The 230,686-nt window shown below is 37.9% G+C and carries 181 protein-coding genes, 1 tRNA gene and 29 pseudogenes (2 of these 211 running past the window's edge); 117 read left to right on the plus strand and 94 right to left on the minus strand.

Annotation, left to right across the window (positions count from 1 at the left end; translation table 11 throughout):
• Nucleotides 1-151, minus strand: the beginning of a protein-coding gene (locus tag H3Z85_16435) for a superoxide dismutase (protein QPQ50945.1). 476 nt of this gene lie to the left of the window's left edge; only the first 151 of its 627 coding nucleotides appear in the window; the start codon lies at nt 149-151; the stop codon falls past the left edge of the window.
• 194 nt (nt 152-345) lie between these two features.
• Here H3Z85_16435 and H3Z85_16440 point away from each other — a divergent pair, with 194 nt between their 5' ends.
• From H3Z85_16440 to H3Z85_16555, 24 genes and pseudogenes are all read left to right on the plus strand, one after another.
• On the plus strand, nt 346-966 hold the full coding sequence (locus tag H3Z85_16440; GenBank protein QPQ50946.1) for a transcriptional regulator: 621 nt from the start codon (nt 346-348) through the stop codon (nt 964-966).
• 352 nt (nt 967-1,318) lie between these two features.
• Nucleotides 1,319-2,943 (plus strand): annotated as a pseudogene (locus tag H3Z85_16445) (T9SS type A sorting domain-containing protein).
• A gap of 9 nt (nt 2,944-2,952) precedes the next feature.
• Nucleotides 2,953-6,375, plus strand: a complete 3,423-nt coding sequence (locus H3Z85_16450; GenBank protein ID QPQ50947.1) for a hypothetical protein — start codon at nt 2,953-2,955, stop codon at nt 6,373-6,375.
• A gap of 857 nt (nt 6,376-7,232) precedes the next feature.
• A pseudogene (locus H3Z85_16455) lies at nt 7,233-7,556 on the plus strand (hypothetical protein).
• 83 nt (nt 7,557-7,639) lie between these two features.
• Nucleotides 7,640-10,420, plus strand: a complete 2,781-nt coding sequence (locus H3Z85_16460) for an RHS repeat-associated core domain-containing protein (protein ID QPQ50948.1) — start codon at nt 7,640-7,642, stop codon at nt 10,418-10,420.
• Nucleotides 10,392-11,228, plus strand: coding sequence for a hypothetical protein (locus tag H3Z85_16465; GenBank protein ID QPQ50949.1), 837 nt, complete (start codon nt 10,392-10,394; stop codon nt 11,226-11,228). The genes H3Z85_16460 and H3Z85_16465 overlap by 29 nt, the downstream gene beginning before the upstream one ends.
• Nucleotides 11,221-11,637 (plus strand): hypothetical protein, encoded by a 417-nt coding sequence (locus H3Z85_16470; GenBank protein QPQ50950.1) that lies wholly within the window; start codon nt 11,221-11,223, stop codon nt 11,635-11,637. Before H3Z85_16465 ends, H3Z85_16470 begins: the two co-directional genes overlap by 8 nt.
• A 190-nt stretch (nt 11,638-11,827) precedes the next feature.
• A complete protein-coding gene (locus H3Z85_16475) occupies nt 11,828-11,971 on the plus strand; it encodes a hypothetical protein (protein QPQ50951.1) in 144 nt (47 codons plus the stop codon).
• A 766-nt stretch (nt 11,972-12,737) separates the two neighbouring features.
• Nucleotides 12,738-13,987 (plus strand): annotated as a pseudogene (locus H3Z85_16480) (site-specific integrase).
• A gap of 645 nt (nt 13,988-14,632) precedes the next feature.
• Nucleotides 14,633-15,025 (plus strand): single-stranded DNA-binding protein, encoded by a 393-nt coding sequence (locus tag H3Z85_16485; protein ID QPQ50952.1) that lies wholly within the window; start codon nt 14,633-14,635, stop codon nt 15,023-15,025.
• A gap of 44 nt (nt 15,026-15,069) precedes the next feature.
• Nucleotides 15,070-16,142: pseudogene (locus H3Z85_16490) on the plus strand (DUF945 domain-containing protein).
• A gap of 52 nt (nt 16,143-16,194) precedes the next feature.
• Nucleotides 16,195-16,677, plus strand: a complete 483-nt coding sequence (locus H3Z85_16495) for a hypothetical protein (protein ID QPQ50953.1) — start codon at nt 16,195-16,197, stop codon at nt 16,675-16,677.
• 11 nt (nt 16,678-16,688) lie between these two features.
• Entirely contained in the window at nt 16,689-17,030 is a 342-nt protein-coding gene (locus H3Z85_16500) for a molybdenum ABC transporter ATP-binding protein (GenBank protein QPQ50954.1), read from the plus strand.
• A gap of 18 nt (nt 17,031-17,048) precedes the next feature.
• Entirely contained in the window at nt 17,049-17,231 is a 183-nt protein-coding gene (locus tag H3Z85_16505; protein QPQ50955.1) for a 3-isopropylmalate dehydratase, read from the plus strand.
• Nucleotides 17,232-17,243: 12 nt separating this feature from the next.
• A complete protein-coding gene (locus H3Z85_16510; protein QPQ50956.1) occupies nt 17,244-17,861 on the plus strand; it encodes a PRTRC system protein E in 618 nt (205 codons plus the stop codon).
• Nucleotides 17,862-17,872: 11 nt separating this feature from the next.
• Entirely contained in the window at nt 17,873-18,091 is a 219-nt protein-coding gene (locus H3Z85_16515; protein QPQ50957.1) for a PRTRC system protein C, read from the plus strand.
• 17 nt (nt 18,092-18,108) lie between these two features.
• The gene (locus H3Z85_16520; GenBank protein ID QPQ50958.1) at nt 18,109-19,272 is read left to right on the plus strand and encodes a hypothetical protein; all 1,164 of its coding nucleotides are present in this window, start codon (nt 18,109-18,111) and stop codon (nt 19,270-19,272) included.
• Nucleotides 19,269-19,992, plus strand: a pseudogene (locus H3Z85_16525) (PRTRC system protein B). The gene H3Z85_16520 and the pseudogene H3Z85_16525 overlap by 4 nt, the downstream one beginning before the upstream one ends.
• Nucleotides 19,992-20,798, plus strand: a complete 807-nt coding sequence (locus H3Z85_16530) for a PRTRC system ThiF family protein (protein ID QPQ50959.1) — start codon at nt 19,992-19,994, stop codon at nt 20,796-20,798. Before H3Z85_16525 ends, H3Z85_16530 begins: the two are co-directional and overlap by 1 nt.
• Before the next feature lie 427 nt (nt 20,799-21,225).
• Nucleotides 21,226-22,208: pseudogene (locus tag H3Z85_16535) on the plus strand (nucleotidyltransferase).
• A 5-nt stretch (nt 22,209-22,213) separates the two neighbouring features.
• Entirely contained in the window at nt 22,214-22,723 is a 510-nt protein-coding gene (locus H3Z85_16540) for a hypothetical protein (protein QPQ50960.1), read from the plus strand.
• Nucleotides 22,724-22,725: 2 nt separating this feature from the next.
• The gene (locus H3Z85_16545; protein QPQ50961.1) at nt 22,726-23,610 is read left to right on the plus strand and encodes an AAA family ATPase; all 885 of its coding nucleotides are present in this window, start codon (nt 22,726-22,728) and stop codon (nt 23,608-23,610) included.
• A pseudogene (locus H3Z85_16550) lies at nt 23,607-24,418 on the plus strand (hypothetical protein). The gene H3Z85_16545 and the pseudogene H3Z85_16550 overlap by 4 nt, the downstream one beginning before the upstream one ends.
• A gap of 3 nt (nt 24,419-24,421) precedes the next feature.
• Nucleotides 24,422-24,997, plus strand: a complete 576-nt coding sequence (locus tag H3Z85_16555) for a hypothetical protein (GenBank protein QPQ50962.1) — start codon at nt 24,422-24,424, stop codon at nt 24,995-24,997.
• A gap of 25 nt (nt 24,998-25,022) precedes the next feature.
• Here the strand turns inward: H3Z85_16555 and H3Z85_16560 are convergent, their stop codons facing one another.
• The 3 genes from H3Z85_16560 to H3Z85_16570 all read right to left on the minus strand — a co-directional run bounded on the left by H3Z85_16560 (nt 25,023) and on the right by H3Z85_16570 (nt 26,284).
• A complete protein-coding gene (locus tag H3Z85_16560; GenBank protein QPQ50963.1) occupies nt 25,023-25,421 on the minus strand; it encodes a response regulator transcription factor in 399 nt (132 codons plus the stop codon).
• Between the two features lie 271 nt (nt 25,422-25,692).
• Nucleotides 25,693-25,992 (minus strand): helix-turn-helix domain-containing protein, encoded by a 300-nt coding sequence (locus tag H3Z85_16565; GenBank protein QPQ50964.1) that lies wholly within the window; start codon nt 25,990-25,992, stop codon nt 25,693-25,695.
• A complete protein-coding gene (locus tag H3Z85_16570; GenBank protein QPQ50965.1) occupies nt 25,973-26,284 on the minus strand; it encodes a helix-turn-helix domain-containing protein in 312 nt (103 codons plus the stop codon). Before H3Z85_16570 ends, H3Z85_16565 begins: the two co-directional genes overlap by 20 nt.
• Before the next feature lie 169 nt (nt 26,285-26,453).
• Here H3Z85_16570 and H3Z85_16575 point away from each other — a divergent pair, with 169 nt between their 5' ends.
• From H3Z85_16575 to H3Z85_16585, 3 genes and pseudogenes are all read left to right on the plus strand, one after another.
• Nucleotides 26,454-28,055 carry a hypothetical protein gene (locus H3Z85_16575; GenBank protein ID QPQ50966.1) on the plus strand — a complete coding sequence of 534 codons (1,602 nt, stop codon included), beginning with the start codon at nt 26,454-26,456 and terminating at the stop codon, nt 28,053-28,055.
• Nucleotides 28,055-30,706 (plus strand): annotated as a pseudogene (locus tag H3Z85_16580) (hypothetical protein). The gene H3Z85_16575 and the pseudogene H3Z85_16580 overlap by 1 nt, the downstream one beginning before the upstream one ends.
• Nucleotides 30,707-30,849: 143 nt before the next feature.
• A pseudogene (locus tag H3Z85_16585) lies at nt 30,850-32,050 on the plus strand (IS256 family transposase).
• 67 nt (nt 32,051-32,117) lie between these two features.
• Here H3Z85_16585 and H3Z85_16590 read toward each other — a convergent pair.
• From H3Z85_16590 to H3Z85_16655, 14 genes and pseudogenes are all read right to left on the minus strand, one after another.
• Nucleotides 32,118-32,918 carry a TIGR02391 family protein gene (locus tag H3Z85_16590; protein ID QPQ50967.1) on the minus strand — a complete coding sequence of 267 codons (801 nt, stop codon included), beginning with the start codon at nt 32,916-32,918 and terminating at the stop codon, nt 32,118-32,120.
• Nucleotides 32,919-32,928: 10 nt separating this feature from the next.
• Nucleotides 32,929-33,201: a molybdenum ABC transporter permease gene (locus H3Z85_16595; protein QPQ50968.1), complete on the minus strand. Its 273-nt coding sequence runs from the start codon at nt 33,199-33,201 to the stop codon at nt 32,929-32,931.
• Between the two features lie 101 nt (nt 33,202-33,302).
• Nucleotides 33,303-33,752: a DUF3872 domain-containing protein gene (locus H3Z85_16600; protein ID QPQ50969.1), complete on the minus strand. Its 450-nt coding sequence runs from the start codon at nt 33,750-33,752 to the stop codon at nt 33,303-33,305.
• Nucleotides 33,753-33,764: 12 nt separating this feature from the next.
• The gene (locus H3Z85_16605; GenBank protein QPQ50970.1) at nt 33,765-34,325 is read right to left on the minus strand and encodes a conjugal transfer protein TraO; all 561 of its coding nucleotides are present in this window, start codon (nt 34,323-34,325) and stop codon (nt 33,765-33,767) included.
• Nucleotides 34,326-34,345: 20 nt separating this feature from the next.
• Nucleotides 34,346-35,240 (minus strand): annotated as a pseudogene (gene traN / locus H3Z85_16610) (conjugative transposon protein TraN).
• Nucleotides 35,241-35,264: 24 nt separating this feature from the next.
• Nucleotides 35,265-36,614, minus strand: coding sequence for a conjugative transposon protein TraM (traM, locus tag H3Z85_16615; GenBank protein QPQ50971.1), 1,350 nt, complete (start codon nt 36,612-36,614; stop codon nt 35,265-35,267).
• Nucleotides 36,601-36,887 (minus strand): annotated as a pseudogene (locus tag H3Z85_16620) (nitrogen regulatory IIA protein). The gene traM and the pseudogene H3Z85_16620 overlap by 14 nt, the downstream one beginning before the upstream one ends.
• A gap of 23 nt (nt 36,888-36,910) precedes the next feature.
• Nucleotides 36,911-37,339: a hypothetical protein gene (locus H3Z85_16625; GenBank protein ID QPQ50972.1), complete on the minus strand. Its 429-nt coding sequence runs from the start codon at nt 37,337-37,339 to the stop codon at nt 36,911-36,913.
• An 11-nt stretch (nt 37,340-37,350) separates the two neighbouring features.
• Entirely contained in the window at nt 37,351-37,974 is a 624-nt protein-coding gene (gene traK, locus H3Z85_16630; protein ID QPQ50973.1) for a conjugative transposon protein TraK, read from the minus strand.
• Nucleotides 37,975-37,993: 19 nt separating this feature from the next.
• On the minus strand, nt 37,994-38,989 hold the full coding sequence (traJ, locus tag H3Z85_16635) for a conjugative transposon protein TraJ (protein QPQ50974.1): 996 nt from the start codon (nt 38,987-38,989) through the stop codon (nt 37,994-37,996).
• A gap of 2 nt (nt 38,990-38,991) precedes the next feature.
• Nucleotides 38,992-39,624, minus strand: a complete 633-nt coding sequence (locus tag H3Z85_16640) for a DUF4141 domain-containing protein (GenBank protein ID QPQ50975.1) — start codon at nt 39,622-39,624, stop codon at nt 38,992-38,994.
• A 29-nt stretch (nt 39,625-39,653) separates the two neighbouring features.
• Nucleotides 39,654-42,158: a TraG family conjugative transposon ATPase gene (gene traG / locus H3Z85_16645; protein ID QPQ50976.1), complete on the minus strand. Its 2,505-nt coding sequence runs from the start codon at nt 42,156-42,158 to the stop codon at nt 39,654-39,656.
• Nucleotides 42,155-42,487 carry a DUF4133 domain-containing protein gene (locus tag H3Z85_16650; protein QPQ50977.1) on the minus strand — a complete coding sequence of 111 codons (333 nt, stop codon included), beginning with the start codon at nt 42,485-42,487 and terminating at the stop codon, nt 42,155-42,157. The genes traG and H3Z85_16650 overlap by 4 nt, the downstream gene beginning before the upstream one ends.
• An 11-nt stretch (nt 42,488-42,498) precedes the next feature.
• Nucleotides 42,499-42,816, minus strand: coding sequence for a DUF4134 domain-containing protein (locus tag H3Z85_16655; GenBank protein QPQ50978.1), 318 nt, complete (start codon nt 42,814-42,816; stop codon nt 42,499-42,501).
• A gap of 379 nt (nt 42,817-43,195) precedes the next feature.
• On the opposite strand from H3Z85_16655, the gene H3Z85_16660 reads away from it, so the two are divergent.
• From H3Z85_16660 to merA, 4 genes and pseudogenes are all read left to right on the plus strand, one after another.
• Nucleotides 43,196-43,573 (plus strand): helix-turn-helix transcriptional regulator, encoded by a 378-nt coding sequence (locus H3Z85_16660; protein ID QPQ50979.1) that lies wholly within the window; start codon nt 43,196-43,198, stop codon nt 43,571-43,573.
• Nucleotides 43,570-44,175 (plus strand): mercuric transport protein MerTP, encoded by a 606-nt coding sequence (gene merTP, locus H3Z85_16665; GenBank protein QPQ50980.1) that lies wholly within the window; start codon nt 43,570-43,572, stop codon nt 44,173-44,175. Before H3Z85_16660 ends, merTP begins: the two co-directional genes overlap by 4 nt.
• 47 nt (nt 44,176-44,222) lie before the next feature.
• On the plus strand, nt 44,223-44,582 hold the full coding sequence (locus tag H3Z85_16670) for a heavy-metal-associated domain-containing protein (GenBank protein ID QPQ50981.1): 360 nt from the start codon (nt 44,223-44,225) through the stop codon (nt 44,580-44,582).
• Nucleotides 44,579-46,232, plus strand: a pseudogene (merA, locus tag H3Z85_16675) (mercury(II) reductase). Before H3Z85_16670 ends, merA begins: the two are co-directional and overlap by 4 nt.
• Before the next feature lie 251 nt (nt 46,233-46,483).
• Here the strand turns inward: merA and H3Z85_16680 are convergent.
• From H3Z85_16680 to H3Z85_16695, 4 genes are read right to left on the minus strand one after another with little or no spacing between them, the layout of a single operon-like run.
• Nucleotides 46,484-47,335 carry a hypothetical protein gene (locus H3Z85_16680; GenBank protein ID QPQ50982.1) on the minus strand — a complete coding sequence of 284 codons (852 nt, stop codon included), beginning with the start codon at nt 47,333-47,335 and terminating at the stop codon, nt 46,484-46,486.
• A gap of 30 nt (nt 47,336-47,365) precedes the next feature.
• Nucleotides 47,366-48,001 (minus strand): conjugal transfer protein TraD, encoded by a 636-nt coding sequence (locus H3Z85_16685; GenBank protein QPQ50983.1) that lies wholly within the window; start codon nt 47,999-48,001, stop codon nt 47,366-47,368.
• A 2-nt stretch (nt 48,002-48,003) separates the two neighbouring features.
• Nucleotides 48,004-48,408, minus strand: a complete 405-nt coding sequence (locus tag H3Z85_16690) for a DUF3408 domain-containing protein (protein QPQ50984.1) — start codon at nt 48,406-48,408, stop codon at nt 48,004-48,006.
• An 11-nt stretch (nt 48,409-48,419) separates the two neighbouring features.
• Nucleotides 48,420-49,187 carry a ParA family protein gene (locus H3Z85_16695; protein ID QPQ50985.1) on the minus strand — a complete coding sequence of 256 codons (768 nt, stop codon included), beginning with the start codon at nt 49,185-49,187 and terminating at the stop codon, nt 48,420-48,422.
• 699 nt (nt 49,188-49,886) lie between these two features.
• On the opposite strand from H3Z85_16695, the gene H3Z85_16700 reads away from it, so the two are divergent.
• The 6 genes and pseudogenes from H3Z85_16700 (at nt 49,887) to H3Z85_16725 (ending at nt 57,021) form a co-directional block, all read left to right on the plus strand.
• On the plus strand, nt 49,887-50,324 hold the full coding sequence (locus H3Z85_16700; GenBank protein ID QPQ50986.1) for a hypothetical protein: 438 nt from the start codon (nt 49,887-49,889) through the stop codon (nt 50,322-50,324).
• A gap of 87 nt (nt 50,325-50,411) precedes the next feature.
• Entirely contained in the window at nt 50,412-51,698 is a 1,287-nt protein-coding gene (locus tag H3Z85_16705; protein ID QPQ50987.1) for a relaxase/mobilization nuclease domain-containing protein, read from the plus strand.
• A gap of 105 nt (nt 51,699-51,803) precedes the next feature.
• Nucleotides 51,804-53,804 (plus strand): YWFCY domain-containing protein, encoded by a 2,001-nt coding sequence (locus H3Z85_16710; GenBank protein QPQ50988.1) that lies wholly within the window; start codon nt 51,804-51,806, stop codon nt 53,802-53,804.
• A 328-nt stretch (nt 53,805-54,132) separates the two neighbouring features.
• Nucleotides 54,133-55,658, plus strand: a pseudogene (locus H3Z85_16715) (SulP family inorganic anion transporter).
• Nucleotides 55,659-55,664: 6 nt separating this feature from the next.
• Entirely contained in the window at nt 55,665-55,994 is a 330-nt protein-coding gene (locus H3Z85_16720; protein ID QPQ50989.1) for a TraR/DksA C4-type zinc finger protein, read from the plus strand.
• Nucleotides 55,995-56,202: 208 nt separating this feature from the next.
• Nucleotides 56,203-57,021, plus strand: a complete 819-nt coding sequence (locus H3Z85_16725) for an RteC domain-containing protein (GenBank protein QPQ50990.1) — start codon at nt 56,203-56,205, stop codon at nt 57,019-57,021.
• A 9-nt stretch (nt 57,022-57,030) separates the two neighbouring features.
• Here H3Z85_16725 and H3Z85_16730 read toward each other — a convergent pair.
• The 9 genes and pseudogenes from H3Z85_16730 to H3Z85_16770 form a co-directional block, all read right to left on the minus strand.
• Nucleotides 57,031-62,455 (minus strand): annotated as a pseudogene (locus H3Z85_16730) (N-6 DNA methylase).
• Entirely contained in the window at nt 62,442-62,879 is a 438-nt protein-coding gene (locus tag H3Z85_16735) for a DUF1896 domain-containing protein (protein QPQ50991.1), read from the minus strand. The pseudogene H3Z85_16730 and the gene H3Z85_16735 overlap by 14 nt, the downstream one beginning before the upstream one ends.
• A gap of 145 nt (nt 62,880-63,024) precedes the next feature.
• The gene (locus H3Z85_16740; protein ID QPQ50992.1) at nt 63,025-63,903 is read right to left on the minus strand and encodes an ORF6N domain-containing protein; all 879 of its coding nucleotides are present in this window, start codon (nt 63,901-63,903) and stop codon (nt 63,025-63,027) included.
• On the minus strand, nt 63,900-65,984 hold the full coding sequence (locus tag H3Z85_16745; GenBank protein ID QPQ50993.1) for a DNA topoisomerase 3: 2,085 nt from the start codon (nt 65,982-65,984) through the stop codon (nt 63,900-63,902). The genes H3Z85_16740 and H3Z85_16745 overlap by 4 nt, the downstream gene beginning before the upstream one ends.
• Nucleotides 65,985-65,990: 6 nt before the next feature.
• A complete protein-coding gene (locus tag H3Z85_16750) occupies nt 65,991-67,466 on the minus strand; it encodes a DUF4099 domain-containing protein (GenBank protein QPQ50994.1) in 1,476 nt (491 codons plus the stop codon).
• Nucleotides 67,467-67,565: 99 nt separating this feature from the next.
• Entirely contained in the window at nt 67,566-67,856 is a 291-nt protein-coding gene (locus H3Z85_16755; GenBank protein QPQ50995.1) for a helix-turn-helix domain-containing protein, read from the minus strand.
• 25 nt (nt 67,857-67,881) lie between these two features.
• Nucleotides 67,882-68,235: a helix-turn-helix domain-containing protein gene (locus H3Z85_16760; GenBank protein ID QPQ50996.1), complete on the minus strand. Its 354-nt coding sequence runs from the start codon at nt 68,233-68,235 to the stop codon at nt 67,882-67,884.
• A gap of 248 nt (nt 68,236-68,483) precedes the next feature.
• Nucleotides 68,484-69,329 carry an RteC domain-containing protein gene (locus tag H3Z85_16765; GenBank protein QPQ50997.1) on the minus strand — a complete coding sequence of 282 codons (846 nt, stop codon included), beginning with the start codon at nt 69,327-69,329 and terminating at the stop codon, nt 68,484-68,486.
• Nucleotides 69,330-69,994: 665 nt separating this feature from the next.
• A complete protein-coding gene (locus tag H3Z85_16770) occupies nt 69,995-70,618 on the minus strand; it encodes a sigma-70 family RNA polymerase sigma factor (GenBank protein QPQ50998.1) in 624 nt (207 codons plus the stop codon).
• A gap of 230 nt (nt 70,619-70,848) precedes the next feature.
• Here H3Z85_16770 and H3Z85_16775 point away from each other — a divergent pair, with 230 nt between their 5' ends.
• The 9 genes and pseudogenes from H3Z85_16775 (at nt 70,849) to H3Z85_16815 (ending at nt 81,148) form a co-directional block, all read left to right on the plus strand.
• Complete coding sequence (locus H3Z85_16775; protein ID QPQ50999.1) at nt 70,849-71,805, plus strand: FecR family protein; 957 nt, start codon at nt 70,849-70,851, stop codon at nt 71,803-71,805.
• A gap of 59 nt (nt 71,806-71,864) precedes the next feature.
• Nucleotides 71,865-75,149 carry a TonB-dependent receptor gene (locus H3Z85_16780; protein ID QPQ51000.1) on the plus strand — a complete coding sequence of 1,095 codons (3,285 nt, stop codon included), beginning with the start codon at nt 71,865-71,867 and terminating at the stop codon, nt 75,147-75,149.
• Nucleotides 75,150-75,230: 81 nt separating this feature from the next.
• Nucleotides 75,231-75,389: a hypothetical protein gene (locus H3Z85_16785; protein QPQ51001.1), complete on the plus strand. Its 159-nt coding sequence runs from the start codon at nt 75,231-75,233 to the stop codon at nt 75,387-75,389.
• Between the two features lie 57 nt (nt 75,390-75,446).
• Nucleotides 75,447-76,746, plus strand: a pseudogene (locus H3Z85_16790) (hypothetical protein).
• A gap of 68 nt (nt 76,747-76,814) precedes the next feature.
• Nucleotides 76,815-77,738, plus strand: coding sequence for a T9SS type A sorting domain-containing protein (locus tag H3Z85_16795; GenBank protein ID QPQ51002.1), 924 nt, complete (start codon nt 76,815-76,817; stop codon nt 77,736-77,738).
• A gap of 245 nt (nt 77,739-77,983) precedes the next feature.
• Nucleotides 77,984-78,661 (plus strand): hypothetical protein, encoded by a 678-nt coding sequence (locus H3Z85_16800; GenBank protein ID QPQ53928.1) that lies wholly within the window; start codon nt 77,984-77,986, stop codon nt 78,659-78,661.
• Between the two features lie 4 nt (nt 78,662-78,665).
• Nucleotides 78,666-80,012: a peptidase S41 gene (locus tag H3Z85_16805; protein QPQ51003.1), complete on the plus strand. Its 1,347-nt coding sequence runs from the start codon at nt 78,666-78,668 to the stop codon at nt 80,010-80,012.
• Between the two features lie 76 nt (nt 80,013-80,088).
• Nucleotides 80,089-80,358 carry a hypothetical protein gene (locus H3Z85_16810; protein ID QPQ51004.1) on the plus strand — a complete coding sequence of 90 codons (270 nt, stop codon included), beginning with the start codon at nt 80,089-80,091 and terminating at the stop codon, nt 80,356-80,358.
• A 68-nt stretch (nt 80,359-80,426) separates the two neighbouring features.
• A pseudogene (locus H3Z85_16815) lies at nt 80,427-81,148 on the plus strand (sterol desaturase family protein).
• Between the two features lie 203 nt (nt 81,149-81,351).
• Here H3Z85_16815 and H3Z85_16820 read toward each other — a convergent pair.
• Nucleotides 81,352-81,774: a MarR family transcriptional regulator gene (locus tag H3Z85_16820; protein ID QPQ51005.1), complete on the minus strand. Its 423-nt coding sequence runs from the start codon at nt 81,772-81,774 to the stop codon at nt 81,352-81,354.
• Between the two features lie 51 nt (nt 81,775-81,825).
• Between H3Z85_16820 and H3Z85_16825 the strand changes: the two genes are divergently transcribed.
• Complete coding sequence (locus tag H3Z85_16825; protein ID QPQ51006.1) at nt 81,826-84,075, plus strand: excinuclease ABC subunit UvrA; 2,250 nt, start codon at nt 81,826-81,828, stop codon at nt 84,073-84,075.
• A 57-nt stretch (nt 84,076-84,132) separates the two neighbouring features.
• On the opposite strand, the gene H3Z85_16830 is transcribed toward H3Z85_16825, so the two are convergent.
• From H3Z85_16830 to H3Z85_16870, 9 genes are all read right to left on the minus strand, one after another.
• Nucleotides 84,133-84,516, minus strand: coding sequence for a nuclear transport factor 2 family protein (locus H3Z85_16830; GenBank protein ID QPQ51007.1), 384 nt, complete (start codon nt 84,514-84,516; stop codon nt 84,133-84,135).
• A gap of 192 nt (nt 84,517-84,708) precedes the next feature.
• Complete coding sequence (locus H3Z85_16835; protein QPQ51008.1) at nt 84,709-85,065, minus strand: nuclear transport factor 2 family protein; 357 nt, start codon at nt 85,063-85,065, stop codon at nt 84,709-84,711.
• Between the two features lie 2 nt (nt 85,066-85,067).
• Nucleotides 85,068-85,649 carry an NAD(P)H-dependent oxidoreductase gene (locus H3Z85_16840; protein ID QPQ51009.1) on the minus strand — a complete coding sequence of 194 codons (582 nt, stop codon included), beginning with the start codon at nt 85,647-85,649 and terminating at the stop codon, nt 85,068-85,070.
• Between the two features lie 44 nt (nt 85,650-85,693).
• On the minus strand, nt 85,694-86,527 hold the full coding sequence (locus H3Z85_16845) for a sigma-70 family RNA polymerase sigma factor (GenBank protein QPQ51010.1): 834 nt from the start codon (nt 86,525-86,527) through the stop codon (nt 85,694-85,696).
• A 312-nt stretch (nt 86,528-86,839) separates the two neighbouring features.
• Nucleotides 86,840-92,488, minus strand: coding sequence for a hypothetical protein (locus tag H3Z85_16850; protein QPQ51011.1), 5,649 nt, complete (start codon nt 92,486-92,488; stop codon nt 86,840-86,842).
• Nucleotides 92,489-92,578: 90 nt separating this feature from the next.
• Entirely contained in the window at nt 92,579-93,439 is an 861-nt protein-coding gene (locus tag H3Z85_16855; GenBank protein ID QPQ51012.1) for a tail fiber domain-containing protein, read from the minus strand.
• A 42-nt stretch (nt 93,440-93,481) separates the two neighbouring features.
• The gene (locus H3Z85_16860) at nt 93,482-94,024 is read right to left on the minus strand and encodes a TetR/AcrR family transcriptional regulator (protein QPQ51013.1); all 543 of its coding nucleotides are present in this window, start codon (nt 94,022-94,024) and stop codon (nt 93,482-93,484) included.
• A gap of 172 nt (nt 94,025-94,196) precedes the next feature.
• A complete protein-coding gene (locus tag H3Z85_16865; GenBank protein ID QPQ51014.1) occupies nt 94,197-94,910 on the minus strand; it encodes a hypothetical protein in 714 nt (237 codons plus the stop codon).
• Nucleotides 94,911-95,077: 167 nt separating this feature from the next.
• Nucleotides 95,078-95,959, minus strand: a complete 882-nt coding sequence (locus tag H3Z85_16870; protein ID QPQ51015.1) for a cupin-like domain-containing protein — start codon at nt 95,957-95,959, stop codon at nt 95,078-95,080.
• 304 nt (nt 95,960-96,263) lie between these two features.
• On the opposite strand from H3Z85_16870, the gene H3Z85_16875 reads away from it, so the two are divergent.
• Together H3Z85_16875 and putP are read left to right on the plus strand one after the other, a co-directional pair.
• The gene (locus H3Z85_16875) at nt 96,264-98,831 is read left to right on the plus strand and encodes an aminopeptidase (protein ID QPQ51016.1); all 2,568 of its coding nucleotides are present in this window, start codon (nt 96,264-96,266) and stop codon (nt 98,829-98,831) included.
• Between the two features lie 501 nt (nt 98,832-99,332).
• The gene (putP, locus tag H3Z85_16880) at nt 99,333-100,835 is read left to right on the plus strand and encodes a sodium/proline symporter PutP (protein ID QPQ51017.1); all 1,503 of its coding nucleotides are present in this window, start codon (nt 99,333-99,335) and stop codon (nt 100,833-100,835) included.
• A 68-nt stretch (nt 100,836-100,903) separates the two neighbouring features.
• Here the strand turns inward: putP and H3Z85_16885 are convergent, their stop codons facing one another.
• Nucleotides 100,904-101,113, minus strand: coding sequence for an MFS transporter (locus H3Z85_16885; GenBank protein QPQ51018.1), 210 nt, complete (start codon nt 101,111-101,113; stop codon nt 100,904-100,906).
• A 91-nt stretch (nt 101,114-101,204) separates the two neighbouring features.
• Here H3Z85_16885 and H3Z85_16890 point away from each other — a divergent pair, with 91 nt between their 5' ends.
• From H3Z85_16890 to H3Z85_16905, 4 genes are all read left to right on the plus strand, one after another.
• Nucleotides 101,205-101,561: a helix-turn-helix transcriptional regulator gene (locus H3Z85_16890; GenBank protein QPQ51019.1), complete on the plus strand. Its 357-nt coding sequence runs from the start codon at nt 101,205-101,207 to the stop codon at nt 101,559-101,561.
• 78 nt (nt 101,562-101,639) lie between these two features.
• A complete protein-coding gene (locus H3Z85_16895) occupies nt 101,640-102,479 on the plus strand; it encodes an MsnO8 family LLM class oxidoreductase (protein QPQ51020.1) in 840 nt (279 codons plus the stop codon).
• 226 nt (nt 102,480-102,705) lie between these two features.
• Nucleotides 102,706-103,245 carry an AAA family ATPase gene (locus H3Z85_16900; GenBank protein ID QPQ51021.1) on the plus strand — a complete coding sequence of 180 codons (540 nt, stop codon included), beginning with the start codon at nt 102,706-102,708 and terminating at the stop codon, nt 103,243-103,245.
• A 45-nt stretch (nt 103,246-103,290) separates the two neighbouring features.
• Nucleotides 103,291-103,953: a hypothetical protein gene (locus H3Z85_16905; GenBank protein ID QPQ51022.1), complete on the plus strand. Its 663-nt coding sequence runs from the start codon at nt 103,291-103,293 to the stop codon at nt 103,951-103,953.
• On the opposite strand, the gene H3Z85_16910 is transcribed toward H3Z85_16905, so the two are convergent.
• The 4 genes from H3Z85_16910 to H3Z85_16925 all read right to left on the minus strand — a co-directional run bounded on the left by H3Z85_16910 (nt 103,950) and on the right by H3Z85_16925 (nt 107,179).
• On the minus strand, nt 103,950-104,285 hold the full coding sequence (locus H3Z85_16910) for a nuclear transport factor 2 family protein (GenBank protein QPQ51023.1): 336 nt from the start codon (nt 104,283-104,285) through the stop codon (nt 103,950-103,952). The genes H3Z85_16905 and H3Z85_16910 overlap by 4 nt on opposite strands.
• 89 nt (nt 104,286-104,374) lie before the next feature.
• A complete protein-coding gene (locus H3Z85_16915; protein ID QPQ51024.1) occupies nt 104,375-105,097 on the minus strand; it encodes a class I SAM-dependent methyltransferase in 723 nt (240 codons plus the stop codon).
• Nucleotides 105,098-105,405: 308 nt separating this feature from the next.
• A complete protein-coding gene (locus H3Z85_16920; protein QPQ51025.1) occupies nt 105,406-105,816 on the minus strand; it encodes a hypothetical protein in 411 nt (136 codons plus the stop codon).
• A gap of 220 nt (nt 105,817-106,036) precedes the next feature.
• Nucleotides 106,037-107,179, minus strand: a complete 1,143-nt coding sequence (locus tag H3Z85_16925; protein ID QPQ51026.1) for a tetratricopeptide repeat protein — start codon at nt 107,177-107,179, stop codon at nt 106,037-106,039.
• A 162-nt stretch (nt 107,180-107,341) separates the two neighbouring features.
• Between H3Z85_16925 and H3Z85_16930 the strand changes: the two genes are divergently transcribed.
• The 9 genes and pseudogenes from H3Z85_16930 to H3Z85_16970 all read left to right on the plus strand — a co-directional run bounded on the left by H3Z85_16930 (nt 107,342) and on the right by H3Z85_16970 (nt 119,213).
• Nucleotides 107,342-107,845: a DinB family protein gene (locus tag H3Z85_16930; protein ID QPQ51027.1), complete on the plus strand. Its 504-nt coding sequence runs from the start codon at nt 107,342-107,344 to the stop codon at nt 107,843-107,845.
• Between the two features lie 293 nt (nt 107,846-108,138).
• Entirely contained in the window at nt 108,139-108,552 is a 414-nt protein-coding gene (locus tag H3Z85_16935) for a hypothetical protein (GenBank protein ID QPQ51028.1), read from the plus strand.
• Between the two features lie 216 nt (nt 108,553-108,768).
• On the plus strand, nt 108,769-110,928 hold the full coding sequence (locus tag H3Z85_16940; GenBank protein QPQ51029.1) for a Vgr family protein: 2,160 nt from the start codon (nt 108,769-108,771) through the stop codon (nt 110,926-110,928).
• Between the two features lie 5 nt (nt 110,929-110,933).
• A pseudogene (locus H3Z85_16945) lies at nt 110,934-112,192 on the plus strand (hypothetical protein).
• Between the two features lie 17 nt (nt 112,193-112,209).
• Nucleotides 112,210-116,982 (plus strand): type IV secretion protein Rhs, encoded by a 4,773-nt coding sequence (locus H3Z85_16950; GenBank protein ID QPQ51030.1) that lies wholly within the window; start codon nt 112,210-112,212, stop codon nt 116,980-116,982.
• A gap of 3 nt (nt 116,983-116,985) precedes the next feature.
• On the plus strand, nt 116,986-117,705 hold the full coding sequence (locus tag H3Z85_16955; GenBank protein ID QPQ51031.1) for a hypothetical protein: 720 nt from the start codon (nt 116,986-116,988) through the stop codon (nt 117,703-117,705).
• A gap of 159 nt (nt 117,706-117,864) precedes the next feature.
• The gene (locus H3Z85_16960; protein ID QPQ51032.1) at nt 117,865-118,368 is read left to right on the plus strand and encodes an SRPBCC domain-containing protein; all 504 of its coding nucleotides are present in this window, start codon (nt 117,865-117,867) and stop codon (nt 118,366-118,368) included.
• Nucleotides 118,369-118,409: 41 nt separating this feature from the next.
• On the plus strand, nt 118,410-118,904 hold the full coding sequence (locus H3Z85_16965) for a hypothetical protein (protein QPQ51033.1): 495 nt from the start codon (nt 118,410-118,412) through the stop codon (nt 118,902-118,904).
• Between the two features lie 224 nt (nt 118,905-119,128).
• Nucleotides 119,129-119,213 (plus strand) — tRNA-Ser (locus H3Z85_16970).
• Nucleotides 119,214-119,553: 340 nt separating this feature from the next.
• On the opposite strand, the gene H3Z85_16975 is transcribed toward H3Z85_16970, so the two are convergent.
• Both H3Z85_16975 and H3Z85_16980 read right to left on the minus strand, forming a co-directional pair.
• Nucleotides 119,554-120,771, minus strand: coding sequence for a tetracycline resistance MFS efflux pump (locus H3Z85_16975; GenBank protein QPQ51034.1), 1,218 nt, complete (start codon nt 120,769-120,771; stop codon nt 119,554-119,556).
• 207 nt (nt 120,772-120,978) lie between these two features.
• Nucleotides 120,979-121,854, minus strand: a complete 876-nt coding sequence (locus H3Z85_16980; protein QPQ51035.1) for a helix-turn-helix transcriptional regulator — start codon at nt 121,852-121,854, stop codon at nt 120,979-120,981.
• A gap of 374 nt (nt 121,855-122,228) precedes the next feature.
• Here H3Z85_16980 and H3Z85_16985 point away from each other — a divergent pair, with 374 nt between their 5' ends.
• The 7 genes from H3Z85_16985 to H3Z85_17015 all read left to right on the plus strand — a co-directional run bounded on the left by H3Z85_16985 (nt 122,229) and on the right by H3Z85_17015 (nt 128,761).
• The gene (locus H3Z85_16985) at nt 122,229-123,653 is read left to right on the plus strand and encodes a tail fiber domain-containing protein (protein QPQ51036.1); all 1,425 of its coding nucleotides are present in this window, start codon (nt 122,229-122,231) and stop codon (nt 123,651-123,653) included.
• Nucleotides 123,654-124,451: 798 nt separating this feature from the next.
• Nucleotides 124,452-125,021 (plus strand): hypothetical protein, encoded by a 570-nt coding sequence (locus H3Z85_16990; protein QPQ51037.1) that lies wholly within the window; start codon nt 124,452-124,454, stop codon nt 125,019-125,021.
• Nucleotides 125,018-125,839, plus strand: coding sequence for a helix-turn-helix transcriptional regulator (locus H3Z85_16995; GenBank protein ID QPQ51038.1), 822 nt, complete (start codon nt 125,018-125,020; stop codon nt 125,837-125,839). The genes H3Z85_16990 and H3Z85_16995 overlap by 4 nt, the downstream gene beginning before the upstream one ends.
• The gene (locus H3Z85_17000) at nt 125,811-125,969 is read left to right on the plus strand and encodes an AraC family transcriptional regulator (GenBank protein ID QPQ51039.1); all 159 of its coding nucleotides are present in this window, start codon (nt 125,811-125,813) and stop codon (nt 125,967-125,969) included. The genes H3Z85_16995 and H3Z85_17000 overlap by 29 nt, the downstream gene beginning before the upstream one ends.
• Nucleotides 125,970-126,027: 58 nt before the next feature.
• Nucleotides 126,028-126,771, plus strand: coding sequence for an NAD(+)--rifampin ADP-ribosyltransferase (gene arr / locus H3Z85_17005; GenBank protein ID QPQ51040.1), 744 nt, complete (start codon nt 126,028-126,030; stop codon nt 126,769-126,771).
• A gap of 431 nt (nt 126,772-127,202) precedes the next feature.
• Nucleotides 127,203-128,321 carry a hypothetical protein gene (locus tag H3Z85_17010; protein QPQ51041.1) on the plus strand — a complete coding sequence of 373 codons (1,119 nt, stop codon included), beginning with the start codon at nt 127,203-127,205 and terminating at the stop codon, nt 128,319-128,321.
• A 164-nt stretch (nt 128,322-128,485) separates the two neighbouring features.
• Nucleotides 128,486-128,761 carry a DUF4377 domain-containing protein gene (locus H3Z85_17015; GenBank protein ID QPQ51042.1) on the plus strand — a complete coding sequence of 92 codons (276 nt, stop codon included), beginning with the start codon at nt 128,486-128,488 and terminating at the stop codon, nt 128,759-128,761.
• Between the two features lie 34 nt (nt 128,762-128,795).
• Here the strand turns inward: H3Z85_17015 and H3Z85_17020 are convergent, their stop codons facing one another.
• Nucleotides 128,796-129,740, minus strand: coding sequence for a 3',5'-cyclic-nucleotide phosphodiesterase (locus H3Z85_17020; protein ID QPQ51043.1), 945 nt, complete (start codon nt 129,738-129,740; stop codon nt 128,796-128,798).
• 186 nt (nt 129,741-129,926) lie between these two features.
• Here H3Z85_17020 and H3Z85_17025 point away from each other — a divergent pair, with 186 nt between their 5' ends.
• Complete coding sequence (locus tag H3Z85_17025; GenBank protein ID QPQ51044.1) at nt 129,927-130,469, plus strand: hypothetical protein; 543 nt, start codon at nt 129,927-129,929, stop codon at nt 130,467-130,469.
• A 311-nt stretch (nt 130,470-130,780) separates the two neighbouring features.
• On the opposite strand, the gene H3Z85_17030 is transcribed toward H3Z85_17025, so the two are convergent.
• On the minus strand, nt 130,781-131,707 hold the full coding sequence (locus H3Z85_17030; protein ID QPQ53929.1) for a Dyp-type peroxidase: 927 nt from the start codon (nt 131,705-131,707) through the stop codon (nt 130,781-130,783).
• Between the two features lie 210 nt (nt 131,708-131,917).
• On the opposite strand from H3Z85_17030, the gene H3Z85_17035 reads away from it, so the two are divergent.
• From H3Z85_17035 to H3Z85_17070, 8 genes and pseudogenes are all read left to right on the plus strand, one after another.
• A complete protein-coding gene (locus H3Z85_17035) occupies nt 131,918-132,667 on the plus strand; it encodes a sulfite exporter TauE/SafE family protein (GenBank protein ID QPQ51045.1) in 750 nt (249 codons plus the stop codon).
• A gap of 21 nt (nt 132,668-132,688) precedes the next feature.
• Nucleotides 132,689-132,931: a MoaD/ThiS family protein gene (locus H3Z85_17040; GenBank protein QPQ51046.1), complete on the plus strand. Its 243-nt coding sequence runs from the start codon at nt 132,689-132,691 to the stop codon at nt 132,929-132,931.
• 49 nt (nt 132,932-132,980) lie between these two features.
• Nucleotides 132,981-133,397, plus strand: coding sequence for a molybdenum cofactor biosynthesis protein MoaE (locus H3Z85_17045; protein ID QPQ51047.1), 417 nt, complete (start codon nt 132,981-132,983; stop codon nt 133,395-133,397).
• A gap of 49 nt (nt 133,398-133,446) precedes the next feature.
• Nucleotides 133,447-134,319 carry a formate dehydrogenase accessory sulfurtransferase FdhD gene (fdhD, locus tag H3Z85_17050; GenBank protein ID QPQ51048.1) on the plus strand — a complete coding sequence of 291 codons (873 nt, stop codon included), beginning with the start codon at nt 133,447-133,449 and terminating at the stop codon, nt 134,317-134,319.
• Between the two features lie 152 nt (nt 134,320-134,471).
• The gene (locus H3Z85_17055; GenBank protein ID QPQ51049.1) at nt 134,472-134,822 is read left to right on the plus strand and encodes a hypothetical protein; all 351 of its coding nucleotides are present in this window, start codon (nt 134,472-134,474) and stop codon (nt 134,820-134,822) included.
• A 22-nt stretch (nt 134,823-134,844) separates the two neighbouring features.
• Nucleotides 134,845-137,238, plus strand: a complete 2,394-nt coding sequence (locus tag H3Z85_17060; GenBank protein ID QPQ51050.1) for an FdhF/YdeP family oxidoreductase — start codon at nt 134,845-134,847, stop codon at nt 137,236-137,238.
• Nucleotides 137,239-137,259: 21 nt separating this feature from the next.
• On the plus strand, nt 137,260-137,745 hold the full coding sequence (locus tag H3Z85_17065; GenBank protein QPQ51051.1) for a molybdopterin-dependent oxidoreductase: 486 nt from the start codon (nt 137,260-137,262) through the stop codon (nt 137,743-137,745).
• A 27-nt stretch (nt 137,746-137,772) separates the two neighbouring features.
• Nucleotides 137,773-138,689 (plus strand): annotated as a pseudogene (locus tag H3Z85_17070) (hypothetical protein).
• A gap of 190 nt (nt 138,690-138,879) precedes the next feature.
• Here H3Z85_17070 and H3Z85_17075 read toward each other — a convergent pair.
• The 5 genes and pseudogenes from H3Z85_17075 to moaA form a co-directional block, all read right to left on the minus strand.
• Entirely contained in the window at nt 138,880-139,923 is a 1,044-nt protein-coding gene (locus H3Z85_17075) for a HesA/MoeB/ThiF family protein (GenBank protein QPQ51052.1), read from the minus strand.
• Nucleotides 139,924-139,987: 64 nt separating this feature from the next.
• On the minus strand, nt 139,988-140,593 hold the full coding sequence (locus H3Z85_17080; protein QPQ51053.1) for an NTP transferase domain-containing protein: 606 nt from the start codon (nt 140,591-140,593) through the stop codon (nt 139,988-139,990).
• A complete protein-coding gene (gene moaC, locus H3Z85_17085) occupies nt 140,574-141,050 on the minus strand; it encodes a cyclic pyranopterin monophosphate synthase MoaC (protein ID QPQ51054.1) in 477 nt (158 codons plus the stop codon). The genes H3Z85_17080 and moaC overlap by 20 nt, the downstream gene beginning before the upstream one ends.
• Before the next feature lie 244 nt (nt 141,051-141,294).
• Nucleotides 141,295-142,496 (minus strand): annotated as a pseudogene (locus H3Z85_17090) (molybdopterin molybdotransferase MoeA).
• A 2-nt stretch (nt 142,497-142,498) separates the two neighbouring features.
• Nucleotides 142,499-143,485, minus strand: coding sequence for a GTP 3',8-cyclase MoaA (gene moaA / locus H3Z85_17095; protein QPQ51055.1), 987 nt, complete (start codon nt 143,483-143,485; stop codon nt 142,499-142,501).
• Nucleotides 143,486-143,797: 312 nt separating this feature from the next.
• Here moaA and H3Z85_17100 point away from each other — a divergent pair, with 312 nt between their 5' ends.
• On the plus strand, nt 143,798-144,667 hold the full coding sequence (locus tag H3Z85_17100) for an AraC family transcriptional regulator (protein ID QPQ51056.1): 870 nt from the start codon (nt 143,798-143,800) through the stop codon (nt 144,665-144,667).
• Here the strand turns inward: H3Z85_17100 and H3Z85_17105 are convergent.
• Nucleotides 144,664-145,575 carry a PhzF family isomerase gene (locus H3Z85_17105; GenBank protein ID QPQ51057.1) on the minus strand — a complete coding sequence of 304 codons (912 nt, stop codon included), beginning with the start codon at nt 145,573-145,575 and terminating at the stop codon, nt 144,664-144,666. The genes H3Z85_17100 and H3Z85_17105 overlap by 4 nt on opposite strands.
• Before the next feature lie 73 nt (nt 145,576-145,648).
• Nucleotides 145,649-146,767, minus strand: a complete 1,119-nt coding sequence (locus H3Z85_17110; GenBank protein QPQ51058.1) for an FAD-dependent monooxygenase — start codon at nt 146,765-146,767, stop codon at nt 145,649-145,651.
• Between the two features lie 92 nt (nt 146,768-146,859).
• Here H3Z85_17110 and H3Z85_17115 point away from each other — a divergent pair, with 92 nt between their 5' ends.
• Nucleotides 146,860-147,822 carry a helix-turn-helix transcriptional regulator gene (locus tag H3Z85_17115; protein ID QPQ53930.1) on the plus strand — a complete coding sequence of 321 codons (963 nt, stop codon included), beginning with the start codon at nt 146,860-146,862 and terminating at the stop codon, nt 147,820-147,822.
• 128 nt (nt 147,823-147,950) lie between these two features.
• Here H3Z85_17115 and H3Z85_17120 read toward each other — a convergent pair whose 3' ends face one another.
• The 3 genes from H3Z85_17120 to H3Z85_17130 all read right to left on the minus strand — a co-directional run bounded on the left by H3Z85_17120 (nt 147,951) and on the right by H3Z85_17130 (nt 149,647).
• Entirely contained in the window at nt 147,951-148,352 is a 402-nt protein-coding gene (locus H3Z85_17120) for a DoxX family protein (protein ID QPQ51059.1), read from the minus strand.
• 10 nt (nt 148,353-148,362) lie between these two features.
• Nucleotides 148,363-148,983 carry a hypothetical protein gene (locus H3Z85_17125; GenBank protein ID QPQ51060.1) on the minus strand — a complete coding sequence of 207 codons (621 nt, stop codon included), beginning with the start codon at nt 148,981-148,983 and terminating at the stop codon, nt 148,363-148,365.
• A 64-nt stretch (nt 148,984-149,047) separates the two neighbouring features.
• On the minus strand, nt 149,048-149,647 hold the full coding sequence (locus tag H3Z85_17130) for a Crp/Fnr family transcriptional regulator (GenBank protein ID QPQ51061.1): 600 nt from the start codon (nt 149,645-149,647) through the stop codon (nt 149,048-149,050).
• Nucleotides 149,648-149,831: 184 nt separating this feature from the next.
• Between H3Z85_17130 and H3Z85_17135 the strand changes: the two genes are divergently transcribed.
• The 4 genes from H3Z85_17135 to H3Z85_17150 all read left to right on the plus strand — a co-directional run bounded on the left by H3Z85_17135 (nt 149,832) and on the right by H3Z85_17150 (nt 155,096).
• Nucleotides 149,832-150,869 carry an AraC family transcriptional regulator gene (locus H3Z85_17135; GenBank protein QPQ51062.1) on the plus strand — a complete coding sequence of 346 codons (1,038 nt, stop codon included), beginning with the start codon at nt 149,832-149,834 and terminating at the stop codon, nt 150,867-150,869.
• A 258-nt stretch (nt 150,870-151,127) separates the two neighbouring features.
• Nucleotides 151,128-152,630 (plus strand): beta-lactamase family protein, encoded by a 1,503-nt coding sequence (locus tag H3Z85_17140; protein QPQ51063.1) that lies wholly within the window; start codon nt 151,128-151,130, stop codon nt 152,628-152,630.
• A gap of 285 nt (nt 152,631-152,915) precedes the next feature.
• Complete coding sequence (locus tag H3Z85_17145; protein QPQ51064.1) at nt 152,916-154,373, plus strand: hypothetical protein; 1,458 nt, start codon at nt 152,916-152,918, stop codon at nt 154,371-154,373.
• A gap of 345 nt (nt 154,374-154,718) precedes the next feature.
• Nucleotides 154,719-155,096, plus strand: a complete 378-nt coding sequence (locus H3Z85_17150) for a hypothetical protein (protein ID QPQ53931.1) — start codon at nt 154,719-154,721, stop codon at nt 155,094-155,096.
• A 261-nt stretch (nt 155,097-155,357) separates the two neighbouring features.
• Here H3Z85_17150 and H3Z85_17155 read toward each other — a convergent pair whose 3' ends face one another.
• The 5 genes and pseudogenes from H3Z85_17155 to H3Z85_17175 form a co-directional block, all read right to left on the minus strand.
• The gene (locus H3Z85_17155) at nt 155,358-155,771 is read right to left on the minus strand and encodes a hypothetical protein (protein QPQ51065.1); all 414 of its coding nucleotides are present in this window, start codon (nt 155,769-155,771) and stop codon (nt 155,358-155,360) included.
• 195 nt (nt 155,772-155,966) lie between these two features.
• Nucleotides 155,967-157,169, minus strand: coding sequence for an MFS transporter (locus tag H3Z85_17160; GenBank protein ID QPQ51066.1), 1,203 nt, complete (start codon nt 157,167-157,169; stop codon nt 155,967-155,969).
• A 128-nt stretch (nt 157,170-157,297) separates the two neighbouring features.
• Nucleotides 157,298-157,908, minus strand: a pseudogene (locus H3Z85_17165) (response regulator transcription factor).
• 5 nt (nt 157,909-157,913) lie between these two features.
• Entirely contained in the window at nt 157,914-159,620 is a 1,707-nt protein-coding gene (locus tag H3Z85_17170) for a HAMP domain-containing histidine kinase (protein QPQ51067.1), read from the minus strand.
• A complete protein-coding gene (locus H3Z85_17175) occupies nt 159,617-160,906 on the minus strand; it encodes a hypothetical protein (protein QPQ51068.1) in 1,290 nt (429 codons plus the stop codon). Before H3Z85_17175 ends, H3Z85_17170 begins: the two co-directional genes overlap by 4 nt.
• A 620-nt stretch (nt 160,907-161,526) precedes the next feature.
• On the opposite strand from H3Z85_17175, the gene H3Z85_17180 reads away from it, so the two are divergent.
• Nucleotides 161,527-161,736: a hypothetical protein gene (locus tag H3Z85_17180; GenBank protein ID QPQ51069.1), complete on the plus strand. Its 210-nt coding sequence runs from the start codon at nt 161,527-161,529 to the stop codon at nt 161,734-161,736.
• Nucleotides 161,737-161,873: 137 nt separating this feature from the next.
• Here the strand turns inward: H3Z85_17180 and H3Z85_17185 are convergent, their stop codons facing one another.
• Nucleotides 161,874-162,521 (minus strand): DUF1349 domain-containing protein, encoded by a 648-nt coding sequence (locus tag H3Z85_17185; protein ID QPQ51070.1) that lies wholly within the window; start codon nt 162,519-162,521, stop codon nt 161,874-161,876.
• 87 nt (nt 162,522-162,608) lie between these two features.
• Between H3Z85_17185 and H3Z85_17190 the strand changes: the two genes are divergently transcribed.
• The 9 genes and pseudogenes from H3Z85_17190 to H3Z85_17230 all read left to right on the plus strand — a co-directional run bounded on the left by H3Z85_17190 (nt 162,609) and on the right by H3Z85_17230 (nt 171,475).
• A complete protein-coding gene (locus tag H3Z85_17190; protein QPQ51071.1) occupies nt 162,609-163,346 on the plus strand; it encodes a helix-turn-helix transcriptional regulator in 738 nt (245 codons plus the stop codon).
• A gap of 92 nt (nt 163,347-163,438) precedes the next feature.
• Nucleotides 163,439-163,792, plus strand: coding sequence for an AraC family transcriptional regulator (locus tag H3Z85_17195; GenBank protein QPQ51072.1), 354 nt, complete (start codon nt 163,439-163,441; stop codon nt 163,790-163,792).
• 432 nt (nt 163,793-164,224) lie between these two features.
• On the plus strand, nt 164,225-165,499 hold the full coding sequence (locus tag H3Z85_17200) for an aminotransferase class I/II-fold pyridoxal phosphate-dependent enzyme (protein QPQ51073.1): 1,275 nt from the start codon (nt 164,225-164,227) through the stop codon (nt 165,497-165,499).
• Nucleotides 165,492-166,127, plus strand: a complete 636-nt coding sequence (locus tag H3Z85_17205; protein QPQ51074.1) for a TetR/AcrR family transcriptional regulator — start codon at nt 165,492-165,494, stop codon at nt 166,125-166,127. Before H3Z85_17200 ends, H3Z85_17205 begins: the two co-directional genes overlap by 8 nt.
• Nucleotides 166,128-166,225: 98 nt before the next feature.
• A pseudogene (gene dnaX, locus H3Z85_17210) lies at nt 166,226-167,331 on the plus strand (DNA polymerase III subunit gamma/tau).
• A gap of 252 nt (nt 167,332-167,583) precedes the next feature.
• A complete protein-coding gene (locus H3Z85_17215; protein QPQ53932.1) occupies nt 167,584-167,919 on the plus strand; it encodes a hypothetical protein in 336 nt (111 codons plus the stop codon).
• 397 nt (nt 167,920-168,316) lie between these two features.
• A complete protein-coding gene (locus H3Z85_17220; GenBank protein QPQ51075.1) occupies nt 168,317-169,399 on the plus strand; it encodes a bifunctional 3-deoxy-7-phosphoheptulonate synthase/chorismate mutase type II in 1,083 nt (360 codons plus the stop codon).
• Nucleotides 169,400-169,588: 189 nt separating this feature from the next.
• Nucleotides 169,589-170,514: pseudogene (gene rsgA, locus H3Z85_17225) on the plus strand (ribosome small subunit-dependent GTPase A).
• Between the two features lie 544 nt (nt 170,515-171,058).
• Nucleotides 171,059-171,475, plus strand: a complete 417-nt coding sequence (locus tag H3Z85_17230; GenBank protein ID QPQ51076.1) for a nucleoside-diphosphate kinase — start codon at nt 171,059-171,061, stop codon at nt 171,473-171,475.
• A gap of 75 nt (nt 171,476-171,550) precedes the next feature.
• Here H3Z85_17230 and H3Z85_17235 read toward each other — a convergent pair whose 3' ends face one another.
• Entirely contained in the window at nt 171,551-173,398 is a 1,848-nt protein-coding gene (locus tag H3Z85_17235; protein ID QPQ51077.1) for an alpha-L-fucosidase, read from the minus strand.
• Between the two features lie 703 nt (nt 173,399-174,101).
• Between H3Z85_17235 and H3Z85_17240 the strand changes: the two genes are divergently transcribed.
• Genes H3Z85_17240 through H3Z85_17250 form a run of 3 tightly spaced genes read left to right on the plus strand, consistent with a single transcriptional unit; the run spans nt 174,102 to nt 175,943 of the window.
• Complete coding sequence (locus H3Z85_17240) at nt 174,102-174,323, plus strand: hypothetical protein (protein QPQ51078.1); 222 nt, start codon at nt 174,102-174,104, stop codon at nt 174,321-174,323.
• A complete protein-coding gene (locus H3Z85_17245; protein QPQ51079.1) occupies nt 174,323-175,423 on the plus strand; it encodes a DUF692 family protein in 1,101 nt (366 codons plus the stop codon). Before H3Z85_17240 ends, H3Z85_17245 begins: the two co-directional genes overlap by 1 nt.
• A 28-nt stretch (nt 175,424-175,451) precedes the next feature.
• Complete coding sequence (locus H3Z85_17250; protein ID QPQ51080.1) at nt 175,452-175,943, plus strand: DUF1772 domain-containing protein; 492 nt, start codon at nt 175,452-175,454, stop codon at nt 175,941-175,943.
• A 205-nt stretch (nt 175,944-176,148) separates the two neighbouring features.
• Here H3Z85_17250 and H3Z85_17255 read toward each other — a convergent pair whose 3' ends face one another.
• Together H3Z85_17255 and H3Z85_17260 are read right to left on the minus strand one after the other, a co-directional pair.
• A complete protein-coding gene (locus H3Z85_17255) occupies nt 176,149-176,799 on the minus strand; it encodes a ribulose-phosphate 3-epimerase (protein QPQ51081.1) in 651 nt (216 codons plus the stop codon).
• Nucleotides 176,800-176,933: 134 nt separating this feature from the next.
• On the minus strand, nt 176,934-178,007 hold the full coding sequence (locus H3Z85_17260; GenBank protein ID QPQ51082.1) for a M42 family peptidase: 1,074 nt from the start codon (nt 178,005-178,007) through the stop codon (nt 176,934-176,936).
• Nucleotides 178,008-178,058: 51 nt separating this feature from the next.
• Between H3Z85_17260 and H3Z85_17265 the strand changes: the two genes are divergently transcribed.
• A complete protein-coding gene (locus H3Z85_17265) occupies nt 178,059-178,763 on the plus strand; it encodes a DUF4294 domain-containing protein (protein ID QPQ51083.1) in 705 nt (234 codons plus the stop codon).
• 24 nt (nt 178,764-178,787) lie between these two features.
• Here the strand turns inward: H3Z85_17265 and H3Z85_17270 are convergent, their stop codons facing one another.
• The 3 genes from H3Z85_17270 to mnmD form a co-directional block, all read right to left on the minus strand.
• Nucleotides 178,788-179,204 (minus strand): NUDIX hydrolase, encoded by a 417-nt coding sequence (locus H3Z85_17270; protein ID QPQ51084.1) that lies wholly within the window; start codon nt 179,202-179,204, stop codon nt 178,788-178,790.
• A 114-nt stretch (nt 179,205-179,318) separates the two neighbouring features.
• Nucleotides 179,319-179,735 carry an NUDIX hydrolase gene (locus tag H3Z85_17275; protein ID QPQ51085.1) on the minus strand — a complete coding sequence of 139 codons (417 nt, stop codon included), beginning with the start codon at nt 179,733-179,735 and terminating at the stop codon, nt 179,319-179,321.
• Nucleotides 179,736-179,809: 74 nt separating this feature from the next.
• A complete protein-coding gene (mnmD, locus tag H3Z85_17280) occupies nt 179,810-180,484 on the minus strand; it encodes a tRNA (5-methylaminomethyl-2-thiouridine)(34)-methyltransferase MnmD (GenBank protein ID QPQ51086.1) in 675 nt (224 codons plus the stop codon).
• Between the two features lie 85 nt (nt 180,485-180,569).
• Between mnmD and H3Z85_17285 the strand changes: the two are divergent.
• The 5 genes and pseudogenes from H3Z85_17285 to H3Z85_17305 all read left to right on the plus strand — a co-directional run bounded on the left by H3Z85_17285 (nt 180,570) and on the right by H3Z85_17305 (nt 184,520).
• Nucleotides 180,570-181,641 (plus strand): annotated as a pseudogene (locus H3Z85_17285) (branched-chain amino acid aminotransferase).
• A gap of 197 nt (nt 181,642-181,838) precedes the next feature.
• Nucleotides 181,839-182,351 (plus strand): hypothetical protein, encoded by a 513-nt coding sequence (locus H3Z85_17290; protein QPQ51087.1) that lies wholly within the window; start codon nt 181,839-181,841, stop codon nt 182,349-182,351.
• Between the two features lie 81 nt (nt 182,352-182,432).
• Nucleotides 182,433-183,469: pseudogene (locus H3Z85_17295) on the plus strand (peptidylprolyl isomerase).
• A 71-nt stretch (nt 183,470-183,540) separates the two neighbouring features.
• Entirely contained in the window at nt 183,541-184,059 is a 519-nt protein-coding gene (locus tag H3Z85_17300) for a hypothetical protein (GenBank protein QPQ51088.1), read from the plus strand.
• A 239-nt stretch (nt 184,060-184,298) separates the two neighbouring features.
• Nucleotides 184,299-184,520 (plus strand): hypothetical protein, encoded by a 222-nt coding sequence (locus tag H3Z85_17305; GenBank protein QPQ51089.1) that lies wholly within the window; start codon nt 184,299-184,301, stop codon nt 184,518-184,520.
• An 83-nt stretch (nt 184,521-184,603) separates the two neighbouring features.
• Here the strand turns inward: H3Z85_17305 and H3Z85_17310 are convergent, their stop codons facing one another.
• The 8 genes from H3Z85_17310 to H3Z85_17345 all read right to left on the minus strand — a co-directional run bounded on the left by H3Z85_17310 (nt 184,604) and on the right by H3Z85_17345 (nt 193,668).
• Nucleotides 184,604-184,849, minus strand: coding sequence for a hypothetical protein (locus tag H3Z85_17310; protein ID QPQ51090.1), 246 nt, complete (start codon nt 184,847-184,849; stop codon nt 184,604-184,606).
• Between the two features lie 773 nt (nt 184,850-185,622).
• On the minus strand, nt 185,623-186,981 hold the full coding sequence (locus H3Z85_17315; GenBank protein QPQ51091.1) for a M20/M25/M40 family metallo-hydrolase: 1,359 nt from the start codon (nt 186,979-186,981) through the stop codon (nt 185,623-185,625).
• 2 nt (nt 186,982-186,983) lie between these two features.
• On the minus strand, nt 186,984-188,345 hold the full coding sequence (locus H3Z85_17320) for a M20/M25/M40 family metallo-hydrolase (protein QPQ51092.1): 1,362 nt from the start codon (nt 188,343-188,345) through the stop codon (nt 186,984-186,986).
• Between the two features lies 1 nt (nt 188,346).
• On the minus strand, nt 188,347-189,753 hold the full coding sequence (locus tag H3Z85_17325) for a M28 family peptidase (GenBank protein ID QPQ51093.1): 1,407 nt from the start codon (nt 189,751-189,753) through the stop codon (nt 188,347-188,349).
• Between the two features lie 55 nt (nt 189,754-189,808).
• Nucleotides 189,809-191,053, minus strand: coding sequence for a DUF1015 domain-containing protein (locus H3Z85_17330; GenBank protein ID QPQ51094.1), 1,245 nt, complete (start codon nt 191,051-191,053; stop codon nt 189,809-189,811).
• Nucleotides 191,054-191,055: 2 nt separating this feature from the next.
• Nucleotides 191,056-192,021, minus strand: a complete 966-nt coding sequence (locus H3Z85_17335) for a D-2-hydroxyacid dehydrogenase (GenBank protein ID QPQ51095.1) — start codon at nt 192,019-192,021, stop codon at nt 191,056-191,058.
• A 112-nt stretch (nt 192,022-192,133) separates the two neighbouring features.
• A complete protein-coding gene (gene serC / locus H3Z85_17340; GenBank protein ID QPQ51096.1) occupies nt 192,134-193,198 on the minus strand; it encodes a 3-phosphoserine/phosphohydroxythreonine transaminase in 1,065 nt (354 codons plus the stop codon).
• Between the two features lie 119 nt (nt 193,199-193,317).
• Complete coding sequence (locus tag H3Z85_17345) at nt 193,318-193,668, minus strand: 4Fe-4S dicluster domain-containing protein (protein QPQ51097.1); 351 nt, start codon at nt 193,666-193,668, stop codon at nt 193,318-193,320.
• Between the two features lie 59 nt (nt 193,669-193,727).
• On the opposite strand from H3Z85_17345, the gene H3Z85_17350 reads away from it, so the two are divergent.
• The 3 genes from H3Z85_17350 to H3Z85_17360 are packed head-to-tail and all read left to right on the plus strand — an operon-like array spanning nt 193,728 to nt 195,977.
• On the plus strand, nt 193,728-194,762 hold the full coding sequence (locus tag H3Z85_17350) for an acyl-CoA reductase (protein QPQ51098.1): 1,035 nt from the start codon (nt 193,728-193,730) through the stop codon (nt 194,760-194,762).
• A 38-nt stretch (nt 194,763-194,800) separates the two neighbouring features.
• Nucleotides 194,801-195,256 carry a peptidylprolyl isomerase gene (locus H3Z85_17355; GenBank protein QPQ51099.1) on the plus strand — a complete coding sequence of 152 codons (456 nt, stop codon included), beginning with the start codon at nt 194,801-194,803 and terminating at the stop codon, nt 195,254-195,256.
• 31 nt (nt 195,257-195,287) lie between these two features.
• Nucleotides 195,288-195,977, plus strand: a complete 690-nt coding sequence (locus H3Z85_17360; GenBank protein QPQ51100.1) for a Bax inhibitor-1/YccA family protein — start codon at nt 195,288-195,290, stop codon at nt 195,975-195,977.
• Nucleotides 195,978-196,529: 552 nt separating this feature from the next.
• On the opposite strand, the gene H3Z85_17365 is transcribed toward H3Z85_17360, so the two are convergent.
• The 5 genes and pseudogenes from H3Z85_17365 to H3Z85_17385 all read right to left on the minus strand — a co-directional run bounded on the left by H3Z85_17365 (nt 196,530) and on the right by H3Z85_17385 (nt 202,151).
• Nucleotides 196,530-196,778 carry a hypothetical protein gene (locus H3Z85_17365; protein QPQ51101.1) on the minus strand — a complete coding sequence of 83 codons (249 nt, stop codon included), beginning with the start codon at nt 196,776-196,778 and terminating at the stop codon, nt 196,530-196,532.
• A complete protein-coding gene (locus H3Z85_17370) occupies nt 196,778-197,086 on the minus strand; it encodes a thioredoxin family protein (GenBank protein QPQ51102.1) in 309 nt (102 codons plus the stop codon). The genes H3Z85_17365 and H3Z85_17370 overlap by 1 nt, the downstream gene beginning before the upstream one ends.
• A gap of 126 nt (nt 197,087-197,212) precedes the next feature.
• Nucleotides 197,213-197,845, minus strand: coding sequence for a peroxiredoxin (locus H3Z85_17375; protein QPQ51103.1), 633 nt, complete (start codon nt 197,843-197,845; stop codon nt 197,213-197,215).
• 146 nt (nt 197,846-197,991) lie between these two features.
• Nucleotides 197,992-200,930 (minus strand): annotated as a pseudogene (locus H3Z85_17380) (insulinase family protein).
• Nucleotides 200,931-200,954: 24 nt separating this feature from the next.
• Nucleotides 200,955-202,151 carry a pyridoxal phosphate-dependent aminotransferase gene (locus H3Z85_17385; GenBank protein ID QPQ51104.1) on the minus strand — a complete coding sequence of 399 codons (1,197 nt, stop codon included), beginning with the start codon at nt 202,149-202,151 and terminating at the stop codon, nt 200,955-200,957.
• A gap of 285 nt (nt 202,152-202,436) precedes the next feature.
• Here H3Z85_17385 and H3Z85_17390 point away from each other — a divergent pair.
• From H3Z85_17390 to H3Z85_17415, 6 genes and pseudogenes are all read left to right on the plus strand, one after another.
• Nucleotides 202,437-203,773: pseudogene (locus H3Z85_17390) on the plus strand (M20/M25/M40 family metallo-hydrolase).
• 82 nt (nt 203,774-203,855) lie between these two features.
• Nucleotides 203,856-204,491, plus strand: a complete 636-nt coding sequence (rsmG, locus tag H3Z85_17395) for a 16S rRNA (guanine(527)-N(7))-methyltransferase RsmG (protein QPQ51105.1) — start codon at nt 203,856-203,858, stop codon at nt 204,489-204,491.
• Between the two features lie 62 nt (nt 204,492-204,553).
• Nucleotides 204,554-204,958, plus strand: coding sequence for a hypothetical protein (locus tag H3Z85_17400; protein QPQ51106.1), 405 nt, complete (start codon nt 204,554-204,556; stop codon nt 204,956-204,958).
• Nucleotides 204,958-205,494 carry a DUF922 domain-containing protein gene (locus H3Z85_17405; protein ID QPQ51107.1) on the plus strand — a complete coding sequence of 179 codons (537 nt, stop codon included), beginning with the start codon at nt 204,958-204,960 and terminating at the stop codon, nt 205,492-205,494. The genes H3Z85_17400 and H3Z85_17405 overlap by 1 nt, the downstream gene beginning before the upstream one ends.
• Nucleotides 205,491-208,182, plus strand: a pseudogene (locus H3Z85_17410) (PD-(D/E)XK nuclease family protein). Before H3Z85_17405 ends, H3Z85_17410 begins: the two are co-directional and overlap by 4 nt.
• Before the next feature lie 176 nt (nt 208,183-208,358).
• Nucleotides 208,359-210,721 (plus strand): annotated as a pseudogene (locus H3Z85_17415) (patatin-like phospholipase family protein).
• 222 nt (nt 210,722-210,943) lie between these two features.
• Here H3Z85_17415 and H3Z85_17420 read toward each other — a convergent pair.
• The 9 genes and pseudogenes from H3Z85_17420 to H3Z85_17460 all read right to left on the minus strand — a co-directional run bounded on the left by H3Z85_17420 (nt 210,944) and on the right by H3Z85_17460 (nt 223,381).
• Nucleotides 210,944-212,080, minus strand: coding sequence for a c-type cytochrome (locus H3Z85_17420; GenBank protein QPQ51108.1), 1,137 nt, complete (start codon nt 212,078-212,080; stop codon nt 210,944-210,946).
• A 10-nt stretch (nt 212,081-212,090) separates the two neighbouring features.
• Nucleotides 212,091-213,602 (minus strand): annotated as a pseudogene (locus H3Z85_17425) (hypothetical protein).
• On the minus strand, nt 213,603-214,823 hold the full coding sequence (locus H3Z85_17430) for a DUF4876 domain-containing protein (protein QPQ51109.1): 1,221 nt from the start codon (nt 214,821-214,823) through the stop codon (nt 213,603-213,605).
• Nucleotides 214,824-214,843: 20 nt separating this feature from the next.
• Nucleotides 214,844-217,222 (minus strand): TonB-dependent receptor plug domain-containing protein, encoded by a 2,379-nt coding sequence (locus H3Z85_17435; GenBank protein ID QPQ53933.1) that lies wholly within the window; start codon nt 217,220-217,222, stop codon nt 214,844-214,846.
• Nucleotides 217,223-217,299: 77 nt separating this feature from the next.
• Complete coding sequence (locus tag H3Z85_17440) at nt 217,300-217,638, minus strand: hypothetical protein (GenBank protein QPQ51110.1); 339 nt, start codon at nt 217,636-217,638, stop codon at nt 217,300-217,302.
• A 321-nt stretch (nt 217,639-217,959) separates the two neighbouring features.
• A complete protein-coding gene (locus H3Z85_17445; protein ID QPQ51111.1) occupies nt 217,960-219,915 on the minus strand; it encodes a T9SS type A sorting domain-containing protein in 1,956 nt (651 codons plus the stop codon).
• 160 nt (nt 219,916-220,075) lie between these two features.
• The gene (locus H3Z85_17450; protein ID QPQ51112.1) at nt 220,076-221,254 is read right to left on the minus strand and encodes an acyl-CoA dehydrogenase family protein; all 1,179 of its coding nucleotides are present in this window, start codon (nt 221,252-221,254) and stop codon (nt 220,076-220,078) included.
• Nucleotides 221,255-221,382: 128 nt separating this feature from the next.
• Nucleotides 221,383-222,171 (minus strand): NUDIX hydrolase, encoded by a 789-nt coding sequence (locus H3Z85_17455; GenBank protein ID QPQ51113.1) that lies wholly within the window; start codon nt 222,169-222,171, stop codon nt 221,383-221,385.
• A gap of 16 nt (nt 222,172-222,187) precedes the next feature.
• Nucleotides 222,188-223,381: an MFS transporter gene (locus H3Z85_17460; protein QPQ51114.1), complete on the minus strand. Its 1,194-nt coding sequence runs from the start codon at nt 223,379-223,381 to the stop codon at nt 222,188-222,190.
• Nucleotides 223,382-223,556: 175 nt separating this feature from the next.
• Here H3Z85_17460 and H3Z85_17465 point away from each other — a divergent pair, with 175 nt between their 5' ends.
• The 5 genes in view from H3Z85_17465 to H3Z85_17485 are tightly spaced (at most 38 nt apart) and all read left to right on the plus strand, a layout consistent with a single transcriptional unit that may run on beyond the window.
• Complete coding sequence (locus tag H3Z85_17465) at nt 223,557-226,475, plus strand: TonB-dependent receptor (GenBank protein QPQ51115.1); 2,919 nt, start codon at nt 223,557-223,559, stop codon at nt 226,473-226,475.
• Nucleotides 226,476-226,486: 11 nt separating this feature from the next.
• Nucleotides 226,487-228,037: a RagB/SusD family nutrient uptake outer membrane protein gene (locus tag H3Z85_17470; GenBank protein ID QPQ51116.1), complete on the plus strand. Its 1,551-nt coding sequence runs from the start codon at nt 226,487-226,489 to the stop codon at nt 228,035-228,037.
• Between the two features lie 2 nt (nt 228,038-228,039).
• The gene (locus tag H3Z85_17475) at nt 228,040-229,464 is read left to right on the plus strand and encodes a glucosylceramidase (GenBank protein QPQ51117.1); all 1,425 of its coding nucleotides are present in this window, start codon (nt 228,040-228,042) and stop codon (nt 229,462-229,464) included.
• A 21-nt stretch (nt 229,465-229,485) separates the two neighbouring features.
• Nucleotides 229,486-230,295, plus strand: coding sequence for a glycoside hydrolase family 16 protein (locus H3Z85_17480; protein ID QPQ51118.1), 810 nt, complete (start codon nt 229,486-229,488; stop codon nt 230,293-230,295).
• Nucleotides 230,296-230,333: 38 nt separating this feature from the next.
• Nucleotides 230,334-230,686, plus strand: partial view of a glycoside hydrolase family 30 protein gene (locus H3Z85_17485; protein ID QPQ51119.1) — the 5' end (the start) only. It continues 1,087 nt past the right edge of the window; the window shows 353 of its 1,440 coding nt (coding positions 1-353); the start codon lies at nt 230,334-230,336; its stop codon lies beyond the right edge, outside the window.

Consider the following 230,686-nt stretch of genomic DNA (forward strand, 5'->3'; position numbering starts at 1 on the left):
TAGTCTCATTGGTTTGTTCCAATGCTGCATTCAGGTTATCAACGTAAGCCTGATGATGTCGCTGATGATGAATGGTCATTGTATTTTGATCAATAAACGGTTCCAGTGCATCATAAGCGTAAGGTAATTGTGGTAGTGTAAACGGTTTCATTCTGTTTATTTTTTTGATTAATATGTGACAAAGGTAATAATATATTCGAATAAAACAACTTTTTAGTTGTTTTATTTAATTTGATTTTCATTGCTTTAATGTGTTGTATATTAATGTTTTATCAGTTTATTATTGAGATTATAGAAAATGACTATATTTGTTGTTGGAAAATAAAACAACTAAATAATTGTCAAATGAAGAGACCTGCAGCAGACCGTATTCTGATGTTTATCAAGATGAGAGGAGAAGTGACGTCACTTGCCATCTCTGAAGAGCTGTCTATTACCAAGGAGGGCGCAAGAAAGCATTTACTGAATCTGGCTCAGGAAGGGTTGATTGAATCTTCTGTGAAAAGCGAAGGAGTAGGGCGGCCTTCCACGTATTACAGTCTTACTGAAAAGGGAATATCTCAGTTTCCGGATAGTCATGCAGAAGTTACCGTTCAGTTGTTAAAATCGGTAAAAAATCTTTTGGGAGAAAATGCATTGGACTTATTAATCACTGATCGGGAAAAGAATACTTATGAGCGGTATGAACAAGCACTTTCCAAAGCAAAATCTATAGAAGAGCGTCTTGAAGGCTTGGCCCAGGCCCGCAGTAAAGAAGGGTACATGGCGGAATGGAAAAAAGAAGGTGAAGAATATTTTCTTATCGAAAATCATTGTCCGATATGTGCTGCAGCAACCGAATGCCAGGGATTTTGTCGTGCTGAACTATCAAATTTTCAGTCTTTGATAGGAAAAGATTATAAAGTGGAAAGGGTAGACCATATTATCTCGGGAGGGCAAAGGTGTGTTTATAAAATCACACAATAATCCATTATTTGCAGCTTTTATCATTCATAATATACCTGTAATTTAAATATATATAGAAAAATTTCCAACAATCAGGTAAACAAATTGTTTTCTCTTAAACAACTATATTGACGAAGTATAACTTCGGATATAAAATCAACTTTATTTTAATCATATTTTAAGACAAACTAATAAATAAAATACGACAAGTTCTGTCGTTCCCTAGTAATACTTTTGCCAAAAAGTAATTTGCTTTGAAAACCTCATTATTGCGTGATAAAATTCATGTTAATTCACCGTAATATGAGCTTTTTAATGTGTTAAAAAATGTTAAATTAGCAGACGGAAATAACAATTAAAATTTCACACGGGAATGAAGAAACTTTATCTCGGCGCATCTGTAGTATGCGCATTCTTACGGGTGTCTGCCCAGGAAGTTCTCTGGCAGAAAGACATCAGGTCTTCCACTCAGGATTTTCTCAGCCAGGTCACTACGACAATTGACCAGCAGTATCTTATCACAGGCAGTTCTATCCGGTCAGCAAGCACGAAGCTAGAGGCTGGAAAACAACAGAATAACGGTTACGATTTCCATGCAGTCAAACTCAACCAACAGGGCGAGCAGGCTTGGGAAAAATATTTCTCAGGATCAAATCACGATTATCTATCCTCTACAGTAACCACTCAGGATGGTGGTTTTCTCTTGGCCGGAACTTCTTATTCCGGGAAAGGATTGGACAAAAAGATGATTCCAAAGGCGGTTCAGATATCTGGCTGATCCGAATCAATGAATTCGGAGATGAATTATGGCAGAAAACGCTTGGAACCTCGGCGGATGAAGAAGCCAGGGCAGTTATTCAGACTACCGATTTAGGATTTTTTGTAGCCGGAAATGTACAAAATTCATCAAAAGGATATGGCTCCAAAGATGTCCTGATCACCCGATTGGACAAAGACGGAAAAGAATTGTCACAATTGATTGTAGGGGGCAAAGGTCTGGATGAAGTTGAGAAGATGATTCCGACCAGGGATGGAGGAGCGTTACTGGGAATATATTCTAGGAGTTCTGAGATTCGTGATACAAGGTCTACCACTTCAGGTCTGAATAATAAAACCCCAAATTCCGAATCCCGTTACTCAAAATCCAGCAGCAATTTCGGTGAAGGTGACTATTGGATTGTAAAGCTCGATAAAAACGGAAAAGTAGAATGGGAAAAGAACTTCGGTGGAAAAGGAGATGATCATATCAGAACGCTGGCTCTTACTGCTACAGGTTTTGTTATCGGTGGAGAATCAAGATCCGAAAGATCCGGAAACAAATCTGTAGGGATTGAAGAAGGCACAGATCTATGGTTGATTGCTGTAAACGAAAGAGGTGATGAAGAGTGGCAAAGATCCTACAACTTCAAAAACCGGGATATCCTGATGGGAATGAATGTGATGTTGAAGAGCCAAGAATCAAGATCCAAGAATCAAGATGTTACCACAGGAATTTTACTTGGTGGTTATACCCAGGCGGAAGGAAGAGTTCAAAAGGACGATGAAACCTTCTGGATGCTCTATCTGGACGGAAACGGCAATGAACAGTGGAGAAAACACGTAAGCGGAGAATCGAGACAAAAAGAAGAGCGACTTTCAGACTTGAAACTGAACAGAGACGGCTCTATCATCCTTGCCGGAACCAGTGCCAAAGAACTAGGTAAGGAAAACTGGAAAATTGTAAAGCTGGGAGATAAACAGATAGACCAGCTGATTCCAAAATATGATATTAAAATCTATCCGAATCCTGTTTCAGACTATGCTTATGTAGAAATTGGTTTTGATTTCAAAGAAACGGAGATAGTGTTGTACGATATGAGCGGAAGACAGCTTCAGAGTTTGAAAACAAAGAATAAAGTAACCAAAATCAACACGCAGGCTTTGGTGCAGGGAGCTTATCTGGTGACCATAAAAACGGATACGAATAAAACGGCGAATGCTAAACTAATAAAAAAATAACTAATAATAATGAAAAAAATATATATACTAATTTTATTTTTATTTTGGATAAAAAATTTTTCCCAAAATAAGCCAATTCCATATACGCCAAATGTACAATCACCTGAAGCTTCGAGTATAGGGAAATTTGTAGACTATCCAGTGAATGTTTCTACAGGAATTCCAAAAATTGAAGTTCCTCTTTATGAAGTTACAAGTGGGGATTTAAGATTACCAATAAATCTTTCATATCATGCTAGTGGCATAAAGGTAAATCAAGAAGAATCCAATGTTGGCCTGGGCTGGACTTTAAATGCAGGAGGAGCCATTATCAGAAATGTTAAAGATGTTCCTGACGATTACAGTAATTTAGGTTTTTTATTTACAGGAAATAGCATCCCTCTTTTTAATGATATTGATAACTCTTCGGGGCCAGTTGGCATTACTGGAAATAATGATCTTTTGAAAAGTTATTATGGATATCTTAACTACATGTCAAATCATAAAGATACTTCTTCTGACATGTATACAATTAGTACAAATGTAGGAATTTCAGGTGAGTTCTACATTGATAATAACTTAAAATTTGTTAGTGCTGAATTTGATCCAATAAATATTGATGCTAATTTACAACTTAATAAAATAGCTATCAAAAATAATAAAGGTGTGCTTTATCGATTTGGACAAAGCTTCACAAATGAGGATGCATTTGATAAAATTAATAGTTATAGCGTTTCAATAGATGAAAGTGGTATGGATAATACACTATACTACTTGCCCTATACTTCTGCATGGTATTTAACAGAAATAATTTCTGCTGATCGTTCAGATACAATTCAAATTAAATATAAAAAAAATGGTAATTTTTCAACAATGTCTTTAGTTGAAAAACGTGCATATACAGGTACGGTGATAGGTGTCCCTGAAGAGCATAAAAATACATTTAATAAAATGGTCTCAAGTTATAGAATTGATAAAATTATTACTAAAGATGGACTAGTGCAATTTGATTACGCATTTGATAGACAAGATTGGGCAGGTACAGCCAATGATCCGAGTAATCCTCCCAGATTAATTGGCTTAACCATAAAAACAAAAAATGAAAAGATTATAAAGAAAATAGTTCTGGATAATAATGATTATTTTAATCGTTTTGGATCTAGTTTATTGTATACGCAGCACTTAGATCAACCAATTCCTGCTCATCATTTAAAGAGTTTGAAATTAAATGGAGTTCAATTTATGGATAAAAACAATACTTTAATTGATAAATATGGATTTGAATATAATCAAACTCAACTTCCGAGTAAAAATTCAGGCTCAATTGATTTTTGGGGATATTATAATGGGAAAAATAATAATACACTTTTACCAACTACAAATCTAACAGTAGGATTCACTCCAGACTCTTTTTCATATCAAAAGAGAGACACTGATATTAACTTCATGAAGGCTGGCACACTTACTAAAGTTATCTATCCAACAGGGGGCTTTACTAATTATGAATATGAGCCTAATTATTTCTTGTCTTCGAAGCAAGAGCAAGGGCAACAACTTTTGAATAAATCTTACAGTGTCTACGCTCTTAAAAGTAATGCAAAGTGTTCAGAGGATGTCAATTCACTAGTGACACAACCTCAGATTACTAAGGAATTTACCATAACAGATACTACAACAGGACCCATTAGTTTTAACGTTTATTTTTCCGATTATTATGGAGGTCCAACACCTCCTAAAGTTATTGTTAAGGTCGATGGATGGCAGAAGATTTTAACTCATGGTCCTACAGGATCAAATACATCACATTCGGAGTCTTTCTCATTTCCAGTTAACTACGGATCAGTAGTAAGAATAGAAGCATATATAAATTCAGCTACTGAACCATCAATGGGATCACCTTGTAAAAGTCCTTTCATTAATGTAGAAGCTAAGTACCAATATTATGGACAGGTACTTCCCGAAACAATTGTTCCCAAGCAAGCAGGTGGCTTACGAGTTAAAGCTATTTCTAGTTATGATAACAATAGTTCATTAGTTTTGAGGAAAAGCTATGAATATGGATCAAAAAAAATAGGAGCAAATAACATTGGAATTGGAAAAATTTTAGCTAACCCATATGAACTTGAAAACTATTATTCGAATTATCAATTAAAACCTGTTCCTGGTTCGAATGGATGTGTTACAGACCATGTCGAAACAACCTGGTTATTTGCTAATCCGTTAGTTGAAATGGGTACCAATAATGGAAACCCTGTTTATTATGATCAAGTAAATGAGTATATTGAATCAATAAATGGTAACATAAAAAATTTAGGAAAAACAGAATACTTTTATTCTTCTCAAGGAATTGATGTTTTAACATCTGCCGATTACTTTAGAAGATATAATACTTTGATTTTTCCATTTTGGAAGAAAAGTAATTTAACGAAAAAAGTTGAATATAAATTAGAAAACAACCAATATAATCCAGTTTATTCTGAGGAATATATTTACAATGATCTTATAGTAAGCAAAATTCGTACATTAAATATTTTTGAGAAAGATTCTGAGTATTCGACTGCAATATGCGATGCCGGGCATATAATAGGTTATCATGGAAACAATCCAAACAGGTTTGTTTATTTCAATGATTATATCTCTGTTGGAAGAAGAGTATTAGATACTAAAATAATAAAACAATATTTATATAATAGTAACTCTCCACAGCCTATAACAACGATAGCCAAATATGAATATAGCAATCCACAACATTATCAACTGACAAAGGAAATACAAACTTATTCAGATAACAAAATAAATGAAACCAATATTTCTTATAGTTATGAAAAAAACAACCAAAAGCTGATCAATGCTAATATGGTGGCTATTCCTTTGGAAAAAACAATAGTAAAAAAACAAAATGCGGGCGATCCGGGAAAAATTATTTCAAAAACAGAAACAAGATATGATAATTCTTCAATGCTGCTTCCTACTTCTGTATTGTCATATGATCTTTTGAATCCAGATAGCTCTACAGCAGAAGTTACTTACGATCAATACGACTCCAAAGGCAACCTCCAGCAATACACCACCAAAGATGGCATTTCCACTGTAATCATCTGGGGATACAATCAAACCCAGCCTATTGCTAAAATAGAAAATGCAAAATTAGCAGATATCGGGCAATCTTTTATCACGGCTATTGTCAATGCGTCCAATACGGATGCAGTAGCAGGAGCTAACAACAATGAAACAGACTTATTAAATGCCTTTAATACATTCAGAGGACAGCTATCGGGTTATAAGATTACTACATACAGTTATGACCCCCTGATTGGAGTTAGAAGTATCACTCCTCCGTCAGGCATCAGGGAGGTCTATGTTTATGATGCTGCCAACAGGCTCAAAGAAATCAGAGAAAACAACCAGACCGGCAATTTATTAAAAGAATTTAAATACAACTACAAACAATAAAAACAGAAATTATGAAAAAAACATGTTTAACAATCGCATTACTATTAGCTTCTATCACTTACGCACAGGAAATAGCCTTTGATAAATTATTCAGCAATTCAGATGCTGCCAACTATTCTATAGGACACTATCCTGTATCCGGCACTGATGGGCTGAAAATTAGATGGTATGGGGGGATAAGGCTGGAAACGGAATCCGGGACAGGAATTCAGATCATGAAAGATGGAAATGTAGGAATTGGAACGAATGATCCACAGTCCCATTTGGAAGTGGCTAATGTTAATGGGGGTAAAATCACCATATCTACCAAAGGATCGAGTGCTTCTTCAGCTAACCCCAAATATCCAACCCTGGAGTTTGCAGGATATCAGAATTCTCTTAAAGCGAGAATTACCGCGACTGAAGAAACCGGAAATAAATACGGATCAAAATTTTCCATTTTAGTCAATGATAACACTGGTGCGACCAATCTGGTGGAAAGACTTTCCATCATACAGGATGGAAAAGTGGGAATCGGAACCTCTGCACCCGTCGAGAGGCTTGACGTTTCCGGAAATATTATCACCGGGGCCAGCAGTTCTACAGAAGGGATTAATGCTTTTGCGATACGATATGAAGATGGTTCATTAAGCAACTGGGGAGCCTTGCGAAGCTCGGCCTCTACCTATATGAGTTTTGGAGTTAAAGCCAATCCATCCAATTTAGGTTGGTTATCCAGTAATGGAACCTTAAACTTTGTAAAAGCCGCTGTTACTTTAGACAATGAAGGATTTAAATTCATAGCCTCTCCTGCTCAGCAAATCCCATTGAATTCCCCTGTAAACATGACTGAACTTTTGAAAATTTCTACGAACGGTAATGCTTCATTAATAGGAAAACTGGAAGCCAAAGAAATTAAAATCACCCATACCCCAACTGCTGATTTTGTCTTTGAAAGCACCTATGATCTTCCTAAATTAGAAGAGGTAGAGAAACACATCAAAGAGAAAAAACATTTACCGGAAATTGCCTCTGCCAAAACCATGGAAAAAGAAGGGGTAAATATCGGAAGCTTCCAGATTCAGCTATTACAAAAAGTAGAAGAACTGACATTGTACAGTATTGATCAGAACAAACAACTGAAACAACTAAAAAGTCAGAACGAAAACCAACAACAAAGAATTGAGCAGCTGGAAGCAGAAAATACGGAACTTAAACAATTACACCAGGAAGTAGAACAACTGAAAAAGCAATTTCTTACCCTTAAATCCACCCACTAATCACCATGAATAAAAAAATAGGCATAATCCTCTTATTGGCGGGAACGGTGATGCACTATGGGCAGATTGTTCTCAATGTCCCACCGGCTCCCAATACGGAGGTATCGAATCCCCAGAGCATACGCCTGCTTCCGGGATTCACGTTTAGCTCCAGCAATGGGACGTTCAGGGGATATCTGGGAGCTCCGGATAACTCAGGAAACAATCCCTATGTTCCTGTGGTGGTAGACCCGTCTACCAATATCGCGAACACTGAAAATTATATTTATACCCGGCAATACCTTGCTCCTACCACAACTTTAAATCCTTCACTCCCACAGATACAGGGGATACAGTTTTTTGACGGGTTGGGAAGACCCAAACAGACTATAAGTATCAAATCTACCCCTGCCGGGAAAGATCTGGTAACCACCATTCCTTATGACAGTTTCGGTCGTCAGGTAGATTCGTGGCTTCCGGTACCGATGGCTTCTCAAAACGGGAATATCCAGACAGGAGTGGAAGGCAGTGCCACTGCTTATTATCAGGCCAATGGGATTAATGATGCTTTCCCTTTTACCCATAAAAATCTGGAAAATTCTCCTCTTGACAGGGTTTTAAACGTTAAAAATCCGGGTTCCGACTGGCAAAATAAGCCGGTAAATTTTGGCTACGATGCCAATACCGTGGCAGATGGGGTAAGAAAATTTACCACCACAACGACCTGGGTGGAAGGAGCCACAAAATCTGATTTGGGAGAAAACTGGCTGTATACCGACGGGCAGCTTTATAAAAATACGGTCACTGATGAAGACGGCAACAAAACTATAGAGTTTAAAAATGGTCAGGGACAAACCATTATGGTGAAAAAAGAAGATGGCAGCAGCACTTATTATGTGTATAATGAATACGACCAGCTTGCCTTTGTGTTGCCTCCATTAGCCGGTATAAGGGGAGATATTGTGACCAATACGACCAAACATGATGAACTCTGCTATCAATACCGTTACGACGGAAGAGGAAGGCTGGTAGAAAAGAAACTTCCGGGAAAAGGCTGGGAGTATATGGTCTATGATAAACAGGACAGACTGGTAGGTACTCAGGATGCGAATTTAAAAGTAAAAGGTCAATGGATCTATACCAAATACGACCAGTTCGGAAGGGTGGCCATTATCGGCATCAGTACGGGAAGTGGCAGAGTAACGGAGCAGTCATTGGCAGATCTTCAGGGATCTAATTTTGTTACACGGCTTTCTACTCCTCTTTTCAACAGACAGGGAATGGATGTGTACTACGGTAATCCCGAAGGAACGTATCCAAAATCTCCAACCTGGGTCACTCTGTTATCTTTGAATTATTATGATTCTTATCCGGGATATAGTTTCAATCCTCCTTTTCCATCCACGATCCAGGGAGTGCCAACGTTAACTGCAACACCTTCTTCAGACGGACGAAGCACCAACGGACTTCCTCTTGTCAGCCTGGTGAAGAATATTGAAGATGATAACTGGACGAAGAACTTTACCTATTACGATCAGAAAGGAAGAGCCATAGGAGGTTATTCCATCAATCATTTAGGCGGATATACCAAAACAGAAAGTCTGCTGAAATTCTCAGGAAAACCTGAGTATACTCTTACTTTCCACAAAAGGACTCAAAACGATGCTGAAATCAACATCAAAGAATCTTTTGAATATGACCATCAGGAAAGGGTGGTAAGACACTGGCACCAGGTGAACGGAGCAAATAAGGAACTTCTTGCAGAGAATGTATACAACGAATTGGGACAACTCCAGACCAAAAATGTAGGAAACACCACCGGCAGCCCGCTGCAAAGTGTAAACTACCAATACAACATACGGGGCTGGATGACCAAAATCAATGATCCGGGTAACCTGCTTAATAAGCTTTTTGCCTATGAGCTGAGATACAACAACCCGAATTCCCAATACAGCGGAACAGCCAGATACAACGGAAACATCTCCCAGACCACATGGATCACCCAAAACGATGCGGTGTTAAGGAATTATTCTTACCAGTATGATGGACTGAACCGGCTGATAGAAGGACGTTTATGGGATGCCATGAACCTGGACAGAGGAGAATACACGGAAAATCTGACCTACGATCTCAATGGGAATATAGGCACTCTAAAACGAAAAGGAAGACAATTCCCGGGATACACAGCTCCGGAAAATATGGATGATCTGGCCTATGTTTACTCAGGAAACCGATTAACCAAAGTGGATGATCTGTCTCTAAACCCTTCAGGATATCCTATCGGAGGTAAAGCCTTTGGGTATGATGGCAACGGAAATATGACCGTGCAGGAAGATAAGGGCCTTAGCATTGCTTATAACTACCTGAACCTGCCTCAAAATATTGTTTCCTCACAAGGTAACACCTCATATCTTTACAGTGCTGATGGAACCAAAGTGAAAAAGACAGCAGGAAGCAAGGTCGTAGATTACCTGAACGGTTTCCAATATGAGAATAGTACATTACAATTCTTCCCGACTTCAGAAGGCTACTTTGATGTTGTGAAAAATAAGTATATTTACAACTATACAGATCATCTGGGAAATGTACGTTTAAGTTACATGAACAGCGGATCTGGAGTAGAGATCATTGAGGAAAGCAATTATTACCCGTTTGGGTTAAAGCATGAAGGGTATAATACTTCGGTTGGAAATGCTGCGTATCAGTACAAGTACAATGGCAAGGAGTTACAAGAGACTGGGATGTATGATTATGGAGCAAGGTTTTATATGCCGGATATTGGAAGATGGGGGGGGGGTAGACCCTAAAGCAGAATTAATGCGCCGTTGGTCGCCGTACAATTATGCATTTGATAATCCTATACGATTTATAGATCCAGATGGAAGAGCTCCTCTTGATGATCACTTTAATAAATATGGTCGTTATATTGGAAAAGATAGTAAAAAAACGAACAATGTTATTATTCACACTAATAGTTCTGCAACAAAGCTTGCTCAATTAAATGGTGACAAAGGAGTTAAATTATCACAATTAGACTATAGTAGTAAAGGAACGACTAGAGCAGTATCAAATGTATTAGCATATTATGCTGGACAAAAAGGATTTTCAGGGTATTATGGTGTAAGTGGAAAGATTAAAGGCGCGGATACTGGAGCTATTATATCCAGAGCTACCGGAACTGTATATTATAACATCAAACATTTACAAAAAGGAAGTTATGATAATTTGTATAATCTAAGAAATACTTTAGATCATGAAGCTGGAGCCGGCGGACATAAAAATGAAAACCCAAATGGGAAATATACATATCTTGACCATGCAAAAGTTTATTTAGGACAAGCTAAAACTTCAGATTATGGAAATTCTACTGAAAATAATCAGAATTCTGTTGCTTTTGGTTTTGCACAAAGGTTATGGAATGCTTATAAAAGAGATGAAGTAACGTGGCAAGGTATGGATCCATATATTTCAGATTTTAATAACAATAATAAAGGAGGTGTATCTATATCTACCATTGGAGGATATGAAGGGGAGCCAATGGAGGTAGTTATACAAAACGGAACGAAACAATTTAAACAGCAACCAGTAGAACTAATGAAAAATCCAAATGATTAAAATTGTAATATATATATTTATTATAACATTTTTGGCAAGTTGTTCAAGCTCGAGTGATAAAATAAAAACTGTTATTTTGTATAATGACAGTATAGGTTATTGGAATTATGAGTGGCCAAGAGATAGAGCTGAATTTTATGGGTTTACTTTCAAGCTTTCAAAAGATGGTAAACTGTCAAAATACTCTTATTCTAAAGTTAAGAATAAAAGGTGGTTGTTTTCTGATGAAGGTATTGATCAAAGATTAAAATGGGGTATTGCTGATGATTCTATATTCACATTGATGAATTACAACTCGCAAATTAAGGTTGTAAAATACAATAAAGATACGATTTGGCTTTATGATAAAAAAAATAAGGAAAAGTCTATGCTAATTAAAGTTAAAGGAGAATTGAATATAGAGTATTAAATATGTTAATATGTCATAGCTACCAAAATTAGGTATTGTGCTTATGTGCTAGTATTTTAAGTGATTAGTTGGGAGTAGCGAAGGTGTTCTTTAAAATCGCACGCTGCCACGCGAAAGGATTCACGCGGCATTTTATTAGTAATTTTTTTAGACTAGCTCATTTTTATATCTTTATCTAAAACATATCGTGATGAGTAGAAATTATAAATTCCATAATCCGGAAGAACTATATTTTGTAAGCTTTGCTGTAGTAGGTTGGCTTGATGTATTTATTAATGAATATAAAGAGCTTTTGTTGGAAAGTATAAGATTTTGCCAAAAACAAGAGATTTAGAAATTCATGCCTGGTAGATCATGTCCAGTCATGTACATTAGTTATCAGTCAGAAGATTAATTATATCCATCAAAAACCCGGTTGAAGCAGGTTTAGTTTTTCGTGCAGAAGCTTATAAATATAGCAGTGCGGTTGCTATATTAACAAGACCTAGATTTTAAATCTAATATTTTAAATTTAATAAATATGAAAAAAAAGTATAAGTTTAATTTTATTACCTTTTTTATTTTCTTGCCAAAATATTAGTAATGAAGATATATATGGAAAATATTCACCCATATCATACAAGAATACATGTGACACTTTAACGATTAACAGGGATGGGGTTTATAACAGAGTAATTTACAATATAAAAGGAAAGAAATTGTTGAATTACAATTCGAAATATAAATTAAAAGGTAACACAATAGAGTTTAATGATTTTTATTTAAATTTTGATAAAGATTTAATTGCCTTTCCAGAAGATGTGAGGGATACTGATATGACCTATACTACTTTTTTTGAGAAAAAAGATTAGTAAAAAGCAAAGTTAAGCAAAACGATTAAATCCGTTGCTATACAATGTTTTATAAAGAAGTAGTCTTTATTTGGAACTCGGTGTCTGATAGGTTTTGGGTTTGAAATGACAAAGTTAAGTTACTAATTCGTTACCGATTAATAGAGGTTCCTTATTAGTTTAAACGGTTATATTTCAGTGTTTTGCACTTATTTTTATATTTCCTTGTAACTCAATGTAAATTAATTTTAAACATTAAACATTTGAGTTATGACGCAGACAAAAAAATCAACGTTCAAACTGCTTTTCTACTTGAAAAAGAACGAACTAAAAAAAATGGTAATGCTCCAATTATGGCACGTATTACCATTGACGGAACACCTAAAACTTTTGGGACAAAGTTAGAAATTGACCCTAGCAATTGGGATCTAAAATATGGAAGAGTTGAGGGCAAAAGCGCAACAGCTTTAAATATTAATAAAAAGTTGGATAACATACGTGGGCGTATCGACAAAATTTATGAAGATATGCTGAAACACGAGGGCTTTGCTACTTCCCAAAAAGTAAAGCTCTCATTCTTGGGTGTTGGTGTAATGGATGATGCAATTCTAAAAGTCTTTAACGATAAAAATGAGGATTTTAAAAAATTGGTTGACAAGGAAGAACGTTCACAAAGCACCTACAACAAGTACATCACGGTTTATAATCATCTTACCACTTTTATCAAAGAACGCTATCATCGTGATGATATGGCCTTTCGGGAATTGACTGGAGATTTTATTAGGGAATTCGATTTTTATCTTCGGTACGATTTACAATCTACACATAATACGGTTTGGGTTTACACGATGCCCGTACTAAGTCTGGTAGAATTGGCTATAAAAAAAGGTTTGATACGTGATAATCCGTTTCAAGATTATGAAATTAATATGGAAGAAACCGACAGGGGTTATATTCTTAAAGAAGATGTAGAAAAACTGATGATGTGTGCACCGCCCCACCCACGGTATGAGCTTGTAAAAGATCTTTTTATTTTCAGTTGTTTTACCGGACTTGCTTATGCGGATATTAAAAAACTAACAAGGAACAATATTCAGTCTTTCTTCGATGGCCATCAATGGATCATCAGCAGAAGAAAAAAATCAGATATTGCTTCTAATGTTCGGTTAATGGAAATCCCAAAACGTATCATAGAAAAATACCTCGGTAGCACTCGTAATGAGTTTATCTTTCCAGTTCCAACCAATGTAACCTGCAATACTCACATTGGCAAATTAATTGAAAAAGCTAAAATTATTACAGAACAAAAAGTAACTTTTCACACCGCAAGACACACATTTGGAACGATGTTTTTGACAGAAGGTGTTCCCCTTGAAAGCCTTAGTAAAATGATGGGGCATAAAAATATTTCTACTACACAGATTTATGCTAAAATTACCAGCCAAAAGATTAGTAAGGATATGGATTTGGTAGCTCCTAAATTTAAGGAGATTGAAGAAGCGTTTTTACAGGTTATATAGTTAATCACAATTTGATAATTACGAGCAGAACTTAACGGTTCTGCTTTTTTTATGCCCATATTTTATAGCCAAAGCACATTTACTTCGCTCTGCTATTCCCTTTCTGTAAAAGAGCTTTTCGGCTACTTCTGGAACAGAAGATTAAAAAATGTTGCCATCTACGCCTCCCACACAAATACAATTTTTTAATCCTCTATTAGTGTGGCTTTGATAGCCCCACCGCTTTAAAAAAGTGTTTTAAAAATTCAGCGAATTGGAAGTGTTATTTCAATTCACTGTAAACCATTTCTCAATGCCATCTTCTTAGCTTCCACATTCATTTTTATCCAAAGACCCGTATGCTTTTTGTCCCATTTCAAGAGCAAAGGTATTTCCGTGTTCTTAACGCATCACAAAGGTCAAGCAAGTTTGGAAAATAATCTCCACCCGTTGGGTAGTATTTTTTCCAAAACCTTGGTGATGCTAAACACGAACCTTTTATGCTCGTGAAACGAAACATAGCATACTCCGGCTCTTTAAACGAATAAAAAAATGTCAGATACGAAAATTAAAAACATTGGAAATGGTAATGAAACGAAACAGCACCTCCTCTCATTGCCGAATAAATCTAAAAAAATCAAAATCAATAACTAAAAATTAAAGAATATGAACATCACAGGAAGACTGACAAGGGATGCGGAAGTACGCACAACGTCACAGGACAAACAAGTAGTAAATTTTTCAGTAGCGACCAACGACAGCTACCGTAACAAGCAAGGCGAACGCATAGAGCAAACAACCTATTTCGACTGCTCCTATTGGATAACCCCGAATGTAGCCAAGCTACTCACAAAAGGCACTTTGGTAGAACTATCGGGACGAGTAAGTACAAGAGCGTGGACAGGTAATGATGGAGAGCCAAGAGCAGGTCTGAATTTCCACACCTCACAAATCAAATTGCACGGAGGTAGTAAGAGAACCGAAAGCGTACAAGCTACTGCACAAACAGGAAACAACAGTACAGCAGGAAAAGGTACAGAAGACGACCTTCCATTTTAATCAAGAACATTCAATCCATTTTTTATATCAAAATTTTAAACATTATGGCACATAATATCAATTTCAACGAGAGAACAGGACGTTATTCATTTTTCAGCGTTCAGCAAAAAGCGTGGCACGGTTTAGGGCAAATCGTGGAGCAATACCCAACAAGCGAGGAAGCTATCAAACACGCAGGATTAGATTACGAAGTCGTAAAATCCCCACTATTTACCAAAGGTTCGGGCATTATCGAAACCACCAACGGTATAGAGATAGGCAGTAGCGAATTGGAAGTACCTAACTATTTCGCCAACATACGCACCGATAACAATGCCGTATTGGGCGTAGTCGGTAAGGATTACCATATCGTACAAAACCGTGAAGCCTTTAATTTCTTTGATGCTATTGTAGGCGGTGACGAGGGCATTCTGTACGAAACCGCAGGAGCAATAGGCAACGGAGAACGCATTTTTATTACAGCCAAATTGCCCGATTATATTCGTGTAGGCAATGGCGATGATGTTACAGAAAAGTACATTTTCCTTACCACTTCGCACGATGGTAGCGGAAGCATCACAGCCGCATTTACGCCTATCCGTATTGTTTGCCAAAACACGCTGAATGCATCTTTACGCAGTATGACCAATGTTGTTCGTATCAAACACACTTCGGGAGCAAAACAACGTATCGAGAACGCTCACAAGATTATGGGACTTGCCAACACATTAAGCAATCAATTGGAGAGTATTTTCAACGAATGGGCAAAAGTAAAGGTAACGGACCAAGAGGTTAAAAAGCTAATCCAATTGGCACTTTGCCCGAATAAGGAAACGCTTGACCTTATCAAAAAGGTGCAGAAGATGAAATTTCCACCGTGTTCAAAAACACCGTTGAAGATGCTTTTGCATACGCAATGATAAGCGACACCCAACAAATGGATACGACAAAAGGAACATTGTTCGGAGCTTATAATGCGGTTACAGGTTACTATCAGAACGTAAGAAATTACAAGAATGATGAAGCCAAGTTGCAGAGCATTGTATTGGGTGGCACTGCTCAACTCAAATCACAGAAAGCATTTGAATTGTGTAATGGTTTTGCTTTAGATGGTGCAGAAATCCTAAACCTTAATTAAATAACAACAGGCTACCGCTTTAATCGGTGGTAGCCTACTAAAAACAAAAGTTATGGCAAATTGGTGCAGTAATACAGTTGTATTCGAGGGGAAACCCGAAACAATCACAGCAATACAGGAACTTTTTCAATCAATGAAGGAAAAGGAAGAAAAAACCGAAGAAGGGCAACTACCCGAATTTATTTCTAAAAATAATGGTGGTTATTTCTTCAATATCTATTGGAATGAAGGCGATGAAGGGCAATTTCAGTATGAAACAAAATGGTCGCCCAATATAGAAGTAATTCAAAAGATAGCGGAACATTACGAAGTGAACTTTACACAGGATTATGAAGAAATGGGCAATCTTATATATGGTAGGGCAACATTTTATGACAAGCTACTCACAGATATTTATTTGGAAGACGAAGATTTTGAACAATACGGGTTTGATGAAGAAACGGACACCTACCATTTCGAAGGAGAAATTTACGAAAGTGATTACGAGATATTGGAAACCTTGTTGGAACGAAAAATCAAAAATCAGCAACCTTAAAATCTACCGCAATGGAAATAGTAACAATAATAGCCACAAAGTTTGTACGCCACGATGTACCCGAATTGGCAACCCTGCAAAATGCAAAGGTTTACTTATTAAGGGAAAAACTGAACAAAGGCGAAAAATTGAACCGAGCCGAAAAAAATTGGCTTGCAGAAGCAGTAAACCGAAACGCCTATTTCAAAAGAGCTGTACCGCTTATGGGTTATCGCTTTGGATTTGAGGATGTTTTAAAATCCTATATCGTAAAGCAGTACGGTAGTTGGGCAGAATACAACGCTCCCGATAAAACAAGTCTTAGAAGTATCATTTATGGCAGGATTGACCAAATAGCGGAAATCAGCAAATAACACTTAAAGCCAAGTACGATGAAAATCATAGATAAAAAAGGGAATTGGATTGAAGTTACCGACCTCATAAAAGCTATTCAACAAACAGGTTGGTATAAAGAATATCAGCACCACCCACCAACAGAAACAGACAAGGAAAGACAGGAATATTGGGCAGATATGCACGAGAAACTTAAAAAAGAAAAAAGTAATAACAATTAAAATTTAAGAACGATGAACACCAATTTTTTCAATCAGATACAGCAGTTGGACTTTACAGGAGTATTACAACTGAACATTTCAAAAGGAATAGAAAGCAACCTAATTGTAACAGTATTGCTCAATAACGAACAATGCGGAGATAGTGCAAAAAATCTAATTCCACCATTGACCTTTAACGCCACACCCCAGGAGTTTGACGAGGGATTTTTTGAGCAGATAACCACACCTATACAAAAGGTATCGGGCTTAATGGTGGATATGGAGAAATTTCAAAAGCAACTTGATGAAGCCAAAGCACAATCGGCAATCGAGAAAGCAAAAACCGAAAAAGAGAAAAAAGAAAAAGAAGTCAAAGACAAGAAGTTTAAAGATGCAATGGCAAAGGCGGACGAGTTGGAGAAAGAGGGCAAATTCCGTGAAGCGTGGATAAAAGTTCCCGATATAACGGAGTTTCCCGAAAAAGCAGACGAGATACGCAAACGCAAAATAGCATTATCCGACAAATTCGCAACACCGAGCCTTTTCGGAGCAATGGACGAAGCAAAACCCGAACCACCAATAGAGCAAGAAATTACTGCCGATTATCCTATTGATGAAACAGACGAAGATGAAAAGAATAGTAATCATTAAAACAGAACATTATGTTATTAGCAACGCAATTAGAAAGAGTTTTTATACTCAAAGATAAAGGACAGGACATAAGACTGACCGACCCCGAACCACGTTGGAGCGTGGAAGCCGTAATGAATTTTTACGCCAATATGTACCCGATTTTGACTACGGCAAAAGCATCTGCACCGCAGATAAAAGACGATGCAGTCGAGTACAAATTTGAGAGCGTAATGGGAACGAAAGGTTAAACCAAAATTTTAAAACAATGAATTATGCAACGCAACATCATATCGGGAACTATCAGCATACCCGAACAGAAACGACAACGGCAATTGCACCGACAGTTGGGCGAGTTCGCCAATTGGCTACAAAGACCAAAGGACGCAAACCAAGTGCAGAAAGACAAGCAGAAATCCGTACCAATAGCAATGCTACCAATGGTATTCTAAAGTGTACGTTTCTGCCAAAACTGAAAACAGCAAAATCCGTACAGGCTTGTCAGAAAACGGAGAGGGATTTTTACAAGTCCCTTTCCCAACTTGCCGAGCATTACAACATTGAGGCAACACAGACCAAGGATTTTGGTTTTCCCTACAATATCGTATTGGCTATGTGGGATATGGAAACCAAAGTAAAACGTACCAACAAAAATTGGGATAGTTTCAAATTGGTACAGGACAGTAAGAAAACCTTTTTCGTAAGCGAGGAAAGGTACAATGTGGGTACGACCTTGTATTATATTCCAATTATACCACTATTTCAAATGCTCAAAGACCCGAAGCGTAAAAAGACTGCACCGCTTCTATTATCAGTATGTAGTTATCTGTACCATATTGCCGATGTGCCGTATTACAGACAGGAAGACAGCTATCTGTATTGGTTATATGAAATGCACAAAGATTGGGTGGAACAGGACGAGAAAACGGACGAAACGGAAAGTTACAAACGTGAGTTGAGAAATGCCGAATACATTGGCGATAGAATAGAACAAAAGCTATTTAATCGAACTAATCTAAAGGTATTTGAACAGCGTTTGAACCGATTTAAAAGTGTTGATATGTTCGACAAGGAATGTTGGCAAGTGGCTTGTAATGCGTTTGCCCTTTGTACAGAATATCCGAACACCACTATTTTCAGCAACGCAACATTGCCCGAAAAAGACCCTTATGATGATGACGAAAATGAAGTAATCGGAATGGAAAAGTACATTTCATTTATTGCAGATACCAGAGGCTGGTTATACGAAAGCCTTTCAGATACCATCAACAATGAATTTAACGAGTACGGAGCAATGGAAGAACCTACTATTTCCAAGCGATTTGACGGAAGCGAAATACCAACAGCCAATCTTGATTTTGAGAACCGTTTGTTTGGTTTATTGAATGATTTGAGTGGAATATTATACGAATACAAAACGATAGAAAAATGAATACAACAACAGATATAACAGACCATTTTGGCACATTGTACCATCCGAAATCTGCTTTGGTTTTCTATGAAACCAAAGGAACTGAAAACGATATGTATGTTGAGCATTTTGATATGGACATCAACGGAACGCCTATCAATGCCCATCCATTAACTGTAAAAGAAGCCAATATTTTAGCAAAGTCCTTACAGACCGATGAAGAAAAGAACCAAGCTTTTTTAAAACCAAAAGGAATTTTGCCGACCAATATCTTACACATCAATCCAAATGCGGAAAAAGGTACGGTACTTTGGTACACCAAAACACAGCAACGGAAACTGTATTTTGTGGATAGTTTGGGCATACCCAGCGGAATGGCACAAGTACCGCCAATGCTTTGGTTGGCAAGCAAAAGCAGTCTTACGTTATTTGCTTTGGCAAGCGACAGAAGACCCACCGAGAAAACGCCATTGCATTACGCACCTTACTTCAATATCTACGAGAAAGGCAATGTTTGTATGGGTACGGTGAGTGTTGATATTAAAAATTCGGCTTCGGTTGAGGAATTTCTACAGGCTTGGGAACATTATTTTTTCAAGTCCTATTTCAGTCATTCATTATGCGAAAACTTGACGAAAAAAAAACATTGTGAACCTTTGGAAAGACCTTATCAATACCGATAAACCCTTTCCTAAAGAAGTATTGAAAAAGAACAACAAAATCCTTAAAAATCTATTGTGATGAATACAGCAAAAACCGCAGTTCATTTTACAGATAATTACCTGCTCAATCCTACCAATCCGATTTCGGTAAACCTTATCGGGGCAGGTGGCACAGGCTCAAAAGTATTGACTGCTTTAATGGAAATAAACGAAAGTTTGATTGCGTTGGGACACGCAGGGTTACAAGTCCGCCTTTGGGACGATGATGTTATCACGAGTGCCAATTTGGGCAGACAGCGTTTTGCAGAAAGTGAAACAGGATTATACAAATCCGTTGCTTTAGTCAATCGTTGTAACCGTTGGGCAGGAACAAATTGGAAAGCCGAAACGGTAAAATTTGAAAAAGATAATTTTGGCAGACCACCCGAAAAAGCAAGGGTAACCATTACCATTACTTGTGTGGATAATGTACAGGCGAGGTTTGGTGTTGCTGAAATTCTTAAAGAAATAAGTTACCGCAGACATTATCAAGACGAACCAAAATATTGGTTAGATTTTGGCAACAGCCAAGATACAGGACAAGTGCTACTATCTACTATCGGAGAGATAAAACAACCAAATTCTGAAAAGTACGAAACGGTGGCAAGCCTGCCATTTGTTACCGATGAATTTGGCGAACTATTGAAGCAATCCGAACAAGAGGACAACACGCCAAGTTGCTCACTTGCCGAAGCGTTGGAACACCAAGATTTGTTTATCAATTCATCATTGACACAAATGGGTTGTTCGTTATTGTGGAACTTGTTTCGCAAAGGAATGACCGAATACAGGGGATTTTTTCACAATCTGAAAGATTTCCGCACCCACCCGATAAAAGTCGCCTGACCCGAAAATTTGGGTGGCAAAAATGCAATTCCTCGCTACGGTCGGAAACGCATTTTTGCGGTTTAAAGCGGATGCAACCACTTTGTCAAAATGCACCACTACACAATTGCCTTTCCTTACATTTTACCAAACAGATTGCTAAATTATTACGTGGGATATTCGCTATCCCATTTGCTGTATTTAGTATTGACTTCTTTTCTTTCCACACAGCGATCAAAGAAAAGCAAAAGAACGTCGCCTGATTAATGATCGCTTATGACCTGTTTTTCGGATAGAAATATTTCGAAGAAAATTACTATTTAGCAGCTTAGCAGCAATATGAATTTAGTAGACAATTTAAGCTAATAACAAACTTAAACTGACAAAAAGTCTGAACCAAATAAATGGGCAACTGTTTGATATATAAAGATGTATAAAAACTAAAATTATGAAGTTATCAAATAAAGATTTACAAAACTTTATTGAGAAGATCAAACTGCAGCCTGAAAATATGGGTAAATACAGAGATCAAATCAATAATTTGAAAGAAAAATTAGAAAAAAAATTGCTGAAGATGATAGTCACGGATTAAAAGTTCAAAAGTACATTATTGCTGGTTCGTGGAAAAAGCATACAATTTTAAAACCTACTGGAGAAAACCCTATAGATATAGATTTGGTACTCTTTATTTCTGGAGATAAAGAAATTCATAATGATCTACCCAAATTATATGATTATATTGTTTCTTATTTAAAAAGTATATATCCACAAAAGGATATTCAAAGAGATGTTGATGCTAAAGGAAATACAAAATCAATAACAATTTCCTTTAGTGGAACAGGTTTACAAGTTGACATTGTTCCTGTTGTTCCACTACAAGATATAGCCGAATATGTTTGGCAGCCAAGTCGACGCGGTGGAAAAAAATATATAACAAGTATCAGTAAACAATTAAGCTTTTCACTAGAAAAAAGGCAAAAAAATCCATCTTACACCTCCATTGTTAGAACAATAAAATGGTGGAAAAATTATAAAGAATTGCAGCCTACAGACAACGAACCAGGTTTATCATCATTTTCAATTGAATTAATTGTTGCTTATTTAGATGAGAACTATGGTATAGAAGAAAGTATTGAAGAAGGTGTAATTCGATTCTTTCAATTCGTAAGTAATCCATCATTTCCCATAATTGAATTTAAAGATTCAATTAAATCAATTCCTGGCAATTATGACTCACCTATTTACATTGCTGATAATACAAACAAAGAGAACAATATTGTGAAACGTCTTGATAAAAACAAATGGGATGAAATTATTGAAGAAGCTGAAGATGCCTTTGATACCTTAAATATTGCCGAATCAAAAAATAATAAAGGAGACACTATTCAAGAATGGAAACGTGTTTTCGGACCAACTTTTAATTTAGATTAATGCCTATGTACGGAACAACTACAAAAACCAGCACTTATACAGTTTTAGATATAAGAAAAACCTTTGAAGGCTGTGAAGCTGATATTAGAACAATTGCACGAAGAACTGGAAAATGGACAATGGAATATGTTGATAAACTATTCTATGACATACTTTTATTGGCTGAAAATGAATATTTATATTCAGTTGATGTTGTATTACTAAACAGCGAGACAGAAAGAGTAATTCGAGCTTCAAAATTTATTGTGAATTCTCTTGGAACATCTACAGAAAGTGAAAGAGCAGGTAAGAATAATGATTGGACTGACATTCCAAATACAAGATTATCAGTCATTTTGGCATATACTCAAAAATGGAAAAATTTAAATGCTTCAGAAAAAGAAAATTTTTCAAAAGGTTTTAAATTATCATGGACGGCATCCTCTATTGATAATTCATTCCCCAGTCTTCAAAGTTCAAATGCTCAATTATATGCTAGCAAAGGATATGAATTAAAAAAAACTAATTACAAATAGCTATGAATAATATTTTTGACAATATAGTTGAATTACCTAACAAGGGTATACAAGAAAGAGCAAAGAACTTAGTTGGTTTTGATTCAAAATTCGATAGAATTTTTTCTAACTTAAAATTATTACTTGATCAAGAAGGATTAAGTGAATGGAGTAAAAAGTTTCACAAAGTAGAGCTACCGATTATTTCTCAGCTTCAAGAGAAGTATCCGCTAATTATACTGTCTGGAGACGCAGGTACCGGAAAAACAATTTCCGCTGAAGCAATTGCAGATAGAATGTTACGAGAACTTAAAAAAGACGGTTTTTTTCTCAAACTAAGTACAAGAGTAAGAGGAGAAGGTTTACATGGTCAAATGGGTAACTTGGTAAATGATGCGTTCAGTGAATTAAAAAATCAAGCGGGAAAAAGAAGAATTGCATTTTTATTGATTGATGAGGCTGATGCTATAGCCTCAACTAGGTCAACTATGCAAATGCATCAAGAAGAAAAGGCAGCTGTTAATACATTAATTCAAAAAATTGACGAATTAAGAGAATTAAATGGTAGAGCTATTTTATTCATGTCAACAAATAGACTTCATTTTCTGGATGAAGCAATTATTCGAAGAGCTGCAATAATATTAGAATTTGAGAGACCTACTTTTGATGAGAGAAAGCAATTGTTTGAAAAATCAATTGGAGAAATTGGATTAAACGATAAAGAATTAGAAACTTTAGCAGATTTAACTGGTGAAAAACATAATAATGGTTTAGCTTTTTCTTTTTCAGACATTCGATTGAGAGTCTTACCTGAAGCAGTATCTAAATGTTTTCCTTCAAAAGCATTGGACTTTGAATCGGTAAAAGAAACAATCATTCAATTAAATCCAAGTCCAAAAATAATATGAAAGATAATCTCATAAAATATACCATACCTATTTTACTTATTATTATTGGATTATTTGACAATGATTTTTGGCATTCTCCATTTACAAGAGCAGGTATAATTTCTTTAATAACATTGATTTCAGGTTGGTTAATAGATAATTATAAACAACTAATATTAATTATTAATACTCAAATTTTGCACCGCAAAAAAGATTTTCGTTTATCAATTGCGTATCTGTACAGAATTAAAGTTGACAATGAGTATTTACTAGTAAAAAGTAGAACCAGAAATTATTATCAGCCAGTAGGTGGATGTTATAAAACATTACCTAGTAGTAGTGCTATTTTTGAAAAATTAGAAGTAAAACCTGACAGAAAGTTTGAAACAGAAAAAGGAATAGCTAAAAATGATTTGAGAGTTTATGTTAGGGGAAAAAATGTAATCTCTTTTCTTAAATGGTTCGATTCAAAAAAGGATAGGGAAATTTCTCCATGGAGAGAGTTTTGTGAAGAATTAATCTCAGAAGACATTTTACCCTGGAGACAATTTCGCTTCATTGATTATGAATTTAAAAAAAGATTCAATCTCCAATTATCAAATTAGATAGCGGGGGTAAAGGGATATTTATTTTTGAAATTTTTGATTTGGTTATTAATAATGAACAATTACCAATTCTAGAAAAACTAAAATTAGAAAAAGAATCAAACAAATTTATTTGGGTAACTGACGATTTGATACAGACACTTGGACATAGTTTAAATAGTAAGGAGTATATGTTTGAAATCTCACCCCATACTAAATATGCTCAAAACTTAAAATGGGAATAATATATGAATACTGATAAAAACAAATCAAACGAACAAATTACAATTAAACTTTTAGACCAAAAAGATTGGAAAATTGTTAAAGAAATAAGTGTTGTTTCAACAAACCAATTTGGTGTTGAAATTACTATTGGTGTTATTATTTATGATCGTCAAATTACGAGTGATTATAAGCTTAACGATGATCCAGAGCCAAATCAGATAAAAAGATTATTAGATTATCCTAAACAAGAGCTATTTACAAATGACGAGCTTGATGAATTAATCTTAAGTGCTGTAAAAAGTAAGTTTCCAAAATCCTTTGTAAGGAGTCATCAAGTTTTATGGGATTCTGATAAAAAAAGATATGATTATTTACTAAAAAGGCCAAGTGAGAAAGCATTTTTAGAAATTAGACCAGACTTTTCGAGTATAGATATTTACAGTTTAAATGGTAAAACCTTTACTGTATTCAATAAGGAAATAAATATCTATCAAGATTTTACGTTGGAAAGTATTAAATCTCATTTTTTTACGGTAAACTGTGATTTTGAAAGAAGAGAGAGTTTAATCACTGAACTCTATAAAATAATATTCAAGTAAAATAATTGTTATAAAATTCATATTATTAGTTAGAGCTATAGACAGCTTGGTCAATGGCTCTTTTAAAATCATCTGCATCGCTACCAATGAGTAGATAACCTGCAAAACCAATGTCTAAAAGAGGTTTACCGACTTTTTTATCATCAATATCACTATGTGCAATCAGTTTTATTGTTGGATATTTTGTTCTTAATTCTTGAAGTTCAACCAAAACATTCTTGTTGTAAAAATCAAGGTCGATAATACAAATTTTCGGGAGTTCATTTAATGAAGATAATTGTGATAGTCCATCTTCAATGCTTTCCGAACGAAATAAGACTTCAGTTCCTGAAGCAATGAGGTCTTTACAAATGAAATCTAAAATTGGGCTTTTATCATTGATAAAGGCGAGTGTAATTTTTTGTTGTGCTGTACCAGTTTCCATATCATCATACTTTTTTAAAGTTGATGTAGCCCTGCACAAAAAGAAAGCGCAGGCAACTACACTTACCGCACATTGAGGTACTGGTATACCCGACAACGAATAAGCGAGCGCCCACGCCTATGGCATGAGCGTTCTTCCTTATCGTCCCGTTGTCTAAAAATTACCAGTTTTCAATGTGGGACTTAAAGCAAAAACACTTTAAGTATTTCTATATTTTACATAGCAAAGATACTAAACTCTTGCTATTAGATGTATTAATGCAACAAAAAGCTTAGCCTGAATTTGTTTTGTGATTGATATAATTCTGCTCCAATATTGTCATCAAATCTGTTTCCTTATAAATAATTTTGCCACCGATCTGAATATACGGCAGGATATTATCATCACGGTATTGCTGTAAAGTCCGTTTGCTGATATGTAGCAATTTGCATACATCTTCGCCCGACAAATAAATTTCTCCGTTCATTACAGGACGATAATTTTTTAATATGCTTTCAATACGGTTTCTCAACTGCATTATCATTTGCTGTTGTTCGATTACTTCTTCAGCTTCATTCGTCAATAAATTCATTGTCATTGGTATTGTAGGGGTGTCCAGCTTCGAGCAAAGACAGTACATCCGAGCGTTTATAATAATTTTTGCGGTTCAGTTTGGAATATGGCAATAGCCCTTTGTCTTTATAGGTCTGCAAAGTCCGTTTGGTAATATCCATCATCAGGCACACTTCCTGGTTATCGAGCCACTTTTCTTCTTTGAAAATTGGAGTATATTTCCGTACAGCATTTTCGGTCATTTCTAAAAGTGCTTTTAGTTCATTCTTCATTCCGTCCAATGTGGATTTTTGTATTGCAATAACTTCCATAATCTGCTCAATTTTTCTGTGGAAGTGGAATTTATCAAGGATTTGTAAAGGCTTGGAAAATGTTGTATTGATTGGCGTTGAAAGGTAGTATTTGTCGCCACGATATAAATTTCAAGATAGTTTATTTTGTAAATTTGAAGAATATAGGTTACTGATAAATTAATTTTAAATGGCAGTATTACAAAAAGGCAATTCAAATTATCCGTTTTGGGGAGCATCAATAAGTCTAATCACTGGACTTGACCCGTTAGGCCTTCAAACAACCTCAGAAGCGACTTACGCCACTATGTTGCCTGGAATTTCCAATTTGACTAATCGTCTCCGTTATTATGGGTTTTATTGTTGGCTTTTAGACTTCTATTTCAAGACCGAGAAGAAAGGCAACTCAAAAGAACAATATCGTTTTATCCGCAGAGCTGAATTGATGATTGCCATAATTATGCAAAGCGAGCGTAAAGGAGTTCAACAGATAACAGGAAGTAACTTTGCTTCAAACCTAATAAATACAGCTGAGGAAACTTATTTTGACTTAGCCGAAGGAGCAGACAAGGACAATACCGATAAAAATGTTTATTGGAAATATCCATCCGGTGCATTCGGACAATATTATTACGGAGCAATGCAGGCACTTTCCTTAATTATTACAGCAATAAATGATGATGGAGATGTTATTTACAACATTAGTAAACCACACCCAAGACAAAAAGTTTCTGGGAAACAATTAGCCGAGGCTTTTGAAGGATCATTGTCACCACAAATAAAAGAGTTATTTTATATTAATATCAAAAAAGGAAAACTCTACCAAGATGATATTTCAGAACTGATAAAGTATTTTGCGATTGATACGGTACAAACAGAAAATGCCGAATGGCAACTATATGTAGAAATGCTTTTGGACAAAGACGATCCAAGTCAAGAAATGGAAGAACGTTTTACTTTTCACAGAAGGGAAACAATTTTGTCGCTCTTAAATACAGCTGTTAAAAATGAAAATAATTACGACTGGTATAGATTTCTATTGGAAAGTTACCGAAAGAAATTGGGAACAAATGGTTATCCTGAAACGGAAACTAATATTGGTTGGTACTGCTATCAATTAAATGAGTATTGGCAGTACAGTTGCGGTACGATGTTTTGGGCTGTATTACAACATCTTTACGATTTCCAACAAGACCAATATCTACCATTGTTTGTAAAGAAATTTTCAAGCAGTATTACAAATGAAATATGCAAAGAGCTAAAGCAAGCTACAGAGCCAACAAGTTCACTTGCAGAAATTTTGGAGTTAACCCCTGACACAGAAGATGAGGAAAACATCAAAAAGGAAATTGATGGAACAAACGACCCTGTTATAGTAGCAAAATATGGCTTTATTCTTTTGCTTCAAATATTCAAAAATAATAGAGAGCAACTTCATCCATTGAAAGAATTTATGAGCAGAAAAAAGATAGAAAGGGATGGGAATATGGTTGATGGTATCTTGACAGTTCACACAGCAGAAAACGATACACTTCAAGATTTTGTTGAACAATTTATTTTACGCAAAATTATTTACAGGCACTCAATGGTTGCACTCAGAAAAATGGGCAACGGCTCACAGGCTGCTCACAAATTTTTTATTGAGGAACAATACATCCGTTTCATAGATACATTTCCTCCAAGAAACACATCGCCAAGAATGAACGCCTTGCAAAACATAATGTTTGATTTACAGGTAATCAACGACCAAAGGGTTTTATCGCCATTACATAAGAAACTTTTGATTGACTGATGATACTAGAAAGAGAAAACATACTAACATTGATAGGAAGCAGAAGATATCATTCTGCAATTCTTACTACCTTCAGCTTTGACTTTTATTTTTTTGAAATGAAAGCAATGAAATGGTTGCGTTCTTGTGGCGTGAGAAACATCAACGTTTTTATTGATGGACATTATTATTCAGAGTTAATGCAACAAGCGACAGGAGAAGAAATGCAACTTTCTGCCGGTTATTCACTTTATCCTGTTTTTCAAAAGTCAGTATTCCATCCAAAAATTTGGATGTTGTTTGGTGAAAAAGAAGGATTGCTTATTGTTGGTTCTGGAAACCTTACAAATTCTGGAAATGGCAACAATGATGAGATTTGGGGAGCATTTCATTTTGATATTCGTTCAACCGAAAATTCATCAGTCTTTTCGTCAGCTTGGGATTATCTATCAACTCTTTCATCGTCAGTTAAAGGACAGATGAATGAAAAAACTACAAAATGGATACTTGAACATTCTAAATGGCTGAATGAATTGCCAAAGACAAAACCATTTCAATTTTTCGAAACGTCGCAAAAAGAGAAGGTTGCTTTCCTGTTTAATACTGAAACAACTTCTATTTGGAACGAACTTTTAAAACATCTTAGCAATGAGAAAGTAGTAGAAATAACTACCATTTCTCCATATTATGACAAAAATGGGAAAGTATTGCAAGAACTTAATTCTCTTTTTCCTTCAGCCATAGTAAAAGTCATATTGGATGAAAGTGGTTTAATCCCTTCTGCAATGCAAGTGAGCAAAGCGTTTACATTTTACGATTGGTGTGATGCAGGCGTAAGCAAAATCCAATATGCAAAATCTGGAAACTCAAAATCAAAACTTCACGGGAAGATTATTCATTTCAAGACAAAAAATGGAAAAGAATTTTGCTTGTTCGGTAGTGCCAATATTACACCTGCAGGATTGGGATTATTGGGCAAAAATTCAAATGCAGAAGTTTCACTTCTTATTCAGTCAGAAAAAGGTGGATTATTAAATCAATTAGGCATAAAACTGAAAACAAGCAATAGTAAAAGCCTTGATGAATTTACAGCGACTACAAATCAGTCAATTTATTAAACTATAATCAAGAACAATCAATTTAAAGTACAGTTGCTTTGTGCAGAGTTGATTTATGATGAATTTATACTTCATTCCACTGGAACTTATACCGATGAATTCAAGGTTGTTTTCTTCGATAAACAAAACCGATTTTTGTATTCCAAAACTTTCTCAAATTATGCGAAAGAGCTAAAAATAACAGTCAATTTAGAATTAGGCAGTTTCCTATATGTGCAATTGACAAATGTTAATGATGGGATTATCTCAAATAAACTATTAATTTCCGATTATTTCCTTTTGGCGAAAACGCATCCTAACCCAAAAACAGAGGAAATTGAGAAAATTTATAGCGAAATTCAAAATGGCGAACTAAGTAAAGTTCTTGACTTGTTGCATTACGCCATCTTTGACGAAACAGAAAATGAGACAGGAGCCAGCTTTTTAGATAGTAGGAGAAGCACGTTTACAAAGCTGAATGATGACAAAGAACCTGAAAAACTTTACGATCTCTCTTCCTATAAAGCAATAGAAAATTCTGGATTTGAAAAAAACCTTCTACTCTCTTCTCTTTCCCTACGTGTTTTAGATGTTTTGAAGTTCATCAATTTAAATGGAATTTCAACAAATAAACAAGCTGATATAAGTATTGATGAGCAAGAAGACGATTTAGGCAACATAAATGGAAATGAGGAAGGAGAAGTGGCAACGGTTCGTAACCTCTCTTTTGTCATTCTTAAATCTGAAAAAAGAAAGTTGATGAACTACTTTGATAACCTTTACAATTACCAACAAGAAATTCTCTATGGGAATAGTCGACCAAAAACATATAGGCCTACACTTACAGATTTGACTAAATATTTAATCGCTCTTGAGTTGATAAGTGAATACGGAGGGAAATCTGCAAAGTATGACGAACAAGACACGCACCATTTTTTCAGTTATTTACCATTTGTAGACGATTATGACAATAACAATGTAAAGGGTTGTTGTTTAAACTTAATTGGCGACTTTTTGATGCTGGCAAGAAGCGGATTTAAAGCGTATGAATTTGACTATACAAAAAAGAAAATCGAGGAACTAAAAAAAGAGGCACTCATAAATACAATTGTTTGCTTAATTAACAATCGATGGAAAGATGATGAATTACATTACTTTTTTACTATGGCTTTAAATGCACTTCATTATTTAGGTTGTAGGAATGTAGATGATTTCAATAGCAATTTTGTAGAATTAAAATCCAAAATTAATATTAGAATTTCCGAGCTGAAAAACAGAACAAAAGGATTTGAAAAAAACTTAGAGATATTTTACGAAAGACTATGTCCTTCGTTTATAAAAGTGATTGAACAGATTGAAGATAAGAACTTTGATACATCAGCAGTTAACGGGCAAATTATTTACAAATCGCCTTGGGGTTATAGCTACGTTCAGTACGTAAATAAAACAAACGATTTTACTTTAATCAGACCTGGCTTTATGTGGGACTATGATAAAGAAGATTACATAAAACACAGTCCAGACGAAATTTATTTACCTCTAAAACTCTCATCTTTTATATGCACCGATTTGTAAGTTAAAAAATCGGATAACTTTTGGGTTGGTAGCGTCCCACTAACTGTGTAAGTTGAAAAGTTATTCTGAAAAATTTCGGGCCCCTAAAAGCCCGGAAATTTTTCGGAAATAACTTTTTACTATTTTTAAACCTTTATACAGTTATGATCGACAAAGAAGAATTATTAAGCAACAAAGAATTTTACAAATCTTTTAAAAGTGGAGAAGACTTGACGTCTTTCTTCAAACAATTGCATAAAAGTGCCGTAGAGCACATGCTGAACGCTGAACTCGATGCCCATCTGGACAACGAAAAGCATGAAAAGACCAAAGACGGAAATTACCGTAACGGTCACGGAACAAAAAAAAAAATCCTCTTTTGGAGAATCTGAAATCAAGGTTCCCAGAGACCGGAATGGGGATTTTGAACCTGCTTTAGTTCCTAAAAGACATAATATAATCGAAGGCTTGGAAAACGTGATCATCTCTTTTTATGCAAAAGGGATGAGCGTAAGCGATATCGAAGAACAGGTTCGGGAAATGTACGATTTTGAAGTCTCTACTTCCACTATATCCCGCATTACCAGTGCAGTAGCAAGTGAAATGGTAACCTGGCAGAACCGCCCTCTGGATGATCTGTATCTTATCGTATGGATGGACGGCATTGTCTTTAAAGTCCGTGAGAACTCCAAAGTCATCAACAAAACCATCTATCTGGCGGTGGGCCTGAATCGTGAAGGCAGAAAGGAAGTTTTGGGCATGTGGCTGGGAAAGAACGAAAGTTCCAGCTTCTGGATGAGCGTACTAACGGATCTCAAAGCCCGCGGCGTAGAGGATATTCTGATTACCGCTACTGACAATCTCAATGGGTTTACTCAAACCATCCGATCCGTTTTTCCTCAGTCACAAACCCAGATTTGCGTCGTTCACCAGATTAGAAATGCTTGTAAATATGTTGTTTGGAAGGACAGAAGAGCCTTTACCTCAGATATGAAGCACATTTACACCGCACCAAATAAACAGGCTGCAGAAGCGGCATTAAAGGACTTCGCCGAAAAATGGGAATCCAAATATTCTTACGCCATCAGATCCTGGAGGGAAAATTGGGATGAGCTCACCGTCTTCTTCGACTTCCCTTTAGAAATTCGTAAGATCATCTATACCACCAACTTAATCGAAAATCTGAACGGAAAAATAAGAAAATATACCAAAAACAAAATGTCATTCCCAACGGATGACGCAGTGTTAAAATCCGTTTATCTTGCTCTCAGAGAAGCAACTAAGAAATGGACGATGCCCATTCAAAACTGGGGGATTGTTCTGAACCAATTTATGCTTATTTTTGAAGAAAGGCTCAGATTATAAAATCCAAGCCTAAACTTTTTAACTTACACACTTTACGGGATAGTGTCTTTGGGTTATCCGATTTGCGCTATTTAAGTCCTGTTTTGTAAGTGTTATCAAGTTTGTTATGAATAATTGTAGCTACAACCAATACTTCAGTCATTTCTGAAAGTTGAGTGTCTTCTAATATTTTCGGGTTATGCGCTTTTGGATTTCGGTACATAGAAAAAAATCCTTTACAGAAGTTGCCGAAACCCTTATGCTCACTTTCTTCGCTTGGATTATTCAGCATATTAAAAGCAAGCATAGGTCTTTTGTCTTTTCCTAAAGCAAAACAATCATCAACCAGATCTACTCCATCTGAAGTATAGCCACTTTTCTGCCTAAGTCTTTCCGCAACACTTTTTGTGATTTCTAGTATAGAGTGAAAATAATTTTCTTTCAGCCATTCGGCTTCGCAGTATGGTAAAATTTCTGAATGAACTCCGATACCGTGTACTTTTTCTTTGATTTTAAGTGACCTGCTTTTAGCTTCTGAAATGGTTTTAGCCTTTTCAACTAGTCGGGGTTGTCCGGTTTTATCAATTTCTATCCCTTCGTAAACTAATTTTTCATTGATAGTTGTTCTGTCTCTTTCAAATTCGTCTTCGGAATTATATCTTTTAGGATTTAATAACCTAACTACAAATGCCAATACATTATTTCCACAATTGTCTTGTATTTGCTTTTCTTTTAATGCATAAAAAAGTCTGTCGGTTTTGTTTGTACCAATTTGCGATTGAGAAATATTAGCACCAGCTAAATGTTCTGTGATTTTTGTATGCGTTAATAGATTTGATATAATGTCAGATATATTTCGCAAGGTTATGTCATCAAAGGATTTTGTCATTTAAAAATGATTAATTCTGTTTCTGGATTTCCATGTTTTGGATTTCCCTATCTTTTTTCTCACGAGAATAAACCCAAAGTGATAAAAGTCCAAATATAATCAATCCATAAGCTATCCATTTACCAACCTTTTCAATAAATTTAATGAAAACCGAACTTTCATAAGATGAAAAACCTTCGGCTCCCATCGGACCACGCCTGTAAAACTTTCGTCGGTTAAGCCAATAGCGAAGTCCTAAACCTGCAATCAAAAATATTATTCCTATAACCAATGATGCGACCATAACAAAACACTTAAAATCTACTTTTTAAATTTACAAAAAAAAACAGTTTTAATATCCCTTAAAAAGAGAAATCCTGCTTTTTGTGGCAGGATTTCATTGTTTTAATCAGCACTATTAAACTGAAAACTTATCTGTTTTTCATTTCCAAAGCTGTCCGAAATCCAAACATCAAAGGATTGCGAAACGGCAGATGTTGAAGTATAGTACAACCGAAATTGCTCTGTGGGTAATGGGTATAAATCGTTCGGTAAATATGGTTGCTCATCGTAATACCGCAATATGCCTTGTCCGTCAAATTGGAAATAGCGAAGAAAATACTGTGTGTTGCTGTAATTGCCTGTTCGCTGTATGTCAATGCGTATTTCTACCGTTTGTCCATTGGCTACATCTTTTGGAACTGGCATCACGTTTACCTCGAAAGGAAAATCGTTCTGTATTTCGAGTTCATCATCTTTACTACAAGATACTAAAGTTACCGAAGCTGTTAGGATTGCCAGCATTACATATATCGGCACTAATCCTATTCTGAATTTATTAAATATAGCTATCATTGTTTTAAGTTTTTAAAAATTAAACCTTAATCCCACACCTGCGGATGGTCGGAATTGCTCTAAGTCCGTACCCCAAAATACTTTTGTGCGTCCTTGCAGGATTAACACAAAACGGTCTGATAGATATGTTTCAAGAGTGAGCCGTCCACCAGCTCCGTAGATGAAGTTATCCTCGCTCAAAATCTTTGCTCCGTCATACAACATCGCTTCGCCACGATTGATGCTTTCATAACCGACAACACCTGTTATTCCGAAGTTCAGCGTAATGTTTTTACGAGCATCGCCCAAAAGGAAGAAACTGTAGCCGCCTTCGGAAGTGTAGGTTTCCTGCGGTATGCGGAGGTCTTTGTAGTCGTGGTATTGGTGGGTGTATTCCAATGCCCAAAGCTGATAGTTCCCGTTTTTACCGTTCACGGTCATTCCAATATTGAGGTAATAATCATTACCAATTTTATCTTTGGATACTACACCTGTACTTACTTCCAGTCCTTTCTGTTTTGGGAGCATTCTTTGTGCCTGTGTAACCGTGATGGCCATCAAGATGAGCATCACGGTATAGATATACTTTTTCACATTATTGGATTAAAATGTTATTAAAATTTTAGGTGCATATCGTTTATTAAACGAGCTTTTATCAAATCCGAATTTTCTACCTGCAAAGTTTGATGTCTGCCACCGTTCTTCTCGAAAATCTCAATCAACAGTACCTTGTCATCGGCAATGGTAAATTGGTCTAACAGGAACACGTTTTGTTCGGTTAGTTTCCCGCCAATCTCGTCCAAAGGCTTGTAAGTTCTGAGGGGTATCATCGGGCGTTCTTGTACCACAGTACGTTTGGCTACCTTTTTATCTACTACTTTGAAATTGATAAAATCAATCTGGAAAGGCACATTGGTTTTATTTCTCAATTCCGTATGGAAATAGTATTTGCCGTTGTGGATATAAATGCCTTTGAGAATAAACTGAATGCCGAAACTCTTAGCCCCAATGTGCTTTGCAATCCGATTATCATTTTTGTAAATTGTTTCTAATAGCAAGCCTGCTAGTGAAGGCGAATTATTGCCCAATTCTTCAAAAAAGCACATCGTTTCCATTGGCTTTATCCACTGCCTTTTGCATTGTAAGTAGGTCGTAGCTCATTGCCTCCGGGTAAGAACTGTAATACACATTAAAGCTGTAAAAACGTCCGTCATTCGTAATGACCGAAAAATTGGTTTCAGGTTCGAAATCCCTTACCGTTGCTTTTACACGCAACACGTTTTCCGCATCTTCTGCTTTTCCTGCAATTAGATATTCGCTTCCCAAATCCACATAACGGATAGCGGTCGGAAAAATCAAGTGCGAAGTTTTATCGTAGGTAACTTCCATTTTATACGGTTCTATCTTGCCTAATGCAAGCGGAGTTCTGATGCTGTCTTGTGCAAAAGATTGTACGGCAAAGCCGAGTATCAGGACAATTGCCCAAAAGGTTTTTAAATGATTTTTCATTATTAAAATTATTTGAGTTCAACATTATTTTTTAGATACCAAGAAGACTTGATATCCTGCTTTCAGCGTAACTTTTGGGGTTCTTACCTTTTTGGCGAAGTAGCCCGAAATTCCCTGTACCACGCCACGACTAAGGTCTGCTGCAACCTGCTGTCCAGCATTTTGCGTGAGCATTACGCTTGTTCCGCCTGTCTGGCTCATATTGCCTGCCATTTCGGTAAGGGCATTCATTTCCGGCGAATATGGAACGTACAAGCCTTGCTGTCCGTCCAAATCGTAAATGGTTATATCTACCGGGATGATATTGCCCTCCAGTTCTATCGAGGTAACTTTTAGTTGTAAACGCCCTCCCTGAAATTTCGCATTAGCCGTTAAAATCGTTCCTTTTGGAATGGTACGGCTCGGTGTTTTTGCAGGCTCTAATAATCGTAAACGCACACCTGTTTCGCCAACTACTGTTTGGGCATCGTGTACACAGGCTTTGATACTGTTTTTGGGTTGTGCCATTTGTTCCACAGAACCAGCGGTATAAAACCCACGGTTCTTTGTTTCGCTCCAATCCGCTAAAAAAGCACTGTCCGATGGTTCACGGTAAAGGGTTGATACTGTATTTTTTCTTGCTGATGTGAACGATACAAAATGCTCTTTTTGGTTAGTAGCCATAGCACTAATAGCATCCGGAACAGCACCATTAGCAGGTGTTGAATTTTCGGTATTCGCATTTTTTGGCAGATACTTTGCTGCCATTTCATAGGATTTCTCCATTAGCTTCAATTGGTCATCAACTGTGGCCACAGGTGGCACATCCTTTTCTGATAATTTTTCTTTCAATTCGTCCACCTGCTTACGCAGTTCCATTGTTTCAGCGTTATCATCTTGATAAAAGGAACTCAATGCGCTTTGGCTATTTCGATAGCTGTTCAAAGCAGGGTTACTGCTTCTTGCCGAATTTCTCCCACTACCGCCAAAGCTGTTGTTTTCCTCTTCTTCATTAAACGGTTCGTCGGTTGGCTCTTCTTTGTCTTCTGTATTCCAGTAGTCTGAAAGTGTAGCCAATGCATTGCGTTTTTCCTGCTCTTTGCGTTCGAGCATTTCCTGTTCATACGCCTTGCCTTTGTCGGCAGGCATTCCAGTTCCAGTAGCCTCTGGTACCGCATCGTTCAGCCCTACATTTTCAATTGTCTTTTTGTCTTCGGATGGTTTAAATATGAGGTACATACAACCCACGAAAACAATCGCCATTAAGCCGAAAATTAAGGGCTTTTTGAGCTTCTCCTTATTATTCTGTGTGCCGTCTTGCAACACATCAGCAGTTGCTGTCGAGTTCCCCTCCGTTACCCGAACAACCGATTTTTTGTTCTCATTTTCTTTCATAAATTTGATTTTTTAAAATTGTTGATACACTATCCTGCAATCTTGCAGGACTTCCATTTTTTTGAGGACAGGATTTTCGATATGCTCTATGATCATATCGTTTCCAGACTTTGAGGTATCGTACCAGACTTTGAAAATTACACCTGTGGTAAGCAGTAGATATCCCACAAAAAAGTACAGGGTATATTGGTGCTGCTTGCGCACTGGCAATGCCTGCCAACGTTCGTCGAGCTTATCAAAATACCTATCCATATTTGCTCTTAGTTTTTTCATACTCTTAATTTTTTATGATGATGTTAGAGCTTGAACCGCTTGGAGATTTTACCCACATTTTGCTTTTGTTCATCATTAACCAAAGCAATAACCTCAACTGCATTGGGTACGACTATTAAAGAGAGGTTTGTCAGTTCCGATTTTTTTAGCAATTGCCCAAATTGGTCTTTTCTTGCCACCTCCATTCTGTTGAGTGAGAATTTGCCGTTCAGATAATTTACCCACATACTGCATTCTACACTTGGCTTGTCTTCTCCCGACCATTGTAGGTAGCCTGTCAACAACAAGTCTTGTTTAGGCAAAGTATCTGCACCTTTTTGGCAGCTTTCAAGGTAATCGCTGATACTTTCTTTCAGCTTTCCGGCATACGCACCCTGCGTATGAAAATAGCCGTTATATCCTTTTTCTGTAAGGATTTTTGCGAACGTGTTTAAATCTGATAATGTTTCCATAAGATTGTTTTTTAGCGTTCGATGACTTCTATATCCCTGTTTTCCACGACTGCAAATTTTTCGATATTGAAGCCTTGTGGGTTGTTGTCAGAGCGAACGGAGTTGACTAGGTAGCAGGAAGTAATTAAGTTACGTCTGGTTACATTGCTTGACCGAATGATGAATTGTTTTGCATAGGTTCGTACCGCATAAGGATGGGTATCGAAATTGCAGACCACACTATCTACTTCGATGCGTTGCTGTACGTTTCCTGATATAATACGACTGTAATAGCCTTTTTCTGACAAGTCTTTATAGTAGTCGAAGGCACTTTTGTCGGCAAGATTGAATGCCCTGCTCATATTGCTTTCTATAGCGTTTTTGTCGGGAGCAAGTGTAAAAAACAGCTCGTGAAAACGTCTGACGTGTTCCCTTGCTTCCACAGGTCGGTTGATACTTGCATCTTGCGATAAGGCAAGCATCAAAGATTTGCCGTTATCCAATACATAGATTTTTTGGCGTTGTTCTTCTGCAAAGCGGTAGGACTGCCATACGGCATATCCTACCACGCCAATACAGAGAACCGCAAACACAATGGCATATAGTCTTATCTGCCTAAAGCTGTTTTCGATATTTCTTAGCGTTTTAAATTCCATTTTTTTGAATGATTTATTGTTATTTATTCATCAGTTTACCGCCGATGTTTCCTACTGTAGATCCTGCACCAGCACCCGCAAGGTTTCCTGCCTTCATCGCTGTTTGATTTACATTACGAGTAAAGTTTCCTGCACCTCCGGCTTGGATTACCCAACCTGTTACTGTTGGAATTGTGAAGTAGCCAACGATACCGATAATCATAAAGATGATGTACACCGTATTGCTCGTATCGGGTATGTAGGTCGGGTCGGCAAGCATTGCTATATCCCTTTCCAGTATGAGGGATTGTATTCTTGCCAGCATCGAGCTGAACAAATCGGAAACAGGAAGCCAGAGATATACGCTGACATATCTCGTGATCCACTGTGTGAGCGTGGACTGAAATCCGTCCCAAACGGAAATAGCAAAAGCTATTGGTCCGAGTATCGAAAGGACTATCAGGAAAAATGTTCGTATGGTATCAATAACTAAAGCCGCCGCCTGAAAGAGTATTTCCAATAAATTGCGAAACCAATCCTTTATTGCTTTCTCTATCTTGTAGGCTTGCCTGTCCATATACATTCCTGCCATTGTACCAACGTCCGATGGCGACCAGCCCAATTCATCCAGCTTTTTATCAAACTCTTCGTCTGATGCCATATAGGCGGTTTCGGGATTTCGTACCATTGCTTCGTATTCCAATTGGTCTTTCTGTTGCTGGAGTTGGTTGAGGTCAAGCACCTGGTCTTCGAGTATGGCGTGAGTTCCTGTAACTACCGGGCTTAATACTGCATTAATGGTTCCCAACACGATGGTTGGAAAGAACATTATACAAAGACCCAGAGCGAATGGACGCAGTAACGGAAACACATCGATAGGCTCGGCTCGGCTTAAAGCCTGCCAAACCTTTAATGCTACATAGAACAACGCACCCAATCCCGCCAATCCTTTAGCCACAGCCGCCATATCACCTGCAAGCGGCATCATATCGTCGTAAAGTGAACGAAGGAGTTCGTGAAGATTATCCCATTCCATTTTTACCAGTATTTTTGGTTAGAAGTTCCGTAGAGTTCAAGAACTCTCTGTGCGTCGTTTTTCTTTTTCGCTCTTAGGTAGCTTACAGAAATGTTCTTATTAGTGTAGTAGCGTACAAGGCTGTGGTAATCCTTTACCTCTTTGTACACACGATCAATAATATCCATACGCTCTTTGTCGTTTAGCGAAAGGCTTGAAGAGGTTATAATTTGCTTCAATTCTTTCAGCAGTTCGGTACTTTCATTGAGCAGTGCCGAATAACCATTGCCGATTGCAACCAATTCCTGTGGTGTGAAATTGGGATCGTTCATCATTTTTCCAAAGTTCTGAACATATATTTCGGACACATCGCCTACCAACAATACGGTTTGCTGTACTTTACGGGCATCTTTCACAAGGTTGTTGATAGCTTTTAGCTTGTCGTAATATTCCTTGCCCTGATCGTACACTTTTTTCACTTCGTTGAAGTTCTTTACGACATTGCTCACGGTGGAAGAAGTCTGTATGATTTCGTTCGCACTGTTGATAATTCCTGATGCCAGATTTGCAGGGTCAGTTACTACAAATTGAGCTTTCGCTGACGGTGCTACGGCGAGCATTAGTGCCGTACACACCAGATACAATACTTTTTTCATTGTTTCTGAATTTTTAAATTGTTAATTGACTATTGATTTACTTTGTCCCGCCTTTGCATTGCGATATGCTTGATGGCGAGTTCTACATTGCCGTCCAGTTCAGCAGCAAGCTGCATCACTTCCATTTTTTCGGTTTCTTCGGTGGTGTAAGCAAGGTATTCCTCCAAACTAACTTCGGTGGCATAGACTGCCGAGTGCGTACCACCTAAGCCTATCCAAACCTCTTTGTAAAGTCGGCTTGCATCGTTGTTCATATTGATAGAAAGTACCTGCCCTTTTTCCTTATCTGTAAGCCCCAACATCGCCTGTATATCATCAAACTTGTTCATATACTTGCGTTGGTCTAAAAGGATTTTACAATCACTGTTGTTAATGATACTTTCCTTAACAATGGGCGACTGGATGATGTCATCCACCTCCTGCGTTACCACGATGGCTTCACCGAAAAACTTCCTAACCGTTTTAAACAAATACTTTATATATTCTGCCATACCTTCCTTCGCAATCGCTTTCCAGGCTTCTTCAATTAGTATCAGCTTTCGGATGCCTTTCAACCTCCTCATCTTGTTGATGAAGACTTCCATAATGATGATCGTGACTATGGGAAAGAGGATTTTGTGGTCTTTTATCGCATCAATTTCAAAGACAATAAAGCGTTTGGAAAGCAGGTCTAACTGCTTATCGGAATTGAGCAAATAATCATACTCACCGCCCTTGTAGTAGGGTTCGAGTACGTTAAGGAAATTGGCAATGTCAAAGTCTTTTTCCCTTACCTGTTTTTCTTCGAGTACCTTGCGGTAATCGCCTTTTACATACTCATAGAAGCCATTGAATGATGGATAAATATCTTCCTGTTTGATGCGCTCGATATAGCCTGATACAGCATTCGATAATGCTACTTCTTCTGAACGGGTTGGTGGTTCATCATCACGTTTCCAGAGTGTCAGTATCAAAGTCTTGATACTTTCACGCTTCTCAATATCGAATACGCCATCATCGGTATAGAAAGGATTAAAGGCAATTGGGTTGTCTTCTGTATAAGTAAAGTAAACACCGTCTTCGCCTTTGGTTTTACCTTTAATGAGTTCGCACAAACCTTGATAAGAATTTCCGGTGTCCACAAGCAAAACGTGAGCGCCTTGCTCGTAATACTGTCGTACCATATGGTTTGTGAAGAAAGATTTACCACTTCCCGATGGACCGAGTATGAACTTGTTACGATTGGTAATAATTCCACGTTTCATCGGCAAATCCGAAATATCCAAATGGATAGGCTTTCCAGTCAGGCGGTCAGCCATCTTGATACCAAATGGTGATGGCGAATTGTGGTAATTGGTTTCTTCCGTAAAAAAGCACAATGCAGGCTCAATAAAAGTGTAAAAACTTTCCTCTGCGGGAAAATCACCTGCATTACCCGGCATTCCTGCCCAGTACAATGTTGCTACATCCGTAGTGTTGTGTCTGGGTTTACATTCCATCAATGCTAAAGCACTTCCACAATCATTTTTTAGCTGTTTCAGTTCTGCCGGATCATCCGACCACGCCATAATGTTGAAGTGAGCACGAACAGAAGATAGCCCAAAACTGTGGGCTTCGTTTAGGTACTTTTCTATCCACTCTTTGTTGATTTGGTTGGCACGACTGTAACGAGCCAGTGAGTGCATATTCCTTGCGGACTTCTCAAACTTTTGTAGACTGGCTTCGCTGTTATCCAAAAACAAATATTGGTTGTAAATGTGGTTGCAGTTTAACAACAAGCCCACAGGTGCGGCGAATGACAAACGGCAATCACTTCGGTCGGTAGATAGCTTTTCAAAACGGGTATCAGCCGATACCATTCCGGGTAAATCGTCAGTATCGGACAAGGTGTGCAGGCTCAACCTTTTGTTCCCGATACGGACTTCTTCCGTTCCGAGAGCGATGTCCTGCATCGGTGTTCCAGCTTCCCTTGATAGCGTAAGGTACTGTTCCAATAATCCCTGTTTTTCGTCCGTTCCGATAATGTCATCTTCGGTAAGACGTTTCAGGGTTATGAAACCGCTATCGTTTACGATACGTTCAAACTGTGCCACCGCTTCCATAAAACGGTGTATCGTTTCCTTGTTCCTGATTTCCTTTGGTATCAGCGAACCTTTGCAAAGCGATGAAAAATTACTTTGCATACGCATACGCTCTTTAGTTGTCTTGGTTAAAAAGAGGTAGCAGTAATGGTTTAGGAACGGTCGCTCATTAAAATGACGTTGGTAAGACTTCGATAAAAAGCTCTGGTCTTCGATTGCCAAATTGGGCGTATAGCTTTCCTTAATATACCAATCCTGTTTGTGAATAACTGTAAAATCAGGCAAGGTCTTGATAGCCTTGTGCCAAGCGGAATGAATGGCTTCATATTCCGCAGAAGCGACCGTAAACAGTTCCGGCAAACGCACTTCAAAACAGGCGGTAATATCTGCATCTTTAGATAAGATGCAGTTGTTTTCTACCGCCAACAACGGAAATTTGTTCTCCAGCGTTGTTGTTTTAGATATATTTCTCATAGGGCATTCTGTTTAGGAGTGAATTTTAAATAGCGGTGTACAGGCTTGCGACAGATGATGTATCGGGGATGCCGCTTATTCGCGGCTATTTTCATCAATCCGTGCTCGCCATATTTCCTGTTCAGTGAAAAGGTCTGCCATACAATCAGCGAAGCACCACCAGCACCGAGAAACAGGCAGATGTAAGAGTTTATTCCTGCCATATACAGTATCATCACGAAGATGAGCGTGCCGAGCAGCCCACCTGCGAAAATGAACAGGTATTGTGCTTTCAGACCCTTAAATTCCACCGTTCTTCCTATGCCTTTGTTTATGTTGTAATTGTTCATAAACTAGAGGATTAAAGAAAGAATGAACGCAGGATGGTAGCTGCCACGATTAAAAAGATACACGCACCAAACCAGCTTGCCGCAGTTTTGGATGTATCGGGGTCGCCCGAACTGAATTTGTTGTACACCTTAACACCTCCGATTAACCCGACTACTGCACCTATGGCGTAGATTAATTGGGTTGCGGGGTCGAAATAAGACGTTACCATTTGGGTAGCTTCCGTGATACCTGCTGTACCATTTCCCTGGGCGAATGCACTGATTCCTGAGAGCGTTAAAGTAGCTGCCAGCAAAACTTTTTTCTTTGTTTTTCCATGATTTAAACACATTAATTTGTTATTATTTCCCCGCTTCCTGCGGGCTTTCTGGACAAAGATGTCGTGAAAATAGAGGCGTTACAACGAAGTGGTAGTGAGAGGAATTACTTGGCAGCGAGTGGCGAAAACCGCAAGAAAAAAAATGAATTAAAGCCAAACTTTTCGATTCAGAATAGTTGATAGAACACTTCCCTTTTGAATTTATGAATTATCCATTCCCCTGAAAAGCCACTGGATATTCTATTGATCTGTTTATGCACATTACAAAACCAAAAGAGTCTAATTCCTATCAATTAAAAAAAAACTTGTTTAAAAGTACTTATTTAAGAATTTGCTTAATAAGTATTTTATCATTAATTTTGCGGATTAGTAAATCATAAATAGGGAAATTATGGGGAACAAACAATCATGCATTAGAGTTTTTGCCGACAAGGTTCAAATAGACAATTGTAGAGTAATACTTCAAACCAACGACAAGGCATTCAGCCAACTGAGTGGACTTTTAGCATTGGCAGGAAACGAAGTAAGGTTGAAAATCTTATTTCTCTTAGAAGAAGAAAACGAACTCTGCCCTTGCGACCTTTCAGACATTCTCGGAATGAGCATTCCTGCCGTTTCGCAACACCTCAGAAAACTAAAAGACGGAAACGTCATTGAAGGGAGAAGAGAAGGACAAACCATTTTCTACTCTTTGAAACAAGAGCAACTGACTTTACTTCGTCCATTTTTTAAACACATCATAAACAATTCAAAAAAGGAAACAGTATGAACAAGAAAAACAACAGACTTGTCGGAGCGGGAGTGCTTTCGGCAGTAGCAGCATCACTTTGCTGCATTACACCAGTATTGGCACTTATTTCAGGAGCATCGGGAGTGGCATCTACATTTTCGTGGATGGAACCAGCAAGACCTTATCTTATAGGCATCACCGTTTTGGTGTTGGGCTTTGCTTGGTATCAGAAACTTAAACCACGAACAGCTGAAGAAATCCAATGCGATTGCGAAGAAGACGAAAAGAAACCCTTTATGCAGACCAAAACATTCTTGGGAATTGTAACCGTGTTTGCAGCCTTAATGCTCGCTTTTCCAAACTATGCACACATTTTCTATCCTTCAAACGACAACAAGGAAGTTGTAATCGTCAATGCTTCTGACATCCAAACGGTAACTTTTGATGTAAAAGGAATGACTTGCAATGGTTGTGCTTCACACGTAGAAAATGACGTGAACAAATTACCAGGCATTGTTAAGGTAGATGCGATTTATGAAGAAGCGACTGCCAAAGTAGAATTTGACCAAACCAAAGTGAGTCTTGCTCAAATTGAAGAAGCCATCAACGGTACAGGTTACAAAGTGGTTGGCAAGAAATAGTATTTTTTTGCCCCTCGTATTTAAGAACTTAATTAAATAATTATACTATGAGAAAGAATTTAATTCTATTGAGTGCTTTGTTCCTAATTGGAATTGCTCAGCTTAATGCTCAATGTTGCAAACCGAATGACAGTAAAGCACAAACAGCAAATACAAACCAGCAAGAAGGTAAAACCCTGAAATTGAAAATAACGGGAATGACTTGTGCAGGTTGCTCCAACCATATTTCAAATGCCCTCAAAGAAGTGGACGGCATTATTGAACACAAAGTGAAATATCCGGGTGATTTGGCAACTATCCATTACGACCCAAAGAAAACGAATCCTGATGCTATCATAGAAGTTATTGAGCAGACAGGTTATAAAGCCGAAATCCTCAAGGAAAATCAAAAAGAGAAATCATTATGAACAAAGAAACCATAAAACTTGACATCACAGGTATGACCTGCGACCATTGTGCCACAGGCATTGAAAAACTACTTTCCAAAAACGAAGGTGTAAAAGAAGCAAATGTGAGCTATCCAAAAGCTACTTGTGAATGTTCTTTTGACCCTACCAAAACAAGTAAAGAAGAAATCATCAATACCATTAACGGCACAAAAAACTATCGTGTAAAAAGTGAAATTTCTGAAAATGGAAATAGTAGGAATAATCAATTTGATTTAATCATTATCGGTGGCGGTTCGGCTGCATTTTCGGCAGCTATAAAAGCCGAAAGTTTAGGTTTAACGACCTTAATGGTAAACGGTGGTTTGGACTTTGGTGGTACTTGTGTCAACGTGGGTTGTGTGCCTTCTAAAAATCTTATTCGTGCAGGCGAGTCGGCTTATCACGCTACACATTCCAACTTTGAAGGCATCCGACCAAAAGGCGTTGATATTGATTTTGCTCAAATCATCAAAGACAAGAAAAAATTAGTAGTCACACTTCAAGAGAAAAAATATATGGATGTGGTAAGCGATTTTGAAAACCTGACTATGCTAAAAGGTTGGGCAAAATTCAAAGACAACAAAACCATTTTGGTTGACGGCAAGGAATACAAAGCCCTCAAATTTTTAATTGCTGCGGGAGCTACGACCAACATTCCGACTATTGAAGGATTGGACAAAATTGACTACTTGACCAACGTTTCCCTTTTCGACTTGGAAGAAAAACCCGAAAGCTTGACCATTATGGGAGCAGGTTACATAGGTTTGGAAATTGCAATGGCGTACAATCGTTTAGGCGTTAAAGTCCGAATCATTGAATTTACCGACCGTGTTCTACGGACACAAACCCCAGACATCAGTGAAGCATTGGAAACCCAAATGCGAAAAGAAGGCATTGAAATCTTACCTAATTTCAGAGCCGTGAAATTCGAGAAACAAGGGAATGAAACCATCATTCACTGTAAATGTCCTGACGGTTCATTTACGCAAATTATAGAAAAAGGTAAGGTAGTAATTGCCACAGGCACAAAAGCCAATACAAGCCAATTAGGGTTAGATAACATTGGTTTGGAACTCACCAAAAGCGGACATATCGCTGTAAATGAAAAAATGGAAACCAATCTACCTAACATTTACGCAGCAGGTGACGTAACCAACACCCCCTGCATTTGTTTATACAGCCGCTTTTGAAGGTAAAATTGCCGTTGAAAATGCGTTCTCAGGAACAGATAATAAAGCCGATTATTCTTCTTTACCTTGGGTGGTGTTTACTGACCCACAAATTGCAGGGGCAGGTTTAGATGAAGCACAGGCAGAATCAAAAGGCATTCCGTTTGAAGTGTCAAAATTGGAATTGAAAGACGTACCGAGAGCCATAGCAGCCAACGACACAAGGGGTTTCATCAAACTCATTCGTAACTCGGAAACTGACAAACTTATAGGCGCAAGAGTAGTCGCACCCGAAGGTGGAGAACTCATCCAACAATTAAGTATGGCAATCAAATACAGAATAACAGTGAAAGACTTAGCAGACAGTTTCTACCCTTATTTGACTTTGGGAGAAGGCATAAAATTAGCAGCAATAACTTTCGGAAAAGACGTATCGAAATTGAGTTGCTGTGCGAGTTGATGTTTGTAAGTGTGCTATTAAAAAAGGTTTAACCCTATAATATTTGCGTATTTAATAACATATCCAAATACTTTAGTCCAATTAAGATAATAATTTCAAGCAATCTGCCAGCGAAGATGGATAGGTTGCTACTTTCTCCATTCTCCCACGCTTTACAGGTTTTCTGGACATTGCTGTGCAGTGAGTGGTAATTTCATCAATAATTTGGCATAAAGCACGTCAGAACAAAATGCTGTCCGACGGGCTTCTTTCTAATCCTTTTTTATAAGGCTACATTTTTCGTCCTTTGTTTCCTTGCTCTTTTTTGAAGAGAAAACAGGTTTGTTTTGGAGTTTTTTCTTGGTCATTTTTTCTTTCAGCACCTTCAGGTTTTCTGTTATTATTTGTGGTAGAAATGTTTCCTTCCAGGGAATTGTCTTTGCTTCAAAATGAGATTTTAAACCTATACGTTTTAAATCTTCTTTGATATTCCAACCTCCGTTTCGATTCCATCCGATAGGGTCAAGTTCTCTTTGGAAAGGGAATTGAACTGCGATAAGGTCTTTTGGTAATTCCAGAATGCTGTCGTAGTCTAATTCTTGGAATTCATGTATTTTGGGATTGTAGGGAATGATGTAAGCATTCGCATCCTCGGAGAAGTAATGATCTATTTCATCAAAGACGATTCCTTTTGACAAAAAATCATCTTTAGGACGAAGCATACCCATTCGGATATCAACATAGAAGGTATGACCTTCAATATTGATTGTAGGAAGCATTCCCTTTTGGGTTCTGTCATTGAATGCCGTCTGATCCACCATCAAGTCGAAGTCTGTTTTATTTTCTAATTCTTGGGGTGTTAGCTTATACTTTTCTGCCATTCCTGCTGGATCAAGCACAACGAGTTCCGGTATCTTTACTGAAGTGTCTTCTCCGTTACTTATAAGGTTCGGAATGTTCTTCTCCTGTAGACTATAGTTAAAAGCGTAGCCATCTTCTACATCGCTCATTACGTAAATTGAAATGGTATTGACTGGATTGTTTTTTTCCCTTAACTCGACCTTATTTATATCGATCAAGAAATCTGTTCCCTCGATATTTATACTGGGCAATTCTCTTTCCATACTTCGTTGTTTTAAAAGACAAAGGGAAGTCTATACAAACTCCCCAATGTCGAAATTTTCCAAATCATTTTTCCGCAAAGTGGAAGAACTGGTTTCCGTTTCAGAAGAAAGGCTACTATCCAATAGCTCTGCTATTTTACGAGAAGTGCCTTCCATAGAATTTTCCAAAAGGCTGAATAATTCGGTTCCCTGTATTTTCTGAACTATAGCTATCGCTGTTTCCTTTTGAGATTGCTCCAGTTTTTCTTTTTGAAGCAGTATCCCCACGGAGCTTAGTTCTTCAAAGGTAACCCCTTGGGCGAAACCGTTATCGCCATCGGATAATTCGTACCTATTCCATTCTTCCTCCTCTTCCCCAAAATCAGGCATATTACTGAAAACTTCGTCCAGCTCTTCCTGCGGAATTTGAATGCCGACGTTTTCATTTTCGTCGTATTCTATGTCAAAATTATCAGGATTTATTTCTGGTTTTTCAACTTGGCTTTCGGTGGCATTGTTTGGCACCGAAAGGCTTCTCTTAGGTCTAGGTTGCCCCATAATATCGGGCAGTTTAGGGTTGCTTTTTTCCTGTATCGGTTTTCTTTCTGAACTTTTTTTGATTACAATCTTGTCCTGCACAAGCAGGGCAATCACAATCAGCAGGCATATCACAATTACTATTTCCATAACTATAAAATGGGTTTAAAACGTTCGTTGAAATAATCAGTAATATCATCCCCAAACTCCCTAAAGTGGTGTTCAAGGATGTTGTCGATATAAGAATAGAGTGTAGTCTTTTCTTCTCTTGTTAATTGCACAATGCGGATTAACCTTTCGTGGTATTCGGGACGTATGTAAACGACCTTTCCGTTTCGACCTGAAGGAAACCGATTGACCAGAAATGTCTCCTCATAATCCACCTTCTTTGAGGAACTATTGCGGGCTTTTTCTTTTGGTTTTATTTCCTTCTGTATTTCCTGTTGTTGATTGGCTTCGGGTACAGTAAAAGACTGATTACCACTCATGATATTCATGATTAATTCTTCATCAACAACAGGTTTATCGAAGTCTTTTCTTCTCTTATCTGTTGACATACTTAACTATTTTAGAGGTTAACAATTTTTAAAAACTCCTCAACAAACAAATCCATTCTAGTTACTTTCATAAGCTGTGGTTCGGCAGGTAGCAAACTTGACCGGAATACACTGTTCAAGGTATCATCCGTTTCTTTCCTGAAACGTTTACTATCCATGATTTTTGAGGTCATTACAGATAAATCAAGCTCGTTAATGACACTTTGATAAGCCTCGTATATTCCTGTCTTTTCCCGGCCATCTACCTGGTTCCAAAACATCCACATTTTCTGATCCTCATTACTCTCAGCAGTTTCGGGTAAGCCAAGGAATGCTTTAGTAAAGCTCAACGTACTTTCCATAACCAGACGGTCAGCACTGATTGGAGAAAAAATAAAATCCATTGTTCTTAAGGTAGTAAGCACACCTTTTGTATTAGCTGTGCCGGGAAGGTCAAAAAAAGTTATATCAGGCTCTATTGTAGATTGATTTACGTATTCCAAAGCCTTTGACAAGGCATCCTCCGCTTTACAACTGATAATCGGATATGCCTTTTTATTGATGCTTTGATACAATTTCATTGCAGATCTTTTATGGTAATCATTCTGCATAATAGTTTTCAAATCCCTTTCTCTCATATTGGCTAAGCTGTGTTGTGGAAAATCACAATCCATTACAAGGACATTAAATCCTAAACGATAATGCAATACACTTGAAAGTAGTGCAGTCATAGTAGATTTTCCAACACCGCCTTTAGGCGTTGAAAAACTGATTTTTAAAGTTTTCTTTTCTGTTTCCATTATTTAAAGATTTATTGTTACACATTTTATTTGTTTGACAGGTTTGAATATTGGTGTATTTAAATAGCACCTATTTCCCGTATGCCTGTATTCCCTTTTTGGAAATTTTCTTGATTGTTATTTGCTTTCATTACCGCTTGGTGGGTAATCATTTTTAGCAACTGGTAAACCTTGTAGCTAGTAAATTGCTTTATCGCTTTTATGCTTTTACACTTTTATTGTTTTATGCTTTTAAAACCATATGCTTTTATTCCAAAATATTTGTACTAAAACCCAATTTATTTTTTACCCCTAATACATTTTTTATTACCTGCACTAAAACTATACGGCAAATAAAGCGATCGAATTGGCTCATTATTGATGTGTGGCAGTGTTTGGCTTCCAAGGGCAGAGTTTGTCCTAGTATCACATTGCAATACTTTTATTAACAGTTGGTTACTTTGTAAAATGAATTTTACTAACGGATTTATGCAAAGCATCTTGATAAAATGGACACGAAGCAGAACGGCTTCAAGCCGTTTTTTCCTGTTACATTTAATCCGTCCCGCAGGGCGGATTTTTGTGTTCACCGGAACACGGCAAGTTGTGTTTTGAGGCACTCGAAACCGAGTTAGTGCCTCAAAACAACTTGCCCTGCTGGGAGCTTAAAAAACGTCTTCCGAAGTCAGCGTTTTTGTGTGAATTTAAAATGGATTAGTGATGAACGAGAACAATAACAAAAAACAGAATAAGGGCGGACGGAGAGCTAAGACCGACCCAAGCATCCACCGCCACGTTTTCCGTCTTACAGACGAAGAAAATGCCAAACTTTTATCGCTTTTTGAAGCATCGGGAATGCCCAATAAAGCAAAGTTTATCATTTCTCTGCTGTTCAGTAAGGAAATGAAATCGGTTAAAATTGACAAAGGAACGGTTGATTTTTATATGCGATTGACCTCGTTTCACAGTCAGTTTCGCTCCGTAGGTGTGAACTATAACCAGATTGTAAAGCTGCTGTACAAGAATTTTTCGGAGAAAAAAGCCGCAGCATTCCTGTACAAATTGGAAAAACAGACGGCTGAAATGGCGATGCTATGCCAAAAAATTATCCAGCTAACCGAAGATTTTGAAGCGAAGAACCTGAAAAAACAGCGTTAGACCTGGATGAGCTAGCCATTAAAAGATAAAAATCAATAGCTCATCCACGCTCCATTACCATTAAGAAAATAAAAAAATCAATGAAAAATGATAGCAAAAATAGGAAGAAGCGAAAATTTATACGGTGCATTGGCATACAATCAGCTCAAAGTGGAGAATGAAAACGGGCAGATTTTGTTTGCCAATAAGATGATTGAAACCGCAAGCGGTCATTATTCCGTTGCCCAATTAGCACAATCTTTTGCCCCTTATTTGATAGCCAACCGTAATACCGAGAAACATACGTTGCATATTTCGCTCAATCCCGACCCGAAAGATAAGGTTAGCGATGACAGGTTTCGGCAAATGGCGGAAGAATATATGCGGGAAATGGGCTACGGCGAACAGCCTTTTGTGGTATTTAAACATACCGATATTGACCGCAGTCATATTCATATCGTATCGGTTTGTGTGGACGAGAATGGTAAAAAAATCTCTGACAAGTTTGAAAAAATGCGGTCTATGAATGTATGCCGTGAACTGGAAAGACAACACGGGCTGATACCCGCAACGGATAAGGAGCGCAACCAAACTGATAAGGTTTTCCGTCCGATAGATTATCAGGCAGGCGATGTAAAGAGCCAAATCGCTTCAGTTATTAGGCATTTGCCAAACTACTATAAATTCCAAACTTTGGGAGAATACAATGCCTTGCTTTCTTTGTTCAATATTACCACCGAAAAAATAGAAGGCGAATTGCAAGGAAAAATGCAGAAAGGTTTATTGTACATTCCATTAAATGAAAAAGGCGAAAGAGCCGGGCATCCGTTCAAGGCTTCGCTTTTCGGAAAGAACGCAGGGCTTCCGGCTTTGGAATTGCATTTTGTAAAATGCAAAGAGGATTTAAAAGACCACCCGACAAAACCAACCATTAAAGCTGCCGTTACCATTGCCCAGCAATCAAAAAATGATGAGCAGGGCTTTAAAAAGCAGTTAGTCGAACAAGGCATTAATGTAGTGGTGCGTAGAAATGACACAGGACGTATTTACGGAATAACTTTTATCGACCACAATTCTAAAACGGTTTGGAACGGTTCACGATTGGCAAAGGAACTTTCTGCCAATACCTTTAATGATTATTGGAACAATAATATCAAACCCGAGGTTAAAGAACCAGTTGAACTACAATCGAAAATATCAAAACCAAATGATGCAGATCTTCCTACAGAAGAACCTCATCATTTGTTCGACTTCCTGAATACTACTGAAAAATACGAAGACGGTTTGATAGAAGCGTTGGGCGGTTTATTGCCCGAAGCTCAGGGTGAAGACTACGAGGAACAGGATTTTGCCAATAAAATGAAGAAGAAACGGAAACGCAAAAGAGGTCAGTAATAACATTCAGCCAAACACTGCCACGCACCGCCATTGAATGCCACATTCTTATAGCCACTGAATAGAGCTTTTAAATTCACGCCCGAACATTAAAACTAAAAAATAATGCAGGGAGAAGACGATTTAAGAGGTTTAGCCAAAATAATGGCTTTTATGAGGGCAGTAAGTATTCTATTGGTACTGATGCACCTTTATTGGTTCTGCTACGGTTTCTTTATGGAACGTGGCTGGACGTTGGAAGTAATCAACAAAATATTAGGCAATTTCGACAGAACGGCGGGTTTATTTTCACACGCCTTATATACCAAAGCGTTCGCTTTGGTTTTGTTGGCTTTGAGTTGTTTGGGAACGAAAGGCGTAAAGAATGAGAGGATAACCTGGTCTAAAATTTACGTGGCTTTGAGAGTTGGTTTTGTGCTTTTCTTTCTGAACACACCATTGTTAAAGCTATCTCCAATAATAGGCACATTTCTGTATATCCTTACTATCTCGTTAGGTTATATCGCTTTGCTGATGGCAGGTGTATGGATGAGCCGATTGCTCCGTACCAATCTGATGGACGATGTTTTCAATAATGAGAACGAGAGCTTTCAACAGGAAACAAAGTTGATGGAAAACGAGTATTCCGTTAACCTGCCCACCAAATTTTACTACAAAGGCAAATGGAATAACGGTTGGATAAACATTGTAAATCCTTTCAGGGCATCAATCGTGTTGGGTACTCCGGGTTCAGGAAAATCGTATGCCATCGTAAACAATTACATCAAGCAACAGATTGAGAAAGGTTTTAGTATGTACATCTACGATTTTAAGTTTGATGACCTTTCCACCATTGCGTACAACCATTTGTTGAAGCATCTGGATAAATACAAAGTTCAACCCAAATTTTACGTCATCAACTTTGATGCCCCACGAAAGAGCCACCGTTGCAATCCACTTAATCCCGATTTTATGACGGACATTTCCGATGCTTACGAAGCAGCTTATACCATAATGCTGAACCTCAACCGTAGCTGGATACAGAAGCAAGGGGATTTTTTCGTGGAAAGCCCAATTATCCTATTGGCTGCCATTATTTGGTATCTGAAAATCTATGAGGACGGTAAGTATTGTACATTCCCACACGCCATTGAATTGCTGAATAAAAAGTATTCGGACGTATTTACCATTCTGACCTCATATTCCGATTTGGAAAACTATCTTTCTCCGTTTATGGATGCTTGGCAAGGTGGCGCACAAGACCAATTGCAGGGACAGATAGCATCGGCAAAAATTCCTTTGTCAAGAATGATTAGCCCGCAGTTGTATTGGGTTATGACAGGCGATGACTTTACGCTCGACATCAATAACCCAAAAGAGCCTAAAATTTTGTGCGTTGGTAATAATCCCGACCGCCAAAATATCTACTCCGCAGCATTGGGGTTATACAATTCAAGAATTGTAAAGCTCATCAACAAAAAAGGACAATTAAAGAGTTCAGTAATCATAGATGAGTTGCCCACAATTTATTTTAGGGGACTGGACAATCTTGTTGCAACTGCAAGAAGTAATAAGGTAGCTGTATGTTTGGGCTTTCAGGACTTTTCGCAATTAACAAGGGATTACGGCGACAAAGAAAGCAAGGTTATCCAAAATACAGTAGGCAATATATTTAGTGGTCAGGTGGTTGGAGAAACGGCAAAAAGCCTTTCGGAACGTTTCGGAAAAGTATTGCAGAAACGCCAAAGTATGACGATTAACAGGAATGATAAATCTACTTCCATATCCACACAATTAGATAGCCTTATTCCGGCTTCCAAAATTTCAACGCTTACACAGGGTATGTTTGTGGGTTCTGTATCCGATAATTTCGATGAGCGTATCGAGCAAAAGATTTTCAACGCTGAAATTGTCGTGGACAATGAAAAAGTTGTCGCAGAAACTAAAGCGTACCAGAAGATACCGGAAATCCTAACCTTTGCAGATGAGCAGGGCGAGGATAAGATGAAAGAACAGATTGAAAGCAATTACCGCCAGATAAAAATAGACATTGTATATATTATTAAAACCGAAATGGAGCGTATCAAAAATGACCCGAGCTTACAACATTTGGTGCAACAAGGGTAATATGAAAAAGAGCTACTTCGTAAGTATTCTCTTTCGGATGCTGATTGAATTTTAATTTATCAGAAAGAAAAGAAGATAACACGGTTACGTTTTTTTTGAGTAAAGGGTTAGATAAAGAGCATTTATAGTTATTGTAGATGTAAAAAAATAACTGTAGTTTTGCAAACTCAATGAAAAGAACAACACAAATATCTTCTCAAGTTACTCCGCCTTGATAGGCGGTTAGCAGTTCTTTTTCCCAATTTAATTTATTGGTCGCTTTGTCGCATCCGAAAGTTTCACTTTCGGCTCATTGCCTTTTCAACAATTTTAATTTTATATATATATTATGCAAAAAATCATTAATTTGTTTGACTTCAAACAAAAGGTAGATTACAAAACAGAAGTATTATCAGGTGTTACCGTAGCCTTGGCATTGGTTCCTGAAGCGGTAGCATTTGCTTTAATTGCAGGTCTTTCTCCATTAGTTGGTTTATATGCCGCCTTTATGATGGGGCTGGTTACCTCTATATTAGGCGGTCGTCCTGGAATGATTTCAGGAGCAACAGGTGCAATCGCAGTTGTCATCGTGGCTTTAGCAAAAACCCACGGTGTAGAGTACGTCTTTGCCACCGTTATCCTTGCTGGTCTTATTCAGATGTTGGCGGGATTTCTAAAATTAGGAAAGCTCATTCGATTAGTGCCACATCCTGTTATTTTTGGTTTTGTGAACGGTTTAGCGATTATCATTTTTATGTCGCAGCTCGACCAGTTTAAAGACGCTTCCGGCAATTGGCTTACGGGTTCGAATATGTATATCCTTTTGGGCTTAGTAGCTCTAACAATGCTTATCATCTGGGGTTTACCAAAATTAACCAAAGCTATTCCGGCATCTCTAACTGCTATTTTGGTCGTATTTGGACTGGTGTACTTTCTTAAATTAGACACTAAAACCGTTGGCGATATTGCGTCAATAAAAGGTGGTTTCCCCCATTTCATATTCCTTCTATTCCTTTTAATTTAGAAACACTTCAAATCATTTTTCCTTATGCCGCAATAGTTGCGGGTGTGGGACTGATTGAAAGTTTGCTTACGTTAAATATCATAGATGAAATTACTGAAACAAGAGGCTATAGTAATAGAGAAGCTGTGGCACAAGGAACCGCTAATATTTTATCTGGTTTCTTTTCAGGAATGGGCGGTTGTGCTATGCTTGGTCAGAGTTTAATCAATATTTCCAGTGGTGCAAGGGCACGGTTGTCAGGAATTATCGCTTCTGTGGCTTTGTTAATTTTTATTATGTTTGGCAGTGGTCTGATAGAAAAAGTGCCTATGGCAGCTCTTACAGGTTTGATGATAATGGTAGCTATCGGTACGTTTGAATGGGCAAGTATTCGCATCATCAATAAAATGCCACGACACGATATTTTCGTTGGTATGCTGGTCGCTCTGATTACGGTTGTTTTACATAATCTCGCATTAGCCGTATTAATCGGTGTTATCATTTCCGCTTTAGTGTTTGCTTGGGAAAGTGCAAAACGTATTCGTGCCAGAAAATATGTTGACGAAAAAGGAATAAAGCATTATGAAATTTTCGGACCGCTTTTCTTTGGTTCTACAACAGCCTTTACTGAAAAATTCGATATCCTTAATGACCCCGAAGAAGTCATTATTGATTTCAAAGAAAGTAAAGTGGTGGATATGTCTGCTATTGAAGCACTTAATGTACTGACACATCGCTACGCTAAACAAAAAAAAAAAATCCATTTACGTCATTTAAGTCAGGACTGTAGACAATTATTGAAAAATGCTGAAAGTGTTATCGAAATAAATATTATTGAAGACCCCACTTACAAAGTGATGTTGGATAAATAATTTGTTATGACACAGGAAGAAAAAGCAGAATTGCAAACTGCAATCGAGCAAAAAATAACAAAAACGAAAAAAGACATTGCGGACTACAAGGAAATGACCATACCTGTAGCCCCCGATGTTGCTATTGGAAGAATTAGTAGAATGGATGCCATTAACAATAAAAGTGTGTTGGAAGCCAGTTTACGTGAAGCCGAAAGCAAATTGATAAGATTAAAAAACGCTTTACAAAAAATCAATGATGAGAGCCTTGGTATCTGTATTAAATGCCATCAACCCATTCCTTATAAACGTATGCTCATTATCCCTGACAGCGTAAAATGTGTGGGTTGTTCTTAATAGAAACTATAGCGAAACAATATCAACTTAAAGCAAGAATGCAATTTACTGGAGTAATCGTAATTCCAAAAGTGCAGTTCGTGAATGCTTTGTATGATATTAGTAAATGCTTGAACATTCTCTATTTCTACAAACTGGATGATGCCTAAATGTAATAACAAATTTACGCTTCTCCATTTATAATTCAAACATCAAGAAGTAAAACTGAATGGATAAATATTACAATGAAACGATACAGAAACTGGAAACATCAATCAACGAATTAGAGATTGAAGCTGATTATTCTATTGAACGGATAGAAGCGATTATAGATATCATCCTTAAAAGCTTGTCTAAAATAAAGGAATATGTTTTAAATAGAGGTTTTAAAAATATTGATGAGGAAATACATTTTTTCAAACATCAGAAACCTGTCATTGTTGCAAAGCTCATTTACTATAATGCCATCTATAAAATCGAAACAAAAAAACCTAACGGAACTAAGCCTATCAGGAAATACCTCAATGAAGAATTGAACAAGCTCAAACGGTATTTCGACAACAATCTTGAATTTTATAAATACTACCGAACAAATAACTCATTTATTGATGATAAGCTATTTATCAGGGGTAAATATGATATAAAATTAAGTTTAGACACCATTTATTTTGAAACCGACCATAGATTTTCTACCATAGCCGATTACAAAGCAGCCAAGATACTGGCAAACGATTTAATACAAGTTTATATTGAAGACCAACTGAATAATAACAATCAGAAGACACCATCTAACAGTTTCTCTTTAAATTGGGAAGAGAGCAAAACAGCATTAACTGAATTGATTTACGCACTGCATTCGCAGGGTGCATTTGGCAATGCAGATATAATAGCCATCGCCAAAACATTTGAATGTACATTTAATATTAGTTTGGGCGATTTCTATCATACATTTATGGAACTTAAAGCCCGAAAAATAAACCGTACCAAATTCCTTGACAGCCTAAGAGAAAGCCTGCTTAAAAAAATGGACGAAGAGGATGAAATATAATAAACATTCTTATAAGACCCCACGAGGCAAATGAATACCTTTTGTCCGTACAATATTCTCCGAATTGTTTGCTGTTTGCTTTTGTTTCTCGACCTGCTCCGCTGGTTCTTCTTTCGTTTCCGGAGTAATAGACAACTGTATCTTCCGTTCAACGGCAGCCAGTTCCGTTTTGAGTTCACTCAATCGGTTTTCTTTAGACCACGAACCGTTTACCACTTCCTGAAGAACAGGTAAATCCTTTTGTATTTCCGCAATTTTCTTTTTTCCTGTTCGATATAGCCGGGCAACTTCTCCAGTGCATTAAGGAAGTTCATAACAGCCAGCTTTTCATCTTTGGCGATGATACCGTTGTTGTAGGTGTATTTGATATTCCCCTCGCCCTGTACCAAAAAGCGGTTTACCCGTATATCCACGCCCTCTTTTTCAGACATTTCGGTTTTGACCAATAAGGTAAAACCGTACAGGCTTCCTATTTCTTCGTACTGACCTCCGGTGCGGGCTTTGTCCGCAAGCTGGTTGAGCTTTGCACCGATTTGTTTAATATCCGCATTGGGCGGTAAGCCGTCCAATTGTACAGGATTTGCGATTGTGCCGTCCGAACGTTTTTGGATACGCCCTTGCAGATTATTCCAATCAAGGCTCATACGGTCAAAGCGGGATAGGGCTTTATCAAGTTCAGCCGTATAGTCTTCCAATTTGTACTTCGCACTATACTTTGAACGGTTAAACGCCTGTTTTTCGCTTTCTAATCCGGCAATCTGTTTTTCTAATTTGGCTTTATCCAACAGGTCGGTATTTCCCGAAAGGATAGCTACATATTCCGAAAAGTTCATTCCCGATTTTTCGTCCATACTACCCTCGTCAATGGTTCGTTTGCCGAGATTGTTATTTTTTAATTGGTCTATGAATAGCTGTTTGTTGTACAGCAGGTTAAACTTGTAGCTATCTAATGATTTTTCTACGGCATAGATAATCACATCTACCTTGTTCTCTGCAAAGAACTTGGCAATTTCATTGCCTTTTCGGACTGCCCGACCGTCCCTTTGAGCAAGGTCGCTTGGTCTCCACGGTGTGTCCAGGTGATGAACGGCAACTGCTCTTTTCTGTGCATTCACACCTGTACCCAACATACTTGTAGAACCGAACAGCACACGGATTTTACCCTCGTTCATTCCTTTGATAAGCTCCTTACGCTGCTTATCATTTTTGGCTTCCTGTATAAAACGGACTTCGTGTGCAGGGATGCCGTGGTCTTCCACGAGCTTGCGTTTGATTTCGGAGTACACATTCCATTCGCCCGACTTGTAGGTTCCTAAATCCGAAAAAACGAACTGCGTTCCTTTCTGTGCGTTGTATTGGTTATAATACTTGGCAAGGTTTGCGGCACAATGCGAAGCCTTGCTATCAGGGTGGTCATCATACGCACCGCTTACCATACGCATATCAAGCGACATTTTACGGGCATAGTCCGTAGCGATAAGCATCTTTGCTTTTTCTTCGCTTTGACTTAACGGAGGTCTGCCCAACAGTTCTGCATTTCCTGTTTTAGCAAACTCCATTAGCTTTTTAATAAAATCTTCCTGGTCGGGAGTAGGCGGTATGTTATACAATACCTCGTTCTTATTAGGTCGGTCAATACCAATATCCTTTGCCGTTCTGTAATCTGTAATTTCGGAATAGAATTGAGCCAGTTCCGGTACTTTTATAAAGTAGCGAAAACGCTCTTTTGCCACAATATTATTAGCAACCGAAAATTCATAATCGGTCGTTTTTCTTGCATAAATGGCTGCCCAGGCATCAAAAGAGTGAATACCCTGTTTTTCCATTGCCCGTGGTCGCAGGTATTTGAACAGTAGGTACAATTCCGTCAGCGAATTACTGATAGTTGTTCCCGAAAGGAAAGTTGCTCCCATATCGGCATTTGTGCGTTCCTGAATGGTACGGATAGCAAAGAGCAGGTTCAATGCCTTTTGGCTACCGTCCACATTGCCCAATCCGGCAACTCTTGTATGCCTTGTATTGAACATCAGGTTTTTGAACTGATGACTTTCATCTACGAACAAATGGTCAATACCCATCATCTTAAAATCCACTACATCATCCTTGCGGTTTTCAATATCGTGTTGCAGGGTTTTAAGTTTGACTTCGAGGTTTTCTTTCCGCTTGATTACTCCGGCGAGCATCCCTCTGGTAACTTCCTTGCCTTGCGATTGCAGTGCATCGAGGTTTCGCTCTACGCTATCCAATTCGATTTCGAGGATTTCCTTTCGTATTTCGGACGACTGCGGTATCATACCGAATTGGTCGTGTGTGAGGATTACACAATCCCAATCGTTGTTTTTAATATCCCCGAAAATCCGCAGGCGTTTTTGGGGCGTAAAATCTTCCTTGCCCGGAAACAGGATTTTGGCGTGTGGGTAAGCGGTGCGGTAGGCTTCTGCAATTTCGTGAACATTGCTTTTCAGCCCGATAATCATCGGTTTGTGTGCCAATCCCAAACGTTTCATTTCCTGTGCTGCGGTACACATTACCAACGTTTTCCCAGCACCTACTTCGTGGTCGCAGATAGCACCCTTGTTCAGCTTTATCATCCAAACGGTGTCCTTTTGGCTTGAATACAGGTCTTCAATGCCCAATGCCTTACGGTCTAAGCCCGGAAAGTCCTGATGCGTTCCGTCATAGTTTGGTCGGACAAAGCAGTTAAAAGTATCGTTGTATTGGTCGGTCAGCCTGCTTTTAAATTCATCGTTTTGAGCGTGGAGCCATTCGGTAAAGGCGGTACGGATTTCATCAATCTTGGTGTTCGCCATTTGTATGGCTTCCATATCCCGCACTTTGACCTCTTGGTCGCCAACCGTAATCTTTTTGGTAATATCAGGCGTGGTATTGACAAGGGCGTGTTTGAGCAGGGCAATCCCGTCAAACGTTCTGCTTTCAGCTTTGACAGCGTATTTCTCCCATATATGCAAATTCTTACGGTCGCACTTTACTGAAAAGTCATCGGAGCTTTCAGAATAATGAACGAGTACGTCCGTATCAAAAAGATGTGAAGCAAATCGGGCATAAATACCTGTGGGTATCCAGCGTTCGCCCAAATTAAAATCAAGTTCCTCAAATTCGATACGTCTTGGTCGGGCTTCTTCCAAAACGGTAAGGCTTGCTTTGGCTTCGGTATCAGCAGGGTTGTTTTCAATGTAGGTTCGTACTTCTTGAGCTTTCTCTACTACATTCCCTGCAATCCAGCGTTCGGCTATTTCATATTCCTTTTGTAAAGGATTGTAGTAAATACGACCGTGTAAGGCTTCTTTCAAAGCATCATCGGTCATACCGCTGATTTCGGACATATAGTCCAAATCCACGCTTCCGTATTTGTTCAGCGAAGCCGCTAACGCTTCTTCTGGATTGTCCGTTGCTATAGTTAAGGTGGAGAAACTTACCGGACGGCTGAATATATCCGCCTTATGGGTTACGCCACCAACGATACGCTCCAAATAAGGGATTTCCTTACCGGAGCTATCCGTTTTGATGAGCTTGATATTATCGGCACTGTTAAGGTTTCCATACCTTTTGACAAAGGCATCGTAAAGGCGGTTAAGGTTCTCCCTTTCTTCCTTGTGTTCGGTCTGAAACTTTGCCTCTTTATGGTAAAGGTCTTGGTAAACATCACGTACAGCAATGTACGCTTCGGCTCTTGCTTTTTGTAAGGTCGGTAACTGCAAAGGGTGGAAAACTGCCGTACCGTCTGCTATATCTACATCTTGCAGATGACCGACCCAACCATTATCCACAACAAGACAATTGTTACGGTGGTACGATTGCAGTTCGCCACTATAAGGAGCAGGTTCGGGAATAGTATTGGGAACGGCTGGCTTATTAGCTTGGCCATTCCCGTTTATTTGTGAAAACAGGTCGCCGATAGTTTCCTGTTTTTGCCGTTGGCTGACGTATTTCCATTAGTGGCTCTATTGGTAACAGGAGGCGTATAAGGTTGCGGCATCGCACTACTGAACAGGTCAGGTTGGCGACCTATTGCACCTCTTCTTTTGTTGGTGCTTTGCCTTTTAACTTGTGTCGTTCTTTTGGGCGGAGCAGTAACTATTACAGGTTCGTTCGCATTCTCAAACAGGTCGAAGATGCTTAGTTGCTTTAATTCCTGCGGACTTTCCCGATTGATTATAGGAACTGATAAAGATTGTATTTCCGGTTGAATGGTTACAGGTTCGATAACCAGAGGTGTAACCGTTGGTTCAATCGGAATTTGTATTACAGGCTCATCGTTCTGTTCGCCTTTGTATAAATTCAAATTCAGGTGCTTACCAAAATCTTCGGAAAGCATTTGTTTGAGGTCTTTGGCAATTCCCTCAATACCGTCTTTATGCGTATAGATGAGTGCAGGTTGCCCGTAAGGGTCGGTATCTAATCTGCGGTCGGTATGCACAATCCTTGTGCTGTCCTGAAAGAGCGCATTGCCCGGAGTATTATATTCTGTTTGCCTGCTTTGGCAAAACAGATCTTCCCTTTCGGTCAGACCTTGTTTTGCTGTGTTCCTTTGCAGGATAATCAGGTCGCTTCCGACTTCCGTACCTGCATATTCCGTAAATAGGTTGTTGGGGAAGCGAACAACCGAAACCAAATCATTATCCTGCATCAACGCCCTGCGTATGGGTTCATTCTTAGGACTATTCAGAATGCCCTGTGAAGTAATATAAGCCAGCAAACCGCCCTCACGGAGCATATCAGCACCTTTCAGGAAAAAGTAATTGTGTATGCTTCGGGCAGCCTGTACTTTTGCGCTATCCCTGTTTCGGGAATAGGAAAGGTCGAAAACGGAAGTATCGCCAAAGGGAATGTTACTGGCAATTACATCATAGCTGTTCTGTTCCTTTTCGGGGATTTCTTCAAAACCGCTTATACGAATATTGCTTTCGGGATAAAGCTGTTTTAAAATCTTTCCTGTCAGCAAATCCTTTTCATAAGCGGTAACATTGGCTTTTTGGTTTTCTGAAAAAGATTGAATGAATGAGCCGATACCTGCGGAGGGTTCGAGGAATTTATCAATGTTCAGACCTCTTTCACGCAAGGTTGTAGAAATCGCATCTATGACCTGTGGCGGTGTGTAAAAAGCTGTCAGCACAGAGCTTTTCATACTATCCACGTACCTGCGGTATTGCTTATCATCTTCGGAATGTTCTTTTAATAGCTGGTGGAGTTCCTGCGTAACTGGGAAAAGGTCGTGTTCTGTTTTTCTCCAATGATTGATGTCTATATCGTCCGCTATGGGATTAAGTACGAATTTAAGACCGCCAAATCCGCTATAACGCATCATTGACAGTCTTTCGCCTACAGTGGCTTGCCGTTTCTCCTTTTCCAGTTTAAAAGCAATTCGCAGGGCATCAATGTTCTGTTGGAGATGTTGCTTTTTACTGAAGCCCATTTTCCTCTATCCATATTGCAATGGTTCCGGTTATTTCGGTATAGAGCAGGTCGTACTCTGTGCTATAAGCGAAATCATCGGTTAGTTGATAGCCGGAGAAAACAGGCTCACAAACAGGGAACATTTTCAGGGCGAACGGTCGCAGTTCCTCATCTGCCATTATGGTATCAAACTCATTGCATACCACCTGAAAAACGGTATCGAATTTGGAGAAATGCAAGCCCTCAAACAGAATGTAGTTGGCTATCTCGTTGCATTGCTCAATAGCGTTTCCCGAATGAAAAGCACCTTCGTAGGCATTGGCAGCCCACGAAGAACGTTGCTCAATAAATTTTTGGTCGTTTGCCTTTTCGGGAAAGCTGGTGTTTAATAATTCTTGCAGTCGCAACCTGAAATACGATAGGTCTTTTTGCTGTACATCCATACTATTATTTGTTTTAGAATTTTACTTGAAGCCTAAAATTATAGCAGTAGATAAGAGCCTTTACAGAAGTGGCAGGGTTTGGCTTTGAGAGGCAGGATTTGGCGTAATGGGCAATAAAAAACCTCTGAATATTCAGAGGTTCGTTCTATGAGTTTTTTAAGATTTGAAGCATCCTGCCAACTTCAATATCCATTCTCGAAAAGGCAAACCATTTTTTGCCCAGGTCTTTGAGTGATGCTCCGATATGGTAGAGTTCTGTATCGTCAATTATCATAAATCGGTCGTGAGCATCGGAAAAGACCTCAACTTCTATATTCGGATATTGGCTGTTATACCGTTGTAAGTCCAGCCGTAGCTGATTGCTGATGCTTTTGGTATAGATTGTTGCGGTTACATTATTATTCCGTTTACCCAATAAAGTCAATACCGTATCATCTACATAATTATCCAGCAGGATAATGGAGGTTTTAGCACTTCGCACAATGTCGGAAACAAAGGTATAAGCATCGAAAATCTGTCCGTTGTAGAAAATACCTTTTTCGCTGTGGAGCTTGTCGCTTTCCAATGCTTTAAAAATCTCCTCAAATTTTTGGTCGGCTTGTAATTGTTTCAGTTCTATGTGGTCCAAACGATGAAATAGCGAAGCATTGCTGATAAGCATTTTTCGCATTTCTACAAAGGCATTCATAATCTCAACACTGACCTTTACGGCTACATCGCTACGCAATAATGCGGACATCATTGCCACTCCTTGTTCCGAAAATGCAAAGGGTAGCGTACGCCGACCACCTCGCCCGATGTTTGAGGTGCCAAATTGGTACTTCAAAGATTTTGCTTCTTGTTCGGCAAGCTGAAAGCAAAAAGTTTCGGGAAAGCGGTTCTCATTTCTCTTTACAACCCTGTTTAGTGCTTTCGTTTCTGCTTTATAGAGCATTGCTAAATCAGTGTCAAGAATAACTTGCTTACCTCTAATAGTATGGATAAGCGGAGCAATTTCTTTTTGGGATATGGTAATATCGGTCATCGTCTTTTTGATTTTTGATTTTCAAACTCAAAAGAGGTTGTACAATCCTCTTTCAATACGATATACGCATCGAATTTCTTTCCTGCCTTGCTTTTCATCCCTTTGATAAGTGAAGTTTTCCTTTTATTGACAAGGCTTTCAATATCAGCTATGCCTATTTGTATGCCACACACGTTGCGGAACTGAACCCAATTACAAGCCTCATCAGGACACTTCACAATTTTATCACGGATAATGAGTTGCTGGCTTTTACATTTCGGGCAAATGAGTTGTGGTAGGTTATTTTGAGCAATGGAAGTTTGCAGCAATTCATCGGTAATAGACGAAGCATAAGTTTCCATTTCTTTTTGAAATGCCCCTGCATCCGTTTCGTGGTTTTCTATTTTCTGCAATGCGAGTTCCCATTCGGCTGTCATTGCCACGTCCGCAATTTTCCGTTCTTTAACCAATTCATATACTTGCAATCCTTTTTCGGTAGGGATTAAGGATTTCTTTTCCCGTTGGATATAATTGCGGGTAAACAAGGTTTCAATTATTGCGGCTCTTGTAGCCGGAGTGCCAATACCTATATTTTGCAGGGCTTTCCTTTCGTCTTCGTTTTCAATTTCCTTGCCTGCACTTTCCATAGCCGACAAAAGCCCTGCTTCGGTATATAATACAGGTGGTTTCGTTTTCTTTTCCAAAACGGTTGCTTCCTTGATTTTGAGTTCATCGCCTTTTTTCAGTTCGGGCAAATCCTGTACAGGTTCGGTATCATCATCGGAGAAACTGCCTTTGATAGAACGCCAACCTGCTTCTATAACCTTACAACCCTTTGCCGTAAAATCATAATGCAATGCCTGTAAACTTACATCGGTTATCTCTTTGATGCAGGCTTGTGAAAGGACTTCGAGCAATCGAAAGGCAATCATATCATAAACGGAATTTTCCTTTGCGTTCAGAGCTGATGGGATTTTATCAGTAATCAATAATCCGTGGTGGTCGGTAACACGCAAATCGTTTACAATACGTTTATTAAAACGTCCCCATTTCATTTTTGATACAGCTTGCTTACAAGTTTCTCTGTCCTGCAAAGCTCTTACAAGGTTGGGTACTTCAGCCCAAACATCTTCGGGAATATATTTGCTTCCGGTACGTGGGTATGTGATAAACTTCTTTTCGTAGAGGCTTTGGGCAATATTCAGCGTTTCTTCCGCAGGAAGGTTCAGCTTTTTGTTGGCTTCTTTTTGCAATCCGGTAAGATCGAACAATAAAGGTGGTTGCTCTGTAACACTTTTGGTTTCCACCGATGTAACCGTTGCCGTTTCGTTTCGCTGAATGGCTTTCAGCGTATCATCGGCAAGTTTTTGGTCTTCCCATTTTGTTTTGGAAATGCTTTTAAAATCTATCAGTTCCTTGTTGTGCGATAACTGTATCTGCCAATATTGCTGCACCGAGAAATTTTTATTTTCCAGATAGCGTTTGCATATCAAAACCAGTGTAGGCGTTTGCACTCTTCCGAGCGAATAAATGCCATTTCCTGCGGCTATGCTCAACGCCTGTGTAGCATTGATGCCCACGAGCCAATCGGCACGGCTTCTGGCTTGTGCCGCCTGATACAATCCGTCAAATGCTGCCCCGTCTTTTAGATTATCAAAACCTTGTTTTATGGCTTTTTCGGTAAGCGAACTAATCCAAAGGCGTTCAAAGGGCTTCTTGCATTTGAGGTATTCGTAGATATAGCGAAATATCAATTCGCCCTCACGTCCTGCATCGGTAGCAACAATGATACTGCTGCTACGGTTAAAAAGCTGTTCGATGACTTTCAGTTGCTTCAATGCTCCTGTATCGGCAGTATAGCCTTTGTCTTTTTTGACCTTTCGGACGGTCAGCAAAAATGGGTTTGGGAGTATTGGCAATGATGCTTTATCAAATCCCGATATTCCGTAATCTTCGGGCATTCCCAATCCTATTAAATGACCGAATGCCCACGTAACAAAATAGCCGTTACCTGTCAGGTAGCCGTCCTTTTTATCGGATGCTCCCACAAGTCCGGCTATTTCTCTTGCTACGCTTGGTTTTTCTGCAATGATTGTTTTCATACTTGATTACCTTTTTACGCCTTTGGATTTTGCAGGAGCTTTCGGCTTTTCCTGTTGTTCCTGCTGTTGTTTGTTTTTCGGTCTTTGCTGTCCCGACTTCAAAGGCTCATTGATGTTTTTAGTTGCTTCGTTGGTCTTGCCCTCCGAATTGACGGCAGTTTGCGTTTTATGGGCTTCGGTGGGTTTTACCCTTTCTTTATATTGATTAGGAAACTCAAAGCCTGTTTTTCCGGTATCTTTGTTGAAAGTGATATAGCCATTGTACGTTTGTCCTTTCTTATCAACCAGTCCTGCCATATAAACGGTTTGTCCGGCTTTGAAATCTTTATGCTGCTCATCGGTAAGTTCTTTGCCCCTGAATGTTTTTGGAGCTTCCTGCGGCTGGCTTTGCTGATTGTTTTGTTGGTTGTTTTGGGTTTGACCATTGGTTTGAGTTTTCCTGTTGGAATTATTGCGGTCAAACAGGAACTCCACATAACGTTTGTCTGCATTGAATTGTACTGTTGCCGAAAACTCCGTTCCTTTCGTGGAAATCATACCATCTAACTTTAGGGATTTGCCCTCCATTAAAGCTTGCTTTTGCTCATCGTTCAGTTTTACGCCTTTAATTTCATCGGGAATTTTTATAAAATCTGTCCGTAAGGCAATTACATCATTGGTTAGCCTGTCTATACTGATAATGGACGGCATCAGTTCGCCCGTTTTGGAATTGGTCAGGTTAACCACACGCCCCATATTACCTGTTTCGAGCAGGTTCTTTTTGTCCTCATCGGTAAACTTGTGTCCGAAAAACTCAAAATGCAGGTTGGGTTCTTTTTTGATACCGTGTATTGCTACAATAACATTTCCATCTTCGGCTTGCTGTAAAGACAATCGGGCATCTGTGCGAAGAACAGAGCCTCCGAAATTAACGCCTATCGGCAAAAGTTCATTGGTTTTGTAACCTCGTAACAAAGGGTCAAGCAGGTTTCTTTTTTCAAGGTATTCCTTGCTTAATCCGAGGTTTTTCATTGTGTCCCAATCAATCTGCTCCGGCTTGTAGCGATACTCGCTGACTTCCGGTGTTGTTTGTGTTGTTGCCATATTATTTTGATTTTCTTGTTTCTTATCCTGTTGCAGTTCTGCTTTTACTTCGTGTTCTTTCATCACTTTTTCGCCTTCGGGAGTGGGCTTATCTACCTGATTTTGTATTTCTTGTGCTTTTTCAACTGCAATAGGTGCAGGCACTTTGAAGAATGAAAAATTGGTAGGGTTCTTTAGCTGGCTGAAGAAATTAGAGAAGAAGTTGGAAAAGAAATCACCGCTTTTGTCCACACGCATAAACTGGTTTTGGTTTTTCTTGGTGGGGTCAACGGTTTCCATTTTTCCGTTCTCGTCAATACTCTTTACGGCTTGGATTTTCATTTTTTCTTTATCCAGCACCAATAATATGTCCGATAACTGTTCGGGCATTTCCTGCTTATTTGTTGTTTCTTCGCTCATATTCTGAAAATTTTAAAAATTCACTGCCGAATGTAAAATAACCGTTGGCGGTATTGCCCGAAGTGGCACTCAAAGGCAGTCTTTGTCTTTCATTGGCGTTCATTTTGAGAGCGGGTTAAAGCTCTCTCTAATGAACTGATGTACATCAGATAGCTTGTAATACAATTTTCCGCTAATGGTATAATACGGTAGCTTACCGATGGAGCGATACCGTTGTAGGGAGCGGTTGCTGATTTTAAGCATTTGAAGTAAATCCTGGTTATCGAGCAATTCTTCGCCATCTATACTATTGCGTTTCTTTTGCAACTCATTTATATTGTCGCCCAGCATATCAAGACGACCCATCAGGCGTTCCATCCACGCCAAAAATTCCATTCTGTCAATATTCATAGGGATATACTTTAAGGGTTCATACCTATTTTTTGTCTGTCTTTAGCTTTCTGCCTTTTTCGATATAGCTTTTGCCTTTTTCCATAAGCTCCTGCACAAACTCATCACTGCTCTGTATTGCATTGGCATTGAGCATATCCTTAATTGCTCCTATGGTGTAGAAATATTGACCATATATTTTTGAATAAGCAATCTCGCCTTTGGTTCGCATACGCCACAAGGTCTTTTCACTGATATGCAGGTATTGGCATACCTCGTGGTTATTGAGCCACAGGTCATCATAGCTTTTATCTTCCTGTCTTTTCAGATAGTCGGCAATGGCATTGATACGACTGTTGAGTTGTATCCACGCTTCTTCTTCAATGGTTATTATTTTCATTGCACCGCGTTTTAAAGTTTACTATGCAAAATTGTCAAAGGTGGCAGTGTTTGTCTGCCAAGCCTTGCCAATTGGTTTGGCGTTTTTTTGAAAAATTTTACAATTAGGGAAAACCCTTGTTTAATAAGGGTTTTAGGGGATTTTGGATATTTTGTAATGAAGTTTTGAGAACATTTGCCAATTGGCAGATATGGGCAAAAAAAGCAGTACATATTGTGTACTGCTTTGAAATCACTGTATTGAAATAGTTAAAGGTCTTTATCCATATATTCTTCGAGGGATATTTTGAGCTGGTCTAAAAATGCCGTTCGGGAGCCTGCCCTTGTTTTCATTCGGTGGAAAGAGTGATGTATATCGTTTAAGCGAGTTCGGAATAGTACTTGAAAAATCAATGCTAATTTTCGGATGCCGATTTTTCCGTGTGCAATGGAATTGGAAACATAGAGAGCGTATATCAGTTCGATAAGTGCATTTTGAGAATTTGTCCACGAAATATCTTTGTGTGTATCTCCGTTTATTAAAACGGTATCGGGATTTTTTTCGGGATTTATTTTGGTAAGCAAAAAAGTATAAAGTAATTCATTCGCTATAATATGGGCTATTTTGTTATCATAATATGTAGAAAAACTAAGGTCAATTTCAAATACGCCACTCTTTAATCCATCGTGGTAATTGACTTTTCCGAGCCTGAAATAACTATGGTCACGGTCTATCCTGCCAGTCCGATAGTACCTGTAAAAATCCTCATTGCAAATACTTTCTTTGTATTCTGATTTGAGGGTTTTTAATAGGTTCTCAAAATAGCTTTGATGTATTTTGCCATTGCTAACGGGGCAGGTAGTTTCAATGCGGAAGACTTTGTTATAGTAAATGAGCTTTCCTAAGATTTGTGGTTTAATGTTCTTGAAAAAGTCAATTTCCTGCTGCTCATTTGTAAATCCATCCTGTAAAACTTTTGCTTTTATGGTACACAGCATTTCATTTAGGAACAAAGTCATTTGGTAAGCCTCTTCCGTTGTTTGCATCATTTGAGAAGAAAGTTTATCTTCCTGATGCCTAATTTGCGATAAAATTTTATTCAACACGATTTCCATAGCATAGTCTTTTAGAGGTTCTCACTATTTGTTTCGGAGTTGCAACTGTTGTTGATATGCCAAAATTTGGGAATAATATTGAAACCAATATCACAGGTTCCCCCAGTGTGGGAATTTTTTTCAAAGATTTTTCTATTAGCACTAATGAAAAAAGGGTAAAGCTCCAATGTACTTTACCCTTTTATTTTTTTATATTTGCAGTATTGATTTACAAGGTAATCGAATGAAAGCAAGTGCAGTAAGCACCATTACTAAATCGTTACCGATAGAGTTTCCCTCTCTTGTAAACTACTATTTATTAGCCACTTTGGGCTATATTAATCTTTTTAGCTAAAAAAGATAAAAATATTGTACTTTGCTTTGGCTACCATGATGGGGAGAATTGTTATAAAAAGATTATAGAATAAAAAAACGCTGAGCAAAGTCGCCCGAAAGTTTAGCATTGACGCCCGCTGCCACACGAATCCTTTCGTGTGGCATTTATTAATAATTACTTTTTGTAGGCTAGCTGAGTATAAGAACTTTTGTTGGAAAGTATAAGATTTTGCTAAAAAACAAAAGATTTATAATTTGATGCTTGGTGCATGATATCCAGCAATGTGCATTTGGTTTTTAGAAGTATAATAAAACAAACCCTGCAATTTTATAATTGCAGGGTTTGTTTATTATTTTGTCAGTATTTCCATCAGTAAGAGAATGGAAACCAGTTTTTTCGACGATTTATAATCCGGGCTTAGCTTTTCACGGATTTCGCCCAATGCTTTGCTCAGTTTGTTACTGACCGTTTTATTGCTTATTCCCAATGCTTCTGCTGTTTCATTTACCGACATATTCTTTCGTATTCGCATATCATATACTTGTTGTTCAGTTACGGGAAGTTGGCTGACCACTTCATCAATCATAGACAACAGATCTGATATTTCATTTTCCTCAAGAATTTCGAAATATTCCGAATCCGTAAGTTCTGATTCGTTGGGGATATCAAATTCGTCAATACTCAGGGTAGGAGGTGCTTTTTTGTAGTTGTTATAATAATCAAGTATACGGTAGTGAAGGTGGCGCAATAGATAGCCTCTGGCACTTTCAGAATCATCGGTTTGGATGCTATCCGTATTTTCAAGGATTTTTATCCAAAGATCCTGAAGAACTTCTTCTGCAATCTCCTTATCCTTTGTACGGACAAAAACAAAACGGTACAGACTATCCCAGTATCTTTCATACAGCAGCATAAATGCAGGGCGGTCTCCTGATTTTATTTTCTTTAATAATATGGAATCTGTCGGGCTCATAATCTGACCACAAAATTACCTAAAGGAAAATTAACTTTTTATGAACTTTGGGTGTATTAAGATTAAATATTTCTGAAAAACACCCCTTAAAAAGGAGTCCAATGTTGAGCAAATGTGAAAAACTGGAAAAATTATTAACAATTTGGGTGTAATATGAATAAAACGTTAATAATGCCTTAGGGAAGTTTTTCATTTTCACTGTCTTATAGATAGAAGTATCTGTGAATACCATGAAAGACTCTATGAAACGTTTAACCTATAAAAATATTGAATCCTTTGTTTTCAGACTTTGGGAAAGAGAAGTGACAGAAGATACCATCTCTGAAAAAGAAAGTGAACTTTTAAAACAATGGAAGTATCATACCGACCGGGATCTGGATCTCATTCATATGAAAGAATCAAAGGAAAGGGTACTCTCCGGATTAGAAAATTATTTTCCGCCAACAGCTATCATTCCTGTCAGCAGGTTTAAAAGATCTCTCTATAAAACCGCCGCAGTCATTATTCTGCTTTTGTCATTGGGAGGCATTTTTACCTATACAATGTTCATAAAACCTGATGTTTACATTGCAGGAGCCGGAAACCGTACTGTTTATCTTGAAGACGGATCTGTGGTTACGTTATTACCGGGAGCAGAACTTAAGATAGAAAAATCATTTCCTGCCTCTACCAGAGTAGTAGATTTGAAAGGAGATGCCGTATTTTCCGTAGCAAAATCAAAAATACATCCATTCATCGTCAATGCAGATGGTTTCAGTACCAAAGTATTGGGAACGATATTTAAGATTTCACAGTCCGGGAAGAAAAAAGCTGTAGATCTTTATGAAGGTAAGGTGGCGGTCTCTTCTGCAGGAACCCCGGTTTCTTACCTGAAGCCCAATCAGAAATGGACCAATTTCGGAATTGCCCATACCACAGCCATTATTTCAATGGTGCCGGATAAAAATTCAGGCAAAAAAGCTTTTGAGCTCTTGTCTTTAAGTTTTAATGATGTCCCATTAAAAGAAGTGATTACCATTCTGGAAGGAAACTACACTACAAAAATCCATTATCCCAAAGAAATGGAAGATAAGAAAATTACAGCCGATTTTACAGGAGGAACCTTCGGACAAAATATTGAATCACTGGCTTTCATACTGGGATTGGAGGTTCAGGCAAAAGATAATATCTATACTCTGAAAAAATAACAACAACCATCGAAAAAAATATAGTCAGATAATTTTAAATCAAAAGAGAACACTTACGTATGAAAAGTTTGAAATGTGGGTTTACCATAGCAGCGTTATTTTTTACTGTCGCAGCAGAAGCACAGGAGTTGGTTCAGAAAGTTTCATTTTCTGTTCCAGCCAGCAAACCGTTAATTGAAGTATTGGAAGAATTTGCAGGAAAAACCGGGATGAGACTGGCGTATTCAAAGGTAGATATAAAAGAATTGAAGGTAAAAGGAGTAAAATGTGAAAATACATCTATCAACAGCTGCCTGAAAGATATTACCAGCGGGCTTCCTGTCGTATTTCGGTTACACGGAGACCTTATTTCAATAAAATATGAAGGTTCTAATGTTTCTATATCGGGAAACGGGCGTATTGCCGGAAAAATCGTTGATGAAGTGGGGAATCCCATAGCAGGAGCTGAAGTAGGTATTGCAAACAAGACCGTACAGACGGATAATAACGGAGATTTTACGGTAGACCTTCCATCGGGAATCTATACCCTTACGGTTAAGGCTCAAAAATACAATACGCTCAGGGTTGAAAAATTATCCGTTGTCAATAAAGAAACCAATACCGTATCATTTGCTTTAAATGCTGCCTCAGACAAAATTACAGACATTAAAGAAGTGGTTGTGACGGCAACACGTAAAGCAGATACACAGGCCGGACTACTTACCCAGCAGAAAAAAGCAGCTCAGATGAGCGACGGGATTTCCGCCGAGCAGATCTCCAAAACACCGGACAGTGATGTGGGAGGAACCTTAAAAAGAGTCACAGGAATTACAACCATAGACAATAAATATGTAGTTGTACGTTCAATGGGAGAACGATGGAATACAGCAGCCATGGACGGGATTAATCTTCCCAGCACAGAAGCTTATAATCAGAACTTCTCATTTGATATCATTCCCACTGCCATGGTAGAAAGTGTCGTGGTAAGCAAATCAGCTACTCCGGATATGAATGCCAATTTTGCAGGAGGTTATGTGGAAGTGAAAACCAAAGATATTCCCAATGAGAACTTCACCACAGTAACATTAGGAACTTCGTATAATGACCAGGCAACCTTTAAAGAAGCTCTCACCCGTAAAAGAGGCAAATACGATTATTTCGGGTACGACGACGGAACAAGAGATTTTCCGAAAGGTCTGGAAGCCATCGCTATAAACAATCCTAAGATTTTCGATCAGTCTAAACAGTTTGTGAATGACAATTTTACAACATATAAGACCAGGGGAGACATGGGATCTAATATCCAGGTAGCTTTAGGACGTACCTATGCTCTCAAAAACAACAGCAAATGGGGTTTTGCAGGGGCCTTCATCATTAAAAATGAACAGAATAAACTCGATATTGATCATACGGGAAGAGGAAACTGGCTGGACACCAACAGCCCCAGAGATCCTGAAGGGAATATTACTTTTTATAATTTTAAAAACCAGGGAGCATCATACAATTACAATTCTACCGTAGCAGGAATGCTTAATTTCGGTTTACAGATTAATAAGAACAGAATTTCATTCCGTAATTCATACACCCATATTTATGATAATACACTGACAAGAATTACAGGCTGGAACGAATATACCGGCGGAAGCGGTATGGCCTCCAATGCTGAAGCTTCCTACAATTACTTTTACAATGGAATTATTCCCAATAACGATCCCTCACAGATTAAATCCTTAGATAAACCTTTTACCGGAAATACAGATTATCCTGTGTACCAGATGTTTTTGCAAAACAAATTGGAAGGAAATCATAAAATAGGAAATATGGAAATCAACTGGTTTGCAGCCAGAACCGGAGTTTCCTCCGATACCAAAGATTATACAATGCATCAGACTTTGTACAATTTTATAGGACGCGAGATTTTAAACTATCATGAGGTCAACAACTCTTCCAGTGATTTTGCAAGAGGTTACATCGCCAGTAAGGAAACTGATTACAATTATGGGGCTTCCTTCAAGTGGAGTTTTGACCGGAATACATCTAAAAATGATATAAAAATAGGCTATGCAGGAGCTTCAAAGAATAATACCAATCAACAGCAGAAATTTTTACTGAGAGTAGATGAAAAAAGAAATGTACCCAACAGTAAGATTTTACAAATGTACGGTGCTCTTGGTGATTGGTTTGACGGTTCTCATTATGCACCCGGAGGAATTGCGTGGGAAACCAGACCGTTGTATAATAATGATAAATATGAAGGAGAAGTAGAGCAGCATGCCATGTATGTGATGTTTGATAACCGTTGGAGGAACAAATTCCGCTTAGTCTGGGGGTTGAGAGCAGAATATTTCCAATATGATCTCATTTCTCAACAGATCGATTCCGGCGATGCAAGAAATGTCAATAAACCGGTGATCGACGACAAGCCGTGGCAATGGATGCCTTCTGCCAATTTTACGTACAGCCCTACCAATAAGATGAATGTGAGACTGGCGTACAACAAAACCGTTATCCGGCCACAGTTCAATGAAAGAACAGGTTTGCCCTATTTTGATCCCATAGCCAATGGCCAGATTTATAATACCTCAATGGTATCTTCTGTAGTCAATAACTATGATTTTAAGTTTGAGTGGTTTCCGGGATTGGGAGAAATATTCTCTGCAGGAATCTATTATAAAAATATTGATAACCCTATTGAGCGTGAGGGATTCATTTCCGGGGAAGGAAACCTCTATCTCTATAATGGAAATTCAAAGAATGCCAAATTGAAGGGCCTTGAAGTGGAGGTCAGAAAAAACCTGGGTTTTATTGCTCAGAATCCAATTCTGTCTCACCTTTTTGTAAGCGGGAATTTTACCTATAACAGCACCAAAGTAATCGCTTTCAAAGACAAAGAAAAAACAGGCCCTGAGGATGCTACTTACGAAGTATCGAGACCGTTGTACGGGCAGACTCCCTATGCTTATAATTTAGGATTAATGTATGATGGAGAAAGACTTGGGTTGAGTTTTCTCTATAATGCAAAAGGTGACCAGTATATCACCGTTGGGTATTCATATAACGGAGAAGAAATACAGCGTCCTTATGCAGTGGCAGATGCACAGATCTCTTATAAATTCCTTAGAAACCGGAATCTTGAAGTGAAACTGAATGTGAAAAACCTTTTTAACAGGGTTAAAGAGTATTACAACAACTTCAATTCTTATGTAGCCAAAAAGAATGGCGGGGGCAGTGATGTTCTGACAGACAGAGAATCGATGGAACTGGCGCCCGGGGCTACAGATAAGTATGATAAGAATATTGATAAAATCTTATTCCGTGCTTACAGTGGAAGAATATTCGGATTAAATGTGATTTATACATTTTAATCTTTGATACAATAACAGATAAGAGCTCTTGACAGACCTCCACAGGTTTCGGAATCCTGAATATGAGCCGGATACATACTGATGAAGCGCACATCAGTACCGGATCAGCAAACAACCGGCCACTACTGTCTTTCCCGGACAATGGTGGATGCACAGGGAACGCAGGCAGATCAGCTCCTCATGAAATGCCTGGCGTACATAAAAACCAAATCGCAGGAATATAGAGGCAGGTATTTCTGAATATTAAAAACTTCCGGTATTACAAAACAACAACCGGATGCAACAAAAATTATAACAATGAAAAGATTAACTCTAATTGCAGCTGCTGCATTATCCCTTACTGCTTGTCAACATGATAACCTTGCAGATTCTTCTACACCGTTCGAAATGAAGCCTACTTCAGCTGAATACCTTACAGCTTCTTCACTTCCTGTTACTAAAGTGAGTGGTCCCATTACTTCCAACACAACGTGGAGCGGAGTGATCGAGATTGATGGTACTGTAGCTGTGAAAAACGGAGCAACACTTACCATCCAGCCGGGAACCTTCATCAAAGCTAAGCCAAACGCTGCCGGAGAAGGTTCAGGAATTCTTGTGATTACTAAAACAGGTAAGATCAATGCTACAGGTACAGAGTCTCAGCCAATTGTTTTTACAAGTTATAGACTTTTAGATGGAGATGAAGATACTACAGCAAGTCCGGGAGATTTCGGAGGTGTAATTCTTCTTGGTGATGCTCCTACCAACGTACCTGCTACGACAACTATTGAAGGTCTTACAGGAAGTGATTATTATTTCGGAGGTTCAAATCCTTCTCATAATGCAGGAATTTTTGAAATATGTACGTATCGAATTCGCAGGATATGATTTCGTAGGGGCAAACTCCGGTAACGAAGTAAACGCTTTATCTTTAGGAGGTGTTGGAAACGGAACCACTTTAGATCATATCCAGGTATCTTACGGTCAGGATGATTCTTTCGAATTCTTCGGAGGTACCGTAAATGCTACCAACTTAATCTCTTTCGCTGCTGAAGATGATAACTTTGATTTCGATAACGGATATACAGGAACGATTACTTGTGCTCTTTCTTTAGCTGATTACAATTCAGCACACACAGTAAGCGGTGGAAGCCCTGATTCTAATGGTATCGAGCTTGATAACAATGCTACAGGTACATCTACTGCCTTGATTACAAACCCTGTGATCAACAATCTTACCATCGTAGGACCAAAATTTGGTGCAGCAGGACAAGGTGCCGCTTATGAAAACGGGATCCACATCAGAAGATACGGTAAATTAACGTTAAATGACGTTGTTGTGACAGGATATCCTACAGGAATCAGAGTAGAAGGTACAGGATCTGAGCTTTCTGCAGCTTCTAACTTAGGCTCAATCAAAGTTCATGGCTTTACAACTTCTGTAATGGGAGCAGGTACAGCAGGAATTCCTGTTGCTAATCTTCTTACGGGAACTACCGCTGCATCTTGGGGCATGAGCCAGCCATTCTTTAACGAAGGAAGCTGGAATGTATCGCCAAGAAACTGTGGAAACTTCCAAGGGATCTGGACAAAATACAATTTTGCCATTGTAGAGTAAAAAAATTAAGCAGGGAACAGCATATGCTGATTCCTTGCTTTTCTATTTAAAAATCTAATGTAAGTATTATGAAAAAAATAATTTTATCATCTGTCCTGTTTTTAACTCAGCTGGCTACAGCACAAACCATGGTGTGGGGGAATACTTTTGATACTCCGGCTGATCTTCAGGGATGGTCTTTCCATGATTTGAATAACAATAACAACGGATGGATTCAGGGGCAGAATATTTATCACAACGGAACAGATATGGTATATGGTGCTGCCGGTGTCCTTCGTCATTCAATAAGTCTCTTACCAAACGGAAGTGCGGCAGGATTTACTACGGAAAATGACTGGATCATTTCTCCTCCTATTGATCTGACAAATGCCGGTGGAGTAGTTACTCTTGTTGCTTCTATCGGAAGACAGAGAACGACTCACACTATCGTGGGACGTGATCTGTATATCTTCGTAAGTACACCTCAAAAAGAAGTTCCTGCACTGTCTGATTTCCAGGCAATGACGGTAGACGGATCTGGAAATGATCTTCCAAGTCCTTACAAAATACAGGTAGGAGGCTCTACGAATCCTTTCCCTGCCGACCTTACTCAATTTGTAGAGAATCAGGTGGATCTTTCCGCTTTTGCAGGGAAGAAAATTTATATCGGAATGTGGTCAAACAGAAAGCCTTCCGGTAATAATATTCAAAATATCAATATTGATGAAATGGCTATTTATGCCACAGCATTTTTAGGAACAAAGGATGTAAAAAAGAATAAAAATTTAACACAGATAGCAGAAAATCCGGTAAAAGAAACTTTGAAATTAAAGCTTAATCCGGCCTTTAAAGAAAGTACAGCGATCGTAGCCATTTACAATGCTGCAGGGCAGAAAGTCATTAATGTTCAATATGCTCAATCTATTCATATCGGAGAATTGTCTGCGGGAAGTTACATCGCAGAAATTACCGATGGGAACACCGTTGAACGTTTGAAATTTATTAAAAAATAATCAATTAAGTCAGGTAAATCAATTATTACCGGGAATCCCTGATTGTCAATATATAAAATGGATAGCCCCCAAAAAAAGGTGATCCGAAGCATATCCGACTAGTTTTTTTATAATTGTGTATTGCCCCGCAAGAAGGGCGGGGCAATATTTTTAAGTTTAAATGATATAATTAATTCAAAAAGATGAATAAGATCTTTGCATTAGTATTCTTTACCATCCTGTTTTCATGCGCAGACAACACTGTCATGGAAAAATATGATAAAGCACAAAAGCCTGGAGAAGTCACTATTAAGGGGTTCTCAAAACCTGATGTACTTCAGCTGAGGTTCAACGGAGTTCCGGTTACTATTAACGGAAGTACTTCGTATACCAATAAAATAGAAACTCAACTTCAGTTTGTTCTTGATGAGGGTGAACACAACAAACTGGGAATATATAACAATGAAACAGGGACAGAAATTGCAAAATACACCATCAGCTACGATAATGTAGACGAGTATAAAAACCTGTATTTCTTTAACCTTCCCGGAGTTTTTCTCCAGACGTATGCTGTAAAACCTCAGGTGAACTTTGGGAAGATAGGATTTGAATTTATCTTTCCCAATCTGGGACAGTTTTCCGGTTCATCCCTTAAAAATGTAAAAGGGATTCTGAAAAGAGATAACGGAGTAGTACTGGCCGAATTTGACAACATCGGAAAAGATAATTTTACTACTGTGAAAATTTATAATTCTTTTAATCCGCTTACCCCTGCCTATCTTGAACTGTACAAACCCGGAACCACAGAACCATATGCAGGATCCCAGAAGATTGAAGTTAAAATCAATCAGCATACAGGAGCCAATATGATTGTTCTTCAGGAAAAAATGGAAAACGGAATATGGACGGTAAAAGGAGATATTGATATCTCGGGATATCTGTAGCAATATGAGACAAACTGTATTATTTCAATGGCTTATTATAGCAGCCTTTCTGTTTTCCTGTACCAATACGGCGGATGACGGCCCGCCCGTCTTTCCGGAAGGAAGTACGGAGTCTGTTAATCTGTGGGTACAGGACAGTATGAGGCGGTATTATTATTGGGCAGATCAGATGCCTTCCAAACCGGATTATCATCTTCCGGCTAAAGATTTTTTCAAAAGTCTGCTGTCTCCTCAGGACCGTTTTTCGTTTATGGTCAATACTCAGGATCCCTCAAGCTATCCGCGCTCTATAAGGAATATGTACGGTTTTGATTATACGGTAATTCAGCTTGCCGGCGGGCAGGTCGTGACTGTGATAAAACTGGTCCTTAAAAATTCACCGGCGTTCAACGCAGGACTGGAAAGAGGAATGATCATTACAAAAGTAAACGGTAAACTAATTACGGCAGACAATGCAGAAGCGATCACTTCATCCATGAAAGAACAGACGGTCATTGATCTTAAAGTCGGATCCTGGAAAAACAATGCTGTTGCCGATGAAAAAGATATTACCGTGTATTATGGCTACTCCTTGGAACAACCTTTATTAGCCGGGATTTTTGATAAAAACGGTAAAAAGACAGCATATCTTTATGTGTATGACTTTCCGGATGGAATGACCTCTGCACTTTATCAGAAATTTGCAGAATTTAAAGCTGCAGGAGTTCAGGAACTGATCCTGGATTTAAGATATAATTACGGAGGTTCTGTATCCTCAGCTGCCGCTCTTTGTTCCTTGATTCCTTCAGGGATATCTGGAAATTCTCCTTTCATTATTTTTAAAGGAAATAAAAATGGCGGCGAAGTCAGAAGAACATTTGCCCAACAGGTTGCCTATGATCCAAAAGCCCTTGATTTTAATACATTGCGGACCAATGCACTGGGCCTGGGTAAAGTCTATATTCTGACGTCAAACAGTACAGCATCGGCGGCAGAAATAGTAGTTAATAATCTGAAACCTTATATGCAGGTCATCCAGGTAGGAGATGTTACCTTAGGAAAAGATATGGCCGGATTTATCGTAGAAGACAAGCGTAAACCGAAAAAAATACCATGGCAGATTCATCCCGTTATCTATAAAGTGTTCAATGCCAATGGATCAGGAGAATACAGTAACGGGATTACTCCACAAACTAAAGTCAATGAGTTTATCGAGTTGCCATTGCGTCCTTTGGGCGATCCGGATGAAACATTAATTTCATCAGCGTTGACTGATGTATATGTAAAATCAGTGAACGGTCATTCCTCCTCACATCAGGTTAAGATTTTATATCAAAGTGATATGCCCGGTGCAGAAAGGAAAGCCTGGTAAAATGGGAGACTTGTCGCCATTTTATCTGTTTCAGTTTTTATTACCATTTCACCCAATCAAACAAAATAGTAAAATTATGCAGGGAATAGAACCTAAACTTCACACAAGCCTCACCAGTAAGATCGAAAACTATCGTCTTCTGGTTGAAGCTTTGGAAGACCCTGAGTCCCGGTCTTCTGATATTGCGGTGCAAATTTCAGAGCTACGTAATTTGTATGAAGATTATTTGTCTAGTAAAAAGAACCTTGAACAAAGTATAAAGAATTACAAAGAATATCATGAGAATTTAAGAAAAAGACTGACGGTAAGATACCGGGAACTTAAAAGGAAGGCAAGACAGAAATAACAGCTTTATTGCCTGATTTTATAACGGATTTCATACATTTATACCTTCAATCTTACAGTGATGAATGTATGATTTTTGATGAAACAAACCTTTCCGGATTCATAAACCTGTTCTGGCAATTTTCATGGCCACAATGGATCGTGTTCAGTTTTGTCATCAATATCTTCTTGTATCTGTTCTCTATAGGGCTGTATCTCTTTATTGATAAAACCTGCCGTAAAAAAGCATTGCAGGAAAGCGATCATCCCGTTACATCATCTGATGCGTGGCTGAGCCTGCTTACAGTGGCTTGCAATAGCCTGGTTCTGCTGACGGGAGCTTTTTTATGGAAGACCGGATGGATAGAGTTGGGACAAAATAAATCCGCAGGTATCATTTTCCTTGAAGTAACAGCATTGCTCCTTTGTATGGACCTGTTCATGTATTTTTTCATTATGCAGCGCACTTACCACTTATATACAGGATGTTGCATGGAAAGCATCATACGCATGTAAGCACTAATTTTTTAAGTCTTTTTGTACTGCATCCTTTTGAAACAATCGGATTTGGACTGATGATGCTGGTTATTTTGGCGGGGTATGACTTTTCCGTAATTTCAATTTCCATCTACTTGATCATCAATCTTATTTGGGGAACGATAGGACATCTCAACCGGGAGTTTTTCCCTGCCAGTTTTGATAGACTTTTTGTCGGGACGACCAGGTTTCATAATCAGCATCACTTGGATGAAACCAAAAATTTTGGATTTTACACTTCTATTTGGGACAGATTATTTGGAACCTACAAATAGGATCTATATAATTGTTTAGAGCCGGATGTAGCGAATTTTTGTCGCTTATTTTATAAGATCGCTAAAAGGTCACACTTAGCTGTTGTCATGGCAAGCCGAAGGCGAAACAATCTTTTAATACTCTTAAAAATCTGCCATTTCTTATCCTTTTAAACCAGTATCTTTTGTTGACCTTCAGTTTTTTATACTGTCCATTTTTATGATTAAAGCTTAATTTGATTTAAAACTTTAGCTAGCAGGTAATTAAAATTTTCCAGTTCCTGGGTAGTGAGTATAGAGGCTGTCTGCCGGGTAATATTCTTTCGGAAAGTTTCAGAGTTTTCTACGATAAACCTCCCTTTTTCCGTCACCGAAAGATTGAATTTCCGCCGGTCGGTTGTATCCTGTTTCTGGATAATAAAGTCATGACTGAGCAAAAATTTTAATTGCTTTGATACCGCTGCCTGACTGATTTTAAATGCCGTAGAAATCTCTCTTCCTGTTGCATTTTCCTTCCTCATGAGAAACTCAATAATATTATAATGGGTAGCCGTAACTCCATTAATATCACCTCTGTTCATGTGAGCAAGAATAAGACATTGAAAATCAGTAAAGGTGTTAAAAAATTCTTTTTCAATGGTTTTCATAAATAATATGCTTAACTTAGTTAATTATTAACAAAGTTAAGTATTTTTATCATGGAAAATATAGAAATTACCAATGCCAGACAAAATAATCTCAGAAATGTTTCCATAAAAATTCCAAAACATGAAATTGTGGTTTTTACCGGGGTTTCCGGTTCCGGGAAATCATCACTGGTTTTTGAAACCATCGGAGCAGAAGCCCAACGTCAGATTAACGAGACCCAAAACAGCTTTATCAGAAACCGCCTGCAGCATTACGGAGTGCCGGATGTAGATAAAATTGAAAATCTTAACGTTCCGATCATCATCAATCAAAAACGATTGGGAGGAAATGCCAGATCTACAGTGGGAACAGCTGCTGATGTTTCCGCTTCTTTGCGACTTTTATTTTCTAGAATGGGAAAACCTTTTGTTGGATATTCCAATGTTTTTTCATTTAATAATCCCCAGGGAATGTGCCCCGAATGCGAAGGACTCGGATTTGTGCAGGCATTGAACATCAATACCCTGATTGATAAAAACAAATCGTTACTGGAGGGAGCAATCCGTTTTCCGACATTTCAGCCGGGAGGCTGGCGTCTGACCAGGTATACCCTATCCGGTTATTTTGATAATGATAAAAAGCTCAAAGACTTTTCCATTAAAGAATGGGAAATGCTCTTATATGCTCCGGAACACAAGCCTAAACATCCTCATAAAGATTGGGGAAAAACCGTTAAATATGAAGGAATCATCCCCAGAATTGAAAAAGCATTCCTGAAAAAAGATTCCAAAGAAAATATTACAAGAAAAGATGCCCTGAATACTATTGTTATGACCAAAACATGCCCTGTATGCGAAGGTAAACGTCTAAATGAAAAGATATTATCCTGTAAGATCAAAGGTAAAAATATAGCCGATTGTTCTTCGATGGCCATTGATGAATTATTGGAATTTATCAATTCACTGGATTCTAAAATGTATGAGGTTGTAATCAGCGAGCTTTCCGTAAAGTTGCAGAACATTATCACCATCGGACTGCAATACCTTACACTGGACAGAAGTACAAACACCCTTTCAGGAGGTGAATCGCAGCGTATCAAAATGGTACGGAGTCTGGGAAACAGCCTGGTTGATCTCCTGTACATTTTTGATGAACCGAGTATCGGTCTTCATCCCAAAGATCTGCAAAATATCATATCGATTATCAAGCAGATCAGGGATAAAGGGAATTCTGTTTTAATCGTAGAGCATGATCCGGATCTGATCAAAATGGCAGATCATATTGTAGACATGGGACCCGGCTCGGGAAAGAATGGAGGAGAGGTAGTATACGAAGGTATCTTTGAACATTTGAAAGCTTCCAAAGGCAAAACGGGCGCTTATTTTGCCAGAAAGCCCTCTGTAAAAAATCAATTCAGGAAGCCTGACGGAGTATTGAAGATTGAAAATGCTAATTTATACAATCTTAAAAATGTCAGTGTAAACATTCCGACCGGGGTGATGAGCGTCATCACCGGAGTGGCAGGATCCGGAAAAAGTACTTTGATCAATCGTGTGTTGCCGGATTTTTATCCCGATCTCACCATTATAGACCAGTCATTGTTTGCAGCGAGCGCCCGGTCGAATTTGCTTACCTATCTGGGAATATCGGATACTGTACGCAAACTTTTTGCCCAATCCAACCATGTTTCAGAGAAGCTGTTCAGCAGAAACAGTGAAGGCGCATGTCCCAATTGTAAAGGATTGGGGGTTGAAAGAATAGACCTTGCCTTTATGGATGATATTGAGCAGCCTTGTGAAGTCTGTAGCGGGTCAGGTTTTAATCCTGATGTATTAAATTATCAGTATAAAGGAAAAACGATTGCAGAAGTGATGAGCATGACGGTTTCGGAAGGTGTTCTTTTTTTAAAAGATGAATCTGTGCTTAAAAATTTCGATCTTTTACTGCAGTTAGGATTAGATTATCTGACATTAGGACAAAGATTGGACAGTTTTTCAGGAGGTGAAAGACAGCGTCTGAAATTAACGAAGGAACTGAAAAATACCGGTCAGATTATTGTTTTAGACGAACCCAGCACAGGTTTACATCCCAGTGATACACAAAAACTGCTGACTTTTTTTAATCATCTTGTAGAACAGGGTAATACATTAATCGTGATTGAACACAATCTGGATATCATCGCACAAGCCGACTGGATCATCGATATTGGCCCTGGTGCAGGAAAATATGGAGGGAAAATTGTATTTGAAGGAACTCCGCAAGATCTTTTGAAAGACAAAAAGTCATATACTGCAGAGTTCCTAAGAAAGCATATTCACTAGATTGAAAAAAGAAACCTCCTCCACTTTGAAACATTATCCTCTCTGTAAAATACCGTTTCAGATTTCAGATCCCAGATTTTTTTCAGTAGGGGAACCCTCCAGCAATAAAGTCAATTCGTCACATCGAACAATTTTATCATCCTGAATGGTGAATTCTGCCAATACTTTATGTCTCACAATGCTGCCATCTTTCAGGGCCGACTTTGCGATATGATGCGTAAAAATAATATTTCCGTTTTCAGCATAATTAAGGATATCGATCTTTTGTTCAGTTACTTTCTCTTTCAATTTCTGAATGTGCAGAATAAACTCTTCGTAATTGAGTTGTTTGTGATCTACAAACTGTACGTAATCTTTTGAGAAATATTTTTTAATTAATGATAAATCAAATACAGGATTTTCTAAAATACTGCTGAAAACCTGCTGGATAATATGTTTCATAAAGGTATTGTTATAACACAAAATTATATCCAAATTTGATAAGCAAACGATAACATTTGTTAACGGTTTATTGAGAAAATAACCATAAAGATTCTGGATGGAGATGCGAGTACACAGGCTTTATTGTTGTATAAACTACAAATGCACGAATAACTTTCTTGTAGAGCGTATTCGTGCATCCGTGGCCTTACATTATTTAGTTTCTATAGAAGGTATGTTAGTAATAACCAGCCATTTGCCATCTTCATAAACACAGGTGATGAGTGAAGAAAACCGCAATGCTGAACTTTCAAGAGAAACCTTAGCATAAGCGATATTGTTTTTCTGTTCCACAAAATGATAGGTGATCTGACGAGGCTTTCCGCCAAATATTTTATCCCGGACGAGGTTGATGTATTCCTGCTTAGGAATGATGAAAATTCCCGGTTGATCAAAAAATCCGTCCTGAATATTCTGATAATCTTTGTGGAGAATTTTTTCTAATAGTGTGGTGTCACTATGATCTCCACCTTTAATGAATTGCTCAATGGTGTATTTAATCTGTTCCATAATCAATTGAGTTGTTTTAAAATTTCGGATTGTTGTAAAACGATCTTTTCTGTATTTCTGATTTCATCTGTCACCGTACCATTCAATGGGAAGTAGCTGATATCAGTAATTCCCATGTGGTTTAATAATTGGGTAAGATGATTTTCCAACGGATTTCGTGTTTCGGGAGTCATCCCACCCATTGAAGAGATGATATAGGCTCTTTTGTTATTGAGTAAACCTTTAAGAGAAATATTTCCTGTAAAGGTTTTTTTTGTTCTGATAACGCTGTCAAAATACGCTTTTAATGAAGAAGGAATGCCATAGTTGTACATAGGACAGGTAATCAGAATATCATCACATTGATATAACTCATCAATGAGTTCGTCGGATAAACAAATACTTTCCGTATCGGGATTTTCGCTGAAGAAGGCATTTACCGTCTGTTGGGTGATATGAGGAATAGGCTGCCGGGTTACATCTCTTTCAATAATACTACCATCAGGATGTTTTATTTTCCAATGCTGAATAAAATAATCACCTAATCTTCGTGAATAAGATTGCTCTGTTCTTAAACTGCTGTCGATTCTTAGAAGTCTTTTCATACTTTTTTCTTTAAAGACACACAGCATTTCTGAAACGTGACAGATTATTGCAGTCTTTTTAATTTTTCAGGATCTACAATAGAATAAATTTCACGGATCATGCCGTTGGCATCAATATCCAGGATGTGACAGTTATAAATTCGGTTGTCCTGCCAGAAACAAATGGCAGGCTGATGATTAAAGATATGAAAACTATGAGGTTTTTTACCCAAAAACTGTTGTTGTACATAAGCCAGAAGCTGTGCCGTAGCTGATTTTCCAACTTCTACTGCTTTGATAACGCGTATCCGTTTTCCACCGTCTGCAGACAGCTTTATTGCATCAGTAAGCAGTTTTTCGATATTGGGAATATCTCCTTCACTTAAAGCCAGTTGATACTGCTGAAGAATATCCGCATGAACAGAGATATTGACGCTGTCCGGCTCATATTCAATATCCTGCAATTGCTGTCCGGCACGGCTTAGTAGTTTCCTGGAATTTTCCACTGAAATATCCAGGGTTTCCGCAATTTCCTGATGAGAATAGTCAAAGGCTTCTTTTAAGATATACACTGCACGTTCTCTTGCATTCAGCTTTTCTAAAAGAACAAGAAGGGTATAGCGTGCAGTTTGTTCCTTAATCAGTTTATTTTCTGCATTTTCAAAAGAAAGAGGTTCCGGAAGCCATTCTCCATACACCATTTTTTTACCGTGTCTGTTTTTAAAATTAATCGCATGATTAATGGTGCTTTTGATCAGAAAATTAGTTTCATTCCTGATCTCGGATTTATCCAAAGAAATATATTTTTCAATTACATCCTGTACCAGATCCTGCGAATCTTCATAAGAACCGGTAATATTATAGGCATAGGTAAGCAGAATGTTGTATTTTTCCTGCATAATATTTCTTTTTAAGACAAACTTAGTGAAGAAAACGTGACAGATGATTAAAAGATAAAAGATAAAAGATAAAAGATAAAAGATAAAAGATCTTGTCGTTAAACTTCAATAGCTGCTTTTCGCGAGCATGATTTATGACAATTGGTGCATCTGGGGTTAAAAAGCAAAACTATTAGTATTTCCTCAATTTGGGCGGGCTTTAGCCCGCTTTCAATTTTACGGTTACATGTTAATCCTACATGATCACAGAATCAATCGTAAAAAACCGCATCGGATCCTTCCCATGCGGTTTATAAAATGTCGGTTTTACGGTTAATCGTTATCTACTCTGATCCATTTTCCATTGTCTGTCCCTTCATAGAAGTGATCGTTATGATAAATGACAGCTCCCACGACATGCGGTTTGCTTGCCGGAAGTGTCAATGTTTCAGGAGAAGCGTTAGTATTTCGGATCATAAAAACATCATTTCCTTCCCTGACCACGATTCCTGTTCCTGAAATAAACCTGTTTAAGCCGTTGTCAGTCGGAGGATTGGCTATTGTTGAAGGAAGTAATTCTGTGATACGCCGTGCTCCGGCTGAAGCGGTACAACCCCTCAGAATACCGTTCATCAGCATCATCACGCCCGGAGTCGGACACTCCGGATTGACATTGATCACAATTTCTTTATTGTTGAGATCTATCGGACAAGCCTGACCATTGGCAAATCTCATCCCTTTCAGACGGTAAACAAATGTTCCGACCTGGTTCCCGGGATGTAAAATAATGGCTTCTCCATTGCTCGCTGAGGTAATCGTTTGATCCGGCCCACCGTTCAGAGTATAGGTGAAAATATAAGGCTGCGCAAGTGATCCTTTGAATTTTACCTGCACGTCGCCAGTAGTCTGTCGTATGGTACTTGTTGACGAAGAAATGGTAGAATCAACCGGTAAAGTAACGGAAGAAATGCTGAAATCTTCAGTAATATTACATCCATCCTGACCATAGGTAACATTCACCCTGTAATTTCCGGGCTGTGCAAAACTTATCGACGAGCTGTTACCGATCACTACTGAATTAAGTGAATTGATTTTAGTCCATGTATACGATGCATTAGGATCTGTTCCAAATAAGGTGGAGGCGTCATAAGTCTTTGGAAATTCCGAAGCACAAAGGGTTTTATTCCCCCCGAAACCTGCGGCCTGTACATCAGTCGGAATTATATTCAGATTGGCGGTATTTCCGAGATCCTGACTGTTCCCATAAGCATTGACCGGGCGTGAGAAATTCATATCCTTAATAGAAGCATAGAACATGGTGTATTTTGCTGCAGGATCAAGATTAATCATATTCTGACCTGTCGTTGATCTGAGTACAGAAATTCTGTTACATGGAGTTCCTGTCATAAACAGGTTTTCAGTAACTGTCTGGTGGCTGTTTACCTGATAAGATCCGGGATTGAAGTATAATGTTTTATATTTTCCGGAAGAGGAGAGCGTACTTACGGAATTCACTGAAGAACTTCCCAGAAAGGTCATCTTACTGAAATCCCATATTTTTGTTCCCGTATTGAGATTTCCATCCTTCCATATCGTAAGGTCTCCCAGAATTGAAGCTTCCGGAGTATTGGTGACAAAATACCCTGTTTCTATTTTGGTTTCAGACAGTTTCAAAGTCACCGGATTATTTCCTGAATTAATACTGAAATACGGACTGTAAAAATTATAGGCAGGCAGGCTTGCCATATAAAAGTTGGGTGTCCCCGCACTGTTTACTCTTGTTCCGTTCACAACTGATTGACCGAAATCCACAACAGGATTATTGCTGGTAGTTTGGTTCCAGCTAAAATTAACGAGGGTCATGGGCTGGCTGTTGGTTTTAAATCCGGCCACATTATTAAAATTAATATCTCCGAGATAAGGACTTTTCAATTCAAAATAATCCTGTGCATTGATATTAAGGTAGATATACGCTCCTCTGGTATCGATATAACGTGTTTTTCCACTGACCGTCCCCTGAGACAGAATGATATTGCGGTGTAAGCCATAAGGCGAGACGGGAACATTGATCTTAAGATCATTTTGCAGCACCAGGTTTCCATATACATTCAGGTAATACATAGCATTGGTGCTCGCTCCGAAATCCAGTATCGGTTGGTTAATAGCATTATTGAATGTAATTTTATTAGCTTTTGAAAGATTGCTCCCTTTGATTATAATTTTACTCTGTCCGGCTGTAAATCCCGAATTCTGATCGAAAAAAACATTATCAGCACCATTTGGAATATCACAACCTGTAATCGGTGCTCCTCCCGAAGTCAAAGACCAGTGCAGCGGATCTCTCCATTCTCCCTGACCGCCTACCCAATAAAGATTTCTTGCATTGGCCGGGATTGCATCCTGAAAATTAATTCCGGTATTTCCTCCCAAATCGGTACTTTTTGTGGTGAGATAGGTTTGACCTCCCGAAGACGAAATCATTTTAAACTGCACCCTGTCCATTGAATAACCGGAAGGATTGCTTGTATAATCAGGAAGGATCAGTGACCTCGGCTGAAGGCTGTTGGAAGAAAAAATAAGCTTATCAACACAGTCTCCCAGCATCAGCAGCGACTGGTTTACCTGAAGATTGGCTTCTAAAGCAATATGGTTGTTCTTTTCGATCGTCAGGTGATTAACCGTCAGCGGAGATTTGATGGTGAGGGAAGGATTTACCTTATCAAGTCTGGATCCCGATGCTGAATGAACAATGAAGTTATTGATAATTCCGCCGGTCAGGTTAAAATTCATTACATAATCGTTAGAACCTGTTGTATTGGTAAATTCTATTTTTTCAAAATAATGACTAAGGTTGTTAGAGGTAATTTCATTCGCTATACTCCCTGAAGCTTTGATGATTTTAATGACACTGTTCGCAGTATTGACAACAGGTTTAGCGGTATTGACCATGAAAGTGGAGTTGATGGTAATATCTGCGTTATTCATCAGCAACTGATCTCCGTTTACATTCAATGTCACAAGTTTCAGAAGAGTTCCGCTCATGTCCAGAACATTTCCCGGAATATTGTTTTGAATGATATGAGAGTTCCCGTCAAGGTCATAGGCTGAAGTTCCCCTGTTTATTTTCCATCTGGCATTTCCCGAAAATGTTAGTACGGAAGAAGCTCCGTTAGGGGTCAGGCTCTTGATAATATCAGAGGGTTTATTGGTATTAATAAAGGTAAATCCGCTGAAATATCCCGCATCATAATAGCCGGGATGAAGGACCATATTTCCGTTCACATTCATTTTATAATAATTGTTCGTTCCCCCGAAATATGATCTTGAGCTGGCCGGTAAGCCACTAAAAGTAATATCATTCACAGTTACATCACCGGATAATTGTATGGCGGTAATGCCATTGGTCATAAACCCTGAATTCTGATCAAAAAATACATTGTCATTGCTTGTCGGAATACCGCAGGTAGAGGTAACTCTCGAACTTGTGGAATCAAGTGACCAATGTGTGATATCAGTCCAGTTTCCCGATCCTCCTTTCCAGTAAAAATTTTTGACATTGGCGGCAGTGAAATTGATCCCTGAATTATTCCCGCCGTCAGTTGAATTACCCGCATTGACGGGCTTTGCCCCCTGTACCGGATTGATATATGTTGCGTTAATTCCGGAAATATTCATTCTGTTCAGCTCAACAAATCCATTTCCGTTGATGACATTTCCCAGAACAAGATTATTTCCTCCCGATCCCGTAAAATTAACCGCCAGATCACAGTCATTACGGTTGTAGACAAAGGTTTTGTTAACCATTAATTGGGTGGAAGAATCGTTCATCATAATATGGGAAGAAGAATTGATGATGAAATGATCCGTTTTATTAGCATCAAGAAATCTGATATCTCCTGCATTTACCTGAAGTATTCCGGTATTGACAGATCTAAAATCTCCCTGAAAGGGACCTTCCTTAAAAATTTTGCCAAAGTAGTGATTGCCGTTCCCTGAGTAATAATACTTTCCGTTATAGTTTTGGATATACACAGACGTGTTGGGTGCTGTAATCGTCTGTCTGGTATTGATATTCAGGGTAGTCATTTGCAGGATAGCATTATCGATACTGATCGTGTTACCGCCCAGCCAGAATTCCCGGGCCTTAATTTTTCTGCCGTCTGCATACAGATTACTCACGATAGCATTGTTATCAAAATTAAAGTTGGCGGCCACCTCCACATCGTATAGGGATGAAATGGTAGCAGCCATCAGGTAGAAATTATCATTACCGGAAACATTCAGCTGGGCTATTTTTTGCCCTTCAAAGTTCATATAACGATTGGCAGCCGGACCTGTATTATTGTATTTAAAGATATTGAACTTGCTGGCAGATGCCGACATATCCTTTTGGAGGTATACATTACCGTAGACATAGGTGACAGGATTGTAGACCGGGGTAGCAGGAGCGTTATTCCAGGTCATGTTATGGACAAAAACGGGTCCTGTAGCGGTAATAGTATTGTTTCCTGAAGTAAAACCGGAGGAAGCATTAAAGACTACATCATCGTACATATGAGGAATACAATTGGCTGCCGCACCGCCCGAGGTAAACGCCCAATGGGAAGGATCGTTCCAGCTTCCACCACCACCGATCCAATACAGCGTTTTGGAAGGAATTCCGGAATATGTAATATTACCGGTATTATTGCCACCATCCATTCCGGCAGTCATTGATCCGCCGCCGGTAAGTTTTACCGCAATGAGATTATAATCCGACAGGGAAGCTGTACCGTTTCCATTGATTGAGGAAGGGAGAATCATATTCACAGGAGTTGTATTGTCTACTCCTCCAAATCGTGGAATATTTCCGTTACATGAAGAATTGGCAATCATTGTCTGAGTAACCTGAAAATAATTGGGGGTGAGACTCTGGTTTTGTCGAAAGGTATACAAACCACCGTTTAACACGAGATTATTGATGTCAAACTGCTGCGCTCTTAGTACCACATTTCCTCTGCCCAGACTAAGATTTTTAATTTCATATCTTTTTCCCGAAAAATCACAGCTTCCATCACCCAAAACCACATCATTTGCTTGTAATACATTGGCCGTGATATTGAGTCCGTAAAGATCGATTTTATTGATATTCAGCTCATTTCCCGTGATAGTACTGCTTCCGGTTCCGATCCCTGTTAACTCGTCTACTTTCAGGGAATTACCCGCAGAAATCTGATAATATGCCCCTGTTGGCAGGGTAATTTTTTTGATATCCTGTGTTGTCTGAATAGTCAGCGATGAGAAAGAAAGTGTAGCCTGGGTGAGGTTGGCAGTTGAATTAAACTGCATGGCATTCGTTGCTGTCAGGGTAGAGGTTCCGAATCTGGAGGCCGCAGTTGATATATGGGTCAGATTCTGTGCGGTGATGTTTTTATGATCGGTATCAAGAAGTGCACTGTCATTGATATTGAACTGAAAGAGGCCATTACTGGTAAAATTTTTGACCAGCTTAAAAGTCCCGTTCCCTTTAAGATTAAAAGATGAAATATACGATGTGCCGATGAATCCCGGACTGATCAGGTTATCTTGGATATCAATGAGATTGGGCGTCTGATTTGAGCTGTCTGAATACAGATTCATGGTAACATTGTAATAGACACCTGCATTGGATTTCCACTTCAGATTTCCGTAAATATTAAAAACACTGTCTGAAGGAAATGCAAGTTTTCCTGTAAATGAATCATCAATAATGAAATCTTTACACGTTGCTGAAGAAGGAATTGTCAGCAATCCTCCCGCTGAGGTAAATCCGCTTCCGGAAGTGATGTATACATTATCATAACGGGACGGGATAATGGTGGCGGTTTGCCCAGACACGGAACCGATGCGCCAGTGGTTCAGGTCGCTCCAGGAACCTGTTCCTCCTACCCAATAATAGTTGTTTTGGGACAGAAAAGTCTGGCTGACCAGAAATAAGAAAATAAAATACAGTTTAAGTTTCATGGTATTTGAATAGCAAGATTAACAATGAGCCGAGACTTGTATATCCGGCTCCCGATGCGTTGCAGACGTCTAAAATTGACCTTCACTCAATTATTTTGACTTTTTCATCAATTGCATCTCTCTTTGTAATTCTCCGATTTTTTTATCTTGTTCCTGAACCGTTTTTAGAAGCAACGGAATCAGCTCATTGTAATTTACGGATTTGTAGCCTTCATGATCTGTGCTAACGATATTAGGCAGGAATTTTTCAACTTCCTGGGCAATCAGACCATACTGGAGCTGAGCATTTCCTCCTTTCTTTTTTCCGGCCTCATTCCAGAAATAGGTGACAGGTCTTAACTTTAATAATGATCCTTCCGACGATTCTATGTCCGTAATATTTTGTTTCAGTCTTTCATCAGAATTGTAATCAATCGCACTGGCTTTTATGGTCCCCGCTACATCCAGTTTTGCCGAAGCTGAAGGAGCTGTTCCGATTCCGACACTTCCGTTACCTGAAAAAACAAGATTTTTACCGTTGAGATCAACATTTCTTGCTGCCAAAGGAGTGGTAATACTGCCATCTGCCGTGTAAATATTAGAATTTATCCCTACACTCTCCCAATTGTTACCGTTCCAGAAATAATAGCCCGGTTGCGTTATTTTTGATACTTTTGAAGTAGGAGAGGCGGGGGCGGCAGTTGCATAAATCATCAGTGATTCGGTTCCCGGCTGTATATTGGAGGTCATGGTCTGAATCTGATCTCCGGTGAGGCGGGGAATCAGGAGACCCTCAGCTTGCGAAGAACCATCTGTTTTGGCATTGATATCCAAAGTTGCTTTGGGATTTACCGTATTAATACCTATTTTACCAGCTTGAGAGTACATGGATGAGCTCATAGAAACAGTGCCGAAAAGGCATAAGATGAACATTGCAGAATAATTTTTCTGCAAAAAAATAGAGTTTTTCATAGTTTTTTTAATTGCTGATTATTTGAATATATCTCAATCTCCTTAGTGCGAAGATGACGTTTTCAGGAGGTTTTTTACGATGAGCTTGGATTTTTCAATCAGTTCATTGGATCTGTATAGCTGGCTTGTAAGGATGCAGCTTTCAAAAAGTAAATAAATATGTGCAGCAAGAATGTCATCCTTAAGATCTTCATCGAAAGATGCTCTCAGTTTACTTTTATGAGTGCGGATCAGGGTATGGATTTCTTTTTTATCAACCGGTATTTCGGACATAATATTCAAAAAACTGCAGCCTCTGAAATCCTCTTTTTGATTCATATATATCAGAAAGTCAAATGATCTTAAGAATTTCTCTTCAGTGGTCTTTGCGTCAGAGGTAAAACTTTCAAGCTCGGAAACCCAGTAATCAAATCTTCTGTTGAAAAACTCGATGCAGAGATCGTCTTTTGACTTAAAATGCTGATAAAAGCTGGCCTTAGAAACATCAGCTTCCTCTATAATCTGATTGATACCGGTGCTGTTATAGCCCTGTTGATGAAACAATGTCATCGATGTCTGTAGAATTCTTTCGCGGGGTTTAGGCATAGGATTGAGGTTTGCAACAAATTTAAACAAAAAATGAACAGACTGGTATGTGTGTTAATAAAATCTTAAATGTAAATCATAGCTGTTGTTGCACATCCATAGTTAATCACCTCGTAAAAAGCTTTTTCGAGTTATAAAGAACAGATATAAGATTTATTTTTCTGAAAATGTTTTAGACAAATCCTCTTGCATAATAAAGTTGGAAAAAGAAAAATAGTAAGGTAAAAATCCAGACTACATAAGGATGATAACGGAAATTTTCTTTCAGAATATAATGTAAAGCTTTCAATAATTTGAAAAGTCCGATCATACCGAGAATGAGAAATAGTAAAAATACGATAAAAAAAGCGTAATCCCTTGGTGTGTAAGTTTCAATTTTTTCGAGATGAGTAAGGTAAGACTGTACATCAATGGTCTGTCCCAGAAACATGGCTGAAAGTATTAATAGAAAAAATGGGGTAGAAGTGTACACTGTAGTATAAATAAATGAAAATAATAAGGTACGGAACGTTACTGAATTTACCTTTTCCCTTTTATAAACCAATAGAATGACACTGAATAAAACAGCGGTAAAATTATTCATCAAAAATATAAATAAGGCTTTTTCAACCATACTTAACCCTTTGATTTTGGAAATGAAATTTTGCTCTCCACCATAATCCATTAAAAGAACCGAGATCATAACGGATGTATATACAGAAAGTTTAATAGGCGACAAATAGTCCTGGAAACGTTCAGTCTCATCTTTTTCCATTGCATGCACGGAAAAATCATAACAACGGGACGGCTGCTGAAATAATTTGAAAATAGTTACAGGAACTAATAAGATTTCAATAATAATCTGGAGACAAAGTTTCTCAAAGCTATCAATCAGTTTCTCGAACATACGGATCTGGTTTAAGTGAGGAGGGAATCTACTTCGTATGCAATTTAAATAAATTTTGCATTGGTTGTCCGGACAAGAGCAGATGAAATTGAAAATAACTGTCAGGGCATGAAAAATAGCCATAAATTAAACTGGCCGGAAGAAATTTCTTCCGGCCAGTTTAATTTTTATTTAGGTAACCCTTTTTTTAGAGCATCATGTGCCTTTTCAATAGCTTTCCTTTCCTTCCAGTCCATATACCTTTTTTTGTAACGACCTTTCATGAAATTGTCAAAATTACGTTGAATGGCCAGATTCCAAAGGGAATGTGCTTTTACAGCCCAGCTTTTATCCCAGGCACGTAAAGAAATAGAGAACGACCCATCAAGATATTTCATCCAGTGCCACCATCCGGTAGGCATAAACAGGGTATCTCCATGTTCCAGGAAACATTCAATACCTTCAATGCCGTCCAATGCAGGAAATTTTTCAAAATCAGGGTTGGCAATATCATAATCTTCTAATGCATAGGTTGCATAGGGAAGTTTGTAGAGACGTGTTTTCCACTTGTATTCAAAAAGAAGAACATGTTTTCTGCCGTTGAAATGCGTATGGAAAATGTGGGGCATATCAATATCGTAATGAAGGAAGGTTACAGAACCTTTGCCTCCGAAAAACATACTCGGATATTTGTCAAGAAATCCTCCCATCAGATTCTTGGGCGGAATATAATCGTCCAGTAATTTGGGAGCAAATTTAATAGGATCAAAAAAGAAAATTCTAAGATCGGTAGGTTCCCGCTGAATCAGATCAAGATAATCTGCAAAAGGCATCTTCGTTGTCGGAGTATTGATAGGCGCTGCAGGATCAGCTTTAGAACTGTCATATAAGGGAACTTCAACATCACCCACGACCTCTTTCATGTAATCCATCGTCCATTTTTGATAGGCAGGCCATTTTCTAGCCATATTCTTGATAACCACTGGCTTACATGGTTTTAGATATTTTTCACGGAAGTCTTCTTGTGAAATGTCATCTACAACATCGATAGGTTTGAGGAGTATTCCCATTCGTTCAAATTAAAGAGCTAAATTATTAAATATTTATGAACAATAAAAGGAAAGCATTTAATTATTTGGAATTAATATAAATAAAAATCAAAAATACTCTTCACGCCTCTTCAACAAAGATTATGTCAGCATATTATTCTAATTATTTCCGTTATAAATGTTTCTGAGTATCATCACTAAGCTCGGTATAAATCACTGAACTCCAAAATCAGGATTAAATACTTGTATCCAAAATAAAAGTGAGCCCTTGCACATGAGCAGGGGTTTTGTTTTGCATCACAATTCCAATCCTTATATTTGAAGTATGAAAAAAATAGGTATACTCGCATTATTTTTAGTCGTTTTCAATAGTGGATATCATGCACAAATGAAATCTTTACCAAAGTTGGAATCTGGGGTTTCATACGAACTGGCTCAAGTACGAAAGAATACATTAAGTGATATTAAATATGACTTGCATCTGAAAATTCCCGAAAGCAGATCGGAAAGCATTACAGGAACAGAAGTACTGTCTTTCAACTATAAAAAACAAAATGATGCGCCGTTGCAGATCGATTTTAAAGAAGAACCTTCTTCACTCATTGCTGTATCTGTGAACGGACAATCTGTAAAACCTGTTTTGGAAAACGAACATGTCATCATTGATGCAAAATATCTGAAGTCAGGAGCCAATCAGATTCATTTTACCTTCCTTGCCGGAAACGGTGCTTTGAACAGGCGTGACGGATATTTGTATGCTTTATTTGTACCGGATCGCGCACGAACGATGTTTCCGTGTTTTGATCAGCCTAACCTGAAGGCCAATTATTCATTAACATTAACTATACCTGAGAAATGGAGTGCCATTGCCAATGGAAAATTAAAAGATACCACTTCTCAACAGGGACAAAAAACCTTGCAGTTTGCTCAGTCGGATTTACTTCCTACTTATTTATTTTCTTTTGCTGCGGGGGATTTTAAAAATTTTACGGAGAAAATCAGTCAGGAGGACTCCAGAATGCTATATCGTGAAACCGACTCTGTAAAGATCAAAAACAGCATGGATTCTATCTTTACACTCTACCAAAATTCTCTTGATTATTACGAAAAATGGACAGGTATCAAACATCCTTTTCAAAAACACGGAATGGTGGTGATCCCGGATTTTCAATTCGGCGGAATGGAACATCCCGGAGCGATCCTATTTCAAAATTCCACCTTGTTTTTAGACCAGAATGCTACCCAAAATCAGCTGAACAACCGTTCCAATCTTATTGCTCACGAGGTAGCTCATCTTTGGTTCGGAGATATGGTGACAATGGATTGGTTCAACGATGTCTGGATGAAAGAGGTATTTGCCAATTTTATGGCAGATAAAAGCACCGGAGCTTCCGCAGATAAAAGTGTATATGACCTGAAGTTTTTAACGACCCATTTTCCGGCTGCTTATGGCATAGATCGTACATTAGGTGCCAATCCGATCCGACAGGTTTTAGATAATCTGAAAAATGCAGGAATGATGTACGGCCCGATTATTTACAACAAGGCACCGATTATGATGCGTCAGCTGGAGCTGTTGACCGGGGAAGAAAATTTTAAAAAAGGAGTAAGTGAATACCTTAAAAGATATGCCTACAGCAATGCTAGCTGGCCGGACCTGATCACAATCCTTGATCAACATACTCCGGAAGACTTACAAAGCTGGAATAAAGTATGGGTGAATGATCCCGGCAGGCCTGTCATTGATTATACGATCAAATATAAAGGCAATACAATTGACCGCTTTACCATCACCCAACATCCGGAATATGGAAAAGAGCAGAAGTTATGGCCACAGCAGTTTCAGGTAAGTTTATTCTATGCTGATAAAATAGAGAAAGTAAATGTAAAACTATCAGGTCAACAACAGGAAATAGCAGAATTAAAAGGAAAAGCAAAACCTCTTTTCGTCCTGCAAAATTCCTCAGGAATAGGCTATGGCGTGTTTGGAATTGATAAAACCATGATGCCCAACTTTTATTTAATAAAAGATCCGGTAAGCAGAGCCAGTGCCTATATTTCACTGTATGAAAATATGTTGAACGGTTCAGGAGCCACTCCACAGGATGTATTACATTTTATGACCGAACAACTCTCAAAAGAAACTACAGAACTGAACCTTCGGTTGATTACCGGTTATATTTCCACTATTTATTGGGAGTTTCTACCCGGAAATGTTCGATTGAAAGAATCAGAGAATGTAGAAAATATGGTATGGAAAGCACTACAAACCCAAGCGGCAAAAAATAATAAGAAAATTTTATTTGACAGCTATCAGGGAATTTTCCAGTCTCAAAAGGCATATGATACCCTTTATACGATTTGGAAAACTCAGACCCCGCCACAGGATGTGTCCCTTAATGATGAAGATTTCACAAGTCTTGCGCTTTCTTTATCATTGCGAAATCCCGACAATAATAATTTGTTGCAGGAACAGTTGGCAAGAATCAAAAATCCGGACCGTATCAATCGTTTTAAAATTATTATGCAGGCAGCTTCATCAGATCAGAAAGTACGGAACGATTTTTTTAAGGGCCTTGAACAAAAACAGAACAGAGCCAATGAATCAGCTGTTGGTGCAGCACTTGGTTATCTACATCACCCTTTAAGACAACAGACGTCTATTCAGTATCTTCCAAAAACATTGGAGATGTTGCAGGAAATACAAAAGACCGGTGATATCTTTTTCCCGGATAACTGGCTTCGGTCAACCTTTAGCAGTTATCAGGATCCGAAAGCATTGGAAATGGTGAACCAGTTTATTTCAAAACACCCGGATTATCATACTATTTTGAAACATAAAATTTTACAGGCAACAGATAATCTGAAAAGAGCACAAATTCTGGTAAAATAGAATTTTTAGATTTGTTTTTAAAACCACAAATTTCCCCAATTATCTTTGATGGTTGGGGAAATTTTTATTGTAGGATTATCAGGAATCCAGAATAACAAATTTATTTCCCCATATTTCTGGGATCTACACAGATTTTTATGTATATTTTTTGCCACTAATGCACGAATAAAAAAGACATTTGTGCATTAGTAGCAAAATAAATCAGACGTAGACAACAAAGCGTAGTTCGAATAAAAATCTTTGATTTTTTAAAAACTTAAGTGTCCTTCTCATTGCACTACCTTTAGCTTAAAAAACTTAAGTGTTCAAAAAAACTTTGTGCCTTTTGTGGTTTAATTATCTTCCAAATTCTTAAAAATCAATGAGATATGTGGAATCAGTAGAAAATAACACTAAGTATAAAATACAGTCCGTTGAAAGGTTTGTCGTATATTAGTATTTTCAGATACACATCTTCCATTTTTTAAAAATAACTATCTTCGGCTTCATAAAAAAAATGATATGCAATTATATGAAGGGATTTCTGTGGGGTTGTATCTGTTGCTAATGATAGGTATAGGCATATATTCCTATAGAAAATCGACAAGTAATTCAGAAGAATTTTTAATTGGAGGACGAAAAATGGGAGCTGCTGTTACCGCTTTATCTGCAGGAGCTGCCGATATGAGCGGGTGGCTGTTGATGGGAGTTCCTGGGGCCATGTATTTATCTGGGATTTCAAGTTCATGGATTGCTATTGGTTTAACGATCGGTGCTTTTCTCAACTATATTATAGTGGCACCAAGGCTCAGGATTTATACGGAAGTTGCTCAAAACGCCATTACTTTACCCGTATTTTTTGAAAACAGATTTAAAAATAAGAATCATCTGTTAAAAATTACCTCTTCTATTTTTATTCTGGTATTTTTTACCCTCTACACATCCGCAGGAATGGTTTCCGGAGGAAAATTGTTTGAATCAGCTTTCGGAATGGATTATACCGTAGGGTTGTTATTAACCAGCCTGGTTGTTGTTTTATACACCTTTTTAGGCGGGTTCCTGGCGGTAAGTCTTACCGATTTTGTTCAGGGAACCATTATGGTGCTGGCTCTCGTTATCGTTCCTATTGTTGCCATAATGCAGATTGGAGGAATTGGAGAAACCTATTCGTTGATCGAAGCTAAAGATCCTAAATACCTGGATTTATTTAGAGGAACAACGACGGTAAGTATAGTATCTTTATTAGCCTGGGGGCTTGGATATTGCGGACAGCCACATATTTTGGTTCGTTTTATGGCCATTGATAAACCTAAGGACTTAATAAAAGCAAGAAGAATTGGAATCACCTGGATGATTTTTACTGTTGCCGGAGCATTAGCCATAGGATTAGTAGGAATTGCTTACCTGCAAAAATTTGACCTGGAAACGATGGTAAAATTTGATGGCTCAAAAACAGAAGCGGAAACTATTTTTATTTATTTCTCCCGTATTTTGTTTCATCCGCTGATTGCGGGATTCCTGTTGACTGCGATTTTGGCAGCTGTGATGAGTACTATTTCTTCTCAGTTACTGGTAACTTCAAGTTCATTAACAGAGGATATTTATAAAGCTTTCCTGAATAAAAAAGCAACTTCAAAACAACTGCTGATTGCCAGCAGGTTATCTGTACTATTGGTGGCCGTGATTGCGGTTCTTTTATCCTTAAACCCTAAAGACAGTATTCTTAACCTGGTAGGAAATGCCTGGGCAGGTTTTGGTTCCGCATTTGGACCATTGATTCTGCTTTCTCTTTTGTGGAAAAAGACAACATGGCAGGGAGGATTTGCAGGAATGTTGGTGGGTGGTATAACTGTGCTGGCATGGGTATATCTTCAGCATCCGTTAAAAGACTGGTATGAAATTATCCCTGGATTTACCCTTTCTCTATTAACCAATATTGTGGTTTCATCATTGACTTATCAACCTGATACCACTATTGATCGTGAATTCAATGAGATGAATAAGATCATGCAGGAAGAATTGTAAAGAAATATTACGATATTATAATACAAAAACCCTCACTAATAATGAGGGTTTTGTATTTGGGTATTCAATCAGATTGGTTGCTTTTGTGTTGCATATTTTGAAAACTCTTCCCGATCATGATATCCGACAATCAAGACAAAAATACTTAAAAGCCATCCTGCTTTCCCGATATTGATGTGGAATGCAGAAGCAATTTCTGGCAAAACTCCAATCACTGCAAATTCCGTAGTGGTAATTCCAAAAACGCCCAAAGAAAGTACATACCTATTCCTGTTCATATTCATAATTTTTTTGTGCAAATTTGCAAAATGAACTATTGGAAAGCTATATACTTACCTTTTTGAAAGTATTAGCCCAAAAAACATTATTATGCCTCAATTTTTTCACGATAAAAGACTTTATTATACTCCCATTGAATTTGGTTTAAGCCATATTGGAGGAACCTGGAAAATGCCTATTTTGTGGAGATTACAGGAAAAGCCACTGCGTTTCAGCGAACTGAAAAGAGACATTCCGCACATCACGGATAAAATGCTGACCAGCCAGTTGCGTGAATTGGAAAGTAAAGAAATGATTCATCGTGAAGTATTCCCTGTTGTTCCTCCAAAAGTAGAATACAGTCTGACCGAAAAAGGGAAAAAATCTATTCCGGTTATAGAAACCATTATGCAGTTCGGCTATGACCTGATGAAAGATGAGGGAATTGTTTTCCCGCCCAAAGAGTGATTATATCCGGTTATTTTTCTGTTAAATAAAAGCTTTTTCATACCTTCACTCTAATTTGATCATAAAAATCTATTTCAAATGAAGCTGAAATTAGGCATATTAGACCAGTCACCTGTTACAATGGGTAACAATGCTGCATCAGCATTAGCCAATAGTATCAACCTGGCCTTATTTGCCGAAGAAGCAGGATATCACAGTCTGATGTATTCTGAACATCATGGAGTAGAAGCGTATGGAAGCTCAAGTCCCGAACTCTTATCCGCCATCGTTCTCAGCAAAACAAAAAGAATAAAAGTTGGAACAGCCGGAATTATGATGAGGAATTATTCCGCTTATAAAATGGCTGAATGGGCTAAGCTGCTGGGAACTCTTTATCCTGAACGGTTTATGCTGGGACTGGGAAAGGCTCCCGGAGGCTTGAAAGATGCAGTTATGGCTCTGAATAATCATAAACCGGTAGTATTATCCAATCTGGAAACGAAACTGGAAGAGATCATTCGTTACATGACGGAAGAAAGTGAAATGTACGATGAGCTTATTGCTCAGCCTACCCAGGTAAAGCATCTGCCGGAAATTGTTTGGCTCGGCTCCGGAATGACCTCTGCTCAGGAAGCCGCAAAACACGGAATAGGTTATTCTTTTGCTGCTTTTATGAACAGTGAAAATGGTAAGGAATATACCGAAGCTTATCTCAGGGAATTTGATCCGGCACAATATGCTTCCAGGCCGTCATTACAGGTGGCTCTTGCCGTCTCTGTTGCGGACAGTCCTGAAGAAGCGAAGCGTAATGCTTACGGGATGGCTTATCAATTTTTACAATCAAGGCAACTGGTTAGCCCCGAACCTGTGTATCCTGCCGAAATAGTGGAAAAAAAGTATTGGGAACCGCTCATGAGGACGATTTTTTTACTATCTTAGACAGAATTATCACAGAGACACCACAAACGATTTCTCAGCGATTACAATTGATCTCAGAAAAATACCATACAGATGATCTTCTGATATTATGCAATATGTATCATGAGGAAGATCGTATAGCTACTTATCAGAGTATTATCAAAAATAATCAATAATTCCTGTAGCTTTCTCTTGCTTTTGTTAAGTTCTATCTATTAACATTAATTTAATCCGAACGAAATAAAATATGTCAAAATTATATATCATGACCGGCGGTCCCGGTGCAGGAAAAACAAGTCTTTTGGAAGAACTGGAGAAGCAGGGATTTATAATTGTACCCGAAGAAGGCAGAAGAATCATCAAAGAACAAATGATCACCCACGGAAATGCTTTACCATGGATGGACAGAAGAAAATTTGCAGAACTTATGTTTAAAGGTTCTGTAAATGCCTATCAGGAAATGAGTAAACGTACAGCAAATGATACTGTTTTTTTTGACTGTGGAATACTTGATGCCATAGGCTATATGAGGCTGGAAAAACTTCCTGTACCCAAAGAAATGGAAATAATCGCCTGCGAAATGGCTTACCAAAAGAATGTTTTTATTTTTCCTCCCTGGAAAGAAATTTATAAAAATGATCCCGAAAGAAAACAAACTTTGGAAGGAGCAATATCTACATTTGAATGCATGCGGGAACTCTATCTGGAATATGGTTATAATATCATTGAGGTGCCGAAACTTAGCATTCAGGAAAGGGCCGGATTTGTTCTTGACTCTATTGATTAATTATTTGTAATTTGGAGAGCATGTTTTAAATCTATAAACATGAATATGGCTAATGATTCAGTGGGGAGGGAAATCGTTAAGCTTGCAGATCATGATTTGCAGGTAAGAGAAAAGCTGGCTTGCGAGGGAAAACTTTCAGAAGGTTACTATCCGGAAATGGAAAAAGTTCATCAGGAAAATGCAAAACGCCTCCGTGAAATTATAGCAGAAATAGGCTTTCCGACGATCTCAAAAGTAGGAGAGGAGGCCAGTGATGCTGCCTGGCTGATCATTCAGCATTCCATTGGTGAGCCTCAATTCATGAAAGCCTGCTATCAGATGATGGAAGAGAATAAGGAAGATGTTAATCCTAAAAATAGAGCCTATCTGTACGATCGTATTCAAGTATTTCAAAGCATACCGCAAAGATATGGCACCCAGCTTTATACAGCAGGAATCTTTCCTGTAGAAAATAAAGAAATGCTTAATGAAGAACGTGTAAAAGCAAAGCTGCCACCGTTGTCGGCGAAGCAGATCAGTCAAATCCCGGAGATTGAAAATATTCCCGAAATCGATAATCAAAATCAGGAATATAACAGTTGGAGAAAAAAGTCGGGTGGCTATAATCTGTTCAGTAATAATAAAGAAAGCCAGTGGAGAATTCCATCAGCTTCCTTCATAATGTTGCTGTTTTTTTATTTTAATACAATCGGGATGAGCAATCCTTAGTCTTTCAATAAGGGTCTTGGATCAAATAATACTTTCAATGAATGAATTTTCCCATCCAAAATTTCATACCACCCTGAGGTTAATACTGTCTGTTTGCCCATATTGATATTATACCAGAAGCAAATGTCCTGGTCTGAGGTAAAGGTTTGAAGAATCTCATATTTGAACTTCATCTTCTTCATATCTTCAATATAAGAAGATGCGCTTTCTCTGCTACCCAACACGCCATTGAACTTAAAATCCGGATCAAGACAGCTTTCGGCTTTGTCAAAATTTTCCTCATTTAAATATTGGATAAACTGTTCTGCTACGTTTTTGGTTGTATCGTCCATAAGTTTTTGCATTTATTTAAAGACAAAATTAGCAGTTCCGGGTCTATTGAGTTTGTGATTATCGTCACAAAAAACTAATCCGTATGTACTTATTTTTGAACGTTGATGATAATGACAGGAGGGCGATGTACATGCTGTTGAAAATTGGGGCGTAATCTCAGCAGTTCCTGATCAGGACAGGGTTCTTCAAGATTTTTCAATACAAATCCGGCTTCCAGAAGGTCATTGACAATAGTACTGAGCTGATGATGGTATTTTTCCACATCTTTTACAAACCAGTCTTGTTTTCTAAGCCCTTCCTCACTGTATCGGTTAACCGGCCAGTAAGATTCACCATCTAATTCTTGCCACGACTTCAATGCAGCAGTACAGACAGGATGCTCCATCGAAAACAGAAATTGTCCTCCGGAAGTTAATCCGTTGAAGATTTTTTGAAATAGTATCTTTAGATCTTCAATATAATGCAGGGTCATTGAGCTTATAATCAGATCGAATCTGTTTTGTCCAAAATGATAATCTTCAAGGGCAGAACACACCCAATCTACTTTTGCAGATGAAATCCTGTTTTGTGCTTCCGATAACATCTTTTGTGAAATATCCAGTCCTGTGATCTTTTGAGGATCCTGGATAAGCAATGCCTGAATCTGATGTCCCAATCCACAGCCCATATCAAGAACCGTTTTTCCTTTGACCGGAATTCTAAGCCTCTTCATTACAGGTTGTTCTAATAATTCATTAAGTCCCTGATCTCCGTCGCGCATTGCTTTATAACGCGTGAAAAATTCGGTATTATCGTAAATATTTTGTTTCATAGGATATTTCTAAGTATGAGTGCGCACAGATATTTTTTTTATGCTTAGCCTTAAGGAATTTTTTAAAATCCGTTTAAATTACAAAAAAATGAAGGCCACAAAAGAAGAATTACACCCGTTTCTTCAGATCCTGACGTTTATCATACAAAAACCTGCAGTCCGAACTACAGGTTTTCCGTGATATAACGCATTGTATTATGTGTTGACTAGAGATATTTAAGTATTTTATCCAGTAAATTGTCTATTTCGTTGATATTGTTGTTAATGCATTGTTCTGCGGTGTTGTTTTGCAGACAGGCTTCCAGTTTTCATTTTAATCCCAGAAGCGGTAAATAGAAGATGATCGGGATTTTTGCGATAACGGCCGGATCATTGAGGTCTTTGTCTATATAATTTCCCAGACAGTTAAGCGCACATTGGGAATCTATATGTCCGGGTGATTGCGGGCAGCTATTGATACAGGCAATCAATGCATTTCTGTCCCGGGCAAATACAAGCTCTACTTTAGCGATTATGCCATCATTGTCGGAAATAATATGTACATCGTAAACAGCGCCACTCTTGGCCGTTACTGTTTTATGCGCGGTAACAGAACTTTTGATGGCGGGGTTCTGATACATAATAATTTTATCGTTGGGATTGATATCTTTTCCATAATAAAACGAAAAGATGCACAGCGCCGTGATCAGGTACAGTCGGGTAATTAAATTTGTTTTCATAAGATTTCATGGTTTGGGTTGTAAAATATAGGTCAAAGTGATCTGAAAGAGAACCGTAAATAAAGTATGAACTCTATTTATAAAATGCCACAGACTTTCATTATGGATAATTGTTTGTATTAAATTAGTTTTTTATACTAATCTATATCATAATGTTTTATGGTTTTACATTAATTCCAAATATAGTGAATTTTATGATGTGAAAACTATTTTTTAAAGTTTATTTTGTTGCTGCTAATACTAAAATTCTATTCTTTGCATATTCTATCTGCTCTTTTTCCTTCTCGGTATCCGGCTTGTTTTTAAGATACATCTGATAATACTGAATTGCATTTTTAGGCTGTTTCAGATGGAGGTCATAAAGAAGGCCTAAACGATAGCTTATGATAGTACTGCTTCCAAAACTAAGCCCTCTTTTATAGGTTGTTGCCGCCTCGTTGTATTGATTTTTATCTTCATAAATACCTGCCAGGGCAGCATAATAGAGTGGTATATGTTTAGAAATTGCTTCATCAATTGTTTTTTGAGCATACGCAGCAGCGTTGTCATAGTCTTTCAGTTCACGGTAACTTAACGTCATATAGTATAAAATGCCTTCATTCTGAACCTCAAGCGTTTCCAGGATCTTATACATAGTAATGCACTTCTCATAGTCTTTTACATAAAAATAGGCTTGTCCTAAATCGTTCATAACATTGGGGTCAGCACGGTTTTTCAGCAGTTTTTCACCTGTTTCAATACTTTCCTGGTATTTGCCCAGTTGATTAGACAAGGGTAAAAGTGCCTGTTGAAGGCTAAAGTTTTCCGTATCCGCGGAAATTGCTGTTTTTAATACTTCGTAAGCAGGCTGATACTGTTTGAGTTCGCGGTACACCATAGAAAGGTCGTATGCTACGTCCGGGTCAGTCTTGGAAATACTATGGGCCTTTTTAAGATACCTTAATTTTCTTTCAGAAGTGTCTTCGTACGCTGCCAGTTGTTTATACGCACTAAAATTCAGACTATCCAGCTGAATGATTTTTTGAAGATATGTTCTGGCATTGGATACATTACCCCTTCTCGAATTGATGCCGGCTAAGCTGAATAAAACAGGTAAGCTGTCCGGGTGAAGATCATTGACTTTCAGATAGTTTTTCTCAGCTTCCGGTAATTTGCCCGCCATCATATGACAATAGGCAATTTGCGTTAGCGCTTTAATATCCTTTGTATCTGAAGGATAAATGCTTTGCAGGTATTGGGCAGCATCAGTATACCGTTGTGTTTCATAATACTCGAGAAGTTTCCCGGTATCAATTTTTACCGCCTGTGCGGTCAGACTCTTACCACAGATAAGAATAATGAGCAGGGCAAGCCAGACTTTCATGAGTTATTAATTTTATATCTAAAATATAGGTTATTGGATAAGCAGGCAAGTTTTGCTTCAATAATTTCTGTTAAAAATATACATTCAGGCAGAAGAATGCTTATATTCACAATATATAAACACCCTTATATTCATCAGTCTGAGATACTAAATTTTTATACAATGGAAATAAGATCTGTAAAAGCCTTCATTGAGTATTACGAGAGAATCCGTTCAAGAACGAATCGTTTAATTGAGATTATTCCTCGTGACAAGCTGGATTTTACCTATAAACAGGGAAAGTTTACCATCGGGGATCAGATCAGGCATATTGCCACTATTGAGCGTTATATGTACGGTGAAACCATTTCGGGAAGAAAGAGTGCTTATCAAGGCTGCGGAAAAGAATTTGCAGACGGCTACGAAAATGTAGTAGCTTTTTTCAATGAGATGCACAGGCAGACTATAGAAATTATCAGTGGATTATCAGATGAAGACCTTAACCGGAAATGCATAACCCCGGGAAATAGCGAAATCTCCATCTGGAAATGGCTCAGAGCGATGATAGAACACGAAATTCATCACAGGGCAGAAATATATATTTATCTGAATCTCCTCGATGTGAAGACTCCCCAGATTTTTGGGTTCTCAGCAGAAGAAGTTCAGGAAATGAGTGTGAAGCTATAAAATAAATAAGTCCGATTACATATAAAAAATAATGACCGCTATCATTTTATTTCTCCTTTTAGTGGAAAATGTCTATTCTTATCAATGGTGTCGATTTCTTTTAAATGGCTTATAAATAAACTGTTGTTCTTAATTTTAAATCAAAAAAAATAGAAATATTCTCGAAAAGTCGTAAAACTACTACAAATTTTCAGATTCATGCCATAATATTTTTTGAATACAGCGAACCGTTTTATCTTTGTAATGCAATCAACCCATCACAAAATAATAATAACGATTAAAATGTACTGATCATGGCTGAAAAAAATTCGAGAGGAATCTTAAAATTCAACGGAGGAGAAGGACAAAAACTACTCAAACTTAATTACACAGTGTCCAGAACGATTGATGTGTCCGGACGTGTCGCTTCGGATCCTTCCAACGCATTGATCAAACTTACAGTGGAAGCTACTGAAAAGTCTGACATTCTTGAGAGCCTGCTGAACGGAAAATACAAACCCACCAGTGGAGAGATTACATTCAACAAATCCCATGAAGAAGGTACACTCATTACCTTACAATGGAAAAACGGATATGTCATCCAGCATGAAGTTGATTTTGACGCAATCGACAGCAATAGCATGTTGATCAGCTTTATTGTAAGCGCAGAATTGATCAACTACGGAAACTCGGAATATGATGGTCTGTGGCCGTCATCAGGTAACTGAAATTTAGAATCATCCCCGGTAAAATAGTACAAACATTATAGCATAGCTCATATTCTGCTATTTGTTTTCCATTTACCGTTTTTATTATATATTTTGACTTAATTGTCTGGTAGTCATAAAGATGATGTACAGGCAAAGAAGGGTTTATTTGAGGTTTTTTCAGGTAAATCTTTTAGCATATATACTATAACACCAACATATCAAAATAATTACATTATGTTTCAGGATGATCAATCACCCAAAATACCACTTCCTAAAAATGAAATTCCTGCTGTAAATAAAGCTCAGGAGCTCGTAAAAAACGAAGCTGTAACCAAAGCTAGTCAGGAAATACAGGAAAAATCCAGTGGAACAGTAAAGAAAGTTACCGAGAAAATGGCTCAGGCTCAGTCCTATACAGGAATCGTACAAAACGGTTCCCAGATGTTCATGAACCAGGTAAAGCAGCCCAATTCTCCCACTTTAGTAGAAAACAAAGTCTGGTCAAAACAACCGACTTCAGGAATATATAATGCCAGTACCATTCCCGGAAATCAAATGCTGGGAATAAACAGGGTGGTAAAACTTGAAATCGTAATTGATGGAAAAGTCATCAAACATTTCAAGCATTTTAAATTAAAACAAAGCGCTATAAAACATCATGAATTTGATCTGACACTGGCTTACGATACCTTGGGCAGCCCTGAAAACCATAATCTGGAAGAAGCTCAGAATTTTCTGGGAAAACGAATTACAGTCATCTTCAGATACAAAGATGTCGAAGACGGTCCTGAACGAAATTTTGTGGGAGTCATCACAGAGGTAGGTTTCAGCCAGGAAAAAGGAAGTCTGGGAAATATTGTCCTCACCGGCGCAAGTCCTACAGTACTTCTGGATGCAGCGCCTCATATTCAGAGCTTCGGTGGAGCCCAGGAAATCAGCCTGAACAGCATTGCCGATCAGGTGATCAAAGAAGGTCTTGGACAGAATTCATTTGATTTCAGGGTGGATGCTGCCCATGGAAATGTATCTTACAGCTCACAATACGAAGAAACCCATTACAATTATCTGGCAAGAATTGCAGAAGCCTATGGAGAACAGTTTTATTATGATGGGGAAGTGCTCCATTTCGGAAAACTGCCACCGCAGGAAAAACCTGTCAAATTAACTTATGGAAGCAGCGTGAGCGATGTGAAAATCAGGATGAAAGCCCAACACGTTAATCCGTCTTTTTATGGATACAACAGTAGTAAAAATGAAAAATTAACCGCAGGAAAATCAAAAATTAATCATACTTCGAATCTGGCCAAACGGGCCTATGAAATTTCAGAGAGAATCTTTACCACACCTTCCTTACGGGTGGCTCCCATAAAAGCTGTCTCCTTTATGGATGTTGAAAACTCTCAAAAAGGAACCGCCGGCAGCAAAGCTTCAGAAGTATTTGTTATTTCAGGCACAACCACCGTTCCGTTCCTTTATCCCGGCTGTATTGCCGATATTGAAATGCGAAAAGCTGAAAGCAGTGAAACCACTTATTTTACCAAGCTGATGATTACCGACATGTATCATGAGGTGGATGCCAGAGGGTACTATACCGGAACATTCGATGCGATAGCTTCCGATACAGGATTTATCCCAAGACCGGAATTTCATACTCCCAAAGCAGATGCTCAGTTTGCTAAAGTAATCTCTAATACAGATCCCCAAAACCAGGGAAGAGTGAAAGTTCAGTTTGACTGGCAGAACGGTTCCACAACTACAGAATATATCCGTGTGATGACTCCCGATGGCGGTGGAAGTGAAAAAGTAAGCAAAAACCGTGGATTTATGGCGATCCCGGAAGTAGGGGACCAGGTCGTTGTGAATTTTGCCCACCAACACCCTGACCGACCTTTCGTAATGGGAGGAATGTTCCACGGTGGAGTAGGCGGAGGCGGAGGAGCCGGAAATAATATTAAAAGTTTGAGCAGTAAAAGCGGACATACCGTAAGCCTCAATGATGGTGGCGGAATTACTGTACAAGATAAAGATCAGAACTCAGTTTTTCTGGATGGCGCAGGAAATATAACCGTTGACAGTAAAATTACCATCACACTGACCTGTGGAAACAGTTCCATTTTTATGGATAAAGATGGAAATATCCAGATCAAAGGAAAAGAAATTATAGTCCAGGGTGAAAATATCGGTGTAGGTGGAACAACCAGCGTTGGAATTGGGGTTGGGCCTGAAAATGGCGACCCTACATCAGGAATAGGAATAAAATCTGAAACCCTGGATGTGGGAACCAAAACGCTCTCCATGGGAGCCGAAACAGAAGCCAATCTAAGCGGAAAAAAAATCAACATCGGAGGCGGAAGTGAAACCAATATTGTAAGTGGAACAGTAAAACTGAATTAAAACTGATGAATCCTGTAGATCTGGAGTTGGTAAAATTAAAAAGACAGTGGAAGAAGGTTGTTTCCAAAAATGAAGAAAAGCCGATGCTTATCTGTGTGGGAGAAAAACACGAAACTGATCTTTTTGACGGATTTTTAAAATCAAAATTATCTGAAGACGAAGAAGGAAATGATATCTTTTTGCTTCATTATCAGGAGTTCAGCGGGATGAATTCTTTCGGACAAACCTTACTGGATGAATGGAAAGAATATTATGAAATGCTGGGAAAAAGTGAAGAAGGGATTCCCGTATGGAAGACTGATATTTCTGATGAAAACTTTACAACAGATGCCTACAAGGCTTTTTACCCTTTATTGGAGCTCAGGAAGAATTTTCCCGATATCAGAGATTCCAAAATATATCTCTACATCGCTCCGGTAAGAATAAGTGATATTGAAGAATTATCACTTTGGGTAAAAGAATGGTGTAAAATCTGTGAAAAGTCAGAAAATAAAGACATCAAATTGGTCTGGGCAGAGCATCACACCTATAAAACTTTGCCGCATAATGCATCGGCACACAGTTTCAGGGTAAACGTTGATATCCATCAGCTTATGCAGAATACGGCAGCCCATACCAACCGAAAGAAAAACAGTGCGGATACGGATTTTCAGCAGCAGATTCTCATAGCGAGCAATCATTTAAGTAAAGGAAGGTTCAGAGAAGCAGAGCACGCCCTTAAGACGGCCGTAAAACTGGCCAAAGGACAAAACAACAAGCAGGGCGAAATTTCAGCCTACTTTATGTTGACCCAGGCTTATATCGCTGATAAAAGAAAAGACAGGGCCGAAGATACGTACATGACTATTTTTGAAGAAGTAGAACGAGATTCACCATTGCAGGTTCAGATGTATATGAACTATGGGAGTTATGCATTAGGAAATTCAAAAAAACGAAAGGCAGAACAGGCATTCGAAAAAGCAGCAGAAATTGCACAAAACATAGGCGAACCTGCCATGGCAATCGAATGCTACAGAATTATCGGAACCCTGAATGATTCTGTTCTGACAAAAGATAAAATGATCAGGTATTTTGAAAAATGCCTGGACATTGCAAAACTTATGGAGCCGTCGGCAAGAGAACAGAGCAGTATACGATTTGTAGCCTCAATGCTTATCCTTACCTATGAAGCAGATACAGACAAAAAAATAAACTGGACGGCGAAATGAAAAGTTATTTTGGTGATGACTGGAAGGTGAGTGTAGAAAGACCAAAAGCAGGTTAATCTCAAATTAAAGTATCATGGCAGATCAAAATAAAAATAATATAAAATCTATAAAGGTTTCAAAGCCGGATATGAACCCGGACCGTTCTCTGAAGGTGAATGCCGATGTCACATCGGTAAGCTGGGACAAAACCACACAGGGATGGAAACATGGAATGAAAAACAATTTTGATTCACTGAATCCTGTCTCTATGGTGAAATCTGTAGCCGGAGGAGATGACACTCAGGCAAAAGCCGGAGGTACAGGAGGTGGCGGAGGCGGAGACAGTGCTGTGACCGCGGAAAAAGCAGCACCGGAAAGCAAGGTAAAGCTGATAAAGGTGAGTAATCCCACCCTTTCTTCTACAGCTGTTCAGCATATCAGTAAACATTTTGATATTGTTCTGGCTATCGATATCCACTGGACATTGATTCCGCCGCCGCCGTCATTCATGCTGATTCCATTGCCATTGCCACATCCGTTTATCGGAATTGTCTTTGATATTATGGATTATATTAAATTTTCAATTCCGATTCCTCAATTTATCAGGAATATGAAATCCGATCTTCCCGAAAGTATCCCGATGGGAGGCTCAATATATGTTCATGGCAGACATAAGGCGACTACAACAACCAGTGTGATGGGAGTTATTATTCCCTTTAAACATGTTACTTCACTGATTCCTGTATATATGATTCCCTTTCTTCAGGAAGCTCCTCATGAAGGCGAAGTATATTATGGCTCACAAACAGTTCTGGCACAGGGAAGTAAAATGAGTGGCAATCAGCCACAGCAGGTTCTTACTTGTATGGGATTTCCTTTCGGGATGACCATGTTGCCGGCGATGCCCAATAAACCAAAGAAAAATCCGCTTGCTTATTTTGCTTTTTACAATAATTTTTCAAGCATGTATATCCAGATCAATACCGGTGGCCCCGTATTGGTAGGAGGTGCTTTCGTTCCCCATGTATATACTCCGGGAGAGATGATGATGCGACTGGCAGGGATGTTTCTGATGAGAAGCCTGACCAAAGGAATCGGAAAGGGGTTGACTAAGTTTAATCATTTTTTACAGGGAAAATTCGGAAAAACCAATCCTGTTTCAAAGGCCTTATGTAAGGTAGGGCTGGAGCCGGTGAACTTTGCTACCGGTGCCATGCTTTTTGAATGGGATGACTTTAAAATTGAAGGTAGTACCCCTATATCCTGGGAAAATGTGTGGTATAGTGACAGACCCTATCAGCACGGAATAGTAGGGAATGGTGTTTTCAATAATCATGACCTTTATATTGTTCCGGATGAAGAAGATAAGGTAGCAGCATGGATTCACCCTGAGGAACTCCAGCCTATGGCAATTCCTTATCCTGAAGTGGAAGAAGAGCCTACCTACTATAGAAGCCAGAAAATCTGGCAGTACAGACCGGATGAAAAAATCTGGATCATTCGTAAAGGAACGGATATTTATACCTACCAACGTTTTCATCACCATACAGAAGGCGTGATCTTCAAAGTTGTTTATATTGAATACGGTGATGGAACCGTCAGAGAATATGAATATCAGGATCAGAATATAGTTTTAAAAAGGATCAAAGACGTTAAAAGTGGTTCCAGTATAGAAACTGTTCTTCATCCTGAGGTTAAAAAGATTTCGGAAGTCTATTATTGCTATAAAAATCAGAGAGATCTGCAGGTTCGTTACGATTACGATGAGTCCGGAAATCTTACGCATGTCTGGGATATTCATAAGAAAGCAATTATTTTCCAATATGATGGTGAAAACCGCATCATTAAAAGAATCAACAGAAATGGTATGGTGTACCAGTGGGAATATGATGAAAAAGGAAGGGTAATTCACACAAAAGGTCTTGACGGATTTATGGAAGGAAGATTGCGCTATGATGAGGAAGAAGGGTATACGGAGGTTATCTATCCAAGAAAAAATAATAAAACAGAACAATATTTCTACGATGAAGATTATCTGGTCTATAAAATAATAGATGGTGAAGGCGGCGAAACATGGTATGATTATACCTCCTATAATGAATTGAAAATGATAGGAACTCCTGAAGGAAGAGTTCAGGGCTATACCTACGACGATATGGGGAATATTGCGGTTTTCCACAGTCCGGATGGTGAAGAATACCATTATCAGTACAATGAATTCGGACAGGTGATCGCACGTTTCACACCTTCAGGTACTTCGGAAATCTGGAATTATGATGATGAAGGAAAATTAATCAATTATACAGATGCCGCCGAAGAAAGCATTTATTATCAATATCGCGATGATGAAAAGCTTCCGGAAAGCAGCAGGCGAAAAGATATTACCACTCATTACGAATACAATCAGAGAGGGCAGCTCACCAGATTGTCCAATACCGTAGGGAAAGAACAGTACTGGAAATATGATGAGTACGGAAGATTACAGGCCTTTAGTCCAAAACCTTTAACCAGAATCCTGTGGAACAGGGATAGAATGGGAAGAGTTGTGGAGATCAATGAACAGGGACAATTGCCGTTGAAACTTCGGTACGATGCTTACGATCTTCCCGTGTATGCTACCGATGGGCAGGCCGAATGGCTGATGAGCTACACTCCAATGGGTAGCTTAAAACGGCAGGTTCGCAGGAACTCACTGACGTATAAAAAAGAAGAAACACTGGTTTTCGGATATGATGCATATGAAAATTTAACCACTATTACCAACGAAAAAGGAGAGGTTTATCATTTTGAAAGAAATAACAACAATGAAGTAACCGGAGAAACAGGTTTTGACGGTCAAAAGAAATTTTTTGTGAGAGATAAAGACGGTCTGGTTACCCAAAGCAGAACCCCTCAAGGAAAAAATACATTGTATGAATATGATTTGGGAGGACGCCTTACTCAGGTTCATTATCCTGATGGAACCTGGGAAGCTTACCAGTACGATACGTCAGGGTTATTGATCAATGCAGATAATGAAAACAGCAGTGTTGCCTTTCAAAGAAATAAATTAGGTCTGGTTACATCAGAAAAACAAGGAGAACATTCAATCCGGTATCAATATGATCATGATGGAAATCTGGTCAGCCTGCAAAGCAGCCTAGGGGCAGATATTGATTATACCTATAATGAGTTGGGTTTGCTGACGGGCGTTGCTGCCAGAAATGACGATACTCCTTTGCCATGGCAGATGAATCTGAATATCACCCGTAACGGACAAATGCACAGCCGTGAAATGACCGGAGGTGTTGAAAGTACTTTCGAATTTGATCATATCGGGATGCCCGTAAGTCAGAAAGTTACGGTCAATAAAAAGACCGCTACTTTCCATAAAGATTATCACTGGGGCGCCGGAAGCCGATTGTTACAGGTAATGGACAGGGTTACCGGTGGAAGAACAAGATTTGATTATGATGCCTTCGGAAGCCTTATGGCTGCAGAATATCCTAATGGGGAAGTTCAGTATAAAAATCCTGACGAAACAGGAAGTGTGTATGAAAGTATAAAACGTACAGATCGGGTGTATGATAAAGGAGGAAAACTGATGCGGGATAAAAACTGGTTTTACCATTACGATGAAGAAGGAAATTTACTCTTAAAAAGTAAACGCCCCATCAATGCTGTTACACCTGATCACCAGGAAGAACAGGCCTATACACATCCTTTTTATAAAAATATCGCTTCCAACTGGACCAATACCTCAAAACTTCCGGAGGGAACTCATTTACCCGATGTAAGCAAAGACCTTCCAGAAGAAGTGCAGAACCCGGAATGGGAGCCCGGAGACTGGGGCTATTCCTGGATGGGTAACGGAATGTTGGCCAGCGTAAAACGCCCTAATGGTAAAGAAGTAAATTTTGAATATGACGCGCTGGGAAGAAGGATTTCAAAAATTGGAACAAAGAAAATAACTCGTTATATTTGGGACAGTGATGTTCTTTTACATGAATGGACTTATCATATTAATGATATCCCTCAAAATGAAATTGATGAAGAGGGAAACTTATATATTTCCAATGAGCCGAAAGAAAATATAATAACCTGGATTTATGAAGATGACGGGTACACGCCCGTAGCAAAATTAATTGGGGATGAACGGTATTCGATACTAAGCAATTATTTAGGTACTCCCATTCAGGCTTTTAATGGAGATGGTATTTTAGTTTGGGAGAGAGAACTTGATATCTACGGGAATGTAAGAAGGGAAAAAGGTGTTTCTCATTTTATTCCTTTCCAATATCAGGGTCAGTATTATGATGATGAAAGTAATTTATGCTACAACCGGTTCAGGTATTATGATGTAGATTCAGGATTATATATTAGTAAAGATCCCGTAGGTTTAATGGGAGGTTTCGGTTTATATAATTACGTTAAAGATATCAATGTATTATTGGATATTTTAGGTTTAATGGCCAATAATACTGCTATTGGTGATATGGCAGAAAAGAACTTTGTAGAGGGACTGGAGAAAAGAGGCTGGAAAATATATACTGAAATTAAAAACGGCTCTCAAAATGGTATTGATGTAGTAGCCCAGCATCCATTGACTAAAAAGGTTCACGTTTTTGAAGTGAAAGCAAACACATCAAGATTAAGTGTTCTTCAGAAAGGGGATGATTATATTCAAAACATCTTAGACGAGATAAGAAACAAGGGCACCTTAAGAGGACAAAAAATGGATGTGGGAATGGTAAGAACGGCAAACATTATTGATAGAGATATTAAAGCTCATGGTATAGAAGGCAGATTAATTAAATATAAAGTGAATAAAACTACCGGTGATGCTACGATGACACGGATGAGCAACTGGCCACAGAAATATAGATAAACTATGGAGCATAAAAAAATAATCAGCGAATTCAACAAGCAAATTAATAAAACAAAAAACGAAGGAGTAGATCAAACGGAGATCAATCAGTATTATGAATTGATTAAAGAAAGTATTCAGGATGATATTAAAGACGGTTTTAAAAAAACAATAGCCAGAAATCTTACTTTAGGTATTGGAGTACATGCAGGAGAATATCCCAAACATTTAATCTTAAATGACCAAAAAGAAGGCTGGAAATACATTACTCGTTACTTACTATGGCAGAAACATATTATGGAAAAACTTTTTAATGAAAAAGAAGTGACTCCAAGATCTGTTGGCTGTATCATCGGGTTGTCTGTATGGTGGGGGATGGAAGACCTGGCTGAGTTATCCAGAGCGTATTTTGGGCTTTTATTTAAAGATGACAGAGAAAAATATAAGCAGAAAGAATCATATCACCTGTTTATGGCAATCTTATATGATCTGTATACAAAGAAGGAGGTTAATAAAGACCTATACAGTGCTTTACCTGATGATAGTGTTTATAAGAAATTTCTTGATCATTGGGATACAACAGATGAAAGTCTGTTAAAAGATTTGCTTTTTGAAATAAGCGATTTCCATATTTACAGTTCTTTAGATTTAAAAGATAAATTTTCTGAAATTTTATCTCTGAACTATATCCCGGTTGAGATTAGATTGATTGAAAAAAATCAGAGAAGGAAAAGGGCTTGTTAATATTCAGGTTGATCATCCTTTGTTGAAGACTCAGCTGGCAGATATCCCCGATACAAAATATGAATGGGATCTGTCCAAGGATGAAATATATCAGTTTTTACTAAGGAGAGAATCATGATCCGGAGGGCTCCTGCAAGGTTCATAATTGGAAAAAGGTGAATGATGCCAAATATTAACCATGCTGTATTAATCGGTAGCTCTGCGGAGCGTGTGTACCATGCAATCACAAACCAGGAGCAGCTTTCAAAATGGTGGACGGCGGGTGCTAAAATCGTAGCAACACTCAATAGTATTGCCTATTTTCCTTTTGGTAATGGGTATTCCAAAGAGATGGTTGTTACAGAGTTAAAACCTTTTGAAACAGTCAGATGGTATTGTATAAAAGGTGCAGATGAATGGATAGGAACTGATGTTTTATTTCAGTTGATTCCCGGAAATAAAGAATCAATGTTATCATTATATCCTGAAATTTCAGGGCAGATTGAACAGATGAAAACGGAGGACGCAACACTGGTCATTTTCAGACATAGTAACTGGAAATCAGAGACTCTCATGCTTGCTGAATGCAATTATACATGGGGAAGGTTTTTAAGAAGCCTACAATTGTTATGTGAAACGGGAAAAGGACATCCGTGGCCTCACCAGCACGAAATCGATCTGTGACAGACCAGTAAAAGTATGAACCAAATCTTATCAAATATATTATGAAAAAAATATTCTCGGAACTTAAAGGCTTTGTTATTTATAATCCGGATCTCCTGGCAAAATATCTGCAGGAAAATAACTTGCCGGGAACCAATATTTTGAAATATTTTGTCGAAAATGAACATGGCGATGAAATTACAAAATTAGGAATTGCGATACCTGTTATAGGCGTAGAGGAAGATTATTACACTTTCAGTATCTCAGCACCGGGACAACCTATCCTTGCTCCGGAAGAAGTTGCCGTTCAATCTGAAGACTGGGTATTTCGATCAACGAATCATGAAATGAAAATTGTCGGTATCGGTTATCTTAAAGACATATCTTCCATTACCGATGAAAATAGCATCAGCCTTTCCATAGAAAACGGATGGTTTTCGCTAAAAATACAAGGCGGAATGAAAAATGGAGAACGATTATTTGAATTAATTATACAAAAACAGGACTCCAAACCTATTTTTAACGGTGATTTGACCACTGAATATTACTACAGATAAAAAATAGCCGCGTTTTTGTAAGAACCCGTTGTGAAATCAGATTTTTTTTATTCCCGTACCGGAATATCCTAAATGGTTGTGATCCACCGGATTTCATTTCGGTGTAAGAACCAAGACCTTTTAAAAACCGTGCAAATACTAATTTTCTTGAAAAAATATTTTGTCAGTATTAAAAAACTTTCTATATTTGCACCACTGAAAACAACGATACAATCGGAGTTTAAGGAGAGTTGGCAGAGTGGTCGATTGCGGCAGTCTTGAAAACTGTTGACTGTAACAGGTCCGGGGGTTCGAATCCCTCACTCTCCGCAGAAAAAAGCCTTAGGATTTTAAATTCTAAGGCTTTTTTATTTACATCATCCCGAAGTGATAGTATAGGGCAGTTTTTCCGGAATCCGTCTTAAAAGTTGAGGGCTAAGCAAAAATTTGGTTAATCTGAAGACAAAAAATTTCTGTCCTTTTTACTCTTTTAAGTTATATTCTGAAGCTTTACGGATATAAGAATCAATAAGGCTGTGCCTAATCTTTGCTTAAATAAAAAATTTAAACCTTCATTACATTTACATTATAGAATGATAAATATTTCAAATCTCCCGGTTTTTGAGACTTATCCGAATTATCCGCTAAGTGTTTTTTTACATACTGTCAGCTATTTTTTGTTTTTGTTAAAAGCAAAATAGACAATAAAAATACTTATGGCCATTAAAATAGATGCTAAAAGGAACGGAGCTCCCGGAAACCTGAAAGGAGCCGCTTCTGTCGTAAAATAATAAAATAAATGAGTCATGATAGGAGGTCCTATGATGGATGTTACGCTTACTAAACTTGTCAAGGCTCCCTGTAGCTCACCTTGTTCATTAGAAGGGATGCTTTTGGTGATTACAGATTGAAGGGCAGGTCCGCAAATTCCTCCTAAAGAGTAGGGAATGAGAAAAACAAACACCATCCAGCCTTCCCGCGCAAATGCAAATAAAAACAAACCAACTGCATAGAACATCAGTCCGTAATAAATACTTTTCTTTTCACCGAGTTTAGGCATTGTCCATCTTATCAAAACCCCTTGCACCAGTCCCAGCAGTAAACCAAGTACTCCAAGGGAAATACCTACCAATTGTTCCGTCCAGCCAAAAGTATACATTGTAAAGAAATGCCAGTTACTCTGTACAGCATGAATACCAATATAGACCAGGACCAGTGCGATAACCATGGTTGATATATCAGGTTGCCTGCTTAAAAATTTAAGTGATCCGACGGGATTGGCACGCTTCCATTCAAATGGTCTGCGTTTATCTTTACTTAAACTTTCAGGAAGAATAAAATATCCATACAGGAAATTCAACAGGCATAGACCTGCTGCTGCATAAAAAGGAAGTCTTGCCCCATAATGTCCCAATAATCCACCGATGACAGGACCGATAATAAAGCCAAGACCCAATGCAGCACCGATCATTCCAAAATTTTTTGCCCTATCTTCATCTGTGGATATATCGGCTATATAGGCTGTTGCTGTTGAAATACTCGCTCCCGTCAGTCCGGCAATGACCCTGCCCAAGAATAGCCAGGCTATAGAAGGAGCAAGAGCCAGAAAAATATAATCTATTGCAAACCCGAAAAGCGAGCATAAAATAACGGGACGCCGTCCGTACTGATCACTGAGATTACCTACGACAGGCGAAAATATAAACTGTGTAAATGCATAGGCAAAACCAAGCCAGCCGCCATATTGAGCCGCTGTATTGATGTCACTGTGAATAAGTTCTTTAATAAGTTTGGGAACCACCGGAAGTATAATTCCCCATCCCGTAATATCAATCAGCAAAGTCACAAAAATGAATCCGATGGCTGCTTTTTTTGTTGAATTTTTCATGGGGTAAAAATAGAAACAGCAGAGATTTCCGGTCTTTACATTTTTGTGGGGTTTGCGTTCAATTTGTAATATGAATTTCGAAATGTTTTTACCAAAACGAAAGTCATTGCACTATTAATGCACCTTTTTAAAGTAAGAAGAAGGTGTAATGTCCTGGAATTGAATTGTCATAACGGTTTTGAACGGGGAATATACCGATAATGAGATCTATTGTTCATTTCTAAACGCTCCCGGTGAAATACCCGTAACTCTTTTAAAATATCGGCAAAATAAACTGGTTTCTTCAAAATTAAGCTCTTCACTGATCTGCTTGATGGACAAATTTGATGAGGTGAGTAATGTTTTAGCATGTAATATAACGGTGTGATCCACCCACTGTAATACGGATTTTCCTGTTTTTTGTTTCAGAAAAGTAGAGAGGTATTGAGGAGTAAGGTGAAATTTTTCCGCATAAAATTTTACAGTACGTTCCTGTCTTGCATACTTAGAGATCAACAGATAGAAATCATCAATAATTTCATGGGTACGGTTCTTTGTCAGGATTCTATGATCTTTCAAACCGGAATATACCTCAGAAATCATACACATCAGGCTTATAACAAGATGTCGTAACATTTCAGCTTTTCCGGGACTTTCTTTTTTATGATAAAATTTTTGGATAAGATTAAGCAGTTCATTTTGGAGAACGAATTCTTCCTCTTTAAGTCTGATGACCGGTCTCCATCTGATTTGATCGTTCATAATGAATTCACGAAGGATAGGAAATGAAGTAATAAAATCCGAGGAAAGAGCAATACTTACGATCTCTGCATCGTCACTCAAGGATTTTGTATCAATCATTAATTGAGGCTGCAAAACAGCAATGTCGCCTGCATTGATTTCATATTCAAGAAAATGGATCTGCGCTTTCATGGAACCTTTCATTAAAAAGCCCAGCAACAATCCGTCAAAAAGACGTGTATGCTTGTGATATTCTTTTCCCGGATGATGCTGTTGATGAAGAACAGCTATTCCATCCATCTTTTTTGAAACATCAATATTATACAGCGTATGGACGTTGTCTAAGGTAATAAATAAAGCCATATTCAAATGTCGGTAAAAATGCATATTGATGACAAATATTTATTATTGAATCTGAGTTTAGATTAATGTATCCAAATTCAGGTTATTGAACTACCGGAATTTGTCATAATTTATCCACAAAGCTGTGGCAATATTTTTACATATGTTTTTTTTTCTGGCCGGTGGGAACATCTAGTTTTGTAGTACTAAAACTGCCTGCAATGAAAAATAACATGATACTTTTTTCTTTATTTAAGTTGTTTCAATAGAACAAATTGATTTTTGGGCTGATCTCTTTCAATGGTATTTGCAAGTAATACTGTACATACATAATGGTTTTCAATTTTGCAGACTGCCAATACACAGGAAAAACACTCAACTATAATTATATCATAATGTTTAAAAAATTAACTACAGTATCAGTGCTGACAGCATTGTTTTCTTATAGCCTTGTATATGCACAAAGCGTTGGGATAAATACGGACAAACCGGGTTCAACACTGGATATTAACGGATCTTTAGCCGCAAAATACAGTACAGTCAATGCTGCAACGTATGCGATGACTTCCGGAGATTTTCATATCTCTTATAACGGGTCAGGAAATACAACTTTTACATTGCCGGCAGCCGTATCAGGTGAAGGAAATTTTAAAGGCAGAATGTACAACATTAAGAACAATACTGCTTTTATCATAACCATAAATGCGGCAGCTTCAGAGACAATTAATGGAAATGCCAGTGTCACGGTGGCTCCCAATCAAAGCTTACAACTTATCAGTACCGGCCTTACAGGTGCAGCTTCCACATGGGATGTATCAGGAAATTCTTCAGCCGCAATAACAGCAAGTAATGGTCTTAGCCTTGTAGGAAATGATGTCAGGCTTGGTGGAACACTGACCCAAAATACCGCTATCGACTATGCAGATAAGGCATTGTATCTGAGAAGCAATAATACAGGTTTCGGACTTACCGGAATCAGTAATATCAATGCGGGAACCAACGCGGCCACGATTTTACAACTGACGAATGATTCGGGGAACGCCCTCAATATGTTTTTAAACTCTTCTACAAGATCTTTAGACGGCGGAGCCAATGCCGCGACCATAAATAATTCAGGTGGTCCGCTGACGGTGGCCGGGAATAATAATGTAGCACAATTTGCGATCGGAACGAGCGGACTGCAGTACAATTATGCTACCTTAGACAGGCTAAGGGTAGACAGTAACGGCGATATCTACATGAACAGACCTGAGGAACCCGGAGGTGGCGGAAATAAAATATCCGCGAGCAAAGGACACCTTGACCTAAGCGGATACAATACACTCAATGGAAGCAGTACGCAGGTTTACCTGGGAGCTGAAGGATTTAAATACAGCTATAATGCCAGTACAAAGGTAATTATTGATGGTAATGGAACAGTAAGTGCCGCGGGAGGTTTTGTAAACACCTCAGATATGCGTTTAAAAACTCAGATTAAAGAAATTATATACGGACTGAATACTATTATGGCTTTGCAGCCCAAACAGTACGAATTGTCTGATCATATTGAAATTAAAGACGGAAAACCTGTAGTGAACCCCGCTCTCAGCACACAACATAAAATTGGTTTCCTGGCTCAGGACCTTTACCAAAAGATTCCGGAGGCCGTTTATAAGCCTAAGGACGAGACTAAGCAGGCGTGGGGTGTGGATTATGCCTTGATTGTTCCGGCTTTAACAAAAGCGATCCAGGAGCAACAGGCAGAAATAGAACAGCAAAAAGCAATAATTAATAAGTTGGAAACTGAATTACAATTCATCAAAAAGAAGTTAGGATTGTAAAGTATAAAAATGATAAAGGAAAATTTTGCTTCCATGAGATTCTAAAAACATAAAGGATACAGATATACATGATTTCTATCCAAAAATTATGTATGCCAAAGCTTTGATCCCTCAGTTTTCAATGTTTTTTACCACAAAGCTTGTAAAGGAAAACAATCTTTTGTAATTAAAAAATAGCCATGTATACTGTATGGCTATTTTTTATCTGTAATGACTCTCAAGGTTTGCAAGAGTAAAAAAACGACCGTATACTTGGAAGGAAAAGATTAAGGAAAAGTTCCTTCTGAGAGGGACGGTCGTTACACATACATTTATACTAATTAAAAATTACTCATTTTATAGCGATGTCATCATCCATGATCATGCTCTTCGGTGTCAGGTTCATCAACTTCCCCGTTCGAAAGTAGGACTCTTTTTTTACCTGTGAAACTCTTGTATGTTCTTATTTGTAAATTAGTACGCATTAATTTATAAATTGATACATATGTAATGTTTTATTAATCAGTGTTTTGTGTTTTTAATAAGATTGTTTTTGTGGTATGTGTATTAATTAATTTCACCGGATTTGTTTATTTTTGAAATAACAGCATAGGTAACGGATGAAAGCAAAATTCCTCAAATGTATTTTTTTTATTATATCCTTTTTCGTTTGTGTGAATTTTCATGCGCAGAAATATGATGAAGACTATTATGAGAGTTTAAGGACAAAATATGAGGACCTCAAGGAGAATGATGTCCGGGCACTGCCCTTTATCAAAAAATTGCTCAGTAAAGCAAAAAAAAGAAAAATATTATCGTATGCTTGTGACCGGGTATATAGATGCTCTTTATTCTTCACCTGATGTTACAGAAAAGCTCAAATATGCAGATAGTACAATATGGGCTGCCCACCTGTCTAAAACGCCTGGCCTGATTAGCAATGCCTATTTAAGTAAAGGAAGTGTGTATTATTTTAACTTAAAAAAATACCAGCTAGCTCTTGACGAATATCTGAAGGCCTATGAATATTCCCAAAAGATTGATGATTATGAAAGAAATAAGATTATCTATTTCATAGGAGTTGTTAAAAGTTATGTAGGGTACTATAATGAAGCTTTACTTCATTTTAAAACAACAAGTTCTTTCTTTGAGTCCGAATTGAAAAAGCCGGATCTGTATCCCAATATTATTTTTAATCATAAAAGAGGATATTATAACAGCGTTCATCAGATGATTATCTGTTATAGAAATCTGGGTAACTATAAAGCAGCAGATTCATTAATCAACATTGGGCTGAAAGGTACTGCAAATGATAAAGAATATTATCTGGAATACACCTACTTTCAAAAAGAAAACGGGATAAAGGAATATCGAAAAAAGAATATTTGAGATCCATCGCTTCGCTGCAAAAAGCTTTGCCACCTTTGCGTGAGCTCAATGATTTTGCCTGGTTAGCGGTTGATTATTTTTATACCGGGAAATCATATTTGGGCAGTCATGATATTGCGCAGGGAATTGTTTATCTCCAGAAAGTAGATTCCATATTCAATAAAAATAATTTTGTACTTCCGGAACTGAGGGAAAATTACGAACTGCTGATCAATCATTATAAGAAAGAAGGAAATGTAGACAGGGAGCTTTATTTTAACAAACAGCTTTTGAGAGCAGATGGGATCATCAACAAAGATTTTGCATACCTTTCTTCAAAAATACATAAGGAATATGATACCAAAACATTGCTGGAGGAGAGGTCAAGACTTGAAAAAAAATCGTCTTTGGGAATTGGAACAAGTATAAGTTTAGGGATTATTGTTCTGATTCTGATTATTGTGCTGATCCATAAGTTTGTAAAAACCAAAGAAAATAGAGAGAAATATCGGCTATTGGAGCAGAAGATACTTGATAAAGCGAAAGAAGAGATGATGCCTGAGCCTTCAAAAACGAAAGAAGGTTATAAATTTGATTTAGACAAAAATATTATCAACGATATCTTTTTGAAACTAAAGAATTTTGAAGATAAAGAAGAATTTATAGAAAGCGGTCTTACTTTGAATAAACTCGCCACAAGATTTGATACCAATTCAAGTTATTTATCCCAGGTTATCAATGAATATAAAGGAACTAATTTTAACAGATATCTCGGTGAGCTTCGCATCCATTACATAACAAAGAAACTGTATGAAGATAAAAAAATTCCTGAACTATAAAATTGAGACCCTTGCTGAAGAGTGCGGAATTGCATCGAGGACCAATTTTTCCAACCTTTTCAGGGAAATAAACGGAATGCGTCCTACTGATTTTATAAAAAAAAGAAGAAAGGATATCGATGCTGAATGATAAATGCTTAAATTACAGGTTTTTTACGACACAAAATAAATAAGAAAATAATCACACCATGGAATTTTCACCATTTAATACAGTTGTTAAGCTATGTCTACAGGGAATGGGCATGGAAGAACAAGGGCAACACGAAGAAGCATATAAAATATTTATGCAGGGCTGGTCTGAGGCAACAAATGACCTGGAAAAATTTCTTTCTGCTTATTATGTGTCAAGACACCAAAAAACAGTTTCAGATACGCTGGAATGGTTGAATACCGCTCTGAAATATGCCCTGGAAATAAATGATGATACTGTTAAAACCGCTTTACCCGGTCTTTACACAAGCATTGCGAAATGTTATGAAGACCTGTCCGATATCGAAAAAGCAAAGAAGTATTCTGAGCTGGCTTTGTTGTGTAAGGATAATCCTTCAGACAAGGGCCCTTTTTATCATGGGACCAAAGCGGATTTAAAGATCGGGGATGTCCTGACTGCAGGAGGAAACTCCAATTATAAAAGTGAACTCAGGATGAATCATATTTATTTTACAGCTATAGCCAATGGGGCAGGACTGGCAGCTGCACTGGCTAAAGGTGACGGAACGGAAAGAGTCTATATCGTTGAGCCGACGGGAAGCTATGAAAATGATCCGAATTTAACAGATAAAAAATTTCCGGGCAATCCGACACGGTCTTATCGCTCCGAGCTGCCATTGCAAATCGTAGGAGAAATCACAGATTGGGTAAGACCAAATCCGGATGACCTTCAAAAATTCCGTGATAAATTAGAAGATAATAAAGGTGAAATAATTAATTAGTTATTATTAGATTTTTGATGCATGATATTTTAAAATTACATCAAAGACAAAATAAATATTAAATAATTGCTCAAAAAGAATTAAAATTTTATATATTTACAAAAGAATGAAACACATCCTCTCAATTTTTATTTGAGAAGAAGTCTGTGAAGAGTATTCTTCGTAAAATAATAAGAGTGATCATACATACTTTTATTTGATTAGTAAAGTAGTTTTCTATAGTCCCATATTGTACATGCCGTTTTCAAAGGATTTGTAACTTTAATTTTAGATTTTAAAAATAATAGATAAGGATCTGATAATTTGCGTCTATAAATTCCCGACTTTGTGATTTATTAATATGGATAAGGCTTACGAAATACTTTTCGAGCTGATATATTTGAAAATAAAAAAACAAAACCATAAATAACTTAAAATCAAAAATTTAAACTATGAGAAAACCATGGAATTATTTTTTGGTAAGCAGTTTTACAGTGCTTACATTCTTCACATCGTGTACAAAAGATGATATACAAAGTGAAACACAAGAAGCAAAATCAGAGAAAGGAGAGCTAATTACCCTGAAGTCAGGGGTCAGAGTTTTATTAAAGAATGGAACCTATTACTTGTCTGATGATATTGTTTTGTCAAATGCCCAAGTTAAATCTTTGGAAAGTGATGGAAATATTTATTCTGGGATTAAAGGTCCTCTAAAACCTGAAACAACCGTACATCCATCTACAGGTATGCCTTTCAATTTTAATAAAGCAGGCAAGGCGGTAGGCCAATATCCAACACCTTACAATATGTGGGCGATGGTGAGATATGTATATGGCCCGAGCTTGTCTCAGGTACAGCGTGAAATAATGAAAGCTGCTATTGAGCATTGGGAAGCCAATTCAAATGTGAGATTTTATAATGCGACCGGGCAGCCTACGGTTGACCCTACCTATGGATTTGCATATCCGTACATAGAATTCGTTAATGGAGGGAATGTTAATAGCTCGCAAATTGGAAGAAATGCGAATGGAGGAAGACAAGAATTGAAGATTCAGTCGTCTCCCTTTGTTTATGATGCCGTAATTGGTGCAGGAATCCATGAGTTGGGACACGCAATGGGATTCGATCACGAACATAATGCGGTTAATCGTGATAGTTATATCAATTTGAATATAAACAATGTTCTTCCTGAAAAACGTTTTAACTTTGATAAACGTACTTCAAACTATCATAATATAGGGTCAGTTGATTTTAGTTCAGTAATGATTTATGATTCAAGAGCTTTTGCAAGTAGTCCAAATTTGATTGTAATGACAAAAGTATCTGATGGTTCTACATTTTCAGACAACAACGTAACATCTGCAACAGATAGAAGATGGGTCAATGGTCTATATATCCCGTATGTTGCAAGGTCTGATGTATACAGAGAATTGGCAGATATAGTTTATAAGGCAGATAATACAGTGATGACCCCGCAAGAAAGACTTAGCTATCAATCACAACTGAACAATGGTAATCCATACCCTCCGTCAGGTGGAAGAATACCAAATGATCATGGTCGTTTTCAATAAACACTATTTGACATAATAAACACAGTTGAAAATATCATTTTCAACTGTGTTTTATAACTTAAAAATTAATTAGTAAATCAGATCATATGAAAAATAGTATTAAATATTCTGTGCTGACTTGCATTATCTTTTTTTGCATAGGATGTAGCAAGGATGACGAAAATATGACAAGAGAAGCAGAATTTAATATAGCTTCATCATACGAAAAATGCACACCGTCTCATACTTCTACAGAATCCAGCAATTGTATTAAAATAACAGAAATTGGTAAATCTACACCTTATTATATATCACAAAATACAATAATAGGATTCAACTATGAACCGGGGTATGAGTATAAAGTTATTATAAAATTAACTAAAATAACAAACCCACCAGCTGACGGAAGTGATACGAACTACGAGCTAATTAAAATCCTATCTAAAGAACAGGTACTGTAATAATCTAATAAATTGTGTTCATTTCTATTAATGTTTAAGGTAAGCTGATTTTTTTTCCCTGTTCCGGAAAAATATAATTGACTTGTAAAGGATTGTTTTCCAATAGCTCATTTTTTATAATCTCGGGATTATTTCCGGTTGGTTTTCTATGGGTGACAACGATGCTAAGGCCCTGTAAATCTTTTTGTCCTGTTTTTTCTTTCAGCTTATTCAGTTCCTCGACCAATAATTTAGGAGTGAGGTGGCCAAACAACAGGTTTTCCGGTTGACTGTCAGGAAAAGAAACTTCAATTAAAATCGTATGGAGCTGCTTCTTTTTTATCAAGGGAGCAATACTGTTCCAAAGTTGATCAAGCCTATCGGATTTTTCAATTCTATCGGCACCGGTATCTCCCAGATACAGTAAATAATTTTCACCGTTTCTTACAAGAGCGGCACTGCTTTTATAAGGATTGATATGGCTCAGTTCAAATGCTTTTACAAATAATGAAGTCTTCTGTACCGGAACTTCCATCCCGTTGGAAAGTTCATGGTAATGATATTTTCCCAGGATAGGTTTTTGCCCCTGATCGGCAAAATTGATCCATGTATCGGTGATAAAATAGTGATTTTGCAGAATCTGCAGTACCGGGGCAATTCCAAAAATATCTTTTTTAGAATCAGCCGGAGAATTGATAATAAGTCCTGCCAGATGATCTAAATGGCCATGAGAAATAAAATATCCTTTTATCTGATCCTTTAACACAGTTTCTTCCGTACCCGTAAGGCTTTTCATTTGGATGGCTTTTCTTATTCCCGTATTGATGGTCCCTGCGTCCAGAGAAAGATACGTATTGTCTTTGGGGGCTCCCACCAAATAAGCTGATAAATTATCTTCCTGTTCGCCTCCATAAATACCCAATGGAATAAGATCAAAACTTTGAGCATAGCAACCAAAATGTGCACATATGCCAAGTAGAGAAAGTGCTATTTTTTTCATAATATTAAAACTTGATATCTATCCTTTACAATAGACCAGGCAAAATTACACTATTTTTTTACGATTTTACGATTGCACAAGACTTATCTGCTTATGTCAAACACTTGTTTTTTTATTGTATTTTTACTTACTGTCTTAATTTTAATAACTTTAATAATTAAATTGTAAAAAATAAATGTAACTCTTATGCAGATAAAACCATTAGCGCTGATTTTAATTGTAGTTTTTCAATTGTTCAGTATAAATACATTTTCACAGAAAACAGCAGGCTTAAATGCTTTGCTGGACAAAAATTCTGAATTTATCTTTCCGCAAACCACTGACAGAATTTCAAAGATCCTGAACTCAAAAACTATATTTTATGAAGATGCAAATGAGGAGAAATATGCCAGGTGGACGACCAAATCGGGACTTGAATTATATTGCAGCCTTGGAAAAAATAATTCGGTGAATGAAATGTTTTTTGATGTTCCGGATGATAAGTTCCTGATCGTTGAAGGCCTGCCTTTTGGGCTGGCACTCAATAAAAGTACCTTAAAGGATGCTCAAAATGCATTTGGTAAGTATGGGGCAAAATCTGAAAAATTAGATAACGGAAGCCAATTTCCGGGTGGTACCAAGCTGGTTTTTAAGAAAAGCAGATACTATGCAACCCTGTTCTTCGATCATAAAAACCTTTTAAAATCTCTAGGCCTTACCACTGAACTTATTGATCCTGCCGCAAATTAAAAAAATAGCTGTTCTGAAAGGTTTTTAATTCGAGACCAGTGGCTCGTGTTGCTATGCTTTTACCGAGTGGAAAAAAATTCTGTACTATTTTAATAGGATTAGGATTTTTCCTTTGTCAAAAAATAAACCGAGTCTATAAATTAGACTCGGTTTTATTTATATTTCAGCTGATTCTTATTGAATCTCTATAAACGTATTGGTATCCATAAAGTTTGATGAGTCATTTTGATACTCCTCAAGCATGAATTACATCCTGCCTTTTGCTTTTCTGCTTAATGATGACCCGTACATCATCGGGATATTTACAGTTTTTAACCTGAAAAGTCATCCAGCATGGCTGCAGATGGAACAAAAAATAAAGTTCCTGTCTGCGCAGTACTGAAATCCAGGATCCTGTCATAATTTCCTGCCGGATCACCAATAAACATATTTGTCAGCATTTTCTCTACTGTACTGAATGTACTGGCATAGCAGATAAAGTACGTCCCCATTTCATTGGTGGAAACATTTCCGAAAGGCATATTATCCCGGACTACCTTAAAATCATCACCTACATTAGCCAAGGCAATATGAGAGTTTTTAGGCTTTACTTCGTCATCCATTTCAATATCCTGCTCTTTTGACCTGCCGATAACTTTTTCCTGCTCTTCTACAGAAAGTGATTTCCAGGCAGACATGTTATGAATATATTTTTGTACAAAAAGATAGCTGCCTCCGGCATATTGAGGATCCGAATCATTAATAATTGCGAAATACTCGCGGTCCTGCCCATGCGGATTTTCAGTTCCATCCACAAATCCTAAAATAGATCTGCTGTCCCAATACCTGAATCCCTGCACCTCAACGATACAGTCTGCAATATCTTTCATAAAATCTGATATCGTGGAAGCCATATCATAGGCAAAACTCTTTTCATCAGCCCGTATGTGGAAATGCAAATCTCCTCTGGTGCTTACGGCAGTGTGTTTGCTGCCTTGTATCGCTTCAAATTTTTTAAACTCTTTAGGCAGTGGCGCCGGCAATTCCAGTTGTGCCCATGCTTCATATCCGATTCCCATGACACAGCTTGCTTTTGAATCCGGAAACCGGTCAAGAGCAGAATTATTAAGGTTAATGACCAATGCACACATTCGTTGAAATACGGCTTTGATTCTGGATGAATCTACATCCTGTTTAAAATTCCAAACCAGAAAATAGGTGTTGTTGTTAGGATAGTCTGTTACATTTTGAGAATTCATGTTTTTTTGTGTTTCGTTTGCTGACATTTCTACTTATTTCTAATGGATCAAATGTAATGAATGATAACCGTACCACACTACCTTATCCTTGAGATAAACAATTTATGACATTTTTTTCACAAATTACAGTAAAGACTTTTAGATTTTTCCTCATTAAACACGCCTTAAATTCAGTATTATTGTATTGAAATTAACCTGCAATAAAATACTATGGGACATTGGGAAATTTTTCTGTTCTTTCTGATCATTGCCTTCGTCTATGCATCAGTAGGATTTGGCGGTGGTTCCAGCTATCTGGCGGTGCTGGCTATGTACAATCTCCCGTATCAGGAAATACGATTAACCGCTCTGATCTGCAATGTCATTGTTGTCGTTGGAGGCGTTTATATTTATGTTAAAAATAATCAGATTGACTGGAGAAAAGTCCTTCCCATTACCCTGGTAAGCGTTCCATCAGCCTATCTGGGAGCCATACTGAAAATAAGCCAGGAGACGTTTTTTCTCATTCTGGGAATCACTTTAATTATCGCAGCCCTATTATTATGGATAAAAACCGGAACTAAAAATGATAAAGAACCAACTGAGCCTACAAAACAATCCATACTCGGAAATACTGCTTTAGGAGGAGGAATAGGATTTTTATCAGGATTAGTGGGAATTGGTGGTGGAATTTTTCTATCCCCTTTGCTTAATCTTATGAAGTGGGATACGCCCAGGAGAATTGCCGCAACTTCAAGTGTTTTTATTCTTGTAAACTCTGTATCCGGTATATTCGGGCAGGTATCAAAATTGTCTGTGGAAGTGGATTCCGTAAGGATTCTGAGTTTGTGCCTGGCAGTTTTTTTAGGTGGGCAGATAGGTTCCAGAATGTCTCTGAAATGGAATCCTCTGGTTATAAAAAGAATGACTGCAGTACTTGTTCTTGTGGCAGGTATAAATGTTTTGATAAAATACTGGTAAATCTGTTTAAAAAAAATTAAAATGAAACTTAAAATATTAGCCTTCGGAATTGTAAAAGACATTTTCGGAGGTCCTGAAAAGGAACTAGAAGTAGAAGATAGCGTGAATGTAGGACAATTAAAAAAAGTGCTCGAAGATCAGTTTCCCGAGTTTAAAAAACTGAAATCCTATTTCATTGCCCTTGATGAAGAATATGCAGAAGATGATCAGATCATTCATAATACGAATGAAATTGCAATAATTCCTCCTGTAAGTGGTGGATAAAAACTTTCTTGCAACCTGAAATTCCTCTCTTTAAGGCAAAAACAATAAAATGATAGATATAAGAATAACAGACAATGCACTGAGTATTACAGAATGCCTTGATTTAGCACAAGACTTAGGTAGTGGGGGAATTGCTACATTTATAGGAACAGTTCGCAACATGACAAAAAATAAACCTGTCATCCGGCTGGATTATGAATGCTATCAATCTATGGCTACCAAAGAAATTAAAAAGATCGTTGATCAGGCAATCATTTGCTTCTCTGTACGTAATGTGGTGGTGCATCACCGTACAGGAACTTTGTTTCCGGGTGACGCTGCTGTAATTATAGTAGTCAGTGACGGCCACAGGGATGCTGTTTTTGATGCCTGCCGGTATATTATTGATACTGTAAAACAGACCGTTCCTATTTGGAAAAAAGAAATTTTTGAAGACGGGGAAGAATGGGTTTCTGCTCATCCCTGATTTTAAAGGACGAATTTTCGTATATTTACTATACCCAGATCATTAAGATATGAAAACCAATTTATTAGAAAACCAATCGGTACGACAGATCGATATCACGAAAGTAAAAGATCACGACAGTTTTCTGTACGCGGATGATATCGCAGTAGAAGAACCACTTGAAATCCGGGTTTCTTATGGGATAAAAGATCAGAGAGAAAACAAAAATATATCCGTAACGATGAGAACGCCCGGTAATGATGAGGAACTCGCTGCAGGATTTTTGTTTACAGAAGGTATTATCTCAGGAAATCATCAGATCAAAAATATACAACGCCCTGAAGCGGAATGTTCCCGAAATCAGGAAAATGTGGTGATCATAGATTTGGCAGACGGATTCATTCCCGAATTGATGAAAGCGGACCGGAATTTTTACACCACATCCAGCTGTGGGGTTTGCGGAAAAGGATCTATTGATTCCATACGTACCATAAGTTCTTTTCAACACATCCAGAAAGATGCTGAGACCATAGCGTTTGATACTTTATATCAATTATCAGAGAATCTTCGGTCTTTTCAGAATAACTTCAGTGCTACCGGAGGAATTCATGCTTCAGGTATTTTTGATTATCATGGAAACCTGTTGGCACTGAGGGAAGATGTAGGCAGGCATAATGCCCTGGATAAGCTTATAGGTCACGCCCTTTTTACAAATCAGCTTCCCTTAAAAAATACAATTTTGGTTCTCAGTGGCAGAGCCAGTTTTGAACTGATTCAAAAAGCAGCGATGGCAGGTATTTCTATTGTTGCCGCAATAGGAGCTCCTTCCAGTCTTGCCATTGATTTGGCCAAGGAATTTGATATGACTTTACTGGGATTCCTTCGGGAAAACCGGTTTAATATTTATAACACAGCAAGCAACCACCGGATAATAGGAAAATAATTGCTCTACACACGATACACAATGAAATTCGTGCATTGGTGGCAAATAAATATCAATTAGAAAACCACATTTATCTTAATAGGAAACCAAAGATGCTCCTAATCCTCGAAAAATAGTTAATTTGTAGATGTACGTTAAAAAAGAATAAACAAATGAAAATAAGAATAAAAGATAATTCTATCAGGTTTCGTTTAACTCAGTCCGAAGTGGCAGAATTAGGAAAAAATGGAATTGTGTCCAGTGTTACCGAGTTTGTCGAAAGACCGTTTATTTATAGGATAGAAAAAACTGAAGACTCTGTCTTGTCCGCAGCTTTCATTGAAAACAGAATGGTGATGAAAATGCCTGCAGCAATGGTTGACGAATTAGTCTCAACCGATACCGTTGGTTTTGACGGTCAGGTAGGATCTGTAAAGCTTTTGGTAGAGAAAGATTTCGTATGCATAGACAATTCATTAGAAGACCAAAGCGATAATTATCCCAATCCCAATCTTACATGTTAATCACTTTAGATAATAAGAGGTTATGGAAGAAAATAATAAAAAGAAAATAGAAAAGGAAATCAGTAAAGAACCCAATGCTGAAAATCCCTTTAGTCTGTTAGACCTTAAGCTGACGCATGTTGAAAAAGCGGCAGCCGGAATACCTGCGGTGATGGCAGCTTTCAGTGACTTGTTCGAAGAGAAGGCTCCGATCCGGGGAATGAGAGCATTATTAAAAATGAATCAGATAGGTGGTTTCGACTGCCCAAGTTGTGCATGGCCGGACCCTGATGATGAGCGTTCTGTTCTTGGAGAATATTGCGAAAACGGAGCAAAAGCACTCGCAGAAGAAGCAACCACGAAAAAAGTTACTCCCGAGTTTTTTAAAGAGAATTCCCTCTATGATCTTGCAAAACTGGATGACTATCAGATCGGTAAGATGGGAAGACTCACTGATCCCATGTACCTGGCACCGGGAGCAACCCACTACGAGCCAATTAGCTGGGATAATGCTTTCAAAAAGATAGCAGATCATCTCAATGCCCTGGAATCTCCCGACGAAGCTGCTTTTTATACTTCCGGAAGAACAAGTAATGAGGCTTCATTTGTCTATCAGTTATTTGCCAAAGAATTCGGGACCAATAATATGCCCGACTGTTCCAATATGTGCCATGAAACTTCAGGGTCTGCTTTAAGACCAACAATAGGAATAGGAAAGGGAACCGTAACTTTGGAGGATTTCTATGATGCTGAAGTGATTATAATCATCGGCCAGAATCCCGGAACCAATGCGCCAAGGATGATGAGTGCTCTGGCAAAAGGAAAAAACAACGGAGCTAAAATTATCGCGGTCAATCCACTTCCGGAAGCCGGTTTAATGGGATTTATCAACCCTCAGAATGTGAAGGCTATCCTTAAAGGCGGAGTACAGCTTGCAGACCTTTATCTGCCGGTAAAGATCAACGGTGATATGGCTCTTTTGAAAGCCCTTGAATTACTTTTAATAGAATTTGAAAAGAAAAATCCGGGAAAGGTTTTTGATGAAGACTTTATCAGGGATAAGACCGTAGGATATGATGAATTCATCAAACAGTTTGATCATCTGAAGCTGGATGAGCTTGCAGCTTTGTCAGGAGTATCTAAGGAAGCCCTTTATCAGGCTGCAAAGATGATCGCATTTAAAAAACGTATTATCATCAGTTGGGGAATGGGCCTTACACAGCAACCTAACGGAGTAGACATGATCAGGGAGATTCTCAATATCCTTTTGCTTAAAGGAAGTATCGGGAAACCGGGAGCCGGTGTTTGTCCCGTTCGTGGTCACAGTAATGTTCAGGGAAACAGAACGATGATGATTGACGAAAAACCTACCGATGAACAACTCGATCGTCTTGAAAATTTCTATGGTTTCAAAGTGCCCCGCAAACATGGATATGATGTCGTACGCGCCATCAAAGCCATTCATGAAGAAAAAATAAAAGTTATGTTTTGTATGGGAGGTAATTTCCTTTCTGCAACACCGGACACAACTTATACTGCTCATGCATTGAGAAAATTAAACCTGTTGGTCTGCGTTTCCACCAAGCTGAACAGGGGGCATCTTGTTCATGGCAAAGAAGCTTTAATTTTACCTACGTATGGACGAAGCGACAAAGATATTGTAAACGGAGAAATACAGATCGTAAGCACCGAGAATTCAATGGGAGTTGTTCAAAGTTCAAAAGGGATGCTGGATGCAGTATCAGATAACTTAGTCAATGAAACCCAGATTGTATGCCGTATGGCCATGGCTACCCTGGGAAGTCGGTCTGTTGTAGACTGGCAGTTGTACCATGACAGCTATGACGCCGTTAGGGATGCTATTGAGCAATGTATTCCCGGTTTTGAAGATTACAATATCAGGGTAAGAGAAAAAGGCGGATTTTATCTTCCCAATGCGGCAAGAGATGAACAGAGTTTTTCTAAAGAACTAGGCGGCAGGGCTCCGTTTACACTAACGGAAATACCGGATAATACCCTTGAAGATGATGAATATATGATGGCAACCACACGTACTCATGATCAGTTTAATACCACTATTTACGGGCTGGATGACCGGTATCGAGGAATTAAAAATGAGCGCCGTGTAATCTTTATGAACCAGCATGATATTGATAAGGCGGGATTTAAAGCCGGAGATAGAGTAGACCTGTACAATTATGACGATGGAATAGAAAGAATTGCCCCTTTGTTTATCATTGTTTCCTATCAGATCCCCGAAAAAAATACAGTAACTTATTTCCCCGAAACGAACGTATTGGTGTCCGTAAACAATGTAGTGAAGGAGAGCAATATGCCGGCTTCAAAATATGTAAGGATCAAAATTAAAAAACACGACCCTGAAGTCTATAAAAAAGTTGATGAAATGCTGTATAAAGGAGCTATTCAGAGACCTTAATCATCATAATTATTGTACTGTATGAAAAGAATACTGCCATTGGTGCTGTTATTAATTTCCGGATGGGTCTTTTGCCAGTCCGGATTTAAGCTTAAAGTAAGTGGAGAAGTCTCAAATCCGTTAGAACTGAATCTGGCTGATCTGTCAAAGATGACCAGAAAAGAGGCTTGGTTAAAGGATAAAGATGGAAACATTCATAAATATTCAGGAGTTCCGGTTTCAGATATTCTTGCCAGGGCAGGAGTTCCCGCGGGAAAAGAGCTTCACGGAGACAATATTTCAAAATACCTTCTTGTAAAATGCGCAGACGGATATCAGGTTTTATTTTCACTGGCAGAACTGGATGCTTCTATTGCAGATAAAAATGTAATTGTGGCAGATACCGTTGATGGTAAACCCTTACCAGAATCAAAGGGGCCGCTGCGCCTTATTGCTGAAGGAGAGAAAAAACCTGCCCGAAGCTCCTACCAATTAGAAGCTTTGGTCGTAGGACAGATAAAAAAATAATCACTATAGAAGACTTTACAGAATCGTATGATTATCAGAAAGAAAGAACATTGGTTCAAAATGCTTTTTGTATGGCATGGCTCGGTATTACCTGGGCTGTTGCCACGTCTTTTTTACTTTTTATATTATCCCTGGGAGTTGTATACCTGCGTGGAGTGATTTTTTCGTTTAAAATTCCTCTGAATCCTGCACCCCTTACTTTATTTGGTTTTGTACTCGCTTTATTCTTAGGATTCAGAAATAACGTAAGCTATGAAAGATTCTGGGAAGGGAGAAAATTATGGGGCGCCTTACTTAACACAGCAAGATCACTGGCGCGTCAGGCATTAACCCTTAATAATTTGGAAAAAAACAGGAGTTCCGTTTCAGAATTTATCCAATTGATAGGTGCTTTTATTTTTGCCCTTAAACACCAGCTGAGAAGAACGGATGCCTATGAAGATCTAAAAAACAGGCTTTCCGAAGACCACCTGAAAGTAGTTGCAGCCTCCAAATATAAACCGGCGGTTATTATGCGGTTATTGGCTGAATGGGTACAAAGGGTAAAAAATGAGGGTGGAATTGATTCTATTCAACAGGCACGTTTTGACGAGAATTTTGATAAGCTTTCTGATATCGTAGGAGGATGTGAGAGAATTATTTCAACTCCGATTCCCTACAGTTACAGGGTTTTGTTGCATCGTACAGTATATATTTACTGTTTTCTTTTACCGTTCGGTCTTGTAGACTCTCTGCGGTGGTTTACTCCTCTTATCGTCGTATTTGTGGCTTATACATTCGTGGCATTTGAGGCCATTGCGGATGAAATTGAAGAACCATTCGGAACCGAAGCTAATGACCTGGCTCTTAATAGTATGTCATTAATGATCGAAGAAACGATTCATGAAATGGCGGGTGAACCTATTCCTGCTTCTCAAAAAGTGGCTCATCATATAATAGACTGATGCATGGTATGGAAAATATGAAAAGCCGGGTATTTATACTGTGGGTCACTCTGTTCATTCTCTGGATATTTTATTCAGATGCTGAATTCATTTGATATTCATACACTTGCATGTGTCTGCGTGTTTCCGGGCCTAAAAATCCATGGCTTAATAAACACACAGAGGCTGTGCATAGACATAGAGATAGGAATTATTTATGTTGAATTCTACTGATTCCGTCTTTCAGGGAAAATACCTCTTTTTCAGGGAATATTTTTTTAATTATTCTGACCGCTTCTTTGCTTCGCTGGCCTGAATGACAATACATAACAATCGGTTGAGAAATGGATGAAATCTGATGAAAAGACTCCTTTAATTCGTCCAACGGAATATTCTTGCCGCCAATATTAAAATTAAGGTGTTCAGATTCAGTGCGGACATCTATTAATTCAAAATTTTCTTGCTCCTGTTTAAGCTTTTCAAAAGGTATACTTTCAATGGTTTGAGGAAGACCTGTAATGGGAGATGCTGTTTTTTTCAGTTTTATTATTTGGGTTCTGCCACTTTTCACATCCATCATCCAAAGTTTTCCGGCTAAAAGATCAGCTGATTGAGTGATATATTTTATGGCTTCATTGGCTTGCATACAGCCTACTATTCCTGCTAAAGTAGGAATTACACCTCCTTCTCTGCAGTTGGGAACCTGTGACTCTTCAGCATCCGGGAAAACATCCCTGTAATTGGGAGAATAGGTTCCGTCTTTCAGCAAAACATTCCAGAGGCTTACCTGGCCTTCATGTTGATAAATAGCTCCATATACAAGAGGCTTTCCGGCTAAAACACAGGCGTCATTCAACAAAGATTTTGTTTCAAAATTATCTGTACCCTCAATAATAAGATCAAATTCTGAAATCAAATCCATAACATTGGAAGAAGAAATCCGAATACGGTAAGGAATGACAGAAACAGAGGGATTTTGTTGCCGAAGTTTTTGAGCGGCAACATCCACTTTATAAGATCCGATATCATCAGGACTATATAAAATCTGACGGTGCAGATTGCTTAAAGATACAATATCATCATCAGCAATTCCAATTGTACCGATACCGGAAGATGCCAGATATTGTGCACACGGACATCCCAGACCTCCTACGCCTACAATAAGGATTCTGGCATTGCTAAGTAATTCCTGAGAAGAAATGCCAAATCCCGGTAAGGCCATCTGGCAGTGGTAACGTTCAAATGAATCATTCATAACTTGTATTCTTTTTATAATGTCGGGTATCCGTTTTCTAAACCTATCCTCTGTGAAAAAACATTTATTTTTTTAAAATTTCATTTGCTTTTACAGCTTCTTCAGGAGTATTTACATTCATTAGTGCATCAGGGTTTTCCGGTTTTAAAATTAAGGGATCACTATTGATTAAAACTTTTCTCGGGCATGTATTTCCTGTTCCAAGAAAATTCAACAGCAATGGATAGCTTTTGGGTTCCCAAATGGTAATCAATGGCTCAGGCAATCCGTCGAACGGGCTTTCATAGGTTGTTGCTGCTTTTTCCGGATCTCTGGATTGTATTAAAAATTCTAATGATTTCTTATCCAATAATGGGAGGTCACAGGCTACAACGAGCCATGCTTTATCTCTCTGAGCTCTTAACGCCGAAAGAATACCTCCAAAAGGGCCCATATTAAGAAAAGTGTCGGGAAGGGCATTGTAGTGCGAATCAAAATTTTCCAACTGATCCTGCCTGCAGGAAATAAAAACCTCATTACAAAATGGTGCTAGCAAATCGGCAGCAAAGTACCGCTGTTCCTTACCATGCCAGTTTAGCTTATCTTTAGCGGTTCCCATTCTGCTGCTTTTTCCACCTGCGAGAACCAGCCCGTTGAGTGGAGGTATCATTTTATGCTCTTCTGAAATCATTTTTTCCGCCGCTTTTTTCTATTAACTTAATCTCTTTGATCACAATATCGTGACTCAATGCCTTACACATATCATAAATAGTCAAGGCCGCTACAGAAGCTCCGGTGAGGGCTTCCATTTCTACTCCTGTTTTAGATTCAATGTTTGTGGAGCATTCAATAACAATTTCATTATTTTCATTCAGTTCTATCTGCAAATTACAATGATCAAGCCCGATAGGATGGCAAAGAGGAATAAGTTCACTTGTTTTTTTAGCTCCCATTATTCCGGCAATGATTGCGATCTGAAAAACAGAACCTTTTTTGGTGGTAAAGTCGTCTTTTTGTAATGCCTCCAAAACAGCATCAGGCAAAGAAATAATAGCTTGTGCCACTGCTTTTCTGCGGGTAACTTTTTTGTCTCCGATATCTACAATAGCAGGCTGACCGTTTTTATTAAGATGGGTAAATTCTGACATATATTTTGTTTTTGTCATCAGCACAAAATCATTTATTCGTGCATTCCTGATAATTTTTATTTTCGATTAAAGTATTTTTCTTTTTATTTGCCCTTCATCCACGAATACTATTCCTACGCTTATCAATGATTTCGAATAAGAGATTTATTTTAATTTGAGCATTCGTAGCAGTATTGTCATTATCATCGAGTGTTTTAAGGTGTCAGAAACACCAATGTTTCGTTTTAATTTGTGACACTTCAGTTTACAGATTGTATCTCCATATTTTGTAGACATCACCTTTTTTGAAAATATTTTGCTCCAGAGGCAATTCAATGAAAGCATCGGTGTCCGCCAGATGAGAGAAATCACCGGATCCGTTTGTATTCACTGATTCTGCAGTGAGCTGTCCTAAATCATTGACCCTAAGTTTTACCTGTGCGAAATATTGAAGAGGAACACTAAATTCTATATCGTTATGCAAGACAGCCCATTGACAAGGATTTTCCGGAATTTTTAATGATTTTTCCAACCAGGGAATAAAATACCGGTGAAGGCACATAAATACAGAGACCGGATTTCCGGGAAAAGCAAAAATAAGTTTTTTGTCCTCACTTTTACCAAACCAGAAGGGTTTTCCGGGTCTTTGTTTAATTTTGTGAAAGCGTTTTTTTATTCCGAGTTCTTCACATACCGCAGGCAGGTAATCAAATTTTCCCATCGAAACTCCACCACTCATCAGAAGAACATCATATTCATGAATACAGCGGGAAATTTCTTTTCTTATCTCCTCATAATCATCATTGAGGTGGAGACTATCCGCCTGAACTCCATATTTTTGTAAGGCGGAGCTTATCGTGATAGCATTTGAACGCCTTAACTGAAATGGGCCAGGATTCGCCTCAGCACTTACCATTTCGTCTCCGGTGGAAATGATGACTATTTTTGGAAGTCTTTTTACGGATAGGGTAGTTTTGCCAACAGATGCGGCAATTCCAATGATTGCAGGACTAATGACCTGATTGGCTGTGACCAGAATTGCTCCTTCTTTTTGTCTTTACCTTTCACGTGAATATTCTGTCCCTTATTAATATCGGTATTGATTGTCGCAATACCGTTCTGTATTGAAATATCTTCATAACGCACAACCGTATCAACAGAGTGGTCCAAAGCGGCTCCGGTCATAATTTCAATACATTGCCCTTCCGAATCAATAGAAATAGAAGGTTCTCCGGCAGATTGTACGGCCTTAACTGAAAAAGAACGGTGGCCCTTTTCGTAGGCATCATAAAGGATGGCAATTCCGTCTACCGTGGGTCTGTCGAATGGCGGTAAATCACGATCTGCAGAGAGATCTTCTGCCAGGACTCTTCCTAAGGTATTTCCATAAAAGATACTTTCGTTTCCAAAATCCTGTGTTTCGGAAAGGATAAGGTCTTCAGCTTGTTGTACGGTGATCATTTCCATGCTTATCCTCCTATTGTGGCCATAGACTGATGAACAGATGAATTGCCGGAATTCAGTTTCTCAGCTTCCCATCCGTCTTTTGGCTTTTTGTGTATATTGTTGATAATTATATTTTTAAGCTCCTCATCTGTTTTTCCTGAGCGGATTTCATCTTTTAAATTGATACCACCCCCTTCATACAGGCAGTTTCTGAGCAGTCCCGAAGGAGTAATCCTGATCCGGTTACAATCTCCGCAGAAGGAGCGGGTGTAGGCGGCAATGATCCCTATATTTCCTGAGAATCCGGGTATTTTATAATGATATGCCGTTGAGCTTTGCGGATCCTGTATTTTTTCGATTTCCGGGAAGCAACTTTTGATATGACTGTAAATTTGGGGATAATTCCACTTCAGAGATATTTCGGTATCATCACCATTGAAAGGCATTTCTTCAATAAAACGAACATCTACCGGAAGATCTTTCGTAAGCTCAGCCAGAGGAATAATATCTTCAGTATTCTTCCCTTCCATGACCACTGTATTAATTTTTACTTTAATATGGTGTTTTAATAAGCTATCCAGGGTCTTCATGACCTTATCATAGCTTTTTCGGCGGGTAATCCTGAAAAAACGTTCTTCATTCAGTGTATCAAGGCTGAGATTAACCGATTGTATCCCGAATTGTTTGAGTTGAGGGATATATTGCTCAGTAAGCAGCCCGTTGGTTGTTAAACTTAGGTCGGTAAGCCCTTCAAGTTGTGATATTTTTTCAATGAGGCTAATGCAGTTTTTGCGTACAAACGGTTCTCCACCGGTTATTCTGATCTTATCAACCCCAAGCATTGCGAAAACTGAGCATATTCTGAGCATTTCTTCATCGGTCATCAATTCGCGTTGTTTGATCCATGAAAGGCCGCTTTCCGGCATACAGTAGGTACAACGGAGGTTGCAGCGGTCAACGACAGCCAGTCTGAGATAATTAATATGTCTTCCGAATTTATCTGTTAACATAAGGACGGGAAATATGAACCCTATACAAATATACTTATTGTTTTGGCCATAACCCAAAAAACTCAGTACTGAATGATGGTTATGGATGGGATGGTTGTAAGTGACTGATAATGATCGGTTAATCTCTTTTTTTGTAGGTGTTGAATTCATTTTTAGATTATAATTCATGATATTTTGTGTTAAAAGATGATATTCATGTCACGGTTTCGGATATTCATAAGAGGGCGGGACTGTGTATATTTGCAGGCGCTAATTATTTACCGGATATTTCATAAATTGGTATAGAATATAAAGGGCTGTAGTCAAACATATATGATAATAGATAAAACACTGATCAATAAAACCTCAGTAGAAGAGGTATATAATAAAGGAATAGATGTTGTTTTTCAGGATGAGATCAATGCTGAATCACTCAACTTTTTTCCTGACAATTCGTTTACGATCATTTTAATTGATCAATGTGATCATGGGAAGTGTCATACAGGTTTGGGAAAATATGATCTGGAGGATCAGCAGTTATTTATTCATCTTCCCAAAAGAGATTATAAGTGGGATTTACCTCCCCATACAAAAGGAAGAAGGCTGATTATCAAAGACTCTGTATTGAAAACATTTTCTCCTACCCTTAAATTTACTTTTTCTTCCTACAGCAAGTATGAAATGATAAAGCCCGATAAGGAAACTTATTACAGATTTAGCCTGGAATTTAATGCAATCCGGAAAGAAATTCTTGCAGATAATGTTTTTCCGGAGCTTATCAATGCAAGAGTGCGCCTTTTGGCTCTCATTATTAATTTATGGGTAGAACATGCTTACGGGAATAAAGCGTTGAATACACCTGATAACCTTGCTTTTCGTTTTCATATGCTGGTTGACAAAAACTTTAAAACTCAGAAGAATGTAGCTTTTTATGCCAAGGAATTGTGCATTACGCCTAATTATCTTGGTGTGATCTGTAGAAAACAGCATGGCATATCGCCATTGGAATTTATTAAAGAAAGAATTATTCTGGAAGCTAAAAATTTACTCCACAGTTCTGACAAATCCATTAAAGAGATCGCTTTTGAATTGGGATTCCAGAATTTTTCCCATTTCTCTTATCTTTTTAGGGTAAAAACAGGCTGTACTCCAAAAGCCTATCGGAAAAAACTCGAAAATACTGCTAGAGAAGGGGAGTTTTAAATAGAAATTATCGTCCTGAATACGCTTACAGCATTTCCTGTAATTTGAATGATATCAGGCTTACTGTTTTTTATACTGACCTTAACATGGACTTTTCCAACACGGTTAATAGCCTCACCTTGCTCACCTGTAAATTCAAAAGTGTCACCGGATACTTCTATGATTTTATTGTGAATAAGATAACCTCCCAATGGCCCATTGGCATTACCTGTTACAGGATCTTCCGAAATTCCTATTGCCGGAGCAAACATTCTTCCACAGATGAATACGTCTTTATCATCAGAATCAAAAGTAAACACGAAATATCCGTTGCATCCAATTTCCTTACTGAGTTCTATTAAAGAAGCCATGTCCGGGTTAAGTTGGTTTAAAGTCTTTCTGCTTTTGATTCCGATCATAACTTTTGAATGCCCTGTAGAAGCAATTTGCATCGGGCATTTTTCATCCAGGTCATCTGTCGATATTCCCAGTGCCTGTGCAATATTTTGCGTAGTTGACAGGTCAAAAGCTGGGCCCAGAAGAAAACTTCCCTGGGTCATTGTGATTTGGTAATCATTATCCTTTTTGTCAATAGAGATAGGCAAAATGCCAACCTGAGTATTGATCCTGATCGTACAGGAATCCAATTGATCTTCTACCGCCTTTGCATAAAGGGCCCCAATAGTAGCATGCCCGCAGATAGGAACTTCTACAGTGGGAGTAAAATATCGCACGTGATAGTCGAAGTCATTTTCCGGAACATCAGGTGTAAAGATAAATGCCGTTTCCGAATTATTAAGTTCTCTGGCAATAAGCTGCATTTCTTCAGTGGTCAGATTTTCAGCATTTAATACTACTCCTGCAGGGTTTCCTTTGAATTTTTCTTTCGTAAAAGAATCAATCTGATAAACAATTACTTCCTTCATCATAGGGGATTAAGTTCAAAGTAAAGATAGAGATAAATACGGTACGAAATATCCTCTGCAAAGGAAAATATATACTTTAAGATATGAACTTCCGGAAAGAAAAATCAGTTTGCCGCATTTCTATTTCGTTTTTTGATGATGAAAACTGGGCTGCAGTAGCGTAGATAAACATTTGTTGTTCGTAATCATAAATAGCTTCATGCAGAGAAATAAACTTCCCGTCAGTTAAATTGTCAGATAATGTCAAAGCGTCAACCAATCCGATATTGACTCCCTGGCCGGCAAACGGAGGCATCAGATGGGCTGCGTCTCCTATAAGGGTGATAGGCAAGGGGCGATTGTCTTTCCAGGGTGTATTCAAAGGTAATTTTCTTGTTGGTAAACTCCAGAATGATGATGTGGCCCGGAATAAGTCAAGATACAGGTGATGCCAATCGGAAAATTTTTCGCAAAGAAACTCACCTATGCTTTGAGTATCGTGGGCATTGAATCTGTAATCCCCGGAATTTTTAAAAATGATACCATAAGTGAGTGCACCGTTATTATCAGGATTAATGACGATCAGGTTACCCTGATAAGCGGTCATCAACCGGTTACCATTGCATACTTTATAAAATTCCGGACAATCTTTTTCTGGCTCGGGAATATCGCCCTGGATGATAAGGGTTCCGGTATCTTCCACCTGAGTGTCCGTCACGTACTTTCTTATTCCCGACATTCCTCCATTGGCGATGATGATAAGATCTGCGGCAGACTGTGTCCCATTTTCAAAAGACATTATCCATTTTTTGTCATGAACTTCGAGATCAGTACATTTCCGGTCCCAGACAACGGTGTTTTCAGATAAACTGTCCAGAAGCATTTTTCTTAAGGTATTTCTGTTGATTTCAGGATTGTCAAATTGATTTTCGGGAGTGATTTTTTTGGTAAATAAAATGTTAAGGTGTTGGTCGGTAATGGTTGCTCCCATAGGAACTGCCATTTGATAGTAGGTTTCAAGCAGTCCGGCTTGCAGTAAAGCTTTCTGCCCCGAATCTTTATGAAGGTCCAATGTTCCCCCGAAAATTCTCGCGTATTGGTCTTTATCTCTTTCGTAAACGAGAACGTCAGCATTTTGCTGTTGAAGTAATCTGGCCATGGTAAGCCCAACCGGACCTCCTCCGATTATAGCAACTTTTTTATCTTTTAATATCATCGTTGTAGGTTGTTACATGTTGATACAAAATTCTGTGATATTTTAGAAATAAAATAACTATATTGGATATAAAAATAGCTGTAAAAGACTTTATGGAAAAAGATGACCACACCGTTCCGGTAGTTTTAACAGAGTTTGCCAGTTTATTGGGAGCGAAAATAAAACACAGGACATTGGAAATCCCTGCGAAGTTCGGCAATGGTTACTGCTCAGGATTTATTTTTAACAGACACATTCAGATGCTGATCAGTAATTATGAGCTGAAGACGGATATTAGTATTGAAAACAAAGATTTTGATCCAGTCCGTAAGATGTTGTTTTTTAAGTTTCAGAATGTATTCCGCGGTACTGAAAGACTACAGGAGGGAAATTATAGATCAGAACTGCCTTCCGTTTTAATAGGCACCAGCCGGATTAATACCGATGAGGTTATTTCAATTCACAGCAATACGGAAACCATTACTATAGAGATTGATGCAGAATATTTGAGTGGTTTGTTTCCTACCGCAGACCAGTCACCGGTATTGCAAAGCCTTTTGAGAAATACCCAGCCGTTCCTTTTTGAACAATTGATTTATCCTGCACTGCAACATGTGGTAGAGGATATTATTTCAGATGAAACAGAAGAACCTTTCAAACTGTTTTTATTAAGGGTAAAAGCTGAAGAATTGATTTGCAGGTTGTTGATTGAATTGGAAAAACGGGATGAAAAAAAGGTTTATCCATTAAACACGAAGGATATTGAAACTTTGTATAAAGTCAAGGAGAAAATACTTCAACGCCTTGAAGTTCCTCCTGTCATCAGTGATCTGGCATTTGAGTCAGGAATGAGTCCCACAAAGCTGAAACGTTTGTTCAGACAGATTTTTGGCAATAGTATTTTCAGTTATTACCAGGAATTCAGAATGAAGGAAGCTGCCTTTCTGCTGAGGGATAAAAAATATTCTGTTTCAGAGGTAGGATATAGGTTGGGATTTACCAATTTAAGCCACTTTTCAAAGGTCTTTAACGAACACACGGGAATGAAACCTAAACAATACTCAATGATCCAATAAATGAATGTTCTTGATTGGCCACGAATGCACGAATTTTTATTATTTGTTTTTCCGACGTTAATCCACAATCATTTTATTCGTGCATTAGTGGCAATTAAAAAAGAATATTCAGATGATTCTATAAAATATCAGTCCCACTTGTTATTGGTGGAAACAGCATATTTTCCGGCCCCTGTAAAAAAAAAACTTAAGCTTATAAGCATATAGATGACCAAAAGCTCCAGAGCCCAGCCTCCAAAATCGTTAAGTTTAAACAGATTACCGGTCTGGGCCAGAATGGTTGCCGTAAAACAGTTGGCAGCAAAAATCAACCCTGCAAAACGGGTTCTGAAGCCTATGATAAGCATGACCGGAGCTATAATTTCACCGGCGAAAACTCCATAAGCAAAGAATGAAGGAAGACCGTGCATCGTCATCATATTTTCAATAAAGCCAACTCCGTGGATCAATTTATTAATTCCATAAACCGACATGGGAAACCCAATCGCTATTCTGCTTATCAGCATTCCTAAATCAATGTTTTTTTTCATTTCTATTTATTTAAAAGTTGTATTTTACAAATGCCCCGATATTTTCAAGGGTCTTTTTTCCATTATTAAACTGGTCAAAATTGGAAGCAAGTCCGTACATCATTTTATCTTGCTTGATTCCCAACCGTACAAATTGCAAACCTCTCGGGTAGCCGCTATGATCAAGATTTCCTATTGCGAGAACACTGAAGTACCCCTGAAGATTGTCTTTCAGATACGGGGTGTACTCAAATGAAACCGATTGTTCAAGAGAAAATCCTTTTTGGTAGGTGGTTCCTACGGAGTAAGAAAAAGAGTAGGTGGAATGTGTAATTTTATATTGTAGATAAGCGCTAAAGAATGCTCCCGGGTTTTTCATTCCGAAGGCAGCATTGACAATAAACCTCTTGCTAAGATTATAGGCAAGTGTATTTCTTATAAAAAATATATTCTCCTTATCTTTTGTATATTCAGTGTCGAATAGAGTAAGATTGTTCAATTTCAACCGGTCATTCAATTGATAATTGATATGATGCAAATAGGTATAGGAACGGTGTCCTATTACAATATCGGGGGTATAAGAAATTTTTTGTGCAGACAATCCGGATGAGACTGCTGCAAGTGCTGTTATAGCGATGAATTTAGCCTTCATATTTCACTCATTTAAATCTGTGAGCAAAATTATCCAGGCCGGAACGGAATAAACTTAAGATATCTTAAGAAACGTCTGACAGGTGCTTTTTTCTTAAATAACTGAGGTATTCTACCGTAATTCCAAGATAAGAAGCAATCATATATTGTGGAAAGCGTTGTTCAATATTACGATAAGTACTTACAAAAGTTCTGTATTTTGTATAAGCATCGACCCTGGAATGCTCAAAAGTCCTTTCCTGTAAGGTAACATAAGCGTTTTGCATTTTCAGCCTCCAGAATTCGGAGATAGTAGGAACTTCTTTATACAACAATTCAAGATTGTTTTTACTGATTTGTATGATCGTAGTATCTTCATTGGATCTGATAAACATTCTGGAAGGCAATTCGCTGAGATAGCTGTACAAATCATTGACCCACCAGTTTTCTATGCCAAGCTGTGTAATGTTTTCTTTGCCCTTCTCATCTGTATGATATGCAAACAAACTTCCTTGAGCAATGAAACGCATGTGTCTGGACACTTGCCCTTCCCGAAGTAAAAAATCCTTCTTTTTAAGCTGTACTATTTCTAATTTGGAGGTGATAAAATCAATATCAGATTCATGTACATTGACTATTTCTCTGATATGCGTTATGAGCTGTAAAATGATTGTATCCGTATCCATAATGAAAATCTTAAATTCTACTGATGTACCGCAATACACCGTAAATAATGAAGAGACAAATTTAGACAAATATTATGGCTTGAAACCGACTGGTTTTGTAAAAAATATATAGGGTTTTAATAAAAAGTAAACAGATCAAACAGAAATTTTAATTTGTATTTTTGTGATAATCAAAGTGAAAATTATGGCATTAATAAATGATTTAGGTAAAATAATTGCTTTCTTGTTTTTGCTGCTAAGTGTTTTTATGATAACAGCAAAGACCAAAAGAAAATTACCCAATTATTTATTTGCTTCCTTTTTGCTGATCTCTTTAGTAGATCTTTCCGGGTTTTTTCTGAACACCCCTGATCATAAAGTTGTTAAAGCATTCAAGATCTCCAGTATTCTTTTGCAGATGCCTCTGTACTATTTGTATGTTAATGCAGCATGTTATTATAATTTTACACTCAAAAAATATCATATTTTACATGGTATACCATTTTTATTTTTTTTCTGTATCTTCAGTATTACAGGTGTTTCAGACCAAAGTGAACAGGCATTTGATATCATTTCTATTGTTCAGTATTACAGTTATATTATTGCTGTCTTTCTTACATTGAAAAGCTTTAAAAAATTATATCAGGAAAATTATTCCAGCGATTATCACCTTACTTATAGATGGCTTTTGCAAACCACCATTCTTTTTCTGATTGGAAATTTTTTTGTGTTGCTGAGAGGGTTTGTGAAGACCAACGATCCTGTTTTCATATACTTATATACATTTTCATCCCTGTTTGTTTTATTTGTAATCTGTTGGTTTGTAATGACAGCCCTTTATCGTCCAAATTTGCTGGCAGGGATCAATAAGGATTTAGTTCCTCTGAAGGCAGAACGTGAGCCTGGAGAAAAAACTGAAGAGCTTCATATTCTGATAAGCTTTATGCAATCCGAAAAACCATATCTCGATGATAAGCTTACCTTGCAAAAACTAGCGGAACAAATTAAATTGCCGGAAAAACAACTTTCATCACTGATTAACCAGCAAACAGGGAAACATTTTTTTGACTTTATCAATGAGTTTAGAATTAATGATGCAAAATCTCTTCTGAAAAGTCAACCTCAGTTGACTGTACTGGAAATACTCTATGGAGTCGGTTTCAACTCAAAATCTTCCTTTTATACAGCATTTAAAAAAGAAACAGGACTTACCCCTACAGATTACAGAAAATCAAGGATTTAACCCGTGTCCGATTTTAAGTCGGACTGATTTTTCTTAGTGAAAAAAGTTCGACTTCATGGAGTCGGATGTTTAAAATATTTTAAAGTTCCAGATTTGCTTCATTATTAAAAATTAAAGAATGAAAGCAATATTTAAACTTACACTTGTCTTTTTTTACACTCTGAATTCTATGATCTGTTCAGGGCAAAATGAGAAAAAAATCAGATCCAGAAGGCTGATTCTATTATTAACAATTATATTCAGGCAGACGCTCCTGGAATGGCCATCGGAATTATAAGGGATGGAAAAATTATATATAAAAAAACGTATGGGCTTGCCAACCTCGAGGATAAGACGCCGGTAACGGATTCCACAGCATTTAATATCGCTTCTGTCTCAAAGCAGTTTACTGCATTTGTGGCAATGAAAGCGGAGCAGGAAGGCAGATTGTCGTTCAGCGATGACATAAGGATTTATCTGCCTGAGTTGAAACACTTACCGTATTCAATCACAATACGTCAACTGGCCAATCATACGCATGGACTTCCTGATTTTACGGGGATTAAACAATTACAGGGATTCCGGGACGAATTTAGAGTAACCAACACGGAAGCGGTAAAGACGGTTCTGGCTATTAAGAGCATAAACTTTAAGCCCGGAGATGAATATAAATATAACAACACCGGTTTCATGTTGCTGGCAGAAATCCTTCATCGGATTTATAAAAAGGATTTTAGTGAGATTCTTAAAGAGTATATTTTCGAACCGTTGAAAATGCATCATACATACGTCATCGGTGATTCTGAGAAAATTATTCCAAATAAAGCAGAATCTTACAAAGAAAAGGGAAGTGTTTTTTCTAAATATCCCCTTGGACAGATGGAAAATGGATCTTCCAATATTTATACAACTCTTGACGATTTTTGTAAATGGGCCGTCAACTTTCAAAAGCCAGTCATCGGCAACCGCGAAACCTATAATAAAATGCAACAAAACACCCTGTTGAATACAGGTGAAAAAGTAGAGTATGGGCTGGGACTGCAAACCGGCACATATAAGGGACTGGATATTGTATTTCACGGTGGAGGAACAGCAGGTTACAGATCTTATATATTGCATATTCCTGCCTATCATTTGTCAATTGTACTTGCAGGAAACAGGAGTGTATTCCACGGTTTCTCCATTGCGTATCAATTGGTAGATGTATTTCTCGGTAATCAGGAAGTTTCATCTCCTTTACCTCAAAAAAGAATTTATTCTTCAGCAGAATTGAAAAAATTTGAAGGAACCTATGAATTAAATCCCGGTAATTATCTCAATGTGCTGACAGACGGAAAAAATCTATTCCTCCGTGAAGATAAAACACCTTTTACCGACATAGGTGACAAGCAGTTTGGAATTCCGGCTATTGCAACCAGCCGTATTACCTTTCATCCCGAATCGATGATCCTGAAGATCGGAGATTTTACATTCAACTGCAAAAAAGTAATGCTGAAACAATTAGATGAAAGTAAAATCAATCTCAATGCTTATGAAGGGTTTTACAGAAATGAAGAATTCAATACGATCTATCAATTGGTGGTTGAAAACAATAAATTAATAGCCAAACATCCTATCAATCCGGACGTCCGGTTATATTTTTCAAGCTTAAAAAAGTTGTATTCCTACAAGTCATTTTTTGGCCAACTCGATTTTACTTATGATAAAAATAATAAGATCACCGGGTTCTTACTGTCCGGAGGAAGTCTTTATCATATTAAATTTAAAAGAATAAGTCAATGATATAGGTTGTCAGCATCAAAATATACTGTTACTTTTTTAATAAATGAGGTTATCTTAAGCTAAGATAACCTTCCTTTTTACGACATTTTCAATCCTTTTAATATTTTTTTAACGTTTATAATGGATTGCATGTCCTTCTGTATCAGTAAGAAATGTTTGTTTTTTAGAATTGGAATGCTATTTGTAATGCAATACTGAAATTTGATGCTTGCAATTCAATAATCGTAAAACACAGATAAATGATTTGAAATTTTAAAAATACTTACCGATAAAAAATACTAAAACATGTTCCCCCTTCCCGCTCAATTAAAGAAAATATATCATTCAGTTTATAATGTTTTCATACTTCATGTATGTCTTTTCTGTACAGTAATGTATGGACAGAAACCCTTCTCTCCCAGTAAGTTTGACAGTTTATTGCTAAAAAAAACAGAATCACTTCGTATTCAGGGAGAGTATGAAAACCTGGTGAGGCTTAATAAAGATTATTTGAATATCGCTGAAGAAAAAAATTACAGAGAGGGGATTATCCTTTGCTATATTAATATTTCCAATATCTCTGCAACTATCGGGAACTACAAAAGGGGATTGTCGTACCTGTCCATGGCAGAGAAAGAAATGAAAACGTTAAGTAATCCTGTGTTAAAGGCCAGGCTTTATCAGGAACATGCCCAATTGAATGGTGTCATTGGTTTATATAAAAGTGCCTTGGAGTTTAACGCTAAAGGCTTGTATTATCTGAAAAGTGTTGCAGACAGTGATATAAAAAAATACTATTTGTATAGGCTGTATGCCAACAGGGCAGACTTTCTCTACAAAGCCAATAAAGTTGATTCAGCCTATATATATTTACAAAAGGGGAAAAGGCTAGACAGTCAGGGAGTTCTGCTGAATACATTATTAGCCAAGCACCATTTATTATATACCAAAAGACTGGATTCCACCCTGATCTACCTTCAGAAATCATCTGATAGAATCATTAATACCGGAAAAGTAAATGCTCAAAGCGGGTTTGTGTATCTTACCTATGGAGATTACTATTACGAAAAGAAAGATTATCAGACTGCTTTAACCTATTACAGTAAGGCATTGGATAATTATAATAAAACAAACAGATTATACAATATCCCACGCGCTTACGAAGCTATAGCCAATACCTATAAAATGCTGAACGAGCCGGAAAAAGAAGCCGCGGCCAGACAACTGTATAGAGAAGAAAAGGCAGATCTGGAAAATGTTCAGAACGAAGCCATTAATATCTCAGTCGATCACATGCTCAGTGATAAAGAAGAAGAATCGCATGGCTTTACAAAGAAACTTTATCTTTATATCTGCATTATTATTGTTTTATGTATCATCATTTTTATCCTTTTGTACAGGCACAACAGATCATTGAGACAACGGAAAAATCAACTTAAAAGTGAAGCACTTTCCCTGAAAAGTAAAATCAATGATTCGTTTGATGAGCTGGTGAGCTTAGCAAAAAAGAATGACTCTACTTTTTTAACGAGATTTCAGGAAATTTATCCTGATTTTTGCCCGAAACTCCTTGAAATTAATCCGAAATTAGGGGCATCAGAGCTTGCATTTTGTGCGATGATCAAACTTAATTTTACTTCAAAAGAAATTGCAGAATATACTTTTATTCAGCATAAATCTGTACAGCAAAAAAAGCATCGTTTAAGAAAAAAGCTTGATGTTCCGAGTGATCAGGAATTGTTTATTTTCTTTGATTCATTATAGGATTAATTTTAAATAGATAAACTTTTTACAGGAGAAGTATCAAATGTGGTAGGTATGTAGTAGGGGATAATGCTGGTATTGGTCATAAATTTTTGAAATTTGCAAAATTAAAACAAAGGAGCAGCTCTATACATTTAAAAAAAATGATTGTGAGATACATAATGATTACCTTTCCTGTACAAGAAAAAATGTTATATTTATCATAAGGATTGCAATCGTGAAAAATGAAAGATAGCGCACCATAAATCTATAATCCAGCAAGGATAGAGTGAGCTTTTTCAATGAAATAAAAATTTATTAATACATTAAAAAAATATGAAAAACGCAAAGTTATTAGTTACGGCAATGGCCATTGTATTGTTCTCATCAGGTGCTTCAGCTCAGCTTACACCAAAAGGTGGAGATTCTGATAAACATGGATGTAAAGGTTCGGCAGGTTATACATTCTCAGTGATCAAAAATGATTGTGTACGTCTTTTCGAACAAAGTGTACAACTTAAAGAAGTAGATAATAAGAAATCATATACCTCTAATGCTACTATAATATTCAGTGAAGATGGACAAAAGGCAGAATTGTTTCTGCCGGAATCCAATGGAAGTCTTATCCTTGATAAGCTAGCTTCGAAAAAAGCAACTGTATACAAGAAAGGAAAATATACATTGACAAAAGTTAAAAAAGCTTATACTCTTAAACTGGCCAATAAAACAGTTTTTAAAAGCTAGGAACATAATAAGCAAAGCAAAATTTATAAGTTTCAGAACATTGTTTTGATTTCATATAATAAGAAAGGGTTGTCTCGGGTAGACAGCCCTTATTTTTTTTGACGGATGCCCAAAATAGGGTTCATTCTATTTTGCCTGACGTACAAATGGAATTTTTATATAAGCTCTTTAACAGGAGCCATTATGGAATTTATAAAGTAAAAGAAAACCACAACCTATCTGCTAAGTTGTGGTTTTCTGCAATAACTAAGAACTATTTAACTACGATTCAGTTTTTAGGTAACCATATTGTACCGCGGGCTCTTTTCCGAATAAACACGAAAATATATTTTGAAACTCGTGAATATACCTGCACTTTATAGCGTTACCATATATCTTCAGACCTTCCAGAATTTTTCTTGAACTGAGATCTATATCGTATTTTATGAATGATTCCGGTCTTTCATATCGTATTCTTTGATCTGAACTGTAGATTCGTGAAAAACCGAGTTTTTCAAGCCATTCTTCAGTTATTTTAATTGGTTTGATCATATCTGCCGGAACTGAGATACGATGAATATCATTTTCAATTTTAACAAAATAAGCCTGCTCTATACTCTGAAAGATTTCAGTGATCGTATAAATCTGATTTTTGTACTCGACTAAGTTTTTGATTTTAAGATCTGCTACGTCCATGATATTTTGATTTTTAGTGATGATAGTATTCTTGTTACTAAGCAAATAGTATGCCTTGCATCGTAGTCTATGACGGTGTTTTAGTGAAGATTAGGTTAATTTTATAATAGAAAACATTAACGTTATGTTAAAACTCAGTAACGATCACCTTTTGGTGAGATTTCACTGTAATTTTCATGTGGTATCTGTGTGGTATCAGGAAACTCTTTTTTGTTGTAAACCGGTATTGGCCGTTGCCAGTACAAGGGCAATAGCGACAGAACATACAAGCACAGCAATGAAGACATTCCAGGAGTAAGCATGCAAAAGATATCCTGTGCCACTTCCCAGAATACTGGATCCAAAGTAATAAAAAAGCCAGTAAATAGATGTTGCGGAAGATTTTCCCCGCTTGGCATAGAGAGCCGTCATCTGGCTGGCCATAGTGTGAGCTGCAAAAAATGAAAGCGTAAACAATCCCAGTCCAAAAATGAGGATGTAAATATTTTCAGACAACAGGAGCATGGCTCCTGCAAGCATGAAGAGAATAGAACCTTTGAGGATGGTATTCATAGGAAATCTCTTAGAAAGTTTCCCTACTATCATAGTTCCAAAGACCCCGAATATATACATCAGGAATATAAATGCAATGATAAAGTGGCTTAAAGAAAATGGTTTTTCCTCTAATCTGAAAGTCAGATAATTATAAACACTTACAAATACACCCATTAGTAAAGCTGCAATGAGATACAGACGAAGCATATACGGATTGGTCAGGAAAAACTTCATCTGTTTTACCTTGAGATGGTAATCGGTTTTCTGGGGATTGAAGAATTTTGAGTCGGGAAACAGTTTCCAGAAGATAAGGCCCAGAATCAGGCTTTCTATTCCGATCAGTAAAACTGCATTGCGCCATCCGAATTCTCCCGCTAAAAGGGTGGCCAGTATTCTTCCGCTCATTCCTCCGATGGTATTTCCGCTCAGGTACATGCTGATGGCAGACCCAATTACTGCGGCATGTACTTCTTCAGTAAGGTAAGCTAATGCAACTGCAGAAACTCCTGATACCACGAATCCTTTAAAAATCCCAATAGCAATCAACAGGCTTAAACTTGGAACCCATGTAGAAATAATAGTAAGTAAGGCTGACGAAATCAATGAAAAAGTCATCAGGGCCTTTCTGGAATAACTATCTGCCCTGAAAGCAAAAAACAATAGTCCTGAAGCCATACCAATGGTGGAGGAGGATACCAGCAAAGAAGTGTCTCCCACTGATACTTTAAAGTAATCAGCAGCCATAGGTAACATTGGCTGGAAGAGATAAAGCTGGGCAAATACAGAAAGTCCTGAAAAGAAAATACAAAGTTTTATATTTCGAAAACGGCGGCTTCCCTGATCAGCTTTTTCAGGTACATTCATAATTTTTGGCAATGATCTTTGCTGGGTTAATAGAATCTTATTTTCTGTAAATTTCCTGATTATTTTCTGAATCTAAAAATCATTATTTCAATAGCTCTCATAGGTTTTGATAATGGTAAGTGTCAGTATCAGTGCATCATTTCGTATACTTTGATGAGTTCTGCAATATTACCGACATCAAGTTTCTGAAAGATCCTTTTTTGTAAGTACTTACGGTTGACATCTGGATGTTGAGTTTATTAGCTATTTCAAGGTTTCCGTAGCCATCTGCCAGAAGTTTGAAAATCTCGTACTCCCTCGAAGATAATTTTTCCGCAGGGTTGTCTCTTTTATTCTGAATAATAAGCCCGATCAGTTCTGCCGGATAAAAATATCCTTTTTCAATCACCGTCTTTACGGCATTTTTTATTTCCTCTTCACTGCTTTGTTTATTGAGATAACCTTCAGCACCTTCCCGGATATATTGTATGGCGACATCCTTATCATAGCCAGAGAAGACAAGGATTTTTAGCCCTTTTTGGATGTTTTTAAGCTCAGAAATCATCTTTTTATACCGAGTCCCGGGCATATCAATATCTAAAATAAGAAGACCATACTGATGTGTCCCCAACATCTTTTTTACCTGGTCATAGTTTTCGGCAAAATCTATTGATAATTTCGGGTATGCTGATTCCAGAACCAGGGCTGTTCCTGCCCGTACTACGTAATGATCATCTGCTATTAATATTCTTTCGTTCATAGAAATTAGTTTGTATTGAGGGTTAGATCTACAATTGTTCCTGTAGGATGATGATGCCTGAAATTGATTTCAGCTTTTATTTTTTTAACAAGGTGAATGACCATATGCAATCCCAATCCTTTTCCTTTAAAGCTTGGCGTTTCCAGTTTAGGATTTTTAAAAAGATTAAGATACATCGCAATCTGTTCTGCAGACATTCCTGCTCCCGTATCTGTGATAGTTATTACCGGTTTATCTTTACTTTCTGCAATACTGAGGGTTATGATGCCGTCAAACGTATTTTTTACCGCATTATCAAGCAGGTTATGAATAATGGCGGTCAGAATACTTTCATTGACATTGGAATACACATCTTCCTGAGCGGCGTTGATGATTTTGGTACCCCTTTCTTTAGCAATTTCACAGAACAATTTCTTTTTGGTTTCAAGGATTTTGTTAATACTATACTCCTGGTCCTCAAAAATATTTTTAGCCTTGTAAAGCTCTGTGTACTCTTTTAAATTCAATGTAAACTGATACAGTTGTTCGGAAGACTTGTAGATACTGTCAAAATATTTTTTCTGAAGCTCCACATCATCTGATTCATAAAGTTTTTGAGAAAGCATCGCAATAAATCTGATGGGCGTTGTGATATCATGACTGATCGTTTCTACCAGTTTTTTCTGGTATTCGGTTTCTTTCTGCAAATCACTTTTTACCACTTCAAGATTAAGGGACGTTTCCTTAAGCTCCGAGTTTTTGTTATGAACTATTTGCTTTAAAGCTTTATTTCGTATCCTTAAAAAATTGGTTGTCAACTGAACGATGATAATAATGATCACTAAAATAATCACAGAAACAGATACCCGGAACAACAATGTCTGGTAGAAGAAAGGCTGAATTTTAAACCGGATGAACTTTTCTTCAAATGTTCCGTCCGGAGAGACCAACATTCTTACGCTGAGAACATAATCTCCCGGTGAAAGGTTGCTTATCGTGTATTTCAATTCTTTCCCTGCAGGGATCTGTTCCCATTCCGTACTTTCCTGACCGGATATTTTGGTGGCTATATACAGATTTTCCAGATTCGAGAAATAAGGAATATCAATATAGATTTCAGCTGTCTTATAATCATTTTGTAAATCAAGAACCTGATGGAAGTACTGAGTCTCGGAATTTCCGATCTTTACCCTTTCGATATAGATTTGTTTTTTGTCCGGATAATAGGTTTTAATCTGGGCAGGATTGAAAAATACAAAGCCGTCCATAGAGGGAAATACAAACTCTCCGTTTTCCAGAGCATAAGCGTTAGGTTGCGAACTTCCATTAAACTCATTGGTCAGAAAGTCGTCTTTTTTGGTGAAGCGATAATAGAAAACAGATTTGTTTTTGTCTTCTACGTATTGAAGAAGCTGTTGTTTGGGTACTTTAAACAAACCGTTGTTGGAAGATATCCAGTAAGCTCCGTGCTGATCTTCAAGGATAAAATGGGCAGATTGCAGGTAATTGTTCCTGTCATTTGGCATCTTAATGAGCTTTTGATCCTTGAAGAGATAAAAACCGTTCATATTTGTCATTACCCACGTCAGATTATCCTTTGTTCTGATGATGCTTTTAACATGAATGTTTTTTAAAACAGGCGTAATGCTATTGGTGTCCAACATAACAGAATAGAGACCATCACTGGTACCCACCAGGATTTGCTGATCTGAATATTGGGAAAAAGTATTCACAAAACTTTTAAAATGATACCTGTAATCAGGTTTAGAAAAAGGCTTTTTCTAAAGATCTGCAATTGGCTGCTTGAAAAATCTGAAAATATGGCACCGTACAAATTGCCGCTTTTTATAAATGCTTCAAATCCCTTTTGTATAAAGGTAGAGTCTTTCTTTTTAAACCCCGAGTTCTTATAAAACCTGATGACACTGTTTCTTTTCCGGATCAGAATGTCACCTGAATGGTCATACAGCATCAGATAATTGTCATTATTTCCAAAAGGATGTCGGGATACAATACCATTTTTCCCAAATTCTGTTCCATCTTCAGCAATGATAGTATTTTTACTGAATGGGAGAGAAGCATAGTACACATTATTTGAAAAATCAGCTTCTTTTTTGGCTACATAAAAATCAGAAAGCTGAAGCACGTTCAGGCCATTGTTCAACGTTCCCAGGTAAAGCTTATTGAAATCTTCATCATAAAACATAGAGCAATATGAATGGCTGCCTATTTCGTTGTATTTCACGAGAAACTTTAGCGAAGGTCGATTGTCTTTATTTTCAACGATATAAATATTATTGTGGTTGATGACAAATGTCTGATCTGTGATTTGTTGCCAGTAGATCCTTGTATCTCGGTCATTAAAAAGGCTGGGTTGCTCCGAAACAGCTATTTTTCCTTTATCAATAGTGTAGGTCTTTCCTGCTTTCAGGTCATTGAGATAAAGAATGTCATTGAAAACAAAAATATTGTTCAGGTCTTTATTCGAAAAAGGAATAGAAATTTTTGTTTCATCACCTCTTTCATTCCTGTAAACGATTGCATTTTTTTCACTAAAGCAATACGTAGAATTTGTAAGTCGTATAAAATATTGGATGTCATTGTAAAAATTTGACGTGATAATGTTGTTGGCAATTCTATGCACAAAATCCTTTCCTTTAGAAAAAGCCATTTTATCACCCGTATAGAGTTTTGAGAGCTTGGGAAGCCTGTTTTTAATGATAATTTTATTTTCCTGAAAATTATTAAGCACAGTAATGCTATCCAGAAGCGGATTGCCAATGAATTCTCCAAAATGCAGATTATTTACTTTAAAATTATTAAAAGTAACAAATGAAACGCCGTCATACCGCACCAATCCGTTTTCCGTAGAAATCCAGATAAAACCGTATTTATCCTTTACAATAGCCTTGGCACTGCTTTGCGGAAGTCCGTTGTCTATATTGTACCAGGTAGAAGTATGGCGCTGTCCGTAAATGTTTATATATAAGAAAGCAAAAAACAATGCCCAAACTCTCATATGTGCATAACTGATCTATGTTCTCTGCGTTAACGCAAAAAACGGTTAATAATAGTTTTTGTACAAGCCGAAGTTTTTTTAATGGGTAGGAATGATTGAAATAATTTGTGATTAAGTTTTCTTGGCCATTGTGTCTTATATTTTTTACGGTGTAAAAATAGTGAAATTATAAACATAAACAGACATGTCTCAAACTGTTTTTATGATAAAATTTATCTGTGTGTGTTGATAGTGAATGAGATAAAATGCTCTTTACTATATAATTATTTCTAATAATAGTGAAATTATGATGAGAAAATCATGTACAGGCTTTCCGGTAATTTTTTCATTTGTTTTTTGTAGTAAAAATTTGACAAAAAGATGAGGTTTATTCTACCTGAAACCTTTGATAACGCTGATTAGTATTTATATTTTTGCAAAACAGTTTCCATCACAATGAAAATATACTTTTTAACTTTAAAGAGCTGATTCTAAGAACACAAAAGATTTTGCCTCAGAAATAAAAGATCTCTTACATGAGATCTTTTTTCCTTTTACAATCATCCGGCTTTAAAAAATGCTTATGAAGTGATATTGTGCATAATGGCCTCAATTTTGTTGATAAAATGCAAACACAATATATGAAAAAAGAGAATTTTGCCTACCTTATAGGGATGAGCCGCCATGAAATTAAAAAAGAACTGGGAGACGGCTTCAATTTTTTTACACACGATACCTGGACCTATCAGGTTGGAAAAACGTGGATCGGGAGAAAAATCATTTTATCAATTGACTTTAAAAACGGAAAAGTAGTAGCTGTAGATCTGTATAAGACCTTTAGCCGGAGCTGATCATTTTTATTCATGCCTCTCTGACTCTTAAGGTCAGTCTTCTGGTACGGGTGATTGTAAGATGATGAATTGATGTACAAAACCTCCCAAAAAATGGGAGGTAAATAAAATTGACTGTATATTGAAGTGTAATTCAATTATTTGTTGTTTTTGAGCCAGTCCAGTCTGCGATGATCAGGAAGATGTTTCACGCTGAAATTTTCGAAAACGGCATTAAAGCCTTCTCCGTCAGGGCATGCAGCCATTAAACCTACCATTACAGGAGTATTATCCTGAAAAGGAGCGTTTCGCATCATAATATAGGTTTTATCATCAAAAGAATAGAATATTTCCACAGCATCCAGCTTTCTGACCGCTTTTATCCAGACGGCTGAAGGTGTCCTGTCTAAAGTGATTACACTCCAGTCGCTTTTCTGATGAGTCACCACAGTGCTGAGGTTATATCGGCCATCCACAAACTCCACTCCGGCTTTGATGTAATGATCTTTGTCGGTTCGCAGCATAAGACCCATTTGGTCAAACCTGGCTTTATAGTTTCCCGTTATTTTCACTTTTGCTTCAAATTCGCCGCCATATGTGCTGAAATAAAAAGGAGCGTCATCTACAGTAAATCCATAATGTGAAATCCTCCAGTAATCACTTTGTGGCGTTACAAACATCGACAGGCTCTTATTTTTGATTTCCCACTTTTCAGGCTCGTTGAACCAGGTCATTTTTTCCAGTGTCTGTGCAGATGTCTTTTGAATAAGAAATAATACACAGAAACTTAAAATCAACTTCTTCATTTTTTACGGATAAGTTTTAAGGGTAATTGTTATTTTAGCAAAAGTATAGTTAAACATGTGTCGCGTCAATACTGATAAATAACCATTATGGAAATTCGTGAAGAACTGAGTCATCAATTGTTGGATAACACCCGGAATAAATGCCTGTTGGATGTAGAACTCTACAAACAGAGTGCAAATATGTACTCCCGGATGGAAGGAGCAATATCCGTACTGAGTGATATGCAGGCTGATAAAAGTTATATATACAAATCCGGTGCGGCGCTGCAGCTGGGATTGAGTCTTGATGAAAACCCGGCCGAAATTGAAACGATTTGGGAAGAAGAGATGTTGAAAAAGATACATCCCGATGATCGGCTAAAAAAATATATCCATGAGCTTCGTTTTTTCAAACTCTTGGGTTCCATGAGAAAAGATTTGCGCGGAGAGTATTGTGTCATGTCCAAGATCCGGATGAAAGACCGGAACAATGAATACAAGTGGGTAAAGCATCGCATGTTTTACATCTATTCTCCCAATAACGGTAAATTGAGGTTTGCGCTTTGTCTTTATAATATTGCTCTGACCCAATTTGCCGTTTCCGATTTCCTGATTGTCAATACCGTTAGGGGCGAGGTGATTGTAAAGGATAAGTTGGATTATAAGAATATTTTAAGTCCCAGAGAACTTGAGATCCTGAAGTTTGTAGGGGAAGGATATGCCAGTAAACAAATTGCAGATCTGCTTTCAATAAGCGTCAATACCGTAAGCAGACACCGCCAGAATATTCTTGAAAAACTGAAGGTGAAAAACTCTACACAGGCCTTTAAAGACAGTTTTTATTAATGCCGGTGAATAGAATGTCCGAAAAGTTCACCATATGGTTTTGAATTCTTATTTTTAAATTTACATTTTCATATAAATAAGAATAAAACACAATGACACGAAGTGAAGAGATTGTCAGCCAGTATTTTGCCTTTTTGGAAAAACATATTCAGGAGGTGATTTCAGGAACAGTTCCTGAATTCATGGAAGTGAATGAGATAGCAGGAGAGCTTGCTGTTTCGCATAAACATCTTACGGATACCGTCAAAAAAGAAACCGGGCAGCATCCCTGTCATTTTTATGATGAAAAAATTATTCTTGAGGCAAAAAAAATATTGATCAGATCAGATCAGTCTGTCGCAGAAATTGCCCGCATGTTTACCTATGATCCTTCAAACTTTTCAAAATTTTTCAAAAAAATGACCGGATGTACTCCCGGAGAATTTAGAGTTTCAGGAAAATCTTAGTTGGTTTTGTGAAATATTATAACAGGGATCCAGTATTAGTGGTGTCTGTGGAAGATTTTATCTGGTTTTAAAAACTAAATAATACATAAATCGGACAGGTTAAAAACCTTTTTCTGTTCAGGTTGATTAAAAAAAAGTGAAAATAATCTTTTAAAAATGAGATGGTTGTAAAAAATAACCATCTTTTTTTATTGTTTCTTTAGTTATAATTCTTTATTGTTTGATTTTTTTTATTAAATTTAGGTAAAGAAAAACATGAAAATCCAATGAAAAAAGTATTTAAAAATAACAGGTATATTTAAAAAATTTGGTTTCCAAAGTATAAGAATGAAATTGTGATGTCGTTAATAACATTTAATTTCATCTTGAAGCTTACACCCTTTAAATAGTTATATATTTGTTTCTTCAAACCACATACAAACAAGATTAAGGATGAGCATCAATTTCGCAACAGCAACCTTCAGGGACTTCGAGAATATCCCGGATTATAACATGACTCAAAGAGCAGAGCTTTTTCATGAATTTCTGGAATATTTGAAGTCTAACGGACACGTAAATTACAGACTGAAAAATAACTCAAGTTGTAATTCGGTAATGAACGTAAATATAGATAATACATCGAAAGATTATATCAGCTTTGTTTCTAATGATTATCTTGGGTTTACCCAGCATCCTAAGGTGAAGCAGGCCGCTATAGACGGGATTATGAAATATGGAACGGGTGCCGGTGCTTCTCCGCTTATCGGAGGACATTTTTCTTATCACGACGATTTGGAGAAGAAAATTGCAACTTTCTTTGGGAGGAAAGACGGAGAAGCGGTAATTTTTACAACAGGATATACTGCCAATAGTGCCACTCTTCAGATTTTATTGCAAAAAGAAGATATTGCTATTATCGATATGGCGGTGCATACCAGTGTAAAGGAAGGATGTGTTTTTACCAATTCAAAAACATTTCCGCATAATAATTTGGAAGCTTTGGAACAGATTTTGATTAGGTCCCAAGATAAATTCCGTACCAAGCTTGTGATCATCGATGGTGTATATTCTCAGGATGGGGATATATCTCCTTTAAAAGAGATCTACGAACTGGTTAAGAAATATGATGCATATCTGATGGTAGATGATGCTCACGGTGTTGGTATTCTGGGTGAAACAGGTAGAGGAGCATTGGAAGAAGCAGGACTGATGGATAAGGTAGACTTCATTACCGGAACCTTCAGCAAAACATTCGGAAGCGTGGGAGGATATGTGATCTGTAACGAAAAGATAGCAACCTTTATCAAGTTTCAGTCACGTCAGCAGATATTTTCTGCGACAGCACCTCCTTCTATAATGGGAATTACCAAAGCCATAGAGCTTATTGATGAAGAACCGATGTGGCGAATGAAACTTTGGGAAAATATAAATTATTTTAAAAAAGGATTAAATGACATAGGTTTGGATACAGGAACTACCAGTTCAGCAATTGTCCCGGTTAAAATCGGAAATCAAAGCCTGACGGGAAATATTGGGAAGCTCCTTCTGGAAAAAGGAATTTATGCCAATGCCATAATGTATCCGGCCGTATCAAGAAAAGATTCAAGAATCAGAATGGCTGTAATGGCGACTCACGAGAGAAAACATTTAGATAAAACTCTAAATGCATTTGAAGATATCAATAATAAATTGCATATTGCAAAAAAATTTAATAACAACCATGCCTAGGAAAGTTGTACAAGGTCCTATCAGAGATAAAGAAAAGACCAAACAGAAACTGTTGGCCGCAGTTGGTAAGATTTTAAGAGTAAAAGGTTACTCTGGCCTAAAAGTAAGCAAAATCGCAGCAGTAGCTGGTTTTGATAAAAAATTAATCTATGAGTACTTTGGAAGTACCGATAAACTGATTGATGAATATATCAAATCTCAGGATTACTGGAGCAATAATCTTACAGCCGGTAATAATGCGGAGCTTGATTTTTCAGACGGAGGAAAAGCCCTGACTAAAAATGCTGTGATCAACCAATTTGAAAGCCTGAAAAAGAATAAAGAACTTCAGAAAATTATTCTTTGGGAACTTTCAGAACCTAAGCCTATTCTCAGAAAGCTTGCAGATGAAAGAGAAGAAATGGGGAATATGATCTTTAACAGTGTCATAGATCCTTATTTTGGAGAAGAGAAAGCAAAAAAGTTCAGAGCAATTATGGCATTGCTTATTTCCGGAGCTTACTATCTGAATATTCATACCGCAGCCAACGGAAGTACTTTCTGTGGTGTAGATATGAAAAGTGAAGACGGAAGATCCGAAATTGAAAAAGCAATTGGTGAGATCATCGAATTTGCTTATCAGAAATAATGCCTAAAAGTTTTCCGATTTGATCAGAAATAAGTTTTTCTTGATAATTTGAAAACTTTTAATTTTCAAATTAAAACTATATTTCTTATTTTTGGCCAATGGAAAATTTTATAGTATCTGCAAGAAAATATCGTCCTCAAGAGTTTGATACAGTTGTAGGACAATCTCATATTACGGATACTCTAGAACATGCAATTGAAGAGAGTCAACTGGCTCAGGCATTACTTTTTTGTGGTCCTCGTGGAGTAGGTAAAACTACTTGTGCCAGAATTCTGGCCAGAAAGATCAATGAAAAAGATGGCTCGGTTTCAGAAGACGGTTTTGCTTATAATATCTATGAGTTGGATGCTGCATCCAATAACTCTGTAGACGATATCAGAGAACTTATCGATCAGGTACGTTTTGCTCCTCAGGTAGGGCAATATAAAGTATATATTATCGATGAGGTGCATATGCTGTCTTCTGCCGCTTTCAATGCCTTCCTTAAAACGCTTGAAGAGCCGCCTGCTCATGCCATCTTTATTTTGGCAACTACAGAAAAGCACAAAATTATTCCTACTATCTTATCACGTTGTCAGATCTACGACTTCAAAAGAATTGTCATTGAAGATATTCAGGGACACCTAAGGAATATTGCTCAGAAAGAAAATATCCAGTACGAAGACGATGCTTTATATTTGATTGCTCAAAAAGCCGACGGCGCATTGAGGGATGCTCTTTCTATTTTTGACAGGCTCTCCACATTTTCCCAAAAGAACATTACTTTAGCAAAAGCAGCAGAAGTTTTAAATATTCTGGACTACGATCAATATCTCAATATTGTTGATCTGGCGAAGGAAAATAAAATTCCTGAAGTACTGTCAGCTTTTAATGAGATTGTAAAAAAGGTTTCGATCCCCATATTTTTATCGCAGGATTAGGCAATCATTTCAGAGATTTAATGATGGCACAGAATGCTTCAACAATGGATCTGATTGAAGTGGGTGAGAAAACAAAGGTCAAATTTGTAGAACAGGGACAAAAGTGGGCCGCCCAGCAATTGATTGACGGCATTGAGATTTGTAATCATGCGGATATTAATTATAAGAATTCGAAAAACCCGAGACTTACCGTAGAAATTGCGTTAATGCAGCTGGCTTCCCTGACAGCTAATTTAAGCGATACTAAAAAAAAAGTTCCTGATATTAGCGCCGTTTCTCAGTGAAAAACAGGAAGTAAAAATGTCTGAAAAAGCTCCTGAGAAAAAGAAGTTACAACAGAACAACCCGCACCCTCTGAAAATGTTCAGGAGGCTGTAGTTACCAAAACAACCAAACCATTATCAAGACCCGGGATTTCTTCAGGCTTCAGCATTAATTCTTTTTTAAATAAAGAAGATAAAGCAGAGACCGCAGAAGATGTTGCCGTGAAAACCGATCACCTTCCTCAGAACCATTTTACAGATACCGATCTGCAAATGGAATGGAAGATCATGCTCAAACAGCTGCAGGTAAAAAATAATTTTGTTTTCAATGCAGTAAAAACTTTCAAACTGGAGAAAACTGATGAGCATAAAATCAAGGTTTTGTTCCCGTCTGACTCTGCAAAAGTAGAATTTGATAAAATAAGTGGAGAATTTTTTAATCATTTCAGAAGAAAAGTTCAAAACTATTCTATTGAGGTAGAATACCACAGAGACGTTGAAAATCTGAAGATTGAGGTCGTAACCAAAAGAAAAATATTTGAAAAATTCATTGAAAAAAATCCACTTTTAAAAGATCTTGATGATTTAATGAAGTTTGATTTGACATAATTTTTATATATTTGTCAAATCTTTCTGTGAAAAACAACTTTTTAACAGAAAGAAAATTTAATCAGAAACGCTAAAACAAGACATTTCCAGAAGAAAAATGGAAAAATTGACTCACACATATCTGTCTTTTTTTGCACCCGCTAATTACTTCTTTAGCGGTTATTTTAGTTTTTCTGCTTCTTATTTTAGAAATTTTAGAACGTATTACCGATTTTATTGGTACTGTTAATAAAATTTCTTTCCAAAAAATACAGGAGAAGTAGAGCCCTTTTATTTTCCTGATTCCTTTAAACAACTTTGAACGGCATTTTTTGAAAAGAATTATAAAGTAAATTTTATAATCCAAGGGCTGTTGCTGTGAACTTTAAAAAAAATATAAAACAATAAAATTTAGAAAATGAATTTAAAAGATTTGAAAAATGAGTGGATCAATGAGCTTACACAGCCATTAATGATCGCAGGACCATGCAGTGCAGAAAGTGAAGCTCAGATGCTTGAAACTGCCAGGAGGATCAAAGAATCCAACGCTCAGGTTTCTGTTTTCCGTGCCGGGATCTGGAAGCCTCGTACGAAACCTAATGGTTTTGAAGGAGTAGGAGTGATCGGTTTGAACTGGCTGAAAAAAGTAAAGGAAGAATACGGTTTTAAAACTGCCACCGAAGTTGCTAATGCCCACCACGTGTTTGCAGCCCTGGAAGCTGATGTAGATGTACTTTGGATCGGTGCACGTTCTACAGTAAATCCTTTTACCGTACAGGAAATTGCCATGGCGCTAAGAGGTACTGATAAACCGGTATTCGTTAAAAACCCTGTGAATCCGGATCTTGCATTATGGGCAGGAGCTTTGGAAAGACTTTTAGGTCAGGATATTAAAAATCTTGGGGTCATCCACAGAGGATTTTCTACTTACCAAAAAACAAAATACAGAAATAACCCCAACTGGCAGATTGCTCTTGATTTCAAAAGCCAGTTCCCCAATATCCCAATGTTGATTGACCCTTCTCACATCTGCGGAAACAGAACCGGATTAGCAGATATTACTCAGGAAGCCCTTAACGTAGGATACCAGGGAGCAATTATTGAGACCCACTGTAATCCTGATGAGGCATGGAGTGATGCAGCTCAGCAGATTACCCCTGAAGTACTGGCCGAACTGATCGGTAATTTAAAAGTTAGAAATACAAATCTTGCCGGTTTTGAGGGTGAAATGGGAAGACACAGAACTTTAATTTCTGATCTCGACTTCCAATTGATCGAACTTCTTTCACAAAGAATGAAAATTTCTGAGAAAATCGGTAAACTTAAGAAAGAAAACGATATCGCCATTTTCCAGCCTGAACGTTGGAAAGTGATCACTGAATATGCGACTCAAAAAGCTAAGGAAACAGGAATGTCTCAGGAGTTTATTGAGAAAGTATTTAAAGCAATTCACGAAGAATCTATTGAAGTTCAGAATAATATTATGATCGACAGAGATTAATCCTGTAGAATAAATATCGGACCTTAGAATCCGGGAAACCGGAAAGAAGCCTGATCTTTATTGATAGAACTCACCATACATAAAATTAGGGCTTAGGTATTGGGATCAGTAGGAACTGAAAACATGTGTTTTTAAACCTATTTCCTGAATCCTAAGCCCTAATTCCTTATATTTGCACGAGTATTATCTATGAAAGGAAAAATCATTAAATCTACAGGCAGTTGGTACCAGGTTTTGGAATTGGAAACAAATAAAATTTTCGAGGCCAGGATCAGGGGGAAATTCAAATTAATAAAAACAAGACTTACCAATCCGCTGGCAGTAGGAGATTTCGTTGAGTTTCAACTGGAACAGGATGATATCGCATGGATTACCAAGATTGAACCCCGCAGAAACTACCTGATCAGAAAATCTGTAAACCTTTCAAAAGAAGCCCATATTATTGCTTCCAATATTGATCTGGCTTGTTTTATTTTTACATTAAAACATCCTGAAACATCATTAGGGTTTTTGGATCGTTTTCTGGCATGTTGTGAAGCATATAATATAAGTCCCGTTATCCTCTTCAATAAAATCGACGTATTGCACGAAGAAGAAATTGAAATTGTGAAAGATATTGAATTTCTCTATCAGGAGATAGGTTATGAAACGTTAGAAATTTCTTCCTATTCCAGATTGAACCTGGATGCGCTTCAGGAAATACTTAAAGATAAAACCTCAGTGTTCTTCGGCCACTCCGGTTGCGGAAAATCAACACTGGTCAATGCATTACAGCCCGGACTCAACCTTAAGACTTCAGAAATATCAGACACCCACCTAAAAGGAAAGCACACCACAACTTTTGCTCAAATGCACTTTTGGGATTTCGGAGGAAATGTAATTGATACTCCCGGAGTCCGTGAATTTGCGATGATTGATATTGAAAAAGAAGAAGTACAACATTACTTCCCGGAAATTTTCAAAAAAGAGAAGCGTGTAAATTTCATAATTGTCTTCACATCAACGAACCGAAATGCGCTGTCATTGATGCTCTGGAAACGGGAGAAATTCAACATTCAAGATATTCCACTTACATTAAATTGATGGATGAAGCAGAAGAGGCTGCTCAAAAATAAAAAAATACTCATCCATATTCTTACTTTGTTTTAAATAGGAAATTTTGTCACATAGAAACAGGTGGTGTCATATTTTTTATTCTTTAAACCTCCTTATTTGTTGAAGGGTTGATGTCATGCAAAAAATACGACATAATGGCGAGTACACTGTTGTCTATGGCTGTCTGGATTTGAAACCTTTGCAGCCTTTTAAAAGAGCTGAAATAAAATTAGGGAAACAGGAGAAGATAAAAAGGAACAATTTATCTCATTGTTTTAAAAAGAAGCAATACCATATTAATATGATTTAATATGGTTTTTTATTTTATTAAATTCTCAAAAAATTAACTAAATTATTGCAAATAAAAAACCCAGCCGAAGCTGGGTAAAAACTAATAACCATGAAAACTCAAATTAAACATGAGAATCGCAATAGAATAAACAATTACTGTGCCAAGTTTGATTCATGATTTCTTAATGAAAGTTATTTTTATGTTAAAAAAAAATTAAAATCAAAATCAAAGATATTTTTTGTAATTTTGCGGCATTAAAAAAATATACATATATGTCTAACATTACATTCACTATGATTAAGCCAGATGCAGTTGCTGACGGACATATCGGTGCAATATTGGGTAAGATTGCTGAAGGAGGTTTTAAGATCAAAGCTTTAAAACTAACTCAGCTTACAGTTGCTGATGCGAAAAAATTCTATGAAGTACACGCTGAGAGACCATTTTATGGTGAGCTGGTAGAATTTATGAGTTCTGGTCCTATTGTAGCTGCTGTTTTAGAAAAAGATAATGCAGTAGAAGACTTCAGAACATTAATCGGTTCTACTAACCCTGCAGAAGCTGCAGAAGGTACTATCAGAAAAATGTTTGCAAGAAGCATCGGAGAAAATGCTGTTCACGGTTCAGATTCTGACGAGAATGCTTTAATCGAAGCTCAGTTCCATTTTTCAGGAAGAGAAATTTTCTAAGAAAATTTTCTTACAAAATAAAAGATCCGGAGACCAGTCTCCGGATTTTGTTTTTTGTACAACCTGAGGTTTCTTTTAAAGGTTATTCTCAACAGCGCCCACTTTTTCCCTGTATAGTTCAAGAGGTTTATTCAGAAGAACTGCAATTACGGTCATACTTTTATCAAGTCTCTGCCTAGGAATATCAATATACATAATGCCCGGCCTTTCGCTCCAGTACAGTTTATTATAAATTTTATGATCTAATAAAGTGCCGTCACCTACAATCCTGATTCTTGCAATTTCATTTTTTATACCTTTTAAAGCGATAGGTCCTGCAGGTACTCCTTCTACAAAAAGATACAGCGTCTGCTGGTCTTTAGAAAGTGCACTCATGCCTGCATAGTGTCCGTCCGGTAGCCCTTTTTCAGTTTTAAAAAGAGCTTCAGCGTTTTTGCTGATCCAATTGATTGTTTCGGGATTTGTCTGGGCTGTTTTCTTTATCGGCATATCAAGTCCGTCAGCGGTCAATCCGGAATCAGCCAAACTGTTGTTCCCGTTATGCAAGGCATCTGCAATGTCATATGCCGCCAGCTTGGTATTTTTAATTTCGGATAATTCGGAGAGTGACTTTGGTTTCCTCCCCGGATTTTTAAGGAAAGTCGGAGGAGCGTCAAAAACAAGTTCTGCCACGGTCACATCTTTATCAAATTTTATCTTTGAAAAGTGAATTGTCAGTGTTTTTTCCTGATTATAATCCATGTTGACAATGGCCTGGTCATCTCCCAATATTTTTACTGCACTTGGTTTTGTTGCTAAACCATATATCTTGGTAAAATCTTTGGCCTCTTCCAGATAGAGAAATAAAGACTTTTTTGAAGCTGAGAAGGATGATTTTCCCCGGTAATTTTCAAACGGAATTCCCCGGTCAGTTTCATAAATAGCCTTAGCATTCTTGGAAGTCCATCGTCCAAGATTTTTTAAGATCTCAGTTTGTTTTTCCGGAATCGTGCCATCAGCCTTGGGACCGATATCCAATAATAAATTACCGCCCATACTGATCACGTCTGCAAGGGTCCTGATAATCATATTGGGTGTTTTATAGTTGAGATCGTAAGGTTGGTATCCCCAGGAATCATTCATTGTATAGCAAAGCTCCCAATAAGGGGTTTGGGGGGCAATGACCGGAATTCCCTGTTCCGGGGTTTCATAATCTCCATGGGTACTCAGTCTTGAATTAATAATAATATCCGGGTTATATTTTTTCAGGAGATGTAAAGTCTGCGGAGCCTTCCATTCTTCAGATGTATGTTCCCAGTCCCCATCAAACCATAGGAGGTCTGGGTTGTATTGCGATGAAAGCTCATTCAGCTGTGTCTGGTAATAACTTACAAAATTTTGCCAGCGGCTGGGATCCGTTTTTATATCGTATCGCTTTTTTGTCCTTGTATTGATGTCATAGTAAGGATGGCTCCAGTCCGGAAGTGAAAAATAAAGTCCTGTTTTTAATCCTGAATTTTTAATTGCTGACACAAAAGGGCTTAAAACATCTTTTTTCGCTAAAGCATTATTGGGAACACTGATTGCTTTTTCAGCCTTGGAATTCCAGAGAGAGACACCATCATGATGCTTGGTGGTGATAACGGCATATTTTGCTCCGGATTCCCTGATCAGGTCTGCCCACTGTGAAGGCTGGTATTGTGAAGCGGAGAATCCGTTTAATTGCCTCATATAATTGTCATGATTAACATAGTTGTTGAAAAATGACCATGATTCTGAAATGCCATCAACAGAATAAATTCCCCAGTGAATAAAAACTCCTAATTTTGCGTTTTTAAACCATTCCATTTTTTGATTGTTGCCGACAGATTGAGCATATACGTCTGCATGAGATAAGCATACTGCCAATCCTAGCAAAACTGCTTTCATCGCCCTGTTCTTCATAGATATTTATTTTGGCATTAAATATAGAAATTTTGAGGCACAGAATAGATTTTCTCTAATGTTTATTGATCTATATCTTAGCAATTCTTTTTATTGTATCTTTAGTTTCAAGTGATTCATGCTTTTATTATGTTTTATCTAAAGTCAATATTATCATTCCTGTATATCTCTGGTGGGGTATGCTTATCTTTCGGACAATCGAATGGTTCAGCGGCAATGAGCATTCATAACCAGCAGATAAGGCAGGCGCAGGAAATGAACAGACAGTTTCAACATATGAACAGGCCGTTAAGTCCCGCGGATTCTGTTTCACAAATTGATCAGCTCATCCAACGTCAGGAAGATCAAGTTGTAAAAAATCTCAAAAAAAAGAAAATAACACAACTAAAATTAACCAGAAAACAACCGAGCTTAATACGCTGCAAAACACAAGCCCTCAGGATACTAAAGCCATAGAAAAAGTAAGATTGAAAATACAAGCGTTATCTGGAAAGGACCGAGAAACTGCGTCTGATATTTCTGATCTTCAAAAGAGTATTGCAGAGCTGAAAGCGAGGAAAAGCGAAATCATAGGAAAATAACCAAATGTTGAGGAAAATTAATTATCTCAGTGTCAATAATTTGAATATTGGATGATGGAGGAGGGAACCAATATAATATCAAGTGGAACGCTTGTTGTAAAACTTATGTAAAAATGACAATTATGAAAATTCCAACATTAGTAATGGCTGGTTTATTAGCGGTAGGAGTTTCTGCACAGACCACGAAGCCTGCCGGCCAAAGTAAAAAGCCTGTGAAAAAAGTAAAAAAAATCGTCAATCCCGAAGCTCCCGGTAAACCCAAACCGGCAACCCCCAAGGCTGTAGTAAAAAAAGATACATTGGTACGCGCTCCTTTTAATTGTCCGGCTTGCGGAATGGGATAATGATGAGAAAACCATTATTAGGATTATCGATGATGCCGGAAGCTGAATTTGTTTCTGCAGCTTTACCTTTGCTGCAAAACAATTCAGTAGAAGTATTGGAATGGTCATTCGATACCTTATTTAATACAAACGAACCGGACTGGCTCCGTGATCTGTTGAATTTTTATGCAGAGAATAATCGTTTAATAGGGCATGGTGTTTATTATTCTCTGTTTGACGCTCAATGGACCGACAGACAGGAAATATGGCTCAGCAGGTTGAAAGACGAAGTCAGCAAACGAAACTACAATCATATTACTGAGCATTTCGGATTTATGAATACTGAAAACTTTCACCAGGGAGTTCCGTTGCCCGTACCTTTGCACCCCATAACATTACAGATCGGACAAGACAGGCTTCAAAGGCTTCAGGACGCCGTCAATATACCTGTGGGAATAGAAAATCTTGCATTTTCTTTCTGCCTTGATGATGTTAAAGAACAGGGTGTTTTTCTTGAAAAACTGATAGACAATTCCGGGGGATTTCTAATTCTTGACCTTCATAATATGTATTGTCAGTCCTGTAATTTTGATGTGGATATACAAGAAATTATCAAGTTGTATCCTCTTCAAAAGGTGAAAGAAATCCACCTTTCGGGAGGCAGCTGGCAGGAGAGTGTTTATGGGAAAAAAATGATCCGCAGAGATACTCACGATCATACCATTCCGGAAGAAATATTTGCCATACTGCCGTTTGTACTGTCACACTGTGAAAATTTAGAATATATCATTATCGAAAGACTTGGCCACACGATAAAAACTAAAGAGGAAGAGGATGATTTTTTTTCTGACTTTATGAGGGTGAAAACAATAATAGACTCTTCGGCGGGTCATGAAAGGCAGGGAGATTTATGGATAAAAAAAGAATTTGAACTTTCAAAATATCCTGTTGAAGACCCTGTTTTATATGAAGAACAGTCAAGGCTTACAAAATTGTTGTTTGACGGTACACATGTAGATTCCATTAAAAATGAAAATTTTCATTATTTTAATACTGCCGGCTGGGATCCTGAAATGATATTTACAGCTCAGGAAATTATAAAAAAATGGAATCCCTATTAAATATACTAATCATCACAAATCAAATTATATGAAAATGGCAACTCTTTTATTACTTGGTACTGCTGTGCTTACAGCCCTTATAGCGGGTTTGTTCTATGCATATTCCTGCTCTGTTGTACTTGGGCTCGGAAAACTTTCCGATGCTGAATATCTCAAAGCGATGCAAAATATCAACAGGGAAATACTCAATCCGGTTTTCTTTATGAGCTTTATGGGAACAGCGATCCTTCTTCCGGTATCTGCTTTTGTGTTTCGGGGGCAGCAACCAACGTTTGTCTTCCTTTTACTGGCAACCTTAGCCTATTTGATAGGTGTTTTTGGAGTAACAGCAGGAGGAAATGTTCCGATGAATGATATTCTTGATAAGTTTGATATTGCGGGCTCTTCGGCAGAAGCTCTTAAACAAATGCGGGATAATTTTGAAAGCAGATGGAATTTTCTGAATAATATAAGAACCGTTTTTTCCATAATCAGTATTACCCTGGTGGTTTGCGCCTGTATTTGGAATAAAGAAGTTTAAGAATTTAAGTGAAAGTACTTACTTATAAATTCCGTATTTCTACGGATGGATCGTAAGGGTTTTATCCGGATCTTTGTCTTGTTACCAGGAAGGAAGTTAAGTATTTAAAATAATATTGAAAAATAATAACCAGGAAGATTCTGATCTCAATGAGAAAAAGGCAGCCCCAATAGAGCTGCCTTTTTCTTTATTATCAAAAATGACCTTAAATTTTTAAAAGCTCAATCGTTCTCTCCGGGCTTTCTGCAGAAAATACTGCATTTCCGGCAACAAGAACATCGGCTCCGGCTTCAAATAATTTGGAAGCATTATCAAGGTTTACACCGCCATCTACTTCAATTAGAGCTGTAGAATTGTTGCTTACAATAAGATCTTTCGTTTCAGCAATCTTTTTATAGGTGTTTTCAATGAATTTCTGACCTCCGAATCCGGGGTTTACACTCATTAATAAAACCAGATCCACATCAGCAATAATGTCTTCAAGCATCAGAACTGGGGTAGAAGGATTCAGAACAACCCCTGCTTTCGCTCCTTTACTCTGGATATGGTGAATGGTTCTGTGAAGGTGTGTACATGCTTCATAATGTATGGAAACAAGGTCTGCACCATGGTTGATAAATTCATCAACATACTTTTCCGGCTCAACGATCATCAAATGAACGTCTACAAATTTTTTAGCATGCTGCTGAACCGTTTTCATCACAGGAAAACCAAATGAAATGTTGGGAACAAATCTTCCGTCCATCACATCGATGTGGAACCAGTCGGCCTGAGATCTGTTTAACATTTCAATATCTCTTTGCAGATTCCCAAAGTCTGCAGATAAAAGGGATGGAGCAATAAGCTTCGTTTTCATTTTTACTTTTTATACTTTTACTTAGATTTCAGATATTAGACATCAGACATCAGATATCAGATAAAAGACGTCAGATATTAGATTTAGAATGCTGTTGTTATAGTCTGGCATCTGATATATGACCTCTGGTGTCTTTAATGATACTTCAGTTTCATTTCCGGCTTGATCTTCAGGATCGTTTCGTAGATAAGTTTGATCACATTACCTACGTCTTCCTTAGAAACCATTTCTACCGTTGTATGCATATAACGCAAAGGTAAGGAAATTAAAGCACTTGGTACACCGCCGTTTGAATGGGCAAACGCATCAGTGTCGGTTCCTGTAGCTCTGCTGGCAGCTGCTCTCTGGAAAGGTATTTTTTTATTTTTGGCAGTATCGATGATTAGCTCCCTGATCGTATGATGAATACTTGGTGCGAAGAATACCACAGGGCCGTCCCCACACTTCTGATCACCTTCTTTTTTCTTTTCAATCATGGGAGTGGTGGTGTCGTGGGTAACGTCTGTAACGATTGCAATATTGGGCTTGATTGTATCAGCAATCATATCCGCTCCATATAAACCTACTTCTTCCTGTACGGAGTTGGTGATATAAAGACCAAAAGGAATAGATTTCTTATTTTCTTTTAAGAGTCTTGCCACTTCAGCAATCATAAAACCTCCGATTCTGTTGTCCAGGGCTCTGCAGACAAAATATCTGTCGTTCATTTCAAAGAATTCATCAGGGTAGGTGATCATGCACCCTACAAAGATTCCCATTTCTTCCACTTCTTTTTTGGAAGTTGCCCCACAATCGATGAATATATTCTCGATTTTAGGAGTAGGTTCGTTCTGGTTGCTTCTGGTGTGGATAGCCGGCCATCCGAATACCCCTTTTACTATCCCGTTTTCTCCGTGAATATGAACTACTTTAGAAGGTGCAATGGTCTGGTCTGAACCTCCGTTTCTGATCACGTAGATCAGTCCGTCATCCGTAATATAATTGACATACCATGAGATTTCGTCGGCATGAGCTTCTATCACTACTTTGAATTCAGCCTCAGGATTAATGATGCCATAGCACGTTCCGTAATGATCTACTTCTATTTTGTCAACATAGGGTCTGATGTAATCCATCCAGACTTCCTGTCCTTTGTGTTCGTAACCGGTTGGTGATGAAGTGTTTAAATATTTTTCTAAAAATTTCAAAGATTTCTTTTCAAATTTCATAAAAAGGAATGATTTTTGCGTTCAATTTTTGTTCTTATAAGTGTAAAAATAATGAATTTTAGTAAGATTATCTGTCTTTTTATCTTCTTTTTTGGAGTCAGTGTTTTTGGTCAGAAAGATACTGTGGAGGCAAAACCACTTAATCAGTATCCACCTGAGTCTTTAAAAGTGGATGAGTTTGGCAACAAATATTATTATGATGAAAGGCAGAAAGTCAAGGTATATGAAGTTAACGGAGAGCCTGTAGTTGTATTGGATGAACTGGTTTTGGTCAATAAACCGAGATTTAATAATCAGCTGGATAAGAATTATTATTATTTTCTCAATAAAAAGTTATACAGGGTCTATCCTTTGTTTGTGACTGCATTGCAGCAATACAGGGACATTCAGAAGGATATGAATGATATGGACAGCAAAGCCAAAAGGAAATTTGTCCGGGAAAGACAAAATATGCTGGCTGACCAATATGAAAAGCAATTAAGAGATCTTACCACCACTGAAGGGCAGGTTTTTGCAAAACTCATGAACAGATCCACAGGTAAGAACGTTTATGAGATTATCAAGGAGTTAAGAGGCGGATGGAGCGCTTTCTGGTGGAACGTCAAAGGAAAGATGGCTGATATCGACCTGAAAGAACAATATGATCCCCATAAAAACAGGACGGATGAATTTGTAGAATCATTACTTCAGTCAAACTGGAATTCAGGTTATCTGCAACCTTATCCCGGTGCGAATGATTTCAAAGTAAAAAAATAAATATAAAAATACCTGTAAGAAGCTTTACAGGTATTTTTCTTTTAATTTATCAAAGGCAATCTGATCAGCTATCAGAGAAAAAGGGTTTTTAATGATATTGATGGGCAGCCATTCTGCTTTTTCAATACCTTCATCTTTGATCCTGAGATTTTCCTCATTCATAATTTTTGCTACATAATAAATTGATAAGAGCTGCCTGCCATCTTTGAAATGCGAAGTAATAATATGGTCCTGCGTATACAGATGTTCCAGAATCTTAATTTTTACATTCAGCTCCTCGTCGAATTCTCTGTGAAGACAATCCAGCAAACTTTCTCCGAATTCCAAACCTCCTCCCGGAAATTTAAGGACCGTATTCCCCATAAATTTTTCAAATAATGCCAGAACGGAGTTGTTCCTGATAACACAAGCATATGTCCTGATGTTAAAATTATTTTTCATAGAATTAATTTTCAATATAAAAATACATGTTTTTATTCACAGTGTATTGAAATAATTAGATGAAAATATATTTGCTTAAAAAATTTTACTTCTATAAAAGAAAAGTTCCTATGATCATAGGAACTTTTCTTTTAATTTATCAAATACAATTTTGTCTATCGGGAGAGGAAAAGGATTGTCCGGCCGGTCAATCTCCATCCATTCTGTTTTTTCGATGCAGGGATCTAGAATAAGGAAGTCTTCTTCATTGGTGATATTAACTATATAATATATGGTAAGAAGCTGCTCATTCTCTCTGAATCGTGATACCAGAAAATTTTCCTGAGTATAGAAGTGTTCTACAATATCTATTTTCACATTCAGCTCTTCATCAAATTCACGATGTAAACATTCCAGTACACCTTCTCCATATTCTAATCCTCCACCTGGAAATTTCACTAAAGGTTCGCCGGCATATTCTTCAAATAAGGTTAAAACTTTCTTATCTTTTACCGCACAAGCATACACTCTAATGTTGATCTTGTCTATCATATATATAAGGTATAATATTTTGTCTAGCTAAGGTAAGAATTTTTACGGAAGCGAAAGGGGAAAATAGCAACAAGCTACAACTTTATCGCGTTAATCATCTCTCTTTTTCCGGGAGGCCCCTGTTTTTTCTCTACCTTAAAATTGAGTTCCTGTAGAATCCTTCTTACGCTTCCTTTAGAAGAATATGTTGTTAATAATCCGTTAATGGCCATTTTGTCCGAAACCAGCTCGAATAATGGTTTTTCCCATAGATCAGGTTGTACCCGTGCTCCAAAACAGTCAAAGAAAACGAGATTTATTTCTGGCAGATGTATGCTTTTCAGGTCGAAAAAGTCACATTCTATCTTTTTTAAGTTAAATCCACTAATGATTTCAACTGGTTTTTCCCAATCTGCCAGATGAATTTTCTGATAAATATTTTTGAACTCCGGGTTATCAAAAAGCTCAAAATATGCCAGGTCGTTAACTTCGGATTCATTTATGGGGTATTTTTCGAGTGAAAAATAATTAATGACATGATTTTTGTCAGTTTTTAAATATTCATTAATTGTCACCAAAACATTCAAACCTGTTCCAAATCCTAGTTCTAAAATATTAATTTCGTAATCATTAACTAAGTTTAATCCATTTTTGATAAACACGTGTTCGGCTTCCTGTAGCGCTCCGTGATGGGAATGGTAGTTTTCATTTAAGTCACTGATAAACAATGTTTTGCTTCCGTCGTTTGTAGTCTTTATTTCTCTTTTCAAGCTATTTTTTTGTCAAATTTACTCTAAAATTTTTATATTTAGAAAATTATGTTAAATTTGTAGAACATCGTAAAAATTTTTAAAAATGATAATTCAAAAAACTGAAAACTCCAGAATTTCTACATTCGACCCGAACAATTTTTCATTTGGTAGTACTTTCATTGATCATATGATCATATGTGAGTATGAAGACGGAAAATGGGGGGGATGTAAAATTAGTTCCTTACGGTCCGATTCCATTTACGCCTGCCATGATGGGAGTAAATTATGGACAAGCTTGTTTCGAAGGTATGAAAGCCTATAAAGACAAAGACGGGCAGGTTTTCCTTTTCAGGCCAGAAAAGAATTTTGAACGTATCAATAAATCAGCAAAGCGTCTTGCTATGCCTGAGGTAACTGAAGAAATGTTTTTAGATGGATTAAAAGCATTAGTAGATATCGACAGAGACTGGATTCCTCAGGGTGAAGGAATGTCATTATATATCAGACCATTAATTTTTGCTACAGAGGAAGCTTTAAAAGCAAGAGTTGCCAATAAATACATGTTTGCTATTGTAGCCACCCCGGCGAAGAGCTATTATGCAGAACCTGTTTCTGTAAAAATATCTGACCACTATTCAAGAGCAGCAAACGGAGGAGTAGGTTCTGCGAAAGCAGCAGGAAATTATGCCGCTTCTTTCTACCCGACACAACTGGCAATCGAGGAAGGATATGAACAAATCATCTGGACCGATGATGCTACTCACGAGTATTTTGAAGAGAGTGGTACTATGAACGTATTCGTAAGAATCAACGATACGATCTATACACCACCGACTTCTGAGAAGATCCTTGACGGGGTAACAAGAGACAGCTTCATTCAACTGGCGAAGAAAAGAGGAATTGAAGTGAAAATTGAACCTGTTGCTGTAAAAACTGTTATCGAAGCTTTGAAAGATGGTAGTCTTAAAGAAGTATGGGGTGTAGGTACAGCGGTAGTGACTACTGAATTCCAGGCCTTAGGATATGAAGGTAAAAAACTGGAGCTTCCAAGATTGTCTCCGGAAGAAAGTTATGCTGCTATTCTTAAGAAAGATCTTGTTGACCTTCAAAACAATCTTTCCGAAGATCCGTTCGGATGGAGAGTGGCAGTTGATCACGTACTTGAAACCGTTTAATATTATTAAAATAAACTATTATAAAAGCCGGGTATTCCCGGCTTTTTTATATACACATACAATTGGAGTACGACCTTTACACTATATCCGAAAATCAACTGAATAACAGGTTACGATAGAAATACATCAATACGATCATACATTTCTTCATCAAGTTTTGTAATTGATTCTTGAAATGTGTATTTTCGCAAATGTTTATGAAAAAATTAGTCTTCATATCAGTCATCAGTCTGTTGGGTTGCAACAGGAATGCACAGACGGCTCATCCCCCTGTAGGCGGTGTTTTAAGCCAAAAGGATCTGGATGTTTCCAGAAACAGGATGAAAAATCTGAATACTATAGAAAGAGGGCAGATCCAGGATTGGATCAATAGCCAGCCTGTAAAGTATTATCCTACACAACTTAATTATTGGATAACAGTGGATGGATATGATCAGAGAGAAAGGAGAGCGGATAATAGCATGATCTCATACTCTTATGATCTGTATGATTTTGATCAGACCAAAATTTATGACAATCCGATTGAAAGGAGAGATGCCAGATTCGGGCACTTTGATGAATTGAAAGCGGTAGAAAATGCTTTGCGTTTTATACATGATGGTGAAGAAGTGACACTTTTGGTACCGTCCTCTTTGGCGTATGGAACCTTTGGAGACGAAAAAAAAATAGACAATGACATCCCATTAATCATAAAATTAAAAGCTTTATAACAAATGAAATTGTTTAACAAGAATATAATTCTGGCAGCGGCAAGTATTTCGCTGATGAGTTGTACCCCAATTTATAAAAAAATGAACGTAGACAAAGAAACTTACGAAGGTCTTAATGACGGACTTTATGCCAATCTTCAAACCACTAAAGGTAACATGATCGTTAAGTTTGAAGACAAGAAAGCACCAGTAACTGTAGCCAACTTTATCGGTCTTGCTGAAGGGAAAATCGACAACAAAGCTAAGGCTAAGGGAGTTCCTTACTATGACGGAACTATTTTCCACAGAGTGATCAAAGATTTCATGATCCAGGGAGGAGATCCTCAGGGAACAGGAATGGGAGATCCCGGATATAAATTCGAGGATGAGAAGAACGATCTTAAGCATACAGGAAAAGGTATTCTTTCTATGGCGAATTCTGGACCCAACACAAACGGTTCCCAGTTCTTCATTACTGAAATACCTACTCCTTGGTTAGACGGAAGACACACGATCTTCGGAAAAGTGGTAAAAGGTAATGATGTGATTGATGCTATTGCTAACGTAGAAAAAGGAGCTCAGGATAAACCAAAAACAGATATCGTTTTAGAGAAAGTTTCTATTTTCGGTAAAGGTGACGAGTACAAAAACTACGATGCTGCTAAGACTTTTAACGAAGGAAAAGCAAAAATCGCAGAAAACAATAAAGCGTACATCGCAAAAGAAGAAGCTGAAAAAAGAAAAAAGAAGAAGAATTCAAAGCAAACCAGGAAAAACTTGTTGAGAACCTGAAAGCCGGTATGCAGAAAACTGAATCAGGTCTTTACTATAAAATTACAAAAACTGCTGACGGAAAAGCTCCGAAAGCTGGCGACAATGTTTCTGTACACTATGCAGGGAAATTGGTTGACGGTACCGAATTCGATTCTTCATTCAAAAGAAACGAGCCTATCGAAATTCCTATCGGAATGGGGAGAGTTATCAAAGGATGGGATGAAGGGATCCTTTTATTAAAAGAAGGTGAAACTGCTACTTTATTGATCCCGCCTGCTATGGCTTACGGAGAAAGAGGAGCAGGAGGGGTGATCCCGCCAAACTCTTGGTTGGTCTTCGATGTAGAGCTTGTAAAAGTAAAATAAGTACATCTTATAAAAATATAAACCGCCCCGCAAAAGGGTGGTTTTTTTGTGAATGGTTTTAATGTTAAGAGATGAAGATAAAATTAATCGTAGGTATTATTTCACTTTTTTCAGTTTTGTCCTTTGGCCAGACTGGAAAAGTTGATGATGAAGTAGGCGTGAAAAGAGATTTTATGACTTTTTTCAAAAATATAAAAGAAAAGGATATTGAGAATGCTGTAAACTTAGTATATCCTAAATATGTAAATGCTGTAACACGGGAGCAGGTTTTTAAAGTTTTGACGTTGTCTTATAATAATCCTGCTTTCATTACTGATATTCAAAAATTTGAAATAAATAACGTTGAAAAGCCTGAATTTATCGATGGTGAATATTTTTCAGTGGTCAACTATTCTTTCACCATGAAGTTTAAAATTGACTGGAAGGTCATTCATGATGCGGAATCAGTGAAGCAAAAAATGAATGATGCAGTAATGACCCGATACGGAAAGGAATATGTGAAATATTTCAGCGATGGAGATTACTACCTGATCAATACCGGGATGAAAGCATGTGCTGTTTCAAAAGATCAAAAAACTGGAAGTTTTTGATTGTTGAAAAAGAAAATAGACCTCAGCTCACCCCTATTTTGCCGGGAAAAATTCTTGAAAAATTATAAAACTTGTTAGTCAGGAACGTCCTTTTGATACGAAGATGAAAGAATACAATACAAAGCCACCTTTGCGGGTGGTTTTTTTATTGGAATAAAAATACCGTAGAAATACGGATTTTGTCAGATATTTTTTACTGTTATCTTTATCAGGTACTTACGAATACTAAAATATAAAATATGTTTGATCTGGATTATGATATAATAAAACAGGAAATTGAATCAGATGTTTGTAAAGAACACGGCTTACATCCGGAATTTGTAAAAACAGATGAAGGGTTTGGAATAAAAGCCTGTTGCGATCCTTTCAGGATAGAACTGGTTCAAAAGTCTGAGAAAATGATTGAAGAGCAGACCGAAAAACTGCTTGATAAAATCATGAAAGATATGTTTAATGAATAAATTTTGTACGATGCGATAATAGTTCCTATTATCAAAAAACCGCCCCAAAAGGGCGGTTCTTTAGTAAAAGAAAGATTAAAAAGTTATACGTTTCTGCCGGATCTTTTCTTCATGTCCGTTCCTGCAAGGGAACTGATGAATACAAGGCCAAAGCCTATATAAGCGGCAAATGCGGTCAGATATATTATTAAGCTGTTAAAACTTGGTTTTGAAGTATATACCAACACTGAAAAGGCAGCAAAACTCAATACCAACAACAGGCTCCAGATATGCATTTTTGCAGCGTCTTCATTTCTCTTAAAAATCATTTCAAAAAAGGCTCTCATCATTACTAACATTTTAAGGGTTATACATTATTTATCTATAAAGCAGCATACTGATCACGGTAAAAAGAATGGCATACTCTCTTACTGGGCTAAGGTTCGCGATAGCTTTGCCGTTTATTCACTATTATGACGCCGGATTAAAAACCCGGAGTATCAATATTTTGAATCATTATCTACATGATTCGAGGGTAGATGATACCAGTCAGATACGGTGCATACAACTGCTGTGAAAAACAAACCGAGGGTTCATTCACCACGTTTCCCGTATCTTTTACGGCATCGTAGAAAAAAAGGATTCATATACATCAATATGAACTTTGAATCAGTGGAAAACTGAAAATCCACAGAAAACCTTTTTTCTCATCCTTAGTGCTTTTTTATAATTTTTTCTCGATAAATTACATGCGAATATCATGCCAAAGTGACAATTTAGTGATTAACGCTTTGTTTTTAATGGGTGTAAGTGTTTGTTTTTAAATGTGATAAGTGAATTATTTCCTTAAACGATGAGAAAACAAAGGGAAAATTGTATTTTAAACGGAGAATTGGGAATCGGGAGGAGGTTTTGGTCACGCCTGGAAAAATTCCTTGTATAGATTAAAATATAGAGCAAGAACATTTTTAAAAGTCTGGAAAAAGCCTGTCAAAACAAAATAAGCTTGAAGTATTTATGAATGTAATCTGTTGAGTACTATTTAAAAAGCCCATATAAGTCCTGATTTTTCAGAACTTATATGGGCTTCTTTTGTATATAGTCTAATACCTGTTTTCTGAGATTACCAGTTTTTATCAACCATATAAATAATCTGTGTCAGGGCTGTTGCTCCCAGTAAAAGCTCCCTTCTGTTGACTTTTTCAAAGGTATCTTCTTCAGTATGGTGGATATCAAAATAACGTTGAGAATCCGGCATCAATTCAGCTGCGGGAATTCCCATGTCGTGAAGCGGATACAGATCTGTTCCTGAGAATCTTTCTTCAAAATTATAAACACCATACGGGATGAATAGTTTCGACCAGCTCTTAATTTGCTTTCTTTTTGCATCATCCATGTCCAGGGCAATTCCTCTCGGTGCAAAGCCACCTGCATCGGTTTCGATAGCAAAAAGATGTTTTTCATTCTTCTCTTTTACTGTTTTACCGTACTGGATTCCGCCTTTTACCCCATTTTCTTCATTGGCGAAGCAAACTACCCGTATCGTATGGTTATTTTGTAAACCCAGTTTTTTGAAAGTTCTTAACACTTCAATACTCTGAACAATTCCGGCACCATCATCGTGGGCTCCTTCACCCACATCCCAGGAATCTAAATGGCCTCCGACAACAATGACGCTTTGGTCTTTTTTACCGGTAATTTCGCCAATGACAGAGTGGGAGAGTTTTTCTCCTTTCATTCCACAATTGGAATTGAGTTTTGCGGTGACATTCTGTTTATTCAATAAAGCTGCCAGTTCATCAGCTGTTGTACTTCCGATTGCTACAGCCGGTACTTTCGATACGTTGTCTTCATAACGCATAGCTCCCGTGTGTGGAATATCATCGAACGCTGAAGAAAGGGAACGGATAATCGCAAACTTTCCTCCTTTTTTTGCCGTTAAAGAAGCTGCTGTTGTTCTGTACTTTGCCGCATCGCCATATCCTTTGAAAGTTTCTATGAAAGACTGGTTGAAAGGGTAGTTAAAGAACAGGATTTTATTTTTCACTTTTTCTGCCGGAAGATTATTATACTCTTCCATCGATTTTACCATGATGATTTCTCCTGAAACATCTTTACCTTTTGTCCCTTCAGAGTTTCCTAAAGAAAGCATTTTAAGGCTTTTCCAGTTTCCGTTGGAGGTTTTGATGTGTAAGGATTCTTTGCCTCTTTCCCAAACCGGGATCATGACTTCCTGAAGCCATACTTTGTCTGCTCCGGCGTCACGAAGTTTTTGTTCGGCCCATTTTACAGATTTTTCATAAGCTTCAGAGCCGCTTAGACGGTGACCTATTGTTTTTGTAAGTTCCCGTAATTCATTATAGCCTTTTCCGTTATTCAAAATCTCAGTGGAGATCTTTTTGAACTGGATAGAATCTTCCTGTGTTTGGCCAAATGCAGCCATTCCGGAAAGTAATAAGGCAGTACCTATTATTTTTTTCATTGTTACCAATTTTTATCAATCATATAAATAAGTTGTGTCATTACCGCAGCACCGAGTAAGAGTTCTCTTCGGTTGACTTTTTCAAAAGTATCTTCAGTGGTATGATGAATGTCAAAATAACGTTGGGGATCGGGAACAAGTTCTGCCGTAGGAACACCCATTTCATGAAGTGGGGCAATGTCTGAACCTGAATATTTTCCTTCAAAATTGTAAACCCCATAAGGCAGAAAGAGATGTCCCCAGCTTTTGATCTGGTTTCTTTTAGCGTCGTCCATTTCCAGCGAGATTCCGCGTGGAGAAAATCCTCCGGCATCAGATTCTATGGCAAAAAGATGTTTTTCGTTATTTTCTTTGGTGATTTTCCCGTACTGTTTCCCACCTTTTGTTCCATTTTCTTCGTTGGCAAAACAAACCGCTCTGATGGTGTGATTATTCTGTATTCCCAATTTTTTGAAAGTTCTTAATACTTCAATACTCTGAACAATCCCGGCGCCGTCATCATGAGCGCCTTCACCTACATCCCACGAATCAAGATGTCCTCCTACAACAATGACACTCTGGTCTTTTTTACCGGTAATTTCACCAATGACAGAATGGGAGAGTTTTTCTCCTTTCATACCACAATTGGAATTGAGCTTTGCAAATACCTTCTGTTTTTGCACTAGGGCTTCCAATTCATCAGCTGATGTATTTCCGATGGTTACTGCAGGAACTTTGCTTATGTCTTCATCATAACGCATATTACCTGTGTGCGGAACATCATCAAAAGCTGAAGAAAGAGAACGTATAATGGCAAATTTTCCTCCTTTTTTAGCGGTTAATGAAGCTGCAGTACGCCTGTAGGCTCCTGCTTCACGATAGGCTATAAAAGTCTGTACATGTTCCTGATTAAAAGGATAATTAAAGAACACGATTTTATCTTTTACCTTTTCAGCAGGGAGTTTGTCATATTCTTTAAGGGATTTAACCATAATGATTTCTCCTGAAACATCTTTTCCGCCTGTACCTTCAGAATTCCCCAGAGAAAGCATTTTGAGGCTTTTCCAATTGCTGTGGGAGGTCTGGATGTGCAATGATTCTTTGCCTCTCACCCAGACGGGGATCATGACTTCCTGGAGCCATACCTTGTCTGCTCCGGCATCACGAAGCTTTTGTTCGGCCCATTTTACAGATTTTTCATACGCTTCAGACCCGCTTAAGCGGTTGCCGATATTTTGTGTAAGCTCTTTCAGCTCAGTGTAGCTTTTTCCGTTATTCAGAATTTCTGTAGATATCCTGTTAAATTCCAGGGAATCTGCTTGAGTCTGAGCAGATAAAAAAGTTACTCCTAAAATTAATAATGATAGATTTGCTATCCTTTTCATATTACCAGTTTTTATCAACCATAAAAATTAATTGAGTCATTGCTACCGCTCCCAGCAAAAGCTCACGTTTATTGACCTTATCAAAGGTATCCTGTTCAGAATGATGATAATCAAAATACCTTTGTGTATCTACTACTAGCTCTGCCAACGGAATGTCCAGTTTTTTTAAAGGTGCAATATCCTGAATGGCTTCTGTCTGGTCGAAATCATAAACCCCGTAAGGAAGAAAATAATCTTTCCATGGATAAATCAATCTTCTCCGTTGCGGTGACATGTCCAGAGAGAATCCCCGGGGTGAGTATCCTCCTGCATCTGTGCCTAAAGCGAATATATGTTTTTCTTCTTTCTTTTTCACATAAGCAGCATACATTTCACGTCCCTGTCCTCCGTTTTCACTGTTGGCGTATAAGACGACCCTGATCGTGTGATTATTTTCGTATCCAAGTGCTTTCAATGCCCTTAAAACTTCGATACACTGCACAACGCCGGTTCCGTCATCAATGGCACCTTCGCCAACATCCCAGGAATCAAGCTGTGCGCCTAAAACAATCACTTTAGTATCTTTTTTACCTTCAATTTCAGCGATAATATTCGGATTGGTAGTACTGGCTTTTGATTCTGCGGTCATGTTGATTTTAGCAGTGACTTTTTGCTTTTTCAATATTTTTTCCAGCTCATCAGCAGATTTTACTCCTATTGATAAAGCAGGAATTTTAACTTTATCATCCGGTTCGTAGTAAATCATTTTTGCATGGGGAACATCGTCGCTTGCTGTTGTCAGTGATCTTATAATTAAAGCTTTTGCTCCTGTTTTAGCAATGACAGATGCTGAGATTAATTTAGATTTTGCCGTCTGCAGATAGGCATCACTGGTGTTAATAATTTTAGGATCCATAGGTACATTCACAAAAACTATTTTGTCTTTTAGCTGACCTATAGACATTGCATTGAGTTCTGAAGTGGAATTAATTAATACAATTTCTCCCGTAAGGTCTTTTCCGCCTGTGCCTTCGGAGTTTCCGAAAGAAAGCATCCTTATATTTTTCCAGTCACCATTTCCTGTCTTGATATGGAGAGATTCTTTCCCTCTGATCCAGACCGGGGCTTTGGCTTCTTGTCTCCAGATCATATTGATTCCGATTTCCTTAAACTTTTTTTCAGCCCATTCTACTGCTTTCTCATAACCGGTAGTGGCACTGAAACGGGGTCCGATACCTTTTGTCAGTTCTCCGAGATGATCATAGGCCTTACCATTGGTCATAATCTCATCTGAGATCTTTTCAAATTCTTGATGATAATTTAATTTTACAGGAATCGCTGTTTTATTGGTGACCTTTTTCTGTGGCTTTTTTTGAGAAAATAAAAATCCACTCAAAAAGAGTGGAAGTATAATGAATATTTTTTTCATTTTTTATTTACCTTTCTTTTTCCAATGATAAAAGTAGGGAAAAAATAGGAATTTACTAAGGTTTCATGTCGTACATTAACAGAGCTGTAATCAATTTTGGCTCAATGAATGTACATTTTGGCGGCATGCTTAATTTTAAGTCTGAAATTTTAATCATGTCATTGAAACTTACAGGGTAAATTCCAAATCCGACTTTACCTTCACCATTGTCAATCTTTTCTTTTAAAATATTAATTCCGTTGATGTTAGACGTTCCTTTTACATAGGAAATCAGCTCAGAGCTGTCCGGATCTTCAATTTTTAAGATATTTTTAAAAATATATTTGTCTAAAAGATGGTGATCCAGATTATCCAGAGACATTTCTCTGGAACGAAGGTCATGTTTCACGTGAAGGGAATAAAACTTACCATCCAGATACATTGAGATATGGAATTTTTGTGAAGGGAAGTAAGGTGTTTCACCTTTTTCGTGAATAAGGAAATACTTGTCCAGCTCCTTCAGAAAGTCTTCATTGGAAATGCCGTTCAGATCGTGTAAAATCCTGTTATAATCGTGAATTTTAATAGACTGGTTCGAAACGATAAAGCTGTATACAAAGTTGTAAAGTTCAGTACCGGTGTGTCTTTTATTTTTCTCTTTATGACGTTTGGCATTTAACGCGGTAGAGCCAATTCTGTGGTGGCCGTCCGCAATATAAAATGAATCGATCTGGTCGATGACTTCTTTGAACTGCTGGAGCTTGAGACGATTGTCTATTCTCCAGATCTTATGTCTGATTCCAATGGTATCTGTATGATTGAAAATAGGAACATTCTTCTCCTCATGGTTCATCAGCAATTCAATTTTTGAATTGGCAGGGTAGGTAAGCAATACAGGTTCTGCCTGTAAGTTTACTTTCTCAAGGTAATGTGCGAGATTTTCCTTTTTCTGAGGAATGGTACTTTCGTGCCTTTTGATTTTTCCGTTCCAGAAATCTTCAATGCTTGCCAACCCGAGAAGTCCTCTGAAAACCTGTTTATTGGGATAGATCTGCTCATAAAGATAATACGAAGAATTGTCCTGGATCAGTTTTTTCTCGTCCAGAAGTTCTTCAAATGTGGAGCGGATCTTCCTTAAGTTCCGGTCAATATCTTTAGATTTACTTACAACATAGGGTTTAATCATGTTGATGTAAGTATTTTCGACTTGAGCTTTCTCTGCAATCTCTTCCTGGGTGAAATTATCCAGTGGATGAGTAGGGAAAGTGCTCTCAATATCTCTATGAGGTCTTATTCCACGGAAAGGTTTAAAAACAGGCATATTTATCTTATAGTTTCTTTTTGTAGCTTAATAATTTGTTCTGCAAGTTCGATACCGATTTTCTCTTGCGCATCTACCGTATTTCCTCCGACATGTGGAGAAAGTGATAATGCCGGGTTCATCAATAGGGGCAGTTCCGGGCTGGGTTCATTTTCGAAAACGTCCAGTGCGGCTCCGGCCACTTTTCCTGAGTCAATAAAATCGTTCAGGGTGACTTCATTGATGACTCCGCCTCTTGCAGTATTGACAATATAGACTCCGTCTTTCATTTTTTCAAACTGAGGGGTATCTATAATGTAGTTATTCGTTTTGGGTGTATTGATGCTGATAAAGTCTGTATCTTTAAGGAACGCATCCATATCATTGGTAGAACTGATTTCAAAGCTGACAGATTGTCCGTCAAAAAAGTTCAAGCTGAGAACTTTTGTTTTCGGGCTTTTTGTCAGGACCTTGATCTTCATTCCTAAAGCGATTCCTATTTTTACGACTTCCTGGCCAATACTTCCAAAGCCGATGACTCCTAATGTTTTTCCAGAAAGTTCATACGCGTTACTGAATGACTTTTTCATGGCATTGAAGTGAGTGTCTCCTTCCAAAGGCATTAGTCTGTTTGATTCATGAAGAAATCTTGCCAGTGAAATGAAATGTCCGAACACGAGTTCAGCAACTGATTTTGAAGATGCGTTAGGGGTATTGATTACTTTAATCCCTTTACTTTTTGCATAATCTACATCAATATTATCCATTCCGATACCGCCTCGTCCGATAATTTTAAGACCGGGACATGCATCGATCAGATCCTGTCTTACTTTAGTAGCACTTCTTACCAGAAGAACATCCACATTATTATCGTTGATAAAATTAATAACGTGATCCTGAGCCACTCTATTGTCCAGGATTTCAATTCCGGCTTCTTTTAAAACCTGTTCTCCTGATTTTGAGATTCCATCGTTTGCTAAAACTTTCATGTGTTATTTTATTATAGATGTTTGAGGTAAGATATCAGAACTTTGGTCGCAAGGTCTGCTATCTGATATCTGTTGTCTTAATCTTTTTATTTTTTCGGTCGCCTAATATAAGCTATTTTATTGACTTCATTACGTCCACCAAAACCTGTACGCTTTCAATCGTCAGGGCGTTGTATAAGCTCGCTCTGTAACCACCTAAACTTCTGTGGCCGTTTAATCCGCTGATACCAGCCGCTTTCCATGCATTATCGAATGCTTCCTTCTTGCTTTCATCGGTAATATTGAAAGAAACATTCATTAGAGAACGATCTTCTTTTACACAGAATGTTTCGAATAGAGGGTTGCTGTCTATTTCGTCGTATAAAAGTTTAGCTTTTGCTTCATTTCTTTTTTCTGCAGCAGCGATACCTCCGTTGTTTTCAAGGTGCTGAAGCGTCAACAAAGAGGCATATACAGGGAATACCGGTGGGGTATTGTACATCGATTCTTTGGCAATATGTTGAGAATAGTCCAGCATAGAAAGCATATTTTCTCTGCCTGTTTTTCCCAGGATTTCTTTTCTGATAACGACTAAAGTAACTCCGGCAGGCCCCATATTTTTTTGAGCTCCCGCATAAATTAAATCAAATTTAGAGAAATCAAGCTGTCTTGAAAAAATATCAGAACTCATGTCACAAACCATCAGGGTATCCACCTCAGGGAAAGTTTTCATCTGGGTTCCGTAGATCGTGTTGTTGGAAGTACAGTGGAAATAGTCATATTCTGAACCCACTGTATAACCTTTGGGAATAAAAGAATAGTTCTCTTCCTTTGAGGAACCTACAACATCTACTGATCCCAGTTTTTTTGCTTCTTTAATAGCCCCGGCTGCCCATGTGCCCGTATCCAGATAAGCGGCTTTTCCACCAACTTTCATCAGGTTGTAAGGTACCATGGCAAACTGCATGCTTGCACCGCCTCCTAAATAAATTACCTCATAATCATCACCAAGATTCATCAATCTCTTTACAATTGCACGTGCTTCGTCCATTACGGCAACGAAATCCTTACTTCTGTGAGAAATTTCAAGAAGGGATAATCCAATACCATTGAAATCCAGGATTGCCTGTGCTGATTTTTCAAATACTTCCTGTGGTAAAATACATGGTCCTGCGCTGAAGTTGTGCTTTTTGTTCATATTTTTATTTTTTGGTTGCTGAAGAAATTTTGTTTTTTCAGCTGTATTGAGGTTTTCTATTAAAATTATTAAGCTATAGTTAAAAAAATCCGCCTCACAAAGCATGAGACGGTGTTTTTTTATTCGCCGTGTAAGAATGCTTTTTTATTAAGTAAAGCTTCTTCTGATTCTACATGATCTTCATCCGGAACACAGCAGTCTACCGGACAAACGGCTGCACATTGTGGCTCCTCATGGAATCCTTTACATTCGGTACATTTATCTGTTACAATGAAATACACATCGTCGCTCACCGGTTCCTGTGGTGCATCAGCGTCTACAGTAAGTCCTGAAGGAAGTGTTACAGTACCTTGAAGACTAGTACCTTCCGAAGCTTTCCAATCTACGGCTCCTTCATATATTGCATTATTCGGGCATTCAGGTTCACAAGCCCCACAGTTAATGCATTCATCAGTTATTTTAATAGCCATCGCTAATTTTTTTTAAATTTGCACAAAATTACAAAATATTCCCCAATTTTAAAGTAATTATGAATACCGAAAATCAAGTTTTAGGACTTATTAAGTTAAGCGATTATATACAGGCTTTTTTAGCTAAGAAAATTGAAGATCAGAATGAAGATGATGTTAATATTGAATTATTATTAAAGAAATCTGAAATTGAAAATCCATGGTTTACAGTTGATAATCAGAAATTTGCCTTGCAGCAGTGGGCAGATTTATTGACTGAAGAGAATATAAAAAACTGGCTTCAGAATTATTCGATCTCAAAGATTTCCAAGAGAGTAGGATTAATTTTGGCCGGAAATATTCCTTTGGTTGGGTTTCACGATGTGATTGCCGTAGTGTTGAGCAACCATATAGCTGTGATCAAATTATCTTCAAAAGATAAATATCTGATTCCGTTCCTGTTAAACAAATGGAAAGAATTTTCTGATGGAAATGTAGAATTTGAATTCGTAGAGAAATTAGAAAATTTTGATGCGGTCATTGCCACCGGAAGCAACAATACAGCGAGATACCTGGAGTATTATTTTAAAAACCATTTAAGTATTATCCGAAAAAACAGGACATCTGTTGCTGTATTGAAAGGGGATGAAACTGATGAGGAACTTCAGCTGCTGGCTAAAGACATCTTCCGGTATTTTGGACTAGGCTGTAGAAATGTGACCAGGATTTTTATTCCTAAAGACTTTGTGATCGATAGGTTGTTTGAAAACTTTCTGGGATTCCAGGATATCATCAATCATAACAAATATGCCAATAATTACGATTACAACAGAGCCGTGTATCTTTTGAATCAGGATAAATTCTGGGATAATAATTTTGTAATGCTTAAAGAAGATGACAAATTATTCAGCCCGCTTTCCGTGATTAATTTCAGTAGATATGAGTCATTGGATGATGTGAAAAATTTTATTGCGGGGAACGAAGAAAATATTCAATGTGTGGTCGCTAAAGATCAGTTGATTCCGGACTCTGTTTACTTTGGAGAGACTCAGAATCCGGGGCTTGATACTTATGCAGATAATGTGGATACGATGAAGTTTTTGGAACTGGTCTGATTTTCGTATCTTCCTTCACTTATTTAACTAATAACAAAATGGATTATATGAAAAAATTATTTTTAGGACTTGCAGTGATCGGAGGACAATTAATGTTTGCCCAGAAAGTGGTTGGTCTGCAAGTTGAGAAACCACAGAATAAAGAACAGCAGGCTACAATCAGCAAGGAGAAAATCGGATTGTATAATGATAATTTCCAGGCATTTGTTGTCGCTTTGCAGGCTTCTGACCGCAAAACAATTGACGGGTTGCTTTCAGATAAAGTAAAGGAAATTGTGACCGATGATGTCCTTAAGAAAGTAAAGGCAGGTATCGATCCCGGTAAAAAACTTGAGGTATTAAAAGCAGGATACTATAAAACAATGGATGGAATTAATCATCCGAGTATCAAGTATAAGTATGCAGGAGAGACTTCTTCGAAAGAAGTGATCAGCGCTGTATTTGAGGATGACGGGAAAATTCTCGGAGTATTGCCCGCCAAGAAAGACAAATAAATTATTTTCGATTAACTAAAAAATATTAACTATGATGACAGATGTTTTAGTCGCTCATTCTTCGGAAGTGGAGAAGGCGAATTTTTACAAGAAAACGTATTTGCACGTTGCTTTATCAATCCTTGCGTTTATCGGGGTTGAAACTATCTTATTGAATATAGTTCCGCCACAACTCATTGCGATGATGTTTGGCCAGAGGTATATTTGGCTATTGATTATCGGGGTTTTCTGGTTAGCTTCAATTTTAGCTTCCAAATGGTCCCTTTCACAAAGCAAATCAACACAATACCTTGGCTTAGGATTTTATATTCTTCTGGAAGCAGTGATTTTTATGCCTTTGCTTTTTATTGCTGTTAATATGACCGGAGGAACTGAGGTGATCTTCCAGGCTGCAACTTTAACGGTTGCTATGTTTGCCGGTATTTCCGGGGTTGCATTTACTTCTAAAAGAGATTTTTCTTTTTTAAGAAATATCATCATTATTGGCGGATTCATTTCTATCGGACTTATCGTAGCAGGAATGATCTTCGGATTTAACCTTGGATTATGGTTTTCGGTTGGAATGGTGATCCTGGCTTCAGCTACTATTCTATATCAGACAAGTAAGTTAAAAGACTCGTATGGTACCAACCAGTATGTAGGAGCTGCATTACAGCTTTTTGCATCTATTATGCTTTTATTCTGGTACATCCTAAGCATATTGATGAGCAGAAGAAACTAACAGACAGATATCTTTTACACATAGTCCCGGTGATATTTTCATCGGGATTTTTTTACATATACATGATTTTTTAAATACGAATTAGCCTAATGGCCCCACTAATAACAAGAATTCAATAGGAGTGTTTTTTAGCCGGTTTACTTAGTAAAATATTATCCATAAGCTTTAGCCGGGAATTATGATGAATATTCTGTTATAAAGTTTTCAGCAGCTTATCTGACACTTAATATCAGCTTAAGTGTTTTAAGCTTTGTGACTAAATAGATTTTCTACCACAGAGTATACGAATGATTGCATAGGTATCGATGTTATTTGCAATATTCGCGTTTTAAATCAAAAACAAAAAAAATCCTGATGAAAATATCACCGGGATTTTATAGGGTATTCTTTAAAGTTTTCCATACAACATCCAGCTCCATGTGACCGGTTAAGGTCCTTCGAAGTACATTTAAGCGTTGAAATAAAGATTCTTAAAGAATAGAAAAAAGTATAGTAATGAGGAAAAAACCTCAGGTATTGTGTTTTATAATTTTTTGAGAACTTATCAAAAGATTACTTGTCAATTGATCCCAAAACTTTTTGGGCAAAAGAGTTTAAAGCATCCTTCTCACTCATCCCGTTTTGTACGTTAGCGTGAACTTCTAAAGCTCCGCAGATGTTTGTGATCAATTCTCCTGCTACGTTCAGATCCTCCTCACTTGTTCCTCTGAATTCACTGAAACTTTCCAGTACTTCTAAGGTTTTCTCAAGATTTTCAGGTGTCTGATTTTGATAAAACTGTCTGATTACGGGTAATTTCATTATGCTAATTCATTAAAAAGGTTAATTAAACTTTCTGCCTGATTAGACTGAACCTGGTTTACCAATTCACCGTTTTTGAAAATGGCGAAAGTCGGAAGGTTGTCTACTTTTGCTAATTTTCTGCTCTCAGGAAGCTTTTCAGCATCTACATATAAAAAAGGAATTGCTTCGTTTTCAGATGCCAGTTTTTTGAATTTAGGCTTCATGATTCTGCAGTTTCCGCACCATGTAGCTCCGTATTGAACAACTACTTTTTCGTTGTCATTTACGATATTCTGTAATGTATCTTCGGTTAATTCTGTGTACATAGGATAAATTTTAAGAATTGAAATTTAACAATGTAACAATTGAATAGTATCAATGTACCAATAAAAATATCTACTGTTACAATGATGCTTTGTTACATTGTTAAATTACTAGATTGTTAAGTTGAATTAGTTCTTAGCTAAGTATTCTGCAGTAGAAGTTCTGTCAGCTTTCATAGCATCTTTTCCTTCTTCCCAGTTTGCTGGACATACTTCACCGTGCTTCTGAACGTGAGTGTAAGCGTCAATTAGTCTTAAGAATTCTTTTACATTTCTTCCTAATGGCATATCGTTTACCGCTTCGTGGAAAATTTTTCCGGTCTCATCGATAAGGTAAGTAGCTCTGTAAGTCACGTTAGAACCTGTGAAAATCTCTTCTCCTTCTTCGTTGTATTCGAAATCCTGATCTACAATTCCTAAAGTGTTTGCCAATTGTCTGTGAGTATCCGCTAAAAGTGGGTAAGTTACTCCTTCGATACCTCCATTGTCTTTTGGAGTGTTCAGCCATGCGAAGTGTACTTCGTTGGTATCACAAGATGCACCGATTACTTTAGTATTTCTTTTTTCGAACTCACCTAAAGCCTCCTGGAATGCATGAAGCTCAGTAGGGCAAACGAAAGTGAAATCTTTTGGATACCAGAATAAAAGAACTTTTTGCTGGTTGTTTACTGCTTCATCAAGGATGTTGATTCTTAAATCGTCACCCATTTCAGACATCGCGTCAATTGTTAAATTCGGGAATTTTTTTCCTACTAAAGACATAATTTTCTGTTTTTATATTTAAATTTCTGATGCAAATATAGAAAGATTTATCTATCGATCAAATGAATATTGATAAATAAAATCTATAATTGTTTTTGATGTGTTGTTAAATAAAAAGCCCTGAATTCAGGGCTTTTTGCTTATTTTTAATAACCGAATATTTCGGTGAGATTCAATTTTTGACTTCACCTAATTTCTGTATATCAGCTTCGTTTACTTTATCTTGCGCTGCCACTACACAATATGTGAAGTTTTTGTTCTTCATTTCTTTTTCATGGAAGGTATTGATCTCTGCAAACGATAGTTTAGGAGCCTGCTCGTATACATTTTTTCTTATATCAAAATCATTCCCAAGCTTTTGAGACTTCAGGTAAGAAAAGATAATTCCATCCTGGGTAATTCTTTCAGACGCGATTGATTTTTTCAATCCGCTTTTTGCTGTTTCAAATAACTGTTCTGATTTTGGAAGTGTTGTTAAAAGCTCATTCATCGCTGCTGTAGATTCATTGAATTTATCAGCCTGCGTACCTACATAAGCCATAATCATATCTTTGTCTGTTTTCTTGCTCGGAAGGGCAAAATAAGAATAAGTGGAGTAGGCCAGTGCCTTAGATTCTCTGATCGTCTGGAATACAATAGAGCCCATTCCGCCACCAAAGTAATTATTGAATAGACTTACAGTTGGAGTAATTCCAGCATTATAAGGGTCAGAGTTTCTTACCCAGAATACTTCAGCCTGTACCATATCGTAATGTGCAAACAATACTTTGTTTTTGTCCGTTGGGATCTGAGTAAATGTTTTTGTTTTCGGAAGCTCTTTCAGGGTTGCCGGTAACTTGTGAATAGGCTTTAAGGCGGCCGTTACATCGTTTCCTGTTTTCGGACCGTAATACAGTACTTTATGTTTGAAATTGAACAAATCATGAAGGATATTCACTAGGTCTTCTGCTTTTAAGGCATCCAGTTCAGCATCACTTAAAACATTGTTAAAAGGATTCTGGGGACCATATTGTGCATAGCTTCTAAGACCTGCCATGATACTGCCTTTATTTTGTTTGGCATTAGCTCTGGATTTTTTGATCCTCGCTTTGTAGGCATCAAGAGCAGCCTGATCGGCCTGGCAATTTTTGATAAGGTCTTCAAACAAGCTGATGGTCTTATCAAAATTTTCATTTAAGCCTTCCAGCGATACGTAGGTTTCTTCGTTTCCTGCACTCACATTGAAGCTTGAAGCAAGCTTATAAAATTCTTTACTGATGATTTCTGAAGACTTATCCTTTGTTCCCAGGTACTGAAGATATTCAGTGGCTAAAGGAAGCATTTTATTATTCCACTTTCCGGAATCAAAATAATAATACATTCTGAAGAGTGCGTTATCTGTATTTTTTACAGACAGTACATCTACATCGCCTAATTTATTTTTAGCAATATCTTTATCATAATTGAGCCAGACCGGTGAGATAGGGTTTTCAGGCATTTCGTCGATTTTCTTCAGGAAAGATGATTGATCTTCTCTGTTAACGGAAACCGGCGTGATAGTGGGTTTGTCAACTTTTACAATGCTCTTGTCTTCGCCTTTTCTTTTATAAACCGCTACATAATTGTTATCCTTAAGATATTTGGAAGCAAAATCCATGATATCTTTTTTAGTCAGTTTTGAAATTTCTTCCACATATTCCAGGTTGGTCTTGTGATCCACCTCGGAAGTGAATTCATCCATTAATATCCCTGCTCTGGAAGAATATTTTTCATTATCCTGAATAATCTTTTTTCGCTCATTATTAACAATAGACTGGATAAGGTCGTCAGAAAAATCTCCTTTTCTTAATTTGTCAATCTCCTGTAAAAGTAAGGTTTTAACCTGATCCAAAGATTGTCCTTCCGTAGGATTTCCCTGCAATAACAAAACGGAATAATCTTTTAAAACATAAGGGAAGGCGTATGCTGCCAGTAATTTTTGTTTTTTAACCAAATCAAGATCGATCAACCCTGCCTGACCATTGGTAAGCATGCTTCCTACAAGATTGAGAAGTCTGGCATCCTTCGTTGTAGCACCGGGGAATCTGAATCCTATGGTGATATTTTCAGGGGTGGGGCCATAGACTTCTTTGGTAACCGGACTTGTAATTGCGTTTTCCTGGCCGACATTATAAGCAGGGATAGCTTTAGGTTTCATATAAGAAAAAGCCTTGTCGATCTTTGCAATCATTTCATCAGGATTGAAATCTCCGGACATGATAATTCCCATATTATTAGGAACATAGTAATTGTTGAAATATTCTCTGATTGCTTTTAAAGAAGGGTTTTTCAAATGCTCAACCGTACCGATCGTGGTCTGTTTTCCGTAATTGTTATTAGGGAAAATAGCTGCAAACATGGCTTCGTATACTTTTCTTGGATCGTTATCAAGGCCTCTGTTTTTTTCTTCGTACACGGCCTCCAATTCCGTATGGAAAAGTCTTAATACAGGTTCTCTGAATCTTTCCGCCTGTACTGCAAGGAATTTATCCGTAACATTGGCAGGGATATCTTCCGTGTATACCGTTTGTTCAAAAGATGTGAAAGCATTGGTTCCATCTGCGCCCATACCAGACAGCATTTTGTCATATTCATTGGCAATGGCGTATTTGGCAGCTTCACCGGAAACTTTGTCTATTTCCTTGTAGATCTCTTTTCTTTTATTTTCGTCTTTCGTCTGATTGTACTTTTCGTAAAGAGCATCAATCTGGTCCAGAAGGGGCTTTTCTTTTGCCCAGTCTTTAGATCCGAACTGGTTGGTCCCTTTAAAAAGCATATGCTCAAGATAGTGGGCAAGTCCGGTGTGATCAGCAGGATCAGTTTTGCTTCCTGCCTTTGTGGCAATATAGGTCTGTATCCTTGGATCCTTGTTCGTCGGGCTTAGAATAACGGTTAGCCCGTTTTTTAAGGTGTAATATCTGGCTGAAGTAGGGTCGTTGGTCACATACTTATATTTGTAACCGTTAGCAGTAGCTTCTTTCCATTGGAAGTCCTGCCCGTGAGCATGGCCGATGAAACTTGCAGCGGCTATGCTGGTAGCAATTGTTAGTTTTTTTAACAGGTTCATTGTTTGTTGTGTTTTATTTTCTGATTATTGGTTAAACTGTTTCAGCAGGGTTTTGATACGTCTCATCGCTTCTCGTAGCTCTTCTTCGGACGCTGCATAGGAGAATCTGATACATTCAGGACTTCCGAAGGAGAAACCTCCTACGCATCCTACATGAGCATTTTCTAAAAGAAACATCGCAAAGTCATCCGAATTTTTAATTTCAGTACCATTCAGTGTTTTTCCGATGTAATAGGAGATATCAGGGAAGAAGTAGAACGCTGCTTTAGGAAGCAACACTTTGAATCCAGGGATTTCCTGAATCAATTCATATACAAGGTCTCTTCTTTGTTTGAAGGCGTCGATCATATATTTATACTCTGCCGGATCGGTTTTTAAAGCCGTAATAGAAGCTCTCTGAGCTACGGTATTAGCACCGCTGGTCATCTGTCCCTGTACTTTTTCGCAGGCTTTTGCCAGCCATTCAGGACATGCAGAATATCCGATTCTCCATCCTGTCATTGCGAAAGCCTTTGACATTCCGTTGATGACAGCAGTCTGTTCATAGACTTCAGGGAATTGGGCAATCGATGTGGTTTTTGTTTCATAGTTGATAAATTCATAGATTTCATCAGAGATGATGGTCACCTGAGGATATTTAGCAATGACTTTAGCAATGGATTTCAATTCGTCATATGTATAATAACCTCCGGACGGGTTGCAGGGTGAGCTGAATAATATTGCTTTGGTTTTATCCGTGATCGCTTCTTCCAGTTGTTCTGCCGTTATTTTGAAATCAGTAACATAAGAAGTAGGAAGCATTACAGAATTTCCGCCCATCATTTTTACCATTTCGTCGTAGCTTACCCAATACGGGGCAGGAAGAAGAACTTCATCCCCATCATTGATGATAGCTGCCAGTACATTTAAAATAGCCTGTTTGGCACCATTTGAAACACAGATTTGAGTAGGTTTGTACTCCAGATCATTATCTCTTTTCAATTTGTAAGCAATGGCCTCACGCAGTTCAAGGAATCCGGGAACAGGAGAATAGTGGCTGTAATTTTGGTTGATCGCATCGAAAGCTGCCTGTTTGATATTGTCCGGAACGTCAAAATCCGGTTCGCCAAGAGTCAGGCTGATGACATCTATTCCGCTGGCTTTCATTTCTCTGGCCTTGTTTGACATTACAAAAGTTTGTGAGTATCCTAATCTTTTTACTCTATCTGAAAGTTTATCCATGTTTTTTTTTCAATTTTAACAAATATATAATAAAAACGCCTTGCGGAGGTAATAAAAGTAGGTAGAGTTTAAAGATTTTTATCAGGTTTTTATGCAATTAAGAGATGGTAGTGCTTACAGAAATTACAATTGATTTTGACTTTTTTTAACATAAGGTGAATGTAAACTGGTATTCTTTCCGGGAGATGAATAGTATGTATTGAAAATTTACATTAGATTATATCAAAAGTATAGTGCTTTTACATCGGGTGGTTTTGTATCTTTAAACCATCTAAGACTCAGCTTATGAAATATTCCTTATTTTTATTATTCATTCCCTATATTCTATTTTCCCAGAAGCTCACGAAAGATGACGAAGTGAAGCAATATGTGTCGCAGGTCAATGAAGATTCGCTGAAGTCATACATTGGTCAGCTGGTGAATTTTCAGACCAGGCATACTTTAAGTTCGGTAACTGATCCCAACCAAGGTATAGGAGCAGCTAGGAATTGGGTTATTAAAAAATTTAAAGACTATGCAAAAAAATCAGGAGGCAGAATGGAGGTGTATCTTCAACAGGAAGACCTTCAGCCGGACGGGAAACGTATTGACAAAGCCGTTAACCTGGGAAATGCTGTTGCTTTTCTTAAAGGAAAAGATCCTGATGATAATAGAATTTTTCTGATTGGGGCACACCTGGATTCAAGAGTAACAGATGTGATGAACAGAACTTCCGTTGCCCCGGGAGCAAATGATGATGGGAGCGGTGTAAGTGCTGTTATAGAAGCTGCAAGAATATTGAGTGCCTCTTCATTCCCTGCTTCCATTATCTTCGTAGCATTCTCGGGTGAAGAACAATCGCTGCTTGGTTCTAAAATGCTGGCAGAAAAAATTAAAAAAGAAAATGTACAGCTCGAAGCCGTGCTGAACAATGATATGATCGGCAACCCGAAATCCGGAGAAACAGGAGAAACGAATACCCGTACGCTTCGTGTCTTCAGCGAAGGTCTGCCTTACAAAGATCTTGATCAGAAAGCGATGGCAATCAGAAACCTCGGTTTTGAAAACGACAGTGAATCCAGACAACTGGCACGGTATATCAAAGAGATTTCAGAACAATATGTCAAAGACCTTGAAGTAAAGCTTATTTACAGAAACGACCGGTTTTTGCGTGGGGGAGACCATTCCAGTTTTGTCAATAACGGTTTTCCTTCTGTGAGACTTACCGAATATTATGAAAACTATGATCATCAGCATCAGGATATCAGAATAGAACATGGTAAACAGTTTGGGGATCTGCCTGAATTTATTGATTTTAAATACCTTAAAAAAAATGTGGCCGCCAATATTGCAGTGCTTGCCAATCTTGCAAAATCCACTTCAAAACCAGAGCAGGTAGAAATGGATGTGAAGCAGCTGACCAATTCTACAACGCTTCACTGGCAAAAGCCCAAGTCAGGAGTACCCTCAGGGTATTATGTGCTGGCGCGTGAAACAGATAGCCCGGTATGGCAAAAAGAATATGGACAAAAGAGCTTTCGATCAGGATTCCGCTTTCGAAAGATAACTATATTTTTGCAGTACAAGCGGTCAGTCAGTCAGGGAATCTGAGCGTACCAGTGATTCCCGGTATTGCAAAATAATGAAGGCTTCGGTCTTCCACTGGAAAAGTAGATTTGAATACAAGAGAAATAAAACTTATTTTTGCGCTTTATAATAATTCACATGTCTACATCGTTACTATTAAAATACTTTCCGGATCTTACTGAAAAACAGCTGGAACAGTTCTCAAAACTGGAGGAACTGTACAATGAATGGAATGAAAAAATCAACGTTATCTCCAGAAAAGATATGGAATCGTTGTATGAAAAACATATTTTACATTCATTGGGAGTTGCGAAAGTAATGGCTTTTGCTCCGGGAACCAAAGTCTTGGATATCGGGACCGGTGGTGGTTTTCCGGGAATTCCATTAGCGATTTTATTCCCTGACACTGAATTTACTTTAATAGATTCCATCGGGAAAAAAATTAGTGTCGTAAAAGCTGTGGCGGAAGGGGTAGGACTTACCAATGTGACTGCTATTCATGGAAGAGCAGAGAAGCTGAAAGAGAAATTCCATTTTATCGTCAGCAGAGCGGTGACCCAGATGCCGGAATTTTTAAGATGGCTGAAAGGGAAGTTCGAAAAAGAACAATTTAATCCGAAACATAATGGGATTTTATATTTAAAGGGCGGAGACCTTGCGGAAGAGCTTGCCGGACTAAAATGTGAAATTTTCAGCCTCAAAAACTATTTTGATGAAGAATTCTTTGATACAAAAAAAGTAGTTTATTTATCAAAAGGTAATTTTAATTCCTAAATTTGCATCAGTAAGGAATAATTTTTGCTAAATAATGGTTAATAATCAGAAAATTATAGGTTATGAAAAAGCTTTTAAATATTGGGTTTTCCATAGTGTTGTTTGGAGGATTTTTAGTTTCGTGTAAATCTGATGATTATGGTACCGTGCAATCCATCGGCAAAGTCAAAATAGACAGTGTAAAGCTGGTGAATGATACGATGAATGTTTTAGGAATACAGCATATAAAAACCTATTCTTCCTATCAGTCTCAGTGCCAGGGTTTCTATGGCTATGATTATGTATACGGTGCCAATTTTGACAGAACCGTTACTGCCTATAAATATATTACCAATGAGCCTTGTACACAAGCTAATTATGTAGGGGTCAACCAGATTAATTTTAATCCTCAGAAAAGGGGAACCTATACTCTGAAATTCTGGAATGGTGGTGACAATTGGATTACGAAAACAATTGTGGTAGAATAATGAAAACGGTTTTTGCCTGTTGTTTACTGGTCACAAATATTCTGTTCGGACAGAAGATCATCTGGAAAGAAGATCAAAAACTGACTTGGGAAAATTTTAAAAGCCCCATCAACAGAAAAAACAATGTTGATATAGCTGCCTATACCAATTGTGGCTGGGAGTATTCGGTGGTGAAGTCTTCCAATCCGAAATCACCGGTTACTTTTGAAATAAAAGCCATTTTCACCGAAAATAAATCCTGGAAGGATGTGAAAAAAATCAGTGACTATATTCTGGTGCATGAACAGAAGCATTTTGATATTGCAGAACTGTTTGTAAGAAAATTCAGAAAAGCAGTGGCTGAAAAGATTAAAACTTCCGGAGATTATGATAAATTTTTTAAAACAATTTACACCGGGATAAACAGCGATTATAAAAACTTTCAGATGTCTTATGACCGCGATACCCGACATGGGATGGATAAAGAAAAACAGGCAGAATATAATGCGGTTATTTCCGAAGAATTAGAAAACCTAAAAAGTTACAAAGCCCCTTGAAATTTCTCAACAAGATCATTCACGAATTACTAGCGCAAAACCCTGATCTTTCTGCGTTTAATATTGTCCTGCCCGGAAAACGTCCTATCGTATTTATCAGGGGAGATTCTGGAAGAAAACAATTACTCGGGGTTTCTTCCGAACTTTTTTACGGTAGAGGAGCTGATCAATACCATTGCTGATAAACAGCCTATACAGGGGATTCCGTTGTGGCTTTTTTCTTTTGATGTCTACAGGAGCCTTAATCTTATTCCACGGGATGATTTTTCCGATTTTTTAAAGTGGTTTCCGACCTTACAGAAAGACTGGGACGATATCCTGAAATTTTCAGACAGTGATATTGCTGTTTTGCAGTATATGTTTGATGAGGAGAGAATCAAAGAATGGGCACAGGATTTAGGGGAAGAAGATGACGATGTTCCTCGGAAAAAGTTTCTTAATTTCTGGCAGAATATGAATGTTTTTCTACCGGCCTTAAAGGAAAAATTACAGGAGAGAAATCTGGCCACCTCAGGAATGATTCATGAAACGGCTAAAGCGAAGATCACTGAATTTGCTAAAAATACATCTGAACAATTTGTATTCTGTGGCTTCAACGCCTTTACACCTGTTGAAGAAAAACTGGTAAGAAGTCTGTTGCAGTGGAATAAAGCCCAGTGCTTCTTCCAGGCAGACCGTTATTATTTTGATGACGAGAGACAGGAAGCGGGAAAATTCCTCAGAAATCATAAAACATGGAAAGAATTTGATGATAACAGGGCTTTTCAGTGGATAGAAGATGATTTTAGCCAGCCTAAGAAAATCAAAGTTTACGAAGTTTCCGGAAATGTCACACAAACCAAGGTCTTACCGGAGATTTTTAAAGAAATTGATAATAAAACTTATTCCAATACCGCAGTAGTATTGTTGGATGAAAACCTGCTGCCTGCCAGTCTGGATGTGATGCATGGGGTGGAAAATTTAAATATCACAATGGGATTCCCATTGAAAAACCTCTCTTTTTCCAATGCCGTAAAGCGATTGTTTTACTTACAGAAACAACTGGAAAAAAACAAGTCATCGTACTACTACAGAGATGTTTTTCCTATTCTGGAAGAGCTTCCGAAATCTGCTGAAGATGAGCTCATCATTAATAATTTTAAAACCAAAGTAGAGGAGAGGAATATTGTGTATATCTCTAAAAAACTTCTGCAAGAACTGCTGGGTGATCTGTCGTATTTCAGACTTCTGCAGAAAGCAGAGAATACCGGTATCTATCTGGATGTACTCATCACATTTTGCCAGGACGTAAAATGGCTTGAAATAGACGATATCCAATACGAGAATATATCTCACTTTGAGAATGCTTTCAGGATTATTAAAAATCAGCTTACACCATACAATATTGACATCAGAATGGAGACCTTGGAAATTCTGATCAATCAGCATATTAATTCCGAAAGTATAGATTTTCAGGGTGAACCCTTGCGGGGCTTACAGATTATGGGATTGCTTGAAACACGTCTGCTGAATTTTGAAAATGTGATTCTGCTTTCCGTGAATGAAGGAAAGCTGCCGTTAGGAAACTCACAAAACACATATATACCTTTTGATATCCGGAGATTTTTTGATCTGCATACCTTTCTTGAAAATGACAGCATTTACGCCTATCACTTTTACAGGCTCATCCAGGATGCGAAGAATGTCCATTTGTTGTATAATGCTTTAAGCTCAGGAGTGAATACCGGAGAAAAAAGCAGGTTTGTTACCCAGATTGAAATGGAGAGTTCTCATGAAATCGAACATCTGATTATTGAAAATTCATCTGAGCCGATTGTAAGTAAACCTATCGAAATTTCCAAAACAAAAATTGTACAGGAGAGGCTTCTGAAATGGAAAGAGAAAGTGTCTGCTTCCCACCTTACCAGTTACCTCTATAATCCTATCGATTTTTACCTGTCAAAGATTCTGAACACTTCCGAGACGGATGAAATAGAAGAGGAACTTTCAGTAAAGAACTATGGAAATCTTGTTCATTATACCCTTCAAGAAGTGTATGAGGTGATTAAAGGTAAAGTTTTAAAAGAAAGTGATTTAAGAGATCTGATTAAAGCGATAGATCAATATGTAGATATTGCTATTGAAAAGCTTAAGCATCAACCGGAGTTTTATGAAAAAGGGATGAACTACATCCATAAAGCGATTGCTAAAAAAGTGATTGAAAATGTCCTTAATCACGATCTGGAATTGGTGAAACAGGGAAATAAACTCGAGATTATCGATATAGAAAGAAGGTTCGAAAATATTGATTTTTATCTTGGAGAAAATGATAAAGTATCTTTTCTGGGATTTATCGACCGGATAGATAAGCTCAACGGAACCTTAAGGATTATTGATTATAAAACGGCCAGGATCAAAAACCTCAATGTAAAAATTGATGATGATAATGTAGAAGAATACTTTCATAACGGTGAAAGAAAACAGGCTCTTCAGCTTTGTATTTATCATTATGTAGTACAACATCTACCGGAATTCTGGGGCTTTCCGATTGAAACGGGAATATGGAGTTTCGCGGATGCCAGAAAGGGAATGGTTCCCCTGCAGTTTGATAAAGGAGACATCAATGATGCAATGAGGTCTGTAAAAAGCCTTATTCTTGAGATTCTAAATCCTGAGATCAATTTTGTGGAAACAATCAAATCATATTAAAATTATTCATACCCTATCCGTATTCATACTTTTTGTCAATATTCCAAGTGGGTAACCAGGTGTGGCTTTTATTAACTTCTTCCGGCAGCAGGAAAATAAAATGCGTTTTTTCTTGATTATTAAGGCATAATCGTATATTTACTGTAAAATTTTTACTTTATAAACTGGCTTGCCTCATGAAAAAGCTTCTGATCTTCTTAGCTATAGTTTTCTCTTTTACCATCCAATCTCAGCAAAGAAACGATTCCCTGACTATCGCACTCCAAAATGTGACCAAAGACACCAAGTTTGGCCTTGCGTTGAGTGGAGGGGGTGCCAAAGGCTTTGCGCATATCGGTATTTTAAAAATGATTGATTCCCTGGGAATTAAGGTAGATTATATCACCGGAACAAGTATGGGGGGAATATTAGGGGGATTGTATGCTATGGGATATAATGCCGATCAGCTTAAACAAACAGTTTATAAAGTTGACTGGAACAGGATTCTCAGTAATAAAGTTCCTTACAGCAAAGTCAATATCAGTGAAAAAGACGAGTATGACAAATATATTCTGGAATTTCCCGTCGTAAAGGGAATACCAACGCTTCCCAGTTCTTACATCGAGGGACAATATATGGGAGAGGTGTTGAACACGCTTACCTTTAATGCAAAACATATCAATGATTTCAGTAAGCTACGTATTCCTGTTGAGCTCACCTCTTCCGATATTGAAAACGGTGGATTGATTATGCAGAAAAAGGCTCTTTACCGCTGGCGATCCGTGCTACATTAGCAATACCGGCAGCCTTTGCTCCTGTTTATATCGATGGAAAACTCCTGGTAGACGGAGGGTTAGATCGGAACTTTCCGGCCCATGAAGTGCAGCAGATGGGTGCCGATTTTGTGATCGGAGGCTACACCGGTTTCAGACTTTTTACCAAGAAGGAGATGGAAAATCCAATGAAAATGATTTACCAGACCCATGCCATCCGCTCTGTGGAGGATTTTAAACATCAAAAAGCTTTATCAGACATTATGGTGGATTTTGTAGACCCTCTGGGGGATATTACAACGAAAGATTTTGCCAAATACAGAAGAATCATCAAGATCGGAGAACAAGAGGCAAAGAAACACCTTCCTGAGTTCATAGCGTTGGCTGAAGCCCAGCGTAAATTGGGAATTACCTACGATCATACAATGATTGAAGAAGTAAAGCTACCCACTACAAAATTTACCTTTAATGAAGAAGATGGAAGCCCTATCAAAGATGCTGCTGAAGTTGAGGTGATCAAAGGGCAACTGGAACTTGTGGAAGGGAAGTATTATGATGTGAAAACTGTAAATGCAGCCATTGACAGAGTATTCGGGATGCGCCAGTATGAAAAAGTATATTATACGTACACCAACGTCAATGATGAGCTTACCATGAATATTTTTGTGAAAAGAGCAAAAAAAGGAGCCTTTAAACTTGCCCTTCACTATGATACGGAACAATCTGTCGGGATTATTGTCAACTATACCTACAGGAATATTTTGCTGAACAGATCCAGATTTTTGGCAACGGTGGATATTTCGGAGCGTTTTAAAGCAAGAGTTGCATACCAGCAGTTCTTAGGCACCGGAGACCGTTGGTGGTTTGATATTGAAGCAAAAATGATTCACCTGAAGAGTAATGACTTAACATTTAGATTTCTCGATGTCAACGGAGAAGACGGCAGTGCCAGATTTCCCAACCACATCTACCGAAATATAACAGGGAAAATTGCATTGAATTATAACATTAATCCTAATGCTTTCCTTTCTCTCGGAACAGAATTCAGTGTTGAGAGGATGTATAGTTTACTGGATAAGGTAGATCAGGCAAAATCAGATACTTACAACAAAAAGCTTTATAATCACAGTAATTTCAATACGTTTTTAAAATTTGAACAGAATAATCTGAACAAAAGATATTTTTCGTCCAGAGGAAATCATCTTCAGGTAAGTACAAGGTTTTATTACGGAGATCAGTATCAATTGTATGATCTGGAAAAAGTACAGCCTCAGTTATATCCGATCCTGAATCCTAAAGATCCGGATTATTATCAACCTAAACACCTGGTTTCATTTACGCTTAATGAAAATTATGCTCATCCGATAACCAGAAGGCTGGCTGCAAAAATCAACCTGTTTCTGGGGGCCAATTTCGGTTCCGGGAAAGACGAAACACCTTACCTGTTTTTGAATCAGAAATATAATCTTGGCGGAAGCGAATATAACTATGATTTACTAAATCCGGAGTTTAACGGGCTTCGTCAAAAAGAGCTTCCTGTAACCTCTGTCGCTAAAGCAGGAGTGTCTTTCCAATACAGAATTATGAAAAGGCTTTATCTTACCCCTTCTTTGCAGTATAGTGTAGTAAGTGATGACCTTTCCCCGTTTAAAAATAACTTTAATATCTTGGGGTATGGTGCTAATCTGGGGTATGAATCTTTATTAGGACCTATCAGCATGAATATATCCCGGAATGATTTCCTTAACTTCTGGAGGATATATTTTAGTGTCGGATTTAAATTTTAACCAAGAAGGGAAGTTTAAAGCAGGAAGTTTTAAAAGATAAGCAAAGGATGGATGATAGTGTCAGTTACAGGAAGATTAATTCGGAAACAGGTCTGGAGTAGGAAAGCCGGAAAAAGGGAAGTCTTTCAAAGTAGGAGAATATCTTAATTGAAATAATGAGTAAAAATGACTTCCCGATGTTTTTTTTCTGATAGCGACTGCCGGCCTCCAGCCCATGTTCATTTATTTCCTGGGAATTTCCGGTCGTGGCATTTTATAATAGCTTCCGGACATACTTTTTAAAAATGCGACAATGGCATCCGTTTCCTGCTCATTCAGGTGTAAAGGTTTCATCAGCGGATCGGTTACCGGAAAGTTGGGATCCGCCTTTTTTTCTTCAGGAGCAGGATTGATCATCTGCATGCCGCTGTTGTACAAATTGACAATACCATGCATATCATCCATCAACCCGTTGTGCATCCATGGTGCGGTATACATAAGGTCTCTGAGAGAAGGGGTTTTGAATTTCCCGACATCCTTAGAGTTTTTTGTTATATGATACAATCCAAGGTCTTCATATTCACGCTTATAATAGGTAAGTCCGATATTGTGGAAGGATTCATCGCTAAGATACTTCCCGTAATGGCAATTCATACATCTTGCTTTGGTACGGAATAAGTGCATCCCATAAATTTCTTTGTCACTCATTGCTTTATAATCTCCTCCGATAAATTTATCCAGCTTGCTGGGCTGGCTTCGAATAGTTCTTTGAAAGGTAGCTAATGCACTGGCGATTTTGTCGAATGTAATCTTATTGGTGTGGTACACGTCTTTAAAAAGCTGTCTGTATTCCTTAATTTTTGACAGTTTTCCGCCTAGCTTTTCCGGTTTCATATTCATTTCATTGTGGGCAGAGATCGGGCCTATTAGCTGTTCTTCAAGGGTTTTGGATCTGCCGTCCCAGAAGAATGATTTTCTTTCTGCGATATTGTAAAGAGACTGTGTATTTCTTTTCCCCTGCAGATGGTCATTTCCCAAAGCAACTTCCTGTCCGTCACTCCAGCCCAGTTCAGGATTATGGCAACTGCTACAGGAAATCTGACTTGATGAGGATAATTTAGGGTCAAAAAACAGCTTTTTTCCCAGCATTACTTCAGGAAGCTCCTGGGTATCATAGTAATTGGAGTCCCAATCTATAGCTTCAAATTCTTTCCAGCTGATACCGGAGTCTATTGAAGGTTCAGGCCAGTATTTTATTGGCTTTTTATACTGTTCCACTACTTCTCCATAATCAACACTGTATTTTTGTATGGTGTGTTGCATGAAAAAAAGACTGATGACTCCGAGTAGTAATAGTAATTTAAGATCTGAAAATTTCATGTTTTTTAATTTAAAAAATGCCTCCTATGGTGGCTGAAAACAGCATATTACTGCTATTGTTAAAGTTGCTGTACATCATTTTTCCTCCTACATACGCATTCTTTATAACCGGAAAGTTGAAATGAAAATTAATGTCAAGCTTAGCCTGCCAAAAGTCTGATGACTGATAGTGATAATTTTCCTGCAGCATCTGATTAATGGATGCTTTACCGGAATTATTAAAAACCGCATTTTTCTTATATACATCCGTTACAGAAACACCAAGAGAAACCGAAAGAGCAAGATTGCTGTCAAAGGTCTTCAGCCATTGGTAGTCTGCGCCATACATAAGTTTATTGAGGGCAATACTTGAATACGGATTGTTGTACTTTTCATTTTCCCGTATAAAGCCTACAAAAGGCAATAAAGATGATTTTACATGAGCGTTTTCCATCTGGAGAAGTCCTTTAAAAATCCCGTTCGTTATCTGGTGGTTGTATCTTTCTACAGAGCCTATCCGGATATAATTCCTTGAATTTTCATTTAAAAAAGATTCTCGGTTCCCTTTCTTTCAGTATGGCTTCCATCCAGAAAAAGGCCCCAGGATATCTTATTTTGCTTAAAAAATTTTCCTGCTGAAAAAGTAAGCTGCTGTTCATTAATTTTTGACGCATTCAGATCCGCATACTCGGTAAGAAGTTTGTCGAGACTGAATTTTCTGATTCCGGCTGAAAGATACCAGTTTCTGTTTTCGGCTTCAAATAACTGGAGCTCAGCTCCGTATGACCAGCCTTCATAATAGGCCTGCCGAAGCTTTCCGGAAAGCAATTCATTATAATTGCCCAATCCGCTCATATTGTATATCATCGGGAAGCCTTGATTGCTGACAAAGCTCAGGTAGTGCTTCTGCGTATATTTTTCTGCATTCAGGGAAGCTCCGACCTTAAATTTTTGAAACACCAAAGCATTGGCTCCCAAAGCTAGGGAGAAACTGGCCGTTGTATTTTTAGGCCTTGGATCCACATCACGATAGCTTAGACTCGCCTTGTAGTTCCCGGTAATCCCAACGGTGAAAGAGTGTAATGCCTTTGAATATCCTCCTGAAAATATATAATTCTCAAACCTAAGATCACCTCCCACACTGTCTGCGGCTACGTAAGGGTAGATGAGGTCATAATCGGCATTCTCATTCCATATTACCCTTTTATTTTTACCTTGAGAATAGGATGCATGACCCCAAACTACTGTTTCAGGATTTAGAATTTGCAGGGTACGGGCCTCCGCACCCCACAAATTACTTCCTTTTCCTTTTTGCTGAATCTCGTTAGGCGTATCATTATTTTTTTGAAAACAGGCTGAATGTGGTGATACTGTATTTTCTGGCTCCCAGAGTGTTGGAGGGATTTACCGTAACCTTATCTTTAAACAGCCGTTCGCAGCTATATTCCTCATGTACTTTCTCAATGATGCCGTCATTGATCTGTGCATGAAGGGATGAGGTTATGAATGACAAAAGAGCAGAGACGGGTAGGAAATATTTCATTTAATTGAATAATGAAGGTTTTACACCATGCTCAAAATCTACTGTAGAATTATGGGTGTCTTTTAAGATGTTTTTGCCTTCTGCTGTTTTTCCGATCACTTTTCTGCGGACAGCTTTTCCAAAACGGTTTTTATCGCCGTCAAAAGAAGCCACGGAAGTCCAGCCCATATCCAGGGAAGGAGAGGTTACCAGCCATTGAAAAGAATCCTGTACGCTTAGGTTGACAGCGTCAGTGATCCATTCATTGGGAATTTTAACCGCAGTTCCGTCCATAGGATAGACATCACCTCCAAATGTAAGATTGTAAGTATAAGTGTATGTATTCTGGCTGATCAACGCCTCATTGGTCATTCCCTGAGGCATGCGGGCCAAAGCGTAGGCGTAATATCCCTGCGTATGAATGACCATTTTTTCAAAGACATTCATCATTTTTGGAACTAAAGGATTGTCGATATCATCAGAATCTTCCTTGAATATCTGGAAATCAGCCTGTGAAAGGTTGATGGACGACGGATTGAATTCTTTATGGTTGATCGCATCTTCAGCAATGATAATAGATTCTCCCGGTTTTACCGGATATGTCTGTCCCGTTCCCGGAATTTTGATGATTGCCCCGGCAGAAAAGGTAGTCGTCATAATATTGGGGCTGTAATCCTGTTTCTCATTCGTCATAAAACTTGATTGAATCAACAACATTCCGTCAGCGTATAAAATCTGATCTGTATTATTGGTAATTTTAAAGTATTGATCACCGAAGTACATAGCTCCCTGCGGTGTTTTTGTTCCTGTAAAAAATACTTCTTCCAGGATCAGATCCCCACTTCCCGCTTTCAATGAAATAGCCACGGTCTTAGTTTGTTCATTACCATTGACAACGACACCGGTCTGCAGACCTCCCACTTTACCTTCAATGGTTCCCGAATCATCAGAATATACAATGCTTCCTTCCACTGAAATGGTATAAGTTCCCGTAGGAAGAACAGTTTTCAATACATTGGTATTGGTAAGTTCCCGGCTGGTACTAAACCCGCTGTTCAGTTCTTTAAAGCTGATCTTAAGGTGCTTATATTCTTTAACCTGAATATTGTCGGGAGTCAGTTTAAATTCCAGTTGCAGGGTGGTTTGTGCCTGAGATTCCGGTGCGTCGGAATCAGATGAACATGCTGCAAGACTGACGACAGCACACAATACTAATAGTGTTCTTAATAAATGTTTTAACATAACGTATAAAATTTAAATTGTTATAAATTGAAATTGATTTCCATCCCGAAATAAGGATCATGAGCGCCCTTCCTGTTGATGGTAAACCCATTGATATTGTAAGGCGCATAGTAACTGAACAGCCTGTTTGCGAACATTGAAATTACAACTGCTTTATTCCGGAAGCTTTTTGTTACCTTGAGGTTAAGATTCATTTCCATAGGTCTTCTCGAGGCATTGTACAGATCATTATTCTGAGCGATGATCAATCTTTCAAGAAGAGTTCCCTTCGCGGTCTCAGGATGGAAAGGATAAATATTACCGTTGGGATCCACATAATGACTCGGTACACCGCTCATGGGATCGAGTTTTCTCATAGAATACCACGAAAACTGAAAAGAGGAAGAAAAAATCAGGTCCAGCTTTGGGATGTAAGTGTCCAGCATCAGATTGGTATTCAGAACTTCGTTTACAGAGTTGGGTTCCATTCCATCATACAGCCCGAGATAAGGATAAGGTTTTCCGTTGATAGATATATCATGACCTCTGTATACGGGAAGGCTATTTCCGTACCGGGTTTTGAACCATGCTCCGTTCAGGGTAAAACGGGTATTGATTTTCGGAATTCTGTTTGAAGAATACTGAAATTCTATTCCTTCCTTATCAATGGTACTGCCGTTTCGTTGAGCAGAATAGATGAAGTTTTCGTTAATATTCTGATAGGGAAGTGCATCGACATCCGGCGGAGAAGTTATGCTGCCATGATCAAGCCCTGATGTATCGTATTTTTTGTACTGATACACCGCATATTCGTTCATGGAACGGAATGCATTGTTCATATTTTCCTTAAAAACAGTGACTGACAACTGATGTAATCCCAGGTTGAAATCTAATCTTGCTTCAAATTTTTCATTCACGGCAGGTTCTATTTCAGGATTCTGTGGGTTGTAGATCATCGTTTTATAATTGACTCTTCTGTAATTGGGATTGTCATGAAAATAATTAAGTTGCTGAACATCTTTGTAAATAAGTTCAGGATATAAAAGATTGAGGTCAGGGAATAAACTTTGTTTACCATAACCAAGGGTCAGTGCAAGTTGTGACTTTTGATTCAGAAGGGTAAATGAAGGAAGGTTCCATTGAAGATTGACCCGCGGATCTGCATACACTTTTCCATGCATTTTGAAATAGGAAGGGATATTCATCATAGAATTACCCCGTAGTCCGAGAGCTAATGTAAGCGTATGCTTTCCTATATCTGCAGCGCTTATGGTCTCGAGGAAGGCCGCTCCAGTACTGTAAGCGGGAATATCACGATATGCTCTTGGCCTGAACGTAGATTTGGGGTCAATAGGTTTGTAGATGTCAAATAATTGCCCTTGTCCCCAGTTTTTACTCAGTTGCCAGTCAAACCCTGTATTGATCTCTGTTTTTACTGATGTAACGGTAAACCGGAAGGTATTGATCATTTTAACGAACAGATCCAAAGGTTTTCCATCCACGATATAATCAGAAATATAGCGTGCTTCCGGATAATAGCCGTCATATTCTCCTTCCGTTCTTGATAAAGGGAAAGCAGTGGCATTTTCCAGCTGGATGAATTTCGTCTGTTTTATTTTATCCAACCTTTGATTGATGGTAGCCTGAACTTCCGTTGATCTGTAAAATGAAGGCTCATTTTTGGTGTAGGTGAAAAGGTTGGAAAGACTGAAGAGGTGATTATTGACTTCATATGAATTGAGCTCTGACAAATCTATATCGGGATCAGATTTTGATCCGTCCAGAGAACCTGTGTAGCTAAGATTGGCTTGCCATCTGGAATTTCCATGATCATGTTTCTTTTCTTTAACCAAAGCAAAATTTGTTGTGATTCTCTTGTAATTTTCCAATCGGTCCCTTGGATCAGATTTAGCATTTAAATAATCAATGCCGAGGTTGATTTTCAGGTCTTTATCTTTATTTTCAAAACCCTTGTTTACTGCAAAAAGTTTACTGTAACCATCTGCTTTAAATCTTGCATTCCATCTGGTTTGTCCTGATTTATTGGTGATCTTCACAATTCCCGAAGTAAGATTTCCGTACCTTACAGAAGGAATTCCTCGAAGAATTTCTACTTTTTCGATCTGATCCGTTGAAATACTGCGCATATCTACACCGCTTGTGATGTTCAATCTCCTTTTTAAACCGGTATTGGTCTTATCTGTAAAATCATAGGTATATTGAAGGTTGGCTCCCGAATTTAAAGGCGCACCGTCAACCAGAAAGGTCGTTCCCATGGCAGACGTATTGTAATCGCTGCCGGGATTTCCTGTTTCCCGAAGGCTTATTTTATTGACCTGATTCATGACTGGGTCTGTGGATCTTCCACCCGGTAACAATTCCAGAAGGTCAGTGAAACTGGAAGGCTGTAAATGCTGCATCGCACGTTGACTGATAACAGATGATGAGGTCAATCCTTTGCTTTCTTTTGCCGTAATAATCACTTCTTCAATATTATTCACATTCTCCTTAAGGGAAAACTTAAAAGTATCAGGTTGGGTAACCTGTATCTTTCCGGAATATTGAACATTACCTTTTTACGTATTTCTATGGCATATTCTCCCGGACTAAGATGTACTGCTGCAAACCCTTTTTCATTGGAAAGGATCGAATACTTCTTCTTGCCGGACGAAAGAAAGATTTCATAATCTTTAAGGGGGCCGGAGTGGGAATCCTGTACTTCAATGAAAACAGATACGGATCTTTCCTGAGAATTAACGGTCGTCAGTGCAATAAAGAAAAATAAAAAAGTAAAAAATTGAGATCTGGAGGGAAGGTATTGAGCATGGTCTGCCATCGTGCATTATTCTTTCGGCAAAATTAGGAGCCCTGGGAATAGATATCTAATTTTATTTAGAATAATTTAAAATAGTTGATAAAAATCAGTTTAAATCTGTGTATCAAGATTGAAATATTAAATGGTGTGAAGCAGTTTTAATGTTTGTAAAATGTTCGTTATCAATGGTTTTTTTTGCCTTTCTTTGTTTTGGTTGTCGATTTATTTCCAATTTAATTTTTTAGAGTTATTTTGTGGAGCAAACCCGTAACAAAAAAGCACTCCCAGTAACGGAGTGCCCAAAATTAACTTGAAATGATTTATATGAAGATGGATTAAGGTCTAAAGTTTTACCTTTTTATTAATTGTTTTACCATTGTTTAAAATCATTTGAACTACATAAATTCCTGAGTCTAAGTTTCCTGATTCAAACTGGTCCTTATTCACTTCATGTTGGCGTACCAACACTCCTGAAATGCTGTAGATGCTAATGTTTTTAATACCGTTGGCTGCCTTTGCCTTGATCTGATGATTTTGTGCAAAAATATCTGCATTGTTTTCCGGAGACAGAGTACCCACAGCTTTATTAAACTGAAGATTATAAAACGGAGTCACCACTTCGAATGTATATGTTTGATGATCAATCGATTTCAGATCAATTCCTCCTGTTTCCAGATATTTTTCCTTTGAAATACTAGCCCGTAAATTTTTGTTCTGATCAAAAATGTTGATGGCTGAAAGCTCCTCCTGATCAATTTTTAATTTTAAAAGATCATTATTTTCGGATTGTACGATTTCTTTCTCCTCAATGACTGTCGGAGTACTTTTGATGTACGGAATCATTTTATTTTCATTGTTCTCCGTAACTTTAAGCAGATAAACTCCATCTTTCAAAGCAGATAAATTTCGGTCAACAGCAGATCTTCCGGCTGCCTTTTCTTTATTGAAATCTGTAATTTCCACTAACTGCATATTTCCAAGGTCGGGCTTAATCTGGGAAGAAGATAAAGGATTGATCTCTGAAGATACATCAGATGCTTTCTTTCCAAAAATAGATCCCGCAATCGCCCATTGATTGAGAAGGCCGCCACTCCTTAAGCTATTGAATTTTGCATTGGAAGCCAGCACAAACGGTACAATGCCTCCCACATGACCTAAAGGTCCCCAATAAAAAGCCTCGAGTTTATATTTGTTCAGATCCCACCACGGATAATATCCTCGTTGCACATCAATTGTTTTAGAAGTATTTTCCGGGGGAATAGCCAGATCAACTGTCGAATGCCCGAGAGTCATCGGGGTTTTATTGTACCAGTTGTATACATCCTTGGGTTGCAGGCATTGTCTGAACACATGATTTTGATTGTTGGTCACTTCATTGATAAAGATATTGGTAAAAAGCTTTCTCCATATGACTGGGCCCCACAACAGCCCCCCGTTATCCTGAACAACATGATAGGTATAGCGGTCCAAATATTCTGCGGAAATAACTTCTGAAATATTATTGTTGTATGTTCTGAATCCTGTATTATTACAACTATGAAGAACATTGGCCAGGAAAGCGGTAAACGGATAAATATCTTTCTCTAAGACCCCTTTTTTTAAGGTGGTTTCTGACATGTCATACGGTCCGTCGCCCATATAAGCATATTTGAATTTGAGATGGGTAGGATTCGCAGTATTCAGCATTTTGATCGTCGACATAGCAGCATGAGCCCCTTGGGAATAGCCGGTCAGGAAATATTCATCATACCTTTTTACTCCCTGCTGGGCTAAAACTTTATTGGCAGCAGTTACAAAATCAATGGTAGCACCGGCTTCAGTAGCATAATCTACATAAGGGTGAACGCCTTCTCCTGTTCCCATTCCAACATAGTCAGGAGCCATGAGAATATAACCATTGAGGACATAAGAAAGCTCAACAACGAAACCGGCAGTTAGAGCTCCCTTAAAATTGGAAGGAACGTTATTTCTGCTATCGGTTGTTCCGTGATCAGATACTACGGTCGACAGTTTATAACCTACATTGGGAAACATAAGTAAGCCGGTTGCTTTTACAAGGATATTGTTCTCATTTTTGGTGTAATAAGTTATTTTATATCCTTTTAAACCGATATTAAAACTATTCAGGTAGCTTACAAAATCCGGAGCATTTTGTTCACCCAGATTATTGGCAATAAAATTAGCTACTCCCTGTGGCGTCAGATCTAGTTTTTGTTCTGCACTTACAAGGTCTCCTGCCTGCTGTGCAAGGTAAAATGGAGCTGTAATACTTAGTAAAAAAAATGTAATTTTTCTCATATTGTCATCCTTTTGATGACTTCAAGATAATATTTTTAATGAAAGTTGAAGAATATTATCATATTAATAATTATTCACTGAATATAATTTCTCAGGAAAGTGAATAAAATAAAAGAGTCCGATCACATGACCAGACTCTTTTTATCTATATTAGTTTGAGTTAAAAGGCGTTAATTCCTGTAATATCTAAACCGGTGATTAACAAATGAACGTCATGAGTACCCTCATAAGTAATTACTGACTCCAGATTGGCAGCATGTCTCATCATTGGGAATTCACCCATGATTCCCATACCTCCGAGAATTTGTCTCGACTCGCGTGCAATGTCAATAGCCATTTTCACGTTGTTACGCTTGGCCATAGAAATTTGAGCCGGACTAGCTTTGTGATCATTCTTAAGGTTTCCGAGTTGAAGGCATAGTAACTGAGCTTTGGTAATTTCCGTTAAGAATTCAGCAAGCTTTTTCTGCTGAAGCTGGAAGGATCCGATTGGTTTTCCAAACTGTTTTCTCTCTTTGGAATACTGAACGGCAGTACAATAACAATCGATCGCTGCACCGATCACTCCCCATGAAATTCCATATCTTGCAGAATTCAAACAGGATAAAGGCCCTTTCATTCCTGTAACTCCCGGAAGAAGGTTCTCTTTCGGAACTTTTACATCATTGAATACCAGCTCTCCTGTTTTGGAAGCTCGTAAGCTCCATTTATTGTGAGTCTCCGGAGTGGTAAACCCTTCCATACCTCTTTCAACAATTAATCCCTGCACTTTTCCTTCTTCATTTTTTGCCCATACTACAGCAATATCGCAAAGAGGAGAGTTGGTGATCCACATTTTAGCACCATTCAGAAGATAATGATCTCCCATATCTTTAAAATATGTCTCCATAGAACCAGGATCAGAACCATGGTTGGGCTCAGTTAATCCAAAAGATCCGATCATTTCTCCTGCAGCAAGCTTTGGAAGATATTTCTTTTTCTGTTCTTCAGAACCGAATTCGTTGATCGGGAACATCACCAAAGAGCTCTGTACTGAAGCCGCAGAACGTACTGCAGAATCTCCTCTTTCCAACTCCTGCATAATCAGACCGTAAGAAATCTGGTCTAATCCTGAACCACCATACTCAACAGGGATATAAGGACCTAGTGCCCCGATTTTACCCAATTCTCTCATAAGACCTGGAAGATCCGTATGATTTTGGGCTGCCTGGTCAATCTGCGGCATTACAAAACTTTCAACCCAGTCTCTTACAGATTGGCGGATCAGTTTGTGTTCTTCAGTAAGTAAAGCATCAATTCCGTAATAATCAGGGATGCTTGTAAGAGGATAATATGACATGATTTTTTGATTTTGTTAAAAATAACATTTTTCGTGGTGTTCTGAAAGTTTTTTTGAAAACTTATCTTGCGGTTGGTTTTCAGTGATATAAGGGGTTTTTATTCCTTTTTAGTGTGAAATGCTCACTTTTAAGCCTCCTCATCATTTGATATAGGATACTGATGGGTAGCATTATGAACCTTGCTTTTGAATTTATACAGATAAGGAGCTTTGTTGGCTGAGCCATCATAAAGTTTTTCCAGCCTGTCCAGAATGTTAAGGCTTAAAATCTTCCTCTGAAAGTTGTTTCTTCTGAATTTCTGGCCTAAGATCGTCTCATACAACAACTGAAGATCTTTCATGGTAAATTTTTCTGGCAGTAAATTACTGGCTGCCACTTCAGTATTGATATTCATTCTCAGGTATTCCAGACCTGTTTCTATAATTCTGTCATGATCAAAAGCCATCTTTGGAAGTTTGCTGACTTCAAACCATTCACAGCTTTCATTAAAAGCGTCAGGAAAAGTATTCGCCATCGAAAAATCGATAAGACTGCAATATCCCACCGTTACGAATCTCTGAAAAATCCAGTGATCTTCAGGAACTTCTATTCCTTTGTTTTTCAAAAGGATCTGATGTACATTGTTTTCGGTACGGTCTATTCTTCCAAATGTATGAAATTGCTTTAAAAACAAATCTTTCAGGTGAGTTCTTTCGTATAAAACTCTTTCTGCGGCCTCCCGAAGATCTTCATCGTTGAAAACAAACCCGCCAGGAAGCGACCATAAGTCCAGGTCATGATACTTTAAAAGGAGTACTTTCAAAATATTGTTATGAAACCCGAATATGGTACAGTCTACTGATATGTGGGCAACAAAATCTTTGGTGTCTATCAGTTCCTGAAGTGTTTCTTTACTTTTTGTGTCTTTGATTTTCATGGTTGTAAAAATAAAACTATTTTCTAAATTTTCTTTTTGTGATGCTAAAATATATCAAACTAATCACAAAAAGAAGAATTACAGATGTTAAAATATATAACGGATAAAAATTCAAAAGTTGCTTCCCAAATAATACAGACATGATAATAGAACTTACTGAGCTGCCTAATGATGAAAAAATCACGATAAGCGAAGTAAAAAGGTTAACCTTATCCTTACCAACCTGTGCAATCATTTTTGAATTGATGACAGGGTAGAGCGGAGATAAAAACAGGCCAACTACCGGAAACAAAAAAAGGATTAATCCTGAATCTTCAGCCCCGAAATACTGTATCCCCAAAATAACACCCAATACAAAGATGATGAAAACCATACACGAAATATAATAACCTTGTAAAGGAAATCTACGGATAATATTAGCAGTGAAGGTTCTTCCTGCATAAGAAAATATAGCAAGAAACGATGTGGCCTGAAGAGCAAAGAATGAATTGACTTTCAAATGGTTTTTATAAAAAGACGGCAGCCAGGAATTAAATCCCTGTTCCACAAAAACAATACAAAAGATGACAGCCAGAAACAGTACAACTCCGGGAGTCATAAAGCCTGATAATTCAGAAAATATAGTTTTATTTTCCAGAGGTTGCGACTCAGAAATTTCAGATTTTGACAAAAGAAATATGGTAACCGCAGACACAACAGCAATCATCAAAAAACCAAATTTCCAGCATTCAGAATACCGACTGGAAATCAGCCAGCCAAATCCTGTGTTCACCACAAAAATTCCGATCATAAATGAAGCCTCCACACTGCTCATCGTTTTGGCCAGCGCTTTTTCATCCGAAATATTATTCCTGATAATCCCGAAGACACAAATTTTACCAATGGCAAAACAGGCTCCTATAATGGCAAACCAAACCTTATAAAACCAAAAATGAGCAATAAAAGGCAGTAGACAGCAACAAAATCCAACGATCGTCAAGGCCAGAATCAATGCTTTCTTAGTTCCGGTCTTATTGATGAAACTTACTGCAAAAAGAGAGATAAAGGCAATGGGCAAATCTTTAAATGATTCCAGCAATCCCAGTTCGGTATAGGTTATTTTAGCTTCTGAAAGCTGCAGAATAATAAGTCCCATACAATTTAAAACCATTGAAAAAATCAGAAAAGTGAGTTTAAGGGGAAGTGAAATACGGGAAAGCTTGGCGGTCATTTTGGGGATGTATTTTTTTAGTTTTTTCTGATTTTTTATGAAATATTAATGCGAAGATAGGGCTTCTAACCCTTAAAAATAAAAGAAAAATTAAAATATTTGTGAATGTAATGTTAATTATATGAAAAAAATATATTTTTATTGTCTCATTTTGAGAATTAAACAATAACTGTATATGAATGTAAGAATATCAAGAAGCTTAGGATTGGTGGCTGTCCTCTATTTTACGGCCAACTTCAGTGCCCAGACCAAGGTGAAGGACACGCTTTCTAAAGAGAATAAAATAGACGAGATTGTAGTGATCGGGTATGGTACTCAGAAGAAGAGTAACGTCACCGGAGCTATAGCAAGTATTAAGGCCAGTGACATCGAAAACATTCCGGCCGGTAAACCGGAGCAGGTATTGCAGGGTAGAGCTGCAGGGGTTTCTGTAGTGACGAATTCCGGGCAGCCGGGAGCGCCGGCAACAGTGCGTGTGAGAGGTATTACCAGTTTCGGGGCAGGAAGTAACAGCCCTCTGTGGGTGGTCGATGGTATTGTGGTAGACAATATCGGCTGGCTTAATCAGTCGGATATTGAAAGTATCGAAGTCCTGAAGGACGGAGCTTCATCAGCAATTTATGGAGTTTCTGCGGCAAAAGGAGTAATTCTTGTGACAACCAAAAAAGGGAAAAAAGGTAAGCTGAGTCTTTCTTATAATGGTTTTTTCGGAGTTTCAAATACGGCTAAAAAACTGGATCTTCTGAATGCTTCCCAATATGCACAGATCATCAATGAGGGTTTGGTAAATGACGGAGGTGCACCGAGATTTTCAAACCCGCAATCATTGGGACAAGGGACCAACTGGCAGGATACCATTTTCGGAACAGGGGAAAAATCTTCCCATGAAGTAAGTATTACAGGTGGGAATGATAAGTCAAGTTACTACACATCCTTCGGATATTTTGATCAGAAAGGTATTGTAATGAGCGACATTTCCTATTACAAAAGGATCAATGCCAGATTCAATTCCAGCCATAAAGTAACAGATTATTTGACCATAGGACAGACATTTGCCTATACGCATACCAAGTCTCAGGGAATCAGTGCTAACGAAGAGTTTGGAGGCCCTTTAGCTTCTGCAGTGAATCTGGATCCCACAACTCCGGTGGTGGTAACAGACTGGTCTGCAGTAGATCCAAGCGGTTATACCAATCCTTATATCATTCGTGACCCCAATGGTAATCCTTATGGAATTTCCCGTTATGTGAATAACGAAATGACGAATCCAAAGGCTTTCCGCCACATCCAGCAGGGAAATTACAGCTGGTCTGATGATTTTGTAGGGAATGTTTTTGCGGAACTTAAGTTTCTTAAAAACTTTACCTTTAAATCAAGCCTGAATGGTAAAAAATCATATTGGGGAAGCCGGGCTTTTACTCCGAAATATTATTTAAGTCCCAATTACAACAATACAAGCTTCAACAGCCTGAATAAAGTGGATGAAAATAAATTCGAGTGGAGTATGGAAAATACGTTGACCTATCAGAATAAAATCGGAGACCACAACTTCAGTATATTGGTAGGACAGGGAGTTTATCGGTACAATATTGCAGGAGGTACAAGCCTGACATATACCAATTTACCTGTTGACCGTTGGCAGGATGCCTCTTTCAATTTTACGATTCCCCAGGATGATATTACGGCAACAGGGTGGGACGGAATTCAGACCCGTAAAGCATCTTATTTTGGGAGGATTATTTATGATTATGCCGATAAATATTTATTTACAGGTACCATTCGTAGAGACGGATCATCAAAATTTGCTACCAATAAGCACTGGGGAACATTCCCTTCTTTATCGTTAGGGTGGAATGTCCATAAAGAGAACTTCTGGCCGGAAAATAAAGTCATTAATAATTTGAAACTGAGAGGTGGTTACGGAGTATTAGGAAATGACGAAATGTCCAACTTTCAATATGCCAGTTTCATGGTTTCAGGAAGCAATTATACCAATTCCGGAAATAATATTATTATCGGATATGCGCCGAGTACAATGGAAAATCCTAACCTTAAATGGGAACAGACCAGCCAGCTGAATATTGCAGCAGATTTAAAGTTATTCAACAATTTTACGTTAACGGCAGACTGGTATAAAAAGAAAACGGTTGATATTCTCAGAAGAGTAAATATCCCGGGTTATGTAGGAGTACCTGAATTACCTTGGGCAAATGTCGGTGATATGGAAAATACAGGGTTAGAGCTTGAACTGGGCTTTAAGAAGAACTGGAATGATTTCGGAATATCAGTGAACGGAAATTTTGCAACAATTAAAAACAAAGTTTTACGATTAGAAGATGATATCGACTACTTTAATCTTGCTTCCTTTCAAACGATGGGAGCTGTATCCAGAGTAGCTGTAGGGCAACCTTACGGATCATTCTACGGACAAACCTATAGCGGTGTTTTCCAGAACCAGGCGCAAATCGATGCTTATGTTAACTCAAACGGGACCAAATTATTACCGAATGCAAAGCCGGGAGATTTTATCTGGCAGGACAACAACGGAGACGGTAAAATTGATGAAGAGGATAAAGTAAATCTGGGAAGCTCTATTCCGAAATATACTTTCGGTCTTACCATCAATTTGAATTATAAAAACTTTGATTTCATGATGTTTGCCCAGGGGCAGGCCGGAAACAAAATTTTCCAGGGCTTAAGACGATTGGATTTACCGGATGCCAATTACCAGACAAAAATTTTGGATCGCTGGACGGGAGAAGGTTCCACCAACGATAATCCGAGAATTACCCGTAATGATCCCAACCATAATTACTCATGGATGTCGAGCTACTACCTTCAAAAAGGGGATTATGTTCGTCTGAAGATTATTCAGCTGGGATATACGCTTCCACATGATGTGACGAGCCGCTTTGGAATGAATAAAGTAAGACTTTTTGTAACCGGAGAAAATATATTGACCTTCACAAAATATACAGGTTATGATCCTGAAATTGCGGGAAGAAATAATTCTGAGCAGGATATCATTGGTGTAGACAGAGCTTACTATCCGCAAGCCAGAACATTTATGATAGGGGCAAATATTCAATTTTAATACCTAATTACATGAAAAATAAGAATTTTATATATAAAGGACTGGCTATTACTTTTTTAACAGGTTTAAGCTTTAGTAATATCGCCTGCAGTGATTCATACCTGGATGATGTACAGAATTCAGGAGCTTTTAATACTGATTTGTACTTTCAGAATGAGCAGCAATCTTTTAGTGCACTGGTTTCCGTGTATGATATTTTGAGAAAATATTCAGGAGGATTTGAGAACACCGTTACTTTTTTTAATGCAGGGTCCGATGATTTTTATTCCGGTGGGGGAAGTTCCAGTGATGGAGCCGGTATTCAGGGAATAAATAATTATATGATCAACCCCAATACCATGCCTGCGAGTTACTGGAAAGATTTTTATCAGGGAGTAGCACGTGCTAATCTTTTAATAGAAAGAGTCCCGGGCGCTTCTATGAGCGATGATCTTAAAAAGAGATATATTGCCGAGGCGAAAGTTCTCCGGTCTTTATACTATTTCGAATTGGTAAGAATGTTTGGTAATATCCCGATAATTCTAAAGACATTGAAGTTCAACGATGATTACTGGCATATTCCGCAGGCCAAACCAAGTGACGTGTATGCACAGATAGAAAACGATATCAACGCAGCTATTCCGGACCTGATGATGACGGCCAGTGGTAATGATAAAGGTAGAATCACCCAAGGAACAGCAAGAGCCATATTAGGGAAAATATATCTTTATGATAAAAAGATGCCTGAAGCCGCAGCCCAGTTCGCAGAAGTGAATGGCACACCCGGCGGAACCAGCCAGTACGGATATAAACTGGTGGCCAACTATGCAGACCTGTTTAAAGTAGGGCCGGAAACCTCCGATCCTTATAAATTTTCAACAGAATCTATTCTTGAAGTAATGCATACCAACAAAGGAAACTCAGATTGGGGGTTCTGGGGACAGGGTAAAGATGAAGGTAATTCTATCAATGTAATGGTATGCCCGCGTTCTTATTCTTTAAAAAATATTCCAAATAATGATGCTCCGGATATCTTTTCAGGATGGGCCTTCAACACGGTGACGGATGATTACGTTACCTTTATGCAGGGAGATCCAAGGTTAAATGTAACAGTTTTCAATGCTAAACAATTGGTTGCTGACGGGAAAGCTTCTTACAGCCCGGCCTTTGCAGATACCGGTTATTTTCTGAATAAATATTTACCTACCAATGCATTAAAAAGCTCACTTCCCGGACCGGCAGAACTTAACTTCAGACAAAACTACATTGCGATACGTTTAGCCGATACTTATCTGATGGAAGCAGAAGCATTGGGAGCCGCCGGAGGAAGAGCTCAGGCTTTGCTGGATGCAGTAAGAGCCAGAGTAGGTCTTGCCTCAGTACCTGTTTCACTACAGGCTATTAAAGATGAAAGGCGAAGAGAACTTGCAGGGGAAGGACACCGCTGGTTCGACCTTGTACGATGGGGAGATGCACCTTCCAAACTGGCCTTTAAAGGATTTAAAAGTGGCAAAAACGAAATTTTACCGATTCCGTTTAATGAATTGCCGAATACCTCTTTAAAACAAAATCCTGGCTACTAACCATGAAGTTTCACAACTTATATAGTTTCTTTAAAGGTACTGCACTGCTTTGCGGTGTGGTACTTTTTCCTTTATCGTGTACTTCCTTGGCTCATAACAAAGGAAATGAAATTCAGTATTGGCTTACAAAAGGAGATGAAAGCGTAAAATTGCAGCGACAGACTCCCATCAGATTTGGAAATACATCCGATACCTTTCAGAATATTGAAATTGATGCAGATCAGAAGTTTCAATATATTGATGGCTTCGGATATACATTGACAGGTGGAAGTGTGGACGTGATCAATCGCCTGTCTCCTGCTAAAAGGAAAGCTTTGCTTAACGAACTTTTCGGGAAAGATGAAAATTCAATTTCAGTCAGCTATTTGCGGTTGAGCATAGGCGCTTCAGATCTTGACAGTGAAGTATTTTCATATGATGACCTGCCTTCAGGGCAGATTGATGTGGAGCTTTCAAAATTCAGCCTTACCAGGGATAAAAATCTGATGGCGATGCTGAAAGAAATTTTAACCATTAACCCCGATATTAAAATCATTGCTGCACCGTGGTCGCCACCGGTCTGGATGAAAGATAACGGAAAAACAAAAGGAGGAAGTCTGAAACCCGAATTTTACAGAGCATATGCCAATTACTTTGTGAAATATATTCAGGAAATGAAAAAAGGAGGGATAAAGATTGATGCCATCACTCCTCAGAACGAACCTTTGCATCCCGGAAATAATCCGAGCTTATATATGCCGTCTGCCCAACAGGGAGATTTTATTAAAAATCATTTAGGACCGGTTTTTAAAACAAACGGGATCACTACAAAAATTGTAATCTACGATCACAATTGTAACAAACCGGAATATACTATTGATATGTTAAAAGATCCGGAGGCGTACCAATATATCGATGGATCAGCTTTTCATCTTTACGAAGGGGAAATTTCTGCATTAACAACAGTTCACAATGCTTTTCCTGATAAAAATCTGTACTTTACCGAACAATGGACAGGTTCCAAAGGAAATTTTAACGATGACCTCAACTGGCATACTAAAAACGTCATCATCGGTTCTATGAGAAACTGGAGCAAAACCGCCCTGGAATGGAACCTTGCCAATGATCCTCAATATGGCCCCCACACCGAGGGTGGCTGTACAGAATGTAAGGGCGCAATCACGGTCTCCGATAGTGAAAATTTTACAAGAAATGTTGCCTATTATATTATTGCTCATGCCTCTAAATTTGTTCCTCCCGGCTCCAGGAGAATTGCTTCTTCACAGACAAAAAATCTTTCAACGGCTGCTTTTATGACTCAATCTGGGAAAATAGTGGTCATTGTTCAGAATGAGGCCGAGGATGATGAGCATTTTAATATTAAATTTGCCGGGAAATACGCAGCTGTAACAATTTCAGGAAAATCGACGGCAACTTATATTTTTTAATCAAACAGAAATTAACATCGCATGAAATTCAGACCCGACACTATCATTCAGCTTTTTGCAGCCTCAATAGTACTGTTATCGTTTACCGATTGTACATCAGCTAAAGTTGATTCCGGCAGAAAACTGATCTGGAGTGATGAGTTTAACGGAAAAGGACTGCCTGATTCGTCAAAATGGAATTATGATGTCGGAGGAGGAGGTTTTGGAAATGAAGAAGCCCAGTTTTATACCAAAAACAGACCCGAAAATGCCAGAATGGAGAAAGGGAATCTGGTGATTGAAGCCAGAAAAGAAAATTGGGAGCATAATAAATACACTTCTGCAAGGCTTTTAACCAAAGGAAAATTCTCTTTTCAGTACGGAACTGTTGAGGTCCGGGCAAAGTTGCCAAAAGGTCGCGGAACCTGGCCGGCGATATGGATGATGAGTGAAAATATGAAGAAATGGCCGGATGACGGTGAGCTTGATATTATGGAACATGTGGGTTATCATCCGGGGTATATCCATGCATCGGTTCATACCAAAAAATATAACCATATTCAGGGAACCCAGAAAACAGACACCCTTTTTGTAAAAGATGCCAGCGAAAAGTTCCATGTATACAAAGCTTCATGGACACCTGAGAAAATTGATGTCTATATTGATGATAAAAAATTTTTCACTTATGAAAATAAAGAAAAAACCGGCGAATCATGGCCGTTTGACCGGCCGTATTTTATCATCTTAAACCTTGCTGTCGGCGGCTTCTGGGGCGGAAAAGAAGGGATAGACGAAACTATCTTTCCACAAAAGTATTATATAGACTACGTAAGGGTCTATCAAAATAAATAATGAAAAAGGAGACAAGCTTGTCCAAAAATAAAAAAATCATGAGAAAACTAATTGTAAGTTGTTTTGTAGTAGGTATTGTTTTCAATGCCAATGCTCAGAATTATTGGAAGAAAAATGCAGGAAAAACAGCTAAAGTAATCCTTACCAATTCCAAGGCAAATGAGAAAATGGCGGATAAGGGTATAGTGAAATTTGAACCATTCGGGCAGCCTAAAGAAACAGAGGCCTGCATTTTTGTAGCACCCAAATTTAAATATCAAAAGTTAATCGGAGTCGGGGGAGCTATTACAGATGCTTCAGCCGAAACTTTTTACAAAATGCCCAAGAATAAACAAAAAGAAATTCTGGATGCTTATTATGGGAAAAACGGTCTGGGCTACACTGTTGTTCG

The organism is Chryseobacterium indologenes, from assembly GCA_016025055.1.
GTDB classification, from domain to species: Bacteria; Bacteroidota; Bacteroidia; order Flavobacteriales; family Weeksellaceae; genus Chryseobacterium; species Chryseobacterium indologenes.

Excerpts from the sequence above, each read along its gene's own strand:
- H3Z85_16440 (QPQ50946.1), top strand. The coding sequence starts at position 346 with ATGAAGAGACCTGCAGCAGACCGTATTCTGATGTTTATCAAGATGAGA.
- H3Z85_16450 (QPQ50947.1), top strand. The coding sequence starts at position 2,953 with ATGAAAAAAATATATATACTAATTTTATTTTTATTTTGGATAAAAAAT.
- H3Z85_16460 (QPQ50948.1), top strand. The coding sequence starts at position 7,640 with ATGAATAAAAAAATAGGCATAATCCTCTTATTGGCGGGAACGGTGATG.
- H3Z85_16470 (QPQ50950.1), top strand. The coding sequence starts at position 11,221 with ATGATTAAAATTGTAATATATATATTTATTATAACATTTTTGGCAAGT.
- H3Z85_16475 (QPQ50951.1), top strand. The coding sequence starts at position 11,828 with ATGAGTAGAAATTATAAATTCCATAATCCGGAAGAACTATATTTTGTA.
- H3Z85_16485 (QPQ50952.1), top strand. The coding sequence starts at position 14,633 with ATGAACATCACAGGAAGACTGACAAGGGATGCGGAAGTACGCACAACG.
- H3Z85_16495 (QPQ50953.1), top strand. The coding sequence starts at position 16,195 with ATGGCAAATTGGTGCAGTAATACAGTTGTATTCGAGGGGAAACCCGAA.
- H3Z85_16500 (QPQ50954.1), top strand. The coding sequence starts at position 16,689 with ATGGAAATAGTAACAATAATAGCCACAAAGTTTGTACGCCACGATGTA.
- H3Z85_16505 (QPQ50955.1), top strand. The coding sequence starts at position 17,049 with ATGAAAATCATAGATAAAAAAGGGAATTGGATTGAAGTTACCGACCTC.
- H3Z85_16510 (QPQ50956.1), top strand. The coding sequence starts at position 17,244 with ATGAACACCAATTTTTTCAATCAGATACAGCAGTTGGACTTTACAGGA.
- H3Z85_16515 (QPQ50957.1), top strand. The coding sequence starts at position 17,873 with ATGTTATTAGCAACGCAATTAGAAAGAGTTTTTATACTCAAAGATAAA.
- H3Z85_16520 (QPQ50958.1), top strand. The coding sequence starts at position 18,109 with ATGAATTATGCAACGCAACATCATATCGGGAACTATCAGCATACCCGA.
- H3Z85_16530 (QPQ50959.1), top strand. The coding sequence starts at position 19,992 with ATGAATACAGCAAAAACCGCAGTTCATTTTACAGATAATTACCTGCTC.
- H3Z85_16540 (QPQ50960.1), top strand. The coding sequence starts at position 22,214 with ATGTACGGAACAACTACAAAAACCAGCACTTATACAGTTTTAGATATA.
- H3Z85_16545 (QPQ50961.1), top strand. The coding sequence starts at position 22,726 with ATGAATAATATTTTTGACAATATAGTTGAATTACCTAACAAGGGTATA.
- H3Z85_16555 (QPQ50962.1), top strand. The coding sequence starts at position 24,422 with ATGAATACTGATAAAAACAAATCAAACGAACAAATTACAATTAAACTT.
- H3Z85_16560 (QPQ50963.1), bottom strand. The coding sequence starts at position 25,421 with ATGGAAACTGGTACAGCACAACAAAAAATTACACTCGCCTTTATCAAT.
- H3Z85_16565 (QPQ50964.1), bottom strand. The coding sequence starts at position 25,992 with ATGAATTTATTGACGAATGAAGCTGAAGAAGTAATCGAACAACAGCAA.
- H3Z85_16570 (QPQ50965.1), bottom strand. The coding sequence starts at position 26,284 with ATGGAAGTTATTGCAATACAAAAATCCACATTGGACGGAATGAAGAAT.
- H3Z85_16575 (QPQ50966.1), top strand. The coding sequence starts at position 26,454 with ATGGCAGTATTACAAAAAGGCAATTCAAATTATCCGTTTTGGGGAGCA.
- H3Z85_16590 (QPQ50967.1), bottom strand. The coding sequence starts at position 32,918 with ATGACAAAATCCTTTGATGACATAACCTTGCGAAATATATCTGACATT.
- H3Z85_16595 (QPQ50968.1), bottom strand. The coding sequence starts at position 33,201 with ATGGTCGCATCATTGGTTATAGGAATAATATTTTTGATTGCAGGTTTA.
- H3Z85_16600 (QPQ50969.1), bottom strand. The coding sequence starts at position 33,752 with ATGATAGCTATATTTAATAAATTCAGAATAGGATTAGTGCCGATATAT.
- traM (QPQ50971.1), bottom strand. The coding sequence starts at position 36,614 with ATGAAAGAAAATGAGAACAAAAAATCGGTTGTTCGGGTAACGGAGGGG.
- H3Z85_16625 (QPQ50972.1), bottom strand. The coding sequence starts at position 37,339 with ATGGAAACATTATCAGATTTAAACACGTTCGCAAAAATCCTTACAGAA.
- traK (QPQ50973.1), bottom strand. The coding sequence starts at position 37,974 with ATGGAATTTAAAACGCTAAGAAATATCGAAAACAGCTTTAGGCAGATA.
- traJ (QPQ50974.1), bottom strand. The coding sequence starts at position 38,989 with ATGGAATGGGATAATCTTCACGAACTCCTTCGTTCACTTTACGACGAT.
- H3Z85_16640 (QPQ50975.1), bottom strand. The coding sequence starts at position 39,624 with ATGAAAAAAGTATTGTATCTGGTGTGTACGGCACTAATGCTCGCCGTA.
- traG (QPQ50976.1), bottom strand. The coding sequence starts at position 42,158 with ATGAGAAATATATCTAAAACAACAACGCTGGAGAACAAATTTCCGTTG.
- H3Z85_16650 (QPQ50977.1), bottom strand. The coding sequence starts at position 42,487 with ATGAACAATTACAACATAAACAAAGGCATAGGAAGAACGGTGGAATTT.
- H3Z85_16655 (QPQ50978.1), bottom strand. The coding sequence starts at position 42,816 with ATGTGTTTAAATCATGGAAAAACAAAGAAAAAAGTTTTGCTGGCAGCT.
- H3Z85_16660 (QPQ50979.1), top strand. The coding sequence starts at position 43,196 with ATGGGGAACAAACAATCATGCATTAGAGTTTTTGCCGACAAGGTTCAA.
- merTP (QPQ50980.1), top strand. The coding sequence starts at position 43,570 with ATGAACAAGAAAAACAACAGACTTGTCGGAGCGGGAGTGCTTTCGGCA.
- H3Z85_16670 (QPQ50981.1), top strand. The coding sequence starts at position 44,223 with ATGAGAAAGAATTTAATTCTATTGAGTGCTTTGTTCCTAATTGGAATT.
- H3Z85_16680 (QPQ50982.1), bottom strand. The coding sequence starts at position 47,335 with ATGGAAAGAGAATTGCCCAGTATAAATATCGAGGGAACAGATTTCTTG.
- H3Z85_16685 (QPQ50983.1), bottom strand. The coding sequence starts at position 48,001 with ATGGAAATAGTAATTGTGATATGCCTGCTGATTGTGATTGCCCTGCTT.
- H3Z85_16690 (QPQ50984.1), bottom strand. The coding sequence starts at position 48,408 with ATGTCAACAGATAAGAGAAGAAAAGACTTCGATAAACCTGTTGTTGAT.
- H3Z85_16695 (QPQ50985.1), bottom strand. The coding sequence starts at position 49,187 with ATGGAAACAGAAAAGAAAACTTTAAAAATCAGTTTTTCAACGCCTAAA.
- H3Z85_16700 (QPQ50986.1), top strand. The coding sequence starts at position 49,887 with ATGAACGAGAACAATAACAAAAAACAGAATAAGGGCGGACGGAGAGCT.
- H3Z85_16705 (QPQ50987.1), top strand. The coding sequence starts at position 50,412 with ATGATAGCAAAAATAGGAAGAAGCGAAAATTTATACGGTGCATTGGCA.
- H3Z85_16710 (QPQ50988.1), top strand. The coding sequence starts at position 51,804 with ATGCAGGGAGAAGACGATTTAAGAGGTTTAGCCAAAATAATGGCTTTT.
- H3Z85_16720 (QPQ50989.1), top strand. The coding sequence starts at position 55,665 with ATGACACAGGAAGAAAAAGCAGAATTGCAAACTGCAATCGAGCAAAAA.
- H3Z85_16725 (QPQ50990.1), top strand. The coding sequence starts at position 56,203 with ATGGATAAATATTACAATGAAACGATACAGAAACTGGAAACATCAATC.
- H3Z85_16735 (QPQ50991.1), bottom strand. The coding sequence starts at position 62,879 with ATGGATGTACAGCAAAAAGACCTATCGTATTTCAGGTTGCGACTGCAA.
- H3Z85_16740 (QPQ50992.1), bottom strand. The coding sequence starts at position 63,903 with ATGACCGATATTACCATATCCCAAAAAGAAATTGCTCCGCTTATCCAT.
- H3Z85_16745 (QPQ50993.1), bottom strand. The coding sequence starts at position 65,984 with ATGAAAACAATCATTGCAGAAAAACCAAGCGTAGCAAGAGAAATAGCC.
- H3Z85_16750 (QPQ50994.1), bottom strand. The coding sequence starts at position 67,466 with ATGAGCGAAGAAACAACAAATAAGCAGGAAATGCCCGAACAGTTATCG.
- H3Z85_16755 (QPQ50995.1), bottom strand. The coding sequence starts at position 67,856 with ATGAATATTGACAGAATGGAATTTTTGGCGTGGATGGAACGCCTGATG.
- H3Z85_16760 (QPQ50996.1), bottom strand. The coding sequence starts at position 68,235 with ATGAAAATAATAACCATTGAAGAAGAAGCGTGGATACAACTCAACAGT.
- H3Z85_16765 (QPQ50997.1), bottom strand. The coding sequence starts at position 69,329 with ATGGAAATCGTGTTGAATAAAATTTTATCGCAAATTAGGCATCAGGAA.
- H3Z85_16770 (QPQ50998.1), bottom strand. The coding sequence starts at position 70,618 with ATGAGCCCGACAGATTCCATATTATTAAAGAAAATAAAATCAGGAGAC.
- H3Z85_16775 (QPQ50999.1), top strand. The coding sequence starts at position 70,849 with ATGAAAGACTCTATGAAACGTTTAACCTATAAAAATATTGAATCCTTT.
- H3Z85_16780 (QPQ51000.1), top strand. The coding sequence starts at position 71,865 with ATGAAAAGTTTGAAATGTGGGTTTACCATAGCAGCGTTATTTTTTACT.
- H3Z85_16785 (QPQ51001.1), top strand. The coding sequence starts at position 75,231 with ATGAAGCGCACATCAGTACCGGATCAGCAAACAACCGGCCACTACTGT.
- H3Z85_16795 (QPQ51002.1), top strand. The coding sequence starts at position 76,815 with ATGAAAAAAATAATTTTATCATCTGTCCTGTTTTTAACTCAGCTGGCT.
- H3Z85_16800 (QPQ53928.1), top strand. The coding sequence starts at position 77,984 with ATGGAAAAATATGATAAAGCACAAAAGCCTGGAGAAGTCACTATTAAG.
- H3Z85_16805 (QPQ51003.1), top strand. The coding sequence starts at position 78,666 with ATGAGACAAACTGTATTATTTCAATGGCTTATTATAGCAGCCTTTCTG.
- H3Z85_16810 (QPQ51004.1), top strand. The coding sequence starts at position 80,089 with ATGCAGGGAATAGAACCTAAACTTCACACAAGCCTCACCAGTAAGATC.
- H3Z85_16820 (QPQ51005.1), bottom strand. The coding sequence starts at position 81,774 with ATGAAAACCATTGAAAAAGAATTTTTTAACACCTTTACTGATTTTCAA.
- H3Z85_16825 (QPQ51006.1), top strand. The coding sequence starts at position 81,826 with ATGGAAAATATAGAAATTACCAATGCCAGACAAAATAATCTCAGAAAT.
- H3Z85_16830 (QPQ51007.1), bottom strand. The coding sequence starts at position 84,516 with ATGAAACATATTATCCAGCAGGTTTTCAGCAGTATTTTAGAAAATCCT.
- H3Z85_16835 (QPQ51008.1), bottom strand. The coding sequence starts at position 85,065 with ATGGAACAGATTAAATACACCATTGAGCAATTCATTAAAGGTGGAGAT.
- H3Z85_16840 (QPQ51009.1), bottom strand. The coding sequence starts at position 85,649 with ATGAAAAGACTTCTAAGAATCGACAGCAGTTTAAGAACAGAGCAATCT.
- H3Z85_16845 (QPQ51010.1), bottom strand. The coding sequence starts at position 86,527 with ATGCAGGAAAAATACAACATTCTGCTTACCTATGCCTATAATATTACC.
- H3Z85_16850 (QPQ51011.1), bottom strand. The coding sequence starts at position 92,488 with ATGAAACTTAAACTGTATTTTATTTTCTTATTTCTGGTCAGCCAGACT.
- H3Z85_16855 (QPQ51012.1), bottom strand. The coding sequence starts at position 93,439 with ATGAAAAACTCTATTTTTTTGCAGAAAAATTATTCTGCAATGTTCATC.
- H3Z85_16860 (QPQ51013.1), bottom strand. The coding sequence starts at position 94,024 with ATGCCTAAACCCCGCGAAAGAATTCTACAGACATCGATGACATTGTTT.
- H3Z85_16865 (QPQ51014.1), bottom strand. The coding sequence starts at position 94,910 with ATGTTCGAGAAACTGATTGATAGCTTTGAGAAACTTTGTCTCCAGATT.
- H3Z85_16870 (QPQ51015.1), bottom strand. The coding sequence starts at position 95,959 with ATGGGAATACTCCTCAAACCTATCGATGTTGTAGATGACATTTCACAA.
- H3Z85_16875 (QPQ51016.1), top strand. The coding sequence starts at position 96,264 with ATGAAAAAAATAGGTATACTCGCATTATTTTTAGTCGTTTTCAATAGT.
- putP (QPQ51017.1), top strand. The coding sequence starts at position 99,333 with ATGCAATTATATGAAGGGATTTCTGTGGGGTTGTATCTGTTGCTAATG.
- H3Z85_16885 (QPQ51018.1), bottom strand. The coding sequence starts at position 101,113 with ATGAACAGGAATAGGTATGTACTTTCTTTGGGCGTTTTTGGAATTACC.
- H3Z85_16890 (QPQ51019.1), top strand. The coding sequence starts at position 101,205 with ATGCCTCAATTTTTTCACGATAAAAGACTTTATTATACTCCCATTGAA.
- H3Z85_16895 (QPQ51020.1), top strand. The coding sequence starts at position 101,640 with ATGAAGCTGAAATTAGGCATATTAGACCAGTCACCTGTTACAATGGGT.
- H3Z85_16900 (QPQ51021.1), top strand. The coding sequence starts at position 102,706 with ATGTCAAAATTATATATCATGACCGGCGGTCCCGGTGCAGGAAAAACA.
- H3Z85_16905 (QPQ51022.1), top strand. The coding sequence starts at position 103,291 with ATGGCTAATGATTCAGTGGGGAGGGAAATCGTTAAGCTTGCAGATCAT.
- H3Z85_16910 (QPQ51023.1), bottom strand. The coding sequence starts at position 104,285 with ATGGACGATACAACCAAAAACGTAGCAGAACAGTTTATCCAATATTTA.
- H3Z85_16915 (QPQ51024.1), bottom strand. The coding sequence starts at position 105,097 with ATGAAACAAAATATTTACGATAATACCGAATTTTTCACGCGTTATAAA.
- H3Z85_16920 (QPQ51025.1), bottom strand. The coding sequence starts at position 105,816 with ATGAAAACAAATTTAATTACCCGACTGTACCTGATCACGGCGCTGTGC.
- H3Z85_16925 (QPQ51026.1), bottom strand. The coding sequence starts at position 107,179 with ATGAAAGTCTGGCTTGCCCTGCTCATTATTCTTATCTGTGGTAAGAGT.
- H3Z85_16930 (QPQ51027.1), top strand. The coding sequence starts at position 107,342 with ATGGAAATAAGATCTGTAAAAGCCTTCATTGAGTATTACGAGAGAATC.
- H3Z85_16935 (QPQ51028.1), top strand. The coding sequence starts at position 108,139 with ATGGCTGAAAAAAATTCGAGAGGAATCTTAAAATTCAACGGAGGAGAA.
- H3Z85_16940 (QPQ51029.1), top strand. The coding sequence starts at position 108,769 with ATGTTTCAGGATGATCAATCACCCAAAATACCACTTCCTAAAAATGAA.
- H3Z85_16950 (QPQ51030.1), top strand. The coding sequence starts at position 112,210 with ATGGCAGATCAAAATAAAAATAATATAAAATCTATAAAGGTTTCAAAG.
- H3Z85_16955 (QPQ51031.1), top strand. The coding sequence starts at position 116,986 with ATGGAGCATAAAAAAATAATCAGCGAATTCAACAAGCAAATTAATAAA.
- H3Z85_16960 (QPQ51032.1), top strand. The coding sequence starts at position 117,865 with ATGATGCCAAATATTAACCATGCTGTATTAATCGGTAGCTCTGCGGAG.
- H3Z85_16965 (QPQ51033.1), top strand. The coding sequence starts at position 118,410 with ATGAAAAAAATATTCTCGGAACTTAAAGGCTTTGTTATTTATAATCCG.
- H3Z85_16975 (QPQ51034.1), bottom strand. The coding sequence starts at position 120,771 with ATGAAAAATTCAACAAAAAAAGCAGCCATCGGATTCATTTTTGTGACT.
- H3Z85_16980 (QPQ51035.1), bottom strand. The coding sequence starts at position 121,854 with ATGGCTTTATTTATTACCTTAGACAACGTCCATACGCTGTATAATATT.
- H3Z85_16985 (QPQ51036.1), top strand. The coding sequence starts at position 122,229 with ATGTTTAAAAAATTAACTACAGTATCAGTGCTGACAGCATTGTTTTCT.
- H3Z85_16990 (QPQ51037.1), top strand. The coding sequence starts at position 124,452 with ATGCTTGTGACCGGGTATATAGATGCTCTTTATTCTTCACCTGATGTT.
- H3Z85_17000 (QPQ51039.1), top strand. The coding sequence starts at position 125,811 with ATGAAGATAAAAAAATTCCTGAACTATAAAATTGAGACCCTTGCTGAA.
- arr (QPQ51040.1), top strand. The coding sequence starts at position 126,028 with ATGGAATTTTCACCATTTAATACAGTTGTTAAGCTATGTCTACAGGGA.
- H3Z85_17010 (QPQ51041.1), top strand. The coding sequence starts at position 127,203 with ATGAGAAAACCATGGAATTATTTTTTGGTAAGCAGTTTTACAGTGCTT.
- H3Z85_17015 (QPQ51042.1), top strand. The coding sequence starts at position 128,486 with ATGACAAGAGAAGCAGAATTTAATATAGCTTCATCATACGAAAAATGC.
- H3Z85_17020 (QPQ51043.1), bottom strand. The coding sequence starts at position 129,740 with ATGAAAAAAATAGCACTTTCTCTACTTGGCATATGTGCACATTTTGGT.
- H3Z85_17025 (QPQ51044.1), top strand. The coding sequence starts at position 129,927 with ATGCAGATAAAACCATTAGCGCTGATTTTAATTGTAGTTTTTCAATTG.
- H3Z85_17030 (QPQ53929.1), bottom strand. The coding sequence starts at position 131,707 with ATGAATTCTCAAAATGTAACAGACTATCCTAACAACAACACCTATTTT.
- H3Z85_17035 (QPQ51045.1), top strand. The coding sequence starts at position 131,918 with ATGGGACATTGGGAAATTTTTCTGTTCTTTCTGATCATTGCCTTCGTC.
- H3Z85_17040 (QPQ51046.1), top strand. The coding sequence starts at position 132,689 with ATGAAACTTAAAATATTAGCCTTCGGAATTGTAAAAGACATTTTCGGA.
- H3Z85_17045 (QPQ51047.1), top strand. The coding sequence starts at position 132,981 with ATGATAGATATAAGAATAACAGACAATGCACTGAGTATTACAGAATGC.
- fdhD (QPQ51048.1), top strand. The coding sequence starts at position 133,447 with ATGAAAACCAATTTATTAGAAAACCAATCGGTACGACAGATCGATATC.
- H3Z85_17055 (QPQ51049.1), top strand. The coding sequence starts at position 134,472 with ATGAAAATAAGAATAAAAGATAATTCTATCAGGTTTCGTTTAACTCAG.
- H3Z85_17060 (QPQ51050.1), top strand. The coding sequence starts at position 134,845 with ATGGAAGAAAATAATAAAAAGAAAATAGAAAAGGAAATCAGTAAAGAA.
- H3Z85_17065 (QPQ51051.1), top strand. The coding sequence starts at position 137,260 with ATGAAAAGAATACTGCCATTGGTGCTGTTATTAATTTCCGGATGGGTC.
- H3Z85_17075 (QPQ51052.1), bottom strand. The coding sequence starts at position 139,923 with ATGAATGATTCATTTGAACGTTACCACTGCCAGATGGCCTTACCGGGA.
- H3Z85_17080 (QPQ51053.1), bottom strand. The coding sequence starts at position 140,593 with ATGATTTCAGAAGAGCATAAAATGATACCTCCACTCAACGGGCTGGTT.
- moaC (QPQ51054.1), bottom strand. The coding sequence starts at position 141,050 with ATGTCAGAATTTACCCATCTTAATAAAAACGGTCAGCCTGCTATTGTA.
- moaA (QPQ51055.1), bottom strand. The coding sequence starts at position 143,485 with ATGTTAACAGATAAATTCGGAAGACATATTAATTATCTCAGACTGGCT.
- H3Z85_17100 (QPQ51056.1), top strand. The coding sequence starts at position 143,798 with ATGATAATAGATAAAACACTGATCAATAAAACCTCAGTAGAAGAGGTA.
- H3Z85_17105 (QPQ51057.1), bottom strand. The coding sequence starts at position 145,575 with ATGATGAAGGAAGTAATTGTTTATCAGATTGATTCTTTTACGAAAGAA.
- H3Z85_17110 (QPQ51058.1), bottom strand. The coding sequence starts at position 146,767 with ATGATATTAAAAGATAAAAAAGTTGCTATAATCGGAGGAGGTCCGGTT.
- H3Z85_17115 (QPQ53930.1), top strand. The coding sequence starts at position 146,860 with ATGGAAAAAGATGACCACACCGTTCCGGTAGTTTTAACAGAGTTTGCC.
- H3Z85_17120 (QPQ51059.1), bottom strand. The coding sequence starts at position 148,352 with ATGAAAAAAAACATTGATTTAGGAATGCTGATAAGCAGAATAGCGATT.
- H3Z85_17125 (QPQ51060.1), bottom strand. The coding sequence starts at position 148,983 with ATGAAGGCTAAATTCATCGCTATAACAGCACTTGCAGCAGTCTCATCC.
- H3Z85_17130 (QPQ51061.1), bottom strand. The coding sequence starts at position 149,647 with ATGGATACGGATACAATCATTTTACAGCTCATAACGCATATCAGAGAA.
- H3Z85_17135 (QPQ51062.1), top strand. The coding sequence starts at position 149,832 with ATGGCATTAATAAATGATTTAGGTAAAATAATTGCTTTCTTGTTTTTG.
- H3Z85_17140 (QPQ51063.1), top strand. The coding sequence starts at position 151,128 with ATGGCCATCGGAATTATAAGGGATGGAAAAATTATATATAAAAAAACG.
- H3Z85_17145 (QPQ51064.1), top strand. The coding sequence starts at position 152,916 with ATGTTCCCCCTTCCCGCTCAATTAAAGAAAATATATCATTCAGTTTAT.
- H3Z85_17150 (QPQ53931.1), top strand. The coding sequence starts at position 154,719 with ATGGCCATTGTATTGTTCTCATCAGGTGCTTCAGCTCAGCTTACACCA.
- H3Z85_17155 (QPQ51065.1), bottom strand. The coding sequence starts at position 155,771 with ATGGACGTAGCAGATCTTAAAATCAAAAACTTAGTCGAGTACAAAAAT.
- H3Z85_17160 (QPQ51066.1), bottom strand. The coding sequence starts at position 157,169 with ATGAATGTACCTGAAAAAGCTGATCAGGGAAGCCGCCGTTTTCGAAAT.
- H3Z85_17175 (QPQ51068.1), bottom strand. The coding sequence starts at position 160,906 with ATGAGAGTTTGGGCATTGTTTTTTGCTTTCTTATATATAAACATTTAC.
- H3Z85_17180 (QPQ51069.1), top strand. The coding sequence starts at position 161,527 with ATGAAAAAAGAGAATTTTGCCTACCTTATAGGGATGAGCCGCCATGAA.
- H3Z85_17185 (QPQ51070.1), bottom strand. The coding sequence starts at position 162,521 with ATGAAGAAGTTGATTTTAAGTTTCTGTGTATTATTTCTTATTCAAAAG.
- H3Z85_17190 (QPQ51071.1), top strand. The coding sequence starts at position 162,609 with ATGGAAATTCGTGAAGAACTGAGTCATCAATTGTTGGATAACACCCGG.
- H3Z85_17195 (QPQ51072.1), top strand. The coding sequence starts at position 163,439 with ATGACACGAAGTGAAGAGATTGTCAGCCAGTATTTTGCCTTTTTGGAA.
- H3Z85_17200 (QPQ51073.1), top strand. The coding sequence starts at position 164,225 with ATGAGCATCAATTTCGCAACAGCAACCTTCAGGGACTTCGAGAATATC.
- H3Z85_17205 (QPQ51074.1), top strand. The coding sequence starts at position 165,492 with ATGCCTAGGAAAGTTGTACAAGGTCCTATCAGAGATAAAGAAAAGACC.
- H3Z85_17215 (QPQ53932.1), top strand. The coding sequence starts at position 167,584 with ATGGAATGGAAGATCATGCTCAAACAGCTGCAGGTAAAAAATAATTTT.
- H3Z85_17220 (QPQ51075.1), top strand. The coding sequence starts at position 168,317 with ATGAATTTAAAAGATTTGAAAAATGAGTGGATCAATGAGCTTACACAG.
- H3Z85_17230 (QPQ51076.1), top strand. The coding sequence starts at position 171,059 with ATGTCTAACATTACATTCACTATGATTAAGCCAGATGCAGTTGCTGAC.
- H3Z85_17235 (QPQ51077.1), bottom strand. The coding sequence starts at position 173,398 with ATGAAGAACAGGGCGATGAAAGCAGTTTTGCTAGGATTGGCAGTATGC.
- H3Z85_17240 (QPQ51078.1), top strand. The coding sequence starts at position 174,102 with ATGAAAATTCCAACATTAGTAATGGCTGGTTTATTAGCGGTAGGAGTT.
- H3Z85_17245 (QPQ51079.1), top strand. The coding sequence starts at position 174,323 with ATGATGAGAAAACCATTATTAGGATTATCGATGATGCCGGAAGCTGAA.
- H3Z85_17250 (QPQ51080.1), top strand. The coding sequence starts at position 175,452 with ATGAAAATGGCAACTCTTTTATTACTTGGTACTGCTGTGCTTACAGCC.
- H3Z85_17255 (QPQ51081.1), bottom strand. The coding sequence starts at position 176,799 with ATGAAAACGAAGCTTATTGCTCCATCCCTTTTATCTGCAGACTTTGGG.
- H3Z85_17260 (QPQ51082.1), bottom strand. The coding sequence starts at position 178,007 with ATGAAATTTGAAAAGAAATCTTTGAAATTTTTAGAAAAATATTTAAAC.
- H3Z85_17265 (QPQ51083.1), top strand. The coding sequence starts at position 178,059 with ATGAATTTTAGTAAGATTATCTGTCTTTTTATCTTCTTTTTTGGAGTC.
- H3Z85_17270 (QPQ51084.1), bottom strand. The coding sequence starts at position 179,204 with ATGAAAAATAATTTTAACATCAGGACATATGCTTGTGTTATCAGGAAC.
- H3Z85_17275 (QPQ51085.1), bottom strand. The coding sequence starts at position 179,735 with ATGATAGACAAGATCAACATTAGAGTGTATGCTTGTGCGGTAAAAGAT.
- H3Z85_17290 (QPQ51087.1), top strand. The coding sequence starts at position 181,839 with ATGAAAAAATTAGTCTTCATATCAGTCATCAGTCTGTTGGGTTGCAAC.
- H3Z85_17300 (QPQ51088.1), top strand. The coding sequence starts at position 183,541 with ATGAAGATAAAATTAATCGTAGGTATTATTTCACTTTTTTCAGTTTTG.
- H3Z85_17305 (QPQ51089.1), top strand. The coding sequence starts at position 184,299 with ATGTTTGATCTGGATTATGATATAATAAAACAGGAAATTGAATCAGAT.
- H3Z85_17310 (QPQ51090.1), bottom strand. The coding sequence starts at position 184,849 with ATGATGAGAGCCTTTTTTGAAATGATTTTTAAGAGAAATGAAGACGCT.
- H3Z85_17315 (QPQ51091.1), bottom strand. The coding sequence starts at position 186,981 with ATGAAAAAAATAATAGGTACTGCCTTATTACTTTCCGGAATGGCTGCA.
- H3Z85_17320 (QPQ51092.1), bottom strand. The coding sequence starts at position 188,345 with ATGAAAAGGATAGCAAATCTATCATTATTAATTTTAGGAGTAACTTTT.
- H3Z85_17325 (QPQ51093.1), bottom strand. The coding sequence starts at position 189,753 with ATGAAAAAAATATTCATTATACTTCCACTCTTTTTGAGTGGATTTTTA.
- H3Z85_17330 (QPQ51094.1), bottom strand. The coding sequence starts at position 191,053 with ATGCCTGTTTTTAAACCTTTCCGTGGAATAAGACCTCATAGAGATATT.
- H3Z85_17335 (QPQ51095.1), bottom strand. The coding sequence starts at position 192,021 with ATGAAAGTTTTAGCAAACGATGGAATCTCAAAATCAGGAGAACAGGTT.
- serC (QPQ51096.1), bottom strand. The coding sequence starts at position 193,198 with ATGAACAAAAAGCACAACTTCAGCGCAGGACCATGTATTTTACCACAG.
- H3Z85_17345 (QPQ51097.1), bottom strand. The coding sequence starts at position 193,668 with ATGGCTATTAAAATAACTGATGAATGCATTAACTGTGGGGCTTGTGAA.
- H3Z85_17350 (QPQ51098.1), top strand. The coding sequence starts at position 193,728 with ATGAATACCGAAAATCAAGTTTTAGGACTTATTAAGTTAAGCGATTAT.
- H3Z85_17355 (QPQ51099.1), top strand. The coding sequence starts at position 194,801 with ATGGATTATATGAAAAAATTATTTTTAGGACTTGCAGTGATCGGAGGA.
- H3Z85_17360 (QPQ51100.1), top strand. The coding sequence starts at position 195,288 with ATGATGACAGATGTTTTAGTCGCTCATTCTTCGGAAGTGGAGAAGGCG.
- H3Z85_17365 (QPQ51101.1), bottom strand. The coding sequence starts at position 196,778 with ATGAAATTACCCGTAATCAGACAGTTTTATCAAAATCAGACACCTGAA.
- H3Z85_17370 (QPQ51102.1), bottom strand. The coding sequence starts at position 197,086 with ATGTACACAGAATTAACCGAAGATACATTACAGAATATCGTAAATGAC.
- H3Z85_17375 (QPQ51103.1), bottom strand. The coding sequence starts at position 197,845 with ATGTCTTTAGTAGGAAAAAAATTCCCGAATTTAACAATTGACGCGATG.
- H3Z85_17385 (QPQ51104.1), bottom strand. The coding sequence starts at position 202,151 with ATGGATAAACTTTCAGATAGAGTAAAAAGATTAGGATACTCACAAACT.
- rsmG (QPQ51105.1), top strand. The coding sequence starts at position 203,856 with ATGTCTACATCGTTACTATTAAAATACTTTCCGGATCTTACTGAAAAA.
- H3Z85_17400 (QPQ51106.1), top strand. The coding sequence starts at position 204,554 with ATGAAAAAGCTTTTAAATATTGGGTTTTCCATAGTGTTGTTTGGAGGA.
- H3Z85_17405 (QPQ51107.1), top strand. The coding sequence starts at position 204,958 with ATGAAAACGGTTTTTGCCTGTTGTTTACTGGTCACAAATATTCTGTTC.
- H3Z85_17420 (QPQ51108.1), bottom strand. The coding sequence starts at position 212,080 with ATGAAATTTTCAGATCTTAAATTACTATTACTACTCGGAGTCATCAGT.
- H3Z85_17430 (QPQ51109.1), bottom strand. The coding sequence starts at position 214,823 with ATGTTAAAACATTTATTAAGAACACTATTAGTATTGTGTGCTGTCGTC.
- H3Z85_17435 (QPQ53933.1), bottom strand. The coding sequence starts at position 217,222 with ATGCAGCATTTACAGCCTTCCAGTTTCACTGACCTTCTGGAATTGTTA.
- H3Z85_17440 (QPQ51110.1), bottom strand. The coding sequence starts at position 217,638 with ATGGCAGACCATGCTCAATACCTTCCCTCCAGATCTCAATTTTTTACT.
- H3Z85_17445 (QPQ51111.1), bottom strand. The coding sequence starts at position 219,915 with ATGAGAAAAATTACATTTTTTTTACTAAGTATTACAGCTCCATTTTAC.
- H3Z85_17450 (QPQ51112.1), bottom strand. The coding sequence starts at position 221,254 with ATGTCATATTATCCTCTTACAAGCATCCCTGATTATTACGGAATTGAT.
- H3Z85_17455 (QPQ51113.1), bottom strand. The coding sequence starts at position 222,171 with ATGAAAATCAAAGACACAAAAAGTAAAGAAACACTTCAGGAACTGATA.
- H3Z85_17460 (QPQ51114.1), bottom strand. The coding sequence starts at position 223,381 with ATGACCGCCAAGCTTTCCCGTATTTCACTTCCCCTTAAACTCACTTTT.
- H3Z85_17465 (QPQ51115.1), top strand. The coding sequence starts at position 223,557 with ATGAATGTAAGAATATCAAGAAGCTTAGGATTGGTGGCTGTCCTCTAT.
- H3Z85_17470 (QPQ51116.1), top strand. The coding sequence starts at position 226,487 with ATGAAAAATAAGAATTTTATATATAAAGGACTGGCTATTACTTTTTTA.
- H3Z85_17475 (QPQ51117.1), top strand. The coding sequence starts at position 228,040 with ATGAAGTTTCACAACTTATATAGTTTCTTTAAAGGTACTGCACTGCTT.
- H3Z85_17480 (QPQ51118.1), top strand. The coding sequence starts at position 229,486 with ATGAAATTCAGACCCGACACTATCATTCAGCTTTTTGCAGCCTCAATA.